General features: G+C 46.7%; 230 protein-coding genes, 22 tRNA genes, 3 rRNA genes, 2 pseudogenes and 2 riboswitches (2 of these 259 only partly in view). Of the genes and pseudogenes, 193 read left to right on the top strand and 64 right to left on the bottom strand.

The window, feature by feature from the left end:
* The 6 genes from ABDB98_RS15200 to yunB form a co-directional block, all read left to right on the top strand.
* Nucleotides 1–1,036, top strand: the 3' portion of a protein-coding gene (locus tag ABDB98_RS15200) for an allantoinase (RefSeq protein ID WP_438420562.1). The gene continues 308 nt to the left of window position 1, outside the view; the window shows 1,036 of its 1,344 coding nt (coding positions 309–1,344); its start codon lies beyond the left edge, outside the window; the stop codon is at nt 1,034–1,036.
* A gap of 100 nt (nt 1,037–1,136) precedes the next feature.
* Nucleotides 1,137–1,490: a YunG family protein gene (locus ABDB98_RS15195; protein ID WP_438420561.1), complete on the top strand. Its 354-nt coding sequence runs from the start codon at nt 1,137–1,139 to the stop codon at nt 1,488–1,490.
* Nucleotides 1,491–1,516: 26 nt separating this feature from the next.
* Complete coding sequence (locus ABDB98_RS15190; protein ID WP_438420560.1) at nt 1,517–2,368, top strand: DUF72 domain-containing protein; 852 nt, start codon at nt 1,517–1,519, stop codon at nt 2,366–2,368.
* Nucleotides 2,369–2,387: 19 nt separating this feature from the next.
* Nucleotides 2,388–3,209 carry a sulfite exporter TauE/SafE family protein gene (locus ABDB98_RS15185; protein ID WP_438420559.1) on the top strand — a complete coding sequence of 274 codons (822 nt, stop codon included), beginning with the start codon at nt 2,388–2,390 and terminating at the stop codon, nt 3,207–3,209.
* A gap of 17 nt (nt 3,210–3,226) precedes the next feature.
* Complete coding sequence (locus tag ABDB98_RS15180) at nt 3,227–4,621, top strand: bifunctional metallophosphatase/5'-nucleotidase (protein ID WP_438420557.1); 1,395 nt, start codon at nt 3,227–3,229, stop codon at nt 4,619–4,621.
* 126 nt (nt 4,622–4,747) lie between these two features.
* Nucleotides 4,748–5,506 carry a sporulation protein YunB gene (gene yunB, locus ABDB98_RS15175; RefSeq protein ID WP_076982791.1) on the top strand — a complete coding sequence of 253 codons (759 nt, stop codon included), beginning with the start codon at nt 4,748–4,750 and terminating at the stop codon, nt 5,504–5,506.
* A gap of 37 nt (nt 5,507–5,543) precedes the next feature.
* Here the strand turns inward: yunB and lytH are convergent, their stop codons facing one another.
* Nucleotides 5,544–6,521, bottom strand: coding sequence for an L-Ala--D-Glu endopeptidase (lytH, locus tag ABDB98_RS15170; protein ID WP_060964379.1), 978 nt, complete (start codon nt 6,519–6,521; stop codon nt 5,544–5,546).
* A gap of 201 nt (nt 6,522–6,722) precedes the next feature.
* Between lytH and lipA the strand changes: the two genes are divergently transcribed.
* The 4 genes from lipA to ABDB98_RS15150 all read left to right on the top strand — a co-directional run bounded on the left by lipA (nt 6,723) and on the right by ABDB98_RS15150 (nt 9,378).
* The gene (gene lipA / locus ABDB98_RS15165) at nt 6,723–7,619 is read left to right on the top strand and encodes a lipoyl synthase (protein WP_003151923.1); all 897 of its coding nucleotides are present in this window, start codon (nt 6,723–6,725) and stop codon (nt 7,617–7,619) included.
* 219 nt (nt 7,620–7,838) lie between these two features.
* On the top strand, nt 7,839–8,114 hold the full coding sequence (locus ABDB98_RS15160) for a YutD family protein (protein WP_003151928.1): 276 nt from the start codon (nt 7,839–7,841) through the stop codon (nt 8,112–8,114).
* 25 nt (nt 8,115–8,139) lie between these two features.
* The gene (locus ABDB98_RS15155) at nt 8,140–8,574 is read left to right on the top strand and encodes a DUF86 domain-containing protein (protein ID WP_342007020.1); all 435 of its coding nucleotides are present in this window, start codon (nt 8,140–8,142) and stop codon (nt 8,572–8,574) included.
* Nucleotides 8,575–8,607: 33 nt separating this feature from the next.
* Nucleotides 8,608–9,378, top strand: coding sequence for a TIGR01457 family HAD-type hydrolase (locus ABDB98_RS15150; protein WP_013353455.1), 771 nt, complete (start codon nt 8,608–8,610; stop codon nt 9,376–9,378).
* 26 nt (nt 9,379–9,404) lie between these two features.
* Here the strand turns inward: ABDB98_RS15150 and ABDB98_RS15145 are convergent, their stop codons facing one another.
* On the bottom strand, nt 9,405–9,905 hold the full coding sequence (locus ABDB98_RS15145; RefSeq protein ID WP_438422153.1) for a phosphatidylglycerophosphatase A family protein: 501 nt from the start codon (nt 9,903–9,905) through the stop codon (nt 9,405–9,407).
* Nucleotides 9,906–10,059: 154 nt separating this feature from the next.
* Between ABDB98_RS15145 and yutH the strand changes: the two genes are divergently transcribed.
* The 5 genes from yutH (at nt 10,060) to ABDB98_RS15120 (ending at nt 16,647) form a co-directional block, all read left to right on the top strand.
* The gene (yutH, locus tag ABDB98_RS15140) at nt 10,060–11,076 is read left to right on the top strand and encodes a spore coat putative kinase YutH (protein ID WP_438420556.1); all 1,017 of its coding nucleotides are present in this window, start codon (nt 10,060–10,062) and stop codon (nt 11,074–11,076) included.
* Nucleotides 11,077–11,277: 201 nt separating this feature from the next.
* The gene (locus tag ABDB98_RS15135) at nt 11,278–12,579 is read left to right on the top strand and encodes a homoserine dehydrogenase (RefSeq protein ID WP_438420555.1); all 1,302 of its coding nucleotides are present in this window, start codon (nt 11,278–11,280) and stop codon (nt 12,577–12,579) included.
* Nucleotides 12,579–13,637 carry a threonine synthase gene (gene thrC, locus ABDB98_RS15130; protein WP_438422152.1) on the top strand — a complete coding sequence of 353 codons (1,059 nt, stop codon included), beginning with the start codon at nt 12,579–12,581 and terminating at the stop codon, nt 13,635–13,637. The genes ABDB98_RS15135 and thrC overlap by 1 nt, the downstream gene beginning before the upstream one ends.
* Nucleotides 13,634–14,563, top strand: coding sequence for a homoserine kinase (gene thrB, locus ABDB98_RS15125; RefSeq protein WP_060964384.1), 930 nt, complete (start codon nt 13,634–13,636; stop codon nt 14,561–14,563). The genes thrC and thrB overlap by 4 nt, the downstream gene beginning before the upstream one ends.
* Before the next feature lie 101 nt (nt 14,564–14,664).
* The gene (locus tag ABDB98_RS15120) at nt 14,665–16,647 is read left to right on the top strand and encodes a S9 family peptidase (protein ID WP_438420554.1); all 1,983 of its coding nucleotides are present in this window, start codon (nt 14,665–14,667) and stop codon (nt 16,645–16,647) included.
* Between the two features lie 37 nt (nt 16,648–16,684).
* Here ABDB98_RS15120 and ABDB98_RS15115 read toward each other — a convergent pair whose 3' ends face one another.
* Nucleotides 16,685–17,020, bottom strand: coding sequence for a NifU family protein (locus ABDB98_RS15115; protein ID WP_173363134.1), 336 nt, complete (start codon nt 17,018–17,020; stop codon nt 16,685–16,687).
* Between the two features lie 79 nt (nt 17,021–17,099).
* Here ABDB98_RS15115 and ABDB98_RS15110 point away from each other — a divergent pair, with 79 nt between their 5' ends.
* Nucleotides 17,100–17,426, top strand: a complete 327-nt coding sequence (locus ABDB98_RS15110) for a YuzD family protein (RefSeq protein WP_438420553.1) — start codon at nt 17,100–17,102, stop codon at nt 17,424–17,426.
* 37 nt (nt 17,427–17,463) lie between these two features.
* On the opposite strand, the gene ABDB98_RS15105 is transcribed toward ABDB98_RS15110, so the two are convergent.
* A complete protein-coding gene (locus ABDB98_RS15105; RefSeq protein WP_438420552.1) occupies nt 17,464–18,531 on the bottom strand; it encodes an NAD(P)/FAD-dependent oxidoreductase in 1,068 nt (355 codons plus the stop codon).
* Nucleotides 18,532–18,797: 266 nt separating this feature from the next.
* Here ABDB98_RS15105 and ABDB98_RS15100 point away from each other — a divergent pair, with 266 nt between their 5' ends.
* From ABDB98_RS15100 to ABDB98_RS15070, 7 genes are all read left to right on the top strand, one after another.
* A complete protein-coding gene (locus ABDB98_RS15100; RefSeq protein ID WP_007408721.1) occupies nt 18,798–19,034 on the top strand; it encodes a YuzB family protein in 237 nt (78 codons plus the stop codon).
* Between the two features lie 133 nt (nt 19,035–19,167).
* Complete coding sequence (locus ABDB98_RS15095; RefSeq protein WP_016938070.1) at nt 19,168–20,385, top strand: NupC/NupG family nucleoside CNT transporter; 1,218 nt, start codon at nt 19,168–19,170, stop codon at nt 20,383–20,385.
* A gap of 123 nt (nt 20,386–20,508) precedes the next feature.
* On the top strand, nt 20,509–21,363 hold the full coding sequence (dapF, locus tag ABDB98_RS15090) for a diaminopimelate epimerase (RefSeq protein ID WP_438420551.1): 855 nt from the start codon (nt 20,509–20,511) through the stop codon (nt 21,361–21,363).
* Between the two features lie 77 nt (nt 21,364–21,440).
* On the top strand, nt 21,441–21,803 hold the full coding sequence (locus ABDB98_RS15085) for a HesB/IscA family protein (protein ID WP_060964388.1): 363 nt from the start codon (nt 21,441–21,443) through the stop codon (nt 21,801–21,803).
* Nucleotides 21,804–22,033: 230 nt separating this feature from the next.
* A complete protein-coding gene (locus tag ABDB98_RS15080; protein WP_165417733.1) occupies nt 22,034–23,065 on the top strand; it encodes a tyrosine-type recombinase/integrase in 1,032 nt (343 codons plus the stop codon).
* A gap of 156 nt (nt 23,066–23,221) precedes the next feature.
* Nucleotides 23,222–23,947 carry a helix-turn-helix domain-containing protein gene (locus ABDB98_RS15075; RefSeq protein WP_438420550.1) on the top strand — a complete coding sequence of 242 codons (726 nt, stop codon included), beginning with the start codon at nt 23,222–23,224 and terminating at the stop codon, nt 23,945–23,947.
* Between the two features lie 199 nt (nt 23,948–24,146).
* Complete coding sequence (locus ABDB98_RS15070; protein WP_438420549.1) at nt 24,147–25,223, top strand: tyrosine-type recombinase/integrase; 1,077 nt, start codon at nt 24,147–24,149, stop codon at nt 25,221–25,223.
* 208 nt (nt 25,224–25,431) lie between these two features.
* On the opposite strand, the gene ABDB98_RS15065 is transcribed toward ABDB98_RS15070, so the two are convergent.
* Nucleotides 25,432–25,671, bottom strand: a complete 240-nt coding sequence (locus ABDB98_RS15065) for a helix-turn-helix domain-containing protein (protein WP_165417736.1) — start codon at nt 25,669–25,671, stop codon at nt 25,432–25,434.
* 181 nt (nt 25,672–25,852) lie between these two features.
* Here ABDB98_RS15065 and ABDB98_RS15060 point away from each other — a divergent pair, with 181 nt between their 5' ends.
* Nucleotides 25,853–25,999, top strand: a complete 147-nt coding sequence (locus ABDB98_RS15060) for a hypothetical protein (protein ID WP_165410212.1) — start codon at nt 25,853–25,855, stop codon at nt 25,997–25,999.
* Between the two features lie 268 nt (nt 26,000–26,267).
* On the top strand, nt 26,268–26,603 hold the full coding sequence (locus ABDB98_RS15055; protein WP_165417737.1) for a hypothetical protein: 336 nt from the start codon (nt 26,268–26,270) through the stop codon (nt 26,601–26,603).
* A gap of 189 nt (nt 26,604–26,792) precedes the next feature.
* On the opposite strand, the gene ABDB98_RS15050 is transcribed toward ABDB98_RS15055, so the two are convergent.
* Nucleotides 26,793–27,008, bottom strand: coding sequence for a helix-turn-helix domain-containing protein (locus ABDB98_RS15050; protein WP_101605383.1), 216 nt, complete (start codon nt 27,006–27,008; stop codon nt 26,793–26,795).
* A gap of 119 nt (nt 27,009–27,127) precedes the next feature.
* Between ABDB98_RS15050 and ABDB98_RS15045 the strand changes: the two genes are divergently transcribed.
* The 38 genes and pseudogenes from ABDB98_RS15045 to ABDB98_RS14860 form a co-directional block, all read left to right on the top strand.
* Nucleotides 27,128–28,303 (top strand): AimR family lysis-lysogeny pheromone receptor, encoded by a 1,176-nt coding sequence (locus ABDB98_RS15045; RefSeq protein WP_438420548.1) that lies wholly within the window; start codon nt 27,128–27,130, stop codon nt 28,301–28,303.
* A 391-nt stretch (nt 28,304–28,694) separates the two neighbouring features.
* Nucleotides 28,695–28,832: a hypothetical protein gene (locus tag ABDB98_RS15040; protein ID WP_165417739.1), complete on the top strand. Its 138-nt coding sequence runs from the start codon at nt 28,695–28,697 to the stop codon at nt 28,830–28,832.
* Entirely contained in the window at nt 28,825–29,367 is a 543-nt protein-coding gene (locus ABDB98_RS15035) for a hypothetical protein (RefSeq protein ID WP_165417740.1), read from the top strand. The genes ABDB98_RS15040 and ABDB98_RS15035 overlap by 8 nt, the downstream gene beginning before the upstream one ends.
* A gap of 37 nt (nt 29,368–29,404) precedes the next feature.
* On the top strand, nt 29,405–29,731 hold the full coding sequence (locus ABDB98_RS15030; RefSeq protein WP_438420547.1) for a hypothetical protein: 327 nt from the start codon (nt 29,405–29,407) through the stop codon (nt 29,729–29,731).
* Nucleotides 29,724–29,924: a hypothetical protein gene (locus ABDB98_RS15025; protein ID WP_438420546.1), complete on the top strand. Its 201-nt coding sequence runs from the start codon at nt 29,724–29,726 to the stop codon at nt 29,922–29,924. The genes ABDB98_RS15030 and ABDB98_RS15025 overlap by 8 nt, the downstream gene beginning before the upstream one ends.
* A 399-nt stretch (nt 29,925–30,323) precedes the next feature.
* On the top strand, nt 30,324–31,127 hold the full coding sequence (locus ABDB98_RS15020; RefSeq protein WP_438420545.1) for a hypothetical protein: 804 nt from the start codon (nt 30,324–30,326) through the stop codon (nt 31,125–31,127).
* 115 nt (nt 31,128–31,242) lie between these two features.
* Nucleotides 31,243–31,476 carry a helix-turn-helix domain-containing protein gene (locus ABDB98_RS15015; RefSeq protein ID WP_303752587.1) on the top strand — a complete coding sequence of 78 codons (234 nt, stop codon included), beginning with the start codon at nt 31,243–31,245 and terminating at the stop codon, nt 31,474–31,476.
* Between the two features lie 111 nt (nt 31,477–31,587).
* Nucleotides 31,588–32,364, top strand: a complete 777-nt coding sequence (locus tag ABDB98_RS15010; protein WP_303752588.1) for a hypothetical protein — start codon at nt 31,588–31,590, stop codon at nt 32,362–32,364.
* Between the two features lie 13 nt (nt 32,365–32,377).
* On the top strand, nt 32,378–32,875 hold the full coding sequence (locus tag ABDB98_RS15005; protein WP_438420544.1) for a hypothetical protein: 498 nt from the start codon (nt 32,378–32,380) through the stop codon (nt 32,873–32,875).
* An 86-nt stretch (nt 32,876–32,961) separates the two neighbouring features.
* On the top strand, nt 32,962–33,753 hold the full coding sequence (locus ABDB98_RS15000; RefSeq protein WP_438420543.1) for a hypothetical protein: 792 nt from the start codon (nt 32,962–32,964) through the stop codon (nt 33,751–33,753).
* A gap of 1,373 nt (nt 33,754–35,126) precedes the next feature.
* A complete protein-coding gene (locus tag ABDB98_RS14995; RefSeq protein ID WP_438420542.1) occupies nt 35,127–35,744 on the top strand; it encodes an oxidoreductase in 618 nt (205 codons plus the stop codon).
* Nucleotides 35,734–36,075: an HNH endonuclease gene (locus tag ABDB98_RS14990; protein ID WP_438420541.1), complete on the top strand. Its 342-nt coding sequence runs from the start codon at nt 35,734–35,736 to the stop codon at nt 36,073–36,075. The genes ABDB98_RS14995 and ABDB98_RS14990 overlap by 11 nt, the downstream gene beginning before the upstream one ends.
* Before the next feature lie 121 nt (nt 36,076–36,196).
* Nucleotides 36,197–36,520 (top strand): P27 family phage terminase small subunit, encoded by a 324-nt coding sequence (locus tag ABDB98_RS14985; protein ID WP_088030590.1) that lies wholly within the window; start codon nt 36,197–36,199, stop codon nt 36,518–36,520.
* Complete coding sequence (locus tag ABDB98_RS14980; protein WP_438420540.1) at nt 36,495–38,276, top strand: terminase large subunit; 1,782 nt, start codon at nt 36,495–36,497, stop codon at nt 38,274–38,276. Before ABDB98_RS14985 ends, ABDB98_RS14980 begins: the two co-directional genes overlap by 26 nt.
* Nucleotides 38,277–38,288: 12 nt before the next feature.
* Nucleotides 38,289–39,575: a phage portal protein gene (locus ABDB98_RS14975; RefSeq protein ID WP_438420539.1), complete on the top strand. Its 1,287-nt coding sequence runs from the start codon at nt 38,289–38,291 to the stop codon at nt 39,573–39,575.
* Complete coding sequence (locus ABDB98_RS14970; protein ID WP_438420538.1) at nt 39,529–40,272, top strand: head maturation protease, ClpP-related; 744 nt, start codon at nt 39,529–39,531, stop codon at nt 40,270–40,272. The genes ABDB98_RS14975 and ABDB98_RS14970 overlap by 47 nt, the downstream gene beginning before the upstream one ends.
* The gene (locus tag ABDB98_RS14965) at nt 40,272–41,426 is read left to right on the top strand and encodes a phage major capsid protein (RefSeq protein WP_438420537.1); all 1,155 of its coding nucleotides are present in this window, start codon (nt 40,272–40,274) and stop codon (nt 41,424–41,426) included. The genes ABDB98_RS14970 and ABDB98_RS14965 overlap by 1 nt, the downstream gene beginning before the upstream one ends.
* On the top strand, nt 41,416–41,955 hold the full coding sequence (locus tag ABDB98_RS14960; protein ID WP_438422150.1) for an Ig-like domain-containing protein: 540 nt from the start codon (nt 41,416–41,418) through the stop codon (nt 41,953–41,955). Before ABDB98_RS14965 ends, ABDB98_RS14960 begins: the two co-directional genes overlap by 11 nt.
* Before the next feature lie 2 nt (nt 41,956–41,957).
* On the top strand, nt 41,958–42,197 hold the full coding sequence (locus ABDB98_RS14955; RefSeq protein WP_206584167.1) for a head-tail connector protein: 240 nt from the start codon (nt 41,958–41,960) through the stop codon (nt 42,195–42,197).
* 5 nt (nt 42,198–42,202) lie between these two features.
* Nucleotides 42,203–42,544, top strand: a complete 342-nt coding sequence (locus tag ABDB98_RS14950) for a phage head closure protein (RefSeq protein ID WP_165417758.1) — start codon at nt 42,203–42,205, stop codon at nt 42,542–42,544.
* Nucleotides 42,541–42,969: an HK97-gp10 family putative phage morphogenesis protein gene (locus ABDB98_RS14945; protein ID WP_438420536.1), complete on the top strand. Its 429-nt coding sequence runs from the start codon at nt 42,541–42,543 to the stop codon at nt 42,967–42,969. Before ABDB98_RS14950 ends, ABDB98_RS14945 begins: the two co-directional genes overlap by 4 nt.
* The gene (locus tag ABDB98_RS14940) at nt 42,966–43,310 is read left to right on the top strand and encodes a hypothetical protein (RefSeq protein ID WP_438420535.1); all 345 of its coding nucleotides are present in this window, start codon (nt 42,966–42,968) and stop codon (nt 43,308–43,310) included. The genes ABDB98_RS14945 and ABDB98_RS14940 overlap by 4 nt, the downstream gene beginning before the upstream one ends.
* Nucleotides 43,311–43,312: 2 nt before the next feature.
* Nucleotides 43,313–43,918: a major tail protein gene (locus ABDB98_RS14935; RefSeq protein WP_438420534.1), complete on the top strand. Its 606-nt coding sequence runs from the start codon at nt 43,313–43,315 to the stop codon at nt 43,916–43,918.
* A gap of 82 nt (nt 43,919–44,000) precedes the next feature.
* A complete protein-coding gene (gene gpG / locus ABDB98_RS14930) occupies nt 44,001–44,333 on the top strand; it encodes a phage tail assembly chaperone G (RefSeq protein ID WP_438420533.1) in 333 nt (110 codons plus the stop codon).
* Nucleotides 44,334–44,574: 241 nt separating this feature from the next.
* Nucleotides 44,575–49,902, top strand: coding sequence for a phage tail tape measure protein (locus tag ABDB98_RS14925; RefSeq protein ID WP_438420532.1), 5,328 nt, complete (start codon nt 44,575–44,577; stop codon nt 49,900–49,902).
* Nucleotides 49,902–50,720, top strand: coding sequence for a phage tail family protein (locus ABDB98_RS14920; RefSeq protein ID WP_438420531.1), 819 nt, complete (start codon nt 49,902–49,904; stop codon nt 50,718–50,720). The genes ABDB98_RS14925 and ABDB98_RS14920 overlap by 1 nt, the downstream gene beginning before the upstream one ends.
* Before the next feature lie 11 nt (nt 50,721–50,731).
* The gene (locus ABDB98_RS14915; RefSeq protein ID WP_438420530.1) at nt 50,732–52,261 is read left to right on the top strand and encodes a phage tail protein; all 1,530 of its coding nucleotides are present in this window, start codon (nt 50,732–50,734) and stop codon (nt 52,259–52,261) included.
* 14 nt (nt 52,262–52,275) lie between these two features.
* On the top strand, nt 52,276–54,837 hold the full coding sequence (locus ABDB98_RS14910) for a peptidase G2 autoproteolytic cleavage domain-containing protein (protein WP_438420529.1): 2,562 nt from the start codon (nt 52,276–52,278) through the stop codon (nt 54,835–54,837).
* Nucleotides 54,838–54,850: 13 nt separating this feature from the next.
* Entirely contained in the window at nt 54,851–56,287 is a 1,437-nt protein-coding gene (locus ABDB98_RS14905; protein WP_438420528.1) for a BppU family phage baseplate upper protein, read from the top strand.
* Nucleotides 56,287–56,586 carry a hypothetical protein gene (locus tag ABDB98_RS14900; protein WP_438420527.1) on the top strand — a complete coding sequence of 100 codons (300 nt, stop codon included), beginning with the start codon at nt 56,287–56,289 and terminating at the stop codon, nt 56,584–56,586. Before ABDB98_RS14905 ends, ABDB98_RS14900 begins: the two co-directional genes overlap by 1 nt.
* A gap of 1 nt (nt 56,587) precedes the next feature.
* Complete coding sequence (locus ABDB98_RS14895; RefSeq protein ID WP_438420526.1) at nt 56,588–56,785, top strand: XkdX family protein; 198 nt, start codon at nt 56,588–56,590, stop codon at nt 56,783–56,785.
* A gap of 22 nt (nt 56,786–56,807) precedes the next feature.
* Nucleotides 56,808–57,071, top strand: a complete 264-nt coding sequence (locus ABDB98_RS14890; protein ID WP_017695216.1) for a hemolysin XhlA family protein — start codon at nt 56,808–56,810, stop codon at nt 57,069–57,071.
* A gap of 83 nt (nt 57,072–57,154) precedes the next feature.
* On the top strand, nt 57,155–58,093 hold the full coding sequence (locus tag ABDB98_RS14885; RefSeq protein WP_438420525.1) for an N-acetylmuramoyl-L-alanine amidase: 939 nt from the start codon (nt 57,155–57,157) through the stop codon (nt 58,091–58,093).
* A 20-nt stretch (nt 58,094–58,113) separates the two neighbouring features.
* Nucleotides 58,114–58,332 carry a phage holin gene (locus ABDB98_RS14880; RefSeq protein WP_165417766.1) on the top strand — a complete coding sequence of 73 codons (219 nt, stop codon included), beginning with the start codon at nt 58,114–58,116 and terminating at the stop codon, nt 58,330–58,332.
* A 230-nt stretch (nt 58,333–58,562) separates the two neighbouring features.
* Nucleotides 58,563–58,745 (top strand): hypothetical protein, encoded by a 183-nt coding sequence (locus ABDB98_RS14875; RefSeq protein ID WP_165417767.1) that lies wholly within the window; start codon nt 58,563–58,565, stop codon nt 58,743–58,745.
* 9 nt (nt 58,746–58,754) lie between these two features.
* The gene (locus tag ABDB98_RS14870; RefSeq protein WP_165417768.1) at nt 58,755–59,150 is read left to right on the top strand and encodes a type II toxin-antitoxin system PemK/MazF family toxin; all 396 of its coding nucleotides are present in this window, start codon (nt 58,755–58,757) and stop codon (nt 59,148–59,150) included.
* 185 nt (nt 59,151–59,335) lie between these two features.
* Nucleotides 59,336–59,893: a hypothetical protein gene (locus ABDB98_RS14865; RefSeq protein WP_438420524.1), complete on the top strand. Its 558-nt coding sequence runs from the start codon at nt 59,336–59,338 to the stop codon at nt 59,891–59,893.
* A gap of 546 nt (nt 59,894–60,439) precedes the next feature.
* Nucleotides 60,440–60,532 (top strand): annotated as a pseudogene (locus tag ABDB98_RS14860) (iron-sulfur cluster assembly accessory protein); the annotation flags it as partial.
* Between the two features lie 113 nt (nt 60,533–60,645).
* On the opposite strand, the gene ABDB98_RS14855 reads toward ABDB98_RS14860, so the two are convergent.
* Complete coding sequence (locus ABDB98_RS14855; protein ID WP_438420523.1) at nt 60,646–61,407, bottom strand: SDR family oxidoreductase; 762 nt, start codon at nt 61,405–61,407, stop codon at nt 60,646–60,648.
* Between the two features lie 163 nt (nt 61,408–61,570).
* Between ABDB98_RS14855 and ABDB98_RS14850 the strand changes: the two are divergent.
* From ABDB98_RS14850 to ABDB98_RS14820, 7 genes and pseudogenes are all read left to right on the top strand, one after another.
* A pseudogene (locus tag ABDB98_RS14850) lies at nt 61,571–61,735 on the top strand (GNAT family N-acetyltransferase); the annotation flags it as partial.
* 262 nt (nt 61,736–61,997) lie between these two features.
* Nucleotides 61,998–62,570: a hypothetical protein gene (locus ABDB98_RS14845; RefSeq protein ID WP_060964390.1), complete on the top strand. Its 573-nt coding sequence runs from the start codon at nt 61,998–62,000 to the stop codon at nt 62,568–62,570.
* A 65-nt stretch (nt 62,571–62,635) separates the two neighbouring features.
* Nucleotides 62,636–62,971 carry an uberolysin/carnocyclin family circular bacteriocin gene (locus tag ABDB98_RS14840; protein ID WP_003151973.1) on the top strand — a complete coding sequence of 112 codons (336 nt, stop codon included), beginning with the start codon at nt 62,636–62,638 and terminating at the stop codon, nt 62,969–62,971.
* An 82-nt stretch (nt 62,972–63,053) separates the two neighbouring features.
* Entirely contained in the window at nt 63,054–64,709 is a 1,656-nt protein-coding gene (locus ABDB98_RS14835; RefSeq protein WP_438420522.1) for a hypothetical protein, read from the top strand.
* Nucleotides 64,702–65,406 carry an ABC transporter ATP-binding protein gene (locus ABDB98_RS14830; RefSeq protein WP_438420521.1) on the top strand — a complete coding sequence of 235 codons (705 nt, stop codon included), beginning with the start codon at nt 64,702–64,704 and terminating at the stop codon, nt 65,404–65,406. Before ABDB98_RS14835 ends, ABDB98_RS14830 begins: the two co-directional genes overlap by 8 nt.
* Nucleotides 65,403–65,930: a stage II sporulation protein M gene (locus tag ABDB98_RS14825; RefSeq protein ID WP_060964392.1), complete on the top strand. Its 528-nt coding sequence runs from the start codon at nt 65,403–65,405 to the stop codon at nt 65,928–65,930. The genes ABDB98_RS14830 and ABDB98_RS14825 overlap by 4 nt, the downstream gene beginning before the upstream one ends.
* 16 nt (nt 65,931–65,946) lie before the next feature.
* On the top strand, nt 65,947–66,168 hold the full coding sequence (locus ABDB98_RS14820; RefSeq protein ID WP_045926054.1) for a DUF5970 family protein: 222 nt from the start codon (nt 65,947–65,949) through the stop codon (nt 66,166–66,168).
* Between the two features lie 61 nt (nt 66,169–66,229).
* On the opposite strand, the gene guaC is transcribed toward ABDB98_RS14820, so the two are convergent.
* Nucleotides 66,230–67,210, bottom strand: a complete 981-nt coding sequence (gene guaC / locus ABDB98_RS14815) for a GMP reductase (protein ID WP_438420520.1) — start codon at nt 67,208–67,210, stop codon at nt 66,230–66,232.
* 217 nt (nt 67,211–67,427) lie between these two features.
* On the opposite strand from guaC, the gene ABDB98_RS14810 reads away from it, so the two are divergent.
* Nucleotides 67,428–67,571 carry a hypothetical protein gene (locus ABDB98_RS14810; protein ID WP_167388666.1) on the top strand — a complete coding sequence of 48 codons (144 nt, stop codon included), beginning with the start codon at nt 67,428–67,430 and terminating at the stop codon, nt 67,569–67,571.
* A 40-nt stretch (nt 67,572–67,611) separates the two neighbouring features.
* On the opposite strand, the gene yumC is transcribed toward ABDB98_RS14810, so the two are convergent.
* Nucleotides 67,612–68,607 carry a ferredoxin--NADP reductase 2 gene (gene yumC, locus ABDB98_RS14805; protein ID WP_003151984.1) on the bottom strand — a complete coding sequence of 332 codons (996 nt, stop codon included), beginning with the start codon at nt 68,605–68,607 and terminating at the stop codon, nt 67,612–67,614.
* A gap of 310 nt (nt 68,608–68,917) precedes the next feature.
* Here yumC and ABDB98_RS14800 point away from each other — a divergent pair, with 310 nt between their 5' ends.
* From ABDB98_RS14800 to ABDB98_RS14785, 4 genes are all read left to right on the top strand, one after another.
* A complete protein-coding gene (locus ABDB98_RS14800) occupies nt 68,918–70,138 on the top strand; it encodes an NAD(P)/FAD-dependent oxidoreductase (protein ID WP_269774366.1) in 1,221 nt (406 codons plus the stop codon).
* Nucleotides 70,139–70,313: 175 nt separating this feature from the next.
* Nucleotides 70,314–70,439 (top strand): YuiA family protein, encoded by a 126-nt coding sequence (locus ABDB98_RS14795; RefSeq protein ID WP_369878350.1) that lies wholly within the window; start codon nt 70,314–70,316, stop codon nt 70,437–70,439.
* Between the two features lie 68 nt (nt 70,440–70,507).
* Nucleotides 70,508–70,828 carry a YuiB family protein gene (locus ABDB98_RS14790; RefSeq protein ID WP_029575317.1) on the top strand — a complete coding sequence of 107 codons (321 nt, stop codon included), beginning with the start codon at nt 70,508–70,510 and terminating at the stop codon, nt 70,826–70,828.
* A 99-nt stretch (nt 70,829–70,927) separates the two neighbouring features.
* On the top strand, nt 70,928–71,569 hold the full coding sequence (locus tag ABDB98_RS14785) for a 3D domain-containing protein (RefSeq protein WP_438420519.1): 642 nt from the start codon (nt 70,928–70,930) through the stop codon (nt 71,567–71,569).
* Between the two features lie 29 nt (nt 71,570–71,598).
* On the opposite strand, the gene ABDB98_RS14780 is transcribed toward ABDB98_RS14785, so the two are convergent.
* Nucleotides 71,599–72,075: a divergent PAP2 family protein gene (locus ABDB98_RS14780; protein WP_040238935.1), complete on the bottom strand. Its 477-nt coding sequence runs from the start codon at nt 72,073–72,075 to the stop codon at nt 71,599–71,601.
* A 149-nt stretch (nt 72,076–72,224) separates the two neighbouring features.
* Between ABDB98_RS14780 and ABDB98_RS14775 the strand changes: the two genes are divergently transcribed.
* Both ABDB98_RS14775 and ABDB98_RS14770 read left to right on the top strand, forming a co-directional pair.
* On the top strand, nt 72,225–73,715 hold the full coding sequence (locus ABDB98_RS14775; RefSeq protein WP_438420518.1) for a leucyl aminopeptidase: 1,491 nt from the start codon (nt 72,225–72,227) through the stop codon (nt 73,713–73,715).
* Between the two features lie 132 nt (nt 73,716–73,847).
* Nucleotides 73,848–75,176: a Na+/H+ antiporter NhaC family protein gene (locus ABDB98_RS14770; protein WP_438420517.1), complete on the top strand. Its 1,329-nt coding sequence runs from the start codon at nt 73,848–73,850 to the stop codon at nt 75,174–75,176.
* A gap of 45 nt (nt 75,177–75,221) precedes the next feature.
* Here ABDB98_RS14770 and ABDB98_RS14765 read toward each other — a convergent pair whose 3' ends face one another.
* Nucleotides 75,222–75,815: a biotin transporter BioY gene (locus ABDB98_RS14765; RefSeq protein WP_438420516.1), complete on the bottom strand. Its 594-nt coding sequence runs from the start codon at nt 75,813–75,815 to the stop codon at nt 75,222–75,224.
* A gap of 99 nt (nt 75,816–75,914) precedes the next feature.
* Between ABDB98_RS14765 and ABDB98_RS14760 the strand changes: the two genes are divergently transcribed.
* From ABDB98_RS14760 to ABDB98_RS14725, 8 genes are all read left to right on the top strand, one after another.
* Nucleotides 75,915–76,511 (top strand): sulfite oxidase-like oxidoreductase, encoded by a 597-nt coding sequence (locus ABDB98_RS14760; RefSeq protein WP_438420515.1) that lies wholly within the window; start codon nt 75,915–75,917, stop codon nt 76,509–76,511.
* Between the two features lie 169 nt (nt 76,512–76,680).
* Nucleotides 76,681–77,550 (top strand): alpha/beta hydrolase, encoded by an 870-nt coding sequence (locus tag ABDB98_RS14755; protein WP_438420514.1) that lies wholly within the window; start codon nt 76,681–76,683, stop codon nt 77,548–77,550.
* Nucleotides 77,551–77,684: 134 nt separating this feature from the next.
* On the top strand, nt 77,685–78,470 hold the full coding sequence (locus ABDB98_RS14750; protein ID WP_060964401.1) for a 2,3-dihydro-2,3-dihydroxybenzoate dehydrogenase: 786 nt from the start codon (nt 77,685–77,687) through the stop codon (nt 78,468–78,470).
* 23 nt (nt 78,471–78,493) lie between these two features.
* Entirely contained in the window at nt 78,494–79,690 is a 1,197-nt protein-coding gene (gene dhbC / locus ABDB98_RS14745; protein ID WP_438420513.1) for an isochorismate synthase DhbC, read from the top strand.
* A gap of 18 nt (nt 79,691–79,708) precedes the next feature.
* Nucleotides 79,709–81,334 (top strand): (2,3-dihydroxybenzoyl)adenylate synthase, encoded by a 1,626-nt coding sequence (locus ABDB98_RS14740; protein WP_438420512.1) that lies wholly within the window; start codon nt 79,709–79,711, stop codon nt 81,332–81,334.
* Nucleotides 81,335–81,352: 18 nt separating this feature from the next.
* Nucleotides 81,353–82,279 (top strand): isochorismatase family protein, encoded by a 927-nt coding sequence (locus tag ABDB98_RS14735; RefSeq protein WP_438420511.1) that lies wholly within the window; start codon nt 81,353–81,355, stop codon nt 82,277–82,279.
* Nucleotides 82,280–82,292: 13 nt separating this feature from the next.
* A complete protein-coding gene (locus ABDB98_RS14730; RefSeq protein WP_438420510.1) occupies nt 82,293–89,420 on the top strand; it encodes an amino acid adenylation domain-containing protein in 7,128 nt (2,375 codons plus the stop codon).
* A gap of 18 nt (nt 89,421–89,438) precedes the next feature.
* Nucleotides 89,439–89,654 (top strand): MbtH family protein, encoded by a 216-nt coding sequence (locus tag ABDB98_RS14725; protein ID WP_060964406.1) that lies wholly within the window; start codon nt 89,439–89,441, stop codon nt 89,652–89,654.
* A 51-nt stretch (nt 89,655–89,705) separates the two neighbouring features.
* On the opposite strand, the gene ABDB98_RS14720 is transcribed toward ABDB98_RS14725, so the two are convergent.
* From ABDB98_RS14720 to ABDB98_RS14710, 3 genes are all read right to left on the bottom strand, one after another.
* On the bottom strand, nt 89,706–90,383 hold the full coding sequence (locus ABDB98_RS14720) for a DUF2278 family protein (RefSeq protein WP_438420509.1): 678 nt from the start codon (nt 90,381–90,383) through the stop codon (nt 89,706–89,708).
* Nucleotides 90,384–90,500: 117 nt separating this feature from the next.
* Nucleotides 90,501–91,631 (bottom strand): alanine dehydrogenase, encoded by a 1,131-nt coding sequence (ald, locus tag ABDB98_RS14715; protein WP_045925858.1) that lies wholly within the window; start codon nt 91,629–91,631, stop codon nt 90,501–90,503.
* 103 nt (nt 91,632–91,734) lie between these two features.
* Complete coding sequence (locus ABDB98_RS14710; RefSeq protein WP_438420508.1) at nt 91,735–92,964, bottom strand: PucR family transcriptional regulator; 1,230 nt, start codon at nt 92,962–92,964, stop codon at nt 91,735–91,737.
* A gap of 315 nt (nt 92,965–93,279) precedes the next feature.
* Between ABDB98_RS14710 and ABDB98_RS14705 the strand changes: the two genes are divergently transcribed.
* From ABDB98_RS14705 to ABDB98_RS14630, 16 genes are all read left to right on the top strand, one after another.
* Entirely contained in the window at nt 93,280–93,573 is a 294-nt protein-coding gene (locus ABDB98_RS14705; RefSeq protein ID WP_003152013.1) for a WXG100 family type VII secretion target, read from the top strand.
* Between the two features lie 74 nt (nt 93,574–93,647).
* On the top strand, nt 93,648–93,887 hold the full coding sequence (locus ABDB98_RS14700; RefSeq protein ID WP_016938101.1) for an EsaB/YukD family protein: 240 nt from the start codon (nt 93,648–93,650) through the stop codon (nt 93,885–93,887).
* A 14-nt stretch (nt 93,888–93,901) separates the two neighbouring features.
* Entirely contained in the window at nt 93,902–95,185 is a 1,284-nt protein-coding gene (gene essB / locus ABDB98_RS14695; RefSeq protein WP_438420507.1) for a type VII secretion protein EssB, read from the top strand.
* Nucleotides 95,186–95,239: 54 nt separating this feature from the next.
* Nucleotides 95,240–99,715, top strand: coding sequence for a type VII secretion protein EssC (gene essC / locus ABDB98_RS14690; protein ID WP_438420506.1), 4,476 nt, complete (start codon nt 95,240–95,242; stop codon nt 99,713–99,715).
* Nucleotides 99,712–102,852 carry a type VII secretion protein EsaA gene (gene esaA / locus ABDB98_RS14685; RefSeq protein WP_438420505.1) on the top strand — a complete coding sequence of 1,047 codons (3,141 nt, stop codon included), beginning with the start codon at nt 99,712–99,714 and terminating at the stop codon, nt 102,850–102,852. The genes essC and esaA overlap by 4 nt, the downstream gene beginning before the upstream one ends.
* 7 nt (nt 102,853–102,859) lie before the next feature.
* Nucleotides 102,860–103,333: a type VII secretion protein EssA gene (gene essA, locus ABDB98_RS14680; RefSeq protein WP_438422149.1), complete on the top strand. Its 474-nt coding sequence runs from the start codon at nt 102,860–102,862 to the stop codon at nt 103,331–103,333.
* A 60-nt stretch (nt 103,334–103,393) separates the two neighbouring features.
* A complete protein-coding gene (locus ABDB98_RS14675) occupies nt 103,394–104,125 on the top strand; it encodes a (S)-benzoin forming benzil reductase (RefSeq protein ID WP_438420504.1) in 732 nt (243 codons plus the stop codon).
* A 165-nt stretch (nt 104,126–104,290) separates the two neighbouring features.
* On the top strand, nt 104,291–104,821 hold the full coding sequence (locus ABDB98_RS14670; protein ID WP_007613450.1) for an HD domain-containing protein: 531 nt from the start codon (nt 104,291–104,293) through the stop codon (nt 104,819–104,821).
* A gap of 138 nt (nt 104,822–104,959) precedes the next feature.
* The gene (locus ABDB98_RS14665; protein WP_016938107.1) at nt 104,960–105,196 is read left to right on the top strand and encodes a DUF2642 domain-containing protein; all 237 of its coding nucleotides are present in this window, start codon (nt 104,960–104,962) and stop codon (nt 105,194–105,196) included.
* 137 nt (nt 105,197–105,333) lie between these two features.
* Complete coding sequence (locus tag ABDB98_RS14660; protein WP_438420503.1) at nt 105,334–106,440, top strand: AI-2E family transporter; 1,107 nt, start codon at nt 105,334–105,336, stop codon at nt 106,438–106,440.
* Nucleotides 106,441–106,501: 61 nt separating this feature from the next.
* A complete protein-coding gene (locus tag ABDB98_RS14655; RefSeq protein ID WP_016938109.1) occupies nt 106,502–106,723 on the top strand; it encodes a spore germination protein in 222 nt (73 codons plus the stop codon).
* Between the two features lie 71 nt (nt 106,724–106,794).
* The gene (locus ABDB98_RS14650) at nt 106,795–107,043 is read left to right on the top strand and encodes a YueH family protein (RefSeq protein WP_049627269.1); all 249 of its coding nucleotides are present in this window, start codon (nt 106,795–106,797) and stop codon (nt 107,041–107,043) included.
* Nucleotides 107,044–107,108: 65 nt separating this feature from the next.
* The gene (locus ABDB98_RS14645) at nt 107,109–107,507 is read left to right on the top strand and encodes a YueI family protein (RefSeq protein ID WP_438420502.1); all 399 of its coding nucleotides are present in this window, start codon (nt 107,109–107,111) and stop codon (nt 107,505–107,507) included.
* 88 nt (nt 107,508–107,595) lie between these two features.
* A complete protein-coding gene (locus ABDB98_RS14640; protein ID WP_016938111.1) occupies nt 107,596–108,147 on the top strand; it encodes a cysteine hydrolase family protein in 552 nt (183 codons plus the stop codon).
* A 17-nt stretch (nt 108,148–108,164) separates the two neighbouring features.
* Entirely contained in the window at nt 108,165–109,631 is a 1,467-nt protein-coding gene (locus tag ABDB98_RS14635; RefSeq protein ID WP_095241408.1) for a nicotinate phosphoribosyltransferase, read from the top strand.
* Nucleotides 109,632–109,760: 129 nt separating this feature from the next.
* Complete coding sequence (locus ABDB98_RS14630; protein ID WP_438420500.1) at nt 109,761–110,984, top strand: EAL and HDOD domain-containing protein; 1,224 nt, start codon at nt 109,761–109,763, stop codon at nt 110,982–110,984.
* Nucleotides 110,985–110,988: 4 nt separating this feature from the next.
* Here the strand turns inward: ABDB98_RS14630 and ABDB98_RS14625 are convergent, their stop codons facing one another.
* A complete protein-coding gene (locus tag ABDB98_RS14625) occupies nt 110,989–111,330 on the bottom strand; it encodes a hypothetical protein (RefSeq protein ID WP_438420499.1) in 342 nt (113 codons plus the stop codon).
* 464 nt (nt 111,331–111,794) lie between these two features.
* On the opposite strand from ABDB98_RS14625, the gene degQ reads away from it, so the two are divergent.
* The 6 genes from degQ (at nt 111,795) to ABDB98_RS14595 (ending at nt 116,621) form a co-directional block, all read left to right on the top strand.
* Nucleotides 111,795–111,935, top strand: coding sequence for a degradation enzyme regulation protein DegQ (gene degQ, locus ABDB98_RS14620; RefSeq protein ID WP_013353398.1), 141 nt, complete (start codon nt 111,795–111,797; stop codon nt 111,933–111,935).
* A gap of 130 nt (nt 111,936–112,065) precedes the next feature.
* Nucleotides 112,066–112,995, top strand: coding sequence for a polyprenyl synthetase family protein (locus ABDB98_RS14615; protein WP_224223773.1), 930 nt, complete (start codon nt 112,066–112,068; stop codon nt 112,993–112,995).
* Nucleotides 112,992–113,162, top strand: a complete 171-nt coding sequence (gene comX, locus ABDB98_RS14610; protein WP_045208751.1) for a competence pheromone ComX — start codon at nt 112,992–112,994, stop codon at nt 113,160–113,162. The genes ABDB98_RS14615 and comX overlap by 4 nt, the downstream gene beginning before the upstream one ends.
* Nucleotides 113,140–115,491, top strand: a complete 2,352-nt coding sequence (locus tag ABDB98_RS14605) for a sensor histidine kinase (protein WP_269449355.1) — start codon at nt 113,140–113,142, stop codon at nt 115,489–115,491. Before comX ends, ABDB98_RS14605 begins: the two co-directional genes overlap by 23 nt.
* 80 nt (nt 115,492–115,571) lie before the next feature.
* Nucleotides 115,572–116,216: a response regulator transcription factor gene (locus tag ABDB98_RS14600; RefSeq protein WP_016938117.1), complete on the top strand. Its 645-nt coding sequence runs from the start codon at nt 115,572–115,574 to the stop codon at nt 116,214–116,216.
* Nucleotides 116,217–116,237: 21 nt separating this feature from the next.
* Nucleotides 116,238–116,621 carry a hotdog fold thioesterase gene (locus ABDB98_RS14595; protein WP_016938118.1) on the top strand — a complete coding sequence of 128 codons (384 nt, stop codon included), beginning with the start codon at nt 116,238–116,240 and terminating at the stop codon, nt 116,619–116,621.
* A 39-nt stretch (nt 116,622–116,660) separates the two neighbouring features.
* On the opposite strand, the gene mnhG is transcribed toward ABDB98_RS14595, so the two are convergent.
* From mnhG to ABDB98_RS14560, 7 genes are read right to left on the bottom strand one after another with little or no spacing between them, the layout of a single operon-like run.
* Nucleotides 116,661–117,035 carry a monovalent cation/H(+) antiporter subunit G gene (mnhG, locus tag ABDB98_RS14590; protein ID WP_438420498.1) on the bottom strand — a complete coding sequence of 125 codons (375 nt, stop codon included), beginning with the start codon at nt 117,033–117,035 and terminating at the stop codon, nt 116,661–116,663.
* Entirely contained in the window at nt 117,019–117,303 is a 285-nt protein-coding gene (locus ABDB98_RS14585) for a Na(+)/H(+) antiporter subunit F1 (RefSeq protein WP_438420497.1), read from the bottom strand. Before ABDB98_RS14585 ends, mnhG begins: the two co-directional genes overlap by 17 nt.
* Nucleotides 117,303–117,779, bottom strand: a complete 477-nt coding sequence (locus ABDB98_RS14580; protein WP_060964425.1) for a Na+/H+ antiporter subunit E — start codon at nt 117,777–117,779, stop codon at nt 117,303–117,305. The genes ABDB98_RS14585 and ABDB98_RS14580 overlap by 1 nt, the downstream gene beginning before the upstream one ends.
* Nucleotides 117,780–117,784: 5 nt before the next feature.
* Nucleotides 117,785–119,266 (bottom strand): Na+/H+ antiporter subunit D, encoded by a 1,482-nt coding sequence (locus ABDB98_RS14575; protein WP_438420496.1) that lies wholly within the window; start codon nt 119,264–119,266, stop codon nt 117,785–117,787.
* Nucleotides 119,259–119,600 (bottom strand): Na(+)/H(+) antiporter subunit C, encoded by a 342-nt coding sequence (locus ABDB98_RS14570; protein WP_003152063.1) that lies wholly within the window; start codon nt 119,598–119,600, stop codon nt 119,259–119,261. Before ABDB98_RS14570 ends, ABDB98_RS14575 begins: the two co-directional genes overlap by 8 nt.
* The gene (locus tag ABDB98_RS14565) at nt 119,600–120,031 is read right to left on the bottom strand and encodes a Na(+)/H(+) antiporter subunit B (RefSeq protein WP_007613424.1); all 432 of its coding nucleotides are present in this window, start codon (nt 120,029–120,031) and stop codon (nt 119,600–119,602) included. The genes ABDB98_RS14570 and ABDB98_RS14565 overlap by 1 nt, the downstream gene beginning before the upstream one ends.
* Entirely contained in the window at nt 120,028–122,430 is a 2,403-nt protein-coding gene (locus ABDB98_RS14560; RefSeq protein ID WP_438420495.1) for a Na+/H+ antiporter subunit A, read from the bottom strand. Before ABDB98_RS14560 ends, ABDB98_RS14565 begins: the two co-directional genes overlap by 4 nt.
* Nucleotides 122,431–122,670: 240 nt before the next feature.
* On the opposite strand from ABDB98_RS14560, the gene ABDB98_RS14555 reads away from it, so the two are divergent.
* A complete protein-coding gene (locus ABDB98_RS14555; protein WP_438420494.1) occupies nt 122,671–122,889 on the top strand; it encodes a hypothetical protein in 219 nt (72 codons plus the stop codon).
* A 44-nt stretch (nt 122,890–122,933) separates the two neighbouring features.
* Here the strand turns inward: ABDB98_RS14555 and nupQ are convergent, their stop codons facing one another.
* The 6 genes from nupQ to malK all read right to left on the bottom strand — a co-directional run bounded on the left by nupQ (nt 122,934) and on the right by malK (nt 130,379).
* A complete protein-coding gene (nupQ, locus tag ABDB98_RS14550) occupies nt 122,934–123,893 on the bottom strand; it encodes a guanosine ABC transporter permease NupQ (protein WP_016938126.1) in 960 nt (319 codons plus the stop codon).
* The gene (locus ABDB98_RS14545; protein WP_438420493.1) at nt 123,894–124,940 is read right to left on the bottom strand and encodes an ABC transporter permease; all 1,047 of its coding nucleotides are present in this window, start codon (nt 124,938–124,940) and stop codon (nt 123,894–123,896) included. It lies immediately after the preceding gene.
* Nucleotides 124,933–126,465 (bottom strand): ABC transporter ATP-binding protein, encoded by a 1,533-nt coding sequence (locus tag ABDB98_RS14540; protein WP_438420492.1) that lies wholly within the window; start codon nt 126,463–126,465, stop codon nt 124,933–124,935. Before ABDB98_RS14540 ends, ABDB98_RS14545 begins: the two co-directional genes overlap by 8 nt.
* Before the next feature lie 139 nt (nt 126,466–126,604).
* Nucleotides 126,605–127,678 carry a BMP family lipoprotein gene (locus ABDB98_RS14535; protein WP_016938129.1) on the bottom strand — a complete coding sequence of 358 codons (1,074 nt, stop codon included), beginning with the start codon at nt 127,676–127,678 and terminating at the stop codon, nt 126,605–126,607.
* Between the two features lie 399 nt (nt 127,679–128,077).
* Complete coding sequence (locus ABDB98_RS14530; RefSeq protein ID WP_060964433.1) at nt 128,078–128,785, bottom strand: response regulator; 708 nt, start codon at nt 128,783–128,785, stop codon at nt 128,078–128,080.
* Nucleotides 128,778–130,379 carry a malate sensor histidine kinase MalK gene (malK, locus tag ABDB98_RS14525; RefSeq protein ID WP_047476995.1) on the bottom strand — a complete coding sequence of 534 codons (1,602 nt, stop codon included), beginning with the start codon at nt 130,377–130,379 and terminating at the stop codon, nt 128,778–128,780. Before malK ends, ABDB98_RS14530 begins: the two co-directional genes overlap by 8 nt.
* A gap of 174 nt (nt 130,380–130,553) precedes the next feature.
* On the opposite strand from malK, the gene ABDB98_RS14520 reads away from it, so the two are divergent.
* Nucleotides 130,554–131,111 carry a YufK family protein gene (locus tag ABDB98_RS14520; RefSeq protein WP_045925838.1) on the top strand — a complete coding sequence of 186 codons (558 nt, stop codon included), beginning with the start codon at nt 130,554–130,556 and terminating at the stop codon, nt 131,109–131,111.
* A gap of 14 nt (nt 131,112–131,125) precedes the next feature.
* On the opposite strand, the gene ABDB98_RS14515 is transcribed toward ABDB98_RS14520, so the two are convergent.
* The 3 genes from ABDB98_RS14515 to ABDB98_RS14505 form a co-directional block, all read right to left on the bottom strand.
* Nucleotides 131,126–131,539, bottom strand: coding sequence for a thiol-disulfide oxidoreductase DCC family protein (locus ABDB98_RS14515; protein WP_438420491.1), 414 nt, complete (start codon nt 131,537–131,539; stop codon nt 131,126–131,128).
* Nucleotides 131,540–131,560: 21 nt separating this feature from the next.
* A complete protein-coding gene (locus tag ABDB98_RS14510) occupies nt 131,561–133,435 on the bottom strand; it encodes a transglycosylase domain-containing protein (protein WP_101605400.1) in 1,875 nt (624 codons plus the stop codon).
* A 90-nt stretch (nt 133,436–133,525) separates the two neighbouring features.
* Nucleotides 133,526–134,770, bottom strand: a complete 1,245-nt coding sequence (locus tag ABDB98_RS14505; RefSeq protein ID WP_076982538.1) for a multidrug efflux MFS transporter — start codon at nt 134,768–134,770, stop codon at nt 133,526–133,528.
* A 151-nt stretch (nt 134,771–134,921) separates the two neighbouring features.
* On the opposite strand from ABDB98_RS14505, the gene kapD reads away from it, so the two are divergent.
* Entirely contained in the window at nt 134,922–135,539 is a 618-nt protein-coding gene (gene kapD / locus ABDB98_RS14500; RefSeq protein ID WP_438420490.1) for a 3'-5' exonuclease KapD, read from the top strand.
* A gap of 24 nt (nt 135,540–135,563) precedes the next feature.
* Here the strand turns inward: kapD and ABDB98_RS14495 are convergent, their stop codons facing one another.
* From ABDB98_RS14495 to ABDB98_RS14485, 3 genes are all read right to left on the bottom strand, one after another.
* On the bottom strand, nt 135,564–135,950 hold the full coding sequence (locus tag ABDB98_RS14495) for a kinase-associated lipoprotein B (protein ID WP_438420488.1): 387 nt from the start codon (nt 135,948–135,950) through the stop codon (nt 135,564–135,566).
* A gap of 45 nt (nt 135,951–135,995) precedes the next feature.
* A complete protein-coding gene (locus ABDB98_RS14490) occupies nt 135,996–137,279 on the bottom strand; it encodes an ATP-binding protein (protein WP_438420487.1) in 1,284 nt (427 codons plus the stop codon).
* Nucleotides 137,280–137,398: 119 nt separating this feature from the next.
* The gene (locus ABDB98_RS14485) at nt 137,399–138,565 is read right to left on the bottom strand and encodes a MalY/PatB family protein (RefSeq protein ID WP_438420486.1); all 1,167 of its coding nucleotides are present in this window, start codon (nt 138,563–138,565) and stop codon (nt 137,399–137,401) included.
* A gap of 86 nt (nt 138,566–138,651) precedes the next feature.
* On the opposite strand from ABDB98_RS14485, the gene ABDB98_RS14480 reads away from it, so the two are divergent.
* Nucleotides 138,652–138,912: a DUF1871 family protein gene (locus ABDB98_RS14480; protein ID WP_438420485.1), complete on the top strand. Its 261-nt coding sequence runs from the start codon at nt 138,652–138,654 to the stop codon at nt 138,910–138,912.
* A gap of 23 nt (nt 138,913–138,935) precedes the next feature.
* Here ABDB98_RS14480 and ABDB98_RS14475 read toward each other — a convergent pair whose 3' ends face one another.
* On the bottom strand, nt 138,936–139,757 hold the full coding sequence (locus ABDB98_RS14475; RefSeq protein ID WP_438420484.1) for an alpha/beta fold hydrolase: 822 nt from the start codon (nt 139,755–139,757) through the stop codon (nt 138,936–138,938).
* Between the two features lie 152 nt (nt 139,758–139,909).
* On the opposite strand from ABDB98_RS14475, the gene ABDB98_RS14470 reads away from it, so the two are divergent.
* From ABDB98_RS14470 to ABDB98_RS14455, 4 genes are all read left to right on the top strand, one after another.
* Complete coding sequence (locus ABDB98_RS14470) at nt 139,910–140,410, top strand: Lrp/AsnC family transcriptional regulator (RefSeq protein WP_016938141.1); 501 nt, start codon at nt 139,910–139,912, stop codon at nt 140,408–140,410.
* Nucleotides 140,411–141,580: an aminotransferase gene (locus ABDB98_RS14465; RefSeq protein WP_438420483.1), complete on the top strand. Its 1,170-nt coding sequence runs from the start codon at nt 140,411–140,413 to the stop codon at nt 141,578–141,580. It abuts the gene before it with no gap.
* A gap of 197 nt (nt 141,581–141,777) precedes the next feature.
* Entirely contained in the window at nt 141,778–142,170 is a 393-nt protein-coding gene (gene yugI, locus ABDB98_RS14460) for a S1 domain-containing post-transcriptional regulator GSP13 (protein WP_013353366.1), read from the top strand.
* 122 nt (nt 142,171–142,292) lie between these two features.
* Nucleotides 142,293–143,443, top strand: a protein-coding gene (locus ABDB98_RS14455; RefSeq protein WP_438420396.1) for an IS3 family transposase whose coding sequence is annotated in 2 segments (ribosomal slippage) — nt 142,293–142,566 and nt 142,566–143,443 — 1,152 coding nt in all. Because the reading frame shifts where the segments join, the coding sequence is not laid out codon by codon here.
* A 64-nt stretch (nt 143,444–143,507) separates the two neighbouring features.
* On the opposite strand, the gene ABDB98_RS14450 is transcribed toward ABDB98_RS14455, so the two are convergent.
* The gene (locus tag ABDB98_RS14450; protein ID WP_003152104.1) at nt 143,508–143,744 is read right to left on the bottom strand and encodes a DUF378 domain-containing protein; all 237 of its coding nucleotides are present in this window, start codon (nt 143,742–143,744) and stop codon (nt 143,508–143,510) included.
* Between the two features lie 230 nt (nt 143,745–143,974).
* On the opposite strand from ABDB98_RS14450, the gene ABDB98_RS14445 reads away from it, so the two are divergent.
* Together ABDB98_RS14445 and ABDB98_RS14440 are read left to right on the top strand one after the other, a co-directional pair.
* The gene (locus ABDB98_RS14445; RefSeq protein ID WP_060964441.1) at nt 143,975–145,138 is read left to right on the top strand and encodes an iron-containing alcohol dehydrogenase; all 1,164 of its coding nucleotides are present in this window, start codon (nt 143,975–143,977) and stop codon (nt 145,136–145,138) included.
* Between the two features lie 87 nt (nt 145,139–145,225).
* Entirely contained in the window at nt 145,226–146,398 is a 1,173-nt protein-coding gene (locus ABDB98_RS14440; RefSeq protein ID WP_438420482.1) for an iron-containing alcohol dehydrogenase, read from the top strand.
* A gap of 206 nt (nt 146,399–146,604) precedes the next feature.
* Here ABDB98_RS14440 and ycaC read toward each other — a convergent pair whose 3' ends face one another.
* Both ycaC and ABDB98_RS14430 read right to left on the bottom strand, forming a co-directional pair.
* Nucleotides 146,605–147,249 carry an isochorismate family cysteine hydrolase YcaC gene (gene ycaC, locus ABDB98_RS14435; RefSeq protein ID WP_016938145.1) on the bottom strand — a complete coding sequence of 215 codons (645 nt, stop codon included), beginning with the start codon at nt 147,247–147,249 and terminating at the stop codon, nt 146,605–146,607.
* A gap of 137 nt (nt 147,250–147,386) precedes the next feature.
* Nucleotides 147,387–147,956: an NADPH-dependent FMN reductase gene (locus ABDB98_RS14430; RefSeq protein WP_438420481.1), complete on the bottom strand. Its 570-nt coding sequence runs from the start codon at nt 147,954–147,956 to the stop codon at nt 147,387–147,389.
* A 329-nt stretch (nt 147,957–148,285) separates the two neighbouring features.
* Here ABDB98_RS14430 and ABDB98_RS14425 point away from each other — a divergent pair, with 329 nt between their 5' ends.
* From ABDB98_RS14425 to ABDB98_RS14415, 3 genes are read left to right on the top strand one after another with little or no spacing between them, the layout of a single operon-like run.
* Nucleotides 148,286–149,638 carry a glucose-6-phosphate isomerase gene (locus ABDB98_RS14425; protein WP_014472188.1) on the top strand — a complete coding sequence of 451 codons (1,353 nt, stop codon included), beginning with the start codon at nt 148,286–148,288 and terminating at the stop codon, nt 149,636–149,638.
* Between the two features lie 18 nt (nt 149,639–149,656).
* Entirely contained in the window at nt 149,657–150,055 is a 399-nt protein-coding gene (locus ABDB98_RS14420; RefSeq protein ID WP_438420480.1) for a transporter, read from the top strand.
* Nucleotides 150,056–150,077: 22 nt separating this feature from the next.
* Nucleotides 150,078–150,482 carry a YugN-like family protein gene (locus tag ABDB98_RS14415; protein ID WP_016938149.1) on the top strand — a complete coding sequence of 135 codons (405 nt, stop codon included), beginning with the start codon at nt 150,078–150,080 and terminating at the stop codon, nt 150,480–150,482.
* Here ABDB98_RS14415 and ABDB98_RS14410 read toward each other — a convergent pair.
* Both ABDB98_RS14410 and ABDB98_RS14405 read right to left on the bottom strand, forming a co-directional pair.
* Nucleotides 150,479–151,465: a potassium channel family protein gene (locus ABDB98_RS14410; RefSeq protein WP_060964444.1), complete on the bottom strand. Its 987-nt coding sequence runs from the start codon at nt 151,463–151,465 to the stop codon at nt 150,479–150,481. The two genes, ABDB98_RS14415 and ABDB98_RS14410, sit on opposite strands and share 4 nt — an antisense overlap.
* Nucleotides 151,462–151,716, bottom strand: coding sequence for a protein mistic (locus tag ABDB98_RS14405; RefSeq protein WP_438420479.1), 255 nt, complete (start codon nt 151,714–151,716; stop codon nt 151,462–151,464). Before ABDB98_RS14405 ends, ABDB98_RS14410 begins: the two co-directional genes overlap by 4 nt.
* 132 nt (nt 151,717–151,848) lie before the next feature.
* On the opposite strand from ABDB98_RS14405, the gene ABDB98_RS14400 reads away from it, so the two are divergent.
* From ABDB98_RS14400 to ABDB98_RS14370, 7 genes are all read left to right on the top strand, one after another.
* Nucleotides 151,849–152,112: a hypothetical protein gene (locus ABDB98_RS14400; RefSeq protein WP_438420478.1), complete on the top strand. Its 264-nt coding sequence runs from the start codon at nt 151,849–151,851 to the stop codon at nt 152,110–152,112.
* A gap of 46 nt (nt 152,113–152,158) precedes the next feature.
* Nucleotides 152,159–152,836, top strand: coding sequence for a zinc metallopeptidase (locus tag ABDB98_RS14395; protein WP_007408641.1), 678 nt, complete (start codon nt 152,159–152,161; stop codon nt 152,834–152,836).
* A 42-nt stretch (nt 152,837–152,878) separates the two neighbouring features.
* The gene (locus ABDB98_RS14390; protein ID WP_438420477.1) at nt 152,879–154,168 is read left to right on the top strand and encodes a hemolysin family protein; all 1,290 of its coding nucleotides are present in this window, start codon (nt 152,879–152,881) and stop codon (nt 154,166–154,168) included.
* Between the two features lie 90 nt (nt 154,169–154,258).
* Entirely contained in the window at nt 154,259–155,917 is a 1,659-nt protein-coding gene (locus tag ABDB98_RS14385) for a glycoside hydrolase family 13 protein (RefSeq protein ID WP_438420476.1), read from the top strand.
* Nucleotides 155,918–156,038: 121 nt separating this feature from the next.
* Complete coding sequence (locus ABDB98_RS14380; protein ID WP_438420475.1) at nt 156,039–156,461, top strand: secondary thiamine-phosphate synthase enzyme YjbQ; 423 nt, start codon at nt 156,039–156,041, stop codon at nt 156,459–156,461.
* Nucleotides 156,454–157,485, top strand: a complete 1,032-nt coding sequence (locus ABDB98_RS14375; protein ID WP_438420474.1) for an NAD(P)H-dependent flavin oxidoreductase — start codon at nt 156,454–156,456, stop codon at nt 157,483–157,485. The genes ABDB98_RS14380 and ABDB98_RS14375 overlap by 8 nt, the downstream gene beginning before the upstream one ends.
* Nucleotides 157,486–157,510: 25 nt before the next feature.
* Nucleotides 157,511–157,762: a hypothetical protein gene (locus ABDB98_RS14370; RefSeq protein ID WP_438420473.1), complete on the top strand. Its 252-nt coding sequence runs from the start codon at nt 157,511–157,513 to the stop codon at nt 157,760–157,762.
* A 17-nt stretch (nt 157,763–157,779) separates the two neighbouring features.
* On the opposite strand, the gene ABDB98_RS14365 is transcribed toward ABDB98_RS14370, so the two are convergent.
* Complete coding sequence (locus tag ABDB98_RS14365) at nt 157,780–158,517, bottom strand: protein-glutamine gamma-glutamyltransferase (RefSeq protein WP_438420472.1); 738 nt, start codon at nt 158,515–158,517, stop codon at nt 157,780–157,782.
* 141 nt (nt 158,518–158,658) lie between these two features.
* Between ABDB98_RS14365 and tlpB (ABDB98_RS14360) the strand changes: the two genes are divergently transcribed.
* The 5 genes from tlpB (ABDB98_RS14360) to ABDB98_RS14340 all read left to right on the top strand — a co-directional run bounded on the left by tlpB (ABDB98_RS14360) (nt 158,659) and on the right by ABDB98_RS14340 (nt 167,642).
* On the top strand, nt 158,659–160,644 hold the full coding sequence (tlpB, locus tag ABDB98_RS14360; protein WP_438420471.1) for a methyl-accepting chemotaxis protein TlpB: 1,986 nt from the start codon (nt 158,659–158,661) through the stop codon (nt 160,642–160,644).
* A 184-nt stretch (nt 160,645–160,828) separates the two neighbouring features.
* Nucleotides 160,829–162,817 carry a methyl-accepting chemotaxis protein TlpB gene (gene tlpB, locus ABDB98_RS14355; protein WP_438420470.1) on the top strand — a complete coding sequence of 663 codons (1,989 nt, stop codon included), beginning with the start codon at nt 160,829–160,831 and terminating at the stop codon, nt 162,815–162,817.
* 127 nt (nt 162,818–162,944) lie between these two features.
* Nucleotides 162,945–164,930 (top strand): methyl-accepting chemotaxis protein TlpB, encoded by a 1,986-nt coding sequence (tlpB, locus tag ABDB98_RS14350; RefSeq protein WP_438420469.1) that lies wholly within the window; start codon nt 162,945–162,947, stop codon nt 164,928–164,930.
* 19 nt (nt 164,931–164,949) lie between these two features.
* Nucleotides 164,950–167,052 carry a methyl-accepting chemotaxis protein TlpB gene (gene tlpB, locus ABDB98_RS14345; RefSeq protein ID WP_438420468.1) on the top strand — a complete coding sequence of 701 codons (2,103 nt, stop codon included), beginning with the start codon at nt 164,950–164,952 and terminating at the stop codon, nt 167,050–167,052.
* Nucleotides 167,053–167,117: 65 nt separating this feature from the next.
* On the top strand, nt 167,118–167,642 hold the full coding sequence (locus ABDB98_RS14340) for a type 1 glutamine amidotransferase domain-containing protein (RefSeq protein ID WP_016938163.1): 525 nt from the start codon (nt 167,118–167,120) through the stop codon (nt 167,640–167,642).
* Nucleotides 167,643–167,674: 32 nt separating this feature from the next.
* On the opposite strand, the gene ABDB98_RS14335 is transcribed toward ABDB98_RS14340, so the two are convergent.
* Nucleotides 167,675–168,661 carry a Gfo/Idh/MocA family protein gene (locus ABDB98_RS14335; protein ID WP_438420467.1) on the bottom strand — a complete coding sequence of 329 codons (987 nt, stop codon included), beginning with the start codon at nt 168,659–168,661 and terminating at the stop codon, nt 167,675–167,677.
* Nucleotides 168,662–168,840: 179 nt separating this feature from the next.
* Between ABDB98_RS14335 and ABDB98_RS14330 the strand changes: the two genes are divergently transcribed.
* The 3 genes from ABDB98_RS14330 to ABDB98_RS14320 all read left to right on the top strand — a co-directional run bounded on the left by ABDB98_RS14330 (nt 168,841) and on the right by ABDB98_RS14320 (nt 171,121).
* Nucleotides 168,841–170,001, top strand: a complete 1,161-nt coding sequence (locus tag ABDB98_RS14330) for an AI-2E family transporter (RefSeq protein WP_095241429.1) — start codon at nt 168,841–168,843, stop codon at nt 169,999–170,001.
* 91 nt (nt 170,002–170,092) lie between these two features.
* The gene (locus ABDB98_RS14325) at nt 170,093–170,923 is read left to right on the top strand and encodes an undecaprenyl-diphosphate phosphatase (protein WP_045925819.1); all 831 of its coding nucleotides are present in this window, start codon (nt 170,093–170,095) and stop codon (nt 170,921–170,923) included.
* A 125-nt stretch (nt 170,924–171,048) separates the two neighbouring features.
* A tRNA-Ala gene (locus tag ABDB98_RS14320) sits at nt 171,049–171,121 on the top strand.
* A gap of 424 nt (nt 171,122–171,545) precedes the next feature.
* Here the strand turns inward: ABDB98_RS14320 and ABDB98_RS14315 are convergent.
* Nucleotides 171,546–171,749, bottom strand: coding sequence for a hypothetical protein (locus ABDB98_RS14315; protein WP_438420466.1), 204 nt, complete (start codon nt 171,747–171,749; stop codon nt 171,546–171,548).
* A gap of 298 nt (nt 171,750–172,047) precedes the next feature.
* Between ABDB98_RS14315 and ABDB98_RS14310 the strand changes: the two genes are divergently transcribed.
* A complete protein-coding gene (locus tag ABDB98_RS14310; RefSeq protein WP_438420465.1) occupies nt 172,048–173,178 on the top strand; it encodes a tetratricopeptide repeat protein in 1,131 nt (376 codons plus the stop codon).
* A gap of 1,355 nt (nt 173,179–174,533) precedes the next feature.
* On the opposite strand, the gene ABDB98_RS14305 is transcribed toward ABDB98_RS14310, so the two are convergent.
* The gene (locus ABDB98_RS14305) at nt 174,534–175,175 is read right to left on the bottom strand and encodes a cupin domain-containing protein (protein WP_438420464.1); all 642 of its coding nucleotides are present in this window, start codon (nt 175,173–175,175) and stop codon (nt 174,534–174,536) included.
* Between the two features lie 214 nt (nt 175,176–175,389).
* Here ABDB98_RS14305 and hmpA point away from each other — a divergent pair, with 214 nt between their 5' ends.
* Nucleotides 175,390–176,565 carry an NO-inducible flavohemoprotein gene (gene hmpA, locus ABDB98_RS14300; RefSeq protein ID WP_438420463.1) on the top strand — a complete coding sequence of 392 codons (1,176 nt, stop codon included), beginning with the start codon at nt 175,390–175,392 and terminating at the stop codon, nt 176,563–176,565.
* Nucleotides 176,566–176,702: 137 nt separating this feature from the next.
* Nucleotides 176,703–177,548: a glucosaminidase domain-containing protein gene (locus tag ABDB98_RS14295; protein ID WP_060964466.1), complete on the top strand. Its 846-nt coding sequence runs from the start codon at nt 176,703–176,705 to the stop codon at nt 177,546–177,548.
* Nucleotides 177,549–177,580: 32 nt separating this feature from the next.
* On the opposite strand, the gene ABDB98_RS14290 is transcribed toward ABDB98_RS14295, so the two are convergent.
* From ABDB98_RS14290 to cudC, 3 genes are all read right to left on the bottom strand, one after another.
* Entirely contained in the window at nt 177,581–178,249 is a 669-nt protein-coding gene (locus tag ABDB98_RS14290) for a potassium channel family protein (protein WP_438420462.1), read from the bottom strand.
* A 161-nt stretch (nt 178,250–178,410) separates the two neighbouring features.
* Nucleotides 178,411–178,950, bottom strand: a complete 540-nt coding sequence (gene bslA, locus ABDB98_RS14285; protein WP_438420461.1) for a biofilm surface layer hydrophobin BslA — start codon at nt 178,948–178,950, stop codon at nt 178,411–178,413.
* A 163-nt stretch (nt 178,951–179,113) separates the two neighbouring features.
* Nucleotides 179,114–179,674: a choline uptake/conversion transcriptional regulator CudC gene (cudC, locus tag ABDB98_RS14280; RefSeq protein ID WP_016938177.1), complete on the bottom strand. Its 561-nt coding sequence runs from the start codon at nt 179,672–179,674 to the stop codon at nt 179,114–179,116.
* A 200-nt stretch (nt 179,675–179,874) separates the two neighbouring features.
* Between cudC and betB the strand changes: the two genes are divergently transcribed.
* The 3 genes from betB to ABDB98_RS14265 all read left to right on the top strand — a co-directional run bounded on the left by betB (nt 179,875) and on the right by ABDB98_RS14265 (nt 183,226).
* Nucleotides 179,875–181,347, top strand: coding sequence for a betaine-aldehyde dehydrogenase (gene betB, locus ABDB98_RS14275; RefSeq protein WP_198698055.1), 1,473 nt, complete (start codon nt 179,875–179,877; stop codon nt 181,345–181,347).
* Between the two features lie 17 nt (nt 181,348–181,364).
* Nucleotides 181,365–182,573 (top strand): choline dehydrogenase, encoded by a 1,209-nt coding sequence (gene gbsB / locus ABDB98_RS14270; protein ID WP_438420460.1) that lies wholly within the window; start codon nt 181,365–181,367, stop codon nt 182,571–182,573.
* A gap of 71 nt (nt 182,574–182,644) precedes the next feature.
* Nucleotides 182,645–183,226, top strand: a complete 582-nt coding sequence (locus tag ABDB98_RS14265) for an MOSC domain-containing protein (protein ID WP_438420459.1) — start codon at nt 182,645–182,647, stop codon at nt 183,224–183,226.
* A gap of 1 nt (nt 183,227) precedes the next feature.
* On the opposite strand, the gene ABDB98_RS14260 is transcribed toward ABDB98_RS14265, so the two are convergent.
* Nucleotides 183,228–183,716: a DinB family protein gene (locus tag ABDB98_RS14260; RefSeq protein WP_438420458.1), complete on the bottom strand. Its 489-nt coding sequence runs from the start codon at nt 183,714–183,716 to the stop codon at nt 183,228–183,230.
* Between the two features lie 146 nt (nt 183,717–183,862).
* On the opposite strand from ABDB98_RS14260, the gene ABDB98_RS14255 reads away from it, so the two are divergent.
* Nucleotides 183,863–184,393, top strand: coding sequence for an NfeD family protein (locus ABDB98_RS14255; RefSeq protein WP_438420457.1), 531 nt, complete (start codon nt 183,863–183,865; stop codon nt 184,391–184,393).
* 19 nt (nt 184,394–184,412) lie between these two features.
* A complete protein-coding gene (locus ABDB98_RS14250; protein WP_438420456.1) occupies nt 184,413–185,942 on the top strand; it encodes a flotillin family protein in 1,530 nt (509 codons plus the stop codon).
* Between the two features lie 30 nt (nt 185,943–185,972).
* Here the strand turns inward: ABDB98_RS14250 and thiT are convergent, their stop codons facing one another.
* A complete protein-coding gene (gene thiT, locus ABDB98_RS14245) occupies nt 185,973–186,554 on the bottom strand; it encodes an energy-coupled thiamine transporter ThiT (protein WP_047477124.1) in 582 nt (193 codons plus the stop codon).
* Between the two features lie 99 nt (nt 186,555–186,653).
* A riboswitch (TPP riboswitch) is annotated at nt 186,654–186,754 on the bottom strand.
* Between the two features lie 429 nt (nt 186,755–187,183).
* Between thiT and ABDB98_RS14240 the strand changes: the two genes are divergently transcribed.
* The 24 genes from ABDB98_RS14240 (at nt 187,184) to ABDB98_RS14125 (ending at nt 193,927) form a co-directional block, all read left to right on the top strand.
* Nucleotides 187,184–188,733, top strand: a 16S ribosomal RNA gene (locus tag ABDB98_RS14240).
* Nucleotides 188,734–188,907: 174 nt separating this feature from the next.
* Nucleotides 188,908–191,836: ribosomal RNA gene (locus tag ABDB98_RS14235) — 23S ribosomal RNA — on the top strand.
* 51 nt (nt 191,837–191,887) lie between these two features.
* Nucleotides 191,888–192,003: ribosomal RNA gene (gene rrf, locus ABDB98_RS14230) — 5S ribosomal RNA — on the top strand.
* The 16S, 23S and 5S rRNA genes sit together here with 21 tRNA genes alongside, the layout of an rRNA operon.
* Nucleotides 192,004–192,026: 23 nt before the next feature.
* A tRNA-Val gene (locus ABDB98_RS14225) sits at nt 192,027–192,102 on the top strand.
* 29 nt (nt 192,103–192,131) lie between these two features.
* Nucleotides 192,132–192,207, top strand: a tRNA-Thr gene (locus ABDB98_RS14220).
* Between the two features lie 37 nt (nt 192,208–192,244).
* Nucleotides 192,245–192,320 (top strand) — tRNA-Lys (locus ABDB98_RS14215).
* Between the two features lie 11 nt (nt 192,321–192,331).
* Nucleotides 192,332–192,415: transfer RNA gene (locus ABDB98_RS14210), tRNA-Leu, on the top strand.
* A gap of 9 nt (nt 192,416–192,424) precedes the next feature.
* Nucleotides 192,425–192,499 (top strand) — tRNA-Gly (locus ABDB98_RS14205).
* A 19-nt stretch (nt 192,500–192,518) separates the two neighbouring features.
* Nucleotides 192,519–192,604, top strand: a tRNA-Leu gene (locus tag ABDB98_RS14200).
* A 9-nt stretch (nt 192,605–192,613) separates the two neighbouring features.
* A tRNA-Arg gene (locus ABDB98_RS14195) sits at nt 192,614–192,690 on the top strand.
* 18 nt (nt 192,691–192,708) lie between these two features.
* Nucleotides 192,709–192,785, top strand: a tRNA-Pro gene (locus tag ABDB98_RS14190).
* 4 nt (nt 192,786–192,789) lie between these two features.
* Nucleotides 192,790–192,862: transfer RNA gene (locus ABDB98_RS14185), tRNA-Ala, on the top strand.
* Between the two features lie 20 nt (nt 192,863–192,882).
* Nucleotides 192,883–192,959 (top strand) — tRNA-Met (locus ABDB98_RS14180).
* A 2-nt stretch (nt 192,960–192,961) separates the two neighbouring features.
* A tRNA-Ile gene (locus ABDB98_RS14175) sits at nt 192,962–193,038 on the top strand.
* 7 nt (nt 193,039–193,045) lie between these two features.
* Nucleotides 193,046–193,138: transfer RNA gene (locus ABDB98_RS14170), tRNA-Ser, on the top strand.
* 19 nt (nt 193,139–193,157) lie between these two features.
* Nucleotides 193,158–193,234, top strand: a tRNA-Met gene (locus ABDB98_RS14165).
* Between the two features lie 5 nt (nt 193,235–193,239).
* Nucleotides 193,240–193,316 (top strand) — tRNA-Asp (locus ABDB98_RS14160).
* A 12-nt stretch (nt 193,317–193,328) separates the two neighbouring features.
* Nucleotides 193,329–193,404 (top strand) — tRNA-Phe (locus ABDB98_RS14155).
* 21 nt (nt 193,405–193,425) lie between these two features.
* Nucleotides 193,426–193,501 (top strand) — tRNA-His (locus ABDB98_RS14150).
* A 7-nt stretch (nt 193,502–193,508) separates the two neighbouring features.
* Nucleotides 193,509–193,582 (top strand) — tRNA-Gly (locus tag ABDB98_RS14145).
* A gap of 15 nt (nt 193,583–193,597) precedes the next feature.
* Nucleotides 193,598–193,674 (top strand) — tRNA-Ile (locus ABDB98_RS14140).
* A gap of 9 nt (nt 193,675–193,683) precedes the next feature.
* Nucleotides 193,684–193,758, top strand: a tRNA-Asn gene (locus tag ABDB98_RS14135).
* Between the two features lie 3 nt (nt 193,759–193,761).
* Nucleotides 193,762–193,852: transfer RNA gene (locus tag ABDB98_RS14130), tRNA-Ser, on the top strand.
* Between the two features lie 3 nt (nt 193,853–193,855).
* Nucleotides 193,856–193,927: transfer RNA gene (locus ABDB98_RS14125), tRNA-Glu, on the top strand.
* Between the two features lie 34 nt (nt 193,928–193,961).
* On the opposite strand, the gene ABDB98_RS14120 is transcribed toward ABDB98_RS14125, so the two are convergent.
* A complete protein-coding gene (locus ABDB98_RS14120; RefSeq protein WP_060965116.1) occupies nt 193,962–194,432 on the bottom strand; it encodes a TspO/MBR family protein in 471 nt (156 codons plus the stop codon).
* A gap of 133 nt (nt 194,433–194,565) precedes the next feature.
* The gene (locus ABDB98_RS14115; protein ID WP_438420455.1) at nt 194,566–195,285 is read right to left on the bottom strand and encodes a TraR/DksA C4-type zinc finger protein; all 720 of its coding nucleotides are present in this window, start codon (nt 195,283–195,285) and stop codon (nt 194,566–194,568) included.
* A gap of 284 nt (nt 195,286–195,569) precedes the next feature.
* On the opposite strand from ABDB98_RS14115, the gene ABDB98_RS14110 reads away from it, so the two are divergent.
* From ABDB98_RS14110 to menC, 6 genes are all read left to right on the top strand, one after another.
* Complete coding sequence (locus ABDB98_RS14110) at nt 195,570–196,985, top strand: isochorismate synthase (protein WP_438420454.1); 1,416 nt, start codon at nt 195,570–195,572, stop codon at nt 196,983–196,985.
* A complete protein-coding gene (menD, locus tag ABDB98_RS14105) occupies nt 196,982–198,718 on the top strand; it encodes a 2-succinyl-5-enolpyruvyl-6-hydroxy-3-cyclohexene-1-carboxylic-acid synthase (protein WP_438420453.1) in 1,737 nt (578 codons plus the stop codon). The genes ABDB98_RS14110 and menD overlap by 4 nt, the downstream gene beginning before the upstream one ends.
* Nucleotides 198,706–199,530, top strand: a complete 825-nt coding sequence (gene menH / locus ABDB98_RS14100; RefSeq protein WP_438420452.1) for a 2-succinyl-6-hydroxy-2,4-cyclohexadiene-1-carboxylate synthase — start codon at nt 198,706–198,708, stop codon at nt 199,528–199,530. The genes menD and menH overlap by 13 nt, the downstream gene beginning before the upstream one ends.
* 58 nt (nt 199,531–199,588) lie before the next feature.
* Entirely contained in the window at nt 199,589–200,407 is an 819-nt protein-coding gene (gene menB, locus ABDB98_RS14095; protein ID WP_007408846.1) for a 1,4-dihydroxy-2-naphthoyl-CoA synthase, read from the top strand.
* 87 nt (nt 200,408–200,494) lie between these two features.
* Nucleotides 200,495–201,958 (top strand): o-succinylbenzoate--CoA ligase, encoded by a 1,464-nt coding sequence (locus tag ABDB98_RS14090; RefSeq protein WP_438420451.1) that lies wholly within the window; start codon nt 200,495–200,497, stop codon nt 201,956–201,958.
* Complete coding sequence (menC, locus tag ABDB98_RS14085) at nt 201,955–203,070, top strand: o-succinylbenzoate synthase (RefSeq protein WP_438420450.1); 1,116 nt, start codon at nt 201,955–201,957, stop codon at nt 203,068–203,070. Before ABDB98_RS14090 ends, menC begins: the two co-directional genes overlap by 4 nt.
* 323 nt (nt 203,071–203,393) lie before the next feature.
* Here menC and ABDB98_RS14080 read toward each other — a convergent pair whose 3' ends face one another.
* Genes ABDB98_RS14080 through ABDB98_RS14070 form a run of 3 tightly spaced genes read right to left on the bottom strand, consistent with a single transcriptional unit; the run spans nt 203,394 to nt 206,007 of the window.
* A complete protein-coding gene (locus tag ABDB98_RS14080; protein WP_016938469.1) occupies nt 203,394–203,555 on the bottom strand; it encodes a DUF1540 domain-containing protein in 162 nt (53 codons plus the stop codon).
* A gap of 58 nt (nt 203,556–203,613) precedes the next feature.
* Complete coding sequence (locus ABDB98_RS14075; protein ID WP_060964480.1) at nt 203,614–204,654, bottom strand: cytochrome d ubiquinol oxidase subunit II; 1,041 nt, start codon at nt 204,652–204,654, stop codon at nt 203,614–203,616.
* A 21-nt stretch (nt 204,655–204,675) separates the two neighbouring features.
* Nucleotides 204,676–206,007, bottom strand: coding sequence for a cytochrome ubiquinol oxidase subunit I (locus tag ABDB98_RS14070; protein WP_369546280.1), 1,332 nt, complete (start codon nt 206,005–206,007; stop codon nt 204,676–204,678).
* Nucleotides 206,008–206,202: 195 nt separating this feature from the next.
* On the opposite strand from ABDB98_RS14070, the gene ABDB98_RS14065 reads away from it, so the two are divergent.
* Nucleotides 206,203–206,451, top strand: coding sequence for a type B 50S ribosomal protein L31 (locus ABDB98_RS14065; protein WP_003152229.1), 249 nt, complete (start codon nt 206,203–206,205; stop codon nt 206,449–206,451).
* A 127-nt stretch (nt 206,452–206,578) separates the two neighbouring features.
* Nucleotides 206,579–207,148: a beta-class carbonic anhydrase gene (locus ABDB98_RS14060; protein ID WP_016938473.1), complete on the top strand. Its 570-nt coding sequence runs from the start codon at nt 206,579–206,581 to the stop codon at nt 207,146–207,148.
* Here ABDB98_RS14060 and yidD read toward each other — a convergent pair.
* Entirely contained in the window at nt 207,145–207,372 is a 228-nt protein-coding gene (yidD, locus tag ABDB98_RS14055) for a membrane protein insertion efficiency factor YidD (RefSeq protein ID WP_016938474.1), read from the bottom strand. The two genes, ABDB98_RS14060 and yidD, sit on opposite strands and share 4 nt — an antisense overlap.
* A 124-nt stretch (nt 207,373–207,496) precedes the next feature.
* Between yidD and ABDB98_RS14050 the strand changes: the two genes are divergently transcribed.
* Both ABDB98_RS14050 and ABDB98_RS14045 read left to right on the top strand, forming a co-directional pair.
* Nucleotides 207,497–207,970: an S-ribosylhomocysteine lyase gene (locus tag ABDB98_RS14050; protein WP_003152237.1), complete on the top strand. Its 474-nt coding sequence runs from the start codon at nt 207,497–207,499 to the stop codon at nt 207,968–207,970.
* Nucleotides 207,971–208,084: 114 nt separating this feature from the next.
* Nucleotides 208,085–208,528 carry a FixH family protein gene (locus tag ABDB98_RS14045; RefSeq protein ID WP_060964481.1) on the top strand — a complete coding sequence of 148 codons (444 nt, stop codon included), beginning with the start codon at nt 208,085–208,087 and terminating at the stop codon, nt 208,526–208,528.
* Here the strand turns inward: ABDB98_RS14045 and ytzI are convergent.
* The gene (gene ytzI, locus ABDB98_RS14040) at nt 208,525–208,674 is read right to left on the bottom strand and encodes a YtzI protein (RefSeq protein ID WP_060964482.1); all 150 of its coding nucleotides are present in this window, start codon (nt 208,672–208,674) and stop codon (nt 208,525–208,527) included. The genes ABDB98_RS14045 and ytzI overlap by 4 nt on opposite strands.
* A gap of 124 nt (nt 208,675–208,798) precedes the next feature.
* Here ytzI and ABDB98_RS14035 point away from each other — a divergent pair, with 124 nt between their 5' ends.
* The 3 genes from ABDB98_RS14035 (at nt 208,799) to ytkD (ending at nt 210,402) form a co-directional block, all read left to right on the top strand.
* Nucleotides 208,799–209,236 carry a Dps family protein gene (locus ABDB98_RS14035; protein WP_003152242.1) on the top strand — a complete coding sequence of 146 codons (438 nt, stop codon included), beginning with the start codon at nt 208,799–208,801 and terminating at the stop codon, nt 209,234–209,236.
* Nucleotides 209,237–209,385: 149 nt separating this feature from the next.
* Nucleotides 209,386–209,790, top strand: a complete 405-nt coding sequence (locus tag ABDB98_RS14030; RefSeq protein WP_438420449.1) for a phage holin family protein — start codon at nt 209,386–209,388, stop codon at nt 209,788–209,790.
* 132 nt (nt 209,791–209,922) lie between these two features.
* Nucleotides 209,923–210,402, top strand: coding sequence for an RNA deprotection pyrophosphohydrolase (ytkD, locus tag ABDB98_RS14025; protein ID WP_016938479.1), 480 nt, complete (start codon nt 209,923–209,925; stop codon nt 210,400–210,402).
* A 34-nt stretch (nt 210,403–210,436) separates the two neighbouring features.
* Here ytkD and ABDB98_RS14020 read toward each other — a convergent pair whose 3' ends face one another.
* From ABDB98_RS14020 to ABDB98_RS14010, 3 genes are read right to left on the bottom strand one after another with little or no spacing between them, the layout of a single operon-like run.
* Nucleotides 210,437–211,249, bottom strand: coding sequence for an ABC transporter permease (locus ABDB98_RS14020; RefSeq protein ID WP_438420448.1), 813 nt, complete (start codon nt 211,247–211,249; stop codon nt 210,437–210,439).
* Nucleotides 211,224–212,006, bottom strand: a complete 783-nt coding sequence (locus ABDB98_RS14015) for an ABC transporter ATP-binding protein (RefSeq protein ID WP_047476785.1) — start codon at nt 212,004–212,006, stop codon at nt 211,224–211,226. Before ABDB98_RS14015 ends, ABDB98_RS14020 begins: the two co-directional genes overlap by 26 nt.
* Nucleotides 212,007–212,017: 11 nt before the next feature.
* Nucleotides 212,018–213,022, bottom strand: a complete 1,005-nt coding sequence (locus ABDB98_RS14010; protein WP_438420447.1) for an ABC transporter substrate-binding protein — start codon at nt 213,020–213,022, stop codon at nt 212,018–212,020.
* A gap of 139 nt (nt 213,023–213,161) precedes the next feature.
* On the opposite strand from ABDB98_RS14010, the gene ABDB98_RS14005 reads away from it, so the two are divergent.
* Both ABDB98_RS14005 and ABDB98_RS14000 read left to right on the top strand, forming a co-directional pair.
* Nucleotides 213,162–213,935 carry an alpha/beta hydrolase family protein gene (locus ABDB98_RS14005; protein WP_438420446.1) on the top strand — a complete coding sequence of 258 codons (774 nt, stop codon included), beginning with the start codon at nt 213,162–213,164 and terminating at the stop codon, nt 213,933–213,935.
* A gap of 57 nt (nt 213,936–213,992) precedes the next feature.
* A complete protein-coding gene (locus tag ABDB98_RS14000) occupies nt 213,993–214,235 on the top strand; it encodes a DUF2584 domain-containing protein (protein WP_013353269.1) in 243 nt (80 codons plus the stop codon).
* A 42-nt stretch (nt 214,236–214,277) separates the two neighbouring features.
* Here the strand turns inward: ABDB98_RS14000 and pckA are convergent, their stop codons facing one another.
* Nucleotides 214,278–215,861: a phosphoenolpyruvate carboxykinase (ATP) gene (pckA, locus tag ABDB98_RS13995; RefSeq protein WP_438420445.1), complete on the bottom strand. Its 1,584-nt coding sequence runs from the start codon at nt 215,859–215,861 to the stop codon at nt 214,278–214,280.
* 197 nt (nt 215,862–216,058) lie between these two features.
* Nucleotides 216,059–216,197: riboswitch (SAM riboswitch) on the top strand.
* 169 nt (nt 216,198–216,366) lie between these two features.
* Here pckA and metK point away from each other — a divergent pair.
* The 3 genes from metK to alaP all read left to right on the top strand — a co-directional run bounded on the left by metK (nt 216,367) and on the right by alaP (nt 221,216).
* Nucleotides 216,367–217,569: a methionine adenosyltransferase gene (metK, locus tag ABDB98_RS13990; RefSeq protein ID WP_016938485.1), complete on the top strand. Its 1,203-nt coding sequence runs from the start codon at nt 216,367–216,369 to the stop codon at nt 217,567–217,569.
* A 143-nt stretch (nt 217,570–217,712) separates the two neighbouring features.
* On the top strand, nt 217,713–219,611 hold the full coding sequence (gene asnB, locus ABDB98_RS13985) for an asparagine synthase (glutamine-hydrolyzing) (RefSeq protein ID WP_438420443.1): 1,899 nt from the start codon (nt 217,713–217,715) through the stop codon (nt 219,609–219,611).
* 201 nt (nt 219,612–219,812) lie between these two features.
* Entirely contained in the window at nt 219,813–221,216 is a 1,404-nt protein-coding gene (alaP, locus tag ABDB98_RS13980) for an alanine permease AlaP (RefSeq protein ID WP_438420442.1), read from the top strand.
* Between the two features lie 175 nt (nt 221,217–221,391).
* Here alaP and ABDB98_RS13975 read toward each other — a convergent pair whose 3' ends face one another.
* Entirely contained in the window at nt 221,392–221,907 is a 516-nt protein-coding gene (locus tag ABDB98_RS13975) for a gamma carbonic anhydrase (protein ID WP_101605599.1), read from the bottom strand.
* 46 nt (nt 221,908–221,953) lie between these two features.
* On the opposite strand from ABDB98_RS13975, the gene ABDB98_RS13970 reads away from it, so the two are divergent.
* The 3 genes from ABDB98_RS13970 (at nt 221,954) to ABDB98_RS13960 (ending at nt 224,749) form a co-directional block, all read left to right on the top strand.
* Nucleotides 221,954–222,733, top strand: a complete 780-nt coding sequence (locus tag ABDB98_RS13970; RefSeq protein ID WP_438420441.1) for an alpha/beta hydrolase — start codon at nt 221,954–221,956, stop codon at nt 222,731–222,733.
* A 20-nt stretch (nt 222,734–222,753) separates the two neighbouring features.
* Nucleotides 222,754–223,833, top strand: a complete 1,080-nt coding sequence (locus ABDB98_RS13965) for a tetraprenyl-beta-curcumene synthase family protein (protein WP_029575344.1) — start codon at nt 222,754–222,756, stop codon at nt 223,831–223,833.
* A gap of 109 nt (nt 223,834–223,942) precedes the next feature.
* Entirely contained in the window at nt 223,943–224,749 is an 807-nt protein-coding gene (locus ABDB98_RS13960; RefSeq protein ID WP_438420440.1) for a glycerophosphodiester phosphodiesterase family protein, read from the top strand.
* 19 nt (nt 224,750–224,768) lie between these two features.
* Here the strand turns inward: ABDB98_RS13960 and ABDB98_RS13955 are convergent, their stop codons facing one another.
* From ABDB98_RS13955 to ABDB98_RS13945, 3 genes are all read right to left on the bottom strand, one after another.
* A complete protein-coding gene (locus ABDB98_RS13955) occupies nt 224,769–224,963 on the bottom strand; it encodes a hypothetical protein (protein ID WP_003152265.1) in 195 nt (64 codons plus the stop codon).
* A 127-nt stretch (nt 224,964–225,090) separates the two neighbouring features.
* Nucleotides 225,091–225,672, bottom strand: coding sequence for a tRNA (mnm(5)s(2)U34)-methyltransferase (locus ABDB98_RS13950; protein WP_438420439.1), 582 nt, complete (start codon nt 225,670–225,672; stop codon nt 225,091–225,093).
* Nucleotides 225,669–226,637 (bottom strand): TIGR01212 family radical SAM protein, encoded by a 969-nt coding sequence (locus ABDB98_RS13945; RefSeq protein ID WP_016938493.1) that lies wholly within the window; start codon nt 226,635–226,637, stop codon nt 225,669–225,671. Before ABDB98_RS13945 ends, ABDB98_RS13950 begins: the two co-directional genes overlap by 4 nt.
* Nucleotides 226,638–226,873: 236 nt before the next feature.
* On the opposite strand from ABDB98_RS13945, the gene ABDB98_RS13940 reads away from it, so the two are divergent.
* From ABDB98_RS13940 to ABDB98_RS13920, 5 genes are all read left to right on the top strand, one after another.
* Nucleotides 226,874–227,146, top strand: a complete 273-nt coding sequence (locus tag ABDB98_RS13940; protein ID WP_016938496.1) for a YtzC family protein — start codon at nt 226,874–226,876, stop codon at nt 227,144–227,146.
* 351 nt (nt 227,147–227,497) lie between these two features.
* Nucleotides 227,498–227,890 (top strand): GntR family transcriptional regulator, encoded by a 393-nt coding sequence (locus ABDB98_RS13935; RefSeq protein WP_016938498.1) that lies wholly within the window; start codon nt 227,498–227,500, stop codon nt 227,888–227,890.
* Nucleotides 227,883–228,761, top strand: coding sequence for an ABC transporter ATP-binding protein (locus ABDB98_RS13930; protein ID WP_438420438.1), 879 nt, complete (start codon nt 227,883–227,885; stop codon nt 228,759–228,761). Before ABDB98_RS13935 ends, ABDB98_RS13930 begins: the two co-directional genes overlap by 8 nt.
* Nucleotides 228,755–229,735 (top strand): ABC transporter permease subunit, encoded by a 981-nt coding sequence (locus tag ABDB98_RS13925; protein WP_438420437.1) that lies wholly within the window; start codon nt 228,755–228,757, stop codon nt 229,733–229,735. The genes ABDB98_RS13930 and ABDB98_RS13925 overlap by 7 nt, the downstream gene beginning before the upstream one ends.
* 15 nt (nt 229,736–229,750) lie before the next feature.
* Nucleotides 229,751–230,686: the 5' portion of an ABC transporter permease subunit gene (locus ABDB98_RS13920; protein ID WP_438420436.1), read on the top strand. Its footprint extends 51 nt past the window's final position; 936 of the gene's 987 nt are visible here — the first part of the coding sequence; the start codon lies at nt 229,751–229,753; its stop codon lies beyond the right edge, outside the window.

Genomic DNA, 230,686 nt, shown 5'->3' with positions numbered 1-230,686 from the left:
AGAGCATCTACATGCAAAAGCTGAACTCGGAAGGCAAAAATCAGCCGTGGATTTTGCGCTATGGGGCGGACTTGTGCCCGGCCATATCGAGGACATCCGCCCGATGGCTGAAGCGGGAGCGATCGGATTTAAAGCATTTTTATCAAGATCAGGCACAGATGAGTTCCGCTCTGTTGATGAACGGACATTGCTCAAAGGCATGGCAGAAATCGCTGCAACAGGGAAAATCCTCGCTCTTCACGCGGAAAGCGACGCGATCACTAGTTATTTGCAGATGGTTTTGGCCAATCAAGGAAAGGTGGATGCGGATGCGTACGCCGCCTCCCGCCCGGAGGAAGCCGAAGCTGAAGCGGTATATCGCACCATTCAGTATGCGAGGGTGACAGGCTGCCCGGTTCATTTTGTTCATATCAGCACGGCGAAAGCGGTTCGGCTGATCAGAGAGGCGAAACGGGAAGGGCTCGATGTTTCAGTCGAAACATGCCCGCATTATGTCTTGTTCAGCCATGACGATTTACGGGAAAAGGGCTCTGTCGCAAAATGCGCGCCTCCGCTCCGGCCGCGAAAGTCGCAGGAAGCGCTGATCGAGGCGCTCATTGCGGGGCACATTGACATGGTTTCCTCAGACCATTCCCCTTGCCGTCCATCCTTGAAGCGGGAGGATAATCTATTTTTATCATGGGGCGGAATCAGCGGCGGGCAGTTTACTTTATTAGGGATGCTGGAACTCGCCCTTGAGCATCAGATTCCGTTTGAAACCATCGCTGAATGGACAGCGGCGGCACCTGCGCGACGATTCGGCCTTCAGAAAAAAGGGCGCCTTGAGGAGGGGTGTGATGCGGATTTTGTGCTTGTCAGCATGGAGCCGTACACTGTCACAAGAGAATCGATGTTTCAAAAGCATAAGCTAAGCCTTTACGAAGGACATACCTTTCCCTCCCGCATTTCGGCTACATACAGCAAAGGCCGGTGCGTGTACAGTGACGGGAAGAAAGCAAAAGAAGGCATTGACGGAGCGCTGGTCGTTCCTTCGTAAGCCCGGCGGATTTTACCGCCGGGTTTTTTTTGATTTCCGCCCTGCTTGTTTTTAAAATTTCATCAACGTGGTATCTTTTTATAAAAAGGAGTAAAACACATTGTATGATCAAATCTTGAACATATTAACGGCATCCTGGTCGCGCAAGACTAGTACAAAATGGACGGAAGAATGCCCGGCCAAAGGCCAGTGCGGCGTGACGGCTTTAGTCATCCAAGATGTTTACGGCGGTGACATTCTCAAAACAAAAACCGGCACAAGCTGGCATTTTTATAACCGAATAGAAGGGGAGATATATGATTTCACGAGGGGACAGTTTTCGGAGCCGGTCGTCTATCAGCATATCCCTTCTACCAGAAGTGAGGCATTTTCGGACACCAATGAACATCAATACCGGTATCTGAAAAGTGCATTCAGACAAAACATGGAGACGGAAAGAGAAAAACACCTGTGATAAACTAGAGTGAGAGGTGAAGGAATGTGATTTATATCGGACTGACGGGTTGGGGGGATCATGACAGCATCTATCCGCCTAAAACGGCGGGACCGCAAAAACTGCAGGCGTATTCCTCTCATTTTCCCATCGTTGAGCTGGACGCGAGCTTTTACGCGATACAGCCCGCCCGCAATAACGAGAGGTGGGTCAAAGAGACGCCGGAAACTTTTCAATTTATTATCAAAGCATATCAAGGGATGACGGGCCATCAGCGCGGCGATATTCCTTTTGAAACGAAGGAAGAGATGTTTGAAGCGTTTAAGCTGTCATTGACGCCGTATATAGAGCATGGAAAGCTTGCCATGGTGCTGTTCCAATTCCCGCCGTGGTTTGACTGCAAGAAAGAAAACGTCGCATATTTAAGATGGTGCAGGCAGCAGATGGGTGATATCCCGTGTGCGCTTGAATTCCGCAACAGGTCATGGTTTTCCCCGCCATTTTACGAGCAGACGCTTTCCTTTATGAAGGCGGAAGGCTGGATTCACAGCATATGTGACGAGCCGCAAATCGGCGAGGGCAGCATTCCGGCCGTCCTGAAAGCAACGGATGAAGAAAAAACGCTTGTCCGTTTTCACGGACGGAACAAGCAGGGCTGGATCAAACCTGACGGCGGGCAAAACTGGCGTGAAGTCAGATATTTATACCGCTATAATAAACAGGAGCTCAAAGATTGGAAAAACAATCTTCTGGAGCTGAAAAAGCAGTCGCGCAATCTGTACGTGCTCTTCAATAATAACTCAGGCGGAGACGCCGCCGACAACGGCCTTGAGATGCTTGAAATGCTAGATATACAATATACCGGGCTTGCTCCGAAGCAGCTTGACCTATTCAGCTAGAAAAGAGGTTTCAAGACACATGTCTTATCTTATTTTAATTATATTAGGATTTATCGCGGGAACGGTCGGCAGCCTGATCGGGCTTGGGGGAGGAATTATTATTGTGCCCGCAATGCTCTATTTAAGCACGATGACTCCGTTTTTCCATGACGTAACACCGCAGACTGCCATCGGCACGTCCCTTTTGGTGATTATATTTACGGGTCTGTCATCAACTCTGGCCTATATGAAATATAAAACCGTTGATTACAAAAGCGGGCTGATCTTTTTTATCGGTTCAGGTCCGGGAAGCATCATCGGCGCGTATTTGTCTAAACTCTTTAATGCGCATACGTTTTCCGTCTGGTTCGGACTTTTTATGATCTTGATTTCCATTACATTAATGCTGAAGGCGAAAGCAAAACCGGTCAATAAAGCGCATAAAGGCATGATCCGGACATATGAGGATGAATCGGGTGAGCTTTATACATATTCGTACCGTATGTTTACCGGTATCGCGATTGCCTTTTTCGTCGGCTTATTGGGCGGTCTTTTCGGCATTGGCGGCGGCTCTCTTATGGTTCCGGCCATGATGCTGTTATTTTTGTTCCCGCCGAAAGTGGCTGTGGCCACGTCAATGCTCATTATTTTCTTATCCTCCGTGACAGGTTCCGTGTCACATATCGCAGAGGGCCATGTCAATTGGCTTTATGCGCTGTGCCTTATTCCGGGCGCTTGGTTCGGCGGTAAAATGGGCGCGTGGGTCAACAAGCGGGTGCAGACGAAAACAATCGTGCTTTTCATGCGGATCGTCTTGATTTTGATCGGCTGTGAATTGATTTATCAAGGGATATTCAGCTAAAAGGTAGGAGAGATGGTATGTTAGAGAAGCTCCGTTTATATCATACGAATGATTTGCACAGCCATTTCGAAAATTGGCCGAAAATCGTACATTATATTGAGCAGAAGAAAAATGAGCATGAAAAAGACGGGGAGGAAACACTCGTTTTCGACATCGGCGACCATATGGACCGATTTCAAATGATAACGGAAGCGACCTTCGGCAAAGCGAATGTTGACTTGTTAAACCGTCTTGAGATTGATGCGGCCGCCGTCGGGAATAATGAAGGAATTACGCTGCCTCATGATGAACTGGCGGATTTATATACTCATGCCGCGTTTCCCGTCATCGTGTCCAACCTGTTTGACGCGGACGGACAGCGGCCGAAATGGGCCGAGCCATACGTGATCAAAACGCTGAAAAACGGGATGACCGCAGGCATACTCGGCGTCACAGTGCCGTATTATCCCGTCTATCAAAAGCTCGGCTGGACGGTGACGGATGCGGAAAAAAGCATTCAAGAATCACTTGACAATATCAAAGGCAAAGCGGATATCATCATTCTGCTTTCGCATTTAGGCTTGATCGATGACCGGGCCGCAGCGGAAAAATTCCCCGATATTGATGTCATTCTTGAATCGCATACACACCACCTTCTTGAGGACGGCCAGGACATAAACGGCGTATTGCTTGCCTGTGCGGAGAAATACGGGAACTATGTCGGCTGTGTCGAGCTGACGATCGAAAGTGAATCAAGAACCATTGTCAGCAAACAGGCATCTGTGCAGAAAATCGCTGATTGGCATGGTGAATCTGAAGATACGGCGGCTTATCTGAAAGAGAAAGAACGGGAAGCGGAAAACCTGCTTTCCGTACAAGTCGCCGATCTGAATGAAGAAGCCGGCGTGAAGTGGTTTGAAGAATCGCCCCTCCCGCTTCTTTTAGCCGAAGCGCTGAAAAGCTGGTGCGGCTGTGAAGTCAGCATGGTGAATTCAGGTGTTATTTTGGGGCCTTTAAGAAAGGGGCCTGTCACAAAGCTTGATCTGCACCGCATCTGCCCGCATCCGATCAATCCGGTCGCCGTGCGACTTTCAGGCAGAGAACTTCAAGAAACAATCAGCCAGGCTGCCTCTGAAAAAATGGAGCAGCTGCGGATTAAAGGCCTCGGCTTCCGCGGAGAAGTCATGGGCAGGATGGTATATGCCGGAGCAGAGGTGCAGACTGACATCCTTGAAGACGGGGTGACGCACCTCATCAATGTGAAAGTGAACGGAGAAGAGCTTGATCCGGACCGGATATACTCGGTTGCCGTTCTCGACATGTTCACACTCGGCAAGCTGTTCCCTGAGATCCGTGATTCGAAAGAAAAACAATACTTTATGCCGGAGTTTTTAAGAGATCTGCTTGCCTGGAAGCTTGCGCAGCAGCCGTAATGTCACGCCGGTCCATTTCTGCCGCGGGCACCTGAATGAAGGAAAGCGTGATTTTTTAAGAGCAAAAATAAATTACTATGTCCCCTCTTACAAGCATACATTGTGATATGTAAGGGGGGATTTTTCTTGCCTAGATACCGGAGCACTCTTCGCAAGAGAGGGCCTTTGCCTTTTCGGTATGTGCTTCTTCTGTCGTTTGCTTTTTTTATCATATCGACGGTCATCAGCCTTTGGATGATCAACTCCTCAATCAAACCGGTGCTGATGAACATCGGAGAAATGGAAACAAAACGGGTGGCGACAGAGGTCATTACGGAATCCATTGAAGAATACATGTCCCACAGCGACAATGTGAAAGATATGGTCGATATGAAAACGGATGAAAACGGAAAAGTCACAACGATGGATTTTAATACACAAGTGGTCAACAGCATGAAGGCGAAAGTGACAAAGCAGCTTCAGGCTCATCTGAAGGAAGCGGAGTCGAACAATAAGCAGCATGAAACAGAAAAAGGCGCCAAAACGGCCGATGCAATTATGATTAACATCCCTTTAGGGCAGGTCACGGGTAACAGCATTCTCGGGAATCTCGGGCCGAAAATCCCCGTGCGCTTTAACCTGATCGGCGATGCGTTAACTGACGTGAAAACAAAAATAAAGCCGTACGGCATCAACAATGCCCTGATTGATATCAGTATTTTCGTGGAGATTAAAGTGAAGGTGATTATTCCGTTTGCCAGCAAGACATCAGTCGTGACAAATAATATTCCGGTCTCCATTAAAGCCATTCAAGGAGAGGTGCCGCAGTTTTATAACGGAAGCGGCGGATCAGGTGTGACGCCTTCCGTTCAGCTGCCGAATGAAAAAAAGGAGAAAGACAAATAAAGACACACAGCCGCATTCTCTTCTGGCGGCTGTGTGTTTACTTTTTCCTGCGGATTTCTTTCCGTTCCCATGCCCTTAAATGAGGATACGGGTCAAAAGACCATTCCGACCTGCCGTTATCTTTATACATTCCGTAGTGAAGATGCGGCGGGAATTTTCCCGCAGTGCCGGGCGGGCCGTAGCCGGAGCTTCCGACAGAACCGATCACCTCACCGGGTTTGACGATCTGGCCTTTATGAATGCCTTTGGCAAAGCCGTTCAGGTGAGCGAAGTAGTGATACGTGTTATTGATATCCCTGATGCCGATTCTCCAGCCGCCGAAGCGGTTCCAGCCTTTCATCTCGACAATACCGTAGCAGGTCGATCTGACGGGGAGCCCGTAATGAGCGAATAGATCCGTTCCTTCGTGAATCCGGCGCCCGCCGAACCCCCGCGCGGCTCCCCAAGTGCTGCGGTAGCTGTAATCCGTTTTTACGGGAAGCGGAAAGGCGTGTTCTCCGAGGTCAAGGCGGCCGAATGTCTTGAACAGTGTCATGAATTCGGTGATAATGCCGACCGTCTGATCGCGGCGGTAATAATTCCAGAGGCCGATGCGGATATGGTCAAGATCCGTTCCGAATCCCGCTAAGTACTGTGCAAATGTATAAAGGATATCCTCATCATTGCTTACCTCGGCTTTTCCGTCACCGTCGCCGTCCAGGCCGATGCCGTCAAATACTTTAATACTGAGGGGCGCATCGTCCTTAGGATTTGGATTTTCAGGCCCGCTCCACAAATGATCCGGAATATAAATGCTGATGATTCCCGCTTTTTCAGGCAGATCCTTTCGGTTCGAGCGGACATTTTCTTCATATTGATCAACCGCTGCAAGCACATACCAAGGAATCTGCGTGACCGCCTCGGCTTTGCGGTACAATTGCATCCGTCCGTCGTAAACAGAAGCCGATTGTTCTTTTCCGCTAGCAGCCGGACAGAAAACGGATAAAAGGAGAAGAGCAGATAACAGAACTTTCACAACATGATCTCCTTTCAGGATTGAATACAAATAGTTTGCGGCAACAATCCGAGAAAATGTAAGTAATTCTCTTCCCTTGTCGAGAAATTTTTCCTATGTTAAAGTGACTATGAATAGAAATCCGCGAGTTTTATATCCATCGTGAAATAGAAATTTTTCGCACACAAACATGAATAAAGGGATAATGGAGATGATGGGGAAATGGCAAAGAAAGACGAGCATCTGAGAAAGCCGGAATGGCTCAAAATAAAGCTGAACACGAATGAAAACTATACGGGTCTCAAAAAATTAATGCGTGAAAATAATCTGCATACCGTATGTGAAGAAGCAAAATGTCCGAACATCCATGAATGCTGGGCTGTCAGACGTACGGCGACATTCATGATTCTCGGTTCCGTCTGTACGAGAGCATGCCGCTTCTGCGCTGTCAAAACGGGTCTGCCGACTGAGCTGGATCTGCAGGAGCCGGAACGCGTAGCTGATTCGGTTGCGCTGATGAACTTAAAGCACGCCGTCATCACGGCCGTGGCGCGTGATGATCAGAAAGACGGCGGAGCAGGCGTCTTTGCGGAAACGGTCCGGGCGATCCGCAGAAAAAGCCCGTTCACGACGATTGAAGTGCTGCCATCCGATATGGGCGGAAATTACGACAACCTGAAAACATTAATGGATACCCGTCCTGATATTCTGAACCACAACATTGAAACCGTGCGCCGCCTGACACCGAGAGTCCGCGCCCGTGCAACATATGACCGTTCTTTAGAATTCTTGCGCCGTGCGAAAGAAATGCAGCCTGACATCCCGACGAAATCAAGCATTATGATCGGTCTCGGCGAAACGAAGGAAGAAATTATTGAAGTGATGGACGACCTGCTTGCGAACAATGTCGACATCATGGCGATCGGCCAATACTTACAGCCATCCAAAAAACATTTAAAAGTTCAAAAATATTATCATCCGGACGAATTTGCCGAGCTGAAAGAAATCGCGATGCAAAAAGGCTTCAGCCACTGTGAAGCAGGCCCGCTTGTCCGTTCTTCCTATCATGCGGATGAACAAGTAAACGAAGCATCTAAAAAACGCCAGGCCCAAGCATAATATAAACCGAAAAAACCCAAAACGCCGCAGGTTTTGGGTTTTTTGTGATGGAGCCGTTTCAGCCGAAAAAAAAGTCATTCTTGAATAAGGACCGTCTGAACCGCTAAACTGGATATAAAAGGGAAAAATCTTCTCCGCAATCCGAAGCGTCTCATTTTGCAATTGATGCACAGAAGTCAATGAATTATGATAGTAAAGAGTGATAAAAGAGGTGAAGACATGATTCTTATTCAAAATGCCGAGTTTGAACTCGTACACGATTTTAAAAACGGCTTTAATGAAGAAGCGTTCAAAGCCCGCTATTCGGACATATTAAATAAATATGATTACATTGTGGGAGACTGGGGATACAGTCAGCTGCGGCTCAAAGGCTTCTTTGATGACCAGAATCAAAAAGCAACCTTTGAAACGAAAATCAGCACATTGGACGAATACATTTACGAATACTGCAATTTCGGCTGCGCGTATTTTGTTCTTAAACGAATCAGAAAATAATTGATGCAGAAGGGGATGCTGTCACGTGTATTTTGTTGACAGAAATAATATCGAACAAACACTCCGTTTTTTTGAGAATCAGCTGGCGCTGTTTGACAGCACGCCGGCTTGGCAGAGCGAGATCGAAAAAAGAGCGCTTGAGCGGATCAGCCATCTTATGATCGAATGCATTCTCGATGTCGGAAATGATATGATTGACGGCTTTATCATGCGCGATCCGGGAAGTTATGACGACATCATGGATATTCTGACGGACGAAAAGGTGGTAGCTGAGGAAGAAGGAAATAAGCTGAAGCAATTGATCTCTTCCAGAAAGCAGCTTGTTCAGGAATATCAGCACGCCGATCATCAGGAGCTGTTTACGCTGATCTCGTCAACCAGAGACGTGCTGAAAGCCTTTCCGGCCCGCGTAAGAACCTACCTTGAAACAGAGTTAGGCCCTGTTTCCGCATTTAAATAACAACAAGTGAGAAAATCCACAGGAGTGTTGAGTATGAAGGATTATAAAGGATATTTGATTGATTTGGACGGCACAATGTACAACGGGACGGAAAAAATCGAAGAAGCGTGTGAATTCGTGAGAACGCTTAAAGCGCGCGGCATTCCGTATTTATTCGTGACGAACAATTCCTCCCGGACGCCGAAGCAGGTGGCGGACAAGCTGATGAGCTTTGACATTCCGGCCTCTGAAGAACAGGTCTTCACAACAAGCATGGCGACTGCGCAGCATATCGCCCAGCAGAAAAAAGATGCGTCGGTGTATGTGATCGGCGAAGAAGGCATCCGCCAGGCCATCGAAGAAAACGGGCTGAGCTTCGGAGAAGAAAACGCGGACTTTGTCGTTGTGGGAATTGACCGCGGCATTACATATGAAAAATTGGCCACGGGATGTCTTGCGATCAGAAACGGCGCCCGGTTTATTTCAACAAACGGCGACGTCGCCATTCCGACTGAAAGAGGGCTTTTGCCGGGGAACGGCTCACTGACATCCGTTTTGACGGTGTCGACAGGCGTCGAGCCTGTCTTTATCGGCAAGCCGGAATCCATTATTATGGAACAGGCGATGCGGGTGCTCGGAACGGATATTTCCGAAACACTCATGGTCGGCGATAACTATGCAACGGATATTATGGCCGGCATCAATGCGGGCATGGATACGCTGCTCGTTCATACCGGAGTGACAAAGCGTGAGCATATGGCCGGTTACGATCAGAAGCCGACATATGCGATTGACTCTTTAACTGAATGGATTGAACATCTATAAAAAAGGGACGGCCATGACGGCCGTCCTTATTCTGTATTTCTGGCGCTGTGGGCAAGCCGGCTTGAAGCCGCTGCTGCGATTGCGCCGACGATATCATCAAGAAACGTATGGCATTCGCCCGTTGATTTATCATTTAACCGCCCGAGAATGCCGGGTTTTTCTTTGTCAATATAACCGTAATTCGTAAAGCCGATCGAGCCGTATATATTCACGATAGAGAAGGCGAGCACCTCGTCAACCCCATACAGTGATTCATCAATCGCCAAAATGGTCTGAAGCGGTTCAGACAGCTTTTTTTGTTCGGCGAGCACATCTAATTCTATTCCCGTTAATATGGCGTTTTGCACCTCGCGTTTCGCGATGACGCGGTCCACATTGTGCCTGCATACCTCCATCGTCAAATCAGGATGATATTTTTTCTGAAGGAAATACACAAGCTCGGCAATATCGTCCGTCTCAACTCCCCGTTCTTGTAAACGCGCTCTGGCGACAGCTTCCACCTGATTCAGTTGTTCCTTTTCTGACATTTGCTTCACCCAATCTTTTTTTACTAGTTTATACAACATCCTTCCGATGTGTACGATGTTTCTCCTCTTCATTCAAAGGAATACAATATGTATTCATAATTCCGCCGGCGTATGACTACGATGTGAATAGCTCTAATTTTTCAGGCAGGTGATTATGATGAAAAGCATCATTAAAGAAAAATACGGCATCCATGTCAGACAGCTTTCCGTTTATCTGAAATACCAATGCTTCCAGACGCCTAATTCCTTCTTCCTTATTATTCCCGTCTCCGGCTTTTCGCAATCAGAGCTGACGGAGCTTTATTACATGAGTCAGTATTTACAAGAACAAAGTGACCCATACGTTTCAGTGTTTATCTTTACGAAGGAAGGAGAACTGACCTTTGAGGACGAAGGCAAAACATATGCGCTCTTAAAAGCGCCGATTCCCGTCTCAAACCGGTCGTTTTCTGTCGGAGGGGAGCTTGCTGAATTCCACAGAAAAGGGCGGGGTTTTCCTTATGAAGTGAAAGAAGCGGGCAGAATCGGCCAATGGAAGGACTTATGGGGAAAACGGGTGGATCAGCTGGAATCATTTTGGATGCAGAAAATTCATATGTCTCCGCTTGAACCGTTCGAAAAGAAAATGATCGAAGCATTTCCTTATTATTCAGGCTTAGCGGAAAATGCCATTCAATATTTAGTGGATACGGAGCTGGATGACAATCCCGGCGCGGAAGACTCGGGGACGATCTGCCATCAGCGGATGGAACGGGATACCTGGTCGGAGGAATCATTGATCCGCATTCCGGGAGATTGGGTATTCGACCATGCAGCCCGTGATATTGCGGAATTTATGCGCAGTACGTATTTGTCTCATCGTGACGACTTGCTCAATGACGGGTTTTTGTTTTTGCAGGAATATGAGCAAGTTACGCCGTTATCCTCCTTTTCTAAACGCCTGTTTTACAGCCGCCTGCTGTTTCCGCTCCATTTTTTCGAGACGGTGGAGAGCTATTACATCTCTCATGAGTCTGAAAAGCATTTTTACGAAGAGCAGCTGGACTACATTCTTGCCGACTGCACCCGTTATGAACAGTTTTTGCAGACATGTCACGACATGCTGAATGTCAGAGCGGCGCAGGTGTTTGTCCCGCCTGTCGCCTGGCTCGGAAAAGGAAGCATGTCGTAAGAAAATATAACGCAAAAATATTTAGAAAATAGGGAATCTTGTCATATCAGTGTGTTAAGCGTTTTCATGACTGTGAAATCAATATTCAGCCGCTTGTCAAAACAAAAGCGGGCTTATATAATATTTGTAACTTAAATGTCTGTGAAGGGTTAACAATTGTCCTTTTCAAGTGGACAAAAGGAAGAAAGGTGGAGTTTCTCTTTGGATACAATTCGTATTGGACTGTTAGGACTGGGGACCGTGGGAAGCGGTGTCGTCAAAATTATACAAGATCATCAGGATAAGCTTATGCACCAGGTCGGCTGTCCGGTGACGATTAAAAAAGTGCTAGTTAAAGATATTGATAAAAAACGAGATGCAGACCTGCCGAAAGAAGTGCTGACGACGGAGGTCTATGATGTGATCGATGACCCTGAGGTCGACGTGATTATTGAAGTCATCGGCGGTGTCGAACAGACGAAGCAATACCTGCTCGACGCCTTGAAAGCGAAAAAACATGTCGTGACGGCGAATAAAGATCTGATCGCTGTGTACGGCTCAGAGCTTTTAGCCGCCGCAAAGGAAAATGGCTGTGACTTGTATTATGAAGCGAGTGTCGCCGGCGGAATTCCGATTTTACGTACGCTCGAAGACGGGCTTTCCTCTGACCGGATCACAAAAATGATGGGAATCGTCAACGGAACGACGAACTTCATCTTAACGAAAATGATTAAAGAAAAAAGCCCGTATGAAGAAGTGCTGAAGGAAGCGCAGGATCTCGGATTCGCGGAAGCGGACCCGACCGCCGATGTAGAAGGACTCGATGCCGCACGCAAGATGGCGATTTTAGCCCGTCTCGGTTTCTCTATGAATGTCGACTTGGACGATGTCAAAGTAAAAGGGATTTCCCGCATTACGGATGAAGACATCAGCTTCAGCAAACGGCTCGGCTACACAATGAAGCTGATCGGCATCGCCCAGCGTGATGACAATAAAATCGAGGTCAGCGTTCAGCCGACACTGCTCCCTGATCATCATCCGCTCGCTGCGGTGCATAACGAGTTTAATGCCGTTTACGTATACGGAGAAGCTGTCGGCGAAACGATGTTTTACGGTCCCGGCGCCGGAAGCATGCCGACTGCGACATCAGTCGTTTCCGATCTGGTCGCGGTTATGAAAAACATGCGTCTCGGCGTAAACGGAAACAGCTTTGTCGCCCCGCAGTATGAAAGAAATCTGAAGCAGCCGTCAGATATCTACGCCCAGCAGTTTTTAAGAATTCACGTCAAAGACCAGGTCGGCTCTTTTTCAATAATCACATCCGCTTTCTCAGAGCGCGGCGTAAGCTTTGAAAAAATTCTGCAGCTGCCGATTAAAGGCCACGATGATCTTGCGGAAATCGTGATTGTCACGCATCATACATCAGAAGAAGATTTCAGCGACATTCTGCAAAACTTAAATGATCTCGAAGTCGTACAGGAAGTAAAAAGCACATATCGCGTAGAAGGGAACGGTTGGAGCTAATGTGGAAAGGACTCATCCATCAATATAAAGAATTTCTGCCGGTGACGGAACAAACGCCGGCCCTGACATTGCATGAAGGAAATACGCCGCTGATTCATCTTCCGAAGCTTTCCGAAAAGCTCGGAATTGAGCTGCATGTGAAAACGGAGGGCATTAATCCGACGGGATCTTTTAAAGATCGCGGCATGGTGATGGCGGTCGCCAAAGCGAAAGAAGAAGGCAATGATACCATCATGTGCGCTTCAACAGGCAACACATCCGCGGCGGCTGCGGCATACGCGGCGAGAGCAGGCATGAAATGCATCGTCATCATTCCGGACGGAAAAATCGCCTTCGGAAAGCTTGCGCAGGCCGTCATGTACGGAGCGGAAATCATCGCAATTGACGGAAACTTTGACGACGCGCTGGCCATCGTCCGGTCGATTTGTGAAAAATCTCCGATTGCATTAGTGAATTCGGTAAACCCTTACCGGATTGAAGGGCAGAAAACAGCGGCCTTTGAAGTATGCGAACAGCTCGGCGGAGCGCCGGACATTCTGGCGATCCCGGTAGGAAACGCCGGGAATATTACGGCCTACTGGAAAGGGTTCAAAGAATACCATGAGAAAAACGGCACCGGACTTCCGAAGATGCGCGGTTTTGAGGCGGAAGGTTCTGCGGCCATCGTTCGCGGCGAGGTCATTAAAAATCCCGAAACCGTTGCGACGGCAATCCGGATCGGGAACCCTGCCAGCTGGGACAAAGCCGTGCTTGCAGCGGAAGAGTCAGCCGGAAAAATTGATGAAGTCACAGATGGAGAAATCCTTCACGCTTATCAGCTGATTGCCCGTGAAGAAGGCGTATTTGCCGAGCCAGGCTCCTGTGCATCCATCGCCGGTGTTTTAAAACAGGTGAAATCCGGTGAAATTCCAAAAGGAAGCAAGGTTGTCGCAGTCTTGACCGGAAACGGCCTGAAAGATCCGAACACGGCTGTAGACGTATCTGAGATAAAACCGATCACGCTGCCGACAGATGAAGACAGTATTCTCGAATACTTACATGGAGCGGCGCGTGTATGAATGAGGCGGAGATGCTGTTTTCCATTACGGTTCCGGGAAGCACCGCCAACTTAGGACCGGGCTTTGATTCCGTCGGGATGGCGCTCAGCAGATATTTGAAGCTTTCGGTTTTCCGAAATGATGAATGGACGTTTTCGGCGGAGACGGAAACTGTCGCGGGCATCCCTCAAGGAACGGACAACCTCATCTATCAAGTCGCCAAACGGACGGCTGACCGCTACCAGAAAGAGCTGCCGCCCGCGCATGTCAAGGTGTGGAGTGACATCCCCCTTGCGCGGGGCCTCGGCAGCAGCGCAGCCGCTATCGTCGCCGCCATTGAGCTTGCTGATGAGTTATGCGGCCTGCAGCTGCCGGAAAGCGACAAGCTGCACTTAGCCAGTCTTGAAGAAGGGCACCCTGACAATGCCGCCGCTTCTCTCGCAGGAGGGCTTGTGATCGGCCTTCATGAAGAAGATGAAACACATATCGTGCGTACTGCCGAAGCGGATATCGACGTTGTTGCGGTTATTCCGTTTTACGAAGTTCTGACCAGGGACGCAAGAGACGTGCTCCCGAAAGAACTGCCGTACCGCGGCGCCGTTAAAGCAAGCGCCGTCAGCAACCTTCTTGTTGCTGCGATCATGTCAAATGACTGGGCGCTCGCGGGGAAAATGATGAGAAAAGACATGCTGCATCAGCCGTACCGCGCCATGCTTGTTCCTGAGCTTTCGAAGGTGGAGCATGCGGCAGAAATGAAAGGCGCGTATGGGACGGCGCTGAGCGGAGCGGGCCCGACGATTCTTGTCCTGACTGCAAAAGGAAAAGGAGAAGAGCTGAGAAGCCACCTTTCTCAGCATTTTCCGCACTGTGAGATTGCGTCGCTTACCGTCCCGTCAGAAGGAAGCGTAATCGAACGGAATCCTTTAAAACAAATGAAAAGTGTATAATGGTAAAAAGCGTGCTTCCCATCAGAGAAGGACGCTTTCTTTTTCTGGAGAAGGATTTTTATTTAGGGAAGCGAAATAAAAGAGAAAAGGAGGAGAAACGATTGAAAAAACTTATAACCGAGGAGGACATTGCGTCTCTCGTATCTGTGACAGATCCCCAATACGCCCCTGACGGCAGACGGGCCGCATACGTCCGGACAACAGTCAATGATAAACGGGACTCTTATTCCTCAGCCATTATGGTATACGACACAGAATCCGGCACCTCAAAACCGTGGACATTCGGAAGCGGTAAAAATACAAGCCCGCGGTGGTCGCCTGACGGACGGCGCCTTGCTTTTATTTCTGACAGGGAGGATGGTGTCCCTCAGCTGTACATCGTAGACACTGCCGGGGGAGAGGCGGAAAAGGCGTCTGATATCCCTTGGGGCGTGTCAGATCCGATATGGGCTCCCGACGGCAGATCCGTGCTTGTGTCCGTCAGCCTGACATCAGCAGAACGCGCCGATGAGAAAGAAAAAAAGAAGCATGACGAATATGAGCCAATTGACATTCAGTCATTAACATATAAACGCGACGGGAAGGGCCTGCTTAACGGCAGCCGGACACAGCTTGTGCTGATTTATCTTGAAACGGGGGAGGTTCAGCAGCTGACAGACCATGAAGCGGATCATGATGATGCGGCATTTTCACCGGATGGCAAGCAGATTGCGTTTACCGCCAATTTATGCGAGCCCGGTGACGCCGGAAAGCCGAGCGATGTCTACCTGATGAATCTCGCAGACGGCGATCTCAAACAGATTACGCCGCACAGCGGTTCTTTCGGCTCCTGCGTGTTTTCACCGGATGGTTCTTATATCGCGATGCTTGGCCATGAGAATGAATTTCGCAACGCAACCTTAGAAAAGGCGTGGCTGTACGATGTGAAAAATGAGCGGCTGTCCTGCTTAACCGACATGCTGGATGTTCATTTGAGCGATGCGCTTATTGCCGATTCTCTCATAGGAGGAGTGACGCCCCGGCCGGTTTGGACAAATGACGGGCAGGGATTTTACGTCCTCGGGAGCGAGCAGGGAAGCACCGGTATTTATTATATCTCGATTGACGGCCTCGTATATCCGATCCGATTAGAAGAAGAGTATGTGAACGGTTTTGCTTTTCATCCCGATCAGAAAAGCTGTATCGCCGTAATTGCCAAACCCGCCCGGCCTTCTGAGCTTTACAGCATTTCATTTGAAAACGGTAAAGAGAAGCAATTGACAAACAACAATGATTGTTTTGTAGAGGAACGCATCATATCCGTGCCGGAGAAGCTGCAATATGAAACGAAAGACGGACTGACGGTGCACGGCTGGTTTTTAAAGCCCGCGGCTTTTGAAGAAGATCAAACTTATCCGCTCATTCTATACATACACGGCGGGCCTCACATGATGTACGGGCATACGTATTTTCATGAATTCCAAGTGCTGGCCGCGCAAGGATATGCTGTCGTCTATGTCAACCCGAGGGGAAGCCATGGCTATGGACAGGATTTCGTCAATCGTGTCAGAGGCGATTACGGAGGCGGCGATTACCGTGATGTCATGCAGGCGGTGGATGAAGCCATTCAGGCGTATCCGTTTATTGACAGCGGCCGTCTCGGCGTGACGGGCGGAAGCTACGGAGGGTTTATGACGAATTGGATTGTCGGGCAGACCGGCCGTTTTAAAGCAGCCGTCACGCAGCGCTCCATTTCAAATTGGTTCAGTTTCCACGGTGTCAGCGATATCGGCTTCTTTTTTACCGACTGGCAGCTTGGCCATGATCTGTTTGAGGAAGCGGATAAGCTTTGGGACCGTTCACCTGTAAAATATGCGTCCCGCGTTTCAACGCCGCTTCTCATCCTGCACGGCGAGCGTGATGACCGCTGTCCGATAGAACAGGCTGAGCAGCTCTTTATCGCATTGAAGAAGCTGAACAAAACGACGGCGTTCATCCGATTTCCGAAAGCCACGCATGAGCTGTCGAGAAGCGGCCATCCGGAACAGCGGATCAAGCGCATCCGTTATATTTGTTCATGGTTTAATGACTATCTGCAAAAATAAAATAAAAAACCAGGCTGTCATCAGCCTGGTTTTGTTATTAAAATACTTGTTCTACTTCAACGACACCCGGCACTTCTTCAAGAAGGGCGCGTTCAATTCCGGCTTTCAGCGTAATCGTTGAACTTGGGCAGCTGCCGCATGCGCCAAGGAGACGAAGCTTTACAATGCCTTCGTCAACGTCGACAAGCTCACAGTCACCGCCGTCACGAAGCAGAAACGGGCGTAATTTATCCAATACTTCCTGTACTTGCTCTTTCATTTCAACCTCAGTCATGAGATTCGCTCCTTTCATATGCATAAAACCATTATATTCACAGTAACGGTAAAAATCTAATGTTTGGTTTGCAATGCTGCTTTCTTCATTATAGCATATTTAAACTTGAACATAAAAACCGTTTTTTATACAAAAGCTGCCCCGTCCTTTGTATACTGGTGGAAAGGGGATGATAAACATGACAAAGCCGGTGACGCTCAGTGTTTACGGCGCTGAAACGCTCTGCGCAAGCTGCGTAAATATGCCGAGCGCCAAAGATACATTTGAATGGCTGGAGGCGGCGCTGAAACGGAAATATCCGGAGCAGCCTTTTAATATGCAGTATATTGATATTGACACACCGCCTCAGCAAAAGGAGACAAAAGAGCTTGCGGAGCGAATCAGAAACGATGAATTTTTCTATCCGCTTGTGCTGGTCGAAGATGTCATTGTAGGAGAAGGGAATCCGCATTTAAAAGATATATATGAAGAAATGGAAAAGCGCGGCTATGTGGCGGGCTTATAAAAACGGCCGCTGATCGCAATCAGCGGCTTTTTTCTTATCAGCCGTTATGATGCTTGTACATCCATAAAAGACCTGATTTTAACAGGCGCGGCACACGCCCGATCAGCGGACGGTCGTTGACAAGACCGAAACCCGCTTTTTTTCCGAGTGAACCGAGAACGCCTTTCAGCTTAAATTGCGGCATTGTTTCCGGCAGCTCTTCATTGTTCCAGCGTTTCAGGAGGATCTGCACAATTTGTTCCGCTTGCGCTTCAGCAAGCTGGGCGCTCGGCGCATGCGGAAGGCTTGCGCAATCACCGACGACGTAAACATGTTCATCGCCCGGAAGGTTATGGTGCGGTGTCAAAACAATGCGGCCTTGCGGATCTTTTTCAGCGTCCAGTTCTCTGACGGCTCTATTCGGCTGAATTCCCGCCGTCCACACGATGGCATCGGCCGGTATTCCTTCATCATGATTATAAACGATGCCGTCTTCCACTTTTGTAATATTCGCATTATTGATAATGGTGACGCCGTGCTCTTCGAACCACTTCTGAACGTACTTGCTGAGCCTTTTCGGAAAGCTTGATAAAATCAGATCGCCCCGGTCAAATAACATAATCTTCAGATCGTCACGGCTCTCTCTTAATTCACTGGCAAGCTCCACGCCGCTTAATCCCGCTCCGACGATAGCGACAGATGCATTGGCGCCGAGGTTGTTCAGCTTTTGATAGGCTTCGCGTGACTGATCAATGGTTTGAATGCTGTAAGTATGTTCCGGCGCGCCGGGCACGTTATGATACTTATCCTCGCAGCCCAGTCCGATCACCGCGTCATCGTAAGAAATCGGTTCGCGGTCATGAAACAGAACTTGTTTGTTTTTCGTGTCGATGGAAGCCACCTCACCGTATTGAACATCCAGATTCGGATGCTCTGGAAAGGACACTCTGATATGATGATCAGAAATCGTGCCGGCAGCGAGCGCATAATACTCTGTTTTTAAGCAGTGATACGGGTTTCTGTCAATCAGCGTGATGGATGTATCTGACGGAAGCTGGTTCGGCAATAAACGGTGCAGCACCCGCATGTTTCCGTAACCCCCGCCGATCAAGACCAATTTTTTCATAATGATTCCCCTTTTGCCCGAAAAATATGGTAGTCAATGTTGTTACAAAATAACGAACTATGTAAAATAACATCTAGAATTATATCGAATTTGATCTAAAACCACAATAATAGTTTTAAAATAACCTACAAATTGACCAGAAAACGCGTAATAGTAAAACCTTTAACCTGAATTAATATGTTACGATAACATTGAGCGTGAAACCGGATCTTTGACGAATAGAGGAAATTCCGTTAGGATAAGGTACATATGTGAGGTGAAACCGCATGAATCCGATGATTGAATTCTGTGTCAGCAATTTAGCGCGCGGTTCCCAGGAAGCACTTGAGATCTTAGAGAAGGACCCGAACTTGGACGTGCTTGAATACGGCTGTTTAAGCTATTGCGGGAAATGCATGGAGTCCCTGTTCGCCCTGGTTAACGGCGAAGTGGTCACGGGAGGCACGCCTGCTGAACTGGTTGACAACATATATACATTCATAGAAGAAAATCCGATGTTTTAATCAGAGGCTCCGAACGGGCCTCTTTTTTTATGCGCCCCGGGATTTGGCAAAATAAAAAATTTGTAGACAGCAAAAATAAATATTGTTATCTTAATAAAGACTTTTTTTAAATAAAATTTTAGAGGTGGATTCATTGAATATCGTTTGGGGGCTGCTCGGGGCAGTTGCTATATTAGCCATTGCTTTTTTGTTATCAGAGAAGAAAAGCAAAATTAAACTGCGAACCGTCATTGTCGGTTTATGTTTACAAATGGCCTTCGGATTCATCGTATTAAAGTGGGACGCCGGCCGGGCCGTATTTTTATGGTTCTCAAGCCGTGTGCAGCTTCTCATTGATTATGCGAACGAAGGCATCAGCTTTATTTTTGGCCCGCTGTTAAAAGTGGGCAGCAGCCCGGCTTTCGCGCTGAGTGTTCTGCCGGTCATTATCTTTTTCTCAGCGCTGATTGCCGTTTTGTATCACCTGAAAATCATGCAGCTTATTTTTCGCGTCATCGGAGGCGGACTGTCAAAGCTTCTTGGGACAAGCAGAACAGAATCGCTTGCGGCGGCTGCGAATATTTTTGTCGGACAGTCTGAATCACCGCTTGCTATTAAACCGCTGATTGCGGGATTGACCCGTTCCGAGCTGTTTACGATTATGACGAGCGGCCTTTCGGCTGTAGCGGGTTCGACGCTTTTCGGATACGCCCTGTTAGGCATTCCGATCGAGTACTTGCTGGCGGCCAGCTTCATGGCGGCTCCTGCCGGTCTCGTGTTCGGAAAAATATTAATACCGGAAACAGAAAAAACGCAGACGGTTAAAGGTGACTTTAATATGGACGAAGAAGGCGAAGGCGCCGCTAATGTGATTGATGCTGCGGCAAAAGGCGCGTCCACCGGCCTTCAAATTGCGTTAAACGTCGGCGCCATGCTGCTTGCGTTTGTCGCGCTCATCGCCGTAGTGAACGGAATTCTCGGCGGAATCGGCGGCTGGTTCGGTTTCAAACATATTACATTAGAATCCATTCTCGGTTACGTGTTTTCACCGATCGCATTTGTTATCGGAGTTCCTTGGCATGAAGCGCTCGGAGCGGGAAGCTATATCGGACAAAAGCTTGTGCTGAATGAGTTTGTCGCTTATTCCAACTTCGGTCCCCATATTGCGGACTTTTCTAAAAAAACGTCTACGATTATCAGCTTTGCGCTGTGCGGATTCGCCAACTTCTCTTCCATTGCGATCATGCTCGGCACATTGGGCGGTTTGGCCCCAAGCCGCCGTTCGGACATCGCGCGCCTTGGGTTAAGAGCGGTTATTGCGGGAACACTCGCTAACCTTCTCAGCGCGGCGATTGCCGGCATGTTTATTTAGTAAACGATAAAAGCTCCCTGCATATGCAGGGAGCTTTTATGTATGAAAAACGGGGGATATTTGTATTGTGTCCGAGGGGAAGAGCTTTTATACTAAGTAAAAGAAAAAAAGTTGGAGGCCGATATGAATTCATTCCGTTTTACCAAGATGCACGGTCTTGGAAACAGTTATATATATGTAAATCAATTCGAAGAAAAGCTGCCGGAAGAACGGCTGGCTGAGATTGCCGTTAAAGTGTCCAGCATTCACACCGGCATCGGCTCTGACGGCATGATCCTCATCTGTCCGTCAGAAAAAGCGCCCGTCAAAATGCGGATTTTTAATAATGACGGTTCAGAAGGAAAAAATTGCGGCAACGGCCTTCGCTGTGTGGCAAAGTATGCATACGAACATAAGCTGACAGAAGAAACGTCCTTTTTCATTGAAACGCTCTCAGGTCTTGTAAAAGCAGACATTACGGAGGACAACGGGATTGTGCGTGAAGTCGCCGTTGATATGGGCGAACCCCGCCTGACCAAAAAAGAGCTGCCGATGCTCGGCAATGAAGATGAACGGACGATCGATGAAACCTTTGTCTTCGGAGAGACGGAGCTTTCAGGAACTGCCGTATCAATGGGAAACCCCCATATTGTCTTTCCGGTTGAAGATATCAGTCAAGCGCCTCTTACAATGCTGGGCCCCATCATTGAAAAAGACCCGAGATTCCCGGAAGGCGTCAATGTCGAGTTTGTGGAAACCGTCAGCGCGGATGAACTTCATTTCCGTGTATGGGAACGCGGCTCCGGCATTACACAGGCTTGCGGAACAGGCGCCTGTGCGGCGGCTGTCGCATCCGTATTGAACGGTGTTTCTGAACGAAACCGGGATATCACTGTTCATTTGGCGGGAGGCGACCTTGTGATTAATTGGCAGGACAATGGGCACGTGCTGATGACAGGTCCCGCCGAAACCGTATGCAGCGGCGTCTATTATTTGTAAACAGCTCGTTTGAGAAATACGCTTCTCAAGGTTTATAATAGATATCAGTATTCGTTTTTAAAAAAGGAGGTCTACCTATGAGTGTTCCAGTAACCATCACTGAAGCAGCAGCTTTGCATATAAAAGATATGATGAAAGAGCATGAAGAAGAAAACGCGTTCCTCCGTGTGGGCGTTAAAGGCGGCGGTTGCAGCGGCCTGTCTTACGGAATGGGATTTGAGCATGAAAAAGGCGAAAAAGACCGCATGTTTGAACAGCACGGAATTACCGTTTTGGTTGACAGCGAAAGTCTTGATATTATGAACGGCACGATCATTGACTTCAAGCAGTCCATGATGGGCGGCGGTTTCACCATTGACAACCCGAATGCCATCGCTTCCTGCGGCTGCGGATCTTCTTTCCGCACGGCCAAAAACGCCGGTTCGCCGGAAGAGTGCTAGGGCTCAACCCGCTGGTATATCAACGTTTTTCTACTCGATCCTATTTCCGAGATATGAATCGATCATCTAATCGGAAACTGAATCGGAGGATTACGGATTGCAGTGAAAAATCCGCGATTAATCGTTATTATTCGGAATAAAAACAACCCTGTTTTACGGTTGTTAGGATTGTTGATGACGCTTTTCTTAGCGATGTAACTTAAACCATCGTTAAGGGAGGCGTTTTTATTATGGCGTTAAATAAGAAACGACGAAGAGTTACGAATGTTTCGGCGGACAAAAAAGACTACCCGCGGTTACTACTTAGCGAAGCATTAGAGATCGCTTTGGCTGGTAAAAGAACGGAAGGACTTCGCGAAAGAACGCTCACAGATTATAGAAAGATGTGGCGGTATTTTACCGAATGGCTTAACGACAACTACGAAGTTACATATATCGATGAGATCACCACGGAGATTTTAAGGAACTATATTAACTACATGAAATACGACAAGCCGCGGTATCACGGGCACAAGTATATAAAATCAGACGATAATAAAGTCGGACTTTCAGATACGACGATAAATATTAATTTGCGGACAATTAAAGCGCTGTTTAATTATCTTGACCGCGAAGAGTTGATCGAGGTAAATCCGGCTTCACGCGTTAAGCTGCTCCGGCAGGACATCGATCTTACAAACTGTTTTACTGATGATGAAATTAAAGACATATTGCGGCAACCGAATTTACGGGATTATGTGGGCTTTCGTGATTACTGCGCTATGAATTGTTTGCTAGATTCCGGGCTTCGCATCGAGGAGTTGTTGAGTCTACGCGAAAAGGATATAGATTTTTCAAGCCGATTCATAACGATTAACGCCGATGTTAGTAAAAACAGAAAGCATCGGTTAGTGCCTATATCTGCTCATTGCGTAAAGCTTTTGCTACAGCTTATCACAGAAAATAAATCACACTTTACGACTGATCGTATTTTTCTATCCAGTTATGGCGAGCCCTTGGGCGCAAATCATTTTAATAAGAGGCTGAAGTATTATGCGGAAAAAGCCGGTGTAAAAGATAAGAAGGTTACTGCGCACGTATACCGTCATACTTGGGCTAAAACGATGATACTAAACGGCTGTGATCCGTTCACGTTACAGAAGATCGGAGGATGGTCGGACATTAGAACAATGCGTCGTTATATACAAATGGATACGAGAGCAATGAGAAGAAGCCACGACGACTTTTCACCGCTGACGACAATTAGAAAGAAAAAAGCCTAAAAACAAAAAAAAGAACGCCATCCACCGGAAATAAATCCGATAGATAGAACGTCCTACCCTACGTCTATCTTATCGAAAATAAGCGTACTTGTCAACGCTTATTTAAGTGCGCCCATTTTCCGACGGACCGGCGTCTCTTATCGAGGAGAGAGCCGAATGTACACGAAAGAAGCCTCTAAAATAGCGTCGTTCCGTTCAGTGGACGAGCTTAACGGCGCCATCCGCACGCACATATACCGCAATAAATCAGATCTAACGCCTGCCGCAATTGAGGTTCTAAAGGTGTTGTCTCGTCATGCCGTCAAAACGCCGGGCGTGGCGTACCTGAAGCTCGCCTCTATCGCGGAACTAATCGGCAAGCACCGCGTTACTGTTATTCGCTCCATTAAACGTTTAGTCGATCTCGGCATTATCCGCAAAGAAATTAAATACCGGCCAGTCTCCGGCGGCAACGGCGCCAATATGTACGTTATCCTGCCGGCGGCCGATGTTACTCCGTCTGTGTTACCCCGCCAAGAAGCCGAAAAGCCAACGGAGACAAAGCCGGAAGCGCCGAAACGGGAGAACGAAGCTGTTATTTCTCAAAGCAAATTAAAGTTACTACGTAATACGTATGCTGCGTTTAAGTCTGCGGTCAATACGTTTGTCAGCGATCGGAAATTAACGAGCAAGCTGTACGGTATATACCTTGCGCATACGTCGTATTTAAAAGGCGTGTATGCTACCGATATTCTTCAAGGTATCGGACTGGAAGCCGTTCGTCAGACATTTATAGCGACTAAACGGAAGCCTATCCGCAACTTGGCCGGCTATTATAATGGCGTGCTTGACCGGATGCTTGACCGTTTGTTTGATGCGCGATTTGATTCGTTAACGTCATAGCGTCTGTTTTCGTTGCTTCTTCGTTTTGTTATCGAGGCTCTTCGTTCGTTTTTCGTTAGAATTCAAGGATTAATTACCTATTATTGTTCGTCTTTTACAGGAAAACGATTGTTTTCATTTAGTTAAATAGGGTTATTTTTCGTTATTACTCTTATATTTAATGTCTACTTTCGGTAATCTCAAATGGGAGGCGATTTTTATGCATTCAGAAAATCGAAAAGGTAAGTGCGTGAAAAGAAAAATGAAAATGGAGCGTACAAATATTCATTCGATAGAGGAATTATTTGAACGCTTAGTGCGTGCCAAGCGCGCTGAGAATGTCGTTCAGGAAACGATCGATAAGTACATGCGTGCTTGTCGGTATCTAACGAAGTACGCGGAAGAGATCGGAGTGTCCGCAGACATACGTCATATTGACGTTGACTTTGCGCGCGGGTTTGTCGCGTGGCTGATTAACGATAAAATAAAGTTCGACGGGCATAATTTCAAATTGGACGAGCATAAGACGCAGGGGTTATCTCCGCGGTCAGTTAACGACTATATCAAAACCATACGGACGTTCTTTCGTTTTTTGATCGATGAGGATTTGGCTATGGAAAATCCTTTTTTGAAGTTGAAACTCCTTACGGAACCGCAAGATGTTATTGAGATATTGACCAAATCAGAACTTAGACAATTACTAGCTGCACCATACCTAAGGTCCTATCCAGAATTCCGAGACTTCGTAATTATGACTTGTTTAATCGATTCTTTGTGTAGGGTAGGCGAGATACTTTCGTTGAAAATTGAAAATATAGACTTTTCTTCAAACTTTTTAATATTAGAAGGGACAAATACGAAAACCCGAAAAGGAAGACTAATACCTTTACAAGGTAGGACAGTGAGGCTTATAAAAGAACTGATTAAAGAGAACGAAGAATTCGATAGTGAGTATGTTTTTCTAGCAAACTACGGTGAGAAGATGACAACTAATAACTTTAGGCAGCGTTTGAACAACTATGCTGATCGGGCCGGCATCAAAAAGCGCGTGCATCCTCATTTGTTGCGTCATACCGGGGCAACTATGTTTTTAGAAGCCGGAGGAGACATTCGGCATTTACAGATGATACTTGGACATAATGATCTTCGAATGATCAAGAGGTATACGCATTTATCCGGAAAATCGTTGAAAGAACAGCACGATAAATTTTCGCCTCTTGTGCAAATCAGTAGTAAGGCTGGTCGTAAGAGAAAAGTTAACAACGATACGGATAAAAACTTTAGAAAATTACCTTGAGAATTATAATTTAGTAAGACGTCTTAGACGAAAAGATATATCGACATTTTGAATAGATCGAAGTGTAGGGCTCGCAATAACCAGCCATGCCTGCCGAGGATGGCCGCCCCGAACTCATGGGGTGGCGGCATGTTACGCCAGTAATACGGCATAGGGTCACAAATTTTTAAACTCGGCGGGTTGCTGTGCGCATAAAAAAGACGCCAACCTATTCGTCAGCGTCTTCGTTTGGTACGAATTTTACAACTTCCTCTATTGAACAATCTAAATAATCGCATATGTAGGCTATTGTCGTGAGTGAAACAAAATCGCTCGCTGAGAATTTCGCCATCAGTGTTGGAGAGAGCTTCAGGTCATCCTTAAGCTGTTTTCGGGTTTTGTTTCTCTTTAATAAGGTCATATCAAGCGGTCTATAATCAGGTTTCAAATTCAGCTTTTTCTTAGTCATAAGTGTTACCTCCGTACGTATATCAGGTGCTTATGCGCTTATTATAACATATATGCAAATGAAAATACAAAAAAGTGTAGAAAAAATACATAAAAGTGTTGACTAAAACTACACAAAAGTGTATTCTGGTATTAGAAGGACGGCACGATAGTCCTTCAAAAACGAAAGGAGGGAACAATAATTGATTGAACTGATCACGAAGCTTTCGGTCATAACTGCATCTTGGCTAACCATTGCGAAACTCTTCTTAGAACTTCGCAAGATGCAAAAAGAATCGAAAAGCAAAAAGCGACGGCTTCCGACCAAGAAACACCGTCGCCGCACATAATCCAACGGGGGCGAAAGCCCCCAGTTCAATCAATTATACCACATATGAAAAGGATTAATACAATCGAATTGTTTCTAATTGTTGCCCTTTGCTTCTGGATCGCAAGCATGAATTTTACAGTACTTTCTGTTTTAGACTTCATCGGAATTGGCACAGCGGTCGTATATTGCGGTTTGATCGTGTGGAAATTACTGTCCCGATGAAAAACAAAACGGCGTTCGACGGTAGCGAAGTCGTCGAACGTCACTAAACGAAAGGATGGTCCGTTATGACAAACGTTATCAATAAAAACAGCCTTATTCCGGCTGAGTACGTTATATATAATTTCGCAGGGGAAGGAAAAGACTTGCGGAAGGACAAACAACTCGTTCACGTAGGCGGTAACATGGCGATTGGCTACGAAGAGGGTTGCGGTGTTTTGCTTTACGAAATGGCCGGCAATCCTGGCGCGTGGGAGATCGGAGACAATGACAACGTCTTACACGATATATACGACGACGGTTGGCTCTCCGATGTTCCAATCGAAAAGCTCGCAAGTATGTCGGTTCTTGAATTCATGCTCGCGGTTGCCGAAAGAAAAGCTCGGAAGAAGGCAGCATCGTAGCGTTTCGACATATTTGTAAACAATTACCTCTAAAATTTTTGTGACTTTCGACATAAATCGACTGAAATATTCGTAATAGTCAGGTAATATATAGAACAAGACAAGAACGTTTGTACGCTTCTGTTTCGTGGTGGCTTATGTAAGCCACTTTCCGGTTGACGGGTGATGCTTAACCCCGCCAGCGACCATCTATTCTTGCGGAATCCATTCGTACAGATCGTCTATCGTGCAATTTAAGATCTGCGCAAATGTTCGAGCAGTTCCGAGAGTCATTTCTTGTTTACCCTGTACGTACTTAGAGATATGACTCTTATCGTAACCGCTTTTGTCCGCAAGCATCGTTTGTGTAAAGCCACATTCGATTAACAAGTCGCGAAGTAGACACCGTCCTGGTCTGTACTTCACCGATTAAACACCTCCGCAAAGCTTTTATCGGGCTTTACGAAGGAAATTATAAACTATTGCCGTCTGTTTTTCTATTCGTTCCTGGATGCACAATAATTTGGAGGAAGAAGGGGAAAAGGTTGAAAAGTTTATCTGATGAAATTTTGAACTTGATTGAGGACAGCGATTTAAGTTACAAAGAGGTTGCCAACATGGCTGGAGTTTCTGCGCGTTGTATTTATGAAATAAAAAGTCGTGGAACTATAGGTTTTATAACTATGCTCAAAATCGCGCAAGTCTGTAATGGCGCGGATTATCATGAAAAAATGACTAAATGGTGTCACTTACTTACTACTACTGAAGGTATAAAACACGCCTTTGAATACGCAGCAATAAAAAGAGATATCGCACTTTTGGGTGACTTGTTAGACAATGCAGAAGGCGACGATTCATTGAGTGCGTACTATGGGATTTACAGCTTGATTTATAGATTTATGAAGAAGGAGATTGCTTTCTTAGACTTGTACGATTTGCTTAAGCAGGTTCGAATCTCGAAGGATAAAAGCCTCGCGATTATAGTGGATATCTACAAATGCTATTTACTCTACTACCAAAAGGACTTTCTAGGCATTCTTCAGATGGCAAATGTAATCGAAAAAGAAATACAAAACATAGGCCAAGATAGAAGCGCTTTTTTCAGACAATGCTATATATACCGGTTGGCGGAAGTATTAATGCCGGTCCACTTGCATTTTAATAATTTTGAAGTTTCACGCAAATTTGCGAAAATTCTACTTTACAGTAATATCAGCAGTAAAACTATGTCGGATGGTTATTATTGTATTGGGATGACGTACTTGGGTAGAGATAAGGAGGTTTGTTTAAAAAGTTTAGAACGTAGTTACGAACTGATGAAGGAGATAGAGCGTTCTGATTTGATTGAAGAATCCAGAATGCACTTAGAACTAGCACGCCTGTACTATGAAGTAAAAGAAGGTGCGTCCATTAAAGGTGTGGCAGGTTTTGCAGAGAGAATGCAATTCAAAAGTGATTCGGATTTCATAAAATACTTTGAATATCGGTTAGAGAACTCACTGTCAAAACTCTATGAGGGTTATAAGTACTTTTTTAGTCGAAAGAATTTCCTGTTCGCTAATTTAATAGCCGATGACCTTGCGTATTTTGGAGTCGACTCAGCGCAAGTAGAGGCACTTAAGTCGATAAATCTAAATGAAAAGGTGGAGTTTAATTTTGAAGAAGAAGTTGTTAGCTGTTTTAGCCATTGGAGCCGTATTAGTATCGATCGGGTATCTTAACCAAAATAATCAGGCGTCAACGCAAGAGGCAAAGTCGGAATTTAAAGTGGCCGAGATAAGCCCAGGGGCATAGAAAAAACATCGCCCGCTGATAAAAATTGGCGGGTGTACTCATTGTTAAAAACGTTTTGGCGAACGCACAACAAAAAGGCCGACCCGTTGGCGCGGGCGACCCGTAAATCTCAGTTAGAAGATACAACAAACACGACATTTACACTCTTGGCGGAGTAATCGTATTTGTCATCGCTGTTACTCTCACATAACAGCATTTTTAAGCAACCAAAAAACCCGAAGGTTTAGTTACTTATTTTGTATTTTATCCGTTGTCACCGGATTTTACAAGGCGAACAGTATGCGAACACCTTCGGAAAATTGAATGGAGGTCAACGATATGCCAGTCGATTTCGCATGGATATTTCCGATATCCGCAGTAATCGTAGTGTTTATCTTAGGCTGCATGGTATGGGCGGTTTGGAAAACAGATTCCGACGCTCAAAACAACAACTTCGGAGGGTTCGATAATGAATAAATATAACGTTTCTCGTTCAGCAATAAAAAACGCGGTAGCTCGTCTCGGTCTTACAAATGCACTAGCGCCGAACGCCTTAATTAAATACGCACAAGGCGCCGCGTTCGTTTGGGCGCTCGACTCTACAAGCGGCAGCCAAGCCGTTTACGACAATTACAAAGAAAGAGTGCGCCTTGTAATCGCTGAGAACGGCACCGTCTTGGACGTTTTCCCTATTGATTACGCGCTACAGTCACCGCACAACCTCTCGGAAGAGGTACGCCAATCGCTTAAGGAATCGACTAAAAAGACTCTGATCGCGAGAAGAGACGAGATCCACCACAAATGGTGCGAAGCTGAACTCGCTTTTCACGAAAATAGTTACGAAATCGCTAAAGTGCGCTTCGAATTAATTGACGCAGGTACCGAAGAGGCTGCGGCGTTAAACAGCCGTTTAGCAGCCCTTTGCGCAGATAATAAGCGACTACATGAAGATAGATCAGCGCTTAGAAAAGAAATGACCGACTTAGAACGTGCGATTGTACCTTATATCTAAGCTTGCGGACGGAACTAAAAATCGAGGAGGAAGCGAAATGGAGAAAGTAAGATTGGTCCGACACGGATCGGCGGATTTTCCCTATAAAGAAACCCACGACGCCTATCTTATCGCAGCAGATACGGTAGCATTGTGCGACTTTGATGCGTGGGGCGGCGGCAGGTTTGCGTTTTACGACACGGGCGGCCTAACGCGTAAGAATGACGGATACCACTTATACGACGATGCGCACCCGGAATCATTCTCATTTGAGTTCGCTAAGGCTACGGCGGCCCTAAAAAAACTCGACGGCCGCGAAATAGCGGATATGAGTGTCGCGCAGTTCATGCGGATGTTTTTCACGGGAGGAGAAAGCCATGTATAGAGTAGGCGAAACTGTGCGTTATTGGGGCGTTAAGGTGGGCGGCCTGACGTGGTTGTCGGCCGAAGCCATGATCGGAAAGATAATCGGCCGGCAGCACGAAGAGCGGATCTATAAGATCGAGGGACAGTCGGGAACAGTTCACGATGTTCCGGAAAAGTTAATTGACGAAGGTTCCGCAGTAAAAGCCGGTTAAACGCCGGCTTGAATCTGTCCAATTTCCGAAGTGTATTCGTAGTTATAAATGACGGAAGAAAATCCGATAAAAAGTTGTGCCAAGCTGAAAGTTGGTACGCAGTTAACAACGATGGAACAAATCCACGTTGAATTGTGCGGTTTGAAAAAGTCACGGGTATCATCTAGTGAACCGCGCGGTTTTCAAAAATAGTGCATATTATCGGTTGTAAAAAGTTTCACTTCGAATTTGCGTCATCCAAAGTGAGAATAAAAAAATTTTTTGCGCTTCAATCCTATATGTAACAAGGGATTCGAGATTTTTGGTTATTTTTAGGATGCGGCAAAAATAGTGGGTATATACCCGTTGTATATTAGAGGGATTTTTTATCTCTAAAACTCAAAATAAGGGGATGTTTGTATGAAGAAATTTTCTAAAGTCGAAAGAAATCTTATCACTGTGATCTTAGACGGTCGTCGAAACGATTACAAAAAAGAACGTGACTTTGAGAAGGTGTTCGGTAGGAATGCGTCTATTGATCTTGCAGGCGGCCGCACATTTTTATTGGACGACGCGTTGTTCGGAACACATGGCGCTCCTGAGATTATTTACGATCTTCTGTACGAAACAGAATGCGATAATGTTAGCTTCGAAGTTATGATTGACGCACTCGAAGCCGCAGTTAACCGCGATTGGGAGAACATCCCAAGTGTTGAGGAAGCAGTCTATTGTACTGCTCATCAGGGAGAATGTGAGCAAGTTCTACAAGATTTCTTAGGCGCATACAGAGCGATTCATTTATCTATGAAAGAAGAAGGCGTTGACGCAGGCGATCAATTAGACCCTATAGTCAATGAGGTTTTAAAAGGAATCGGCATCAACAAAACCGATTATGAAATTTCTTTATTAGAGTTTCCGATTAAAGCTGAAGCGCTCAACATGGGCATTGTTCAGTCGATGCTAAGAAACGCTAACTGGACGGCAAGCAACGGCGACTTCGATTTTATTAAGCGCATCTTATTGGCTACAAAAGCTTTGAAGGATTGTGAAGCTGTGGATACCTTCCGTTTTCTACTAGATACCGAAGTGTTAGCGTTTTATGCAGTAGGGTCAGACCGCCGCGATCATGAGTTATGTGATAACGCAATAACTCTCTATTATGACGGCGAGAAAACGATCGATGACACGATAAACGAAATCAAAAATCTTGTTAGCGATCAGTAAAAACACCTATTTCAAGTGGACTTTATGTGTAATTAGTGAGGGATTGTGAAGTCCCTTGCTAATTTATTTTGATCTAGTTGTGTAGTTTGTTTAAAAAAGTTAGGGAGTGTGTGTAATGAATATATCAAACGAAAATTTTAAACTTATACGGCTGTTCAAGGGGATGACACAGGCGCAGTTTGCTAAATACCTCGGCATAAGTCCTACCTATGTAAGTATGATCGAAAACGGAACTAGAACAGTTTCTACAAAAGCGGAAAGGGTTTTAGCGCTGGATTTTGAAGTAACAGACGATTTTCTGGAGTTTGTGAGAAGATATAAGCTTTTGAAAAGCTTAGCTAATGGTTGATTTTCGGGGGTTTATTTTATTTAAAAATTGATTTTCTTTATTATTTCCCATTTTAACTATAACACAAAAATTCGTGGTTGGCAAACAGATTTTTAAAAGGGAGGCAACGATATGGGGAAGGGATCGAGCTATCACACAAAAGTAACGCAAAAAGAGGATGAGTACCTTTACGACGAGGACGGCATCATTCGTTTGCTCTCAATTTACCACCAAATCGAGGGTCAAACGGACGAAGCGACGGTCACAATGCTAAGCGACTTGAGAACCGCGTTAGATACGGACGTACTCGATGGAATAGAGCGAAAAGTTATTGCGCTTCACTACTTTTTAGAACTGCCGGACAGGGACGTGAAAAAGCTGCTCGGAATTAAGACGAGCGAGGCGCGCGAAATACGTATGACAGCTCCGGAAGGCGTCGCCGCAGTCATGCTCGGTTATAGATCGAAGAAACTGCCTCCATATAAGCCGTTCAAAGCTAAAGGGCCTGATGTACTCGGCGAGTGGTTAAACGCCGTAGGCGCCGGAGAAGCGCCGGTATATTCGTTTACTCGCGAGGTTCAAAACGCATTACTTCGTTGGTTAAGTGATAAGGCACAGCGCGATTCCCTTGCGGTTGAAACGGTGCGACAGCAGGAAGAAGGCCCGCCGGTGTTTCCGAGAGACTTTCCGGATTACGTCGAGCGATATCCGTTTTATACCGAAACGCAGCTCGAGCAGATGGATCGACGCTTGGGCGGTCTAAGCCTCGTTGATGAAGGTAAAGACAACCACGCAGCGCCGGGATGGAATCAAGTTCGTCAAGGAACCGTCACCGGACGAAAGAGGTCCGTATCCCAAGATGAAAAGAACGGTACTTTCCGCGAAGGATGGACGAAATTATACAAATAGGGGAGGAAAAGACATGCCGAAATCACCCGTTGTTCCTGCGATTGAAAGCAAAGACCCGGAGTGGAAGCGTTGTTTTTACTCAAATATATCGTATGAATTCAGCGTTATTTTAGGCGACCGTTTTGATAGTATCGAAGATTTCCGCGCGGCTTTCGACGAGCTGCGCGAGGATCTTAAAGACTATCGCGACACGTTAGATCAGATTCTCGAAAACAATGCGCCAGGCTACGGACTAACTTGGCGCGACTTTAAATGGATACGTGCGAATCGGTGGAAACAGTGTCCGGTATGTGGCCGCATATACCTCGACTACACGAACGGCCGGTCTGTGACGTGCTACCTCGACGAATACTTACGCTTCAACCTACAGACACGCGAATACTACGACAACGTAGATTACCGCGGCAAAGTGAAATCTATGTGCTCCGAGAAGTACCGAGCATGGCGGAAACGTGGGCGACAGGGTCCGCTAGGTTATATCGCGTTCAAGGGCGGGGGCTTCGCTTCTTAGGCGGGCCCGTCGGCTTGTTTACCGAAATTTTCGGTAATTAAATCGCTCGTCACATTTTGTGACGATCAAATACGGGAGGCTATAAAATGGGAGCTAAATTAGTTGTCGATCAATCTACGGGCGAGGTTTTAACGGATTATACGATAAGGCACCGTAGCCAAGACGAAGCATATAAGAAGATGCAGAAGCGCGGGAAGGATACGCGCCACTTTTCGCTTACACATATGAAGCATATACGCGAAGTAACTAGTGAACTATCGAATACGTATTGCGGATACGTTGTTATGATGCAGCCGTATATCGAGTACGAAACAAACGTAATCCTAGACGGAAAGAAAGAGCCGGCCAAACGCACAGCATTAGCGAAAATACTAAAGGTGAGCCCGCGAACAGTAAAGGCGGTCGTTACCGAGCTGAAGGATAAAGAGATCATATACGAAGAAGGCGGATGCTTTACGGTAAATCCTCGGTATCACCTACGGGGTAAGGCCGGCGCCGAGACGCAAAGCATGATTAAGACGTTCTTTTCTACCGTTAAATGCCTCGACGTAAAGGCTGCGGACCTTGGCTTCGTATATAAGCTGCTTCCTAACGTTCATTTAGAAACGAACATGATATGTAACGATCCTTTTTGTGCTTCGGGAGAGATCCGGTTCCTCAACGAAAAGCAGATCGGGGAGCTCGTTGGTATGTCGGAAAAGAAAGCGCGCGAAACGCTGGCTAGATTAAGGAAGGCCGGAATCGTTGGTGTTTGGCACCGAGCGAAGGACAGTCGCGAAAAGCTGACGGTGTTGAACCCGTTCATTTTCTACCGCAAGTCAGGCCATCCGGACAGAACGTTGGAGGCGTTATTTACTTCGAAATCTTACGAGGGGTGAAAATACACCCCTTTTTTTGCACCAAAAAGCCGAGATACACCCCTTTTTTTGCACCGTCCACATAATCGCCGTATCCCTTGCGGCTCTAAGTCTGAACGTTGTTTTTGGCGTGAGATTTACGCAAAACGTTCTATATCTATACTGAATTAAAACCGTTTAAACATTCCGCCTTCCATTCGCTTACGCTCATCCGGCGGGGATATTAAATTCTTATTTATTTAATCGCGAAAAGGTACTTAATAAATAATATCTGCGACCCGTAGGAGCAAAGCGACGTAGGGGCGCTATGTTTCAAAGAACTATTGCCCGGTGATTTTTACTGGATAAAGAAGTGTAACTAATACCTCTCAACATACTTGTAAAACTGCAGCTTATGCTGTCTTACGTTATGAAAATTAATTCTTATCTACTACAAAAACCTATATTTCATGTGGATTTTATCTGTATTAAGTGAGGAAGGAATCGATAACCTCATGGATATAATACGTCGTTTTTTCTTCCTCCTTCCATTTTTGAATTTCATTAAATTTGTTTGTATTTCCGCAGACAGAACGAAAGCGATCGGCATATAGTCGGTCGCCTTTTTTGTGTTTGCGGCTCAACTGTCGATTAGCTACCGGCAGGAAACGGCCTACCACGTGCGAGCCGCATTGCACCTTAACCGGTAGGAAAAATACGCGAAAGGTAGGAGAACGCATATGACGGAAAGAATCGGACGCAATAAGGAAAGAGGATCACGAAAGTATCCGGATAAACAATCCGTAATTAACGAAATCAATAGACGATACCGAGAAGGGTTGCCGTTAAATTACACCGCGATTAGAGCTCAAGATGATCTCCTTAGACGTAGATGTATCACGTTATTCGGCAGCTATAAGGACGCAGTAATTACTGCTGGATATTCTTACGAGGATATACGTGCAAATAAGTATGTCTATGTTAACTGTGGTAAGGCTTTCGAAGACGTACTCCATGAACTCCTTAGTGAATTGAATATTAGTTTCAAACGCCCCAAGATTACAAACGGAGCGGGCGATTGTTGCCCGGATTTCCTGCTAAACAATAACGTTTGGTTAGACGCTAAACTAAACGACTACTCCACAATTAACAGAGGCAATCGAACAGTTAGACGCTATGTACCGGAGTGCAGGAGATTAATCATCGTTCACATGTATGGAACTGATGAGGATAGAGTAGTCGGGAAAGCCCGAGTTATTCACGTGAATAAGTTTGTAAAGCAGTTACCTAAACACCGTCAATCATACTATCGCAATAAGTTCGACACTATCATGCGGAAGCTAACCGATAGTAGAGCTGCTGCCTAAGTCACTGTAGAGTGATTGACGCTTTAGTAAATGAAAGAGGTGGAGTTCATGAAGTATAGATTAAACCTGGCTAAGTTTAGCATCTTAGAGACACTCGAGAAGGCGGCAGTTGACCGTGAGTTGGTTTACGTTAGAGCCGGACAAAGGTGTTTAGGAAAGACCACCGCACTTATAGAGTTTGCGCGTAAGTATGACTGCGAAATCTTGGTTCACCGCAACATGCTAGGCTACTACAAAACAGAGCATCCAGATGTTAAGGTTAGGTCTCATCTAAGCGAGAAGTGGGTTACTGCTAGTGATAGGTTTGTCTGCGATGAAGGTGTACCTCAAGACGCAATAGACGCATTGAGACGAGGCGGCAATCTTATCACTGGATTCGTAAGAGTAAGTGATCCACTCCGCGATAGCTTTTATGATCAACTAATACACGAGCACTCACCGAACTTACTAACGATAGAACTAACGGATGAACAATCGGTACCACGCATCATCTACAAAGGCGAAGAGATAACCGGTCGTATCTCGGTAGACTTCGAGTGGCGCACTAAGGACGCTGACCAATGCGGTTCTACTTACTTCCGTATCAAGCACGCTAAGGAAAGCACGGGATCTCTCGTTGTAGAGACGAAGGAACTGGCGGTAGGCGAACGAGCTTATGGCGCATAACTACTACGACAAGCACAAGCGCGACCCTGAAGCGCGAGCGTTCTATAAGTCGAAGGCATGGACGGAGTGCAGATCGTTGGCTCTTACGCGTGACCACGGCATATGCCAAGACTGTCTCAAAGAACGTAAGATAACGAAGGCTCAGACGGTTCATCATATCAAGGAACTGCGCGATCATCCGGAACTCGCGCTAACGCTCGAAAATCTCGTAAGTTTGTGCAATCCGTGCCACAACCGAAGGCATCCGGAAAAAGGCGCTGGACCGGCTGAAAAGGCGAAGAAGAAGCGCAAGATTAACGTGGTGAAGGCGCAGGCTAACCCGGATCTATAGCCCCCCTACCGTTGGGATTTCGGAGGCAAAAACGTAAGGACCGGCGAGGCCCCTTCGCTTGTAGCGCGACCGGAATTTTTACATTAAAGGGGGTAAATCCCTGGATGAAAGGAGCGATCATATGGCGGTACCCACTGCGAAAAGGCTGCGCGAATATCTTGGCGACAGGTATACGGAATCGGACGAAGAGCTTATCGATCTTTACGTCGATACGCATAAGTTCTACCGCCGATTAAAAAAGGAAGTGGCGGAAAACCCTTTAATGATGCGGCATACGAACAAGGCAGGCGCGGAAAACCTCGTCAAAAATCCGTTAGCGATTGAGCTTACGAAGACGGTTACGACGTTAAATAACCTTCTGAAATCGCTCGATCTTACGCCGGCACAGCGCAAAGAATTAAACGCGGGCGGTGATGACGATGACGACGATTTCAGTAAATTCTAACGCTACAGAGGTCGAAAAATGGTACGAAAACTGGCTAAAAACGCAAAAAATAGCCGGATTTATACGTGAAAAACCGTCCGAAAAGTTGCTGACGACTTGGTATGCGAAAAAGGTAGCGTCAGGTGAAATAATCGCGAGCAAGAAAAATATCCTCGCTTGCAAACGCCACCTTCGCGATCTTGAGCGCGCCGGCACCGACGAATTCCCTTACGTCTTTGACGAAGAAAAAGGACACCGGCCGATTCAGTTTATTGAGCGGTATTGTAAGCCGTCGCAAGGTCGGTATTCAAACCTGACGCTTCAGCCGTGGCAGCACTTCGTAATAGGGTCGCTGTACGGTTGGGTTCATCGCGATACAGGACTACGGCGTTTCCGCGAAGGCCTTATATTTGTCGGCCGTAAGAACGGAAAAACGACGAAAATCAGCGGATTAGCCAATTTCGCGATAACAAAAGACGGCGAACCGGGCGCCAGAGCCTATGTTTTAGCCAACTCGAAGCAGCAAGCGGGCGTCCTTTTCGAAGAGAGTCGCGCTATGATAAGAAAATCACCGAAGCTTCGGAAACACATTCGCGAGAATCAAAAAGGCATTTACCACGACGCGTCCATGAGTCAGATCGAAGCGCGGGCGTCAGATAGCGAAAAGTTGGACGGCTTGAACACGCACCTCGGCATATTCGATGAGATCCACGAATTCAAAGATTCGAAGCTCATCAGCGTAATCAAGAACTCAAGGGCTGCGCGTACCCAACCGTTAATCATTTACATTACAACGGCCGGCTATCAGCTCGACGGACCTCTAGTCGAATATTACGAAATTGCCTCCGATGTTCTTGACGGAAGCAACGTCCAGGAGCGAAATTTCTACTTTATGGCGGAATTAGACGACATATCCGAGGTCGAAAACCCGGAAATGTGGATTAAAGCGAACCCCAATATCGGCGTAACGATGGATATTCCATCAATGATTCAAGACTTTAACGCAGACCGACACGTCCCGCGCGAATACAACGACTGGATGGTCAAGCGGTTCAATATCTTCGTTGATAACGGCGAAGAAAGTTTCATCGACTTCGAAGTCATCAAGCGCAACAATGGAAATATCGATCCGGAATCATTGCGCGGCATGCGATGCATCGGCGGCTTCGACTTATCACAAACGGAAGACTTTACGAGCGCGTGTCTGGAATTCATCTTGCCGGATAATCGCGTTTTTGTTTTGTCTCATTCGTGGGTTCCGGCGGCAAAAGTACAAAAAGATAACGAAAAAATCGACTACTGTGGGTTTGAAGCCGACGGTTATTTGACGATTATTCCGGGCGAATACGTGGAATACGAGTACGTTTATGACTGGTTCGTGGAGATGTCACGCAAATATCAGATCGAAAAGATCACGTTTGACCCGGCGAATGCGATGCGACTGGTCCAAGATCTGCAAAACTACGGATTCCAAACGGAGGTCGTGCGGCAGGGTTACATTACGCTGAGCGATCCGTTGAAGAACGTCAAAGAATTATTACTCGATGGGAGAGTCGTATATAACGAAAACAAACTCTTCACGTGGTACTTAAACAACGTCAAACTCGTCGAGGATCGTAACGGAAACTGGCTGCCGACAAAACAGACGCGCTACCGGAAAATAGACGGCTTTGCTGCGTTCCTTAACGCCCATTCGCAGATATATCTCGACATGACGAAGCCGGTTGCAGGCGGAAGCGTCGGATTTATCTCGATTAATGATCTATTAAACGGTTAGGAGGTGAGAAAATTGGGCTTTTGGAGCAACGTACGAAACTTTTTCAGAGGTGCGACCGAAGCAAAGGCGGCCGCCAAAAAGGACCTTCCGCACTGGTTTATTCCTCGCGCCAGTATTTTCGGAAACTACGGAGAGACAACGCTGGCTGATAACGAGACTGTCTTCTCGGCTGTATCGAGGTTATCAAACACGATGGCAAGCTTGCCGATCAAAGCGTACAAAAATTACCAGCCGATCGAGTCGCAGGCATCCGAACTATTAACGTACGCGCCGAACCATAACATGACTTCCGGTGAAATGATCGGACTTTTGGAGACTCATCGGGATATTTCCGGGAATGGGTACGCGTTAAAACGGTATGGAATGCGCTATGAAGTCATCGGATTGGACGTGTTAGATCCTTCGAGAGTGCAGCCGGTCATTGAAGAATCGACTCGCGAGCTCTGGTACGAGATATTCGGTGATAACGGAAATTACTTCGTTCATAACATGGATATCATTCATGTTAAGCATATATCCGTTGACGGACTGAAAGGAATCTCACCACTAAAGGTGCTGCGGAATGCACTCGACTTTGATCGTGATGTAAGGACGTTCAGTCTCGAACAGATGGATGGCGCCAAGATATCGTTTATTCTCAAAGTCGCCAACCAACTCGATGATGAACGGAAAACAGCGATGTTAGAGAACTTCCGGAACTTCTATTCGAACAATGGCGGCATTCTAATACAAGAACCTGGCGTTGAAATTAAGGATTTAAAGAAGGAGTTCATCGATACAAAAGCGTTTGAGGTCGAAAAAGTGACCCGTTCCAGGGTTGCGCAAGCTTTTAACATTCCATTATATATGCTCGGCGAAACGCAAGGCAGCGTTTCGAACATGGAGCAACTTTACATCGATTATGTACAAGGCACGCTGATGCCTATCGCAACTCAATACGAAAAAGAATTTAACCGAAAATTACTGACCGAAAAGGAACGCAAGGCCGGCTATTATTTTAAGTTCAGTATGAACGCATTATTACGCGGAGACATGCAGACTCGCGGCAATTTCTATCAACAAGGCATCCGGAGCGGTTGGTTTAAGCCGAATGAGGTGCGTGCGTGGGAGGATCTACCGCCAGAAAAGGGTGGGGACACGCTTTATTTGAGCAAAGACTTATTCCCGATCGATCAAGTCGCACAGCAGAAAATCACGAGCAACGACGCGCCAAATCCTCCAACGTTAAAAACTAACGAATCAGCTGAAGGAGGTGAGAACAATAAAGAAGTTCTGGGAAATCAAAGCGGCGAAGAATGACGCTAAAGCTGGCGAGGTTTACATTTACAGCGAAATCAGTTCGGCTCAATTTTGGGGCGACGAAGTAACAGCGCAGACTTTTAAGGCGGGTTTAGACGAACTCGGCGACGTTTCTACGCTAAATATCTATATTAACTCGCCTGGCGGGTCCGTTTTCGAAGGAAATTCGATCTACAACATCATAAAGCGGCACAAAGCCCACGTTAACGTTTACGTCGACGGGCTGGCGGCCAGTATCGCAAGCGTCATCGCAATGTCCGGTGACGCTATTTTTATGCCCGCAAACGCGATGATGATGATTCACAATCCGTGGACCTTAGCGCAGGGAAACGCGGACGAACTCCGCAAGCAGGCCGATGACATGGACCGCATTCGCGAAAGTCTTATCGAGGCTTATCTCGGAAAAGCAGGCGAAAAGCTTGATCGCGATCGTTTAATCGCTCTTTTGGACGCAGAAACGTGGCTTACAGCGCAAGAATGCCTTGAATTAGGGCTTTGCGACAGCATCGAAGCGCCTAAGCAAGTGGCTGCGAGAGTAGATACGAAGTTATTCGCGAGTTACCGGAATACTCCGGACGTCTTTAAGTCCGATCAGCCTGCGGGCATGTCGGAGGAGGAACGGAGATTCCGCGAACAAATTGCCGCAGAAGCCGAAACACATTTACTCAAATTAAGAAATGACGGAGGAATAAATTAATGGAACTATTTGATCTAAAAGCTAATTTAAATACCGTAGGTACGCAATTGGCATCAGTTGATCGTGAGATCGTAGTGAAAGCTGCAGATCCAGGTGCGCAAATGGAAGATTTAAAAGCGCTTCAGCAGAAAAAACAAGATTTACAAGCACGTTACGACATTTTGAAAAGTCAGCACGATGCAAAAGAAGCGGAGCAAAAGGCTAGGATTCAAGCTTCACTTGAAAAAGAGCATGCGGGCGCGAGTGCAGGTCTTGAAAGTTCTGACCCATCTGTACGTAAAGTTTCAGCTAAAGCCGGACTTATCCGTGCTGCAATGCGCCGTGAAGTCCCGGCGCAAGAAGTGCGTGCGGTTCTTGGCGATAACAACGGAACAGGCGGAGAAAAATTACTGCCGAAAACAGTATCTGAAGAGCTAATTCATGAGCCTTTTGTAAAGAACCCACTCCGTAATGTATCAACCTATACAAGCGTTACTAACCTAGAGATCCCTAAAGTGGATTTTTCTTTAGATGATGATGATTTCATTCAAGATACACAGACTGCTAAAGAGCTAGAAGTTGAGGGCTCAGTTGTAACTTTTGGTCGCCGCAAATTCAAAGTTAAAGCAAAAGTTTCTGAAACTATTTTAGCTGCGACTGATACAAACCTAGTATCAACGGTTGAGCAAGCACTTCAGTCCGGTCTAGCTGCTAAAGAGAAGAAAGTATCTTTTGCAACTGCACCGAAAGTAGGCGAAGAGGAGATGTCATTCTACGGAGCCGGCATTAAAGAAGTGTCCGGAGAATCTACGTACAAAGCGATTAAAAAGGCCATTGCCGATCTGCCGGAAGATTTCCGCGAGAACGCAAAAGTTATGATGACCTATGCGGATTACTTGGAAATGATCGAAACTCTCGCAAACGGCAGCGCAACTCTTTACAACGCTCAGCCAGAGCAAATTATCGGTAAACAGGTTGTATTCTCGGATGCTGCGGTTAAACCAATCGTCGGTGACTTCCGTTACTCTCACTTTAACTACGATCCAGCGATCACTTATGAAAGCGACAAAGACATCAACACAGGCGAAAACTTATTCGTACTGACTGCTTGGTTCGACCACAAAATCAAGCTTAAATCAGCATTCCGTATTGCATCCGTTGTAACTGCGCCCTAATGCGCCCCAAGGGTTAACGGCGACTCCTAAAGACACATCGGTGTCCCTTAGCTGGGACGCCGTAACCTTCAATGGGGGCATTAAAGAATACGAGGTATATAGAGACGGAGTATCTATCGGATCTCGCGTAGGGACATCGTTTGCAGACAGCGGCTTAACGCAATTAACAACGTATAAGTATCAGGTTCGCGCAATTCCTAACATCGGCGACCCGTCGCCACTTAGCGTCGAGATTTCGGTGACTACGTTAGCGACCGAACCTACAGGCGTCAACATAACGGAAACCTCCAAGACCTTAACGGTGGGCGATACGTATAAGATTAACGCAACGGTCACGCCTTCAAGCGCAGACCAAAACGTGACTTTTACGTCTAGCAGCACCGCAACAGCAACCGTATCTAGCTCCGGCTTAGTAACGGCTAAAGCGGCCGGTACAACAACGATCACTGTCGCATCTAAGTCGAAGCCTTCGGTTAAGAAAACGGTGGCTATTACGGTTAACGAACCGGCACCTCCGGCAGGTGAATAACGATGGCACTTACGCTTGATGAAGCAAAAGAATACTTGCGGATTGATGGAGATGAGGACGATAACCTCGTCTCCTTTTTTATTTCCGCAGCAGAAAAGCATATGGAAAACGCAGGCGTAAAGGATACCGAATCGGACCTGTACAAAATGGCGGTGCTGATCTTTGTTGCGGACGCCTACGAAAACAGGACGACAGCTAACAGCGGAACAAAAATCGCCGGTATGATCCTTCAATTGAGGTGAGCGCTATGGCGGTAAACATCGGAAGTTTTAATAAGCGGATCACGTTTTTGCAGTACGCAAACACAACGAATGACGAAGGGTTTGAGATCGACGGATGGACGTCGGTTGCCACGGTTTGGTCGGCAGTAAAGACGTTACAGGGCCGAGAATTTATTGCGGCAGCCACGATTCAGGCCGAGAGGACGACCCGTTTTATCATTCGTTATTCCAAGCGAATGAAGGCGCTGCTTAATAATAAGATGCGCGTTAAATATGACGGACGAGAGTTCGAGATCGAAAGCATTATCAACGATAACGAAGCAAACGTTACCTTCACGATTATTGCGAAGGAGGTCGACGTTAAATGAGTTCAAGATCAAACGTTAAAGGCATGCGTGAGCTGATGGCGAGGCTAAACCGGATGGGTCGTGAATCTCAGTCCGTTAAGAAAGGCGCGCTTGAGACCGGCGCAAAGCCAGTATTTGACGAGATGGAAGCGCGAAAGCCTAGCGCAAAAAGTAAGATCCTGGTCAGCGACATTAAGAACGACATTATCGAAATCGGACCGAGCGACCTCGACTTTATATCGCGATTCGCTGAGTTCGGTACCAGTCCGCACTTAGAAAAAGCGAAGAACAAAAAGGTCATGAGCGACGGTTCTACGTTTTACGGAAGAGAAGTCGATCACCCGGGGCACCAAGCGATGCCTTTTATTGAGCCGTCTTTCAACGCGAAAAAGAACGAAGCACAGCGCGAGATCAGACGCTATTTAGAAAGGGAGTTATTTCGATGAATGCGCGGGCAATCGTTAACTCGGCGCTTAAACCGTTGGGCGTGCCTGTTGTTTTTCTTAAGTATCGCGGAGAGGACGAAACATACATCCGGTTTTTCTTCTACGACGAAAAGAGCGCACTCAATGCGGAAGACGCTGAGGAAGCGACGGGATTTTACGTTCAAGTTGATATTTATACGAAGGACCCAAGCGAATACGCTCGGTTAGAAACTGGCGTTAAGAAACAGCTCGTCGATGCGGGCTTTGGGCGCTTAGGGCAGTACGACCTATACGAACATGAAACGGAGATCTACCACAAGGTTCTCCGTTTTTATTATGCGCAAAATACGGAGGAGGAATAAATTTGGCAGGAACACGCATGGGATTACGCGATATTTACTTTGCGAAATTGATTAAGGACGATGAAGCGGGCGCCACTTACGATAAACCGGTTAAGATCGGTAAGGCAATTGAAGCGTCCATTTCACCGAACACAAACAGCGAAACTTTGAACGCGGATGATGGACCGTCTGAGATCGAAACGGCTTTCGGCGGCGTCGAGGTAGAGATCGGCGTTGACCAGTTGTCCCACGACATTCAGGCGTTATTACTCGGACATACGGTTAATGCTGATGGCGTACTTGAAAAGAAAGACACCGATTTGGCGCCATACGGTGCGTTACTCTTTAAATCGCAAGTATCGGGCGGCGGCGATAAGCTTTACGCGCTATATAAAGGGAAGTTCCAGTTACAGGAAGAAGAGTTCGCTACTAAAACGGATAGTCCGGAATTCCAAACGGATTCAATTTCCGGAACATTCATGCGTCGTGAGTTTGATGGCGTTTGGGGCCGTTCAGTTTACACGAAAGGTGAAGGCGTTAATCAGACGGTTATTAACGAATGGTTCACGAAAGTTTACGAGCCTTCTGCATCTACCGGTGGCGGCGGAACACCGCCTTCAGGCGAGTAATAGATTCATATCAGAGAGTTCGGCTGCGGCCGGCTCTCTTTTATTTGTTCACTCAAAAAACAACAATTAGGAGAGTGTTTGCATGCAAATTACATTACTTATCAAAGGTGAAGAAAAGGTATTTCACGCACCATTTATTAAAGGAAGAATGCTTCGCGAAGCTATCAAGCTATCGAAAACAAGCAATTTTGACGAACTAGACGTCGGCGATCTCGATAACCTCGTTGATTACGTTGTTCGCGTGTATGACGGTCAATTCTCGCTTGACGATTTCTATGACGGTATTTCTTCCGAAAAGATGATCTCGACTATTTCCGACACTATCCAAGGCGTCGTAGGAACGGTAAATGCAGGTGTTGAACAGTCTGAAGCTGCAAAAGGTGAAGCCACTGCGGAGACTCCGGCAAAAAACTAACGCCGGGGTACCTTTTCCCGTTAGACTTCCTCGAAAAGCTTGAGAACGACCTTAAAAAACTTTATCTCGATAACATGGAGCGTCCACAAGATATCTATTACTTTGACGAAATGGATATCGGTTGGTTCTTCGAGCTTATGCACTATTCCGATAGCGGCAAAAACAAGCGCGGCGGTTCAAGCGGCGGGAAGAAGGAAGTCTATATCGATCAGGTACTCGGTTTTTAGAAAGGAGGTAAAGCATGGCAGAATCACTCGGCGCTTTGCGCGTCAGTATCGGATTGGACAGCGCAGACTTGACGCGAGGCCTTGCGGATATTAACCGTAAACTTGGAGCGCTTAATAGTGAGTTCAAGGCAACAATGGCCGGCGCAGGTAAATTCGATAACAGTCTCAATACTCTCAATCAGAAAGCAAGCGTGCTCAACCGTACGCTTCAGGTACACAAAGCGAAGCTATCCGACCTTAAGCGCCAGTACGAAGAAAGTGTTCAGACGAAAGGAAAAGATGCGGCTGCCTCCGTCCGGTTACTAACGCAGTACAACAAAGCATTAGCGGTCATGAGGAAAACCGAGGACCAACTCGACCTCGTTAATAAGCGGATTAGAGAGCAGAGTACCGGATTCGCACAGCTAGGCGCTAAGCTAAATGCGAGCGTCAATACGATCACGACGAAAATGCGTGCGCTTGACGCGGCGTTTAAAGCGACAACGGCTAGCGTTGATAACTTCGGATCGACCTCGGACCAGCTGAGGCAGAAAGCCGACCACTTAAATAAATCGATTGATCTTCAGCAACAACGCTTAAAAGATCTTCGCCGGTTATACCTCGAAGCCAAGCGCGCCAAGGGCGAGGACGCTCAGGAGACGCAGGAGCTTAGCGCAAGAATGAACGAAGCTACCGCACAGCTCCGCGAGACGCAAGCGCAGTTAAGATCGACCAATACGCAGATCGAACAGCAGGCCAACGCATGGCACCGTATGGGAACGCAAGCTCAAGAGAGCGGCGAAAACCTTCGAACGATCGGCGGTAAATTACAGTCGATTGGCTCTGAAATCGCGACGTCTTTTGGTGTAGCGACGTTGGCAATCAGCGGAGCTCTTGGCCTCGCGACAAAGAAATCGATGGACTTCGAGCAGCAAATGTCGAACGTTAAATCGGTAATGGACCCGGCAGAGGCGAATAAATACAGCGACGCTTTAACGAACCTGGCGGTTAAACTCGGTGCAGATACGAAATACAGCGCGTTAGAGGCTGCGCAAGGTATGGAAGAGCTCGTTAAAGCAGGCGTATCTACAAAAGACATCATGGACGGCGGCCTTTCGGGGGCACTTTCATTAGCGACAGCCGGTGACCTTGAATTGGCAGACGCCGCAGAGATCGCCTCTACTGCACTCAATGCATTCAGAGACGATAATTTAAGTGTTGCCAAGGCTGCTGACATTCTAGCAGGAGCGGCCAATGCTTCGGCTACTTCTGTTGGAGAAATGAAGTACGGATTGTCCATGACTTCAGCGGTAGCCGCGGGTATGGGTTTATCGTTTAAAGATACATCTACAGCGCTTGCAGTATTTGCGCAGAATGGGCTAAAGGGATCTGATGCTGGAACATCACTGAAAACAATGTTAAGTCGTTTAGTGCCGATGACAGACGGTGCTTATACAACAATGGAGTCGCTCGGTCTTGTTTCATTAGATACGAAAAAAGCATTTGAGTCTTTGGCTAAACAGGGATTTAAACCAGCTAGCCAAGATCTCGGAGATATTTACAAAGCGATGGATGCATACGTCACCAAGACAACTGGCTTGAAGAAGGGTACGGCCTCATTTGAAAAAGCATTTTCTAAGGCATCGATTGCACTTGGAGTGATGGACAATAAGTTTTTCGATGCTCAAGGAAACATTAAAAGTATGACCGAGATATCAGGAGAACTCTCTAAGGCCTTGGATGGTATGTCAGCCAAAGATAAACAGGAAGCACTTTACAAAATTTTCGGTTCCGACGCTATCCGCGGAGCATTAATCCTCGGCAAGTCTGGAGCTAAAGGTTTTACCGAAATGGCAAATGCAATGGATAAGATCAAAGCGGCAGACGTTGCGGCCGAGCGTATGAACAACTTGAAAGGACGGATCGAAGAGTTATCAGGCGCATTCGAAACGGCACAAATAAATGTCGGTAAAGCGTTAACCCCGGCCGTATCCGCGCTAGTTGCCGTTTTGCAAAAAGTTGTAGACGCGTTTAATAATTTATCGCCGGGTATGCAGACATTTATCGCAATTTCTGCGGCGGTCGTAGCTGTGATCCTCGGCATCATAACAACGTTCGGAGCTGTTTTAGCTGGATTCGGAGCGATGGCTGCGGGCATCGGAGCGTTGATTGAAGCGGGCGGTCTTCTGGCCGTCAGTGGGACCGTTCTCGGCTCCGTATTTGCAGCGCTAACCAGTCCTATTGCTTTAACCATCGCGGGAATAATGGGACTAATCGCTGTATTCACACTCGTATATAAACACTCGGAGCAGTTACAGAAGCTTTTAGGCGTAGTGTTTAACGCAATCAAATCCGGTGCCTTAGTCGCATACAACGGCGCGAAGGTGGCATTTGACGGAATCATTGCGGCTGTCGATCGAGTGTCAACGTACTTGCTCGAAAAAGGTCCGGCCATGTGGAACGGATTTGCAGCCGGTGCGGTCAACATTGGAACCGCAATTCAGAGCGGATTCAATAGTGCGATCGCTACAATAGGTTCGTTCTTTTACTCGCTCGGACAGAAAGCCTCGGAATTCTTCGGCCAAGGAGTCGCAGCTAAAGTATCGGACGCGGCTGGGTTATTCTTCGCACAATTGAAAACGGCTTTCTCAAGCGTCGGTGGCGTAATCTCTATTGTCGCTCCAACGATTACGGCGTTCGGCTTAGCTTTAGCGGGCGTATCAGGTCCGATAGGCCTCGCTATTACCGCGCTAGTTAGTTTGTCCGGATTTTTATTCCGCCTTTATCAATCTAACGAACAGTTCCGCACCTCAGTAACGACTGTTTGGGCGCAAGTATCGAGCGTAATTAGTAGCGCAATGACGGCTCTGCAACCGGTATTTGACGCATTCAGTCAATACTTCGGTGAAATCGCTGCTGAATTAGCGCCGGAGTTCGCGGAAACGATGAACGTTATGGTTACGAGTCTCGCTACGTTAAAGCCGGCTTTTGCGGAGCTAGGCGCAGCTATTGCCGAGCTCGGACCGTCTTTCGCACAATTAGGCGCGACGTTCGCAAGTTTAGCGGGTGCCCTAGGTACGGCATTTTCGGATGCGGTCGTTCAAATTACGCCTCTACTCGGAGAATTAGCGAGTGCCTTTACGCAGATGCTTCCGGGGATAATTAGCTTGGTAAGCGGACTATTAAACATATGGGTACAGGTCCAAGGTACGTTATTACAGGTAATAACGTCAATTGTAACGACAGTGTTACCGATTTTAGTCGAAGGATTTACATCGTTACTACCGATTGTCTTGAACGTGGTTCAAGCGGTATTTCCAGTGATCCTAAGTCTCATCCAAGCAATCGCGCCCGTGATTCAGATGATCGCAACTACAGTACTACCGGTTTTGTTGAGCGCGGTTCAGGCGATTTTTCCAGTCGTTTTAGCAGTGGTAAAAGCGGTCATGCCTTTCGTGGCTACTATTATCCAGTTGGTTGCGTCAGTAATCAAGGATCTGGTAGTTAACGTCCTACCGTTAATTTTGGAAGTCGTAAAAGCGGTCTTTCCGTTGATCGTACCTATCATTCAATATGCGACACAAATTATCATTCAGGTATTAAAGGCGGCTGCCATAATTATCAAAACTGTTTTAATTCCTGCCGTAAAGTTTATTCTGAGCATTGTTCAAGCAGTTTTCCCTGTAATAGTTTCCGTCATTAGGGCCGCGCTAAATATAGTGACTAACGTAATCAAGTTGTTCTCAGCTGTGTTAAGAGGGGATTGGAAGGCTGCATGGAACGCCGTCCTCGGAATCTTAAAAGCTATATTCTCGCCGATTGTAAAATTAGTAACCAACATGGGAAAAGCAATTTCCGATAAATGGACTTATGTTAAGAATAAGATGGCGCTTTTAACTTACGAGATGAAGAAAAAAGTAATGGAACGTTTTAACAGTATAGTAGATGGCGCGAAAAAGCTTCCAGGAAGAATTGGAGACGGAATCAAAAGTATGGCCGGTAAAGCTGTCAACGGAGTCAAGTCTCTTGGGAACAAGATGATCGGCGGCTTCGAGGGTATCGTAAACGGTCTTACGCAAAAAGGTATCAATAAGGTTCTCGGATTAGTTGGTGTCGATAAGAAGCATTTCATCCCGAAATTAGAGATTCCTAGATATGCGAAAGGTACGGCAGCAGGCGGACACCCAGGCGGTCCAGCGATCCTTGGCGATGGTGGCGGTCCTGAGCTATTCCGAACACCTTCCGGATTTACCGGCCTAAGTCCCGGCAGAGATACGCTGTTTAATTTACCGAAAGGAACGCAAGTCCTTCCGCACGACATGACGAAAAAGCTTATTGCGCAGGGCATTCCGGCCTTCAAGAACGGGACGAAAAAGAAAAACCTATTCGAAAGAGGTGTCGATGCGGTTTCGGGCGCAAAAGACACTGTCGTAAATGTCGCGAAAGGCGCCGTGAATAAAGTCAAAGACTTCGCGTTTGACGTATGGGATTACGTTTCAGACCCGAAGAAACTAGTTTCGAAGGTTGTCAATAGCCTCGGACTAAAGCTTCCGGAAATTTCTGGCGCATTCGGCAGTTTGGCGAAAGGGTCTTACGAAAAGATTAAATCGTCAATGGTCGGTTTCGTTAAGAAGCAGATCGATGATTTTGGCGGCGGCTTCGGAAGCGGAGAAAAAGCGACGGGTAACGTTAAACAGTGGATTCGTAAAGCGATGGCAGTCACAAAAGTCCCGAGTAGTTGGTTCAATCCATTAACAACGATCGCAATGAAAGAATCCGGAGGACGGACCGGTCCTTCAACGATCAACAAATGGGATAGCAACTGGAAGCGCGGAACACCGTCGATGGGTCTGATGCAGACGATTAGACCGACGTTTGACGCGTATAAAATGAAGGGAATGGGCGATATCATGAATCCGGTTCACAACGCGGCGGCGGCCATTCGTTATATCATCTCACGATATAAAACGGTTTTCAACGTTCCGGGAATTAAATCAATGCGTGCCGGTGGGCCATACAAAGGCTACAAAATCGGCGACATTGTAACACAAAAGCAACTCGCTTGGGTTGCGGAAGAGGGTCCGGAAGCAGTCATCCCGTTAAAGAATAATCGTCAGCGGGCGCTTCAGCTTTATAAAGAAACTGGTAAGAAATTAGGCGTAGAGAGCGGAACAGATCAGACGGTTGTAGCGAATCTACTTGAGCGGTTGGTTAGCGTGGAGCAACGATCTTTAGCGGCGCTTAATATAATCGCGCAAAAAGATCCGAGCGTACGGGTAGATAAGGATGCTTTAACTAACTACGTCGACAGCTCTCAGGCGCAACAAGCTACGATGAAAAGATTATTTAGGGGTGATCGGTAGTGCATCTGATAATTATAAAAAACGGTGAGACGATCGATCACCGTAATTTCGGTTTGCGGCTCCTTAGTTTTCGTAAGGACTCGTTAACCCACCGTACAGATCTTCAGGAAATAGACGGCCGCAACGGATCAATCGATGTAGGTACGACATTCGATGTCCGGAAGTTAACGGCCGTCTTTCTTTTTAAAGGCGTGGATCATCTGGATTATCATTTGTTACTGGATGAGATATACAATCTATTCGCAACACAGAACCAAATGGAAATTATAGATTCGCGCCAACCCGGAAAGGTTTGGTCCGTAAAAGTAAGCAGCACGTACGAACCGGAAGACATTACGCCAAGGAGCGGAAAACTTACGGTTGAGTTTACGGCTGCTTTTCCTTTTGCGGCTTCTTTAGGCTCAACACTCGATCCATTAACGTTTAACTCCGATAAGTGGCAAGTCGCACAAGGTATGCTCCCTTCGGACGATTTATCGTATCTACACAAAACGAACAGATTCCGAATTTATAACGCAGGTAACGTCACAATTGATCCAGCCGAAGACGTACCGTTAGACATCGTTTATAAAGGCGCCTCATCTAATTTTAAGCTCGCGAATAAAACGACTACCCAAACGGTGGCTTATTCGGGGAGCTCCGGATCAACCGATATGCTGAAGCTCGAAGGCCTCCGGCATTTGAAGAACGGCACAAGCATATACGCGAATACGAACCGAGGCTACATTTCGCTTGCTCCCGGATGGAACGAGATCGAACTTTCCGGAACGGTGGGAAGCTTCGAAATATCTTTCGATTTTCATTATTTGTATAAGTAGGTGCAGCGACGATGGCTATTTTAGCAGTAAAAGATATATCGGGAATCGCGGAACCTTTGCCGGGCTTCTTTGCTACGCGTAGTAACGGAATCGAGGGAGAAAAAACGTTAAATGTAACGGGATATAAGACGGATCTAAATCAACACGGTTATAATCTCGTTAAAAACGAAAATATCCTTATTTATAAAGACGAAGAATACATTATCAAAACGCACAAGGAAAAAACGTCCAAAAACGGCGTGGGCGTTGAGGTAACGGCACTTCACCGGATATTTGACGACTTGATAAATTATCGGATTTACGAAGAGAAATCGGGCACGCTGCGAATAAATGCGATGCTCGATTTTGCGTTAAAAGGGACCGGATACACGTACGAAGTAGACTATACGGATCTTCCGACATCAGTAGAGGTTCAAAACTTCGGATGGGATAATTCGTTAGCTTTACTGCGAAGCATTCTCGAAAAGTTTGGCGCAGAGTTTGATTACGATGGTAAGCGTATATACATTGCGAAAAAGATCGGCAGCAAGAAAGACGAACCTTTTCTGCGATACAAGTACAACGTCAGTGAGCCGGAAAAAGAGATTGATACTAGTAGCTTTGCGACTTATATTCGCGGCTACGGTAAACAAAAAGATGATGGTACCTATGTTGTGCAGGCGGAGTATACAAGTCCATTAGCAACGATCTACGGAATAAAGCACGCCGAGCCGGTAAAAGACGAAAGATTTACGGATAAATCTTCGTTGCTGGCAGAAATGAAGAATAAGCTCGGTGACAGTCTGGACATTTCGCTAACATTTACGGCTATTGAGCTCGCAAATATGGGCTTTAAAGACGTAAGAAAAGGCGATTATCTGTGGTGCGTTATCGAACCGTTTGATATTAACGTTCAGCTACGCGTCTTAACTATCGAAGACTATTCGAATGACAAAAAGCCGCCGGTTTTCACATTCGGATCAGTCACGAAAAAAGCGTCGGATTTAATTGCGGATTTTGATACGACTAAGAAAACGGTTGATAAGGTAATCGATGCGTCCACCGGAACCATTAAAGCAAGCGCACTGAATACAGCAGGATTGGCGCTCAAGAGCGATTTAGACGCGCACGTAAAAAACACGGACATACACGTAACCGCATCAGAAAAGTTAACGTGGGATTCGAAGGAGTCAGGCGGAGCGGTGGCCGCGTTAGAAGCGCGCCTAACGAATGTAACGTGGACGGCTCCGACGTTTAAAAACGGATGGACGCAATACACTGACGCTTCCGGAAGTTACCCGGTTCAGTACGGTAAGGACATGGTCGGAACAGTGATATTACGAGGCGTCGCGAAAGGCGGCACTATCGGGCCAACAACACCGGTTTACACACTGCCGGCAGGTTTTCGTCCAACTTACCCGCAGCACTTTACCGGATCGGCAGGTGCTGGTTTTATTTATACCGGCGTTATAAAAACGAACGGCGATGTTTGTATTGAGAGCAGCACGAATACAACTGCGAACGCTTTTATAGCAATCAATACGCAATTTAAAGCGAACTAAACGGAGGTGAGCGCATGGGGAAATACTCATATAAGAAAGCTGATACTAGCGGATTTGACCGTCAGTATATCAAGAACTACAACCAAAACCTCGAAGACATCGGCAACGACATGCTCGATCTGAGTAACGGTTTGAGCCGTCATAAATCCGCAGAGCATGCCCATACGTCAGATCAGATTGACCATAGCGGTTTTTCTTTGCGCACATATATAGATGGTCTGTATAACCGTATAAAAAACTTGATTCTTAACACAGACGGAACGAACGTAAAAGAGGTGGTAGACGCACGTGTAGACGCAGACGGAAACGTCGAACCTCTACTAAAAGAGCGGCTCGATAAAGAGTATTACAAGTTGCTTCGAAAAATTCAACGCAACGTAAACGTGGACGATTATGGCGCCGATCCTACGGGCGAAACAGATAGTACGGATGCTTTCGTAAGGGCACTCGGTAATGGTAAGGTGCGCCTTAATTTATCAGCGGGTGAATACGTCATCAAAGGCGCTAAGATCCCGTCATGGACGTATCTTGTCGGTCAGGGAAAAGGCGTTACCACGCTGAAGCTTCATGAGGACACGCCGGCCAGCGAGTGGGTTATTACGAACGCTGACCACTCAGGAGGAAACCGGAATATCTACGTAGAGGGAATGACGCTCGATTGGAACCCAGATAGACAAGGCGGTGTGACCGCGACGGGGGGGATAAATTCAAGCTGCTTAACTTTGGCGAAAGTAAAATTCGGATGGATTAAGGACGTAGAGGCGGTAAACCCCGGTCTGCACGGCTTCGATATAACGGCTCCTAAGTACGACGTCACTACGGAAAATTATACGGCTGATGGTTCATACTACGTTTGGCTTGATAACTGTGTTGCATCCGGTTACGGTGACGACGGAATTACGACGCACTACAGCGAATACATTTTCATTTCAAATTCACACTGTATGGACCCTAGCGGAAAAGCACACCCGGCCGGTGCTGCTAATTCGAATGGAATCGAAATTGATGACGGTTCAAAAAATGTTTGGGTAGACGGCTGTTATACGAGCGGAAACATTCGAGGTGTCGAAGTAAAGGCACACAAAGAATGGCCAGCATCGCAAAACATCCATGTGACGAATCATGTTTCTTATAGGGACGTTCGTTCTTACGATGCAAGACACATCGCCCACCATAGCGAGACTGATCCGGAGAGTACATCTGCGTATCATGTGACATTCTCAAACTGCACGTCAATTGAACCCGTTTTTAATAGTTTATACGCAGATATTTCTCCGAGAGCGTTGGTTATCTCAGCATATAAGCATGTTCAGATCTCGAATTTTACTGCGATCGGCGATCCGCAATACGACTACAAGGCCAACCCGGTAGTCGCGCTTCAATTTAAATCTCGATATATCAACGTCGATGGAATCAAGATTCGAGGTTTTAAGACGGCCAGCCACGACATTCGAGCTTTTGGCGGTGCACAAGGAACTGATTACGTACAGATATCTGGCGTCACAATTTCCGAGTCTTCACCGATTGGTGTCGCGTTCGGTGGCGGGGTTTATAATGCTTCCCTGATTGGCGCCACATTAATCGGAGATAGTGGTGAGATGGGCGTTTATTCTCCGAACAACCAAGTAGAACTTGCGGCAATTAACGCGGCTGGATATACATCTGCGGCAAACCTCGGAGGACGGTCGTATAGCGTTGTCCCTACGAATTTTAAAGGAGGATTCAAAGGCGCTACCACGAGCGGTTCACCCCTAGATCCGACGAGCGCAATCATTGCTGCTACGGGTGCGAATGTTGCGAAAGGGCCTAGAAACTTCATGGGCGGCGTTTCGGGAGGCTCATCGACTGAAGGATCGCGGCAGGCTATTCTCGCAACGAACAATTCGCATACAAAAGGCGACGGCCCGGCTCGAACCATCCTATCGTCACAGTCCGTAATAAACGATGACGGTTACACGGTTGTAGGCGGATATGGTTCTGGCGAAGCATCCGCAGGGAACATCAAATGGAAGATCGACTCCATGAACGGTAATATTCAGGGCGTCGGCCGGGTCGAAAGCGTTTCAGACTTTAAGGACGTCGCGGAGTATTTCGAGTCACTGGACGGACAGAGAATTGATTCCGGCCTCATGGTAACGCTCGAAGGCGATAAAATCCGAAAAGCGCAGCCAGGGGATAGCGTAGACGGCATTATATCTGAAACTGCCGGAGTTGTATTGGGAGGCGCGGGTTTTTACTGGAATGATCGGTTCTTACGTAACGAGTTTGGTGGCATGATCTACGAAACAATCATCGAGAATGGCCGAGAGCTGACCGTACCGAAAGAGAATCCGAACTATGATCCGACCCTTGAATATATTCCTCGTGATGAGCGTGTTGAGTGGCATATCGTCGGGCTTATCGGTCAAATACATGTACGTATTGACGATACAGTCAAATTGGGTGATAGGGTTACGGCGGGCACCAACGGTATTGCAACGAAAACCGGGGACAACAGCGGATTTAAAGTAATGCGAATTAAGACGGCTTACGATTCCGAAAAGGGATACGGTGTAGCCGTTATTTTTATGCGGTAAAGGAGGTTTTGCAGTGATATACAATAACGCACCCCTTGCGTTTGAGGTAACGAGTTGGACTAAAACGAATATTAAAACCGCCATACAGTTCAGCACGCAAGACATCGATACGGCGCGTTTGATCTTCTCGTTAACAAAGGATGGCGTTCCGTTGCCGTTGTCTGCTGTTACCGGGAAGCTCGTCATGTTCATGGCGGACGGCAGCCGGTTTATAAGAAGCGTAGAGATCGTGGATAAGATCGAAGGAATCGCTCAGCACGTTTTATCGCCCGAAGAGGTTCGCCACTACGGCGACGTGCGGGCGGAGCTTAATCTCTATTACGCGAATAAACAGGCGCTCTCCGTTCATAAATTCTCGTTCACTATCGACAAGGCACTGATTGACACGGATATCGTTCCTATTGCGGAGTATTATATCGATGACTTCGAGGCTTTGATCGCAAAGGTAAACGAACTATATGACGAAGCCATTGAAACCATCGAAGAGCTGCGCAAGAAATTCGAAGACCTCGAAAATATTGAGACAAAAGAAGGAGCGCAAGAAAAAGCCGATAAGGCTCTTTCGGACAGTAAAGCGTACACGGACGAACACGCAGATCGGACGGATAACCCGCACTCAGTGACAAAGGATCAGATCGGACTTAATAATGTAGACAACGTTAAACAGGCGCCGCTTGATCAATTCCGGGCCCACGATTCGAACGGCATCCGCCATACATCGCAAGCTGAAAAGGACAAGTGGAACGGCTCTCAGTTATTCAAATTGACGCAGGATACCGGCGCAGCAAAGTACATGACGGGCGTCGATTTTAATACGGTGACGGATACCGGCTTCTATTATATGAGCGGCGCAACGACGGCATTAAATGCGCCAGTAAATAACAACGGGTATCTGCTCGTTCATAACTACAGCACGTACGCGTATCAGGAATACACGTCCTATAGTAGCAATGATTCGACGTCTTCGGGCCGGCGTAAATTCATGCGTAATAAGGTCGCGAGTTCGGAAACTTGGACGTCATGGCGCGAGCTCGAATCGGTGGATGGGGCGCAATCAAAGATTGACGCTCACGCTAACAGAACGGACATCCACGTCATACAAGCGGATAAAGATAAGTGGAATAGTCCGTGGGTCGCGACGTGGAATAACGTTACTTTGATTAACGGAGCGCAGCAAAACACCGGCTATCCGTTCAAGTTTTCCGTTGCGAATAACGAAATTAAACTGCGAGGCACGTTCGGCTCGCTGCCGGCCGCCGGTACGACGGTAGCGAAATTCACGTATAAGCCGACGCAGCTCGTAGATTTCGTCGTACCTACGATTGGCTCTTACGGGACGGCCCGGTTCGCATTTACGACGGACGGCGAATTACGGTTCGACGGTCTTTCCGCAACCGACTCAGCGAGCGTTACGAGAGTATCTTTTAATATCGGGATTCCACTATGGTAATGGAGGCGATGAATGTGCACGTTCTTTTCTACGATGAAAATTTCAAATATGACGGCGAAGCGGATATCGAAATAAATACGGGGGCAGGCGAGAAACTGCCCCCAAATTGCACAACTGCGTTAATTCCTGCCGGATTATACGATCCGAAATATGATCCTAAAAAGGGCGTTTGGGTTGAGGCTGCAACACAAGATTATATCGACAGTGTAAAACCACCTGCACCAAAACCAAGCGAAATTGAAGTCCTGTCTCAACAGGTCGCGGATCTATACTATCTAATTGCGATGGGAGGCTCGTAATATGATAGATTGGTTCGCGTATATCAAAGGGTTTTACGAAACGGGTAGATGGACGAAAAAACAAGTTTATGATGTCGTTGCCGTAGGGCGCATCACGCCGGAACAATACGAAGAAATTACCGGTGAACCGTATGATCCCAATACGCCTCCCAGCGAAGGGCCTTTTGGGGCTGCTGACGGATCTACTGGGACTGAGTAAATGACGGAAAGGAGGCGTCCCAATGCCGGAGCCGAACATACACGAATTTAATGATAAGTTAGCGGAAGTTCGCGAATGGCTTGTTCGGATAGACACCAAGGTCGATTACTTTAACGATGTAAAAACGACAGCCGAGAGAGCTGACGAAAAAGCTGACGAAGCCTTATCGTTGGCGAAAGAAAACCGCGCAGATATAGCGGATATGAAAGCAAATACGAAATGGATTTGGGGCGTAATGATCGGCGTCGCTGGCTTAGCGATATCGGGAGTTGCGCTATTTTTATAACCGAATAAACGCAACACGCCCGTCAGGTGAGAGTCCCGGCGGGCTTTTTTAATGCAAAAAAAAACGAAAAGGGAGACGATTTAATGGCGATTTCAGTACGTAAGAACCTAGTGTCTGCGAGTAAGTATTCGATTAAGTGTCCGAATTCAATGGATGCGCAATACATCACGTTTCATAATACGGCCAACGATGCTTCAGCGGATGCAGAGATCCGATATATGATCGGAAACAACAACGAAGTGTCTTACCACTTCGCAGTGGACGATAAGGAAGTCGTTCAGGGTATTCCGACAGATCGTAACGCATGGCATACCGGAGATGGTAGCGGCGCAAATTCCGGAAACCGCACGTCCATCGGAGTCGAGGTTTGTTACTCGAAATCGGGCGGCGCTAAGTACGATGCGGCCGAAAAGCTGGCGATCAAATTCATCGCACAATTACTGAAGGAACGCGGATGGGGCATCGATCGTTTACGCAAACACCAAGACTGGTCCGGTAAATACTGCCCACATCGCGTGTTAGCGGAAGGCCGGTGGGAAGCCGTAAAAGCGGCAATCGCTGAGGAACTCAAAGCACTCGGCGGCAAGTCTTCCGCAAGCAAGCCGGCCAAAACATCCGGATCGACATACACCGTTAAGAAAGGCGACACTTTGTCCGAAATTGCGGTGAAAACAGGCGTCAGTATGGCGAAGTTACAATCATATAATGGCATTAAGAACGCGAATAAGATTTCGGTCGGCCAAGTGCTAAAGCTGACGGGATCGGCCGGCTCTTCTAAACCGTCATCCAGCGGTAAGAAATATGTTTACCTTCCGGCTTCTGCCGACTCATGGCGCATCTATCCTACGAACAAAGCGCCGGTCAAAGGGAACGAATGTGGCTTATTACGTCCTAAGAAATTCGGCGGTCTGAAGTACGAGGTTCTCGGCAATCCGCAAACCGATGTGTACACGATCAAGACGGACCAGTTCGGAAAGGTAAACATCTATGCCGCGAAATCCACAGGCGCAACAGTAAAGTAAACGAAAAGGGAGACGATTATATGAATACGGAAAAAATTAGCGCAGGCACGGTCGCTCGATTCGTGCTTCTTTTGGTTGCGCTCGTAAATAGCGGATTAACAATGACGGGGCACAGTCCGATTCCGGTCAACGAGGCCGGCGTGCAGGACTTCATTTCGTTGGCGTTCCTCGGAGCTACTTCGCTATGGGCGTACTGGAAAGACAATAAAGTAACGAGGACTGCGCGCACAAAAGGATAATAACTAAGTTGTCAGTATCGACTTATATCTTTTTTTATCATGAATGTATAAATTAAGGCATAAAATACCGAGAATAGGGAAAAGTCCACTTAGAAGTGCGAAAAATCTTGTTTTGGCGATCTGTTTGCATTACAATTATTGTATATTTATCGAATGCATAATATGATCGCCAAATTTTATACGTTCGGTGGTGATATTTGATGCACGATAAAAAGAAGGGGGATGACGATATGGCAATAACAGAGTCACGCCTTAAAAGTAAACTTCAAGATTTAAGAAGTAAAGCGTTGAAGAGAAGATATGGTGGGGAGTATCGAACAGAATTAAACGCGGGCCAAAAACGAATTCTTGAAGAAAATCACAAGGATTTGGAATATGAGCAGTACAAGGCAATTCACAACACAGAGGATTGATCTCCGAGGATGACGATACTTCAGCGAGGAGAAATCTACTACATCAACTTCCCATATACCTTCGACCCTAACTACCCCAACGGTAAACCTAAGTTTGTTCTAGTGTTACAAGAAGGTGAGTACTTCAAAGAGTATGATACAGTGACCGTACTGCTTATAACTAGCGATTTTAGCGCTGAGTATTACGACACAAACGTAACAATTGAGCTTGGGACGACATCATTGAAAGAGAAATCTTATATCTTATGTTCTCAGCCTTATACTATAAGAAAAAGTCTTTTTAGGGCTAAAGGCGTTTGGTCCGCTGGTCAATTAAGCCCTGAAATAATGGACGAGGTTGACGAGGCAATTTATTTAGGTTTGTGCATGGGGCAACAGCACGAGGATGAAATTAGCCACGTTTAAAACGTGGTTTTTTGAATTGGTCTTTCCTATTCGCAATCAGACAAAGACTGCCGAAACTGATCGACGGTCTTTTTGTGATTATGAAACTTTTAGCAAGCGCTTACGTATGTTAACGTAGGAAAACCCATTGCGGATAAGTTTGGCATCATAGTATAATTTTGTTAATACATAGCGGAGGTATTCCAATGCGTAAGATGCTTTTATTATTACTTTCGGTACCACTTTTACTATTGGTGGCATGCAGTGAAGATAGCGTTAATGCAGGTACGGTTCAAAAAGAAGACAGTGTAGAAAATAAGAAAGTCGAGCCTTTTAAAGTTACGAATAAAAGCGTAAAGATGCTTATAGCGGATGAGCTGAAGAAAAACGGAACAAAAGACACGGAAAAATTGAAGGAGCTTGATATCTTTGATGATGTAGACGAAAATAAGCATAACATCAAAACAGTTAGCGTTACTCTAAATGGGAATGACAATTTAACTAACAATATGGTGAAAAAGGGGATGCTTAAAGAAGGCGAAAAGCTTTTTCCTAAGATCTTTGAGGATACTTCCGTAAGCAGGGCTTTAATAACGTGGGAATTTCCTTTGAAGGATGCAAACGGCAACTCATCTTTTCAAAAAGTCCTATCGATTCAGTTAGAGCGAAATACAGCCGATGAAATAAACTGGAAAGAATTCAAATACAAGAATTTCGAAATAGTTGCCGACAATTATTATGAACATCAAGCGTTTAAAAAGTAACAATCCACGCCCTATCCTTCGCGGATGGGGCGATTTTTTTTATGTGGACGATTGTTTTTCTTTCGGTTTCGTTATCGAGTTAATAAACGGGTGAATGTATGGACGGGGCTTTTAAAAACGGAAGAGGGTGCGGACATGTTTTCGTTTTCAATATCGGCAAGCCTCGGACAAGGTTCGGAAAATGAGTTGATCGCGGAGGAATTACGCAATTGAAATCGAGGAAAGGGCGAAGCTTAGTTGCGGGACAGTTCGAAATTATGTAACGATAAAGCATACATCCCAAAACATTCGACGTGGCCGAAGATAGAGCGGGCACTCAAATCGACGGGGTACGAAGTGAGTCGCGAAGATTATTTTAACGGTTAATTTTCAGGATGTGGATAACAACGCTTGTCATTCGTGGAAAGTTTGGGTATTATGTTGTTAACGAGATTCGTCGCTAGGAATACGCGGCGTTAACAATCTAACCGAATAGTAACAATCGTACAAATCGTACATAAACGCTGATATGATCGGGTTTTCATCTAACGTAAACTGATCGTATGATTCACCATTGACAACCCGAATGCCATCGCTTCCTGCGGCTGCGGATCTTCTTTCCGCACGGCCAAAAACGCCGGTTCGCCGGAAGAGTGCTAGGGCTCAACCCGCCATCCTTAGGATGAAAAAATATGACGTCTTTCTTAACAATGGCGTTTGTTTAATAAAAGCAAAACCCGCTCAACAGAAGCGGGTTTTCTTTTTCAAAAATGTTATTCAATTGTATGTTTCATTGCATTGTACATATTTGCCGTGTGTTCATCGGCTTTATCCCGGGACATGCGCAGCCGTTCCGCTGAAGAACCATATCCGATTTCTAGTTTGCCCTCTTTAAGTCCTTTAAAAATCCCATCAGCGAATTCATCCAGCGGTTCTCCTTGCGTATGCAGTCCTGCACCGCCAAGATCTGTATTGACTGCCGGAGGTGCAACTTCAATCACTTCTACAGCTGAATCAGAAAGCTGGTGTCTCAGACTCATTGTAAATGAATGAAGCGCCGCTTTCGTTGCTGAATAGATCGGAGCAATGGCAAGCGGTGTAAAAGCCAATCCCGAAGAGACATTAATGACAGCCGCATCTTCTTTTCCGGCAAAAAACGGAGCGAACAGCATAGACAGGTGGAAGGGAGCTTCAATGTTCGTTGTGATTTCTTTATTGAAATAGTCCCAATTGTCCTTCGCATCCGTTTTCAGCACATGAAAACGTTGTTGAATCCCCGCGTTATTGACTAACACATTCACTTCCGGATAGTTCTCTGTCACCCAATCAAACAGGGATACACGTTCAGATGGGATGCTCAGATCACTGACATAGGTAATAAGATCCGGAAATGTTTCCTTTGCCTTTTGAAGAGCATGTTCACGCCGTCCGGTCACGATGACTTTATTTCCCGCTTTTAAAAATCGTTCTGCGAAAGCTAATCCTATTCCGGCGTTTCCGCCTGTAATCAGTATTGTATTTCCCGTCAGTTTCATATGAACTCCTCTTTTCTAATTGTTTTACATTTCTTTGATAACATTTCAGCTGCAATCCAATCAATATATTTTTTGGGATCATCGGGAAACCCGCCAAAACTATTCTTTCCTTGCCACAATATGATGATACGGCTTAAAGTGCGGTTTAAGTCAACAAAAGAACCTTTTCCGGTCAGAAGCCGGAGCCATGCTGCACAATAAGGCGTCAATCCGGGTGCTCGAAAAAGCCGGCTTTCATAAAGAAGGCATTGCGAGAAAAAATGTAAAAATAAATGGAAAATGGGAAGATCATCAGGTGCTGGCGATCATACATCCGGAGGATACATAACGATATCCTCCTTTTTTATATCCTGCGTCTTATTCCGCAGGTCATTCTTCTCTAATACCTCAAATCCATTGTCCAAATCGTACTATTTGCAAATTCAGAAAAAAATAAAGGGTATATAGAGCTAAAAAATCTGAAAAATATCCTCTTTAACAATACGTTCCAAAGTCGTATTTTTCGAAAGGTTATTGATTTTTTGATAGGAATAAACTAAATTGTAAAAGTATAGAATAGTTCATTTATTTTGTAAGAAAAGGATGATAATATGATAGGTCAATTGAGCAATAAAAAAATATTTTTAAGTTCTTTTTTCATCATTTTGATCTGTTCATTACTCTTCCAATTCAGTATTTCAGATAAAGTGCTGCAGTCTTATTACTCTTCTGTCGGAGAAAATACCTACGATATCGGGGAAAAAAGTGTTCGTACGATTGTCATGTTTCTGCAAGGGTTCATGATCTTCACCACTTTTGTGGAAATTTTGATAGGCGGGTTTCTGTTATTCGTTGCCGCTTTTATTCTCGGTACAAAAAAACCGAAAAAAATATATTTGCTTCTATATACGCTGACTTCTTTAATCTCGGCATTTAAAATGTTGATTCTGTCAGTTGTTAACTACTTAACGGCTGATTCCTCACTTATATATTCTGCCGGCGGCACCAAACTGAGTTTACAGCTGCTGGATCCATTTCTGCTTCTGTCAATCGCGGCTCTTTATACTGCCGCAGGAAAACTTACCGATCTCAGCAAAGGAAAGAGAATCATTTTAACTGGATGTTTTGTTTTATTAAAACTCTTCACTATCTTCTTTAATTATTTTATGGCGGGTAAAATTTAGCTCGGGAGAGAGTCACTTAAGCTGAATTTTATTATATATTAAAAACAGAGCAGGGAGATGTTAAGATGAACTTAGTAAAATCTAATAAAAAATCTTTCATTTTGTTTGGCGCGGCTCTTGCTGCAGCGACGTTGGTTTATGCACTTTTATTAACTGGAACTGAATTAAATGTGGCGGCGGCTCATGCATTCTCAGCCAATGCTGAATTAGCTTCGACTCTCGGTATCTCTACAGCAGCAGCTAAAAAAGCAATTGATATCATTGATGCGGCATCAACAATTGCTTCTATCATTTCTCTCATCGGTATCGTTACAGGCGCAGGCGCGATTTCTTATGCAATCGTTGCAACAGCAAAAACAATGATTAAGAAATACGGCAAAAAATACGCAGCTGCTTGGTAAAATCGATCGATAAATAATTGCTCTTTTTGTACAAGCTGCAAAAAGAGCCTCTCTCCCAAATACATATGTAAGGATTGAAAGTATGATAGTCAGACAAATTACAGCTCTTATCAAATATAATACTCTGTCGTCGTTTCGCAAAAGAAAGGAAGATTGGGGAATTCCTCAACTCAACGGCAAACTGCTGTCTGCCATTATCATTTCTCTGTTATGTGTTTATCTTATTTTACTGGGATGCGGCGTTGTATTCGGGACAAAACTGATTCAGCTTCCTGTCAGCGCGTGGGGGCAATTTGTTTTAATCGCCGTTTCATTGGAGCAGCTTTTTTGGGCTGCCGGCTTCTTTAAAGAACATCAAAATGCTTTTCTGCTGGATACGCGCAAGGTCATTCATCAATTAAAAAAGGTTCGTTTTTTACAGCTGTTTTCAGTTTTTACCGGCCAGGCGATCAAAAAAACCATTTTCGTATGGTATCTTTTTGTTTTTCCGGTCTTTTTGTTTTTAACCGGAGCAGGCATGACTGGATCTGCAGCGGTCATCGTATTTTTTCTGGGCTTCGTTTATTTTCTTCTCAATTTATTTTTGTCTATGCTGTTTTCTTACGTTGTTTATCTTCTTACGAATATGTGGAGCAAATGGTTTTACTTGAAAATCATGAAGGGCATTTTATTCAGCGTCAGCCTGCTGGTGCCGCTGGCAGTGGGGTATGCCGTTTATCTTCTCGTGTTTGGGGAGTATACGGTAAAGGACATTTCCGGATTTACGGAGTCGCCGGCTTTCCGGAACATCCTCATGAATACACCGTATGTATGGTTGGTATTCCGCTCAGATTCAGTGCTCGTTTTCGCAGCAGTATTTGCAGCCGCCGTCCTTTTTACGGCTAGACTGTTTAAGCTGTGGGCGGCTACCCTGAAGAAAATGGATCTTATTCCTTATATGTTTTTGACAAACGCGGCTTTTGCACCAAAGCTTAAATTATATAGGAATAACAAAATATTTCATGCCGTTTTTCAAAAGGACCTTCTGTTTTTAATGAGAATTGACGGGTTTTTTATCAGGAATTTCGGCAGTATGCTTTATTTGTTTATGCTGTTTTTAGGTTTTTGTGTTCCGCTGCTTTCTCATCATTTTACCGGGTATTCGGCAGCCGCCATTGTATCCGCCGCGGTTATCATTGCGAACTTTTCGTACCAGCTCGTCGGGGACGCGCTCAAAACCGTATTATCCGTTGACGGAGAAATAAAAAATCAGCATCTGTTTCACCGGAATATCAAACATGCGTGGCAGCTCGTGTTTCCGAAAGTATGTATTTATAATCTTGCGGCTCTTATCTATTCATTCATCATGACCATTTTGATTACGGTGTTTTTTCCGTCCTCCGCTGCGCTGACGGTCTACCTGTTTATTGTATTTTTATGTTCGGGTTTTTTATACAGTCTTGTCCAGATTTCAAGCACCGCCTTGTACCCTAAAAAAAACTGGGAGCATCTGTACGAAATCGGAGAAGCCGGGAAAGCAAAGACGTACAACAATTTATACGGCTCTTTGATTTTCATTGTGTCGCTTCAAATTGCTGCGATCACGTCATATTTTATTTATAAAAAGCCGGAACTTGAAACGCTGCTTATTCATTCTGCATCAGGTATATTTGTCCTGTTCACACTATTAAACTATGGAGTCATGTTTCTGTTTCTTCGCAGAATTAATATGGCGGAAAGGTTTGCGAACAATGATTAAATTAGTGAATATACAAAAAAACTATAGTGAAAAACAGGTGTTAAAGGATATTTCTTTTGAGGTGAAAAAAGGCTCAATATATGCTTTGCTCGGGACCAATGGAGTCGGGAAAACAACGACTTTGAAAATCATTTCGGGCCTGCTTAAACCGACGTCAGGCTGCGTCGAGATTGACGGCAAAGAAATAGATTCAGAAGAGGGAGGGCAAATATCGGCTGATATCGGTTTTGTGCCCGACCATGCCTTTTTATATGATTATTTAACGGGAGTCGAATACTTGCGTTTTACAGCTGAGATGTTTCAAGTGCCGTCTCAGCGGACAAATGATTATATAAAGAATATGTTAGAGACGCTGAAGCTTTCACAAGACGGAAATCAGCTGATTAAAACCTATTCACACGGAATGAAACAAAAATTATCAATCGCTGCCGCGCTCATTCATCAGCCTAAGATCTTAATCCTTGACGAGCCGCTGACGGGCATTGATTTAATCAGCGGCAAAACGATACGGACGTTATTGAAGGAGTACGTCAAACAGGGAAATACGGTCCTGTTATCGACTCACCTGCTGGAACTGGCGCATTCGTTGTGCGATACGATCGGTATTATCCATGACGGCGTTTTTGCGGCGGAGTATCAGTCATCCGAGCATTCATTAGAAGAAATCGAAGAAATGGCTGAGCGTATCTATACATGATGAACCGCATTTTGCCGGCAATCAGAACGTCCGCCATTCCGTTAACCGCGTCATTGCTGTTTTTTTCAGGCGGTGCAATCGCTGCGGTTTTTACCGATCACTTTGTATCATCAGCGTCTTATAATGGCTCGTCAGGCGCAGTTGAATTGTTAAAGAATAATGCGATCGCTTGTCTGTTTTTAGCGGCAGGTTTTTTTACTTTTGGGTTGACCTCAATCTTTTATTTATTCACCAACGGATTTATTTTAAGCGGCTCTATTATCGAAAATCTGCAGGGCGGGATCCCTTTATATCAGATTATTTTACTGCTAATTCCTCATGGTATATTTGAAGTTCCTGCGTTATTATTAAGTGGCGCCATTGGCTTTAAGGGCGTTGAATTGGTCACTAGGCTGTGTTTTTCTAAAGAAAGAAGGATAATAGCTTCAATGTTCAGGCATATCGGAATATTGGTGCTGTTTATTATTTGTCTGCTGATCGCCGCCGCCATCATTGAAACTTATATCACACCAATTTTTAAGTAAAAGGGGCAGAAATCATATGAGAAGTAAATTATCATTAATCGGTGTGCCGATTGTTATGATTATCGGTTATATCATTTCTTTATCCTTTGAATGGCTGTTTCCTGTTCTTACTTTTGGGGCAGCGGGGCTGTATCTCTTTTTATTTGCCCCGGTGCAAAACAAATTCATCCGTTACATCTTTTTGTTTATTTTTGTAATTAATCTGTTGGCCAGTGCGGCTCTTTATTTTGGTATTTAATAAAAAAATGACATTCAAGTTGAATGTCATTTTTTTTATTTTCGAGCGGCTCTGCTGTGGGTTAAAATCTGTCGCCGTTGAAAATTGAGTTTTTTACGATCACGTAGTCGACATTGCGGATGGCTTCGAGTTTATTGCCGCCGGCGTAAGAGATGGAAGACTGCAGATCCTGCTCCATTTCAATCAGCGTATCCTGCAGAGATCCTTTATGCTCGACATGCATTTTTTTGCCCTCGACGTTTTTCTTTTCGCCTTTTTGAAATTCGGAAGCGGAGCCGAAATATTCTTTGTACAGCTTGCCGTCGATTTCGATCGTTTGCCCCGGTGATTCTTCGTGGCCGGCGAATAATGATCCGATCATGACCATAGACGCGCCGAAACGGATGGACTTCGCAATATCGCCGTGCGTGCGGATGCCGCCGTCAGCAATGATCGGTTTGCTTGCCGCTTTTGCACACCAGCGAAGCGCGGCTAATTGCCATCCGCCGGTTCCGAAGCCGGTTTTAATTTTTGTGATGCATACTTTCCCGGGTCCGATACCCACTTTTGTCGCGTCAGCACCCGCGCGTTCCAGTTCCCGTACAGCTTCAGGCGTCCCGACATTCCCTGCAATGACAAAGCTTTCCGGCACATGTTCTTTAATAAATTGGATCATGCTGATTACGGCATTGGAATGGCCGTGCGCGATATCAATGGTAATATAATCCGGTACAAGCTCCTGTGCTTTCAGCTCGCGGATGAATTCATAATCGTTGTCTTTCACGCCGACACTGATCGAGGAAATCAGTCCGCGTGCTTTCATATCCTGGACAAAGGCCAGGCGTTTTTCTGGCTCGAAGCGGTGCATGATATAAAAATAACCGTTTTCCGCGAGCCAGGCTGCGATGTTTTCATCTATAATCGTCTGCATGTTGGCCGGTACGACCGGAAGTTTAAATGTGTGTCCGCCCAATGTAACTGATGTATCACATTCAGATCGGCTGTTCACAACGCATTTTGCAGGAATCAGCTGAATATCTTCGTAATCAAATGCATTTTCCATAAATAACACCCCTAAAAGCGAATGATAAAATTATAATTAAATTAAAATGTTCGTCTTTTTATAATGTACTTTGTTTTGTCAGGAATGTCAAATGATTTCATGCTGCCTCATATGCGGTCAGCTTGTCATCCATTTGCAGTTTGGTTATCATAGTAGTATTGGTTCTTGTAAGACATTTGTTACAATAGATTGGTTGCAGAAGAAGGGAGGGGCCGGTGTGGAACAAAAACAGCCCGGGCACAGCCCGAAAGCCCAGAAAATTCAGGACCGGATTATTTTAGGCACGATTTGGGTCGTGTCGGCGCTTGTCATTGCGCTCGTTGTCGGAACCGTCATGAATTATATGTGGATGTTTAAATAAAAAAGAGTCTGTGCCGGTATGACACAGACTCTTTTTTATATTATTTTTCAAACATGCTTGTAGAATGCAGAGGCTGGACGCGCGCTTTCGGGTCCATGTAAGCCTTCGCGTTGTTCACGGCTGTCGGAGCTTCGCCGAAACCGCTCGCGATCAGCTTGACTTTGCCTTCATATGTGCAGATATCTCCGGCGGCAAAGAAGCCCTCAATATTCGTTTCCATCGTGCTTTTGACGACGATGGAATTTTTCTCGATGTCAAGGCCCCAGTTTTTAATCGGGCCGAGAGAAGAAACAAAGCCGTAGTTTACGATCAGGTCATCAATTTCAATGATTTCTTTGCGGTCGCCTTTCACTTCTTCAAGAACGAGCTGTTCGATCCGGTCTTCACCGACAAGTTCAGCCGGAACAAACGGTGTCAGCACGTTGACTTTAGAATTGTGCAGGTTTTCGACACTGTGCTCATGCGCGCGGAATTTATCACGGCGGTGGATGATGCTGACTTCTTTGGCGATCGGCTCAAGCATAAGCGCCCAGTCAACGGCGGAATCGCCGCCGCCCAGAACGGCAACGCGTCTGCCTGCGAATTGATTGAGGTCATCAATGAAGTAGTGCAGGTTTTTGCCTTCATATTGTTCCGCTGATTCCAGCTCAAGCTTTCTCGGCTTAAACGCGCCGTTTCCTGCGGTGATAATGACTGTTTTTGAATAATGCGTTTCTGAATTCGTGACAAGCTTAAACACACCGTCAGCCTGTTTTTCAACAGATTCAACGGCCTGCTCTAAGCAGATGGTCTGATCGAACTTTGCCATTTGCTCTTTTAAGTTGTTCACAAGTTCTTGGGCGCGGATTTTCGGGAATCCGGCTACATCATAAATATATTTTTCAGGGTACAGCGCGCTGAGCTGGCCGCCAAGCTGAGGCAGGCTCTCAATGATTTTGACGCTCGCCTGTCTCATTCCCCCGTAAAAAGCGGTAAACAGGCCGACCGGGCCGCCGCCGATGACCGTAATATCATAAACCTTTGAATCCTCTTGCATACCAAATTGCCTCCTAATTGAAAATTGTTATTAATTATAACATAGAATTTGAAGGGATGACGAGTGCCGAAAACCGCCCGGCCGCTTCATTCTTGAAAAAAATTGCGCCTGCCGCTAATATGGGGACAAATTCCAATCTGTTTTTTCCTGAATGTTTTCCGATGCTTCCGGATAGTATGGTGATATGCAGACATGTGCGGTTTTCTAAAAAATTTATAATTCATTTCATAAAATCCCGCCAATAAGCTGAAGCTAATACAAATGTTGATTTGATTATGCGTCTAACAGCAAAAAAAAGAAGGTGGATGTGATGGCATTGAATAAACCCAAAATCGTGGTTTTAGGTGCAGGTTATGGTGGATTAATGACAGTAACAAGGCTTCCGAAGCATATCGGGGCAAATGACGCCGAAATCACTTTGGTCAATAAACACAATTATCATTATGAAACGACATGGATGCATGAAGCGAGCGCAGGAACGCTGCACCATGACCGCTGCAGATATCAAGTGAAAGATGTAATTAATGAATCACGGGTCAAATTTGTGCAGGATACCGTAAAAGCAATAGATGTGCAAAATAAAAAGGTGACGCTTTCACAAGGGGACATCCCTTATGATTATCTCGTTATCGGGCTTGGCGCCGTCCCTGAAACATTCGGGATTAAAGGATTAAAAGAGTTCGCCTTTCCGATCGCGAATATTAATACGTCGCGTCAGCTGAAAGACCATATTGAGCTCCAATTTGCGACATACAATACGGAGGCCGAAAAACGCCCCGACCGCTTAACCATCGTCGTCGGCGGAGCGGGCTTTACGGGAATTGAATTTCTAGGGGAACTTGCGAACCGCAAGCCAGAGTTATGCAGAAATTATGATATAGATGAAAGTCTCGTCCGGATCGTCTGCGTCGAAGCCGCTCCGACGGTTCTGCCGGGATTTGATCCGGAGCTTGTCGATTACGCCGTTCAATACCTTGAGAGCAAGGGTGTTGAGTTTAAAATCGGCACCGCGGTTCAAGAATGCCGCGCGGACGGTGTCACAGTCGGCAAGAAGGATGAAGAGCCGGAAGAAATCAAATCGCAGACCGTTGTCTGGGCCGCAGGCGTACGCGGACATCCGATCGTGGAGGAAGCGGGCTTTGAAAATATGCGCGGCCGCGTCAAAGTCAATCCCGATCTTCGGGCGCCCGGCCATGATAACGTCTTTATTCTCGGCGACAGCTCGCTCTTTATTAATGAAGAGACGGAACGGCCGTACCCGCCGACTGCTCAGATCGCGATGCAGCAAGGAGAAACAGTGGCCAAAAACCTGGGCCGTCTGATTAAAGGAGGCCAGCTTGAAGAGTTCAAGCCGGACATTAAAGGAACCGTCGCCTCCCTCGGTGAGCATAACGCGGTCGGTGTCGTATACGGCAGGAAGCTCAAAGGCACGCCGGCATCCTTTATGAAAAAGGTCATTGACAACCGCTCGTTATTTATGATCGGCGGACTCGGCCTGACACTGAAAAAAGGGAAGTTTAAATTCTTCTGAAAAACCCGCAGGCGCGGGTTTTTTCTTCTTTCAAAAAAGAGCGTTATATAAAGCATGTAAGAGAAAAAAATGAATGTTTCCGCTTACATGAAATGATTTGTTACATATTCTGACTTGGTGCTTGACAAGTAAATATGATATATTATCAGAAAATTAAGAAAAAGGAGTGATCCGCATGAAAATGACGGCAAAAAGCACGGCGGCGTGTCCGTTCTGCTCAGGTAAAGGGTATTTTCAATTGCTTCTTGGCGGCTCCGAAACATGTCCCTCCTGCCAGGGAAGCGGCAAAGAGAGACGCTGATTTTTCCAGACGTTGACTTTTTTACCGCCCCCGAGGTACACTGAAAGTGCTGTAGGGGGTGGATGTTTGTGATTAGTTTGCCGGTGGTCCTGATCTCAATCGTACTATTTTTCGTACTGTTTTTCGGCATTGGCTTTCTGTTGAACATGCTGCTGAGAATGTCGTGGATTATGGCTGTTGTCTATCCGATTGTATGCCTTTTCATTATCAGCAATAAAAAGATGATCAGTTACGTGCAGGCACCGGGGGAATCATTTCAAAGCCTGTTTCAGCGGATCATGTCATTAGCGGCTGCGGATGTCGTGATTTTGGCAGGCGGACTGGCGGGAGCGATCATGTCAGGCATTGCCATAAAGGCGCTGAGAAAAAGAGGATATCAAATGTTTTAAGCCGCTTTCTTATTCGAGAAAGCTTTTTTGTGCCTCGGCGCTTTTTGTATAGCACCTCACCGGGTTGGGAACACTGACTCGGAGGAGAGTGATTTCAGATTGACGATAATCAGACGCGTATTCATGATCGCGCTTTTTTTGGGCGCATGCCATGCGACATACTTTTCCATAACGGGTGTTGAAGCAAAGGATCTGACAAATTGGATGACGGAACATCGCGGCGCCGTTTTGAAAAACATCGGCACTCCGTTTCAGTCCTTACAGAATCAGCCGGAAAAGCAGGCATCAGGCAAGGTAAAACCGCTGGAAGAAGCTTTTGACTGGGAACGCTATCCGTCAAAAAAGGTGACGGCCACCGGTTATACCGCAGGAGCGGAATCTACGGGGAAATCTCCGGGCCATCCGCAGTATGGAATTACATATTCAGGCGTGAAGGTCAAACGCGATTTATATTCAACTGTGGCGGCCGATCCGTCTGTTTTCCCGATCGGGACGATTCTGTTTATACCGAATTACGGATACGGGGTTGTCGCCGATACCGGCTCGAAAATTAAAGGCAGCCGCCTGGATCTCTACTTTGACACCGTAAAGGACGTCTATAACAACTGGGGCAAAAAAACACTTGATGTCTACATTGTCAAAAAAGGGAACGGCAAAGTGACCGAGGAAGAACTTGTAAAGCTGAACGAAACAAAGTCACTTCAAGTCTTCAGAAATCAATACAAAACGGTAAAAGAATAAAAACGCTTCAGCATCCGCTGAAGCGTTTTTTACATAAAGAAATAATCTAAGATCAGTGTCAGTACAATGCCGGTGACGCCGCCGAAGAACACTTCGATCGGCTGATGGCCGAGCAGTTCTTTCAGTTTCTTCTGTTTTTCTTTCTCTTCCGCTTTCTGAAAGTCTTTCGCTTCGCTGACAAACCGATTAAAGTCGATGACCAGTTTATTAATGACCGTCGCCTGTTCACCCGCATGCCGCCTGACACCGGTAGCGTCAAACATCGTAATGACGGCGAAAATCGCGGCGACTGCAAACAGAGGCGAGTCCAGTCCCTGTTCCAAAGCGACTCCGGTTGACAGCGCGGTGACGGCGGCGGAATGGGAGCTCGGCATGCCGCCGGTGCTCGTCACAAGAGACCAGTCAAGTTTTTTGGATACGATAAATTGAATAGGCACTTTTACAACTTGGGCAAAAATAATGGCAGCAAAACTCGCCAGTAAAGGAAAATTCATAAATACATCCATATGCGACATCCTTTCTGTATCTGCGAAAGTCCGATCATATCGAAAAACTGCAGAAAACGCCCTTAGTTTGGTAAAATAAAATCAATGGAAAAATGTTTTTTCATTATACCACTTTACATAACAAATACCCACATAAGGAGTGTGTACTCATGTTTTATGCATCTGATCAATTGCGGCATCCCGAAACCCTGGTCATCGGTCTTTTTCAAAAAAGCACGCTGAGCGGATTTACGAAGGAATTGGATGATAAACTGGACGGACATTTGACACAGCTGTTAAAGGACGGTGATGTGTCTGCCAAACGCAATCGTGTATCAAAAGTATACCCTCCGGCTGCGACGGGTATGAAACGTATTTACTTTATCGGCTTGGGAAGGGAAGCGGATTATTCGTTTGAAGATGCGAAAGAATGCTTCGCACGTGTGTTTCAGCAGATTCACCAAGATAGAAAACAAGAAGTATCCGTTCTGCTTGATACGTTCGTCTCCGGTGAAGTGCCTGCCGCCGATGCCGCTCATGCGCTTTCGGAAAGCTGTCTGCTTGCGGTTTATGAGGTGCAGGATTATAAACATAAATCGAATGAGCCGGATCAGGAACTGACTTCCGTCTGCGCCGTGACCGACGAAGACCTGAGGGAAGTGCAGGCCGGCCTGAACGTCGGCGCGGCATACGGTCAAGGGACGAATTCAGCCCGCACGCTTGTGAACATGCCGGGAAATATGCTGACGGCCACCGATTTGGCGTCATATGCCGCTGAGCTTGCGGCAAAATATGATTTTGAGTGTGAAATTTTAGAAAAAGAAGAAATGGAAGAGCTCGGAATGGGCGGGCTGCTAGCCGTTAACAAAGGCTCATCCGAACCGCCAAAAATGATCGTTCTGAAGTATCAGGGCAAAGATGAATGGGAAGATGTCATCGGCCTGGTCGGAAAAGGCATTACCTTTGATACCGGAGGATATTCAATTAAGCCGAAAACCGGCATCGTCGGCATGAAAAGCGATATGGGAGGAGCCGCTTCAGTATTGGGCGCAATGGAAATTATCGGCGAACTGCGGCCTGAACAAAATGTGCTCGCCGTTATTCCGTCTACGGACAACATGATCTCGTCTGATGCCATGAAGCCGGATGACGTCATCGTCTCGCTCAGCGGAAAAACCATTGAGATTCTGAACACCGATGCGGAAGGCCGCCTCGTGCTTGCCGACGGCATCACATATGCCAAGCAGCACGGAGCCTCTGTCCTCGTAGACGTCGCAACGTTAACGGGCGGTGTCATTGTCGCCTTAGGAAACGAAATGACGGGCGCCATGACCAATCACGCCGGGTTTTATAAGCAGGTGGCAGAATCGGCGAAGGAATCCGGAGAGCCGATCTGGCAGCTTCCGATTACAGAAAAGGATAAAAAACGCGTGAGAAACAGTCAGATGGCTGATTTGAACAATTCTCCGGGAAGAGAAGGCCACGCGATTATGGCGGGCACATTCATTGGTGAATTCGCGGAAAACACCCCGTGGGTTCATCTTGACATTGCGGGAACCGCGACGGCGAATAAAGCGACATGCTTCGGCCCTGCCGGCGCAACAGGCGTCATGGCAAGGACGCTGGCCGTTTTGACTGAGCGGTTTACGCCTGAAAGATAACAGCACCCGCTGCCTTGATGCAGCGGGTTTTTTTGATTTCCAAAATCTTTAGTTGACTAAAGCGCGGGATGTGTGTTAACTTTAATTATCTACTACATTAGCAAACTAAAGGATTTTTGGAGGGACTCATCAATGAATGCTGTTGTTGTCGCAGTATTGCTTATGCTGGTCTTAAGCCTGCTGCGTGTCAATATTATTATAGCTTTAATGATCGGAGCGCTTGCCGGCGGACTGACAGGCGGCTTAGGCCTCGGAGAGACGGTGAAGGCTTTTACGGACGGTCTCGGCGGAAATGCCACCGTCGCGGTCAGCTACGCGCTGCTCGGAGCATTTGCCGCGGCGCTGACAAAGACGGGGCTTCCCGATGCAATGGTCGAAGCGTCTGTCAAACTAATCGGTAAAAAGGAAGATTCGCGGAAAAAAGCACTGTCTAAAGTGTTAATCGTACTGATTATTTTAATCATATCCTGTTTCTCGCAAAACGTGGTGCCCGTTCATATTGCGTTTATTCCGGTATTAATTCCGCCGCTTTTAAAAATATTTAACGAACTTGAAATGGACCGCAGGCTGGTCGCGTGTGTGATGACATTCGGACTGACTGCGCCGTACATCGTTCTGCCGATCGGTTTCGGACAGATTTTCCAGGGAATGCTGAGAGATAATATGGCGTCAGCCGGTTTAAAGGTGCCGCTCAGTGATATCCCGTATGCTTTAATCATCCCGACGGCGGGGATGGTAGTCGGTTTAATTTTATCCGTCATTGTCTATCGGAAACCGAAGAAATATGAGACGAAGGAGATTGCCGGATTATCGTCTTCTCCTTATACGAAGAAAAGCATTGCCATCGCCCTGTTCTCCATTGCCGTGTCGCTTGCCGTTCAGCTCTACCTGTCACAAGTGCTCGGAGTGGAAGGCATGATCATGGGCGCGCTCGCCGGCTTGTTTACGCTGTTTATCAGCGGAGTCATGAAGCGCAATGAAGCGGATAAGCTGATCACAGACGGCATGATTCTGATGGCCTTTATCGGGTTTGTCATGCTTGTTGCGGCCGGTTTTTCAAATGTATTGAACAAAACGGGCGATGTGGCTTCCTTGGTCAAAGCGTCAACAGGCTTTATCGGCCACAGCCAATCGTTAGGCGCGCTCCTGATGCTGATCGTCGGTTTATTAATCACGATGGGAATCGGATCGTCATTTGCAACCGTACCCGTCATTACGACCATATTTGTTCCGCTGTGCGCTCAGCTCGGATTCAGCCCGATGGCGACGATCGCCGTCATCGGAGCGGCCGCTGCGGTCGGTGATGCGGGTTCTCCTGCAAGTGACAGTACGCTCGGGCCGACGTCAGGCCTCAGCGCTGACGGACAGCACCACCACATTTGGGATACGTGCGTCCCGACATTTATTTTCTATAACATTCCGCTTGTAATATTCGGCTGGATTGCCGCACTTGTCCTGTGAAAAAAGGCTCCCGGAAAGGGGAGCCTTTTTGTATGCTGAAAAAACTTACGCCGGATTTCGATTGAAGCCCGTCGCTTTATGAATGGACCTGTAAACGGCAGGCGCGACAGATGCCAATAACAGTGCTAAAATGATATCTTTTATGAAAAACCAAATCATATAAAACCAGGCCATTCCGTAGCTGATCGGAGCATGAAGCCATAATTTCAGCGCAATATACGTATAGGTCGTGCCAATGATATAAATGACCGCGGTACCGATCAAAGAGGCCCATGCATAATGCAGACGGCCGGGTTCTTTTGTCTTTTCCAGTAGCCAGCCTGCTGCAAATGCCGCCGGGATGTATGCGAGAATAAACCCCCCGCTCTTTCCGATAAACGGCGCAAAGCCTGCTGAGAATTGGGCGAAGATGGGAGCTCCCGCGAGTCCGGCCAATGCGTATACCGTCATTGCAATGGCGGCCCGTCTTGCGCCGAGAAGCATCGCGGCTAACAGACAAAAGAAAGGCTGCAGCGAGAGCGGAATTCCCGCAACTTGCAAAAAGGGAGCCATTGATGTAATGTTGGCGCCGATGGCCATCAGTGCGGCAAACATGCCGATAAGCGCCATATCGCCCGCGCGAAGGTTGCGTTGTTTCATTTGTTTTTCCCCCTTACACTTGTACCAGATTAGCGTAATCGAAGGATAATTAATTGTCAACACGAATTTTATATAGGTTTACTAAATGGAGGGAGCCCTATGTTTTTCGGGAAAACGAAACAAACAGGACAGTCGGATCGGATTCCGCCAAACCAAAATGTCACAACGAAGTTTCCCGTGCTTCACGCCGGAAATGTTCCTTATTATGAAGATATGTCAAAATGGAACCTGCAGGTGTACGGGCTTGTCGACCGTCCTATGCTGTTAAGCTTTGACGATATTAAAGCCTTTCCGAAAGCCGAATTGAAAAATGATATTCATTGCGTCACGGGCTGGTCCCGTCTTGATAACGTCTGGCAGGGCATACGCGCGAAAGACATCGCTGAGAAAGCGGGTGTGCACAAAAAAGCCGGTTTCGTCATATTGCACGCTGAAGAGGGCTGGACAGCCAATCTGCCGCTTTCTGATTTTACGCGGGAGACATCCCTGCTGGCATATGCGCATAACGGCGAGCCGTTAACGCCCGAGCACGGCTATCCGCTCAGAGGCGTTTTCCCCCATCTTTATTTTTGGAAAAGCGCCAAATGGCTGCGCGGCATTCAGTTCACAAAGGAAAACCACCCCGGCTTTTGGGAGAAAAACGGCTACCATATGAGGGGAGATCCATGGAAAAATCAGCGCTTTACATGGGATTAAACACATATCATCATATAGTTCTTAGGTACCTTATTGAAATAAGGTGCTTTTTTTATATCCAAAATCCATTGACTTTGTTTGGCAAAAAATCTATTATTTGAGGTGTCTTTTGATATTGAAAATCATTATCAATAAGCGGAGCGAATGTCATAGAGGGGATGAACTCATAATGGACGGAAAACAAACAAAGCGGGGTCTCGCGCAGGCCGGACGATACGCGATTCCGGGTACAGAAGTAAGAGAAATGCGTTCAAAAGGAGGCCGTACGTATCGTATCTTTGTCTCTTTTCCTCAGGAAGAACCGCCTCCATCCGGCTTTCCCGTCATCTATCTGCTTGATGCGAATTCCGTGTTCGGTACAATGGCCGAAGCGTTGCGGGTGCAAAGCCGCCGGCCGGAAAAAACAGGCGTTGTCCCGGCGGTGATTGTCGGAATCGGCTACCCGACTGATCAGCCGTTTTCCGCCGAACGCCACAGTGATTTTACGATGCCGCTCTCTGAATCAGAACTGCCGGTGCATCCGCGCGGCGCGGCGTGGCCCGAACAGGGAGGAGCGGAAGCGTTTCTTGCATTTATAGAAGAAGCAGTAAAGCCCGCGGTGGAGCGGGATTATCCGATCGACAGAGACAGGCAGACGATTTTCGGCCATTCGCTGGGCGGTCTTTTTGTGCTGCAAGTGCTTCTGACGAGACCGGACATGTTCCAGACCTATGTTGCCGGGAGTCCGTCAATTCACTGGAACAAACGTTTTATTCAGGAAGAAGCGGAGCGTTTGTCAGACCGGCTCTCTGAGGACAATCTTCAAGTCAGCGTACTGCTGGCAGCGGGAGAAATTGAAAAGACACATAAAAGCAAAATTCTGCAGCACGCAGAGGCGCTGTATTCTCTACTATCTGAGTTTGAAGGTGGCGGAGTCCGCGCAGAATACCGCGAGTTTGAAGGAGAGGGCCATATTTCTGTCCTGCCCGTTTTAATCAGCAGGGCCCTGCGTTTCTGCCTGAATCCGGGAGGGCCGCATACCCCGTATTCTCCTGCCTGAAAAAAACAGGCCCTTCGAACTAAATGCGGCTGATTCTAATTTTCTAATTGACGGAGTGTTTTGATTTGGATATGATTGTCTTGAATCATAATTGATAATGATAATCATTATCAATATAGAAAGGGAATGATAATATGGACGCATTGGGAATGAGAGGGAAAACGGCGGTTGTCACCGGCGCCGCTCAAGGCATCGGAGAAGCAACAGCGCTCGCCCTTGCTGAACAAGGCGTAAATGTGGCTGCTATAGATAAGAATGAAGGCCTGCTTCGGGGGCTTACTGAGAGACTCCGGGAAAAAGGCGTGCAGGCGCAGGCTTTCGCAGCAGATGTATCAGACAGTGCCGCTGTCAATGATATCATCGCCGCCGTTGAACGCGACATGGGTCCTATTGAAATATTGGCGAACGTTGCGGGCGTGCTGCGGCCGGGTCCGGTGCATTCCCTCAGTGATGAAGAGTGGGATCAAACATTTTCAGTTAATACGACCGGTGTATTTCATGTGTCACGGGCTGTCAGCCGATACATGATGGAGCGGAAAAAAGGCGCCATCGTAACGGTCGGTTCAAATGCAGCCGGAGTTCCGCGTGCTTCCATGGCGGCTTATGCGGCGTCGAAAGCGGCTGCCGTCATGTTTACGAAATGCCTCGGACTGGAGCTTGCGGCCTATCATATCCGCTGCAACATCGTATCTCCCGGTTCAACGGAAACCGACATGCAGCGGGCGCTGTGGCGGGATGAAAACGGAGCACAGGACGTTATCAGAGGTTCGCTTGATACATATAAAACGGGAATTCCGCTTCAAAAGCTGGCAAAGCCTTCTGATATTGCAAATGCTGTTTTGTTTTTGGCCTCTGAACAGGCAAGCCATATCACGATGCATGATTTATGCGTGGACGGCGGCGCTACTTTAGGCATTTGATGTAACGAGAAGGAGGGACAATCATGACAAATCAACATTTATTGACGGAAGTGTCTGCAAAAGAGGTGCTGGACGCTTACAAGCCCGGGGCGTTCTTTTTAGCTTCCCCGAAAAGTACGCTCCTTGCAGAAGGTGTGTTTGCAAAAGTGCCGGATACAGACGCGGAGAATCAGCTGGACTCACTGCCTGAACGTGTGAGACAGACGCTTCTTGAGGCAAAGCAAGCCGGCATCAAACATCCGATTGCGGCCGGCGCCATTCCGTTTGACGGCAGAAAGGCTTCGCGGCTTTTTGTACCGAAAGCCGTCCTTACGGCAGGTCCGCTTTCGTTTACGGAAGCTTCCGCAGAAAAACCCCAAGCGAATACATATGATATCCGGCCCGTTCCTGACCCTGAGGGCTTTATGAGCGGTGTGGAACAAGGCGTTTTAAACATTACGGACGGTCCGCTCAGCAAGATTGTACTGTCAAGGACGCTGCATCTGACCGCTGAAAGAGATATCGACATTCCTCAGGCCGTCAAGCATTTGGCGCAGCACAACCCGCGCGGCTATACATTCGCTGCAGATGTGACGGGAACGTCAGAAACAAGAAAAACGCTTTTCGGCGCGAGTCCTGAACTGCTTCTGTCGAAAAACGGAACATCGATTCTGTCCAATCCGCTGGCAGGTTCCAGACCGCGAAGCACAGATCCGGCTGAGGATCAGAGAAGAGCGGAGGAACTCCTGCAATCAGCTAAAGACCTGCATGAACATGCAGTAGTCGTTGCCGCAGTTGCCGCCGCACTTAAACCGTTCTGCCGTGTGCTTGATGTGCCGGAAAAACCGTCACTCATTAAAACTGAGGCGATGTGGCACTTGTCCACCGAGGTGAGGGGAGAGCTTAGTGATCCGTCAACGACATCGCTTGAGCTGGCCATCGCTCTTCATCCGACGCCCGCTGTATGCGGAACGCCGACGGATGCGGCGAGAGAAGCGATTCAAAATATTGAGCCGTTTGACCGCAATTTCTACACGGGAATGGCAGGCTGGTGTGATGCTGAAGGTGACGGAGAATGGATTATCGCACTCCGCTGCGCCGAAGCGGAAACAAAGTCTCTCCGGCTCTTTGCGGGTGCCGGGATTGTCGCCGGATCAAAGCCGCAGGACGAACTGGACGAGACATCGGCGAAATTCCGCACCATGCTCCGGGCGATGGGGCTTTATCAAGATGAGATGTAAAAAAGGAGGAAACGGATCGTGCTGACTGGATTTACGCCATGGCCGGAAGAATGGGCTGACAAATACCGCAAAGACGGCTGCTGGAAGGGTGAAACGTTCGGAGGGATGCTGAAAGAGCGCGCGGCTTTATACGGAGATCGAACTGCCGTGACGTGTAAAGATGTACATTGGACCTACAAAGAATTAGATGAAAGGGCAGATCGTTTAGCGGCGGGGCTGCATAAGCTCGGAATTCAAAAGGAAGACCGCGTTGTCGTTCAGCTGCCGAATATCGCTGAGTTTTTTGAAGTGATTTTTGCGCTGTTCCGGCTCGGGGCGCTGCCTGTTTTCGCGCTGCCTTCTCACAGAAGCAGTGAGATTACGTATTTCTGCGAGTTTGCAGAGGCGAAAGCATACATCATTCCTGATTCGCATTCAGGCTTTGATTACAGAACGCTTGCCAGACAGGTGAAAGACAAACTTCCGGCTTTGGCACATGTCATTGTGGCCGGCGAGGCTGAGGAATTTCAGGAACTGAGCAGCCTGCATAGAGAGCCCGTCCAGCTGGAAGACGTCAGCCCGGCGGAAGTCGCCTTTTTACAGCTTTCAGGAGGCAGTACGGGGCTGTCCAAGCTGATTCCGAGGACACACGATGATTACATATACAGTCTGCGCCTCAGTGCGGAAATATGCGGCTTGGATCATCACAGCGTTTATTTGGCCGCTCTGCCGACAGCGCATAACTATCCGCTCAGCTCGCCAGGTGTGCTGGGAACTTTATATGCCGGGGGCCGGGTTGTTCTGTCACCTGCGCCGACTCCGGATGACTGTTTCCCGTTAATTGAAAAAGAGCGTGTCACGATTACAGCGCTCGTCCCGCCGCTTGCGATGGTGTGGATGGAAGCATCCGCTTCGCGACGTGATGATTTATCAAGCCTTCAAGTGCTTCAGGTAGGAGGTGCCAAATTCAGCGCTGAAGCGGCCCGCCGTGTGAAAAGCGCTTTCGGATGCACTCTTCAGCAGGTTTTCGGAATGGCGGAAGGATTGGTGAATTATACGAGACTGGATGATCCCGAGGAGATCATTGTCAATACGCAAGGCAGACCGATGTCACCATTTGATGAGGTGCGGGTTTTAGATGATGACGGACGGGACGTGGCTCCCGGGGAAACCGGACATTTGTTTACACGCGGCCCTTACACGATTCGCGGATATTATAAAGCGCCTGAACATAATAAAAGATCATTCACAGACGACGGCTTTTATCAGACCGGCGATCTCGTCAAACTGACGGCGGACGGTTATATCGTCGTCGAAGGACGCGCGAAAGATCAAATCAACCGGGGCGGCGAAAAGATTGCCGCTGAAGAGGTGGAAAATCACCTTCTGGCTCACCCTGCCGTTCATGATGCGGCCATGGTTTCAATGCCGGATGATTTTCTCGGAGAGCGGTCCTGTGTGTTCATCATTCCGAAAGGAGAAGCGCCGAAACCGGGAGAACTGAAAGCGTTTTTACGGGAGCGCGGGCTGGCGGCATATAAAATTCCCGACCGGGTTGAATTTATCGCTTCTTTCCCAAAAACCGGCGTCGGCAAGGTCAGCAAAAAGGACCTTCGCGAAACGATCGCCCAAAAAGTAAAGCCTGCTGAAATCAAACCATCATAAAAAAAGGAAGTGTTTATATTGGCTATACCGGCTATTCCCGCATATGCGCTGCCGACAGCGTCAGATATGCCTGAAAATAAAGTATCGTGGACGCTGAACCCGAAACGCGCGGTGCTTTTAATCCATGACATGCAGAATTATTTCGTCGATGCTTTTGAGAAAGGGAAGGCTCCGATCACGGAGGCGGCTCAGAATATCAAGAAAATAAAAGAGCAATGCAAAGCGCTCGGCATTCCGGTGGTGTACACCGCGCAGCCGGGCAGCCAAGACCCGGCAGACCGCGCCCTGCTGACGGATTTTTGGGGGCCGGGACTTAAAAGCGGTCCTTATGAAGAAAAGGTCATTCCGGAGCTTGCCCCCGAAGATCAGGACATTGTCCTCACAAAGTGGAGATACAGCGCGTTTAAACGGACGAATCTCCTTGATATCATGCGTGAAAAGGGCAGAGATCAGCTCATTATTACGGGAATTTACGCACACATCGGCTGCCTCGTCACAGCCTGTGAAGCTTTTATGGATGATATTCAAAGCTTTTTTATCGGAGACGCCGTAGCTGACTTTTCTTCAGAAAAACATAAGATGGCCATCGAATATGCGTCCCAGCGCTGCGCTTACACGGCTCTGACAAACGAAGTGCTGGAAGTGCTGGGCGGCTTGCCGGTTTCTGACGGAAAAGAGAAGACTCCCGCCGCATTGACAAAAGAACGGGTCCGGGAGCAAATTGCGGCGATTCTTCAAGAATCCCCGTCCGATATTCCGGATCAGGAAGACCTGCTGGACAGAGGGCTTGACTCCGTCAGAATCATGAGCCTTGTCGAACAATGGCGCCGTGACGGAGCTGAAGTGACGTTTGTGGAACTGGCGGAGAATCCGACGCTTGAAGAGTGGTGGAGACTGCTTTCTTCCCGATCTCAAAAAGTCTTGCCGAATGCAGATTATTTATAAGGGAGAGAATAGAATGCATGATACACAACAGCTGCCTCTGACAGGCGCACAGGCCGGTATCTGGTTTGCGCAGCAGCTTGATCCTGATAATCCGATTTACAATACAGGCGAGTATGTTGAGATAAATGGCGCGCTCGATGTGAACATATTTAAAACGGCTCTTGAACGTGTGCTGACTGAAGCCGCGTCATTACACGCCCGCTTCACAGAGGGAACAGACGGACCGGGACAGACGATCGCTCCTTCTTGTGAGGCGACGATTGATGTCATAGATGTGAGCGCAGCGGCTGATCCGAAGCAGGCCGCACTCAGAATCATGCAGACTGATTTGGGTGAGCCTGTTGATATGGCGGCCGGGCCCTTGTACCGCGACATTTTATTCCAAGCCGGACCGGAACGCTTTTTCTGGTATCAGCGCATTCACCACATCGCGATAGACGGCTACGGTTTTTCACTGCTGGCACGGCGTACGGCGCAGTTGTACACCGCAATACGGGAGGGACGTCCGGATAACGGGCGCTCCTTTGGTTCTTTGGAGGATCTGGTAAAGGAAGATCAAGAGTACCGCGCGTCTGATCAATTCCTGAAAGATCGGGAATTTTGGATGGAGAAATTTGCCGATGAACCTGATGTCGTCAGTTTGGCGGAAAGAGCACCGAGAACGTCAGCAAGCTTTCACAGGAGCACGGCTTATCTTTCTGAAACGGCTTTACAGCATGTGAAATCGATTCCGAACTGGCATGAGGCGGTCACGGCCGCGGTAGCTGTATATGTTCATCGGATGACAAGCGCCGGGGATATCGTGCTCGGTTTGCCGATGATGGGACGGATCGGCTCGATTTCACTGAATATTCCGAGTATGGCGATGAATCTGCTGCCTTTGCGGCTTTCTCTCCGCCCGGATATGAGTTTTCACGAGACGGTCAGCCAAGTGGCAAAAGAAATCCGAAGCATCCGGCGTCATCAGAAATATCGCCATGAAGACCTGCGCCGCGATCTTAAATTATTAGGAGAAAACCGCAGGCTGTTCGGTCCGCAAGTCAATGTGATGCCGTTTGATTACGCGCTTGATTTCGCCGGAGCGCGGGGAACCGTTCATAACTTATCAGCAGGGCCCGTTGATGATTTGTCAATTAACGTTTACGACAGAGCCGACGGCAGCGGATTGCGTGTGGACTTTGATGCGAATCCGGAAGTGTACCGCGCCGAAGATATTGAAAACCATCAAAAACGCTTCCTGCTGCTGCTGGAATCAGCTGTGAAAGACCAGACACAAAAAATCGGCACACTCAATCTTCTGCTTGAAAGCGAACGTATCCGCGTGCTGAAAAGCTGGAATGACACGTGCAGACCTGAAAGGCAGAAAAGTCTCCCGGAGCTGTTTTACGACCAGGCCGTAAAAACACCGCACCGCCCGGCAATCATCACGGAAAACGAAGAGCTCACCTATGCCGAATTGAACAAGCGCGCGAACCAGCTTGCCGGCATGTTAAAGCAAAAAGGGCTCGGGCCGGAACAATTTGCCGCTTTACTGCTTCCGCGGTCACAGGATTTGGCCGTGAGCATGCTTGCCGTTTTGAAAACGGGAGCCGCGTACCTGCCGCTTGATCCTGATTTTCCTTCTGAGCGGATCACATACATGCTCAAAGATGCACAGCCTGTCTGTCTGATTACAACGATGGAATTATTGGGCTGCATGCCGGAAGACAGTGATGCAAAAACGGTCATTCTTGATGACCCGGATACGGTAAAAATCATTGCCGGTCAAAATGCTGACGGTCCTGCTCAGGCGGAATGTTCACCTTTGAACCCTGCTTATATCATTTATACTTCGGGCTCAACGGGCAGACCGAAAGGCGTTGTCGTGACATTAAAAAGCGTAAGCAATTTTCTCTTATCCATGCGGGAAATGTTCCCGCTCGGCGGACAAGACCGCCTGCTCGCCGTTACGACTGCGGCGTTTGATATTTCCGGGCTTGAGCTCTTCCTTCCGCTCATCAGCGGGGCGGGGTGCGTCATTGCCCGAAAAGAAACGATTCAGGAGCCGCAGGCGCTTGCACACATGATTCACTCATACGGTATTTCCATCATGCAGGCAACACCGACATTATGGCATTCATTAGTCACAAATGAACCGGATTCACTTCGGTCGCTGCAGGTGCTTGTCGGAGGTGAGGCGCTCCCGAAAGCGTTAATGCATGCCCTGCTTGAATTAGGCTGTACGGTGACGAATCTGTACGGGCCGACTGAAACAACAATCTGGTCGGCCGCACAGCCGCTTGCAAAAGACTATACAGGGACGCCCCCGATCGGAACGCCGATTTGGAACACGCGGGTATATGTGCTGGATGCCGCATTGCAGCCCGTCCCGCCGGGAGTTGCGGGTGAGCTTTATATCGCGGGCGAGGGGCTTGCCAGAGGTTATTTTAACAGGCCTGATTTAACAGCGGAAAGATTCATTGCCGACCCGTACGGCCCCGCAGGTGCGAGAATGTACCGGACGGGGGATCTCGTGCGCTGGCGTGAGGACGGTTCACTTGATTATATCAGCAGAGCCGATCATCAAATTAAAATCCGCGGGTTCAGGATAGAATTAGGGGAAATTGAGACGGTGCTGTCGAACTATCCGGGTATTTCGCAGGCCGCTGTCATTGTCCGTGAAGATCAGCCGGGAGACAAGCGGCTGGCGGCTTATGCTGTCGCGGATCACCTCCTTGATATCGGCGGCCTTCGTGCATATATGGGCGAAAGCCTGCCGGATTATATGGTGCCGGGCGCATTTGTACAGCTGGAGGAACTGCCGCTGACACCGAATAAGAAGCTCGATCGCAATGCTCTGCCTGCCCCTGATTTTTCCGCTGTCCTGAGTGACAGGGGGCCGCGGACGCCGCAGGAAGAAATATTATGCGAGCTGTTTGCCGAGGTTCTCGGTCTCGCACGGGTCGGAATTGATGACGGATTCTTTGAACTGGGCGGCCATTCACTCTTAGCGGGACGCCTGATGAGCCGGATCCGGGAGACGATGGGTGCAGAGCTGGGCATCGGCCGTCTGTTTGATACGCCGACGGTTGCCGGGCTCGCCGCACAGCTGGACACTGCAAAGAACGCGCGGCCAAAGCTTAAGCCGTTTGCCCGGCCGCAGCATATCCCGCTGTCATTCGCGCAGCTGCGTCTTTGGTTTCTCTACTGCCTTGAAGGTCCGAGCCCGACTTACAACATTCCGGTGATTGTCCGTATGTCAGGAAAGCTTAACCAAACAGCGCTGAAACACGCCTTTTATGATGTTGTCAGCCGCCATGAAAGCCTGCGTACCGTTTTTCCGGAAAATAAGGGCTCGTCTCATCAGCTCATTTTGCCTGCTGAAGAAGCCCGTCCCGTGTTTACAGTGACACATGCAGACGAAAACGAGCTTCAAGACATGCTTGCCGCTGCGGCACGCTACCGGTTTGATCTCGCAAAAGAGCCGGCCGTACGGGCTGAGCTGTTTGATCTTGGTGACGGCGAATATGCGCTGATGGTTCTTCTGCATCACATCGCAGGTGACGGCTGGTCCTTGAATCCGCTCATGCGTGACTTATCCGCGGCCTATATCGCCCGCCAAACAGGCAAAAAAGCAGAATGGCCGCCGCTAGCGGTTCAATATGCGGATTATGCGCTTTGGCAGCAGCAGCTTTTAGGAAGCGTATCTGATTCTGAGAGCTTAATAGCGCGCCAGCTGAATTTCTGGAAGAAAACACTTGAAAATGTACCGGATCAGCTGGAGCTGCCGTCTGATTTTCCGCGACCCGCCGAATCAAGCTACAGAGGGGGCGTCATTCCGGTCAAAATCGGCCAAGAGCTTCATACCCGTCTTCTCTCACTTGCCAGAAATCAGCGCGTAAGCCTGTTTATGGTGCTTCAGTCAGGGCTTTCCGCACTGCTGACCCGGCTCGGGGCCGGAACCGATATTCCGATCGGCAGCCCGATAGCCGGCCGCAGTGATGACGCACTGGGCGACCTTGTGGGCATGTTCATTAATACTCTCGTGCTGAGAACCGATACCTCAGGCGATCCAAGCTTTTGTGAGCTTCTTGAAAGGGTCCGGACGATAAATCTCGCCGCATATGAACATCAGGACGTGCCGTTTGAACGTCTCGTGGAGGAATTGAATCCGGTTCGTTCCCGGTCAAGACATCCGCTGTTCCAAGTGATGCTCGCATTCCAAAATACGCCTGATCCTGTACTCAGCCTTCCGGACATGGAAACAAGCCTGCAAATCAGCAGCGTCGGAGCGTCCAAATTTGATTTGACACTGGAATTGGCCGAGCAGCGCCATGACGACGGGACGCCTGCCGGTATTGAAGGTCTTTTGGAATTCAGCACGGACCTATTTAAAAAAGAAACGGCTGAAGCACTTGCGGGACGTCTGCTTCTTCTGCTCGAAGATGCCGCATCGCATCCGGAAAAGCCGATCGGAAGCTTAACGATTCTTTCTGATGAAGAGCGCCGAAAGCTATTGCCGGTTAAACGGAATAAACAGCACACTCAGCCTCGAAAGACATTGCCTGAACTGTTTGAAAGACAGGCCGCCGAAAAACCGGATGAAACGGCGGCCGTATATAAAGAGAGCCGGCTCACTTATAAAGAGCTGAATCAAAAAGCCAATCAGCTTGCACATATGATGATCGCCCGCGGCGTCGGCCCGGAGCAGTTTGTCGCGCTGGCCCTGCCGCGCTCTTTAGATACGATTGTCGGGCTGTTAGCCGTCCTGAAAACGGGAGCTGCGTATTTGCCGCTTGATCCCGATTATCCGTCGGACCGCATCGCTTTTATGTTACAGGATGCCAAGCCTGTATTTATGCTTACCAATTGTGAAGGCGCAAGTAAGTTTCCTGCCGATAGCGGTATGCCGTCCTTCATTTTGGATGACCCGCAGAAAAAAGAAACACTTGAGCAATATGCCGTTACGAATCCGACTGACGCAGACAGGATTTGTCCGCTGTCACCGCTTCATCCGGCTTACGTCATTTACACGTCGGGATCGACCGGTGTGCCGAAAGGGGTCATCATCCCGCACAGCAATGTCATCCGGCTGTTTGAGTCGACACAGCACTGGTATCGCTTTAATTCTGATGATGTATGGACGATGTTTCACTCTTACGCATTCGATTTCTCTGTCTGGGAAATGTGGGGGCCTTTGCTTCACGGAGGTCGTCTCATTGTCGTGCCGCATGACATCAGCAGATCGCCGGAAGCGTTTCTGGATCTTCTCGTGAAAGAGCGGGTGACCGTGCTTAACCAAACGCCGTCAGCGTTTTACCAGCTGATGCATGCGGAAAAAGAAAACGAAGAGCTGGGGCGCAAGCTTGCACTCAGATATATCATCTTCGGCGGCGAGGCGCTTGAGCTGGGCCGGCTTGAAGATTGGTACAGCCGCCATCCGGACGATAAGCCGGTGCTCATAAATATGTACGGCATTACGGAAACGACGGTGCACGTCAGTTATCTTGAATTAGACAAAAACATTGCGGAACTGAAGGCAAACAGCCTCATCGGCTGCGGCATTCCTGATCTGAACGTATATGTGCTTGATGACCGGCTTGAGCCTGTGCCTCCGGGCATCACAGGCGAAATGTATGTTGCAGGGGAAGGTGTGGCACGCGGTTACTTAGGGCGGCAAAGCCTGACCGCGGAACGCTTTGTGGCTGATCCGTACGGCCCGCCGGGAACGAGAATGTACCGGACGGGGGACTTAGCCCGCCTGCGGACGGACGGTTCTCTTGATTATATGGGAAGGGCGGATCATCAGATAAAAATCCGCGGATTCCGGATTGAACTGGGAGAAATCGAGGCGGTTCTCGTCAAACATCCGGGAGTTGAGGACGCGGCCGCAGTCGTCCGTGAAGACCGGCCGGGAGACAAACGGATCGCCGCTTACCTTGTCCGCTCTGACAGCAGCAGCTTAGATACGGGAGAGATTCGCCGGTTTGCCGGAGAAAGCCTGCCGGATTATATGGTTCCGTCTGCTTTTGTCCAAATGGATGAACTGCCGCTGACACCGAATGGAAAGCTTGACCGAAAAGCGCTCCCTGCGCCTGACTTCCAAATGGAGGTCTCCGGCCGGGGACCGAGAACACCTCAGGAAGAAATGCTGTGTGAGCTGTTCGCAGAGGTGCTGCACCTGCCGCGTGTCGGTATTGATGACAGATTCTTTGATTTAGGCGGCCATTCTTTGCTTGCGGTCCATTTAATGAGCCGTATTCGGGAAGCGATGGGAGCCGAGCTCAGTATCGGAACATTATTCGAAGCTCCTACGGTGGCGAGTCTTGCTGAAAGGCTTGAGACGGGCACAGGGACAAGCGCGCTTGATGTTCTTCTGCCGCTCAGAACAGCCGGAGAAGAAACACCGCTGTTTTGTGTCCATCCTGCCGGCGGTCTCAGCTGGTGTTATGCCGGGCTGATGTCTTCTTTAGAAGCCGATTATCCGATATACGGTTTACAGGCGAGAGGCATCGGAAAAAAAGAACCGCTTCCCGCAAGCCTTGATGACATGGCGGCGGATTATATTGAAAAGATCCGCACCGTGCAGCCGAAAGGGCCGTACCGTCTGCTCGGCTGGTCTCTCGGGGGAAATGTCATTCAGGCCATGGCGACACAATTACAGAGCCGGGGCGAGGAGGTTTCGCTTTTGGTAATGCTTGACGCGTACCCGAATCATTTTCTGCCGATAAAAAATGCGCCTGATGACGAGGAAGCCGTCATTGCGCTGCTTGCCCTGGGAGGGTACGACCCGGACAGCCTCGGGGATCAGCCGCTTGATTTTGACACCGCGCTGACCATTCTCCGCCGTGAGGGAAGCGCATTAGCCAGTCTGGACGAGTCGGTGATGATGAACCTGAAAGACACGTACATTAATTCTGTCGGGCTGTTAGGAACATACAAGCCGAAGCCGTTCCATGGAGATGTACTGTTCTTCAGATCCACGATTATTCCGGAGTGGTTTGACCCGATTGAGCCGGATACTTGGAAACCGTATATTACGGGAAAAATCGAGCGGTATGATTTAGACTGCCGCCATAAGGATATGTGCCAGCCGGGACCGCTTGCCGACATCGGCGCGATTCTGGCAGAGAAATTAAACGGACGGCGTACAGTCCGGTAAAGAAAGGATCAATCTGCTATGACAAATCCATTTGAACGGGAAGACAGCTTATATCATGTCCTAGTCAATGCTGAAGGCCAGTACTCACTGTGGCCGGCCTATCTGGATGTGCCGGACGGCTGGGAAACCCGCCTGATGAATGAAAACCGCTCCGTTTGTCTCGAATATATTGAAACAAACTGGCGTGATATGAGGCCGGAAAGTCTGAAACAGGCCGAAGCCGCTAAGATGTAATAAATAAAGCCTGCCGCTATTTCGGCAGGCTTTTTATATTTTATACGGACATCAGCTGCTAAGCTGTTTATGATCACAAAATGTATAAGGGTGGCCTTCTTCATTCGTGCACCATGACTGAGACAGAAAAGCCAAAAAGACCGCGGCCCACTGGTCTGCAAACTGGATTAAAATACCGCCGTCGTGCCATGCTCCGTTATCCTTCTTCCAGCGTGTGTCAATTGGATTTCCCTGATTCATATGAATATTATGCATGCCGTTTGTCGGTTTGAACCCGAAAATCTTATCAGCGCCCGGCTCCGGTCCGAATTTAGAGCCGTAAATATAGACGACGGCTTTTTCTGCTTTGGCTTTTTGCATATACGTCTCAATAAAATCATTTAAGTCATTATCAGGCCCGGTGACTTCATGCGGGAGCGGCACCATGTTCCGGGGATCAAACAATCCGCCGCGCACATAATCCAGCGCCAGCTCACGGCTCGTTTCATCAATTGGGGTGTACCCATACGGTATGTTCGGCAGCAGGGTGATCGCGCTTGCGTCAAAATGATCGCGCGCCGCATACAGAACCTCTGATTCTTTTGAACTCGACATGACATTGATCGCACAACGATAGTGCGTATCAGGCTCGCCTAACACCTCGACTTGAAAATGCGGAGAATCATCATCTGTTTCCCTTCTCATATCTAACACAGTGCCTTTTAATACACCATAGTGCTGAACAGCCATATGAATCCTCCTTTTTCTTCCGGGATATGAATTGATATTCGAGACAGGTGTCCGTTTTTCCTTTTATGAGAAAGAAAAAAGGACAGCCCGCTGATCAGGCTGTCCTCTTCATATCTATTAAGCTTTTGCAGCTGAACCTTGCATCGCTTTTTCAGCAGGCACGTAGTCATAGCCTAAGTCTTTGGCTACCGCTTCATACGTGACATGTCCGTTAGCCGTATTCAGCCCCGCTTTAAGCGCCGGGCTCTCGGCAATGGCTTTTGCCGCGCCTTTATTGGCGATTTCAAGCGCGTAAGGAACGGTCACATTCGTTAAAGCGAGCGTAGATGTACGCGGTACGGCGCCCGGCATATTGGCGACAGCGTAATGAACGACGCCGTGTTTTTCGTAAGTCGGATTATCGTGTGTTGTAATATGATCAACGGTTTCCACAATGCCGCCCTGATCAATGGCGACATCAACAATGACGGAACCCGGTTTCATCTGTTTGACCATTTCTTCGGTAACGAGAGTCGGCGCTTTGGCTCCCGGGATGAGTACGGCGCAGATCAGAAGGTCCGCTTCCGCGACAGAGTCTGCAATATTTACAGGGTTTGAGATCAGTGTTTTAATCTGATGCCCGAAAATATCATCAAGCTGACGCAGGCGGTCTGCGTTTAAATCGATCATCGTCACATCGGCACCGAGTCCGACAGCCATTTTCGCGGCATTTGTCCCGACGCCGCCCCCTCCGATGATCGTGACTTTCCCGCGGGATACACCCGGTACGCCGGCTAATAAAATTCCTTTTCCCCCCTTTGGTTTTTCAAGGAACTGAGCACCGATCTGAGCGGCCATTCTTCCGGCCACTTCAGACATCGGCGTAAGCAGCGGAAGTGAACGTCCGTCCGTTACCGTTTCGTACGCAATAGCTGTCACGCCTTTTTCTGTAAGCGCTTTAGCTAATTCCGGCTCTGCGGCTAAATGAAGGTAAGTGAATAAGATCAGGCCCTGACGGAAATACGCATACTCCTCAGCCAGCGGTTCTTTTACCTTCATGACCATTTCCGCATCCCATACTTGCTTTCGGTCTTCCAGAATTTCCGCGCCTGCAGATACATAATCTTCATTAGTAAAACCGCTTCCGAGTCCCGCTCCGGATTCCACAAGAACCCGATGGCCGTTTCCGATAAGCTGTGAAACGCCTCCAGGTGTTAATGCCACTCGATTTTCATTGTTTTTGATTTCTTTTGGAACCCCGATAATCATGTCTGTTTCCCCCAATGTTTGTGTGATGCTTCAAGTGTAGCGCGATTTTTGCGAAAATTCTTTGTTTGAAACAGAAAATAAAAAAACACGGATTTGTGAAATTTCACGAACCCATGCTGCGAAGCTTGATATCAAGGTAAATCGTAAACTTTTCATTCACGTTTTTTAAGTCGATTTCTGCGATCTGGCTGATTCTCTTCAGCCTGTAATTCAATGTATTGACATGAATGTTAAGCGCTTGAGCGGCAGTGTTGACGTTGCTGTCGGCATCAATGAAATGTTCGAGCGTTTTTACCATATCGGCCTGATGCTCTCTGTCATACTGCTCAAGCTTTGACAGGGAATAGTTCATATAGCCGCTGTGCTTACGTTTTTCATCCAGCACATCAAGGTACTGATAAATGCCGAGTTCAGAAAAGCTGAAAAGGTGTTTGGTTTCTCTCACAAACCGTTCTTTCGCTTTTAACACGGAGAGCGCTTCCTGGTAGGAGCGGTAAACGTAAGAAATTGATTCGTAAATACCGCCGATAGCAATCGACGCATCCTCAATTTTATATCGTTCTTTCAGCTGTTTTTGAACATGGAGGGCGAATTGCTTTAAATCTTTAAAAGGCTGATCGGTTTTCGGCGCGGTTAATAGGATTAATTCATTTGAATCGACAGTCGCCAGCATGACATGAATCTGCTGTGTCGTTTCCTGCAAATATTGCAGCTGCTGTTCCGTCTTTTCAGTCAGCTCCTCATGCAAACGGATGATCATGACGCTGAACACGGACGGCAGCGCCATTCCGAGCTTATGAAATCCTTCGGCCATTTCGGCTTCCTGATAAATATGGCCGGTCAGCATTTTCCAAAAAAACTCCTGGCCCCGCTCTTCGATTTTCGTTTTGCGGATCTGCAGGTGCAAAAGCTTGTTCCGCACCGCTTTGGCTGCCAGCTGAAGCGTCTTCAGATCCTCGTCATTGAGCTTTTTTTGGATTTCAAGCGCCCAAATAAATCCGAGAACCTGACTGTTTTTCCAGATGGAAATCGCCACACGGTTGCTCAGGCCTACCTCGTCAATTTCTTTCACTTTGATCGGCTGGTCCGTTTTTAAAAGGGCCGGAATGGTTCCGTCTTTCCACAGTTTATTGATGACTTTTTCAGGCACCCTCCGCCCGATAATCGTTGACGTCCGGGCCGGATCTGTACAATCGCTGTGCGTGCTGTATGCAAGCAGTTTATGATTAACGTCTTCTATTGTAATGGGGCATTGAAGGACCTCGCTGATATGGTCGGCTACATCTTCAAGCCTGTCGAAACTGTACTTAAATGGATCTTTTGGATTGGTCATCTGTATCCCTACTTTTTCATAGCTTCATATCTTGATCTTACCATCTTGTTTTTCAGACTGAAAGGCATCTTTGAACGGAAATGAAATAGGAAAATAGGATCATTTGAAGAAATGGAAAAGAATAAGATAATCATACTATTATCTTTACAAAATGTGTAAATATGACGAAAAATCCAATATATCATAAGACTCATTTTGTAAAATTAAAACAGATTTGTTTGACTGTGCCGAATTGTTGTTTTTATAATAATGACGTTCAAAAAATAAGTGAATTAGCCCATATTTAGGCTGATGACACAGGAGGGTATAAGGAATATGTCTGGATTAATTCGTGTCACACCCGAAGAGCTAAGAGCGATGGCTAAGCAATATGGCGTTGAAAGTCAGGAAGTCATGAATCAGGTTGACCGCCTGAACCGCATGATTTCTGATTTGAAAGGTATGTGGGAAGGTGCTTCAAGTGAAGCATTCGCGGATCAATATGAGCAGCTGAAACCTTCATTTATTAAAATGTCTGAATTGCTTCAAGATGTGAATCATCAGCTCGATCAAACGGCAAATACGCTTGAGTCTACTGACCAAGATATCGCTAACCAAATTCGCGGATAATAAGATGAATGAAGAACGGAGCGCCTGATTCAATCAAGAAGACGGCGCTCTTTCTATGTAAGGGTGATATGAATATGTATATCGATATTACAATAGATTTAACACATTATAACGGCAGCGTCTTCGATCTCAGATTGTCAGATTACCATTCTGTGAAAAAAGTCATTGATATTGCCCGGCAGGCTCAGCAAGTATCCGTTCCGCCGCGTGAAGGCTATTGGATCAGAGTGGTCAATAAAGAAACGGTTTTTTCCGGAGAGCAAAAATTATCTGACTGCGGCATTACGAACGGAGACCGCCTTGAAATTTTATGAGAGGACATGGTGGAATGACAGGTCATAACAGATCTTATTTAGAAACAGAACTGGACGCCGTCCGGGAAGAAACCGAATCAGGCTTCACGTTCACTTTCCAGCGGGAAAAAGTCAAGCTTCTTGACGGGCTGGAAGCAAACGTGATTAAAGAGGCTGATCCTTTTTTTCAAAAAGAGGTTTCAGTCTCAGAAGACGAAGTAACCATAACGATCAGCCCCCCTTCTTCTTACCAGGCTTTCCGCTATATAAAAGGAAAAGATAAGAAAAGCAGGTGGCAATTTGCCTACCGTCTCGTTCAAGCCGTGAAACAGCATAAGCTGAAACGGCTCAATCTGATTGCCGCCCCGGAAAATATCGTGTTTGATAAAGCGCTGACACCTTACTTTCTTCATTACGGCGTAAAGGAGAGCCTCCCGCCTTATGAAGAAGACAGAGAAAGGGTGTTAAAAGAGCTCAAAGCATGTGCGGCGCTTGCGGCTGACGGGGCTTTCACCTTCGAAGAATATTTGAAGTACAAGGAGACGCTTCAATTCTCTTCCGAGGTAAAAAGCGTGTTAGAAGCGGAAACGTTTGAAGAACTGGAAGAAACCATTCTAAACGTAATTGATTCCCTCGAAGCAAGGGACAAGACATACATAAAACTGCCGAAAAAGAAATGGAAAATCCAAAGATACGCCGGACTGGCGCTAGCCGTCCTCCTTGTGCCGGCACTTCTGTATTCCTTGTACGCACTGTTTTTCGCCCAGCCGAAGCAAGAGGCAATCACCGAAAGCAACCGCTATTTTTTAAATCAGCAGTACAGCAAAGTCATTGACACACTCGCCAAATACGATGCGGAAAGCCTTCCTGAATCGGTTCAATACGAGCTTGCTTCTTCTTATGTGGCAGTTGAAAATCTGAGGGAAGAACAGCGGAAAAACATCGGAAATCTGGTCACCCTGCAATCAGATCCGAAGCACTTCCTTTATTGGATAGATATCGGGCGAGGGGAAAATGAAGAAGCCATCAATATCGGCCGCAATCTTGAGTACAACCCGTATATCTGGCTGGGGCTTACAAAATATAAGCAGCAATTATTGGCGGATGACAGTATGAAAGACGACGAAAAGCAGAAAGAACTGGACGCTGTGGAAAGCGAGCTGGAGAAGGCGAAAAAAGAGCAGGAAGAGCAAAACAAAGAAGCGGACGAAAACACCGCTGAAGCTTCCGCAGGACAGGATAAAGACGGCAAAAAGGACGAAGCAAAGGATAACAAAGAGAGCGACAAGAAAGATGAGAAAAAAGATGAAAAAAAATAACCGCGTATATCAACAGGCCGCAGGTAACGATCAGGCAGTCAGGAGGTTCGCCATATGAGTCTGTTATGGGTCTTTTACCGGGAGCACGTACAAAAGATTCAGCTGTCTGAACTCCCGCCGTCTCAGCCGATTACGATCGGCCCGGAAATAAAGGATACGATCACGTTCGGCACACTGCCGTTACAGCAACCTGCCGCAGCCCTTTATCGTAAGGAAACAGATCGTTACGAAGTTTTCCTGGGAAATAACTGTGCCGGCGAATTGACAATAGGAAATGAAATGTCCTGCCGGATTGAAGAAGAGACGCTGCGGCTTCTTCTCACTCCTGATCAGGAAGAATCCTCCGTTTACTTTATCGGCGGGAAGGACGAGATCGTTTTCTCATCAGAAACAGAGGAAGCGGATATATACAAAGAGCCGTCGTCCGCTCAAACAGGCGATTTTTATCTGCGAAAAGCGGGAGGAAGCTGGTCTGTTGTTCCTGGCGGCCGGGAAATTTATCTGAACGGAGAGCTTACAAAAGCTCCTGAAAAGCTTCGGACGGGAGATGAGCTGCTGTGGAATTTTCTGCGTGTGAGGCTGACCGAGGACGACCTTTTAGAAGTCATTCATCACGAACCGTTTCAAAGCGGCTTAATCAAAACGATAAAGCCAAGCACCGAAATGAAAAAGAAATACCCGCAATATCGAAGAACGCCGCGGATGGTCTACGATCTTCCCGAAGACCGCGTGTCATTCAGTTTCCCTTCGCAGGAAAGCGAACAGAATAACCGGGGGCTGTGGCTCGTCATTCTGCCTCCCGTGGTCATGCTGATTGTAATGGGGGTTGTCGCCATTATACAGCCGAGGGGCATTTTCATCCTCGTCTCTTTGGCGATGTTTATGATGACGCTCATTACGTCCACCGTGCAGTATTTCCGAGAAAAAACGCAGCGGAAAAAACGGGAGGAAAAGCGGGAGCGTGTGTACAAGCAGTATTTGGAAAACAAACGGAAAGAGCTTCAGACGCTTTCGGAAAAGCAATTGCAAGTGCTGACGCATCACTTTCCCCCGTTTGAAAAAATGAAATATTTAACCTCTGAAATCAGCGGCCGCATTTGGGAGAAATCGCTGGAAAGCAGAGATTTCCTGATGCTCCGGCTCGGAACGGGCACGGTTCCGGCAAGCTACGAGATTTCGATGAGCGGCGGAGACCTGGCGAACCGGGATGTCGATGATTTGATGGAGCAGTCGCAGCACATGCAGCGTGTATATAAAGATATCCGCCATGCGCCCGTGACCGTTGATTTACAAGAAGGGCCGATGGGGCTCGTCGGGAAACCCCAGATCGTCAAAAATGAAATTCATCAGCTGATCGGCCAGCTCGCTTTCTTCAACAGCTACCATGACCTGCGGTTTGTCTTTATCTTTCATGAAGAGGAATATAAGGATTGGGAATGGATGAAGTGGCTGCCGCAATTTCAGCTGCCTCATATGTATGCGAAAGGGTTTATATACAATGAACAGACGCGCGATCAATTGTTATCGTCCATTTATGAGCTGCTGCGGGAGCGGGATTTGGAAGACGAGAAAGAAAAAAAGATCTTCCAGCCGCATTTTGTTTTTGTCATCACAAATCAGCAGCTGATTGCAGAGCACGTTATTTTAGAATATATCGAAGGCCGGCATGAGCATCTCGGCATCTCGGCGATCATCGCCGCGGAAACGAAGGAAAGCCTGGCAGAAAACATTCACACCCTCGTCCGCTACATTAATGAGGATGAGGGCGACATTCTCATTCAGAAGAAAAAAGCGGTGCAGATCCCGTTTAAGCTGGACAGGCATGAACGGACAGACAACGAGCGGTTTTCCCGGACGCTTCGGACATTGCACCATCAGGTCGGGATGACGAATTCCATTCCTGAAACGGTCTCATTTTTGGAACTGTTTCATGCGAAGGAAGTAAAAGAAATCGGCATCAGGCAGAAGTGGGAGACAAGTGAGTCTGCTAAATCGCTGGCTGTTCCGATCGGCTACAAGGGAAAAGACGATATCGTGTATTTAAACCTGCATGAAAAAGCCCACGGGCCGCACGGATTGCTGGCGGGAACGACCGGCTCCGGGAAAAGTGAGTTTCTGCAAACTTATATTCTGTCATTGGCCGTTCATTTCCACCCGCATGAAGCGGCGTTTTTGCTGATTGACTATAAGGGCGGAGGAATGGCGCAGCCGTTCCGCAAGATGCCGCACCTTCTCGGAACCATCACGAACATCGAAGGAAGCAGAAACTTCAGTATCAGGGCGCTTGCTTCCATCAAAAGCGAGCTGAAAAAACGGCAGCGGCTGTTTGATCAATACCGCGTCAATCACATCAATGACTATACAAAACTGTATAAACAGGGAGAAACGGATATTCCGATGCCGCACCTGTTTTTGATTTCAGATGAATTCGCCGAGCTCAAAAGCGAAGAGCCTGACTTTATCAGGGAGCTTGTCAGCGCGGCGCGCATCGGGCGGAGCCTCGGTGTGCATTTAATCCTCGCCACGCAAAAGCCGGGCGGCATCATTGACGACCAGATATGGAGCAACTCACGCTTTAAGGTCGCGCTGAAAGTGCAGGATGCAAGCGACAGTAAAGAAATCCTGAAAAACAGTGATGCAGCGAATATTACCGTCACCGGACGCGGCTATTTGCAAGTCGGAAATAATGAAGTGTATGAGCAGTTCCAGTCTGCCTGGAGCGGCGCCCCTTACATGGAAGATGTATACGGCACCGAGGATGACATTGCCATTGTTACCGATACCGGCCTAATTCCGCTGTCTGAGGTCGACGCGGATGATGCGGCGAAAAAAGACGCCCCGGCAGAAATAGAGGCCGTAGTCGAAGAAATCGAGCGGATTCAAAAAGAAATGGGCATTGAAAAGCTGCCGAGCCCTTGGCTGCCGCCGCTTGCCGAACGTATTCCGCGCACGCTTTATCCTGCGGAGGAAAAAGACCGCTTCTTCATTGCCTGCGTGGATGAGCCTGATCAGCAAAGACAGGCGCCTCTCGCTTATACGATGATGGATGACGGCAACATCGGTATTTTCGGCTCATCAGGCTACGGCAAGTCAGTTTCTGCCATCACGTTCCTGATGAACTTCGCGGAAGGGTACACGCCACAAGAGCTTCACATGTATATCTTTGATTTCGGCAACGGAACGCTTCTGCCATTGGCAAAGCTTCCGCACACCGCAGATTATTTCTTAATGGATCAAATGAGAAAAATTGAAAAATTCATGATCCGCATCAAGGAAGAAATCGAGCGGCGGAAACGGCTGTTCAGAGAAAAAGAAGTCAGCCATATTAAAATGTACAATTCGCTCAGTGAAGAAGAGCTGCCGTTTATATTTATCACAATTGATAATTTCGATATCGTCAAAGACGAAATGCATGAATTGGAAACGGAATTCATCCAGATTTCACGCGACGGGCAAAGCTTAGGCATTTACTTCCTGCTGACCGCCACGAGGGTAAACGCCGTCCGCCAGTCGCTGTTAAACAACTTAAAAACGAAAGTCGTTCATTATTTAATGGATCAGTCAGAAGGATACTCCATTTACGGGCGTCCGCCGTTCAGTCTCGAACCGATTCCGGGCCGCGTCATGATCCAAAAAGAAGAACTGCATTTCGCGCAAATGTTTCTTCCGGCAGAAGCGGAAAATGACCTCGAGATGTTCCAAGCGCTGAAAGACGATGTCAAAGCTTTAGCTGTTCGCCATGCCGGAACGGCCGGTCCAAAACCGATTCCGATGCTCCCGGACATGCTGACGGCCGGGGAATTTTCGCTCCGTCTCGAACCGGGTCAGGAACCGTTCCGAATTCCTGTCGGGCTGCATGAGGAAAAGGTCAGCCCCGTGTACTTTGATCTGGGTAAATATAAACATTGCCTCATTTTAGGACAGACACAGCGGGGAAAAACAAACATCCTGAAAGTCATGCTGAATCACCTGCTGCGTGAAGGAACGGAACAGATCGGACTATTTGACTCAATTGACCGCGGACTGTCGCAATATGCGCAGGAAACAAAGGTCAGTTATCTGGACACAAAAGAAGACATACAGCAGTGGATCGAATCGGCTGAAGCCATATTCACGGAGCGTGAAGCCCAGTATGCACAGGCCGTTAAAAATGGTGATGTGCACAAACTCAGTTTCTCTCCGATCGTGTTAATGGCCGACGGCATTACAAGATTCCAGCAGACAATCGACACCGCTATTCAGGACAAGCTGGCGATGTTTATGAAATCTTACGCGCATGTCGGATTCAGTTTTATCCCGGCGGGCAATCACAGCGAATTCTCAAAAGGCTATGATTCCTTAACGACGGAAATGAAACAGATCCGCCACGCGATGCTGCTTGTGAAAAAATCCGAACAAAACGTTATTCCGCTGCCTTACCAAAGGCAGGAACCGGATATTCAGCCGGGCTTCGGCTATTTGGTTGAAAACGGGAAGGAGCAAAAAATCCAAATACCTCTATGTTCAGCGGAAAGGGAGGCCGTCAGATGACAGAACAACGAAAAAGTCTGATCAAATTAATAGCCGCGGTCGTTATCATTCTGGTGCTGCCGGTGCTGTTTTTCCGATTTATCGGCGATGACCCGGGAAAACAAAAAATCAATGCCACCCGCCAAATCGCAGTCGTGAATGAAGACATGGGCTTACAAACAGATGAAAATGAGGGGCAGGAATCCGTCCATTTCGGAAAAGAAGTGGCGGCGGCTCTCGGCGGCCGTCCGGATTATTCCTGGACGGTTGTCAACAGGAGCGCGGCTGAAAACGGTCTGGCGGCTAAGAAGTATGACGCCGTCGTTTACATTCCATCCGATTTTTCAAAAGACATTTTAAGCTATGACAAAGAGCGTCCGCAAAAAGCCACGCTGACATTCAATATTCAAAGCAGCCTGAACGCCGTCAACAAAGAAAAAGTGCAGCGTGAGCTTGAAGACGCCCAAAAATCAATGAATAAAAAAATGTCGGCATTGTATTGGAATTTCGTCTCACAAAAAGTGAACAATGTCAGGGGCGATTTTGACAAGATCGTCAATAAAGAATCAGAATTTCAAAACGTCATGTACAACTTTTACAAGCCGAGCTCCAATGACTTGGCGGGTGAAATCAAACGGCAAAAAGACCTGATTGACGAACTGAAAAAATCAATGAATGAAGCACAAGGCGCGGCAAAAGAAAAATTGACTTCGGCAGATGAAGCCAAAAACACGCTCAAAGACTTTGCCGATACGGTTGAGCGCTATAAACAATATCAGGAAAATCAGAAAAAACTGCTGATGGCCGCGCAGGAACAAAATCAAAAGCAAATCACAACCGGCCTGAACGCCATTAAAGCACAGCAGGCCGCCAATCAGTTCAGCGCCATGATGAGCGGGCTGTCTTCAGGCATAAACCAGGCGCAGACACAGCTCGACCAGACAGGAGCGGCTCTGTTTGCCGCCCAGCAGGTGAGAGAAGCACAGGTGCCTGATCAGGAACGCGGGATGGCAAATATTCAATCCAATTTACTGGACAATTATTTGACTCAATATAAAGCTCAAGCAAGATTTGAAACACTGAACAGCATCCAAACCCTGATGAAAAGGGACCGGCAGGCATTAACCGTTCCGGAAAATGATCCGGGGGATGACGGCTCAGATGAACCGAAAGAAGAAGAAAAACCGGAAGAAGAAAAACCGGAAGAAGAAAAACCCGGCGATCTGAAAATTGACCTTGACGATCAGCGTGATGAATTAAAACGCATCTCCGCTGAAATCAATCAAATTTCAGACGGGCTAAAAGAACCGGAAAAAGAAAATCCTGATCCTGAAAAACCGGGCCAAGGCGATGACGGTGAAAAACCCGGAGGTACCGATCCGAATAACGGAACGGCTCCCGGAGAAGACGGAAAAACGGAAGACGGCACAAAAGATCAGCAGCCTGATTCCGATAACACAGGCGGCGAAGAGCCAAAAACCGTCCAAACCGCATCGGCCGCTAAAAACGTCACTCCGCCTGCTGTTGAACCGGCGGACGATCCAAACGATTCTGAAGGAGACGGCGGCACGGGAGTTTCTGACGCGAAACAAAGGCTGAACCAAGCCGCAGAGCGCATTCAGCAAATTGAAAAAGAGCTGGAAGAGAAACAGCAGACTCATAATGAAGAACTGAAAAAACGTCTCGATGCTCTTGATGAAGAAATCCAAGGCCTTAAAGACCGAATTGAAGACGCGAACAAACGAGCGGACAAATTACGTGAGCAGCTGGAAGAATCAAAAGAAAAGAGAAAACAAGACTTCAATACCGTTTACAGAATGATTGTAAAAACAGAACAGAACATTCTGAACTATCCGTCATTGGATAGCGGCCGCAAATCTGCTCTTGAACAGATGTTTGCCGCTGACATCAATACAAAAGAGATATCCGATTTAATGAGTTACTATAATGATTTATCTTTGTATGAGGCAACACTCTATCACTCTCTTGACGCAGGCCCGCTGCCTGATGTGAAAAACAGGGTGCTGAAAGCCCAGCAAGGCGAAGTCCAAACCGTTCTCGCCATCAAACCGGAAGAAACGGCAAGCTGGGAAAATCTGAAAAACAACAAAATGCAGACAGATGAAGACATCAGCAATTTCATTAAAGGCATGACCGAATTCTCGGATAACTACAGCTCGTATATCAGAGATGAACAAGCCGGAGTGCTCAATGAGCTCGCCAGCATTTCAGACAGCGCGGCGAAAGCATCCGATCAGCTGGCTGAAGGCGCTGTACAGGAAGCGGCCGCATTCAGCGGAGACGGATTAACCGGAACGATGGCGCTCGGCGCTCAGGATACCGTCGGCCGCGAAGTGCTGCAAATGTCTGACACGATGGGCCATCTGTCAGAACGTCAGTCCGGCATCATCAGCTATACCGATAATATGCAGCAAAGCGTAAATGACGTCCAGCATAAAGCGGACACCCTGAACAGCAACTGGGGCAAAAACGTCGATTCCACGAAATTGATCAGAAATGACGTGTACGGCATTTTAGGGAACGCGCTCGTTGACGGACAGGAAAACGGATATGTTTATGATTATCTCGCCAATCCGCTTAAAATCAGCGGAGAGGTGCCGGAAGACCGGGCTCAGAATGTTCCGCCGGTTGTCATTTTGGTAATCGTTCTGATCAGCAGTCTTCTGATCGGCTATTTCAGCTCGTATTATCAGCAGGCGCCGTTTCTTGTCAAAGGCGCGCTATTTGGGATTTTAAACATAATGGTCGGACTGATGATCAGTCTGTTCGGTCTGAATATCTACTCACTTCCGGACGATCAGACGATTAAATGGTCAGTCTTTACGATTCTCCTGCTTGCGGCAAGTTCAGCTTTCATCCGGGCAGCCTTTGTCTTTGGCTCAATCACCGGGTGGATCGCTTCATCAGCGCTCATTCTCTTTTATGTGGCGCCTTTGATCGACCTGATTATGCCGAACTTCAGCTTTGACAGCCCGGTATCGAAAGTGTATATCGATATTCAATACGGAACGGGCCATCTGTTTGCGATGGGGATAACGGTTCTTGCGATCATTACGCTGATTGCGGCGGCGCTTCCGCTCATCATTCGGCTGCTTGCGGAAAAAACGGAGGAAAGTGATCAGTCTTATGAGGCGTAACACAATCGTGGAAAAAGGCGTTTTGCTGCTTGCTCTCTCCTTTTTCCTTTTCCTCCCACAAGCCGCAGCCGCGAATGAGGACAATACTGATGTCAAGCCGAATGAATATGAAAAGAAAGACATTGAAATTCGCACGGATTATCTTCATGATGATGCCTATTCCGAGGAAAAAACGGCGCTTCCGAAAGAGCAGAAGGACATCACGTTCGATCAGCCGGCAGAAAACCCGGATGAAAAACTGATATCAAATTTGTTTTCATCATCAGAAACGGAGCCGAATACGATCAAAGCGCAATCGAAAAAACTGGGTATCACATTTGCCGAGCCTGCGGTGCGGCATACCTCAGCAGACATGGAAACGGATGAGAAAAAGACTTCCTTTCTGCTGCCTGTCATTTATGCCGTCTTGATCCTCCTCGGCATCGCCGCAATGATCTATCTGATTCCGAAGGTGACGGCGCAGGATAAGGCAAAGCGGTAAACGGATCGCTTGTGTTTGCGGGAAGACAGCCCGTAAAATAAGAAAAAAAGGAGGAGTTTCATGCAGTTTTTTCTTATAACAGGCGCGTCAAAAGGATTGGGACGGGCGCTGACGGAACAGGCGCTGCAAGAAGGAGCCGAAGTCGCCGCGCTTTCAAGAACGATAAGCGGGGAAAAGCGTGAGGGACTGACAGAATACAGTGTTGATTTAACCGATCTGGCAGATACAGAGCGGCAGATGAAGGCGATTCTTGATCAAGCTGAGAAGAAGCGGTATTCCGCCGTCACACTGATCAATAATGCCGGAATGGTGGAACCGATCAAGCGGGCGAAAGAGGCTTCCGCGGAAGAATTGAACCGCCACTATACCCTTAATCTGACGGCGCCCGTTTTGCTCAGCCAAATGTTCACAAAGCGTTTCGAAGCGTTCAGCGGCAGCAAAACAATTGTCAACATCACATCTGGCGCGGCGAAAAATCCCTATAAAGGATGGAGCGCGTATTGCAGCTCCAAAGCGGGGCTTGATATGTTTACGAGAACATTCGGATTCGAACAGGAAGATGAAGAGCTGCCGGTCCGCATGATATCATTCTCGCCGGGAGTGATGGATACAGACATGCAGGCCGTCATCCGTTCTTCGTCAAAAGAAGATTTTTATGACATCGAGCGGTTCCGCAATCTGAAAGAAACGAAAAATCTCAGAAGCCCGGAATACATCGCCGGCGTCATTCACTCACTGATCGCGGGCGAGCCGGAAAACGGACGGATATACGATATTAAAGAGTTTTTGTAGAGCAGCTTTCACGCTGCTCTTTTTTTGTTTGTACAATCACTTCGGCGCCCGGCGGCATATCATGAATGAAACACCAAGTAAGGGGTATAAGAAATGTATCAGATGAATTGAGTTTCTTCTCGATTTATGTTAGGATTCTAAAAATATAATTAAGGAGGGGTTTCCATGAGAAATGTAACGTTAATGGATGTCTTCACCCATCCAATCGCACAAAAGTATTTACAGCGCTCCGGTGTCGCCCATGCGATTGCCTGCGCGTTTCATGCATACCGTCTTGCCGTAAAAGCGGGTGTCAGCCCCGATCTTGCGGCGAAAGCGGCTTTACTGCATGATGTCGGCCATTACGAATGGTACACAGACGGCAAATGGGATTATGAAAAGTACAGAAGAAACGATATCCATGCCATAAAAGGCGCGGAACGGGCGCATAAGCTGCTCATCCGGCTCGGTGAAGAACCGAAAGCGGCGAAAGACATTGCGCTGGCGATTCTGCTTCACACCGATTCCTATCTACCTGAAGGCGAACTGGACAAGAATACGCTCCAGCAAATCGTGAAACAAGCGGACGAACTCGATGAAGAACCTGGCGGACATCATCATTACCGCCAAATGGATCACACGGCCGCGCTCAAACAAATCCAAAAGCTTGATCAGTTAATTGACCAAGCCCAATATCCCATAAGAAGCTCAGTCTAGGCCACTCATGCGGCCTTTTCCGCTTTACATAACCCCGCAATCTCACTAACACCTTTTCCGCTCCGATAGACGTACTGTGTCAAAGCCTTTGTCCGCTGCATATGATGAAGGAAAACATAGTAAAGGGGATCAGCGAAAATGGCCCATCAAGGAAGCCCGCAACTCGTCTCGTTAGTAGATCCTTACGTTTATCAGACCATCCATAAGCTTATCGGCTCAAGGTTTATCATTCAAACCGTCAGACGGATTGTCAGGGGACGGCTGATTGATGCCGCTCCGGATCATATCGCCATTGAAGAAACCCATGACCGCGTATTATATATCAGGAACCGCCATGTGGTTTCTGTCATGCCTGATTATACCGAACGGGTGTAACAGCCCGTATAAGGCGCAGACCGGAGGCGGCCCTTACAGAACCCCGGTGCGTCTTCTTTTTTGAGATACATAGATGCACGGCGGCTTTTTTTGGTACAATCACAGTACAAGTTCACATGACAATAGGAGGAAACCGCTTGTTGAAATCAAAGGTCCATTTTTGGACGCTGCAAATTTTGCTCGTTTTGCTCATTATTTACGTATCAACGAAAGTCTCGTTTATTTTTCAGCCGTTTTTCGGTTTCATCACCACTCTGTTTTTCCCGATTTTGATCTCGGGCATTTTGTTTTTCATTTTTAATCCGATCGTCGGCCTGCTTGAGAAAAAAATCCCCCGGACATTGGCGATCCTGCTCATTTATCTCGTTTTCATCGGCCTGATCGCCTTTATGTTCACCGCCATCGGACCGATCGTGGCTTCTCAGGTCACGGGGCTGATTAACAATTTCCCTGATTACATTAATCAGATTCAAAGCTTGATTACACAATTATCCCATTCCAAATGGTTCACGTGGATGATGACGCAGGATTATGTGTCGATAGAAAAAATCCGGCAGTCTCTGACGGGATTTTTACAAAGCCTTCCGCAAAATATTACCGCAAGCCTGTCGGCCGTGTTCGGCGTCGTTACGAATATTACGCTTGTCGTGATCACCGTTCCGTTCATTCTGTTTTATATGCTGAAGGACGGCCGGCGTTTTCCGCTTTTGGCGGTTAAAATTCTGCCTTCTTCCTACCGGGCGGAGGGCCGGAAAATATTTAACGACTTATACGTCACATTGGCCGCATATTTCCAAGGCCAGCTGCTGATTTGTCTCTTTGTCGGAACGGCATGCTTTATCGGATATTGGATCATCGGCCTGCCGTATGCGTTAATTCTCGGGATGGTGATCGCCGTCACCAATATCATTCCGTACCTGGGACCGTTTCTCGGGGCGGCGCCGGCGGTCATTATCGCATTTATGGATTCTCCGGCTAAGGCGCTGTTTGCCGTGATTGTTGTCGTTGTCGTCCAGCAGCTTGACGGAAACCTGCTTTCTCCGCTTGTTATCGGGAAACGGCTCAATACCCACCCGCTCACCATTATTCTTCTGCTTATCGGAGCGGGCAGTTTCGGAGGCATTCTCGCAATGATTCTGGCCGTGCCGGTTTACGCGGTCTTAAAAGCCTTCGTCTTAAATATCGTCCGGCTTATCAAACTTCGTCAGCGATCGAAGCACGAAGACAGCCGCAAGCCGAAATAAAAACGGGCACAACTCCAGACGCAGTGCATAAAATGCTGTAAAGAAAAGCGGAGGTGTGGGTATGCCTGCAATTGTGGGACCGATTTATATTATGAGCTTAGCCGGAGACGCTGCGGCGAGCTTCGGTGACGTGTTCGCCATTTCTCCCAAAGCTGTTGACCACTCAGGCGCGGGGTCAGGGGCGTTTCATTCCGGAGATTTTGTCAAAGTCACTAATAAATTCAGCAAAACGCGCTTTGAAGATATTGATCTGTTTGACGAACCTGATTGGTTTAATGCGTGACAGCCTCCTTTAGGAGGCTGTCGCTTTTTTGTAGTATAATAGAATCAGTCTTTTATAAAAGGGGAATTTTTATGAAAATCAGAAAAGCGAATATTACCGTTCAGTCCGGAATGATCGGCGACGTGTATCTGCATGAAAATAAAAAAGAACAGCATACCCTCGTAGCCGTTCCCGAACTTGAGTGGAGCACGATCATTTCCTATGAGGAAGAGAAAAAGGCGCTGGCGCAGCGGCTTTTACAATCATTCAGCAAGCTGATGGATGAAGAGCCCGCCGGAGAGCTCGCGGGCAAGATCTCCCATTGGGTCGCTGAAATGTAACGAAGACGGTTTACCGCGTCCCGTCCGGGGCGATAATTGTAAAACAAGCTGAGGAGGGAAGGCCGATGAGCGACAAAACGGTTGACCTTTATTTACAGCAGGGTATGTACGGCCCTCTGCAGACGAAACCGGATGAACGGCATTTATTTTTAGGCTCGCTGCGTGAACGGGTCATCATTGCCCTGACGAAGGGGCAGGTGCTGCAAAAGAAGCCGTATGAAGAAGTGAAACAGGCGCTGAAAAAACGAAAAGACGCGGTGCTCTATATAAACGGAAGGCTCCCGTATCATGCTTATTCACCCTATATGAAGCTTGCCGCACTGGAAGGGGTCCGAAGCTCCGTGATCTCGGATCTTCAATACGAAACGCCGCTCGGCCTGGTATTTGCCGCCGATCATGCCGTGAACCTTGACGGCATTTACGTTCAGGATGACATTTTCAAGCGCTCACTCCTGAAATCTTAGTAGAGCAAGTGTCATTTTATATTGCCAATTCACTTACAGGTGGAGATAGGATATAATGGTTTTCATATGAATGGCGGGGAGGCCGGCTATGAAAAAAGCATTTATTTGCATAGATTATACGAATGATTTTGCAGCAGAGAACGGAGCCTTAACCTGCGGAGAACCCGCAAGGCAAATTGAGGATAAGATTGTCAGTTTGACGCAAGCATTTATAGAAAATGGTGATTACGTTGTCTTTGCGGTAGATTCACATGATGCAGACGATGACTTTCATCCGGAAACACGCCTGTTTCCTCCGCATAATATCAACGGCACGGAGGGCAAAGAGCTGTACGGAAAGCTCTCGCCTCTTTATGAGAAACATAAACACGCAAAAAACGTAAGCTACATGGAAAAATCGAGATATTCTGCTTTTGCTGGAACGGATTTAGAGCTGAAACTGCGGGAACGGCAGATCACTGAACTGCATCTTGCGGGCCTGTGCACCGACATCTGCGTTCTTCACACGGCGGTTGACGCCTACAACAAGGGCTTTCAGATCGTCATTCATCAAAACGCTGTGGCAAGCTTTAATCCGGAAGGGCATGAATGGGCGCTGTCCCATTTTAAGAACAGCATCGGAGCGCAAGTGGCAGAGTAAGGAAGGGGAAAACAATTTTGGTGGAGCATGGTTTTAAAGACGACAGTTTGTCTTTACATACAGATCTTTATCAAATTAATATGGCCGAAACGTACTGGAGAGACGGCATTCATGAGAAAAAAGCGATTTTTGAGCTTTTTTTCAGAAAGCTTCCTTTTGAAAACGGCTATGCGGTATTTGCGGGCTTAGAAAAAGCAATCGAATACTTGGAGAACTTCAAGTTTACTGACAGCGATCTGAACTATTTAAAAACGGAATTGCACTATGCTGATGATTTCATTGATTATTTGCGGGATCTGTCATTTACCGGATCTCTTTACAGCATGAAAGAAGGAGAGCTCGTCTTTAACAACGAACCGATTATGCGGGTCGAAGCGCCCCTCATTGAAGCGCAGCTGATTGAGACGGCTCTGCTTAACATTGTGAATTACCAAACATTAATCGCCACGAAAGCGGCCCGCATTAAAGGCGTAGTCGGTGATGAAGACGCCCTTGAATTCGGAACGCGGCGCGCCCATGAAATGGATGCGGCTATGTGGGGAGCGAGAGCGGCTCTGATCGGCGGCTTCAGCGCGACGAGTAATGTAAGAGCCGGCAAGCGTTTTAATATACCGGTATCCGGCACGCACGCTCATGCACTCGTGCAAGCGTACCGCGATGAGTACACGGCTTTTAAGAAATATGCGGAGACGCACAGAGACTGCGTGTTCCTCGTCGATACGTACGATACGATCCGTTCAGGCATGCCGAATGCGATTAAAGTCGCGAAAGAATTCGGCGACCGGATCAACTTCATCGGCATCCGCTTAGACAGCGGGGACTTGGCGTACCTGTCAAAAAAAGCGCGAGAAATGCTTGATGAAGCGGGTTTCAAAGACGCGAAGGTCATTGCTTCAAGCGACCTTGATGAGCACACGATATTAAATCTGAAATCGCAGGGAGCGAAAATCGATACATGGGGAGTCGGCACAAAGCTGATTACCGCATACGATCAGCCGGCCCTCGGCGCGGTTTACAAGCTTGTCGCCATTGAAGAGGACGGCAAACTGACCGACACCATCAAGATTTCGTCAAACCCTGAAAAAGTGACAACGCCGGGAAGAAAGAAAGTATACCGGATTATCAACAAGCTGAACCACCACTCGGAAGGGGATTATATCGCTCTTTATGACGAGCGGGTAAATGACCAGAAACGGTTAAAAATGTTCCATCCCGTTCACACGTTCGTCAGCAAATTCGTCACTGATTTCTATGCGAAAGATCTGCATGAGCCGATTTTTGAAAACGGCGTTTTATGCTATGATAATCCCGAAATTACCGACATCCAGCAATACGTGCAGGATAACCTCAAACTTCTGTGGGAGGAATACAAACGGATCAGCAAGCCGGAAGAATATCCGGTTGATTTAAGCGAAGACTGCTGGAGCAACAAGATGCAGCGGATTCATGAGATCAAAAGCAAGCTGAAACGGGAGCTTGAATAGAAGACAAAGCAGCCTTTCCTTTCTCTGGAAAGGCTTTTTGTTTGCGATAATATTTTTCACATTTAGACAAATTTCGTCAAATTATTTGATATACTTATGTTCGAAGGCCGCATCTAAGGGGGTAAATGAATGAAGGTGTTTGTTGCGAGACAGCCTATCTTCAACAGGAATGAACAGGTTGTTGCTTATGAACTTCTTTACCGGGAGAGCGAAGAGAACCGTTATTCGGCCGCAGACGGAGATAAAGCTACGACTGATCTCATTATTAACAGCTTTATCAACATCGGAATCGAAAAGCTGACTGAGGGAAAACGCTGCTTTGTGAATTTTACAGAAAGCCTGATGTTTTCAGATCTCCCTACCTCCTTTGATCCTGACCAGCTCATTATCGAAATTCTTGAGGACATACCGATCACTCCGGCTCTGATCTCAAGATGCAGACAGCTGAAGAAATTAGGATATACATTAGCACTTGATGATTTTTACGCCATCAATCCGGCAAATGAAGAATTATTGGAACAGCTGATGAAATATATTGATATTTTAAAAATCGACTTTTTGCAATCCTCGCGTCTGGAACGCAAAAAAATCATTCAGACGTACAGCTGCAAAAGCCTGATTTATTTAGCGGAAAAAGTGGAGACAAGAAAAGATTACAAACAGGCGGCCATAGACGGCTTTCACCTGTTTCAAGGATATTTTTTCAGTGAACCGCGTGTCATCAGCGGGAATGATCTGACGTTTCATTTTCATTCTTACTACCAGCTTTTAAACGAATTAAACCAAGACCAGCCCAATATAGAGCGCGTGACGGAATACATAGAACGGGACGTTACATTATCGTATCAGATTCTGCGTTTTTTAAACGGATCGCAGACAAGGCTGAAAAAAAAGATAGACAGCATACAGCAGGCCATCATGATGCTTGGGCTGAATGAGATTAAGCGCTTGATTTACATCCTTTCATTCAGAGATTTAACGGCGAAAAGCCACTCAAGCCAAAAAGAAATCATTAAGATTTCCTTAATCAGGGCCAAGCTGTGCGAACTGCTTGCGAAAAGAACCGGAAGACTGCAGCCCGCTTCCTACATGCTGATCGGCATGTTTTCACTTATCGATACGCTTCTCCACAGGGAGCTGGAGGATATCGTCAAAGAACTGCCTTTAATTGATGAAGTCGGACAGGCGCTGCTCGGTTATGAAAACGATTATTATAAGATGCTCGGGCTCGTCAAAGCCATTGAATGCAACAACTGGGACTGTGACGAATGGGGAAAAGAACTGGACAAAGAAGCAGCGTATGAATGTTACTTGCAGGCAATCGAATGGTGCCGGCAGCTTATCGTGGATTGATGCTTTAAGCTGACCACCTGAGGGCGATGATGAACCGGCTTTGCTCCCTGATCAGACTGACGCGGATGCCGTCGGGATTAAATGTCACGTCAAAGTCATTTTTGATGCCGGTCTGCTTAATGAGCCGCTTGACCGCTGCGGCGTCAGATGATTCCGCTGCGGTGAGGATGCGGCGCGCAAGCTCTTTTGACGCCGACAGCCGCGCAAGAAGCAGACGGGCATCCTCCAGCATGCCCGCAGCGTCTTTTGCGGACGCTGTCAAAATATTTGCGGAAGCCTGGGGGCTAGGCGCAGGATGGCGGTACGGAGCGGCGAAAACAGGGCAGCATAGATACACATAATGCATGCGGCGGCCTCCTTCTGAAATAACATTCGTTATATATGAGTATAGGTCGCGTGATAACGAGTTATGACATGCAAAAAGACCACAATGCGGGGGTTGCGGTCTTTTCGGTGTTTGTCGGTGGATATGCGACGCTGTTCGCCCATTCTGTTTTGAAATTGCAACGACGGGGACTATAGTCCTTGTCGGTTTGTCGGAAAACCGTTAAAAAAACAGCAGAACCACAAAATTGATCTGCTTCATCCCAAACGTCTGCCTTTATCGTAGTTATATAGTCCTGTTCGCTAAACGCTCTGTTCGGGACTATAGGATTATCGAGGTTTGCGGTGTCACGCAGATACTTTTACACATACTTTTCGGTGAAAAATCCCGCAAAAACGTTTACACTATTAGTAACAGATCAAATACCTAGGACTCGTTCACCATACACAATTCATTGATCTTTCAAAAAAAGGAGTGTGGAAACGGTGGAAAAGAAATTAGAAGAAGTAAAGCAATTATTATTCCGACTTGAAAATGATATCAGAGAAACAACCGACTCTTTACGAAACATTAACAAAAGCATTGATCAGCTCGATAAATTCTCATATGCAATGAAAATTTCTTAAAAAGACTTGGAAACAAGTCTTTTTTTTATGCATTTTTCACCCATTTCATGGATAAAGTATTATACGATTGTTAAAAAAACAAAAACCCGCTGTCTTTCATCACCTGCATTTAGTAAAATAGAATGGGAGGGTGAAGACAATTATTGAGCAAATGTGTTTAGATGCCGAAACGATTAAAGAGAAGATGAAGGGGATTGTAAATGATAATCTTTACAATTCAGATTTGATCAGTCTGCTATGCTCTTTTATTGAAACCAAAGAATCCTTCCTTTTTGGAAACCTGGCATATCAGCATTACATAGCATTTCAAGGAGAAAATCTCAAAGAAATAGAGATGTTGGCTGCAGGAATTGAATTGTTAATCTTATCATTTGATATTTTAGATGATCATGAAGATGAGGACAATGGAAGTGCTCTTTGGATGAAAATAGATCGCTCAGTATCGTTAAATGCCTCAACTACTCTCTATACAGTTAGTATACAGTTCATTAATTCTCTTTGTACAGTTTCTGATTTTTCTCGGTTGGCTTTAAATTATGCATTAGAGGCTATGCAAGGGCAGCATGATGATCTAAAGAATTCGGCTGAAACGGAAGAAGAATGTCTCGCAATGATAAAACATAAATCAGGTTCACTTATTGCGATGCCATGTGTTTTAGGAACTATGCTTGCGTGTGGAGAGTATAACAAAACTGTTGAGAATTATTCCTATTTTATGGGGATTGTGAAACAAATAGAGAATGATTATCACGGGCTGTTTAATAGTGAACGCAGTGATATTAACAAAAAAAGAAATAATTTAGTTTTATTATACTTAAAACGAAAATTTAATCCGATGTCAGTATCAATCCTCAATATAATGAATTCAAACAGGGAGTATCAATTATTGCTATCTGATATAAACTCATTTAAACAAAAACTTTGGGAGGCCGGAGTGACTCAATATGTTTCGGTTATGATCAGAGTATACGAGGATAAAATAATGACTGAATTAAACAAACTCAATATTAAACTTGAATTTTTCAACTATAAATCATTGAATGAGGGCGCACCATTATGAACCAAGACATCGTAAATTTTTTAATGAGAAATCCAGAGGTTGTGGAAAAGCTAGGAAGGGGAGAAGTGAGCTTAATAAGTATTCCTGACTCGCTTATTCCTGATATTATTAAAATCTTTAACAATAAATTTAAAATAGGGAATGATGATCCTGCTTGGCGTACTTAAAAAACAAGTGAACCATGGTATTTTGAAGAAGTTTTTAAAGTTTTTTTCGGTTGCCTTATTATTGTTTAGTATTTTCTATTTTACTTTTGTAATATATTATACTCAAAATGGAATAATTATAGGTACCAATGTCGTTCAAGTTTCTAATCAAGAACTGAAAGTCGTTGATATGACAAGGTCCTCCTATGGAAGATTAATGGGGTTGGAAATTGGAGACAAAATTGTTGAAATAAATGGACATAAACCAAATAAAGAAAATATTTATGGCTCTTACCTAGCTAAAGTTAGACAATTAAAAGTTGAGCGTAATGATAAGTTAATTAAATTAGATAACTTTGAATTTATCTATTTAGATAGCCCGTACAGTTTCTTTTCATATATTGTACCAAGTATTTTTTATTTACTAAGTTTAATATGTATTTTTTACATCTTTAGAGTTAACTTAAAGAAAGACAGCATATCGGCATATATTCTGATTTGTTTTTTGCTATGTATATCTATTGCTTATTTAAGTGCCGGAGGAGTGACAAGGGGTTACCCTATAAATCGTTACATTAATCTTTATACATTTTTAGCAGTGCCTGTTTTGTATCTTAATTTCCTGTATCAATATTTTAAAGAATTAAACGTGAAATTTTCACGAGGGATTTATATTTTAATTTTATATAATTTGCCTTTAGTGAATATCATATGTGAACTTTTTGAGAAACATATAAAGTATAATGTGATTACAAGCCTTAATCTCTTAACTTTTTTATTTGAAATGATGGTGGTTTATGTATGTCTTATACTTTATCAAATAAAGCATAGAAAAAAAGATTTTGCTTATTTGTTAAAAGTATTATTAGTATCTAATACCATTGCATTCTTACCTTTTACTTTATTATATATTGTTCCTCTTGTGATCTTTGGGCAATATGTATATAGTGCGGTAATCACTGCACCTTTTCTTTTGCTTATACCGTTAGCGCTGGTATATCAGTTTGTTGTTAATAAGATATATAATATTGATTTTTTGCTGGGGCGCCTGCGTTATTATTGTTTATTAGCGGTTATCCCTACAATTGGAATCGTTTGGGTTTTTGTTGTGTTTATGAACAAAAATAGAGATTTTAATACTTTTCAAATCACCTTGTTTGTTTTTCTGATTATGCTGTCTGTTTTTTATTTTAAAGAAGTGTTGGACTATAAGTTCCGCTTAAAGCGTTTCTCAGAAAAGTATAATTATCAAGATAGTATTTTTAAATACACACAATTGATTAAAAGTGTGTCAGTCTTGAACCAAGTTTTCACACATCTTAAAGCGACGATTTTAGATGTTTTGCCAGTAAGCAAAGCTTATATATTTGAAATTAGTTCTGGCGGAGAAATTGTGTATTTTGACAAACAAAGTACAGAACCAAATTGGTATCCCTATAAAGACAAATTTGAAAAGGTCAATTCGGAAATCGGCAAAATCATTGAGATTAATCAAGGGTTCCTCATGAAAATTGGCGAGAGAGGAACAAGTTCTTATGTTTTGCTTTGTTTATCAAGCATAAATACGCCGAAACTTACAATGGATGAGACTTCATGGCTGAAGACGTTATCATTTTATACCAGTGTATCGATGGAAAACGTTTTGCAAATTGAGGAACTTATGGATCACCTTCAAAACCTAAAACAACAAGGCTCAAACCCGGTCTGGCTCAAAAAGCTGATGTTTACGATCGAGGAAAAGCAGCGGTCGGATCTGGCCCGTGATCTGCATGATTCGGTGCTGCAGGATTTGATTTCTTTGAAGCGTCAGTGTGAGCTGTTTCTGGCTGATTTTAAAAGAGAAGAGCCTTGCCAGTTAGAGGTGCAGGACAAGCTTCATCAGATGAATGAGCAGATGTCGGATGTCATTTTGATGACCCGGGAGACGTGCCATGAGCTTCGGCCTCAGCTGCTGTATGATTTGGGTCTGGTCAAGGCGGTATCCAAGCTTGCCGCGCAGCAGCAGGAGCGTGCGCCGTTTCATATCCGTCTGAATACGGGACGGTTTACGGCGGCGCTGGATTTGGATACGCAGCTGAATTTGTACCGCATCATTCAGGAATTTCTTTCGAATGCCATGAAGCATTCACAGGCCAATGAGGTGCTGATTATGCTGATCAGCATTCAAAATAAAGTGATTCTGCATTATGAAGATGACGGGGTCGGGTGCAATCAGGAAGAAGGCGGCGGACAGTCGATGAGCATGGGGCTTTCGGGCATTAAGGAGCGCGTCCGGGCGCTTGACGGCCGGATGAAAATCGACACAAGTGAAGGAAATGGTTTTAAAGCGGATATTGAAATGGAATTGTAACCAATTTATCACCAAATCGACTTGGCAGAAGCCAAGTCTTTTTAATAAAATGGAAATGAATGAGTAAAAGGGAGGAAACCATGAAAAAGATACTAGTGATTGATGATCATCCGGCTGTCATGGAGGGCACTAAGACGATTCTGGAAACGGACACGAATCTTTCTGTCGATTGCCTCAGTCCCGATGCCAGTGAACAGTTCGTTCTCCGGCATGATTTTTCAGCTTACGATCTCATATTAATGGATTTAAATCTGGGTGATGACCTCAGCGGCATAGAGCTTTCCAAGAAAATCTTAAAAGAGAATCCTCTCTGTAAAATCATTGTCTACACAGGCTATGAAGTTGAAGATTATTTTGAAGAATCCATTCGCGCGGGCCTGCATGGCGCCATCAGCAAAACCGAATCTAAAGAGAAAATCATGCAATACATATATCACGTGCTCAACGGACAGATTTTAGTTGATTTCTCCTATTTCAAACAGCTGATGACCCAGCAAAAAACAAAAACGTCTTCTTCCCCTCAAAGTGAGCAGGATCGGTTAACTCCGAGAGAGCGCCATATTCTCCAAGAGGTCGAAAAAGGTTTGACCAATCAGGAAATCGCCGATGCGCTTCACTTAAGCAAGCGGTCGATTGAATACAGCCTGACATCCATTTTTAATAAGCTGAATGTCGGCTCCCGCACTGAAGCGGTGCTGATCGCCAAGTCAGATAATGTACTATAAACTTTGAAAGGAGAATGATCTATGAATCTGAATCATACATTGCTCGGCGCACTCGGCATTGAAATCACTGAAAACACGGCGGAGAGATGCGTCGCGGTTATGCCGGTGGATAAGAGGACGGTGCAGCCTTTCGGATATCTGCACGGAGGCGCCTCCGCAGCGCTGGCGGAGACTGTTGCAAGCATCGGCGCCCAGCATTTTATCGACCAGTCGAAACAGGCCTGTGTCGGGCTTGAGATTAATGCCAATCATTTAAAATCCGTGAAAGAGGGCGGTACGGTCACGGCGATTGCGGAACCCGTTCACACGGGCAGGACAACCATTGTGTACGGGATTAACATTTTCGATGAAAGAGAAAGACTGATCTGTGTGTCCCGCTGCACGCTGGCTGTTATAACAAAATAAACAAACAGCCGGAACCCTGAATCGTCCGGCTGTTTGTTTTTACAAATATGAATCTTCTTTTCGTTTGATCACAAAGTTTCTGATCCCTTTATAATCATCCTGAACGCTTCGTTTATCAAGCGCCGTTCCTGAGTTATACGCGGCTCTGCATATGAGGTGCGCCCCGACCGGCGCCGTCAGCAGGATAAAAATGATGCCGAGCAGTATTTTTACGGAAATTTCTCCGGTCACCATCCACAAGTAACCTAACACACCGAGCAATATCAAATTAACGCCGAGTGTCGAGCCTTTTGAAGAGGCGTGGGCGCGTGTATACATGTCAGGAAGTCTGAGTGTGCCGAAAGACGCGACCAGGCAGATCAGCGATCCCATCAGAATACAAACGGCGACGGCCCATTTAACGATTTCGATCATTTTCGATAATCTCTCCTTTCTCCAAAAACTTAGCGAAGGCAATCGTGCCGATAAATGATAAAATGCCGAGCAGCAGAATGATGTCCAAAAAGGCCGTTGTTCTTAAGAGGATGGATACGAGCGCGGTCATGGCAATCAGATTGATGCCGATCCCATCAAGCGCGACGACCCGGTCCGGTATTGTAGGCCCTTTCATGACTCGAATGACGTACAGAAGCGTCGAAACCGCCATAATGCCGAGTGATAATTGCAGAATAAACGTAAACATCAGCGGCTCACCTCCTGAATGGCTTTCTCAAAAGAGACGCGGATGTCATGAATCGCTTTCTCCGCATCCTCAATGTCCATGGCGTGTATATAGAGAATCGACCGGTCATCGGAGATATCCATCACAAGCGTACCCGGTGTCAGAGTGATTAACAGCGAGAGCAGTGTGATCTCCCAATCCTCCGTCAGTTCCGTCTTAAACGCGAAAATGCCCGGGCGGATGTTCATCTTCGGCGAAATAACAGTTTTCAGCACGCTGACATTGGCCAGATATAATTCTTTTATAAAGATCAGCATCAGTCTGATGACCGACCATATTTTCCAAATGTAAAACGGCCGCGAGAAGAAGCGCCGGAAAAAAAACAGCGCCGCCAAGCCCGCGATAAATCCGGTAACAAATCCCGCCGCGCTGAGGCTGTTTGTGAGAAACATCCAGCAAACAGCGAGAAGAACATTTAATAATAGTTGCAAAGCCATGCCATCTACTCCTTCAAAACAGCTTCAATGTATTTTTCCGGATTCAGCAGATTCTCAGCCGTCTGATTGACATACGGTGAAACCCATTCGGTTCCGAGCCCGAACAGAAGCGACAAAAGGAGAAAAGCGGCTGCCGGATAAAGAAGCCCTTTTGCGGACCGTCCGCCCGCGCCCGGGATTTCTTTTTCTTCTCCCCAAAAAGCCGTCGTAAAAACCTTCAGCACGGAATACAGCACAAGCAGGCTCGACAAGAGAATCAATACGGAAAACAATGTTTCCCCCTGATCAAAACCGCCTTCAGCAATCTTCAGCTTGCCCACAAATCCGCTGAACGGCGGGATGCCGGCCAAAGATATGGCGGAGATAAAGAACATCCAGCCCAAAACGGGATAACGGGTGATCAGGCCGCTCATTTTATGCAGACTGGCCGTGCCGGTCAGCGTGATAAGCGTTCCCGCCAGCATAAACAGCGCTCCTTTAATCAGCATATCGTGAATCAAGTAATAAACCGCTCCTTGAATGGAGGCCGGGGTGTTCATGGCGATGCCGAATAAAATCACGCCGACGGCTGTAATAATATTATAGATGACGATTTTCATGACATCCGAAAAGGCGATAGACCCGATTACGCCGAATAATACCGTCAGCATCGCAAGCCACATCATCAATTGGCGGGTAAAGCCTGCATCGTGAATGAAAATCAGGGTGAATACTCTCAAAATGGCGTACAGGCCGACTTTCGTCAAAAGAGATCCGAATAAGGCCGAAATCGCAGCCGGCGGGGCGTAATAAGAGCCCGGCATCCAGAAATACAGCGGGAATATCCCGCCCTTTAAACCGAAAACGACAAGAAATAGGACGCCGATGACACTTATCAGCCCGGTCTGGCCCGATTGGCTGATTTTCACGCTTAAATCAGCCATATTCAGCGTCCCCGTCACCGCATATAAGTAACCGACACCGATGACAAAAAACGCGGATGACACAATGTTAAACACGATATACTTCAATGATTCTCTTAATTGAATTTTCGTTCCGCCAAGCACGATCAGCATGTAGGATGCGATAAGCAGAAGCTCAAAAAAGACGTACATGTTGAACAGGTCACCCGTCAAAAACGCTCCGCTTACACCCGCCAGAAGAAACTGCACCCCTGAATAATAGAAAGCGCGCTCCCGTTTTTCTCCGATAGAGCGGAAGGAGTACAAAATGACGAGCAGCCCGATGACGGCGGTTGTCAAAACAAGCAGTGCGGCGAGCTGGTCAGCGGCGAGCACAATGCCGTACGGCGCTTTCCATCCGCCGAGTGTCAGTGTCTGAATTCCGTGTGTAAAAACCGTTTGAACGAGAACGGCGCTGATGGCGATGGAGACACAGGAAGCGGCAGTGCTGAATATCCGCATCAGCATCACGTGCCTGTTCATAAAAATCAGCAGCACTGCGCAAAGCAGCGGCACCAGAATAGGCAATATCACAAAGTTATTCATGTTGATCATTTCCCCTCATTCGATCCATATCGTCCGTTTTCAGTTCCTGATAGGCGCGAAACGCCATCACAAGCAGGAAGGACGTGACGCCGAACGAAATAACGATCGCCGTCAGTATGAGTGCCTGCGGCAGCGGATCGACAAACGATGTGCTTTTTCCGCCCAGTATGGGAGGGGCGCCTTTTTTCAGTCCGCCCATGGTCAGAAGCAGCAAATGGACGCCGTGGCTTAAAAGCGCGGTGCCGATAATCACGCGCAAAAGACTTTTAGAAAGCAGCAGGTAGGTTGCCGCCATAAACAAAATACCGGCAATGACAGACATTAAGATTTCCACTATTCTTCCTCTCCAATCGTTTGAATAATGGTCATCGTCACGCCGACAACAACGAGATACACACCTAAATCAAACAAAGTGGCCGTCGCAAGCTCCGTATTCCCGAGCACCGGGAGATGAAAATGGCCGAATGTATGGGTGAGAAAGGGCGCTCCGAATAAGAACGAACCTGCACCCGTTGCAATCGCGATAAGCAGACCCGCGCCCGCTACATAAATAAAATTGACGGGCAAAATCGACTTGACGGTTTTTAAATCAAAGGCCAAAAGCAAAAGCACAATGGCCGAAGATGTAATCAGCCCGCCGACAAATCCTCCGCCGGGAGCGTTATGCCCCGATAAAAATAAATAGAAAGAGAAAAGCAGAATGATAAAAGATACAAGTTTCGTTGCCGTCTGAAGGATGATGTCGTTTGTTTTTTGCTGTCTCAACGCTCTTCTCCCTCCTCTTTTACTTTCGTTCTGATCATGCCGTAAATGCCGAGTGCAGCAATCGACAGCACCGTGATTTCAAACATCGTGTCAAATCCCCTGAAATCAACGAGGATGACGTTGACGATATTATTGCCTCCGCCAAGCTTATGGCTGTAAGCCGTGAAAAAAGAGGCGATACTGTCTTTTGTTTTTTCGCTGGAAGATGCGATTCCGAGCATTGTCACGATGACGCCGACACCGAGAGAAATGATAAAATTCGTCAGCCGGAATGTTCTGGTCTTCTTTTTCCGCCGCATTTTCGGCAGATGATAAAAACAAAGAAGAAACAAGGCGACGGATATCGTCTCAATGACAAGCTGCGTAAGCGCCAGATCGGGCGCTCTGAAAATCACAAAAAACAGAGCGAGCGTATACCCGACAACTCCGAGTGAGATAATGGCCGTCAGCCGCGATTTGGCGAATACAGTCGCAATCGTTGCGCTCACCATAACGAGCGACAGCACGATTTCATACAGACCGATCTCAGCCATTCCTTTTGTTGTGATGGAAAAGCCGCCTTTCATCACGAACGCCGCTCCGATGAGAATGATAAACGCCGCAAAAATATACAGCAGATAATCCCGCAAAAATCCGGTCATATAAGATGACGTCAGCTGGTAAGATTTTTTTTCCATACTGCCCGTCACTGCATTGTAAAGCCGATTCAGCGTCAGTTTTTTCGGAAACAGACCGTACAGCCGCTCCCATTTAGACAGAGACACATAACCGATCGTGCCGACAATGATAATGCCGACGGTCATCAGCACTTCAGCCGTCACACCGTGCCACTGGGAAATGTGGACATGGAATGTATCTCCGCCGGTTAACAGAGCCGGATAAATGGAATTCATCGCCGGTTCAATCAGGCTGTAGGACAAAACATTCGGTGCGAAAAACAGACTGACGGCGCAAGCGGCAAGAATCACCGGCGAAATCAGCATGCCGAGCGGAGCTTCATGCGGCGTCTTTTCAAGCTGATCCGTTTTGCGCGCGCCTCTGAACGTTCTGAAAAACAGCTTCATGCTGTAGATAAACGTGAAGACGCTGCCGATCCAGGCCAGAACGGGGAACAGCACGCCCCACGTATCCAGGCTGAAAATATCTGCATGAGCAATCCGCAGCATACTTGTAAAGAACATTTCTTTACTTAAGAAGCCGTTAAAAGGAGGGAGGCCGGCCATGGAAAACGTTCCGATCAATGAAACGGTAAACGTTACCGGCATGAGCGCCATCAGTCCGCCGAGCCTGCGGATATCCCTCGTTCCCGTTTCATGGTCGATAATGCCGACCGCCATAAATAAACTTCCTTTAAAAGTAGCATGGTTAATTAAGTGAAACACAGCCGCGGTCACAGCCGCCGTGAAATACTCCGAATGCTGATAATGAAGCGCGGCGGCTCCTGCGCCAAGCATCGATACAATCATACCGAGCTGGCTGACTGTGGAAAAAGCCAGAATCGCTTTTAAATCGGTTTGTTTAATCGCGTTGAAGGAAGCCCATACCATCGTGATCAGACCGACTGAGGCAACCGTCCAAAACCAGACGGGTGAAAATGCAAAAACCGGACTGAATCTGGCAATCAGATAAATGCCCGCTTTCACCATTGTTGCCGAGTGCAGATAGGCGCTGACAGGAGTCGGGGCTTCCATGGCATCAGGAAGCCAGATGTAAAACGGAAACTGCGCTGATTTCGTAAAGGCCCCCAATAACAGGAGAATCATTGCCGGAATAAAGAACGGATGGCCGGCGATAATATGCACCTGGTTGACCATTTCCCTGATACTGAATGAGTCCGTCATCAGATACAGCAGGATAAAGCCGCCGAGCATGCACAGTCCGCCGCCGACGGTAATCAGCAGTGATTTTTCCGCACCGTAGCGTGATTTCTCCCGCTTATGCCAATACCCGATTAATAAGAAGGATGACAGGCTTGTCAGCTCCCAGAACATATAAAGCACAATGACGTTATCGACGAGCACAACGCCTAGCATCGCGCCCATAAACATCAGCAGGTACACGTAAAAGGGGCCGAGCTTTTCTTTGTCCTTCGATAAGTAAAAAATACTGTAAAGTGTCACCAAAGAGCCGATGCCCGTAATCAATAAAGCGAATAACAGCCCGAGTCCGTCAATATAAACGGTATAGTTAATGCCGAGGGAAGGAATCCATTCGGCCGCATACCGGACGGTTTCTCCCGCCATTGTCAGCGGGAGCTTGCTGATAAAGTAAACAAACAGCACAACGGGCAACATCAGCACAAACCAGCCTGTATGGACTTGTTTTACCCGTTTATAAAGAAAGGGAACGATAAATGCAAATAAAAAAGGCGCCAAAATCGCGAAATGTAACAGCTGCAACAGAAGACCTCCTTTGCTTGTTTTTCATCAAGCAACTGCTTTATGTAAGAGTGAAAAATCAATTCACGGTCATAGGACCCAGTACAAATTATATCGCACTTTTTTTTACCCTGCTATGGCATAATGTATTCCTCTCTATGTTTTTGTGGTCTTTTGAACCTAAAATAAATTTATCAAATATCTGGATCTTTGTATATACATTTAGCTTTCAGATCAAGCTTTACAAAAGGAGCTGGTCAGATGAAAAGAAAGGCGGCAGCCTGTATTGGAATATTTTGTTCTATTATCGCAGGAACATTCATAGCGGACGATTTCTGCAAAGGGAGGCAGGAGATGGAGGCAGATGAATGGGAGTGTTTTTTTCTCGGGACAGAATACGCGCACGACAAGCTGAGTGCGGCTGAATCAATGCAAAAGCCGTTTCAGCCGCGTGAATATATCAGAATCGTCAAAAGATGAAAAGAGTTCCGGCATCAGGGCGCGGAACTCTTTTTGTATGATGATCAGCGTTTTCCTTTAATATAAGGGATGCCGTTGGCTTTAGGCGCATCCGCGCGGCCGATGAAGCCGGCAAGCGCGAGAATGGTCAGAATGTAAGGAGCCATCAGCATGTATACATTCGGAATGTCTTTGAACAGGGGCAAAAGCGAGCCGATAATGCTCAAACTCTGCGCAAATCCGAAGAACAGCGCAGCCCCGAGCGCGCCGATCGGATGCCATTTGCCGAAAACAAGCGCGGCAAGAGCGATAAAGCCTTGTCCGGAAATGGTGGAGTGCGTGAAATCAAGCGCGATTGTAGAAGCATATACACCGCCGCCGAGCCCGCCGAACAGCCCGCTGATCATGACGCCGATATAGCGCATGGCGAACACGTTGATTCCCATCGTATCTGCCGCCATCGGGTGTTCCCCGACAGAACGGATGCGAAGGCCGAACGGTGTTTTGAATAAAATAAACCAAGAAACAAAGGCCAATACGATGGCTAAAATCGAAGTATAATATACGTCAGAAAAGAAGATCTTTCCTAAAACCGGAATATCGCTTAACCCCGGAATGTTCGTTTTGTAAAAGGGCTCCGGGATTTTATCAGTCTGCGCCTTGCCGTATATCAGCTTAACGATAAACAGCGTCGCTCCTAACGCGAGCATATTGATCGCCACCCCGGTTACCGTCTGATCGGCGCGGAAAGAAACCGCGGCAGCCGCGTGAATCAGCGAGAACAGCCCGCCGGCAATCATAGCCGCAGCCAGGGCGAGCCACGGGGCAGCGGCGCCGAGCTCACGTCCGAAAAATAAGTTGAACATGACGCTTGTAAAGGCGCCGATAATCATCAGGCCTTCCAGACCGATGTTGACAACCCCCGATCTTTCAGAAAACACGCCGCCGAGAGCGGTTAAAATAAGCGGAGCCGCATAAACGAGTGTGGCCGGGACAATAATGGATAAAATCTGGAGGAAGTCCACTTACTTCGCCCCCTTTTTCTTCAATTTATCAAGGATGAGCCGGATGGCGTAGCTTGATGCCACAAACAAAATAATAATGGCGATGACGATGTCAACGACTTCAGAAGGCACACCGGATTCAATCGGCATATTTAAGGCGCCGACTTTAAGGCCGCCGAGAAGACAGGCCGCAAGAACCACGCCGATTGCCGTGCTGCCCCCTAGAAGCGCAACCGCGATGCCGTCGAAGCCGACTCCGGTAAATGCGCCTTTAACCGCCGCGTATTGAAAGGTTCCGAGTCCTTCCATCGCGCCGGCAAGCCCCGCGAAGGCGCCGGAAATCATCATGGCATACATCATATTTTTTCTGACGCTCATCCCGGCGTATTGTGCTGCGTGCTGATTAAAGCCGACAGCCCGAAATTCGAATCCGCTTTTTGTTTTATAAATGATAAACCACATGAAGACTGCTGCAAACAGAGCGATCAGTATCCCCAAATGAAGGCGGGAGTAGTCTGTCAGCTGCTCTAAAAACGGCGAGCGGAGCGACGCGCTTTCATGAATTTTGTCTGTTTTGTCCCTGTGGTCCGTCATGACATCGGATATGAGGTAATTGGTTAAATGAAGAGCGATATAATTCATCATGATCGTGACAATCACTTCGTGAACAAAAAAACGGGCTTTTAAAAATCCGGGAATCAGCCCCCAAATGCCTCCCGCGGCAGCAGCCGCCAATAACGAAAGCGGGAGGTGGATGTAAGCGGGAGCGTCAAAGGAAGTCCCGACCCAAACCGCGGCCGTCCAGCCGACAAGGAGCTGTCCTTCAACACCGATATTGAACAGGCCGGTCCGAAATGCGAACGCCACGGCCAATCCGGATAAAATATAAGGCGTAATCTGCCGGATTGTTTCCCCGAGATAATACATTTCACCGAAAATGCCGTTCCAAAGAGCGGAATACCCGCTTGCCACATTGTAGCCGCTGGCAAGCATGATGACCGCACCCGCAGCCAGACCAAGAATGATGGCAATCAGCGGCACAGCCAGATGAGAAAGTCGCTTAATCATGTATGTTCCCTGCCTCCATTTGCTTACTTCCCGCCATTAAAAGGCCAAGCTCCTGCTCGTCTGTTTCCGGCGGATTGACGTTTGCGATGATGCTGCCTTCAAAGATGACGGCGATGCGATCGCTGAGATTCATGATTTCATCAAGCTCAAAAGACAACAGCAGCACAGCTTTACCGGCGTCACGCTGCTCAATGAGCTTTTTATGGACGAATTCAATCGCGCCGACATCGAGCCCCCGCGTCGGCTGGGCGGCAATTAATAGATCGGGATTTCTGTCCACTTCCCGGCCGATAATGGCCTTTTGCTGATTTCCTCCCGAGAGTGCGCGCGCGGGCGTATATTCATCAGGCGTTCTGACGTCGTATTCTTCAATCAGGCTTCGCGCTTTGTCATAAATCGCGTGTTTATTTAATATGCCGAAAGAAGAGTAGGGCTTTTGATAATAACTTTGCAGGACGATATTTTCTCCGATCGGAAAATCCAGAACGAGTCCATGCTTATGCCTGTCCTGGGGGATATGCCCGATTCCTGCTTCAGTGACTTTCCGCGGCGGCATGTTTTGCAGCTGTTTGCCGTTTAACGTGATCGTGCCGGCATGTGTTTTTCTGAGACCTGTAATGGCTTCGATTAATTCAGATTGGCCGTTGCCGTCAACGCCCGCAATGCCGACGATTTCACCGGCTCTGACAGAGAGGGAGAGCTGTTTGACCGCCTCAACGCCGCGCGCGTCTTTCACCGTTACATCAGAAAGCGAAAGCACTTCCTGTTTCGGTTCAGCCGGCTGTTTATCCGTCTTGAATGAAACTGCGCGTCCGACCATAAGGCTTGCCAGTTCATCCTGATCCGTATGTGCTACATCGAGTGTTGTAATGCCTTTTCCTTTCCGGATGATGGTGACACGGTCGCAGACTTCCATGATTTCTTTTAATTTGTGGGTGATGAGGATAATGGATTTTCCTTCATTGACCAGGTTTTTCATAATCTGAATCAGTTCTTGAATTTCGTGCGGGGTCAGCACCGCGGTCGGCTCGTCAAAAATGAGAATGTCCGCGCCCCGGTAGAGGGTCTTTAATATTTCCGCCCGCTGCTGCATACCGACAGAAATATCGGCAACTTTAGCTTCAGGATCAATCTTCAGGCCGTAACGGTCGGAAATATCGCGCACGTCCCGGGCGGCGCGCTGTCTGTCAATCCGTCCTAATGTTTTCGGCTCTTTTCCGAGAATAATATTTTCTGAGACGGTAAAGGTATCCACAAGCATAAAATGCTGGTGCACCATTCCGATGCCGAGATCGTTGGCTATGTTCGGGCTGTTGATGTGAACACGTTCACCCCGCACCCGGATTTCGCCTTTTTCCGGCTGATACAGGCCAAATAAAACGTTCATGAGTGTCGACTTCCCCGCGCCGTTTTCCCCGAGCAGGGCGTGTATTTCACCTTTTTTCACTTGAAGCGTGACGTCATCATTGGCAACGATTCCGGGAAACTCTTTGCGTATATTAAGCATTTCAATGATATAATCCACCGATTTGACGCTCCTTTTCAGAGATGCTTTGATGAAAAAGCTTGGCAAAAGAAAAGCTGCAAGAGATGCAGCTCTTCCTTCACCGCTCTTTCCAAAAAAGAGAGGGGATAAGCATGAAAGTCTCCTTATCCCCTGATTCTTACTCAGCCTTGAAGGATTTCAATTCTTTTTCAGTTGAAGGGATCTCGAGTCCGTCCGCGATTTTCTTCTTCCAATCGTCTGTTGCTTTGATGACATCGTCAGAAAGGTTTTCCTTGTGATCCGAGATGCCGACTGCATCCTGTGCCAATCCGTAAGTTAATGTTTTGCCGCCCGGGAATTTGCCGTCACTTGCTTTTTTCGTTAAGTCCTTCACGGCTGTATCCACTTTTTTGACCATTGATGTTAGCGTGACATTGTCTTTTGTGCCTTCAACTTGACCTTCCGCATACTGGTCTTTATCAACGCCGATGACCCATACGTTGCGTTTCGGATCTTCTTTTTTAAGGTTTTTGGCTTCCGTGAAGACGCCCGTACCCGTTGCGCCAGCCGCGTGATAAATGACGTCAACGCCTGATTTGTACATGCTTTCAGCCGTCGCTTTGCCGACATCGGCTTTGTCGAATCCGCCCGCATATTTCACTTCGACGGCCGCTTTCGGATTTGCGGCTTGTACACCGGCGCGGAAGCCGATTTCGAATTTTTTGATCAATTCAGACTCCATTCCGCCCACAAATCCGACTTTTCCCGTTTTGCTCGATAACGCAGCCGCTACTCCCGCGAGGAATGAACCTTCCTGCTCTTTAAATGTAAGGCTTGCCACGTTGTCTTTTTTGACAACGGCGTCAATAATCGCAAAATTTGTGTCTTTGCGCTGATCGGCGATTTCGCTGATGGAATCCTGCATCAGGTACCCGACGCCGTAAATCAGGTCAAAGTGTTCCCGTGCTAATTTATTTAAGTTCGTTGTGTAATCTGCATCTGATTTTGATTGGAGATAGTCAAACCCGCTTTTGCCTTTTGTAAGCCCCTTGTCTTTTCCGAATGCCTGAATGCCTTCCCAGGCGGACTGGTTAAATGATTTGTCATCGACTCCGCCGATATCCGTGACCATGCCGACGGTAAAGTTTTTGCTGCCGGAGCCGTTTGCTTTGTCACTCGAACCGCATGCGCTTAATAGCGTTCCGGCTGCTGCAATGAGCGCAACCGCCATTCCGATTTTGCGTTTTTTCAAAGATATAACCCCCCTGTAAAATATGGATGATGCCGTTTTTTCAGACTTGAACCGCCGGAAGAATACAGAATCGAAAAAACTTTCTGATAATAGTGATGAGACGTCTCTCTTTTTCCCGCTTCGAGCGGCTGTCTCGTATTAGTCCGGGACTTATGTCATATCTGAAAAGATCAGCTAACCAATCATAATTTATCATTTTACCCGGCATAAATAAATAGAAATTTGCTTATTTTTAAAAAAATATCAATATTATGAATCTACTTCCTCATTTGGATAAATCGTCGGCGGCTCCGTCGGGTCATTATTCTTATATAGCATATCAAAACGGAATCTCAAGCCTTTTGTCAGGGGATATGACAGTAAAAAGCACCGTTCACGGCGGAACGGCGCTTTTTGACATTATAAATATTGTTTTATGGTGCTGACATTGCCGGTGTTGATATGGTATTGAAAGACGGGTCTGCCGATCGTGCCGTACGCCATCTCTACGTTCAGCACTTGAATGTCTTCAAGAAATTTAAGGTATTTCCGGATGGAGACTTGCGAGATTTCAGTATGCTTGGCGAGGTCTTCCGTAGTAAAAGAGCTGTCGCCGAAAGATTCGATGCTCGCCCAGATGAGTTTAAGCGTGCTTTTTGTCAGTCCTTTCGGAAGGTGAACCTTTTCCGCCGCTACTTTCTTTTGAAAAAGCTCCGCATCTAATTCTTTCTGTGTCATGCTTCTGTGTGATTGATAAACCTTCTGCTTGCGTCTGTAGTCGGAAAGGGCGGTTTGAAAGCGGTCAAACTCAAATGGTTTGATTAAATAATCGACGGCGCCGTACCGAAGTGTTTTTTTGATGACATCCAGCTCGCTTGCGGCTGAAATGACGATGACATCGACCGATTCATTTTGTTTGCGGATTTCCGTTAAAAGCTCAAGACCGTTTTTTCCCGGCATATAAATGTCAAGGAGGATGAGGTCGATATGATGCTCGCCTAACACGTGCAGCGCGCTTTGAAAGGATGAAGCGATCCCTTTCAGCTGAAAGCCTTCAATCTGGCTGAGATAGCGTTTATTTAATTCACCCACCATGGGGTCGTCTTCAACTATGAGTACATTAATCATCATTTTCCTCCTTCGGTTCATACGGAATGCGAAGACTGAAAGTCGTTCCTTCATTCTTTTCACTTGTCACAATCATGTGGCCTTTTAAATTTTCTGTTGCCTGCTGGGTAAAATAGAGACCGAATCCCCGGTTTGTCCCTTTCGTGGAATAGCCTTGTTCAAAAATACGGGTTTGGTCTTCGGCGGACATCCCGGCCCCGGTGTCCGTAATTTCTATATCAAGCAGTCGGTCCTGAAACCGCATCGAACACGTAATGTTTTTTTTCGGCATCTGCGCCACAGCGTCAAGCGCATTGTTCAGCAGATTTCCGATAATCGTAATGAGCTCATGGATGACGGCGGGATCCGCCGCATTCGGAATCATGCTGCCGAGCTGAATGTCCAGGTCAGCGCCCTGTTCGCGTATATAGCTTTGTTTTCCCAGTAGAAACCCTGCAAGAACCGGACTTTTGACGTCGCTGATAATCTCGCTTGTTTCCGTCTTCTGCTGAATGGCGATATCCTTAATATAAGTGCCGAGATCATCATATTCTTTTAACTGGACAAGTCCTAAAATGACATGAAGCTTATTCATGAATTCATGGGACTGTGCTCTTAATGCGTTTGCATACATTTTAACACCGGACAGCTGTTCTGCTAAATGTTTGACCTCCGTTTTGTCCCTGAAAGTGGCGATCGCTCCGACAGTTTGTCCCTTCAGATGAATCGGAACCTCATTAAAAACAAGCTCAAGTCCGTTAATGCGGATATCCCTGTCCTGAAGCGGCTTTTTCGTTTCAATCACCTGCTTCAGCCGGCTTTTCGGAAGAATATCGTTCACATCTTGATCGACCGGATTAGTCGGAATACCCATTTTAATAAAGAGGCGTTTCGCTTCGGCATTGGCAAGCTTAATTTTTCCCCGCGCGTCAACCGCGAGGATGCCTTCTTTCGTGGATTCGAGCATGGCGCTCCGCTCCTCCAGCAAAGTGGCAATTTCATAAGGCTCAAGACCGTACATAATGTTTTTAACGGTGCGGGCGACAATAACGGCTCCTATGACACCGACAAAAATACTTACGCAGATAATGAAATAAAGCGGTCTCAAACTGTGGCTGACGACATCCTGTATTTTGTTAAGCGAAATTCCGACCGAAACGACGCCCACTTGTTTTTTATCTTTTCCGTAGATCGGAACGAAGGCTCTCATGGATTTCCCGAGCGTTCCCGCTGATGTGCTTGTTTTGATATGGCCGTGCATCGCCGGCTGCTCGTCTCCGCCGGTGAATTTCTTACCGATTTTATTTGCGTCGGGATGGGTGAGACGGATGCTGTTCATATCCATCACCACGACAAATTCGGTTCCTGTCGTATGCTGGACATCCAGTGTATAGTGCCGGAGCTCTTTCAGCCCTTTTCTTGTTTGCAGTGCCTGCGCGACACTCGGTGTTTCCGCGACCAGCTTTGCGGTGCGCAGGGCGGTTGTCCGTTCTTCTTCTTTCACGCGGTCTGCGGTCTGGACGCTGATGGTGAAAAAGGTGATACAAAGTGCGATAAGAACGACAATACAGACGAATATCGTTAATCGGGTTTGCAATTTTAAAGTTTTTTTCATGACAGCCTTCCTTACGTTTATCATTCCCGCGTTCTACTTTACTCCGAAAAAGCCGGTTTGTGAAGATCGGGCTCTTATTTCGTAAAAGTGAGGAAAAATGGAATTTTTTATCTTGTCAATGTGTTTTAAGTCCTCCATAATAAGTGAAGTAGATTACAGAAAGGGACTTTTTATATGAAAAATACTTATTGGACGGGTTATTTTCCGCTCGTTGCGATTCTGCTTTTTAGTTCGTCATTATCCATTTCTACCTCGCTTTATGTCATGAAAATGCTTCAGACGCTCGGCATGTATCAGGGAATGCTGGATTATTTCTCTGAGAAAGGGATCAGACTGGCGCTTTTTGCAGCGTTCGCCCTTGTGTATTTTATGCTTTTTTCGGCTTTGAAGCTGATTGCAAACACAGTGACAGAGCTGTCTCTATTGTTTTTCACAAATGACCCTGAAGGGGAAAACCTGAAAAAAATCAGATTAGGCTCTTTAATTTATGTAGGCGGCGGGATTCTTTCCTTTGCGCTTGTGCAGAACGGTTTCTGGATTGCGGCGTTTTTTGCCGTTGTCACGCTCGTTTATTTGATCTTCATGGTGTACAGAATCTATTCAACGCTCTCGGTCGTTTCGCTGATCGGTTTCATATTGCTTGAGATTCTGTTTTGGTTTACTTTTGTTATCGGTATTTTGTACATCTTTATCAAGCTTTATAATAGCATAATGGCTAGCTTACCTGTGTAAGCTAGCCATTTTTATTAGGATAGAAATCGGTTTTTGATCTCAGGGGAGGGGAGCATGCATGCTTCCTTTTTTCCGAACCATTTATAACGGCGCCGGGCGATGAAAGAATAAGCTCTGTCCCTGAGAGGGCGGGGCACTGCGAAAAAAATCGCTGACAGCCGCCAGGCCCCGGAGAGATGCCGGGCAGCCTTTAATACGGCTGCGGATTTTTTGTAGATCCGCCCGTTTTCGATAAAAATCATGCTGTCAAATTGTTCTGTCGGAAGTCCTTCTGATGCCAAAAGCTCCCGGGCGGTATCTGATTGCAATGATGCAAATGAGATCAGGCCGGCCGGATCGCGTTTAATAATGAATTGAACGGCGCCGCTGCATAAGTTGCAGACGCCGTCAAACAAAAGCACGCGGTCCGGAAGCTGAGCTGGTTTCAAGTCGGATCCCCTCCATTATCTTTAATAAGCTGCCTGCAGCGTGTTTTTCCAGATCGAAAGCTGAGGGCTTGCGTCATGCAGATATTCGACGCTTGACGGTGTATCCTTGCCGACCCATACTCCCATCGTATAAGCATCCGTCAGGCCGACAAACCACATATCGTGATAGTCATTTGACGTCCCTGATTTTCCGCCGACGTACGGAGCTTTAAAGTTCGCTTTTTTCCCTGTTCCGCTTTTCACGACGGCTTTCATCATTTCTTTGATCTGCATGTTGGTCCGTACGCTGAATACCTGCGTCGGCTCATCTTTCCATTTTAATATCGTTTTTCCTTTTAAATCAGTCACTTTCGTAATCGCGTGACTCGGCGTATAAACGCCGTTGTTTCCGAACGTGGTGTACGCATTGGTCATTTCAAGCGGCGTCATGCCGTTTGTAAAACCGCCAAGCGCCGCAGGCAGACGGTAATCCGCGCTGACCAGCTTCGCGAAATGAAACGGTTCAAGGTAGCTGAACGCCTTATTGACGCCCACGCGGTCCATGATTCTGATGGCCGGTGTATTGTACGAGTATTTAAACGCTGTTTCCAGCGTAACCGTGCCGTACGTGCGGTTATTATAGTTCTGCGGACAGTAATCCGAACTGCAGAATTTACTCGCGTCAATCTTGCTGTGCGGCGTTGCGCCGGTCTTTTCAATGTAAGGCCCGTAATCAAGCAGCGGCTTAATTGATGAACCGGGCTGTCTGTATGCCTGATAGGCGCGGTTGAAATCATATTTATGATAATCTTTCCCGCCTGAAAGCGCGATAATCTGATGCGTCTGATGATTAATCACGGCCGCTCCGCCCTGAACGCCTGCATACGGCAGATTTTGATTCACTTGGGCGACGACCTGATTTTGCATATACGGATTCAGCGCCGTATAAATCTTCACACCGTCTTTTAACAATGTGCCGACTCTATCGGAAAGCTCACTCTGTATTTTTTGTTTCGCCTTACCGGAAGCTTTTTCAAGGCGTTTGTCATAGCCTTCAGATGATGAAACAAGCTGTGTGAATTCATCATTTACATAGGAAACATAGTCAGGATATTTGTTTGTTTTTTCGTTTATATCAAGCTTGATCTTTTCCTTTTCAGCTTTTTTCAGCTGTTTTCCGGATATGACACCCGCTTTTTTTAATCCGTTAAGCAATCTGACTTGTCGTTTTTTCGTATAGTCAAAATGCTTGAGAGGATCATATAATGTAGGGTTATTAGGGATGGCGCAGATAAAGGCCATTTCTCCCAAGGTGAGAGATTTCAGCGGCTTGCTGAAATAAAATTGTGCCGCCGAACCGACACCGTATACACCGTTATTGAAATAAATCGTATTTAAGTAGCCTTCCAAAATCTCATCTTTGCTGTATTTTTTCTCAAGCTGATAGGAATAGGCCAGCTCCGTCAGTTTTCGGCTGAAGGTGCGTTCATGGCTTAAATACACATTTCTCGCCAGCTGCTGGGTAATGGTGCTGGCGCCCTGGTCAATTTTATGATCTTTGAAATTGGAGGCGGCCGCTCTGACCATCCCCATAAAGTCAAACCCTTTATGCTCATAAAAATGACGGTCTTCAGAGGTTAAAAACAGCTGTTTTACCTCATTCGGTATTTTATTAAAGGGCACGATCACGCGGTTCTCATGATCGCTGACAATCTCAGAAACAAGGCTTCCGTCCCTGTCATACATGTAACTGTTTTGAACCAGGTTGATCGCTTTTAAATCAATATGTTTATCGAGCACCTGATCAAAAGGCTTGATTTGTTTTACCTCTTTGCCGGAAGCAATAACTGTAAATGCAAACAACGGGATAATGCCGAGCAGCAAAATCCATCCGATTATTTTACGTACCATGGTCACTCTCTTTTCTCCTGATTTCTAGCCATATCGTATCATTCTTTTAAGAATACGAGAAGGTTAAATTTAGAAGAAATCGTAATTGCTGATCGGTCAGCCCGCATCAGACGCTGTATCTTTTTGCAAATGTCCGGCCAGCCATAAAAGCCCCGCGCCTGCCAAAAAGAGAAAAGCGGTGACGTAGAAAGCGGCCGAAATGGAAAAACCGCTCGACACCGCACCGCCGAGCAGAGGGCCGATTACGTTTCCGAGAAAACGAAAGCTGACGTTATAGCCGAGCACCTCCCCCTGAATGCTGCCCGGCGCCCTGACGCGGATCGCTGCCGTAATACAAGGCAGCGTCCCGCCCATGACCATTCCGAACAGAAATCTGAAGACTAAAAGGATGGAAAGGGAGGAGGCGAGCGCCTGCGGAATAAAAAACACCGCTGAGGCAATCAAAAGCACGATTAAGATCCGGCTGTGGCCGAAGCGGTCGCCGAGGTCTCCCCATTTCCGGGCAAGCAGCAAGCTTCCGAGTCCGGTCGCTGAAAACGCCATTCCGGAGAAAAAAGCTAAATTAACAGGCCCGTGCAGCTCATTGACATATAAAGCGAGCAGCGGCTGAATACTGAAATTGCCGGTCTGCACGATCATAGTAAGCACCATCATCGCCCAAAGCGCGGGCTGGTGAAAAATATAAGAGAGCACCTGTTTTCTGGAGTAGGTTTTCCGCTTGCTTTGTTTCTCGCCGAGCGGCTGCTCATTAACCTGAAATAAAACGAGAAGCACAGATGCGAAAATGACAAAAGACGTAATAAAAAACGTGTACGTAAACCCGAAGCTGTCAGCCAGCAGCCCGCCCAGCATCGGTCCGAATAAAGTGCCTGACACCTGACCCATCTGCAGCGTGCCGAGTGTTTTCCCGGCAGTCTCTTTCGGCGTCTGCGCCGAAATCATCGCCAGTGATGTCGGAACAAAGCCCGTAACAAGGCCCATAAGCAGCCGGAGGACAAACAGCTGATAAACCGATGTCACAAACCCCATCAATAAAATGCTGACGGCAATGCCGGTTCCTGTAATCAAGAGAATTTTTTTGTAGCCTCGCTTATCGCCGAATCTTCCCCAAAACGGGGAAATCACAAACGCCATTAAAAACGTGACGCCGAACACATAACCGCTCCATCTCTGCACATACCCGCCCGAATGGGGGCTGATCGTTTCGATATATAACGAAAGAAACGGAACAATCATGGTCATGCTGGCGGAAATAAAGAAATTTGTAATCCAAATAACAACGAAGTTCTTCTTACGGACAGAAATAACATCACCTTCTTTACTTTTCGTGTGTCTAATTATAAGTATATAGGAATGAATCCGGTATTTGTATTTTCGATGCGGATATAGGAAAATTCATTATTTTTAGAAAATGAAGAAAGTTTCAGAGGGGAAACTGATATACTATCATAAAATATCATTTTTGATCGGAGGAAAGGCAGGTGTAAAAAAAGTGGATCAGCGCAGTCTGCTCATTATTGATTTTGAATTTACGATGCCTGACGGAAAATACAGCCCGCAAAATTTCTTTCCCGAAATTATTGAAGCGGGGATTGTCAAGACAGTGAATGATGAAGTGACTGAAACGTTTTCGAGTTATATCAAACCGAAAAAATTCCCGAAGCTGACAAAACGATGCAAAACCTTTCTGAACATCACCCAAAAAGACGTGGACGGCGGAATCACGTTTAATGAATTCATCTGCAAATTAAATGAGCTTGACCCTGATAAAAACTGCACGATCGTCACCTGGGGCAATATGGATATGAAAGTGTTAAAGCAAAATTGCATGTTTAACCACATCCCCTTTCCATTTAAAGGAGAACTCCGGGATTTGTCCCTTGAATATAAAAACTTTTTCGGGGACAGAACACTGACCGGGCTTTGGAAAGCGGCTGAAGAGTATGGCGATAAAGGGACGGGCACACATCATAAAGCGCTTGATGATGCGCAGACGACTTATAAATTATTCAAGCTTGTCGAACGGGATAAACAATACCTTGAAAAACCGAAACCTCCGACGATCGGCGATCGCGTCGATCTGACTGAACTGTTTCGCCGGGCCACATAAAAAAACCCAATCATGCCGACTGGGTCATCGTCTTTTAAAATAGTCGCGCTCTAACGCGTCCAAGTTGGCGAGCGAACGTTCCGCCCATTCTGAGCCGTCCGCTGTGAGCTGATCTTTCAGCCGGGCAGCCGCCGCTTGTAATGAAGCCGTATAATCAGGAACTTCGCCTTCAAACGGTTTGACCATATGATGCGGTATGTTTGTCTGTTCTCCGAATGCTAGCGCTCTTCTTTCATGAAAAAACGGAACATCCGCCTGCTTCGGATGATGAAGATCTCCTTGAGCGGGATGCGTCAGAACGGCTTTAATTTTTACTAAATAGTGATTGGGTCTGACGTCTGTCACTTCCCCTATGTATACTCCTGTTTTATAAAACCCTTTTACGATTGTGCCGATTTCAAATGAATTCATTGCGTTCACCTCTCTGTTTATTCTATATAAGATCAACGCGATTGGCTAGAGAACAGCTGCCGGAAGCCTGACAGAGGCCGTGGTGCCCGAGTGCTCTCCGCTGGTGAAATAGACGGAGCCTTCATGATGCTGAATAATGGAGAATGTCACAGTAAGCCCAAGTCCGGTGCCGTTAGTCTTCAGCGTATAATACGGCTTGCCGAGTTTTTGAAGTTCTTCGTCGGACATGCCGATCCCATTATCCGTAATCTGAATGAGAATCATCTGTTCCTGTTTTTGGACGGAGACCTCGATTCGGCCGTTTTCAGAAGGCACGGCTTCAATACTGTTTTTAATCAGATTAATGAAGGCTTGTTTCAGTTTTTTTACATCCCCGAACACATATAAATCCGGCTCGCTTCGAACAGTAACGGTCACCGATTTAAAATTGGCATATGACTCCATTAAGGAACCTGTTTCCTTCACAAGCAGAGAAATATCAAACCTTTCCTTTTCGTAATCATCCTGCTTCGCCATATCGAGATAATTCGTTATGATCGTCTGAGCCCGGTCAAGTTCGGACAGCACAAGCTTCTGATACCCGGCGTGTGATTTATCCTGAAGCTGATCGCCGCTGAACAGCAGCTGCACGAAACCTCTGACGACCGTGAGCGGATTGCGGACTTCGTGTGCGACGCTTGCCGCAAGCTCGCTGACGACAGCCATTTTCTCTGAATGAATCAGCCTTGCCCGCATGGACGCATTCTCATCAATGATTTCAATCAAATAAATGCACAGCAAAAGAGCGCTGACCTGAAAAAAAACGGATACTCCCGCCTCATAATAAACGGAAGATAGATTTTGAAAGTTGAAAATATTGGTCACGGAATAGATGAAGACAGATGCGGTTAATAAGGCGGCTTCAGTACAGCCGATGAGAAGAGCGAAAATCAGTTTCTTCCGCTTTGAAAAAAAGGGCCATTTCGTTTGGAGCTGGATAGAGATGATGATTAAAAAAGGAATTAAGGATAAGAAAAAAAGAGCGGAAGGTTCAAACCATATGAGCTGGAACAAAACAGACGCTGCTCCAGCGGCAAGTCCTGCGGCAGTTCCGGAATAAAGCAGGCAGACGATAATGGGAATCAGCTGCAATCCGTAACGGACGGAATGAAGCTCCTGGATGGGAAAAGCCGTACATAATAATGAAGATGCCGCTGCAAATACGGCGACCAGCAGGCGGTTCGCTCTCGGCACAAGCAAATCGGACTTGCTGAGCCAGAAGACTTGATAGAGAAAAATAGGAAATAAAAGAAAAGAGAAGTGAAGCAGATAATCCTTTACAATCTCCATTTATGCGAAATCCTTTCTTATGTAAATATGAACCTATTATAACATCTTTACCGGCAAAAAAAGTATATATTTCTCTAAAGAGAACGCCCTTATCTCTTCTGATAAAGGCGTTCTTTACATTATGAAGCAAGCGCTGCTTTGATTCTCTCAAGCCCTTCTTTTACAGCTGCGGCTGAACAGCCGACATTGAGTCTCATAAATCCTTCGCCGCCAGGTCCGTATTTCGTTCCCGGCTCTAAAATGATTTTCCCTTTTTTGAGCATTCTTTCTTTGAGCTCGGCGTCTGAAAATCCGTATTCGCTGAAATCCATCCAGATCAAATAGGAAGCATCAGGCTTCATCATGCGGACTTTCGGCAATTCTTTTTTAAAAAAGTCCTCAGCTAATTTCATATTCCCCTCAATGTAAGGAATCAGCGCGTCAAGCCAAGGGCCTCCCTTTGTATAAGCCGCTTCGATTGCTGCAACCGCAAATGTGTTGAGGCTGGAGATCCCGTTCCGATGCAATGCCGCAGAGAATTTCGCCCGCTTATACCGATCGGGAATGATAATGGCCGATGCCTGAATGCCGGCAATATTAAACGTCTTGCTCGGCGCGACACAAGTAACGGAAATCCGCGCAAAATCCTCAGACAGAGAAGCAAAAGGCGTATGCGGTTTTCCGTACAGCATCAAGTCGGAGTGAATCTCGTCAGAAACGACGGTGACGTTATGGGCGGCGCACAGCGATCCGAGCTTCAAAAGCTCATCCCGGCTCCACGCTCTGCCGGACGGATTGTGCGGATTACAGAGAATCATCAGCTTAACCCCGGAATCGCTCAGCTTTTTCTCAAGGTCCTCAAAATCCATGCGGTAAATTCCGTTTTCTTCCCGTAAAGGATTATGTAAAACCTGCCGTTTGTTTTCTTTGATCATCTGATAAAAAGGCGTATATACCGGTGGCTGGATCAACACCTGATCTCCCGGCTCGGTAAAGGCCTGAACGGCCATGCTGAGCGCCGTCACAACTCCGGGGCTGAACGTGATGCCTTCGGGATCGGGCCGGTAGCCGTGCCGTGTATCAAGCCATGAAGCGACGGCTTTTTTTGTGTTCTCATCAGGAGACGTATAACCGAATATGCCATGGTCAAGACGGGCTTTTAATGCGTCTGTGACTGCTTCGGGAGCGCGGAAATCCATATCGGCCACCCACATCGGAAGTGCGTCCGATACGCCGAATAACGCTTCCGCCTTGTCCCATTTCACCGATTGAGTGCCAAAGCGGTTTTCTCGAAGGTCAAAGTTCATGTATGTCACTCCTGTTGTATCATTATTTTTCACATCGTATCTATGATAAAATAGATTTGCAAACTTTATTATAAGCGGTGATGAAAATGGAAGAAAGCCAAGCGGTCATGGAAATGATGAAAATCATTGCCAAGTGGGACCCGTTTAAATATGGAGAAGAATTTTATGAGACAGAAGCCGTCGATATCGTTCAGGCCGTATATCGTGAAGACCGCGCCGGCAAGCTGGCAGAAGCCATACAGGACATCTTTGAAGTTTCATTTGAACAAAAGCTTCCGATCGAAGACTGCCAAAAGGCCGCCGGGCAGCTTCTGCTCATAAAAGAAAGCAGCTCCTGCACCCCTTAAAACCGGCGGAAACGCCGGTTTTTTTATTGGACAAATTCAAAAATCCGCTCTGAAACAAACTCAGGACGCTCTTCGGGGACGAGGTGCCCCGTATCTTTAAGCGAATATAAAATAGAATCCGGCAGGTCGTGATGAAGCCGTTTTCCGACTGAAACCGGCACGACCCGGTCTTCCTCCCCCCATATTAAAAGAGCGGGGTTTTGTATTTTCTTCAAATCCTCGGAGTCCAAATCGCCCTCCCTGTGTCTGATGAACCTTGTCATCGCTTTGAAAATCTGGCGGTCTGTAAATGGTTTTTCATAACCGTCAATCATTTCCTGGTCGATAAGCGTCCGGTCGTGCACGACATTTAACAGGTTTTTCAGTACGCCGTCTTTTGAAAGCCAATACTTAAGATACAGGTCAAAACAAGGGATATGCGTTCCGACTATAATCGACGGATGCGAGCGTTTTAAATACCCCGAGCTGCACAGCAGGACGATTTTAGTAAATAGCTCGGGTTTAAGCAGAGACGCGGATAAGGAAATCTGGCCGCCCATCGAATGGCCGACGAGCGCGGCACGGCTGATATTGAGCTTTTCCAGAAGTCCGATCAGAAGCTTGGCGAGGTTTGCATAAGTGTATACGAACGTCCGTGACTTTTCCGATTGTCCGAAAGGAGGCAGGTCAACGGCGATAATATCATAATGGTTTCTGAGCAGCGGAATCAGTTTTCTGAAGCTGAATGCCGAAGATAAAAAACCGTGTACGCAGACGAGCGTCTGTCTGCCGGGGTTCTCATAATGCTCGTAATACAGCTCAACTCCGTGTATCGCGGCCCGTTTAATCGGTGAAACAGCATCCATGAGCGTCTTTTCCGTCCTTTCTGTGTTGTAGTGTAATGGCTTTTTTAATTGTCAGATTTTAGCTTTGGTTTCTTGCGGGTTTTTCTTAGCATTTGTCGAAAATCGTGATATAATGTCATGAAGATTTTTGATAATGCAAAGGTGTGAAACGTATGAAGCTGACCGAAAAAGAAACAGAAATATTAGAAATTTTAGACGAAAACAGCCGCGTTGATGCGGAAACGATCGCGAAAATGGCGAACATTCCCGCCGATGAAGTCAAAAGCATCATTGAAAAGCTTGAAAAGGAAAAAGTCATCATTGATTATGCGGCGATGATCGACTGGCGCAAAGTCGACGGGCTGGAAGGCGTCACGGCGATGATTGACGTAAAAGTCACTCCGAAACGAAATGTCGGCTTTGATGAAGTCGCTGAACGGATATACAGATTCCAGGAAGTTGAATCAGTGTACCTGATGTCAGGGGTGTATGACTTATCTGTCGTCATCCGCGGCAATACGATGTCAGACGTGGCGAGCTTCGTTTCTGAAAAACTGTCCACCCTTGAGTCTGTCGTTTCCACGACAACGCACTTCATCCTGAAAAAATATAAGCATGACGGCAAAGTCTTTGAAAGCGGAGACGATGACAAAAGAATCGTGGTGTCTCCGTAAATGGAAACGAAGACTTCTTATTTATCGGATTATGTGCAGCAGATTAAACCGTCAGGCATCCGCAAATTCTTTGATCTGGCCGCTACGATGGAAGGAGTCATTTCACTGGGAGTGGGAGAGCCTGACTTTGTGACGGCTTGGAATGTGAGGGAAGCGAGTATTCTTTCTTTAGAACAGGGCTACACGGCTTATACCGCAAATGCGGGTCTTTATGAATTGAGAGAAGAGATCAGCCGCTATTTAGATCAGCGGTTCGGCCTGAATTATTCGCCTGACAGTGAACTGATTGTTACGGTAGGGGCAAGCCAGGCGCTTGATCTCGCTGTCCGTGCCATTATGAATCCTGGAGAGGAAATGTTAATTCCCGAACCGTGTTTTGTCGCATATGAATCACTCGTGACGCTGACGGGGGCGAAGCCGGTGCCGATTCAGACTGTCGCTGCAAAAGGTTTCAAAGCATCCCCGGCCGATTTTGAAGCGGCCGTGACGGACAAAACGAAAGCGCTGCTTCTTTGCTCGCCGTCAAATCCGACCGGTTCCGTCTATTCGAAAGAAGAACTTGAATCGATCGCTGCCTTCGCTGAAAAACATGACTTGATCGTGCTTGCCGATGAAATTTATGCCGAGCTGACGTATGATGAGCCATTCACGAGCATGGGGGCCATCGGCGGCATGAAGGAGCGGACGATTCTGATTTCAGGGTTCTCCAAAGCATTTGCCATGACGGGATGGAGACTCGGATTTACGGCGGCGCCTCCCGTAATCAGGGATGCCATGCTCAAAATTCATCAGCACGCAATGATGTGCGCGCCTTCTATGGCGCAGTACGCAGCGCTTGAAGGTTTGAAAAACGGTCAGGAAGACGTCGAACGAATGAAAAAAAGCTACCGGAGACGCCGAAATCTGATTGTGGAAACATTGAACGAAATCGGACTCGGCTGCCACCATCCCGGCGGAGCGTTTTACGCTTTTCCTTCCATTCAATCGACAGGCATGAGTTCAGAAGAATTCGCGGAAGAGCTGCTTCTTGAAGAAAAAGTAGCCGTCGTTCCGGGGAATGTATTCGGCCCGAGCGGCGAAGGGTATATCAGATGTTCCTATGCAACATCTATTGAGCAGATTCAGGAAGCGCTCGTCAGAATCAAACGGTTTGTTGAAAAAAGGGCATAAAAAAAGATACGAACCCGGTTCGCATCCAAATAAAAGGGGGGGAATACTAGAAAGCCTTCGTAATCATAGTATACCCACCTTTTTCTGTGCTTAAACATTATCATACAAAAAAGTTCCCTTTGCGAAAAACAAACTTGTATGATATAATTTTAAATTGCGTATAAACTGTATTTAATTTAACTTAGGAGTTGTTATGAATGGCAGCAAAATTTGAAGTGGGCAGTGTTTACACTGGTAAAGTAACAGGATTACAAGCGTATGGTGCGTTTGTTGCATTAGATGAAGAAACTCAAGGACTTGTTCACATTTCTGAAGTCACTCACGGTTTCGTAAAAGACATTAACGAGCACCTTTCTATCGGTGACGAAGTACAAGTAAAAGTTCTTGCAGTTGACGAAGAAAAAGGCAAAATCAGCCTTTCTATCCGTGCGACTCAAGCAGCGCCTGAAAGAAAAGAAAGCAAGCCAAGAAAACCGAAAGCGGCTCAAGTTTCTGAAGAAGCATCTGCTCCGCAAGGTTTCAACACACTGAAAGATAAGCTTGAAGAGTGGATCGAACAGTCCAACCGCAAAGACCTTATCAAAAAATAAGCATCAAAAAAAGCACCGGATATGTATGGGGACTGACCCCATAATATGAGACAAACAAAAAACACCTTCAAGTTTGAAAACGGATCGTTGTTATCCGAAATTAGACTTGGAGGTGTTTTTCTATGAGGACAAGAGTGAGTTATCCGGTTGAAGTCAAACAGAAAGCTGTAGAAATGAGATTGGCGGGCGTGCCTGTGAAGGAGATCATGCAGGAATTGAATATAAAGAATAAGACGCAGGTGCAGACATGGGTCAGGTGGTATAAAGCTGGGGATACACATCGATTCGAACAACCTGTCGGAAAGCAATATTCTTATGGGAAAGGTCCAGAGTATTCTTCCGAATTAGAGAAACTGCAGGCAGAAAATTGTTATCTGAGACAACAGAATGAAGTGTTAAAAAAGTACAACGAATTGGAAAGGAAGCTGATAGCGAAACGCCAGTCGAGCTTGTAGAAGCATTGCGCGGCACAATGACCATAAAGGATATCTGTATTCATTTAGGTATCTCACGAGCATCTTATTATCGTTGGAAGAAGAATCTGATGAAAGATAACCCTAAATACCATTTAGAAAAACAAATCGGCACGTTGTGCCGAGAACACAAGTATCGATATGGCTATCGGAAAATCACAGCCATATTAAAAAAGGAAATGCGTATGAATCATAAAACAGTTCAGCGCATTATGCAGAAGAATCAGTGGCAATGCCGGGTTAAGGTGAAAAAGCGCAAGAAGAATGGGCAGCCATATGCCGTGGCCGAGAATATATTGGATCGAAACTTTCAGTCTGATCGCCCTCTGGAAAAGCTAGTAACGGATATCACATATTTGCCTTATGGGCAGAAACAATTGTATCTTTCCAGTATATTGGATTTATACAATGGAGAAGTGATTGCTTTTACGATTGGCGATAGACAGGACACAGACTTTGTCTTACACACACTTGATCAGCTGCCTGCACTGCCAGAGAACTGCGTGTTACATAGTGACCAAGGTTCTGTTTATACATCTTATGAGTATCAGAAAGCTGTTAAAACAAAAGGCATTACCATGAGCATGTCCCGCAAAGGGACGCCCGCTGATAATGCCTCCATCGAATCGTTTCATTCCTCACTAAAGTCTGAAACGTTCTACCTCGACAGGTTGGAAAGCACTACGACGACCATCGTAGAACAAACTGTCGAAACCTATATACACTATTATAACAACATTCGTATTCAAACGAAACTAAACAACCAGCCGCCGGTCACATACCGACAGCTGGCTGCTTAAAGGTGTTTTGATCCCTGTCTCAAAAACGGGGGTCAGTCCCGTATGTTCGGTGCTTTTTTTATGTTTATCTGACTTCTGGATTTGCCGCTTCCTCGCGGGATGTTTCTTCGTTCGGCTTAAACAGCAGGCCGAGATTGATGAGACCGGCGATGCCGACAAGGCCGTAAATAATCCGCGACAGAGCTGATCCTTGGCCGCCGAAGATGGCTGCTACTAAATCAAATTGGAAAAATCCGATCAGTCCCCAGTTAATCGCGCCGATAATTGTTAAAACGAGACAGATACGCTGAATAACACTCATGTAAACAACCTCCTCTATGAATTCGTGAAACAGTTATAGATTGTGACAAAGCAAAGAAACTATGCATGTTTCATTCTCCGCCGTAAAAATCACATCTTGTCTCATGCTGTATCAGTGCCTTTCCCGGGAACGCGCTGTTATGAAACCGTGTGATGTGCCGTCAAAAAAGCGGATTGCTTTACATTGAACGTCAACTTTCTGCATAATATAAATCCAAAGGAGGAGATGTCATGCAAAACTTTACATATTGGAATCCGACAAAATTGATTTTTGGAAAGGGAGAGGTTGAAAAGCTTCCAGAAGAAATCAAGCCGTACGGAAAAAACGTGCTGCTCGTATACGGAGGCGGCAGCATTAAGCGCAGCGGTCTTTACGATCAAGTAACCGGGCTGCTGAAAAAAGCCGGAGTTACGGTGCATGAATTGGCAGGCGTAGAGCCGAATCCGCGTGTCTCAACAGTGAACAAAGGTGTTGCGCTCTGTAAAGAACACAGCATCGATTTCTTATTGGCCGTCGGCGGCGGAAGTGTCATTGATTGCACGAAAGCCATCGCGGCGGGCGCTAAATATGATGGTGATGCGTGGGATATCGTCACGAAAAAACACCAGCCGAAAGAAGCGCTGCCGTTCGGAACAGTGCTGACACTTGCGGCGACCGGTTCAGAAATGAACGCCGGATCAGTGATCACAAACTGGGAAACACAGGAGAAATACGGATGGGGAAGCCCGCTTGTTTATCCTAAGTTCTCTATTCTTGATCCGGTAAACACATTTACCGTTCCGAAAGACCACACCATTTACGGCATGGTCGATATGATGAGTCATGTGTTTGAACAATATTTCCACCACACGTCAAACACGCCGTATCAGGACCGGATGTGTGAATCACTTCTGCGCACGGTGATTGAAACAGCGCCGAAGCTGATCAATGATCTGGAGAACTATGAGCTTCGTGAGACAATTTTATATACAGGCACCATCGCCTTAAACGGAATGCTGTCAATGGGCGCAAGAGGGGATTGGGCTACACACAACATCGAGCATGCGGTATCAGCGGTTTATGATATACCGCACGCGGGAGGTTTGGCGATTCTGTTCCCGAACTGGATGAGACATGTGCTCAAAGAAAATCCGGCCCGCTTTAAGCAGCTTGCCGTCCGTGTTTTTGACATTGACGAGGCAGGCAGATCAGATGAAGAGATCGCGCTTGAAGGGATCAGCAAACTGTCTGCTTTCTGGACGAGCCTCGGCGCTCCGAACAGACTCGCTGATTATGATATTTCAGATGAAAAGCTAGATACGATTGCAGATAAAGCGATGGCAAACGGCGCATTCGGACAGTTCAAATCACTGCAAAAAGAAGATGTGCTTGCGATACTGAAGGCATCATTGTAATAGAATAAAGGGGGCGGCCGAATTGGCAGCTCCTTTTTTTCTGTGTTATAGTAATTCCCTTACGATTTTTTTTGGAGGTTATGATAAATGGAGAACTTTACGTACTACAATCCGACGAAACTGATTTTCGGAAAAGGTCAAATCGACCAATTGAAAAAAGAGCTGAAGCAATACGGGAAAAACGTGCTGCTTGTATACGGAGGCGGCAGCATTAAGCGAAACGGCCTGTATGACCAAGTAACAGGCATCTTAAAAGAAGAAGGCGCAGCCGTTCATGAGCTTGCGGGCGTTGAACCGAACCCGCGTTTGGCAACGGTGAATAAAGGAATTGAGCTGTGCAGACAGCATGAAATTGATTTTCTTCTCGCAGTCGGCGGCGGAAGTGTCATCGACTGTACAAAAGCGATTGCGGCCGGAGCGAAGTATGACGGAGACGCATGGGACATTTACAGCAAAAAAGTAACGGCACAGGACGCGCTTCCGTTCGGCACGGTGCTGACGCTTGCGGCGACAGGCTCTGAAATGAACCCTGATTCCGTTATTACAAATTGGGAAACGAATGAAAAATACGTATGGGGCAGCAATGTCACTCATCCGCGTTTTTCTATTTTAGACCCTGAGAATACATTCAGCGTTCCGGAAAACCAAACCGTATACGGCATGGTGGATATGATGAGCCACGTATTTGAACAATACTTCCACAATGTTGAAAACACGCCGCTTCAGGACAGAATGTGTTTTGCGGTACTTCAGACGGTGATTGAAACAGCGCCGAAACTTTTGGAAGACCTTGAGAACTATAAGCACCGTGAAACGATTTTATATGCGGGTACGATCGCATTAAACGGCACGCTGCAAATGGGTTATTTCGGCGATTGGGCTTCCCATACGATGGAGCACGCCGTATCAGCGGTTTATGACATCCCTCACGCGGGAGGACTTGCGATTCTGTTCCCGAACTGGATGAGATACACGCTTGATACAAATGTAGACCGTTTTAAAAACCTCATGCTCAACATGTTTGACATTGATACCGAAGGCAAAACAGATAAAGAAATTGCTTTAGAAGGAATCGATAAGTTATCAGCGTTCTGGTCAAGCCTCGGCGCGCCGTCCCGTCTTGCGGATTATGACATCGGCGAAGACAAGCTTGAGCTGATCGCAGATATCGCCGCAAAAGAAATGGAACACGGCGGATTCGGCAATTTCCAAAAACTGAACAAAGATGACGTGCTGGCCATCCTGAAGGCGTCTCTGTAAGATCACATCCTGCAGATCTAACCGTAGTGAATCAGGAGCAAGTGAAACAACTATGGAAAACCGTTTCATCCGTATCGTATTGAATATGATGCGGATTTGACTCCCTTATTTTTTTTGTATGTTGAAAGAGCGAGTCGGCGCATGGAATCATGAATATGAAGAAAAGTAAGAATAAAAAAGAGCGCTGATTAAATCAGCGCTCTTTTTTATGCATTTTGTGTACTAAGATCTCGCTGCGCCCCCATGTAGCTCCCCATTAAGTTTTGGTAACCGGGAAGATGACTGGAAATTAATGCGCCAAACCCTTCAACATCGTTGCGCCAATCACGTTGCAACTCGCATGCTACACTAAACCAGTTCATAAGCTGTGCGCCCCCATGAGCCATACGGGTTAATGATGCATCTGCTACTTGCTTACTGAATGTTCCCGAAGCATCTGTCACAACAAACACTTCGTAACCTGCCTTGATTGCAGAAAGTGCAGGAAACGCAACGCAGACATCTGTAACTACACCTGCGATAATAAGCTGTTTTTTCCCAGTCGCTTCAATGGCTTTCACAAAGTCTTCGTTATCCCATGCATTAATTTGTCCGGGACGGGCTATTTTTGGTGCATCAGGAAAGAGATCCGTCAATTCCTGCATGAGTGGGCCATTAGGTCCGTTTTCAAAACTCGTTGTTAAAATAACCGGTAAATCAAAGAATTTAGCCGTATCGCCAAGAGCCAATACATTGTTCTTAAATTCATCAACACCATAGTCACGTACCAGACCGGAAATAAGGCCGGTTTGATGATCCACCAAAAGAACAGCAGCATCATCTTTTGAAAGACGGGAATAAAGATCAGACATTTTATTATCCTCCTTAAATGAGTCAAGTAAGTTTGTCAAAGGTAAATCCAGATATTGTATTTTTTGTAAACAATTTAAGAATATGTTGTATAGATAGAAAGCTTCTGAGGTGACTTTTAGTGAGGGTTATGATCCTTTTATTCATCTGGAACGGGAACCGGAGCATAATCAATCCAATGGATGAACTGTTGTAAATAGCGTTGAAGATAACGGTTTGTTTGTTCATCCGTAAGTATGTTTTGAGTGGAATCCATTTTCTCATGGACTTGCGAAATCAGCATTTTTTGAAAGGGCAGCACATTGACTTGCATAGCTTCAAGTACTTCTCTCATTTGCATTTGGGCAAAGGCGGTACCGAACCCTCCAGGGGTTGCTCCGATTAGGCCAACCGGTTTTCTGTTGAACACAGAAGAGGTCCGCGGTCTCGATGCCCAGTCCAATGCATTTTTTAATACCCCTGGCATTCCGGAATTGTACTCTGGACTTACAATGATGACGCCGTCAACGTCTTGTATATCTGCTCTAAAGGAGGTTACGGATTCTGGCGCTCCGGCCATTTCTAAATCTTCGTTAAAAAAAGGAAGACCGTCTATTTCAATCCAACGAAATTGCGCTGAATGATCCAAGTCAATCAATGATTGAGCAATTGCTCGATTATACGAGTTTTTTCGTAAACTTCCACAAATAAGACCAATGGTTTTAGTCATAAAATCACCTCCCGGTTTAAAATTATTTTCATCTTAACATGATAACCCAAATATAGACACTATTTTTAAAAATGGAAGTATTTGATTTATTGTGCGTGTATTCACTTTTACTGCATTTTTCGTCATTTGATTAGTGATCCTTCTCACCATACATACAAATATAACGTTCTGTACAATACCTATCTCAAAACCGAGATATTGTAAGAAAAAATGAATGCATTTTTAACGCAAATCCCGTATCCGCCAAGCCTTCTTCATGACTTGATTTAGAGGTGGAGTTCATATAAAGTGGAAGAGAAAACAATTCACCGTGATGGAGGGACAAGCAAATGACGCATGTACGCTTTGATTACTCAAGAGCGTTACCTTTTTTCAATGAACATGAACTTACATACGCACGTGATTTCGTAAAAACGGCACATCATAATATCCACGAAAAAACAGGCGCCGGAAGCGACTTTTTAGGCTGGGTGGACCTCCCTGAAAACTACGATAAAGAAGAATTTGCGCGCATTAAAAAAAGCGCTGAAAAAATCAAATCAGATTCAGACGTGCTTCTCGTCGTCGGAATCGGCGGTTCATACTTAGGCGCCCGAGCGGCGATTGAAGCGCTCAACCATTCTTTCTATAATGTTCTGCCGAAAGATAAACGCAAAAACCCTCAAGTCATCTTTATCGGCAACAATATCAGCTCAACTTATATGAAAGACGTTATGGATCTTTTGGAAGACGCTGATTTCTCTATCAATGTCATTTCAAAGTCAGGAACGACGACGGAACCTGCCATCGCTTTCCGGATTTTCCGCAAACTTCTTGAAGAAAAATACGGAAAAGAAGAAGCGAAAGCGCGGATTTACGCGACGACTGACAAAGAGCGCGGCGCTCTAAAAACTCTTTCTAACGAAGAAGGCTTCGAATCATTCGTTATTCCTGATGATGTCGGCGGACGTTTCTCCGTTCTGACTGCGGTGGGCCTTCTGCCGATTGCGGTAAGCGGGGCTGATATCGACGAAATGATGAAGGGCGCGCTTGATGCAAGCAAAGACTTTTCCAGCTCGGAATTAGAAGAGAATGCGGCTTATCAATACGCCGTCGTCCGCAACGTTCTGTACAATAAAGGCAGAACCATTGAAATGCTCATTAACTACGAGCCAGCCCTGCAGTACTTTGCAGAATGGTGGAAGCAGCTCTTCGGTGAAAGTGAAGGAAAAGACGAGAAAGGAATTTATCCTTCCTCCGCAAACTTCTCAACAGACCTTCACTCTCTCGGCCAATACGTGCAGGAAGGCAGACGGGATCTGTTTGAAACTGTATTAAACGTAGAAAAACCGAAGCATGAGCTGACAATTGAAGAAGCGGAAAATGATCTCGACGGCTTAAACTACTTAGCCGGCAAAACGGTCGATTTCGTCAATAAAAAAGCGTTCCAAGGTACGATGCTGGCCCATACAGACGGAAAAGTGCCGAACTTAATCGTCAACATTCCGGAGCTTAACGCATATACATTTGGATATCTCGTCTATTTCTTTGAAAAAGCGGTGGCAATGAGCGGTTATCTGCTCGGAGTCAACCCGTTTGATCAGCCGGGTGTTGAAGCCTACAAGGTGAACATGTTCGCGCTTCTCGGCAAACCGGGCTTTGAAGAGAAAAAAGCAGAGCTTGAAAAACGCCTTGAGAAATAAAAAGAATGGCTGGCCCGCATGACGGGTCAGCCTTTTTTAAACCGTGAAAGGTGTGATGATGAATTGACACGGCTCTTATGTAAGCATACCGTCATTTCCTTCTGTTCCGCTGCTATTGTCTTTTTTGCGCTGAACCCGTCCTCTGCTTCCCTCTTACAAACGATCATTTTTTTCGCTCTTCCCCTCGGCTTGTTTACGGATATGGTCCGGCTGAAACTGAAGATGGGCCGGATGTATTCGCTCATTACGAAGTGCTGTCTGTATGCAGCCGTTTTCCTCATTTCGCCGGATGCCGCTCTCTCCGCAATTGTGACGTATGTTCTGATTGAATGCGCCGTTCCCTCTTTTCAGCGTCTGTCTGCTGCTCCTGATTCTTTGCGGAAGCCGTATGAAGATATCGCAGACCGGGGACGCTAAAGACTAAAAGGAGCGTATGTACATGATCAGCATACCATCTTCACTTGAAGGACAGTCTTTTTTACTCCGCGAATTGGAACAGGTGCTGAAACCGATCGGTTATACCATCGGAGGCGGCTGGGAATATGACCGGGGCTTCTTTGATTACAAAATTTCCGATCAGGACGGCTATTTGTTTCTCCGTATCCCTGTTGAAGCAAATAAAGGACGCCTTGATGAACGGGGAACGGCCGTTACAATCGGCACACCCTTTTTGCTGAGGCACGTCTATCAGCAGGAAACGGATGATGCAGCAGGCGGCGGAGTTTTTGAATCATTATTCAACCAATTCTCCGAGCCGAAACGCCGGGATGCGGCAATTGACCGCTCATATATAGATATCGGCATCTCGCTTGTGAAAGAGCTGGAAGATGTCCTGCTGCATTAAAGCGCCAAAAAAAGATCAGTACTGAGCACCTGGTATGACAGGGGAGGGGTCAGCATCGGCCCCTCTTCTTTTTGTATGCCGATAATCGTTGTATTCCGTTTGAGATAATAGCGCGCACAATCATGATAAGAGGAGCCCTGTAATTCCTCGGGGACGGGAATGATGCGAACCTTTTTCTCCAGCGTCAAATCGGACAGCGTCTGCGGCTTGGCAAGCTGCATCTTGACCCGGTAATGCTCAAACATCACCCGGCTCGACAGGCGTGATGTGCACAGGATCTTATTGGCTCCTGCGCGTTCGGCGTTTTTGACATAACGTTCTGTTAAAATTTCCACGATACAATAAACGGACGGATGCAGCCCTTTGATGGCGAGAAGCGTTAATACCGACAGCATATCAGCTTCGGATTCATTTTTCTGTTGGTCTGCTGTCAGAATGACGGTATCGGCTTCCGTAATATTCGCTTTATTGAGCGTGCTGTCATCAGCGGCATGTCCGCGGATGAAATGAACATTTTCAATAAGCGGCCCTTCCCTTAATGAATCATCAATCAGGACGACAGTTTTTGACGGTGCGATGTGCTGCAGTTCTTTCAGCAGCATATGCGACTTCTCATTCCACCCGATAAGAATGACGTGCCCCTTGCCTTTAAAGGCGACCTTCCCTTCGATATAACGGTGCTGTTTGCTGAACACGGCTGAAGAAAGCGTGGCGAAATAGGCGGTCACAAAACTCGCTCCGCTTAATACAAGCACCATGCCGGCAATCTGCCCGAGCGGCGTCTGCGGAACATAATCGCCGTAACCGACCGTGGCCACCGTAATAACCGCCCACCAAACCCCTTCAAACACAGACGTGAATTGCTTCGGTTCAAGCATGTAAATCAATTGGCCGAACAATAAGATCAAGGCGATAATGATCAGTCCGATCCGGATATATAACGGCCATCTCAGCCAGGAAATAAAGATACGGTTTGATTTCATTCGGCCGGCTCCTCTTTCGAGAAAGAGATGGACAAAATCTGCTTAATAATGGTGTTTAATTTTTCATTCAGCTGTTCCTGCCCGTATGAGTCACGCGCCTGTCTGATTAAATCGGCCGTCTCATCCTCAAACTGAATGAGAGGCTCGTCGTTTTCCGATTCATTATAGAGCTGGATGAAGGCGTCAAGCCCCTCATTCATTCTGTCTATCGCATTGCTCAGCTGTTCTTTTTCGCCATTTGTCACTTTCATGATGGATCACACCTGTATCTTTTTTATACAGTATGTCCCAGTTCGTTTGATGTCTTTCAAAAATCAGCGAAAACATATTCACCTTCATTTTTTCATATGATAAAGAAAGCGGACCGAAAAAGGGTGAGTCAGATGACAGTCATTCAAAAACTGCTGGCGGCGCTGGCCGGAGGGCAGCTGCTCGCTTCAGCGGCCGTATTGCTTATTTTCGATTTGAATGGATATGATCATATGTCCGGCAGCTTTTCATGGCTCGCTTTCGCAAAAGGGACTGTCGGCACGTTTCCGTTTTATACCGCAATGGCCGGATGTGTTCTGATTTTGCTCGGAGGATTGATTCCTGTCAGAAAAAAGAAGCGGATTTCTGTACAGGAAAGCGGGCAATCATTAAAATAATATATAAGCAGATCGTACGATATAAGAGAAAAAGGAAGAGGATAATATGCTGTTTGTCTTTTTAACAATTGCTGCATTGGGATTGTCGTTTTGGGCACAATTTAAAGTGAAAAGTAATTTTCAGAAATACTCAGACGTGGAAGCTTCCAGTCAGCGGACCGGGGCGGAAACGGCAAGACGGATTCTTGATATAAACGGTTTATATGATGTGCCGGTAGAACCGGTAAGAGGCACTTTAACAGACCATTACGACCCGACGGAGCGGGTGGTGCGTTTATCTGAGCCGGTATATTACGGCCGCTCCATTTCCGCCATTTCCGTCGCTTCCCATGAAGTCGGACATGCTTTGCAGCACCAGGAATCATACGGCGCGCTTGTACTGAGGCACAAAATTTTTCCGGTCGTCAATTTTGCCTCCGGAGTCGCCCCTCTGCTTTTCTTGGGCGGAATGCTCCTTGGCAGCTTGAATTTAATCGGGCTCGGCATTATTTTGTTTTCTGCCGCTGTTTTTTTCCAGCTTGTCACACTGCCTGTCGAGTTTAATGCCAGCGCGAGGGCGAAGCGGATTATCGTGTCGGAAGGATTCATTCGCAACAGTGAAGAACACGGCGTGAATAAAGTGCTGAACGCCGCTGCGCTGACGTATGTGGCTGCGGCGCTCGTTTCCTTATTCGAGCTGCTTCGTTTTGTGATGATTTTCTTAAATGGTCGTGATGAGAATTAACACGAAGGAGGTGGCCCCTTACCGTTTGCGGTAGGGGTTTTTTTGCTTATATTAAAACTGATTCTCATTATGCTGTTAATCGGATTAACGGCCATCTTTGTCGCTGCGGAATTTGCGATTGTCAAAATCCGCGGTTCAAAAATTGCGGAGCTGGTTGAAACCGGTGACAGCCGGGCGCTTGCGGCGCACAGGGTGATTACAAATCTCGACGAGTATTTATCAGCGTGCCAGCTCGGCATTACGATTACGGCGCTCGGACTCGGCTGGCTCGGCGAACCGACGATTCAGCGGCTTCTTCATCCTGTTTTCAGTCTGATCGGAATGCCGTCATCCATTACGCACGTCGTCACGTTTATTGCGGCGTTTATCGCCGTTACGTATCTGCACGTCGTCATCGGCGAGCTTGCGCCGAAAACGATATCCATTCAAAAAGCTGAAGCCGTCAGTCTGTGGACGGCGAAACCGCTCATTCTCTTTTATAAAGTGATGTATCCGTTTATCAAGCTGTTAAACGGCTCAGCCGGATTTTTGGTCAAGCTGTTCGGATTTCATTCGGTGAAAGAACATGAAGTCGTGGTCAGTGAAGAGGAATTGCGGCTGATTTTGTCTGAAAGCTATAAAAAAGGTCAAATCAATCAATCCGAATTCCGTTACGTCAACAAAATATTTGAATTCGATAACCGTGTCGCCAGAGAAATCATGGTGCCGCGCACCGAAATCGCCGTCATCTCGCTCGAGCAGTCAGTTGATGAAGCCATTCATCTGATCATCAACGAGCGGTATACGCGATATCCGGTCATTAAGGAAGATAAAGACCACATTCTCGGCATTATTAACAACAAGGATTTATTTAAAGCGTATTTTCTCGGCCGTTCCATCGAGTTAAAAGAAATGATGCGTCCGGTCATCAGAGTCATTGAAAGCATCCCTGTCCAGGAGCTGTTGATCCGCATGCAGAAGGAGCGGATTCATATGGCGATTCTTGTTGACGAATACGGCGGTACGGCGGGACTTGTGACCGTCGAAGACATATTGGAGGAAATCGTCGGCGAAATCCGGGATGAATATGACCAGGACGAAATGCCCCACATCGTCAAAAAAGGCGAGCATCATTATGTGATGGACGGAAAAGCGCTGATAGAAGAGGTGAATGATCTTCTTGATATCGCGATCGAAAATGAAGACATAGACACGATTGCGGGCTGGCTCCTCACACAAAAAATGGAGCTGAAAAACGGTGATGTGTTTCATGCTGAAGGATGCGAATTCAAGGTGCTTGAAGCAGAAGACCACCATATCCGCTTTGTTGAAATTAAAAAAACCGATTTCTGAGCCTCCTGCTTTTGCAATGAGGCTTTTTTTGCGAAAAAAATGCTTCTTCATCCCGCTCCTTCATATGCTGTAGAGAAAGGAGTGGACGGTATGAAAACGGATTGGTGGAAAACGGCGTCCGTCTATCAAATTTATCCCCGCAGCTTTATGGATTCGAACGGGGACGGAATCGGCGACATAAACGGCATCAGAGCAAAGCTTCATTACATAAAAGAGTTGGGGGCAGATGTGATCTGGCTTTGCCCCGTTTTTGACTCGCCGGGCGCCGATAACGGCTACGATATTCGAAATTACAAACAAATTGCCGAAGAATTCGGGACGATGGAAGATTTTGACCGGCTCCTCGCGGATATCCATGCACTCGGCATGAAGCTGATTATAGACCTCGTCGTCAACCATACGAGTGATGAACATCCTTGGTTTATCGAATCGCGCTCAGCGAAAGATTCCGAAAAACGGGACTGGTACATCTGGAGAGACGGAAAAAACGGCAAAGAGCCGAACAATTGGGAAAGCATTTTCGGCGGATCGGCGTGGGAATATGATCAAAAGACAAACCAGTATTACCTTCACCTGTTTGATAAAAAACAGCCTGATTTAAATTGGGAAAACGAAACGATGAGGCAGTCCGTTTATGAGATGATCCGCTGGTGGCTTGATAAAGGCATTGACGGCTTCCGGGTGGATGCCATTTCTCACATCAAGAAAAAAGAAGGGCTCCCTGACATGCCGAATCCGGACGGTCTCCCGTATGTCCCGTCCTTCCCGTATCATATGAATACAGAAGGCATCGTGGATCTCTTAAAAGAGCTGAAGCGGGAAACATTTTCACATTATCCGATCATGACGGTCGGCGAGGCGAACGGGGTGACGGCTTGGGAGGCGGCTGATTGGGCCGGTGAAGAAACCGGCGTCTTCCATATGATTTTTCAATTTGAACACCTCGGCCTTTGGGATACGGATGATGATCAAAGCATTTGCATCCCGGCGCTTAAGCGCGTTTTGTCCGACTGGCAGAACAGCCTTGAGGGAAAAGGCTGGAATGCGTTATTTATGGAAAATCACGACCAGCCCCGATCCGTTTCGGTATGGGGTGACGAACGGTTTTTGACAGAAAGCGCTAAGGCACTTGCCGCGATGTATATGCTGATGAAAGGCACGCCGTTTATTTACCAGGGACAGGAGCTCGGCATGACCAATGTTTCGTTCCCATCCATTGAAGATTACGACGACGTCATAATCAAACAGCTGTATGAAAAAGAGACGTCCCGCGGCGTTCCGCATGAAAAAGTGATGAAGACGATCTGGAAGAAGGGCCGGGATCATTCACGGACACCGATGCAATGGAGCGGGACGGCGAACGGCGGGTTTTCTGATGTTTCTCCGTGGCTCGGGGTGAATTCGAATCACACATGGCTGAATGCTGCATCGCAAATGAAGGATGAAACATCCGTATACCATTTCTACAAACGGCTGATCGCCCTCAGGAAAGAACATGACGTATTGATCAGCGGAACTTATGAATTGCTGCTTCCAAAAGACCGGCAGATTTATGCCTACCTAAGAAAAAACGGAACGGAAACCGCCCTGATCATCACCAATCTGTCTAAAACTCCCGCATTATACAGGCACCCCGGTTATCCGCTTGACGCCGATACGCTCGTGCTCGCAAACATGGAAACACCGCCGCATCGGCATGTGACATCCTTCCTTTTAAAGCCTTATGAGGCCCGCGTATATATATGGTGAAAAACTTCAGTTTTGGGGCTGAAGTTTTTTATGATCTGCGTTTATCATCGCGATCCGACAGGAAAAGACAAATACAGAAACGAATATGGGAAAGGAAGAGAAAAAGAGAGGAGGCATTCATATGCTGAAACAATTGCAGATTCAAACAAACAGACGGGATGAAATGACCGACATCACACATGAAGCCGAAGCGTTTCTCCGCGAAACCGGCGTGAAAAACGGTTTGGCGATCATATACTGTCCCCATACTACCGCCGGCATTACCATCAATGAAAATGCCGACCCGGATGTAAAAAGGGATATGCTCCGCAGGTTTGACGAAGTGTATCCGTGGGAGCACGAACTGGACCGGCATATGGAGGGAAATACGGCGGCACATATGAAGGCGAGTACAACAGGCGCATCCCAGCATGTCATCATAGAAGGCGGGCGCCTGATCCTCGGAACGTGGCAGGGCATTTATTTTTGCGAATTTGACGGTCCGAGAAACAGAACATGTTATATCAAAATCCACGCTGAAACGGAGGCATCCGCAAATGAGTGAGTGGATGGACGCATTATCATTAACAAAGCCAGTCATTCAGGCGCCGATGGCCGGAGGGCTTGTCACGCCGCGCCTGGCTGCGGCGGTATCAAATGAAGGGGCGCTCGGAAGCCTCGCTTCAGGATACGTCAGCCCGCCGGCGCTCGAAAAACAGCTTATCGAGATGAAAGACCTGACCGACCGCTCCTTTCAAGTGAATCTGTTCGTCCCGGAAGAAAGGCAGATGCCTGAAGAGGAACTGATTGAACAATGGAAAGCGCGCATCCCAAGGGCAAAAGACGCCAAGCCGTTCTCCGATTTGAAAGAAGAGTGGAACGATTTTGCAGAAAAAGCGGAGCTTCTGATCCGTTACGGGGTCAAAGCGTGCTCATTCACCTTCGGCCTGCCGCCGGAAGAAACGGCGGAAAAGCTGAAGAAAAACGGCTGCTTCCTGTTCGGCACGGCGACAACGCCTGAGGAAGCGAAGGCTTTTGAAGAGCGGGGAATGGACGCCGTTATCCTTCAAGGAATAGAAGCCGGAGGACATCGCGGATCGTTTCTGCCGGTTAAAGGAGAACCGGCTCTCGGTCTTATGGCGCTCATTCCGCAGGCTAAAGACGCGCTGAATATCCCGGTCATTGCGGCAGGCGGCATTTTTGACCGCCGCGGGGTGCAGGCGGCCCGATGTTTAGGTGCGGACGGCGTTCAAGTCGGCACGCCGTTTCTCCTTTGTGAAGAAAGCAGCGCTTCACCGGCATATCAAAAAGCCATTGCCGAATCAAAAGGAACCGACACACGGCTGACCACCTTGTTTTCGGGAAAACAGGCGCGCGGAATCGTGAATCAGTTCATGAAAACATATGAAGCTGACGAGGGAAAAACGCTGCCTTATCCGCTGCATAATACGCTCACAAAGCCGATGCGCGGGCATGCGGCTCAATCGGGAGATGCGGAGTATATGTCTTTATGGGCGGGCCAGTCCGCCCCGAAACTTGAAGGGCCGACAGATGTGAAAGCTGTTTTGGACCGCTTGTGCCGATCATAATCAAGATGCTGTGAGGTGATGGAAGATGAAGATTCTTCAAATGTCCTATAAAAAAAGAGGAAATATTGAGTTTGTTTTTGAAGATTTTCCGCATTCCAAAGTCACCATGGCGCCGATTAAAGGGTATTACTTTGTCCGGGCCATTAAATGGAGCAGACGGGACAGAGCCGTCACCCGCCATGATTTAGAGAAGTTTGAATGGGCGGCAAACCAAGCGCTCGGCACGACGGCTTTTTACCGAAAAAGAAAAGCATTTCATATCCCATCGTCACAATGACAGACGATGGGATTGTTTTAATGCATCATCCGATATAGCGCAGGCGCATCAAGCCTTGTCGCCTGAGAAAGCAGATAAGCTGACTGCACGGCATCTCTTTTTCTTAAAGAATTCAATTTCTGGATAATCTGTTCAGCGGTCAGAATCCCGAGACCGTGGGCGAAAAATTGGTCATTCCCCATCACAATGACATTTTCTCCCCGCCACTGGGCCTTTGCAGGATTAAAATCAGGGTTTTTAAAATATAAACAATCTCCCCTTAAAAAGTGGCTGCCGGTTTCCGTGTAGATCGGCAGATGCTCATAGTGCCAGTCATACAAAGTAATATCCGGGAAACGGCGGTCAAACCGCTCTTCACCGATGGTCTTTAAAACGGCCAGATAATAAATCACGACAATGGCCGTCGCGCATTCAAATGCATAAAACGCCCCGTTTTCAACAATATCCCGAATCGCTTTTGAAGCGGGAATTCTGTACTTCAGCTCCAAGGCTCCTTCCGGCGTCAGTCTCCAATAAGCCGTATTTCCGTATGTTTTGGCGAAAGTTGCAAATTTTGCGCCTGATCCGTTCAGTTCTCTTGCGGCTTCCACAATATGGCGCCGCAGCCGTGCTTCAAACATCAGTTCAGCAATCGATCCGTAATCAAATTGTACGGGAGAATGGGTCAGTTCATTTAGATACGGAACAAGGCTTTCTTCCGTCTGCCAGTTCGCAATGTCCTGGGGCCGAAGCACTTGGCCGGAAATGATAATCATCTGCGCGCCCCCTATCTTTTTTTATAAGATATGCAGGAAGCTTGGGAAATGAAAATCAAGTCATAAAAAAGGAGGAAATGTTAACAAAATGTGAAGACTGAGCCGATATATAAGGTATCACACATGAGGGAGCAGCTTAATATGAAAAAATTCATTAATTGGTGCACAAAGGCATCGATTTCACGTAAATTAATCATTTCATTTATCGTGATCTTAATCATACCGATTCTCGTGTTAGAATTCAGTTCATACCATACGGCGAGCAATTCGCTGGATGATCAGATTTCAGGCAACGCGAAAAACAACATCGAATCTTTTAACACAACGATTACAAATGATATCGGCGCAAAAGCAAAGGCGATTGAATTTTTCAGTGAAACGTTAAAAGGGTCATCATTCTCAAAGAAAAACATGTCTGCTCTTGAAGAAAAGTTCGGGCAATACACATCTATTCATAAGGACGTAGCCCGCATTTACGGAGGAACGGAAGACGGCAGCTACACACAGGCGCCGAAGGAAAATACTCCGGCTGATTACGATCCGAGAACACGCACATGGTATAAAGACGCTGTAAAGGCCGGCGGCACGCTCGTTGTCACCGATCCTTACACCGCGGCAAGCGACGGCAGCATGGTTGTCACCGTGGCAAAGCAGATGCAGGACGGAACAGGCGTAGTAGCCATGGATATTACGATCGACCAGCTGCTGAAACAGATGCAGGGAATCAAAATCGGGGAAAAAGGCTTCGTGTTTATCACATCTAAAAATAAAACCTATGTCGCGCATAAAGACCACAAACCGGGCGATAAAGTCTCAACCCCGTGGCTGAACGAGGTATACAGCAAAGACAGCGGAATTATTTCATACAAGCTTGATGATGAAAATAAAAAAATGGCATTTACGACAAATAAACTGACCGGGTGGAAAATAGAGGGGAGCATGGAGCTCACCGAAATTAAAGACGCCTCACAACCGGTGCTGACGATGGGAATGATCGTCCTTGCAGCATCCATTATCATCGGGGGAATTTTAATTCTGTTTATTGTCAGATCCATTACATCACCGCTGAAACGTCTTGTCCGCTCGTCTAAACAAATCAGCGGCGGAGACCTGACTGAAACCATTGAGATCCGCTCGAAAGATGAACTGGGCGAACTGGGCGCAAGCTTTAATGAAATGGGAGAATCTCTGCGCGGACTGATCAGCGCGATCCAAAGCTCGGTCGACAACGTGGCCGCGTCATCAGAAGAGCTGACCGCCTCAGCTTCGCAGACAAGCAAAGCGACGGAGCATATTACGATGGCGATTGAGCAGTTTTCAAACGGAAACGAAGAGCAGAGTGAAAAAGTCGATTCAAGCTCAGCCAAGCTGAATCATATAAATGACGGGCTCGCCGCCGTTTCCCGCACATCATCATCCATTACGGAAGCATCTAAACAATCGAAAGAAGCTGCCGGCACCGGGGAAGAATATGTGCAGCAAACCGTCGGGCAGATGAATCTCATCAATCAATCCGTCCAGCAGGCGGAAGCTGTTGTAAAAGGTCTTGAGGCCAAATCAAAAGACATCGCTCATATTTTAAGAGTCATCAACGGCATTGCCGATCAGACAAACCTGCTTGCATTAAATGCAGCCATTGAAGCGGCAAGAGCCGGTGAATACGGGCGGGGCTTCTCAGTGGTAGCCGAAGAAGTGAGAAAGCTTGCCGTCCAATCCGCCGGTTCTGCAAAAGAGATTGAAAAACTCATTCAGGAAATCACGGCTGAAATTAATACTTCGCTTCACATGTTTACATCCGTTAATGAAGAAGTGCAATCAGGACTTGCGGTGACGGATCGAACGAAAGAAAGCTTCCAGAATATCTTCGGCATGACAAACGACATCGCCGAGAAGCTGCAATCCATGAACGGCACGGTTGAACAGCTGTCAGACAGCTCTCAGCACGTCTCAGCCGCGGTAACAGATATTGCGGACGTTTCACGGGAAAGCGCAGCAAGCATTCAGGATATTGCCGCATCCGCAGAAGAACAGCTTGCATCTATGGAAGAAATCAGCACATCCGCCGACACTTTGGCGCAAATGGCCGAAGAACTGCGGGAATTAACAAAACAATTTAAAATCAACTAGTAAAAAAGGACGCTTTCCGGATGGAAGGCGTCTTTTTTTATGGCTTCTTCGAGAAAATTAAATAAAAAGTCTTACTTACAAAAAGAGCATATAGAACTATTTTTCATTTATGACTAAATTTTCAATGTAATAAAAAGGGAGATTGCCGATATAAACAGTAAATGATTGAAAGAGGTTTACAAAATTGAAAAAAACAGCAAAAAACATCGCAAAAAAATCAATAGCCAGAAAACTCATCATTTCATTTTTACTGATCTTAATCATTCCGGTAGCAGTGCTGGCTGCCAGCGCCTATCGTTCGGCTGCCTCATCCGTTGAAAATCAAATGATGGAAAGCGCCGAAGGGAATGTGCAAATCTTAAACAATATGATTGATGACCGGATCGGGACGTTTACAAAAAGCTCAGCATATTTCAGCGAATGGGCGACAAGCGCAAAATTTAAAGAAAAAAACCAAACGGAAATGAAAGAAAGATTCAAGCAGTTCATAGAAAGCAATGATAAAGCTGCCGCCGTATTTTCAAGCAGCAAGGATGGCACGTTTACACGTTATCCTCATGCCGATATGCCGGCTGATTTCAATCCGCTTGAGAGAAACTGGTATCAAGAAGCCATGAAGAACAAAGGCCAGACCATCATCACGGACCCTTATCAGTCCATTTCAAACAAAAAGATGGTCGTTACCATGGCCCGTGCGGCTCAGGACGGATCAGGGGTCGTCGCCATTGATATTAAAATCGACGATCTCATTACGATGACAAAAGAAGTCAATATCGGAAAAGAAGGATATGCCTTTATCCTCAGCAAAAATAAAAAAGCCGTTGCCTACAGCAATGAAAAATCCGGCGCGGCGGTATCTGGAAAATGGGTTGATACATTATACAGCGGGGAAAAAGGCGATTTTGAATATACGATGAACGGAAAAGCGAAAAAAATGGCGTATGTCACCAATGAGGCGACAGGCTGGAAGATCAGCGGAACCATGTCCGTTGATGAAATCAAGGATGCGGCAAGACCGGTTCTGATCACAGCCATTATCATTTTGGCCATAGCGGTTGCCGCAGGAATGGTTTTCATTTATTTTGTCATCCGCTCTATTACAAAACCGTTAAAACGTCTCGCAGCGTCAGCGGAAAAAATCAGAAGCGGAGATCTGACGGAAACCATTCAAGTCAGCTCTCAAGATGAGCTTGGCGTGCTCAGTAAAAGTTTTAATCATATGACAGATTCACTCCGGACGCTTATTCAGGGAATTCAGGACTCTGTTGAACATGTCGCTTCCTCCTCAGAGGAGCTGACGGCTTCCGCCGAGCAGACGAGCAAAGCAACGGAACATATCACCCTTGCGATTGAACAGTTTTCTAATGGAACGGAAGACCAAAGTGAGAGCATTGAAAAAGCGACAGCCCAAGTGAATGACATGAAAGACGGGCTCAGCGATCTGGCGGAAGCGGCAGCTGTTGTGACGGAAACTTCTATTGAATCGGCGGAGATATCCGGTGCCGGAGAGCGGCTTGTTAAGAAAACAGCAGGCCAGATGGATACCATTGACCAATCTGTGAGTAAAGCGGAACAAGTCGTAAAGGGGCTTGAGCACAAATCGCAGGACATCACCAGCATTTTGCGCGTCATTAACGGCATTGCCGATCAAACGAATCTTCTCGCTTTAAATGCAGCCATTGAAGCGGCAAGAGCGGGAGAGTACGGACGCGGTTTTTCAGTCGTTGCCGAAGAAGTGAGAAAGCTTGCCGTCCAATCAGCCGATTCAGCAAAAGAAATCGAAACCTTAATCCATGAAATCGTTAAAGAAATTCATACATCGCTCGGAATGCTGGAGTCCGTCAATCACGAGGTGAAAAGCGGACTTCAGCTGACGGACGAAACGGAAAAAAGCTTCCGGGACATTTCTGTCAAAACAAATCAGATTGCCGGTGAACTGCAAAATATGAATGCAACCGTAGAACAGCTTTCCGCCGGATCTCAGGAAGTATCGAACGCTTCAGAGGATATCGCGGCCGTCTCCAGACAAAGCGCGGCCGGCATTCAGGATATTGCGGCTTCTGCTGAAGAGCAGCTCGCCTCTATGGAAGAGATCAGTTCATCCGCCGTCACGTTGGAAAAAATGGCTGAAGAATTACGCGAGCTGACAAAACGCTTTAAAATAAGTTTTTAATTAAGTCTAAAAGACTACTTTTGTAATAGGTAAAAAGTATGTTTTGTTATATTTCTTCTTTTTAGATATGTATATTTACCCATAATCGCCGATATGAAGGGTAAACACGTAAGAGGAGATATAGCAGATGAAAAAAATCATGCAAATCATCAAGCAGAGATCGCTTACAAGAAAACTGCTCATTTCTTTTTTGGCCATTCTTATTCTGCCGATTTCAACGCTGGCTTTTATCGCATATCAATCGGCGGTAAGCACGCTTGACAAGCAGGTGATGGGAAGCGCATTAGATAATGTGCAGCAGATTAATAATATGATCAATACCAGCATCAGCCAGAAGGAAGACGGAACGGCATATTTCAGCGATTGGCTCACCAAGGATCGGTACAAGCCGAAAAATCAATCGCAAATTATCGATAAATTCACAGAGTATATGAAAATCAATAAAGATGTGGAATCCATCTATACGAGTGACACGGAAGGCCATTTCACACGGTATCCCGATCTGCAGATGCCTAAAGGATATAATCCGCTTGAAAGAGACTGGTATAAAAAAGCCGTGGAAAACAAGGGGAAAGTTGTTGTAACAGATCCTTACCGCACGGCTTCCACCAATACGATGGTCGTGACGATCGTTCAGCAGACGAAAGACGGCTCAGGGGTCGTCGCCATCAATATGAAAATCGAAGAACTTCTGAAAACGACAAAGAAAGTGAAAATCGGAAAATCCGGCTACGCTTTCATCCTGACGAAAGACAAAAAAGTGGTCGTTCACCCGAACCGCACGTCAGGCACAGCATTAGACGGAGATTGGGCTGAACAGCTGTACAGCAGCAAAAAAGGTGATTTTCAATACAAATACGACGGCCAGGAAAAGAAAATGGCTTATGATACGAACGAGCTGACAGGCTGGAAAATCAGCGGAACGATGTATGTGGACGAGATTCATGAAGCGGCGCTGCCGGTCCTTCATCTGTCCCTGCTCGTTCTGTTGTTAGCAATTGTCATCGGAACAGTCGTCATGGTGCTGATTATCCGTTCAATCACAAAACCGCTCAAGCAGCTTGTGACATCATCGAAACAGATCAGTGAAGGCGATTTAACCGAAACGATCGAGATTCAGTCAAAAGACGAATTAGGCGAGCTTGGCAAAAGCTTTAACAATATGGCAGCTTCACTTCGGTCTTTAATCCATGCCATTCAGGATTCCGTGAATAACGTCGCGTCTTCCTCAGAGGAGCTGACGGCTTCAGCGGAGCAGACAAGCAAGGCAACCGAACATATCACACTGGCAATCGAACAATTTTCTAACGGAAATGAAAGCCAGAGTGAAAAAATTGAAAGCGCCGCGGAACATATTTACCAAATGAACAGCGGACTCAAAGATATGGCGAAAGCATCTGCCGTCATTACCGAATCCTCCGTCACATCAGCGGAAGTCGCCAATTCAGGCGGAAAGCTCGTCCACCAGACGGTCGGTCAAATGAACGTCATTGACCGGTCAGTGAAAGAAGCTGAACAAGTGGTGCGCGGGCTTGAAACAAAATCAAAAGACATTACAAACATTCTCCGTGTCATTAACGGAATCGCCGATCAGACAAATCTTCTTGCGCTGAACGCCGCAATTGAAGCCGCGCGTGCCGGTGAATACGGCCGGGGCTTCTCCGTCGTCGCAGAAGAAGTGAGAAAACTTGCGGTGCAGTCTGCCGATTCAGCGAAAGAAATCGAAAGCTTAATTATAGAAATCGTCAACGAAATCAATACATCTCTCGGCATGTTCCAATCCGTCAACAAAGAGGTGGAGAGCGGGCTGGATATTACGAATCAGACCGAAACGAGCTTCAGGCGGATTTCGGAAATGACGAACCAGATCGCCGGAGAAATTCAAAACATGAATGCGACAGTAGAACAGCTGACAGCCGGTTCGCAGCAGATTTCAGGAGCTTCTGAGCAAATCGCGTCCATCGCAAAAGAAAGTTCAGCCAGCATTCAGGATATCGCGGCCTCCGCCGAAGAACAGCTGGCTTCCATGGAAGAAATCAGTTCGTCTTCAGAAACGTTATCCCAGATGGCGGAAGAATTACGTGATATGACGAAACAATTTAAAATAGAATAATAGTCCATAGAACACCCAAATGTGCTGTTTGGGTGTTTTTTTTAGTTTTTTTAATAAATCTTTTGTCCTAGCTGTCGATAATAGATTTAGCTTTTCAAAGAAGGAGACTGAAAAAATGAAACAACTGATACATTGGATCAAACAGCCATCCATCAGCAAGCCGCTTATCGCGGCATTTTTAGCCGTATTGGTGCTTCCGATCGGCATACTTGCCTATTTCAGCTACCAAACGGCGGGGAGTACATTAGAAAACGAACTGACCCACAGCGCGCAAGGAAATGTCAGCGAACTGAACAGCGTGCTGGAAAACATGCTCGAAGGCAAGCTGAAAGGACTTGACTATTACAGTGAATCAATCACAAAGGACAAAATGAACAAAAAAAATAAATCCGACCTGCTTGAAAATATGAAGCAGTATGTCACTGTAAATGACGATGTCACATCAATTTATGCCGCGTCCGCCGACAAAGCGTTTGTGACATATCCGTCTGCTGACGTGCCGTCCGATTTCAATCCGCTCACACGCGAGTGGTATACAAAAGCGGTTGAAAAAAGCGGACAGCCGGTGTTTACCGAGCCTTATAAGGACGCTGCAACCGGACAAACGGTCGTTACGATTGCCCAGCAGACAAAAGACGGCTCAGGCGTTGTAGCGCTGGATATTAATCTGGGCGACCTGCTGAATGCCTCTCAGCGCGTACAGATCGGTCATAAAGGATTTGCTTTCATTACAACGGGAGATAAAAAATACATCGCCCATCCGACCATCAAAGCGGGAACGGAAGGCTCCGGAGACTGGACGAAAGAAGTATTTTCGAAATCAAGCGGATCGTTTGAATACACGTTTGAAGGACAGCAAAAGAAAATGGCCTTCACGACAAATAAACTGACGGGCTGGAAAATCGCCGGCACATTCTTTGTCAGTGAGATACATGACGCAGCCGCGCCTGTCATGAAAATGGCGCTGATCATTCTTGCGATTTCTCTTATCGTCGGCGGGATTTTAATCTTCTTTATCATTCGCTCGATTTCAAAACCGCTCAAAAAACTTGTCTCGACATCAGCTAAAATCAGCGACGGCGATTTAACCGAAGTTATTAACATCAGGTCGAAAAATGAATTCGGTCAGCTCAGCCAAAGCTTCAATGAGATGTCGGCATCACTCCGGTCTGTCATCGGCGTCATTCAATCATCCGTCGAACATGTTGCTTCTTCATCCGAAGAGCTGACGGCATCTGCCGGTCAGACAAGCAAGGCGACCGAGCATATCACACTGGCGATTGAGCAATTCTCAAACGGAAACGAATCACAAAGCGAGAAATTGGAAGAAAGTGCTGATCACCTGTCCCAAATGAATACGGGCATTGCCGAGACGGCGAATGTATCGGCGGAAATCACCGAATCGGCCATTCAAACCTCTGATACGGCCGGAAGCGGAGAAAAATTAGTGGCGAAAACGGTCGGCCAGATGAAAACAATTGATCGTTCCGTCCAGCAGGCGGAAGCCGTCGTAAAAGGACTGGAAACGAAGTCGCACGACATTAAGAGCATTCTGAACGTCATTAACGGCATTGCCGATCAAACAAACCTGCTTGCTCTAAACGCGGCTATCGAAGCAGCCAGAGCCGGCGAATACGGACGCGGTTTCTCCGTCGTTGCGGAAGAAGTGAGAAAGCTTGCCGTACAATCAGCCGACTCCGCGAAAGAAATCGAAACGCTGATTCAGGAAATCGTCAAAGAAATCGCCACATCGCTTTCTGTATTCCAAGCGGTGAATCAAGACGTGAAAGAAGGCCTCGATATTACGGATCAAACGGCCGAAAGCTTCAAAAAAATCTCGGAAATGACGACTCAGATTTCAGGCGCTTTGCAGCATATGAACGGAACGCTTGAGCAGCTTGCGGCCGGGTCACAAAACGTGACAAACGCGGTGGAGGATATTACCTCAGTCGCCAAAGAAGGGTCCGCCGGCATTCAAGACATCGCCGCGTCAGCCGAAGAGCAGCTGGCTTCCATGGAAGAAATCAGTTCCTCTGCTGAAACGCTTGCGCACATGGCCGAAGAACTGCAGCAGGTCACACGGAAATTTACGATTCAGTCTGAAGGCGAAGAACAGCTGTAACGAGCTGTTTCTTTTCCTCAGCTGAAAAAAGCGATACACTTGAAAAAAAGAAGGGAGTGGCAGTGATGAGATTAGAAGGCAAGAAAGTCATAGCGCTTGTCAGTGACGACTTTGAAGACTTAGAGCTTTGGTATCCCGTCTACCGGATGAGGGAGGAAGGCGCGATCGTCCATTTAATAGGAGAAGAAGCCGGCCGTTCATACAAAGGAAAATACGGCGTGCCCGCGACGGCGGATTACGATTTTAAGAGCCTGATTATTCAGGAGTATGATGCCGTGCTCGTGCCTGGCGGCTGGGCTCCTGACAAACTGCGAAGATATCCGGAAGTTTTGGACATCATCCGTACGATGAACGAGCAGAAAAAGCCGATCGGCCAGATCTGCCACGCAGGCTGGGTGCTCATATCTGCCGGAATTCTCGCAGGAAAAAAAGTAACGAGCACGCCCGGCATCAAAGACGACATGACAAATGCCGGGGCACAGTGGCTGGATGAAGCTGTCGTAACTGACGGCCATATTGTATCAAGCCGCCGCCCGCCCGACCTTCCGCAGTATGCAAAAGCGTTCGCTGACCTGTTAGCATCCAAATAAAAAACATCCGCCCGAAACCCGGGCGGATGTTTTTAGTTTTGATCGGCAGGAAAGACAACTCCGATTTGTTTTCTCGCTTCTTCCATAATGCTTGCCGTAATGAAAGAGCGTTCAAAGGTATTTTCGGAAGACTCCTGCTGTCCGTTCCGAAGAAGGCTGATGAATTCAGCCGTTTCATAATACATCGCCGGTTTCAGATCAGGAACGGAAATGTCCTCCATCCGTCCATCACGATAGCGGATTTCCGCCCGCTCCGGCCCGTGAATGCTGTCCAGCACGATTGTGCCGTCTTCACCCTGTATTTCCGCCGGGGCAAACGAATTTGATATTTTTGAATGCATCAGCACCGCTTCAAACCCGTCGTATGACAAAATAACCGTGCCCTCGCCGTCAACGCCGGATGCTAGTTTGTGACCGGTCGCAATGACGTTTTTTGGTTTGCCGAACAGGACGACGGCCGGATAAATGCAGTATACGCCGATGTCCATTAACGAACCGTTCGATAATTCAGGCTTAAACGCATTAAGCACCGTTCCGTTTTTATATGCATCATATCGTGATGAATATTGGCAGTAGCTTGCCGTGAATCTCCTGATCGGCCCGATTTTATGTAAGTGGTTTTGAAGCATGCTGAAGTTCGGCAAAAACGTCGTTTTCATGGCCTCCATCAAGAGAACGCCGTTCGCTTTGGCTGCGTGAATCATATCTTCCGTTTCCCTTGCGTTAGACGCAAACGGTTTTTCGCACAGCACATGCTTGCCGTGTTCCATAAAAAGGATCGCCTGCTCCTTATGGCATGCATTCGGGCTGGCGAGATACACCGCATCATAGGCTTCGCTTTCCGCCATTTCTCTCAGGCTGGTGAAATAATGAGCTGCGCCGTGTTTGCCGGCAAATTCCGCCGCGCGTTCCTCAGTTCTGGAATAAACCGCCGTTAATTGAAAATCATCAATAGCAGAAGCCGCCTCCAGAAATCGTTCTGTAATCCAATTCGTTCCGACTGTTGCAAATCGAATCATTGCTATCGCTCCTTCTATGTATTGGCTTACATTATAGCTGTTTTTCAAAGAAACATAAATGGAAAAAAGGCTGTCCGCCAAAAGTATAGGAAAAATTCCCATAGAGACCGGTTATTATTTTTCATTACAGGAACGATAGTGTACAATTTAAGTAAAATACATATGATGGAGGAACAATAGTGGAAACATTGCAAACATGGGGCGGCAGATTTAAACAGTTTTTCTTAGACAATAAATTTGTGTTGTTTTTGCTTGTATTGCTGCTCATCGGTCTCAATATCCTTGTCTTTATGAAGACATCATTTATTTTCACACCTATTATCGTCCTGCTCAAAACGATTGCACTCCCCGTTATTTTGACAGGAATTGTTTATTATCTGCTTAATCCGATCGTAGATATATTGGAAAAAATAAGAGTGAAAAGAGTCTATTCCATCCTGCTCCTTTACCTCGTTATTATAGGGCTGATTACGATTACGATCGTTTCAATTATTCCGTTTTTAAAGGAACAGATCATGAGCCTGATCGACAACCTGCCAAAATATGTGGACATCGTTGAAGATCAGACGAAAAGCCTGATCGGAAGCGATTTTGTAAATCAGGCGCAAAAGACGATGAATATCAACATTTCCGATCTTGCCAATAAAGTATCGGCGCAGGCGGCGACAATTGCAAACAGCACATTTACCGGAGTCGGGAATTTTATCGGTGCGCTGACGGAAGTGATTATTTCAATTGTAACCGTGCCGTTTATTCTGTTCTATTTGCTGAAAGACGGCAAAAAACTGCCAATCTATATCTTGAAATTTGTGCCCACCCGTCTGAAAGAACAAACGTATACGATGCTGAGCGAAATGAACCACAGATTAAGCTCCTATATCAGAGGACAGGTCATCGTCAGCTTCTGCATCGGGTTTTTATTATTTATCGGCTATCTGATTATCGGACTTGATTATGCGTCACTGCTTGCGGTCATTGCCGCTTGTACGAGCGTTGTTCCGTATTTAGGGCCGACCATTGCCATCACGCCGGCGATTATTATCGCTTTAGTCACTTCGCCTCTTATGCTGCTGAAGCTTGCGATTGTATGGACCGTTGTCCAGCTCGTGGAAGGAAAATTAATTTCTCCGCAGATCATGGGGAAAAATCTTCACATTCACCCGATTACCATCATCTTTGTTCTTTTAACCGCCGGAAAGCTGTTCGGGGTTGTCGGCATTATTTTAGCCATCCCGGGCTACGCGGTCATCAAAGTGGTCACGACCCATCTGTTTGATTGGTTCAAAATGCGCTCGCATTTATATGAAGAAGAAAAAAATGATGCCGTATCGAAGTCATAAAATCGGAACCGACATGATATTTATTATAAGACAGGCTTTCCTTCAGAGGAGAGCTTCTCTTTTGTAAATGATAAATGAAGGGAAGAATAGGATGACACTATGGGAGATGTTCACAGCTGCCGTTTTGGGAATCGTGGAAGGGCTGACGGAATACGCGCCGGTTTCTTCCACGGGACATATGATCATAGCGGATGACATCTGGCTGAAATCCGGAAGCCTGATGAATCCTGAAGCCGCCAATTCCTTCAAAGTGGTGATCCAGCTCGGTTCGATCCTGGCGGTGGCCATTGTGTTTAAGGATCGGATATTAAATTTACTCGGCCTCAAAAAAAACGTGACGCGCGACCAGCAGAAAGGATACAGGCTGACCATCGCGCAAATCGCTGTCGGTCTTGTTCCGGCCGCAGTGCTCGGCTTTTTATTTGAGGATTTCATTGACCGCTATCTATTCTCCGTAAGAACGGTCGCTTACGGACTAATTGCCGGAGCCGTGCTTATGCTGATTGCGGACTGGGTCAATAAAAGAAAAGATACGATCAATACGGTAGACAGAATCACCTACAAACAGGCTTTCTGTGTCGGTTTATTCCAATGTCTCGCCTTGTGGCCCGGCTTTTCCCGATCAGGTTCAACGATTGCCGGAGGTGTCATTCTCGGCTTGAATCACCGGGCGGCCGCAGACTTTACATTTATCATGGCCATTCCGATTATGGCGGGTGCAAGCCTTCTGAAGCTGGTGAAATACTGGAGCAGTCTTTCTCCTGACATGATTCCGTTTTTTCTTGTCGGTTTTATCTGCGCCTTTGTCGTCGCTCTCTTAGTCGTCAAATTTTTTCTTCGGCTTATTAATCGGATTAAGCTTGTCCCGTTCGCCATTTACCGTGTCATCCTCGGCATCATTTTAATCATGCTCGTGCGATAAACGAAGAGGCCCCCGGAGGGTCTTTTCTATGTTTGAAGAACGTCTCAGAAAAATGTAAGCAAACTGAATTTTCGGCTTGAAATTCGAAGGAAACTCGTCTATAATAAAACATGACGTTACCGCACGGGGCCATAGCTCAGCTGGGAGAGCGCTACGCTGGCAGCGTAGAGGTCAGGGGTTCGAGCCCCCTTGGCTCCATACCTTTAAACCCTTATTCTATAAGGGTTTTTTTATTTGTCAGGAACAGAACCAACAGCCCCAAAAAAAGTCTCGCCTTCAAATTAAGATTGAATGGTTCAAAATATTGAGCTGTCTCATTTTTAAGTTTTTCGGTTACATGTCTTCGGCTTGCATGACCGGCGCGTTTCTGAATTTCACCGGCTGCTATAAGGAGAGCCTAGGTGGTTTTACAAGAGGCTGCCCGTTGACCGTTTTAGAAATTGATCAATTTACATAGAAGCCGCCCCTTTCCTAATCCACATAAGAAAAGTCCTTCACCATGCCGAAAACCGTCAATCATCGCGCCTAAAAAGTATAAACGCGATATTATAACTCCCTATTTTGAAAAAATGTACAAAAAACAAATTTTTCCTAATAAGGGTACATTTATCTGGTTTTAATCTTATGACCACAAATTCAAAGCAAGAAACGAAAGACCCCAAGCTAATATACCGAACATCACAGAGAACCTAAGACAAGCTTCAAATTTTGTAAGCCCTCGCTCTCTTTTTGTTTTGCCTAATTTCCAGTAAATAGCATATCCGGAGAACACCAAAATGATTACTCCGAGTCGTGTCATATCTTCTAAAAATTTTATACCATCCATTGATTTTCACCTCGTTTATTTATGAGAAAAAAATAAAGTAGACTTGTAGAGAGTCTACTTATAAACGTTTTCCTAAAGTACACATTTTCATAGAGCTTAAAACATTTGAGTGATAAAGTAAGGCGCATTTTAAAATGATATTCCCCATGCATTAGTTTTATTATCGCAAATGGAATGGCCGTTTCCAACAGTTATGTGAAAATAAGTAATCTGGCAGACCGCAAACAAATTGCGGTTTTTTTTCATTCAAACATAATTTGGAAATGTTAGAATATTATATAAAAGGAGGAGTGGCCTTGTGAGTTCTGTTTTACCATCATCGGAGGTAGGCGTTAAAATTAATGAATGGTACAAAATGATACGTCAGTTCAGTGTTCCGGATGCGGAAATTTTGAAAGCGGAAGTGGAGCAAGAAATAAATGAGATGGAAGAAGACGAGTATTTACTGATTTACTACACCCTCATGAAATTCCGCCATCAGCTCATGCTGGATTATTTAGAACCGGTGACGACCCGCGTGAGACCGACAATTGACGAGCTGCTGGAAAAAATCGAAGTATCAAATAAAGGAATTTCCGGCCTGCTGTGTTATTACTCTTTATTTTTCCGCGGCATGTATGAATTTGATCAAAAGCAGTATGTAAAGGCGATCGGCTTCTATAGAGAGGCTGAAAAACAACTTGTTCATGTGCATGATGAAATTGAGAGAGCGGAGTTTCATTTTAAATTGGCTGAAGCATATTACGGTATGAAACAAAGCCACGTCTCCATGCATCACGTAAAGCAAGCGCTCGATATTTACGATCAGTATGAGTTGTATAAAGTCCGGAAAATTCAATGTCTATTTGTCATATCGGGGAATTATGTTGACTTTAAACGCTTTGAAAAGAGTTTGCCGCATTTAGAAAAAGCTTTAGAGTTGTCGAAACAAGTAAACAATAATGAAAGGCTGCTCAGTTCTGCTTATTACAACATAGGAAAGAATTACGGAGACCTAGAAGAATATAGTAAAGCTGAAATCTACTTAAAAAAAGCAGCAGAGATATCTGAAAAGTATAAATTGGGTAACCTCCCGCATTCCTTGTTTACATACGCAAAGCTTCTATTTAAACAAGGGAAAACAAGCGAGGCGATTCAAATCAGCAAAAAGGGACTTTCATCAGCGATATATCACGGGGATAAGCTGTTTGAATCTCTGCAAAAATATTTGGAGGCTTTATATATTAATGCAATAGACCAAATGGGAATCAAAAAAACAATTGATTACCTTGAGAAAAATAAAAACTATTCGTATGTAGAAGATATTGCTCTTGATACGGCTGCTGTTTATGCAGAGTCAAAACAATATGACAAATCTTATTTTTATCATCGAAAAATGATTCAAACACAAAAACAAATTCAGAGGGGAGAATGCCTGTATGAATTTTAGAAAAGGCGTATTTATCATTGTATCGGCTGTCGTTTTAATGTCAGGGGTCGGTCTAACGGTATCGGCTGTTTCATTTGATGGATCATATCAAGTTTCATCTGATCGTAATCAAACCTAAGAAGGAGAGTGCCTGTATGAATTTTAAAAAGAGCATCTTCATCGTCCTGGGTCTGACATTGACTTTAGTATGTGGGTTGGGTATGAACTCGGTAGAAAAACAAGCACAGGATACAATCAAAGTAGCTTCTGAGCGTTTTCAGACTTGAACAGCTTACGCCTTTTCTTCGGAAAAGGCTTTTTTAGTTTTCTTTATTAGTTTCAAAACATCCACCTGTGTTTTTCTTTCAATTGTTCCATGGAGGGATTTTTCCCAAAGCGGGTCATATTAAAAACTTTTCGTTCAAAATCAGTCATTTGATCATCTCCCAACTTCATAAGTCTCAAGGGAAAAAGAGAATCAAATACAATAAGCCATCTATCCCCCTTTAAGTCCTTCACACGAAATTCCTTCCGTAGGTGTTTTCATAATGAACTGCGCAGATAACCTTGCGTATGTATCCGTCGCCATAAACTCGAACGATAATTCTATGCTAATATTTAAAAAATATGGCACTCAATATTTATAAGTTCAATTTTCTTTTCAATTTATCAATTTAATGGAGGGAAAATAGAAAGGAGAGAAATGAGAAAGTATTTTGGGATCGTGCCGCTTATCATCCTTTTATTCACATTGTGCTTTCTGCCTCATATTCATTGGGCGCTTGGAATTCTAGGAATTGTCGTGGGGAGTATTCTGGCAATCAAATCACCTAAAGGAATTGCAAAGAATATTTCTTTTGTTATCCTGGCACTTTGTTTACTTTTACTATTATTCTTGATTGTGATGGGCGTTTTGATGACAGGTCTAGTGGGAAATTAACTTTAATTTACAATCCTATTTGGGACCAACTTGTTCATTTTTCGCCAAACAGAAGATTTTTTATCAGAAAGACTGGTCAGCAAACCCTATCATCTCCACACTGGCGGCGTAGAGGTCAGGGGTTCGAGCCCCTTGGCTCCATACCTTTATAAGTTTTTAATCCTCTGCAGCAGCCTCTGTGTTCTGCTTCATTTCTAACAACTAAATGAAAGGAATAAGAGGAAAATCTATCTTCTACTAACTCTTTCAGCGCAGTGGCACTTCTTTTAACAGCGCTCCCCGCTCTTTCTCTGTGGTCTTCACGTCTGCTTCAGAAATATGTGATTCAAAAAAATTGCCCGAAGGTGAGTACAAAGTAAGCTGCGGAACCGGACCGTAATGATTAAGAGCCCCTCTTTCATGAGGGGCTTTTTTTAATGCCGCTCCTGCTCTCCGTTTAATACCCCCAATATAACGGCGGATCATAATGCCGATACGGATCATTCGGATAATGCGTATTTGGCTGATAAGGTTTATTCATATCGTGAATACCCGTATTTTCAGACTGCCCGCAGTATTTATCGGGACCTATCACAGTTGATTTGCGGATCGGTGAAACAGCTTTTTCCCATTCCTGTTCATTCAGACAGTACGTATGCGCCATGATCTCGGGCGGCGTGAGACGGAGAACATCCGAGCCGTAAATCACTTCAGGCGTATGGGCGTCAAATATGGCCAAAAGATGGGTATTATCTGAAGTCGCGATCTCATAATGCCACCACCCCTGCGGAATATTCGCCACTTGCCCGGGGGTAATCGGGTAATTTCGTATTTTCTGGGTGAACGGATTCAGCATCGACACCGTTGCGGAACCCGAAATACAGTACACCAATTCAGCGGCATTTTGATGGGTATGCGGTTCAATCACATTGGTCTTGCTCAAAAAGATATCCAGTAATGAAATATTTTCAAGCGTGTTTAACTGTTTAATCCCCAATACATTGATAAAGTTCCGATGATCTTTAGTGAAAAAACGGCTCTCATTCACATCATATGTGAACTGTGTATTCGGAGACGTGTAATCCATATAAGAAACCATACAATCCCCTGCTTTCATGTGTAAACGTATAATTTCTACAATATGTGTCCCGGTTCCAATAGGTGAAAAAGGGAATAAAAACCAATGATTCCAAATCGAACACAATATTGTGACGACTTTTCTAAAGATTCATTTAAGATATATCTTTTATTCGAAATATCTCTTACTATAAAGATATATTATAAATACATCTTTAGAAGGGTTGAGGATTAACATGCTGGATGAGAGAACAATAGACATCATCAAAAGCACAGTACCCGTATTGAAAACACATGGAGAAAACATCACAGGACGCTTTTATAACCTGATGTTTCAAGATCATCCCGAACTGTTAAATATGTTTAACCAAACGAACCAAAAGAAACAGACGCAGCGCGCAGCATTGGCAAATGCAGTCATTGCGGCTGCGGCGAATATTGATCAATTAGAACAAATCATTCCGGCGGTCAGACAGATCGGCCATAAACACACTAGCATCGGGGTAAAGCCGGAGCATTATCCGATTGTCGGAAAATATTTGCTTCTGGCGATCAAGGATGTGCTGCAGGATGCCGCAACTCCTGATATTATGGAGGCTTGGGAAAAAGCTTACGGCGTCATTGCAGAGGCTTTCATCGGTATTGAAAAAGATATGTACAATGCGGCCGGATGGCAGGGATATAAAGAATTTACGGTGATAAAGAAAACCGAAGAAAGCAAAGACATCACATCATTTTATATCAAACCGAGCGACGGCTCTGCGCTTCCCGAATTTGAAGCGGGGCAATATATCAGCATTAAAGTGCGGATTGCAGATTCTCCTTATACGCACATTCGCCAATACAGCCTGTCTGATGCTGCCCGAAAAGGCGAATATCGGATTTCCGTGAAAAAGGACGGAGCGGTTTCTTCTCATCTCCACAATGAAGTTCAAGAAGGAGATAAACTTGAAGTCAGCGCACCCGCCGGGGATTTCAAACTGTCTTCCGCCGAAAAACCGGCTGTTCTTCTCAGTGCCGGTTCCGGAATCACGCCGATGATGAGCATGCTGAAAACAGCCGCCGAAAAACAGCCGGAGCGTTCTATTACTTTTATTCATGCCGCGAAAAACGGAGAGTACGCCGCGTTCCGCAAAGAAGTCGAGCAAGCTGCGGCAGGCGATCCGAATATTAACGTCATTTATGTATACAGTGAACCGTCAGAACAAGACCGCTCAGGGGACAAGCCTTTTTACAGCGGCCGGATTGATCAAAGCTTCTTAGAGCAGCTTCATCTGAATCAAGATACTGAATTTTACTTGTGCGGTTCAGCACCGTTTATGACGCAAATGAAAGATATGATTCTTGCACTCGGGTTTAACTCTGATTCCGTTCAATTTGAATTGTTCGGTCCTCAGCTGAGCATGGCATAAAAAAAAGACTCCTCTTTGAGGGGTTTTTTGTTTGCACACATGTTCTTTCTCCGTCTTTTTCCCTATTTTATTGAAATTTTCATCAATGACCAGTAAAATTATAAATCTAGTGATTCCGGAATTAAAGGAAGGTTGATATGAAAAAGAAAGCAAAGACCAAAAGGGTGCTTGGATGCCTTTTTGCTGTATCTCTTATATTCGGATTATTTCTGGTATCAATGGTGTTTTCGAAATTCATAGCGACGGAAGAAAAACCGCCTGAAGAGGTGGACGGGCAGCAGGTCTTTATTGACAGCCTTTCCGGGCATGCTCAGATTTTATATGAGAAATATCATGTCCTTCCGAGCATCACCCTTGCACAGGCCATTCTCGAATCGGATTGGGGGAACAGTGAGCTTGCTGGAAAAGCGCGCAACCTGTTCGGTGTAAAAGGTGATTATAAAGGAAAACACGTCACGATGAAAACAGATGAATTTGAAAAAGGGAAACGAAAAACGATTCGGGCAAAATTCCGTAAGTACAACACGTTTTTTGAATCCATGGATGACCACGCCAAATTATTTGTCAAAGGAACGTCTTGGAATAAAAAGAAGTATAAACCTGTCATAGAAGCGGACGATTATAAATCAGCTGCGGCAGCCCTTCAAAAATCCGGCTATGCCACAGATCCCGACTATGCGGAAAAAATTAAAGATGTCATAGAAACCTATAACCTGAATGAATTTGACAAAATCAATGCCTCTCTTAAAGCAGTTGATAAGAAAGGCGCCATCAAAGACTACGCCATGGAAGATGTTTGGTCCAAGCCGTCGAAAGAGCAGCATTCTATTAAACTGGCATCGGCGCAAAAGTTTACCGGCCAGCATATTAAAGTTGTGTCTGAGAAGCAAAACGGCGGATCCGTCTGGTATCAATTTCAGGTGAAAGACAAGCTGATCGGCTGGGTTGACCAAACCGCCGTCCAGTTAAATGAAGAAACATAAGCATCACAAAAGCCGGCCGCAGCCGGCTTTTTTTACATTCCCTCTGTTTCAAATCTTTTAATATCACGTTTATGCCCCATCAGCACAAGGCAGTCACATTCATGGATGACAGTCTCCGGAGAAGGGGACAGCTGAATGTCTCCATTATGTTTCACGGCGAGAATGGTGCAGCCGAATCTGGCACGGACGCCGAGGTCAAGAATGGTTTTTAAATGGAGTTTTTTCGTGGCTGACAGTTCTACGATGCTGTATTCATCTGACAGGTCAATATAATTTAAGACGTTTTCATCCGACAGGCTTTGCGCAATCCTCACGCCCATATCCTTTTCCGGATGAATAATACGATCAGCGCCGATTTTCTCAAGCACTTTGTGATGATAATAATTTTGCGCCTTCACCCAAATGTTAGGGATGTTCAGTTCTTTCAATAACAGCGTCGTCAGCGTGCTTGCCTGAATGTTGGCGCCGATTGCCACGATGACATATTCAAAATTTCTGATGCCGAGCGATTGAAGTTCGCTTTCTTCCGTCGCATTTGCCCGCACGGCATGAGTGGCATAAGAGGAGTATGCGTTGACCCGCTCTTCGCTGATATCGACGGCCAGCACCTCATGCCCCATTTTAAAAAGCTCTTTGCAGATGCTTCCGCCGAAACGGCCGAGTCCGATGACGGCAAATTGTTTATTTTTGATTTTTCCCAATCCTCATAACTCCTTAAGAAACTGTTTTCGTCACTCCAAATACAACAAACAAGAATGTACTCCTGTTTCAAAGGTTTGTCAATGTGAGAGCCGGAAGAAAAAACGGCACAAAAAAAGACCGGCTGACAAGCGGTGGGCTTGTGCCGGTCCGTTTTTCGCAATTATTTGCAGTTGCAAGGCTGTGTCGGCGGTGTGCTGCGTTTTTGAACAACAATTGTGTCCTCAGCATAGAATTTAGAGCCGATGCTCAATGATTTATTTTCTGCACGGAACTTATATGTACCTGCAGCAGGCAGCGTTTTATTATTAAGAGAAAGCTTAAATTCCGCCGCGCCGAGCAAATCAATGTTTAACGGAAGTCTGACTGTTTTGCCGTTATTCAGAATCTGTCTTTCACGCAAAGCGTGTCCGTTGATTGTATCCTTTGTTGTAGCCGCAAATCCGCTAGGAAGGGTAAATTCCATAACGCCTAAGCTCAGAATCGTGTTCGGGCGGTACGTCAATTCGATGTCAGAAAATGACCATTCCTGCTGGCTGGCACCTGTGTATTTTGCAAATAAGGAAGCGGTCGCCTTTGTGGACATTTCCGGCTCGTGAACGGTTGAACCTGATTCAGCAGCGAATGACGCTGTCGGCAGAGAAAGCAGTAAAGCCAAGCCGAATAAACTTGCCATGATAGTTGAGAAAAACTTTTGTTTCATATCAAAATCCCCCTTAAAAAATTTGTCGATCGTTCTTAAAAAAGAACGACCGTACCTATAAAAATTTACCATCAATTTTAATGGAAGTAAATGGGGTTATGTTCCTATATTTCCTCGAAAATAATCAAATCACGTCGAAAAATGACGAAGAAAAAACGCCTGATTACGATTCAGGCGTTTTTTCGTCTGTTTCTATCGGAATAAAGTTAAAAATCTCTCCGCTCCGGACTGAATCGGCGAGCCGCTTCAGCCAATGATAATAGGCCTTCGAGCTTTCAAGCTGATCATATAACTGCCGCGCTTCTTCCTGTAATTCCGCGCTGCCTTCCTCTGCCAGCAAAACGGCCTGCAAATCCGCCTGGGCCTGTACGATGGCGGACAAATTCACCTGAACTTCCCGATCCCATTTCGGCGGGAAGAAATTCGTGAAAAACGTAAAGAAATCCTTTTCCGCTACAAATGTATGCTTCCGCGTGCCGCGGTGAAAGGTTTTTTTGACCACATTTAAATCCTGCAGCTTTTTGACGCCTGTGCTCATACTCGGTTTGCTCATCTGCAGTTCCTCACGCATTTCATCAAGCGTCATTTCATCCCTCATATACATTGTTCCGTATAAAATTCCGACACTCCGGGTGATTCCGTACAGATCCATCGTCTCAGCAATGGAATCAATGACAAGATCCCTTGCTTGTTCTATAGCTGCAAATTCTGGATTCTCATCCATACTGTCCCTCTTTTCCTCTTGAAGATTAAATTGATTAAGTCATTTCTTTATGTTCTTAATCTTAACGAATCATGGCGAAATGTCAAAACCTAAGCGGACAAACAAGGTTTTGACAGGTTAAAAAACATGTGTTAAATTAACATTGTTAAAAACATTAAATTTTTATTTAACAAACTTACTTTTCGGTAAGGAGGACTCTTATGAGCAAAACGCTTTATATCGGCGGCGAATGGATCAGTGCAGAAAAAAAACAGACCCGCCGTATCATCAATCCATTTAATCAGGAAGAAATTGCAACAGTATGTGAAGGAGACCGGGACGATGCGGTGAAAGCCATCGCCGCAGCCAGAAAAGCATTTGATGAAGGGGAGTGGCCGGTGCTTTCGGGACTTGAGCGCGGTCAATTTGTTCTGAAAATTGCGGAATTAATCAGACGAGATCTGAACGAATTAGCTGAGCTGGAATCGCTGGACACAGGGAAAACCATTGAAGAAAGCAAAGCCGACATGGATGATATCGCAAATGTATTTCAGTATTATGCCGGTTTGGCGGATAAAGACGGAGGCGAGGTCATCTCATCTCCGATTCCCGATTCCGTAAGTAAAATCGTCAGAGAGCCAATCGGCGTATGCGGACAAATTACGCCGTGGAACTATCCGCTCCTTCAGGCGAGCTGGAAAATCGCTCCCGCTCTTGCGGCCGGAAACACGATCGTTTTAAAGCCGAGCGAGATAACTCCGCTGACAACCATTAAAGTCTTTCAATTAATAGAAGAAGCCGGTATTCCGAAAGGAGCCGCCAATCTTGTGCTTGGACCGGGCGCTTCTGTCGGGGATGAGCTGGCGAGAAACCTTGACGTCGATTTGGTGTCCTTTACGGGCGGAATTGAAACAGGCAAAAAAATCATGCAGGCGGCAAGCGGCAATGTGAAAAAGATTGCCCTTGAGCTTGGCGGCAAAAATCCGAATATCGTGTTTAAAGATGCGGATCTCGAAACAGCTGCAGATCAAGCGCTCAACGCCGTGTTTTTTCATGCCGGCCAAGTTTGTTCGGCAGGCTCGCGCCTTTTAGTGGACGAAGCCATTCATGATGAATTTTTAGCCGAGTTAATCAAGCGCACGAAACGCATCAAATTAGGAAACGGTTTTCATGAAGATACGGAAAGCGGTCCGCTGATTTCCGCCGAGCATCGGGCCAAAGTTGAAAAATACGTAGAAATCGGAATCGAAGAAGGGGCAAAGCTGGAAACAGGCGGCAAACGTCCTGATGATCCCGCCCTTCAAAACGGTTTCTTCTATGAACCTACTATTTTCTCAAACTGCAAGTCTGACATGAGAATTGTCCAAGAGGAAATCTTCGGCCCCGTTTTAACAGTCGAGTCATTCTCTTCTGAAGAAGAAGTGGTCAGACTCGCCAACGATACCATTTACGGGCTGGCCGGAGCGGTATGGTCAAAGGATATTGAAAAATGCGAACGCGTAGCCGCAAAACTGCGGATGGGTACGGTTTGGATCAATGATTTTCATCCGTATTTCGCGCAAGCGCCGTGGGGCGGGTACAAACAATCAGGCTTCGGCCGTGAACTCGGCAAAATCGGTCTGGAAGAATACACGGAAGTCAAACATATTTACCGCAACACGAAACCTGCACCTGTTAACTGGTTTCAAGCATAACGAGGAGGAGATATAATATGACATTAAATATGAAAGTAGAAAGCATGCATAAATTCCATACATTCGAAATCCCGACAGTTATTAAGCACGGAATCGGCGCGATTCAGCATGCGGGAAAAGAAGTCAGAGCGCTTGGCGTCACAAAAGCGCTGCTCGTAACAGACCCGGGAATTTATAATGCGGGAGTGGCAAACCCGGTTATTGAATCCTTGCAGGAAGCGGGCATCGAAGTCGTCCTGTTTAACAAAGTGGAGCCGAACCCGCCTGTACGTCTTGTGAACGAAGGATCTGAACTGTATAAAAAAGAAAGCTGTAACGGCCTTGTGGCTGTCGGCGGCGGAAGCTCCATGGATACGGCGAAAGCGATCGGAGTAGAAGCGACACACGAAGGTAGCGTGCTTGATTATGAAGCCGCGGAAGGCAAAAAGCCGCTGGAAAACCGTATTCCTCCGCTGACGACGATCCCGACAACTGCCGGAACGGGTTCAGAGGTTACGCAATGGGCGGTCATTACAGACGAGGAAAGAGAATTTAAATTCAATACGGGCGGACCGCTTATCGCCGCGCATTTAACAGTCATTGATCCTGAGCTGCATACGTCCATGCCTCCGCATGTGACGGCCATGACAGGTATCGATGCTCTCGCGCACGCCATTGAGTGCTATACGATGAAATTCGCGCAGCCGATCACTGATGCCGTGGCTTTAATGGCTATTGAATATGGGGCGCATTATATTAAGCGTGCGTTCGCGGACGGAGAGGATTTGGAAGCGAGATACGGCATGGCACAGGCGGCGATGCTTGCCGGACTTTCATACGGCAGTGAATCCGCTGGCGCTGCGCATGCAATGAGTCAGACACTCGGCGGCATCATCCCTGTCGCTCACGGGCAATGCGTCGCAGCAATGATGGGGCCGGTAATGGAATACAACTGGAAGGGATATCCGGAAAAATTTGCCCGCATCGCCAAAGCATTCGGAATCGATACAAGCAACATGACAACCGAAGAAGCGGCCAAAGCGTCCGTCAATTGGATGTATGACCTTGTAAAAGATTTAGAGGTGCCGAGCTTAGAAGAACAAGGTGTGTCTCCGGACATGATTGAGCGCTTATCAAAAGAAGCCATGAAAGATCCGCAAACCTTCGGAAATCCAAGAGACTTGAATGAGAAAGCATACAACTGGATTTACAAACGCTGCTTTGACTTAACGCCGAAAACGGTATAATAATTGAACCCCGCTCCTTTACAGAGCGGGGTTTTTTAAGGATAATGTCAAGAAAAAGGCGGTGACGGGTGATGTGGAAGTGCATAACAGCAAAGGCGGAAGGCGTATATATAGCAGATACGGAACAATTTGTTACCAAAAAGATGGACAAGCTTCGTGCGGAATACGGCGGGTTTCCAGGTGACCTTCATTTCGGACTGACAAAAAAAGCCGGTGCGCGGGAGCCGATGTATCAAAGAGGGACGGAAATTTTTAACCGGAGACAAATTTCAATCGTGTCCATGGAGGAATGTGATGAGATTGCGGCGGCGATGGGGGTTTCTCATATCTTTCCCGAATGGCTCGGCGCTAATATCGCAATCAGCGGTTTTTCTGCACTGACGCCGCTTAAAGAAGGAAGCAGAATAATATTTCCAAGCGGTGCGTCTCTGTTGTGCGAGGGAGAAAATGATCCGTGCATTCAGCCGGGAGAAATCATTCAATCCTTTTACCCGGATCAGCCAAAACTCGCTGCGGCATTTGTGAGGCACGCAATGGGCAGAAGAGGAATTGTCTGTATTGTTGAACGGCCGGGAGACATATGCACGGGTGATTCGGTCGCCATCCATTCCTATGAACCGAAACGCGTCAAGAAAAAAATCGAGAAGGTCTGACTCAGACCTTCTCGATTTTTTGTTTGATTTCTTTTATTTGATTGATGTGACGCTTTTCATGATGGCCGATAAAATCAATCCACTGGCGGATCGTCAGTTCTTGAAAAACGGGATGCGGAAGCACCCGTTCAAAGTCTTCCTCGTTTAATGATGAAATAACGGCGGTCAGCTGCTGTCTTGCTGTATCTAATTCTTGTTTCGCTTCAATGACTGATATTCGGTTTTGCTCAGGCTCAACCTGTGACGGTGCCGGATGTTTAGTTGTTCTGTCCTCTATAAACTCCATCGGTTTTTCTTCGATTTTTTTAAACGGTGCTTCTTTTGCCTGCTTTGATAAAAGATTCTGCGCTGATTCGTCAATTTTCTTTAAATGGTCAAGGACTTCGCGCACGCTCCATTCATCAGCCGCGGGCTTTTGGTTGAATTCCTCATCAGAGAGTCCTTTCAGTTCTTCCCAAGTCTGCTGTCTGGCTTCATTAAAAATGCTCATTCTATCTCCTCCTTTGGAGTAAACATACCATATCCGGATTGGATAATCATGTAATCAGCCTTTCTTATCAGAAAATTGAAACCATTTTCCTTTACAACCGTATATAAAGTAACACTCCGACATCCAGGCCGAAAGGAGGAAAGAATGTGGGTGTATTTCATCTGCCGCTTGAGACGATCTATCTTTACACACTGATTATTGCGGGGAGTCTCACGCTTTTGATTCTGTTTTTTCAAGATGTGTTTCACGGCGTCTCGGAAGCCATTCCTGTTTCATTCGTAAATCCAACGTTGATTTTGTCGTTTTTGACCATCTTTTCAGCCTCGGGTTACATCGGCGAAATCTCAACTCCGCTTTCACATCCTGTCATTGCATTACTTTCATTTGTGCTTTCAGTTTTTTTGGTCAGCCTGCTTTACTTCTTCATCCTTGTACCGCTTTCATCAGCGGAAGGGTCGCTCGTATACCGGGAGTCGGATTTAAAGGGCAGAATCGGCAGGGTTATTACTTCGGTTCCGAAAGACGGCTATGGGGAAGTGATCATAGAGGGAATCGGAGGCGCCATTTCTAAATCTGCTGTCAGCTTTGATCAAGAACAGATTCAGTACGGGACGGCCGTATTAGTGATTGACGTGAAAGACGGAGTGCTTTTTGTGACGCCGCATGAACCAATCTGATATCTAAGGGGGAACTGTTATGACTATGCCGATTATCATCGTTATCGGAATCGTATTCTTTTTACTCATCGCACTTATTGCTGTATTTATTACGAAGTACCGGACGGCGGGGCCTGACGAAGCCCTTATCGTAACCGGAAGCTATTTGGGAAATAAGAACGTCCACATTGATGAAGGCGGAAATCGTCTGAAAATCGTCCGGGGCGGGGGAACGTTCGTGCTTCCGGTGTTCCAGCAGGCGGAACCTCTCAGTTTACTTTCAAGCAAGCTTGATGTCTCTACACCTGAAGTTTATACAGAACAAGGGGTGCCGGTAATGGCCGACGGAACCGCCATTATAAAAATCGGCGGCTCCATCGGGGAAATCGCAACAGCCGCTGAACAATTTTTAGGGAAGTCTAAGGAGGACCGCGAGCAGGAGGCGCGTGAGGTGCTGGAGGGCCATCTGCGTTCCATCCTCGGCTCCATGACCGTTGAAGAAATTTATAAAAACAGGGAAAAGTTTTCTCAGGAAGTCCAGCGGGTTGCGTCTCAGGATCTTGCCAAAATGGGACTGATGATCGTTTCCTTTACGATTAAAGATGTCCGCGATAAAAATGGCTATCTAGAATCATTAGGTAAGCCGCGAATCGCCCAAGTCAAGCGGGATGCGGACATTGCCACGGCAGAAGCGGATAAAGAGACGAGAATTAAACGCGCGGCGGCTGATAAGGACGCAAAAAAATCAGAGCTGGAGCGGGCGACGGAAATAGCTGAAGCGGAAAAAATCAATCAGCTGAAAATGGCGGAATACAGAAGAGAGCAGGACACAGCAAAAGCCAATGCCGACCAGGCATATGACCTCGAAACAGCAAAAGCCCGCCAGCAGGTGACAGAGCAGGAAATGCAGATTAAAATTATTGAGCGGCAAAAGCAGATTGAATTGGAAGAAAAAGAAATTCTCCGCCGTGAGCGCCAGTATGACTCTGAAGTGAAGAAAAAGGCCGATGCCGACCGTTATTCGGTAGAACAAGCGGCCGCAGCTGCAAAGGCGAAGCAGCTCGCAGAAGCAGATGCCGAACAGTATAGTATTGAAGCGATGGCCAAAGCGGAAGCTGAACGCGTGAGAATTGACGGTCTTGCTAAAGCGGAGGCTGAAAAGGCGAGAGGAGAAACCGAAGCGGAAGTCACCCGCCTGAAAGGTCTTGCGGAAGCGGAAGCTAAAGAGAAAATTGCTGAAGCCTTCGAAAAATACGGGCAGGCCGCAATCCTCGATATGATTGTGAAAATGCTGCCTGAGTATGCGAAGCAAGTCTCGGCGCCTCTTTCCAACATTGATAAAATAACTGTCGTTGATACGGGAGGAAGCGGTGAAAACGGCGGAGCCAATAAAGTCACGGGCTATGCAACCAATTTAATGGCCGGTCTTCAGGAAAGTTTAAAAGCATCTTCCGGAATCAATGTAAAAGAGATCATTGAGAATTTTTCAGGCAAAGGAAACATAAAACAAAGCATAAATGAACTTACAAAAGAACTGAGCGATTCGAAGAAAGAACGCAGCTCTGGATAAAAAAACAGCAGGCATAACCCGCCTGCTGTTTCAATTTGCCCGCTTGGATTCAAGAAGCCGCGGCGCCGTCATGAATAATAAGATAAGGACAATGGCTGAAAGGATAAAAGAAGGAATCATATAAGTCGCGTTGTAGACGAGCGAATAAATCCAGACCGGAGTGCCCTTCGGAGCATAGCTTCCGAAAAAGACCGCTCCGGAGATCACATGTGCCGCATACCGCAGCACACTGCCGATAAAAACGCCGCTTATCACATACACCGTTAATGCGCCTCTTTTTTTAGCCAATGCCGTTTCACGGACACCGGAAGCAAACAAGCCGCTGAAACCGAGAACTGCAAACGCCGCGATATAATCAAGAAATAGCTGCACCGGGTGCTGCAAAAACAAATTGCCGATGGCGATCTGGACAATCCCTGTTAAAAAGCCTGTCGTAAGCCCGGCCTTCACTCCCCAGCGGAATGAAATCAAAAAAATCGGAATCATCATAATAGAGACTGATCCGCCTTGTGGCATACGGAGAAACATACCTGACACAATGTCCAGAATGACGGCCGCTCCGGTCATAATCGCTATTTCTATTAAGCGCACAAGCTGTGTTGAATGATTCATAGTTTTCCCCCTGGTCAGACAACCGTATCAAGGATAAACAAAAAAGCAGGGCGGGGAAGGATGGGAAAAGGTCCGCGCGCTGCTTACAAAACTGCAATTCATTTGGCTTTGCCACATCCCTACGCCAGCGTTAACTAACAGGTTCAAAGGGTCAGAACAAAACGTTCACTCTCAGCTTTAATGCTCCCCTTGTGGTCATCAAGTATTTAGTTCAATCTTACTATACAAGAAAATATACCAAACCACAAGACAGCATTCTTTCTATAGAAGAGAAACTGAAATAAGTATGAATGAAAATAAACAGGGACTTTTTTTAAAAAAACTATTGTCATACTTTTAAAAGGGTGTTATATTATTAAACGTCGCTGATGAACAGCAGACAAAACAAAAAGCTTCGAAAACGATTTGAAAAAAGTTGTTGACATAAAAGAAGCTAAGTGGTAAGATAATAAAGCTGCTTCAACAAGCGGTAATGATCTTTGAAAACTAAACAAGACAAAACGTACCTGTTAATTCAAAGTTTTAAATAAATCGCACAGCGATGTGCGTAGTCAGTCAAACTAAGGTCTGCACGATGCAGATCACACAGACGTTACTGCAGGATGCAGTGAGCTTAGTCTGTGATCCATTTATCGGAGAGTTTGATCCTGGCTCAGGACGAACGCTGGCGGCGTGCCTAATACATGCAAGTCGAGCGGACAGATGGGAGCTTGCTCCCTGATGTTAGCGGCGGACGGGTGAGTAACACGTGGGTAACCTGCCTGTAAGACTGGGATAACTCCGGGAAACCGGGGCTAATACCGGATGGTTGTTTGAACCGCATGGTTCAGACATAAAAGGTGGCTTCGGCTACCACTTACAGATGGACCCGCGGCGCATTAGCTAGTTGGTGAGGTAACGGCTCACCAAGGCGACGATGCGTAGCCGACCTGAGAGGGTGATCGGCCACACTGGGACTGAGACACGGCCCAGACTCCTACGGGAGGCAGCAGTAGGGAATCTTCCGCAATGGACGAAAGTCTGACGGAGCAACGCCGCGTGAGTGATGAAGGTTTTCGGATCGTAAAGCTCTGTTGTTAGGGAAGAACAAGTGCCGTTCAAATAGGGCGGCACCTTGACGGTACCTAACCAGAAAGCCACGGCTAACTACGTGCCAGCAGCCGCGGTAATACGTAGGTGGCAAGCGTTGTCCGGAATTATTGGGCGTAAAGGGCTCGCAGGCGGTTTCTTAAGTCTGATGTGAAAGCCCCCGGCTCAACCGGGGAGGGTCATTGGAAACTGGGGAACTTGAGTGCAGAAGAGGAGAGTGGAATTCCACGTGTAGCGGTGAAATGCGTAGAGATGTGGAGGAACACCAGTGGCGAAGGCGACTCTCTGGTCTGTAACTGACGCTGAGGAGCGAAAGCGTGGGGAGCGAACAGGATTAGATACCCTGGTAGTCCACGCCGTAAACGATGAGTGCTAAGTGTTAGGGGGTTTCCGCCCCTTAGTGCTGCAGCTAACGCATTAAGCACTCCGCCTGGGGAGTACGGTCGCAAGACTGAAACTCAAAGGAATTGACGGGGGCCCGCACAAGCGGTGGAGCATGTGGTTTAATTCGAAGCAACGCGAAGAACCTTACCAGGTCTTGACATCCTCTGACAATCCTAGAGATAGGACGTCCCCTTCGGGGGCAGAGTGACAGGTGGTGCATGGTTGTCGTCAGCTCGTGTCGTGAGATGTTGGGTTAAGTCCCGCAACGAGCGCAACCCTTGATCTTAGTTGCCAGCATTCAGTTGGGCACTCTAAGGTGACTGCCGGTGACAAACCGGAGGAAGGTGGGGATGACGTCAAATCATCATGCCCCTTATGACCTGGGCTACACACGTGCTACAATGGACAGAACAAAGGGCAGCGAAACCGCGAGGTTAAGCCAATCCCACAAATCTGTTCTCAGTTCGGATCGCAGTCTGCAACTCGACTGCGTGAAGCTGGAATCGCTAGTAATCGCGGATCAGCATGCCGCGGTGAATACGTTCCCGGGCCTTGTACACACCGCCCGTCACACCACGAGAGTTTGTAACACCCGAAGTCGGTGAGGTAACCTTTATGGAGCCAGCCGCCGAAGGTGGGACAGATGATTGGGGTGAAGTCGTAACAAGGTAGCCGTATCGGAAGGTGCGGCTGGATCACCTCCTTTCTAAGGATTTTAACGGAATATAAGACCTCGGGTCTTATAAACAGAACGTTCCCTGTCTTGTTTAGTTTTGAAGGATCATTCGATTCTTCGAGATAATGTTCTTTGAAAACTAGATAACAGAAGTAATTCACATTCAATTGTAATGCAAGATATCACGTAGTGATTCTTTTTAACGGTTAAGTTAGAAAGGGCGCACGGTGGATGCCTTGGCACTAGGAGCCGATGAAGGACGGGACGAACACCGATATGCTTCGGGGAGCTGTAAGCAAGCTTTGATCCGGAGATTTCCGAATGGGGAAACCCACCACTCGTAATGGAGTGGTATCCATATCTGAATACATAGGATATGAGAAGGCAGACCCGGGGAACTGAAACATCTAAGTACCCGGAGGAAGAGAAAGCAAATGCGATTCCCTGAGTAGCGGCGAGCGAAACGGGATCAGCCCAAACCAAGAGGCTTGCCTCTTGGGGTTGTAGGACACTCTGTACGGAGTTACAAAGGAACGAGGTAGATGAAGAGGTCTGGAAAGGCCCGCCATAGGAGGTAACAGCCCTGTAGTCAAAACTTCGTTCTCTCCAGAGTGGATCCTGAGTACGGCGGAACACGTGAAATTCCGTCGGAATCCGGGAGGACCATCTCCCAAGGCTAAATACTCCCTAGTGACCGATAGTGAACCAGTACCGTGAGGGAAAGGTGAAAAGCACCCCGGAAGGGGAGTGAAATAGATCCTGAAACCGTGTGCCTACAAGTAGTCAGAGCCCGTTAACGGGTGATGGCGTGCCTTTTGTAGAATGAACCGGCGAGTTACGATCCCGTGCAAGGTTAAGCAGAAGATGCGGAGCCGCAGCGAAAGCGAGTCTGAATAGGGCGCATGAGTACGTGGTCGTAGACCCGAAACCAGGTGATCTACCCATGTCCAGGGTGAAGTTCAGGTAACACTGAATGGAGGCCCGAACCCACGCACGTTGAAAAGTGCGGGGATGAGGTGTGGGTAGGGGTGAAATGCCAATCGAACCTGGAGATAGCTGGTTCTCTCCGAAATAGCTTTAGGGCTAGCCTCAAGGTAAGAGTCTCGGAGGTAGAGCACTGATTGGACTAGGGGCCCCTACCGGGTTACCGAATTCAGTCAAACTCCGAATGCCGATGACTTATCCTTGGGAGTCAGACTGCGAGTGATAAGATCCGTAGTCGAAAGGGAAACAGCCCAGACCGCCAGCTAAGGTCCCAAAGTATACGTTAAGTGGAAAAGGATGTGGAGTTGCTTAGACAACCAGGATGTTGGCTTAGAAGCAGCCACCATTTAAAGAGTGCGTAATAGCTCACTGGTCGAGTGACTCTGCGCCGAAAATGTACCGGGGCTAAACGTATCACCGAAGCTGCGGACTGTTCTTCGAACAGTGGTAGGAGAGCGTTCTAAGGGCTGTGAAGCAAGACCGGAAGGACTTGTGGAGCGCTTAGAAGTGAGAATGCCGGTATGAGTAGCGAAAGACGGGTGAGAATCCCGTCCACCGAATGCCTAAGGTTTCCTGAGGAAGGCTCGTCCGCTCAGGGTTAGTCGGGACCTAAGCCGAGGCCGAAAGGCGTAGGCGATGGATAACAGGTTGATATTCCTGTACCACCTCCTCACCATTTGAGCAATGGGGGGACGCAGGAGGATAGGGTAAGCGCGGTATTGGATATCCGCGTCCAAGCAGTTAGGCTGGGAAATAGGCAAATCCGTTTCCCGTGAAGGCTGAGCTGTGATGGCGAGCGAATTATAGTAGCGAAGTTCCTGATTCCACACTGCCAAGAAAAGCCTCTAGCGAGGTGAGAGGTGCCCGTACCGCAAACCGACACAGGTAGGCGAGGAGAGAATCCTAAGGTGATCGAGAGAACTCTCGTTAAGGAACTCGGCAAAATGACCCCGTAACTTCGGGAGAAGGGGTGCTCTGTTAGGGTGCAAGCCCGAGAGAGCCGCAGTGAATAGGCCCAGGCGACTGTTTAGCAAAAACACAGGTCTCTGCGAAGCCGTAAGGCGAAGTATAGGGGCTGACGCCTGCCCGGTGCTGGAAGGTTAAGAGGAGCGCTTAGCGTAAGCGAAGGTGCGAATTGAAGCCCCAGTAAACGGCGGCCGTAACTATAACGGTCCTAAGGTAGCGAAATTCCTTGTCGGGTAAGTTCCGACCCGCACGAAAGGCGCAACGATCTGGGCACTGTCTCAACGAGAGACTCGGTGAAATTATAGTACCTGTGAAGATGCAGGTTACCCGCGACAGGACGGAAAGACCCCGTGGAGCTTTACTGCAGCCTGATATTGAATGTTGGTACAGCTTGTACAGGATAGGTAGGAGCCTTGGAAACCGGAGCGCCAGCTTCGGTGGAGGCATCGGTGGGATACTACCCTGGCTGTATTGACCTTCTAACCCGCCGCCCTTATCGGGCGGGGAGACAGTGTCAGGTGGGCAGTTTGACTGGGGCGGTCGCCTCCTAAAAGGTAACGGAGGCGCCCAAAGGTTCCCTCAGAATGGTTGGAAATCATTCGCAGAGTGTAAAGGCACAAGGGAGCTTGACTGCGAGACCTACAAGTCGAGCAGGGACGAAAGTCGGGCTTAGTGATCCGGTGGTTCCGCATGGAAGGGCCATCGCTCAACGGATAAAAGCTACCCCGGGGATAACAGGCTTATCTCCCCCAAGAGTCCACATCGACGGGGAGGTTTGGCACCTCGATGTCGGCTCATCGCATCCTGGGGCTGTAGTCGGTCCCAAGGGTTGGGCTGTTCGCCCATTAAAGCGGTACGCGAGCTGGGTTCAGAACGTCGTGAGACAGTTCGGTCCCTATCCGTCGCGGGCGCAGGAAATTTGAGAGGAGCTGTCCTTAGTACGAGAGGACCGGGATGGACGCACCGCTGGTGTACCAGTTGTTCTGCCAAGGGCATCGCTGGGTAGCTATGTGCGGACGGGATAAGTGCTGAAAGCATCTAAGCATGAAGCCCCCCTCAAGATGAGATTTCCCATTCCGCAAGGAAGTAAGATCCCTGAAAGATGATCAGGTTGATAGGTCTGAGGTGGAAGTGTGGCGACACATGGAGCTGACAGATACTAATCGATCGAGGACTTAACCATTTTTGAATGTATGCTTACTGTTATCTAGTTTTGAGAGAACACTCTCAATGGTTTGGTGGCGATAGCGAAGAGGTCACACCCGTTCCCATGCCGAACACGGAAGTTAAGCTCTTCAGCGCCGATGGTAGTCGGGGGTTTCCCCCTGTGAGAGTAGGACGCCGCCAAGCCATTACACGTAAGTGTAATATATGGAGGATTAGCTCAGCTGGGAGAGCATCTGCCTTACAAGCAGAGGGTCGGCGGTTCGAGCCCGTCATCCTCCACCATTTCTATTATACATAAGTTGGCGTATTAGGCCGGTGTAGCTCAATTGGTAGAGCAACTGACTTGTAATCAGTAGGTTGGGGGTTCAAGTCCTCTTGCCGGCACCACTTTTATATGTTATACTATATAAGTCTCTTGTAAAAAGAGCCATTAGCTCAGTTGGTAGAGCATCTGACTTTTAATCAGAGGGTCGAAGGTTCGAGTCCTTCATGGCTCACCATGTTTTTTCTTGCGGATGTGGCGGAATTGGCAGACGCGCTAGAATCAGGCTCTAGTGTCTTTATAGACGTGGGGGTTCAAGTCCCTTCATCCGCATTGCCAAACGCGGAAGTAGTTCAGTGGTAGAACATCACCTTGCCAAGGTGGGGGTCGCGGGTTCGAATCCCGTCTTCCGCTCCAACTAAACTATACCATCCATGCCGGGGTGGTGGAATTGGCAGACACACAGGACTTAAAATCCTGCGGTAGGTGACTACCGTGCCGGTTCAAGTCCGGCCCTCGGCACTTATTGTTGCGCCCGTAGCTCAATTGGATAGAGCGTTTGACTACGGATCAAAAGGTTAGGGGTTCGACTCCTCTCGGGCGCGCCATACATACTTTTGAAAAATCGGGAAGTAGCTCAGCTTGGTAGAGCACATGGTTTGGGACCATGGGGTCGCAGGTTCGAATCCTGTCTTCCCGACCACTTTGGGGCCTTAGCTCAGCTGGGAGAGCGCCTGCTTTGCACGCAGGAGGTCAGCGGTTCGATCCCGCTAGGCTCCACTTGATTTTAATTGTTTTTTGGCGGTGTAGCTCAGCTGGCTAGAGCGTACGGTTCATACCCGTGAGGTCGGGGGTTCGATCCCCTCCGCCGCTACCATTGGACCTTTAGCTCAGTTGGTTAGAGCAGACGGCTCATAACCGTCCGGTCGTAGGTTCGAGTCCTACAAGGTCCACCACTTATACGGAGGAATACCCAAGTCTGGCTGAAGGGATCGGTCTTGAAAACCGACAGGGGTGTCAAAGCCCGCGGGGGTTCGAATCCCTCTTCCTCCGCCATATCTAATTTAATCATCATCGCGGGGTGGAGCAGTTCGGTAGCTCGTCGGGCTCATAACCCGAAGGTCGCAGGTTCAAATCCTGCCCCCGCAACCAAAAATGGTCCGGTAGTTCAGTTGGTTAGAATGCCTGCCTGTCACGCAGGAGGTCGCGGGTTCGAGTCCCGTCCGGACCGCCATTTATATAAAAAGGCTCGGTAGCTCAGTTGGTAGAGCAACGGACTGAAAATCCGTGTGTCGGCGGTTCGATTCCGTCCCGAGCCACCATTTTAATTTAATATTGTTTTGGCGGTTGTGGCGAAGTGGTTAACGCACCAGATTGTGGCTCTGGCACTCGTGGGTTCGATTCCCATCAATCGCCCCAAACAAATGCGGGTGTAGTTTAGTGGTAAAACCTCAGCCTTCCAAGCTGATGTCGTGGGTTCGATTCCCATCACCCGCTCCATTTTTATATTGTCGTGGGCCTGTAGCTCAGCTGGTTAGAGCGCACGCCTGATAAGCGTGAGGTCGGTGGTTCGAGTCCACTCAGGCCCACCATGATAATTTTCCACAGTAGCTCAGTGGTAGAGCTATCGGCTGTTAACCGATCGGTCGCAGGTTCGAATCCTGCCTGTGGAGCCATATGGAGAAGTACTCAAGTGGCTGAAGAGGCGCCCCTGCTAAGGGTGTAGGTCGTGTAAGCGGCGCGAGGGTTCAAATCCCTCCTTCTCCGCCATAAGGCCCGTTGGTCAAGCGGTTAAGACACCGCCCTTTCACGGCGGTAACACGGGTTCGAATCCCGTACGGGTCATTAAAAAACCTTGCATACTATGCAAGGTTTTTTATTATGAGTTCATAGTGTAAATGGTAAAAGACAGGTATGTGGCAAAAGCGCTCCATAATAAATAAGGAACCAAAAGCCAGGCTGAAGCTTTGCTGTATTTACCGGCAATCATCAATAGAATGAGTGTTGTAACGGCTACAAGCAGGCAATCGATAGATGCAGCAAGCAAATTTTTCTGTGTGAATTGAAAAAAGCTGAAGCCTTGATTCGCGATATAATTGATGAGAAGCATCAACCAGAAAGCTTTGGATTCTTTACATGAGAACTTTACGTATACCAAGGCTGCTGACAGGGAGATAAGCGCAAACAAAACCGCCCATATGATGCCTATCACTGATCCGCTCGGCGTCCAGTCAGGTTTTTGAAGCGCGTCGTACCATTCCCGATCTACGGGAAAGAGAAACCCCGCTAAGGAAAACAAGGCATATGTAATGATAAATACAATGATCGCACCGATATACTTCTTTTTCATCTCTTCCCTCCATTGTTCAATGTCATTCCCGATTTTGGAAAGGTCAAACCTTTTTGAGAGCCATGCACCATTAAGTGTATGAGTTTCCATTGCAAAAATGCAACAAATGTAAAAACCCCGGTAAGCCGGGGTTTTAGTCAGCATGAAGATCACCGAAAGTCGTCATAATTCCTTCTTCGTCCAGTTCCTGTTCATATTTTTCGTGGTCTCTGCTTGGATACACGGAAATGTTTTTTCCGGTAATATCTGTGGCGATAAAATTTTCATAATCCTCAACATAGCCGATGTTTTCTTCTGAGTTCATTGTCATATCGTTGTAGCTGAGAGGCGGAACCTCTAAATCTTGAGGTGTTTCTGAGTTTCCGTATTCCTCTACATCCTGATATGAGTCTTCACTATCGTAAGGCGGCCGTATTGATTCATCATCATCAAATTCAAACTGTCCGAACGGTGTTTCCTCTTCAATCGGCCTGTCTTTAGAAACGGCATCCTGAGAGGAATATTCCGCCAAGGTGGTAGCCGTCGGCAGAGCTTCCAGTCTGTCATAAGGGATTTCCTTGCCGCTGACTTCACAAATACCGTATGTGCCGTTTTCAATTTGTTTCAGGGAGTAATCAATGTCGCGAAGATGCTCCCGTTCATGGTCGAGGAGCGTCAGATCTTTTTCACGCTCGTATAATTCAGTCGCCTGATCGCCGGGATGATTGTCATAGGAAGACAATTCGCCGGATGACTGATACGGGAATTCATCTGTTAATTGAAATTGGTCATTTTCTTTAAAACGGCTTAAGATATCATGTTTGGCTTCTTCGAGTTCTTTTTTCAAGTGTGTGATCTGTTCGTTTGTAAGCACATCATTCCCTCGTTTCTATGTGATGCTTATGACTGTTAGTATGAACGTTTTTGTGCAGAAAAATGGTGGATAAAAATGGTCGTTTTCCCACAGTAAAGTAAAGGATACAGTGATTGCCGAGAGTGGGGAAAGAAAATTCAAGTTTGTTTCTTTATTCATTTGTGCAAAAAGGTTTATAATAAGAAATGCAGGCATTTTGTCGTGCGCAAATCTGTGTGTTTGACACAAAGTCATCACAGGTGTATTGTATTAAAAGCATTTAACGGATTATGGAGGAATGTCTCATGGTGACAACGGTGCAGCATACGTTCCGAGAGGAAGCAGATCATGCATTACATAAAGCCAAACAAGTCAACCATGCTGTCTTATTGAGCTATTCAAGACGTATTGCGTCTTTAGACCCTCTATCATTTTTCAAAGACGGAGCAAAAAAATATAAAGGCAAACGATTTTTTTGGTCAGAACCCGGTAGTGAATTAACAATAGTCGGTCTTGGCACAGAAGCGCTGTTCCAATCGAATGAAAAAAACGAAAAACGTTATCAAGACGTTTTTGAACAATGGGAGCGCTTTAAAAAGACGGCTTATCATATTCATGAAGAAGAAGAGGCGGCGCATACCGCGGTCGGCCCTGTCTTATTCGGCGGTTTTTCATTTAATCCCGCTGAAGAAAGAGGAGACGAATGGGATGGGTTCGAAGAAGGACTGTTCTTTATTCCCTCACTCATGCTGACAAAGACGGCGGATGGTGATTATTTAACCGTCAATCAATGGGCGGCAGACGGCAATCAGGCAGAAGATGTACTGAAACGTCTGAAATCTTTTTCTGAAGCTTTTACAGTTTCTTCAATGACGTATGAGGAATATCCTGGTTTAACGAAAGCGGAAGAACTCGATGTAGAAAACTGGCTTGACGCCATTAAAACAGCAACAAATGATATGAAAGCAAATCAATATGATAAAGTTGTGCTGGCAAGGGAAGTCGTTTTGTCATATGACGGGCCAATTCCGGCAGAAAGCGTTATCCGCAAGCTTTTGACAGATCAAACGACAAGCTATGTTTTTGCGATTGAGCAGGGAAATAAATGCTTTGTCGGCGCTTCACCGGAACGGCTGATCAAAAAATCCGGCAAAGACGTCATGTCCTCTTGTCTGGCAGGTTCAATTAAGCGCGGAGAAAGTCAGGAAGAAGATGACCGTCTCGGCGAAGAATTGCTGCATGACGAAAAAAATCTGGCGGAGCATGATTTTGTGGTTCAGATGATAAACGATGCTTTTTTATCGAGCTGCAGTGATGTGAAAAAGCCTGCAGGTCCGCAATTATATAAAACAAAAAGTGTGCAGCATCTGTATACACCGATCACCGGCCGCCTTAAAACGTCCGCTTCGCTGTTTGATTTAATTGAAAAGCTGCATCCCACACCGGCATTGGGCGGAGCGCCCCAGCAGAAAGCTGTTGAAGTTATCGCTGATATTGAACCGATGACACGCGGGTGGTACGCGGCGCCGATCGGCTGGATGGACGGCAGGGAAAACGGAGAATTTGTCGTGGCCATCCGATCAGGATTGATTGAAGACAAAAGGGCGCGCCTTTTCGCAGGCTGCGGTATTGTTGAAGATTCAGATCCGCAATCAGAATATGAAGAAACACAAATTAAACTAAAGCCGATGATCTCTGCTTTAGGAGGTGAAAGGCTTTGACAAACCCGATTACACATTATATCGGAAGCTTTATTGATGAATTCGCTCTTTCGGGTGTAACCGACGCGGTCGTTTGTCCCGGATCAAGGTCGACTCCGCTGGCGGTTTTGGCAGCGGCCCACCCGGATATTCAAGTCCATATACAAATTGATGAACGATCCGCAGGTTTTTTCGCACTCGGCCTTGCAAAAGCCCGTCAGCGTCCGGTCATGCTGATTTGTACGTCAGGAACGGCAGCGGCTAACTTCTATCCGGCCGTGATTGAGGCTCATTATTCAAGAGTGCCTCTCATTGTCCTGACTGCTGACCGGCCCCATGAATTAAGGGAAGTAGGGGCGCCTCAGGCGATTAACCAGCATTTTCTGTTCGGTAACTTTGTTAAGTTTTTCACAGACTCGGCTCTTCCCGAGGAAAATCCTCAAATGCTGAGTTATATCAGAACTTTGGCCGGCAGAGCCGCAAGTGAAGCGGGGAAGCAGCCGATGGGACCGGTGCATGTCAATGTGCCGCTCAGGGAGCCTTTGATGCCTGATTTGTCAGCCCGGCCTTTTGAAAGAATGAGAGCAGATCGGCATGTCTCTGTCACAACAGGGATTCAGTCTGCCGATCCGGCCTCATTGCGTCATATTACAGAGCGTCTTGCGAATACCAAAAAGGGTATGATCGTCTGCGGCGAAATTCACGGTGAAGCAGAAAAACAGCAGATCCTCGCGCTTGCCGAGATGCTTCAATTCCCGATTTTGGCTGATCCGCTTTCAAATCTGCGAAACGGAAAGCATGATAAGGCGCTGATCATTGATGCTTATGACTCGTTCTTAAGAGATGAGGAGATAAAAGAAGTGCTGCGTCCGGAAGCTGTGATCCGCTTCGGTCCGATGCCGGTTTCCAAACCGCTCTTTGTATGGCTCAGGGATGATCCTGCCATTGAGCAGTTTATCGTCGATGAAGACGGAGGGTGGAGAGATCCCACTCAGGCCGGCGCCCATATGATTCATTGCCATCCGTCGGTGTTTTTGGAAGCGGTCCGTTCAGTTGAAACGGGAAGACGGCCGTCCGGATGGCTGGAAAAATGGCAGTTTGTCAATGAGCGGTTCCGTGGCCATTTACAGCATGCGGGCATGGATAATTTGTCATTCGAAGGAAATGTATATCGCCACCTTCAGCACCTTGTTCCTGAAGACAGTTCGATTTTTGTCGGCAACAGCATGCCAATTCGCGATGTGGATACTTTCTTTGAAAAGCAAGATCGTTCCTTCCGCGTCTATGCCAACCGCGGCGCTAACGGAATTGACGGAGTTGTTTCCTCGGCTATGGGCGTATGTGAGGGAACAAAAGCCCCCGTCACGCTTGTGATTGGAGATTTATCGTTTTACCATGATTTAAACGGGCTGTTAGCGGCTAAAAAACTTGGAATTCCGCTTACGGTTATTTTAATAAACAATGATGGCGGCGGGATTTTCTCATTTTTGCCGCAGGCATCTGATAAAACTCATTTTGAAGAACTGTTCGGTACGCCGACGGGCCTTGATTTCCGGCATGCCGCAGCACTGTATGGCGGGACGTATACTTGCCCTGAGACATGGGAAGCATTTAAGGATGCGTATCAGCCGCAGGCGGACAAGCCCGGACTTCATATTATCGAGCTGAAAACAGATCGGACCTCAAGAGTTCAATTCCATCGCGATCTGCTGCAGGCCGCAGTGCGGGAAGTGAAAAAAGAATGGAGACTGTAACTGTCAAAATGGCTGACGGCGTGTGCTACCGGGTGAATGATACCGGTGACCGCTCGTCTGAAGCAATTGTTTGTCTGCACGGATTTACGGGCAGTAAAGAATCATGGATGTTTCTGCGCGAGATGTTTCCCGGCAAGCGAATGGTGCTGATTGACTGCCTGGGTCATGGGGAGACAGACGCGCCTGTGCAAGCGGCAAGGTACAGTACGAGCCGGCAGGTTGCGGACCTTGCCGCCGTTTTTGATCAATTAAAACTTCACAAAGTGAAACTTATTGGTTATTCTATGGGGGGAAGACTTGCGTATTCCTTTGCACAGGCATTTCCGCATCGGGTGTCAGCGCTTGTTTTGGAAAGCTCTACTCCGGGTCTCAGCACGCTTCAGGAACGCAAAAAGCGGATTCAGTCAGACCGGAAGCTTGCTGACTTTATATTGAAGGAAGGCATAACATCGTTTGTCGATTATTGGGAGGGCATTCCGTTGTTTGCCACACAGCTTTCTCTGCCGGACAGCGTAAAGGCGTCCATCCGTGCCGGCAGGCTGAAAAATAATCCGTCCGGACTTGCAGGCAGTCTGCTCGGAATGGGGACGGGTTCGCAGCCTTCCTGGTGGGATGCTTTAGACCGCATCAAGGCGCCCGTTCTGCTCATATGCGGTGAATGGGACGAAAAGTTTTGCGTGATTAATCAAAAGGTGCATAACCTGCTCCCATCAAGTAAAATAGAGGTTGTCAAACAGGCGGGGCACACGGTACATGTGGAACAGCCGCGAATTTTTGGTAAGATAGTAAGTGAGTTTTTATACGGCTTGTAAAGCATAAAGAAAATAGCTTTTCGGCCGGACTCAGGCAAAAATGAAGGAGGTCATATCAATGGCTGCAGAATGGAAAAGTGAACGTCAGTACGATGAAATCCTGTACGAGACGTATAACGGTATTGCAAAAATAACAATTAACCGCCCGGAGGTACATAACGCATTTACTCCTAAGACGGTATCAGAAATGATTGACGCGTTTGCTCGTGCGCGTGATGACTCCAATATTGGTGTCATCGTTCTTGCAGGAGCGGGAGATAAAGCATTCTGTTCAGGCGGAGACCAAAAAGTCCGCGGTCACGGCGGATATGTCGGAGACGATCAGATCCCGCGTCTGAATGTGCTTGATCTTCAGCGTTTGATCCGCGTGATTCCTAAACCGGTCGTAGCGATGGTATCAGGCTATGCCATCGGCGGAGGCCATGTGCTTCATATCGTCTGTGATTTAACGATTGCGGCCGATAACGCGATTTTCGGCCAAACCGGACCGAAAGTGGGAAGCTTTGATGCCGGTTACGGCTCAGGCTACCTGGCGCGTATCGTCGGACATAAGAAAGCCCGTGAAATCTGGTATCTGTGCCGTCAATACAATGCGCAGGAAGCGCTCGACATGGGGCTTGTCAATACGGTTGTCCCATTAGAGAAACTTGAAGAAGAAACTATTAAATGGTGTGAGGAAATGCTTGAGAAAAGCCCTACAGCCCTTCGTTTCCTTAAAGCGGCATTTAACGCAGATACAGACGGCCTCGCCGGAATTCAGCAATTTGCGGGAGATGCAACACTTCTTTATTACACGACAGACGAAGCGAAAGAAGGCCGCGATTCCTTTAAAGAAAAACGCAGTCCGGATTTCGGTCAGTTCCCTCGTTTTCCGTGATCAGATGACACTACGAAACAGCTTGAGCCGCTCTGGTCCAAGCTGTTTTCTTTTCAAACACAGTACTTTTACCTCGGAGATGATAACATGCTGACAGAACAGCCAAATTGGCTCATTCAAAGGGCTCAGCTGACACCTGAGAGAATCGCTCTCATATTTGAAAACAAACAGATGACATTCAGAGAATTGTATCATGCTTCTGAACAAATGGCCGCGCGGCTGTCCGAATACTGCAAGCTTAAAAAAGGAGACCGTGTCGCGATTTTGCTTTCTAACCGCCCGGAAATGGTTTATGCCGTTCACGCCTGCTTCTTATTAGGAGCGGAAGCGGTGCTGTTAAATACGAAGCTCTCAAAACAGGAACGGCTGTTTCAGCTCGAAGATTCAGAGGCGAAGCTTTTATTGACGGAAGACGGTTTTTGCCGCGAAGATTATGAATCTGCAGTCGCTGTCGCAGATGTGGACGAGCTGCAGGCTAAAAAGGCGGGTGACTTGGAGCCGGAAGCTTATGTAACGCTTGATGATACAGCGACTCTTATGTATACGTCAGGAACAACGGGAAGGCCGAAGGGGGTGCAGCAGACCTTCGGAAACCATTATTCCAGCGCTGTTTCGTCTGCGCTGAATCTGGGGGTCACGGAGCGGGACCGCTGGCTTATTGCGCTGCCGCTGTTTCATATCAGCGGCCTGTCTGCGCTATTTAAGTCGGTCATTTACGGTATGCCCGTCGTGCTGCACCGAAAATTTTCAGTTACTGATGTGCTTGCCAGCATCAGCTCACACCGGGTCACGATCATATCAGCGGTGCAAACAATGCTTTCAGGCCTGCTTTCGGAAACCGAACAATGTCCGGAATCATTGCGGTGTATTCTGCTTGGCGGAGGGCCGGCCCCGCTGCCGCTCCTTGAAGAATGCCGAAGAAAGCAATTTCCGGTCTTCCAGTCTTACGGCTTGACCGAAACCTGCTCACAGATTGTCACGCTGTCACCTGAATTCAGCATGGAAAAGCTCGGCTCGGCCGGTAAACCGCTGTTTTCATGCGAGATCAGAATTGAAAAAGAAGGAAATCGCTGTATGCCGTTTGAACACGGTGAAATCACGGTAAAAGGCCCGAATGTGATGAAAGGGTACTATCATCGTGATGAAGCGAATCAGGCCGCTTTTCATAATGGCTGGTTTAAAACAGGTGATCTTGGCTATTTAGATGACGAAGGGTTTTTATATGTGCTGGACAGACGGTCGGATCTCATCATTTCAGGCGGAGAGAACATCTATCCGGCTGAAGTGGAAGCGGCGCTGCTTGCCCATCCGGCTGTAGCGGAAGCAGGTGTTTCAGGAGCCGAAGATCCAAAGTGGGGGAAAGTGCCGCATGCCTTTCTCGTGCTGACTTCTTCTGTCAGTTCAGAAGAGCTGGCCGCCTTTTGCCGTGAACGCCTTGCAAAATATAAAGTACCGGCTGCTTTTTTCGCGGTTGACGAGCTCCCGCGGAATGCGTCTAATAAACTGATGAGACATCGGCTGAATGAGCTTCGTAAAGGAGAATTGTCATGATTAAGATAGAAAAAATCACCCTTTATCATGTAATTATGAGGCTGAAAAAACCGTTTAAAACAAGTATTGAAACGCTGCAGGACCGCAAATTTTTGATTGTGGAGGCGATCGACGAAACCGGCAGAACGGGCTGGGGAGAGGTATCGGCGTTTTCTTCTCCTTGGTATACAGAAGAAACGATTCAGACATGCGCGCATATGCTGAGAGATTTTTTCATCCCAAATATCGTAGGCCGCGAGTTTTTCCATCCGTCAGAAGTGCCTGACAGTCTCGCGCGTTTCAAAGGAAACCGCATGGCAAAAGCGGGGCTCGAATCAGCCGTGTGGGATCTATATGCCAAGAAAAAGGGGATATCTCTCGCAGAAGCCTTAGGGGGCAAAAGAGATAAAGTGCCCGCCGGGGTCGTAGTTGGTCTTGCTTCGGATGATGTGATGCTTCGGGAAATTGAGCAATACGTAAAAGAAGGTTATCAACGTATAAAAATAAAAATTCAGCCCGGCCGTGACGTTGATTTGGTCAGAGCCATCCGCAGCCGTTTCCCGAACTTACCGCTGATGGCGGATGCCAACTCGGCATATGAACTGAAAGACATCAGCAGGCTGAAAGAATTGGATGAGTTCCAATTAATGATGATAGAACAGCCGCTTCAGGCAGATGATATTGTCGATCACCGCCACCTGCAAAAACATTTGAGAACGGCGATATGTCTTGATGAAAGTATATGCTCATTTGATGACGCGAGGCGGGCGATTGAGCTTGGAAGCTGTAAAATCATTAACATAAAACCGGCGCGTGTAGGAGGCCTGACAGAAGCTTTAAAAATACATGATTTATGCAGAGAGCATCACATGCCGGTATGGTGCGGCGGAATGTTCGAAACCGGTATTTCAAGAGCGCAGACAGTCGCGCTTGCTTCGCTGCCGCAATTTACGATACCGGGTGACATTTCCTCATCAGACCGATACTGGGAGGAGGATATCGTCACTCCTGACATCCGTATCGAAGAGGGATTTATCTCTGTTCCGGACGGTCCCGGACTGGGTGTCAGCGTAAATCAGGAAGTAATGAGAAAATACGTCACCCAAATGGACGTTTTCACAACAAACAGCTGATAAAACTTTATTTCAGCAAGTTGAGCACACTGTAAGCTGCTGTTATATTGAAACTGTTCAACATCACCCCTTCCCCGTTTGAACCGGCTGAAAAAGCCGGTTTTTTTAACAGGCGAATGCGATAATTTTTTTCAAACAGTCTCAGTTTAACATCGCAGGTGTTGCTTTCTGGCTGCGGCAAACATGTACATCTTGATAAAAAATTCTGTGCATGTCATGAATGCGATACGGATTGTACCGTCTGCCGCCGCCAATTTGCCGTTTCTGCCATGCTTCTCATCGGCGCGGAAATGAAAAAGAGCTGTATAAAAACAGCTCTTTTTTTATAAATCATACGGTTTAAAGGTTTTGCAATCGGTTTCTTCACTTTTTTCAGCGGTTTCGCCTGTATGGCTGACAACATAAATCGCGTCGGCCGTGCATTTGTTTCCCTTGCCCCAATAAGAGCAGTTATTGACTTCACACAGTATTTTTTGATGATCCATGCTGACTCCCCCTCCATGATAAAAGGTACGCCATTAGTATGAACCGCTCTGATTTCTGTTATTCCTCCTGGCGGATATAACGTCTGTCTTTCATAAAGAGCTTCCAGAAGAAATAAAACCCGGGGAACAAAATAATGAAAGCGACGATATACGTCATAAACAGCGCCCTGAAGGTTGCCGGCTCCGTAAATCCCGACATGACCGTAATATCGGGATAAATCATATAAGGAAGGTGAGCGCGTCCGTACGCATAGCTTGCCAGAAAATACTGCAGCGCAATGGCGATCATGGCGATTCTCGGTTTGCCGATGTTCTGGCCGAAGCGTTTATTTGGCAGAAACAGGGCCACACCGGCAATAATAAATGTAATGACAGACAGGATGAGCCATGTCTTGTCTTTCATCATCCCCGTATACAGCCAGCCGGCTTCAGAGCGTAATGTCACCATAATGAAGATGGCAAAAAGAAGAGACAGCGGGCCTGTTATTAAAGAGCTCCGTCTGTAGATGCGGTACGCATGCTCCTCTTCCGCAACATTTGAAAAGTCGGCCAGAAGCAGCGAAGATAAAAACAAAGTGGTTAAAATGGCAAAGCCGATAAACGTATACGCATTCAGGCTTGTAAAGACACTTGCCAAATTTAAGTGATACACTCCGCCCGTCTTCTCGATAAATCCCCCGTGTGTAACCGGAAGGACTAAAATCAGCACGGCAGGAATAATGAATCCTGAAATTCCGGAGATATATCTCATGATTTTCCTTTCCTTCGCCGTATTGGAGAAGACGAGAAAGCCGCTGCGGATGGCTAAAAGCAGCAGAATGATACTCCCCGGAATCAATAAAACGGTTCCCAGCACGAAGGTTGCCCCCGGAAAGAAGCTGAAAAGGGCGACAACGATTGCGACGATAAAGACATTGGTCACTTCCCATGTCGGGGACAAATAACGGTTGGCGATGTTTGTCGCCTTTGTTTGTTCTTTATTTAAATAAATCATCGACCAAAAGCCGGCTCCGAAGTCCATCGTTGCCATGACCGCGTAGATAAACACGAAGCCCCATACGATTGATATCGCGATGAGAGCGTCCATGGTAATGTCCATTTCAATTCAGCCCTTTCTTTGTTAAGATTCCGCCGCTTTTACATCCTCCTCAACGGGATGTTTGCGGAAATAATAAAGCAGCACATAAATGACTGCGGCCGCCAAAATGGCGTAAACCACCGTAAACAGGATGAACAGCAAGCCGATTGAACCGGTTGTGGTAACGACATCTGATGTTTTCAGCAGATGATAAATCACCCATGGCTGCCGTCCCGTACAAGCGAATATCCACCCGAATTCAATTCCGATCAGACTGAGCGGTCCTGCAGTTAAAAATAAAATCAAAAGCCAAGTCGGAAAGCTGTCTTTCTTTAAGATTTTTCTCCATACGATGCCGATGATGGAGTACAAAATGAGCAGCATTCCGATGCCGACCATTCCGTTAAACAGTGTATGAATGAATAAAGGCGGCCACTCGTCTTTCGGAAACGCGTTCAACCCTTTAACGACGGTATCAAAGCTGTTTGCAGCCAAAAAGCTTAAAGCCCACGGCACTTCTATTGCCCATTTTACTTTTTCTTCTTTTGCATCGGTAAAACCGCCGATCGCAAGCGGAGCGTGTGATCTTGTTTCGAACAGCCCTTCTGCGCCCGCAAGCTTTTCAGGCTGGTATTCGTAAAGAAGCTGAGCAGATTCGTGTCCGTTTAAAGAAGCAATAATGGAAAAAATTCCGCCGATCGTTAAAGCGAGCAGCAGCGCTTTTCGGTGAAACCGGTATATCTGCTCCTGTTTTCTCGTTCTCAGCATTTTATAAGCCGCTACAGAGGCGACGATAAATGCACCGGTCATGAAAGCCGTCAGAACGACATGGCCCGCGGTGGTGAAAAAGCTTGGATTAAAAAATGCGGCCCACGGTTCGACGTCAGTGATTTTGCCGTTTAAAATTTTAAAGCCGGCCGGCGTTCCTTCAAATGCGTGAACATTTGTGATTAAGACGGCAGATGCCGCGGCGCCGATCAAAACGAAAATAACCGCAATGATGCGCATCGCCGGAGTCAGCCGGTCAGCGGCATAGACATAAATGGACATAAACAGCGCTTCGATAAAGAAAGCATAAATTTCAATTTGAAACGGGAGTGACATCACTCTGCCGATGACTTCCATGAATCCGGGCCACAAAAGAGCAAGCTGTGTACCCGCGATCGTTCCGGTCGGTATCGCCACGCCAAGCAGAACCGCCTGCGCCTTTGTCCACCTTTTCGCCATTATGGCATAATGAGGATCTTTGGTTTTTTGATAAATCAATTCAGCCATTAAAATCATCAGAGGCAAGCCGACACCAAGCGTCGCGAAAATAATATGAAAGCCCATGGTTGTCCCGAACAGGCTTCTGGCTAACACTAAATCATCCACGTCATAAACCGCCTTTCTTATTACCGTTTTATGTAATGTGGTTATATTATTTGCTGAAGCCATTAGATTATTCTTCTGATTCCATATATGAGCAGGGTTTAGAAATCAAGGGATCGGGGCATATATGATTGACAAGCGCCTATTTAAGGTTTAGAATAAAACGTAATTATTACGATTTGAGAAAGGGAGATCAGCATGAAAAAAGATATTCATCCGGATAACCATCAAGTGATTTTTCAAGATGTGAACAGCGGCTACCGGTTTTTAAGCCATTCAACGAAAACGTCAGAGGAAACGGCAGAGTGGGAGGACGGAAAAACATACCCGCTGATTAAAGTAGAAGTCAGCTCAGATACACATCCGTTTTATACAGGCCGCCAAAAGTTCAACGAAAAAGGCGGGAGAGTCGAACAGTTCAACAAAAAATACAATATGGGGAAATAAGACAAGCCCGAGGGGGGTTTGTCTTATTTATTGGGCCGTCTGTTACTTTGTGATCAGGTGCGGGTAGTGACGAAATGGCCCGCCTTGTGTTATATTGTGAATAAAAAGGCAGAAAGGAAACACCAAGATGAGTCTTCTAAACGATATCATGAATTTTAATGAGCAGTTCACTAAAAACAAAGATTATGAAAAATACCAAACATCTAAATTCCCGGATAAAAAGATGGCGATTTTGTCCTGCATGGACACACGTCTTGTTGAATTGCTTCCCCATGCGATGAACATGCGAAACGGTGATGTGAAAATTATTAAAAGTGCCGGCGCGCTTGTCGCCCACCCGTTCGGAAGCATCATGCGCAGCCTTTTAGTGGCCGTATATGAATTAAACGCTGATGAAGTCTGCGTGATCGGCCATCATGATTGCGGCATGAGCAAAATCAACAGCGAGGATATGCTCGGTAAAATTATTGACCGCGGTATTCCGAAAGAGCGGATTGACATGCTGAAGCACTCAGGTGTTGATCTTGATCAATGGCTGAAAAGCTTTGATTCTGTAGAAGCGAGTGTGACAGACAGCGTAAACGTCATTAAACACCATCCGCTTTTCCCTGACAATGTGCCGGTGCACGGTCTGGTGATTGATCCTGAAACCGGTAAACTTGATCTGGTGATCGACGGCTACCAGCATATGGACTAATGCTTTTGTTTTTTTTCCGGTACGGGATCAACCCCGCCCGGATGAAACGGATGGCACTTTAAGATTCGCTTCAAGGTCAGCCATCCGCCTTTTAATGCGCCGTGAGTCCTCACGGCTTCGATTCCGTACTGAGAACATGTCGGGTAAAAGCGGCATGACGGCGGCGTCAGCGGAGAGATGAACTTCTGGTATCCGCGGATTAACGCAATCATTATGGTTTTCATCAAAAAAACCACCTTTCTAATGCCAGTATAGAAAAAAAATTTCAGATTGAAAAGCTTCCGCCGCAATTCTTATCGGAAAACTGTGTTATAATGGATGCATATTCTGAAAAAAGGGAGTGCTATTATGCCTTCAGTAGAAAGCTTTGAGCTTGACCATAACGCGGTTGTGGCTCCGTATGTAAGACATTGCGGAGTGCATAAAGTCGGAACAGACGGCGTCGTGAATAAGTTTGACATCCGCTTCTGCCAGCCGAACAAACAGGCGATGAAGCCGGATACGATTCATACGCTTGAGCACTTGCTTGCGTTTACGATTCGCACACATTCTGAGAAATACGATCACTTCGACATCATAGATATTTCACCGATGGGCTGCCAGACAGGCTATTATCTTGTTGTGAGCGGCGAGCCGACAGCGGAAGAAATTGTCGACCTGCTTGACGCTACGCTGAAAGAAGCCATCGATATTACGGAGATCCCGGCAGCCAATGAAAAACAGTGCGGCCAGGCGAAACTTCATGATTTGGAAGGCGCGAAACGCCTGATGCGTTTCTGGCTGTCACAGGATAAAGAAGATTTGCTCAAAGTGTTCGGATAAAAAACAGGCCTTTTTGCTGTCGTGCAAAAAGGCTTTTTTACATATTTCTAAAAAATGTCACACCTTATGTGTAAGCGTTTGCTAAAATAGAAGCAAACATGAAGGAGTGATGGAATGAAACGGGCTGTATTGGCGGGTATGTGCGGTATGGTATTTCTTTTATCTTCTTGCGGAGGCAATGCGGACAAAACCTCCGCGGATGAAGAGCCGAAAGCGCTTGAAGTCAAGCTTACCGGACCGGAAACGGCAGAGCCGCATGAAAAAGCAGAATACAAGGCGGAGGTTTTTTACGGCGGCAAGCGGGTCACGGATGCGGATGAAGTCATGTTTGAAGTATGGAAAGAAGGAAAAAAAGGCAGCGGCAAAACAATCAAGGCCAAGGAGGAAAAAGGGGCGTATCATCTGCGGACTGAATTCGATGGAGAAGGTGTGTATACCGTTCAATCCCACGTAACGGCAAAACAGCAGCACAATATGCCGACTGTAAAAGTGCGTGTCGGGGATGCTGAAGCTGCCGATGATTCCTCCGGCCATGAGGAAAAGGCACAACATCATTAAGGTTTGTTTTTATCCGTCAATCCGTTTGATGTGTCCTGCGGCGGATCGATCGTATGCTTTACGTTATAGGCTCTTACAGTCGACCAGATGGATAAAAGCAGCACGGCAAGCACGATAAGAAAGCCGAGACTCAGAAGAAGCAACATGAAATCCCTCCTTTTTAACAAATCATAACATATTTTCCATATGGAAAACCAAGGGCTAAAAATTTATGTTTTAACACACGATATATAGGGTATATCAATAGTAAACCAAAGGAGGAAGATTGGCATGTCAGAAAAACTATTGGAAGCAGTTAATAAACAAGTTGCAAACTGGACGGTCATGTATGTGAAATTACATAACTATCATTGGTACGTCAAAGGGAAGGACTTTTTCACATTGCATGAGAAATTCGAAGAGCTGTATAACGAAACGGCTACATATATTGATGACCTTGCAGAGCGTCTGCTGGCATTAAACGGCAAGCCGATCGGCACCATGACGGAATCATTGAAGACTGCTTCTATAAAAGAAGCGGAAGGCAATGAGAGTGCAGAACAAATGGTACAGAACATTTATGATGATTTCACTGTCATTGCAGAAGAGCTGAAAAGCGGAATGGATCTCGCAGATGAGGTCGGGGATGAAACGACCGGCGATATGCTGCTAGCCATTCACCAGAATATCGAAAAACATAACTGGATGCTCAAAGCGTATTTGGGATAATTAACAAGGGAAGACCGGGGCTTTAGAGCGTCCGGTCTTTTATTTGGCTGCCGAAGAGATGTTGTCCATTTTTCTGAAAAATCCAGACCGTTCCGTTCACTTTTCATAGAATAATGTAAGGCCGTTTCTGTGAAAGGATGTTGGATCATATGGGCAGAGACTTTGGCATCTTTTCGTTTTTTGCAGTGGTTGTGTCGGCAGCGGGATTTTTCTTTGGCGGTTTTCAGTATTCGTTTCTGATTTTGCTATCGGTCATGGCGATCGAATTTATCAGTACAAGCTTAAAAGAGTCTCTTTTGCATCAGCTGAGCCCAAAAAGGCTTTTTGCGCGGCTGGTCAAAAAAATTGTGACCCTGGCATTAGTCTCAGTTTGCCATTTTTTTGATCAGCTGCTTTATACCGAAGGCGCTATCCGTAATTTGGCTATCATGTTTTATATCTTATACGAATCGGTACAGATTGTGATCACGGCAAGCGCGCTGGGCATCCCGGTTCCGCAGGTGCTCGTCGATCTATTGGACACCTTGAAAAATAAATTCAAGCGCAAACCGTAACATTTGCTTCAAACGAGGCTATACTAGCGGGTATGATGGTTTTCCTCTGAATTTTTGAGAAAGGGCTTCCGAACAAACGCAACTGTGGTATGATGTATGGAAGATATGAAGGAACGGATTAGAGGGATAAACATGTACGAGTTTAAAGACTATTATCAGAATACTGTTCAGCTCTCCTTTGAACACCAGCCTTTTTCAGACAGCCCGAAGCACGTATGGGTCATATGCCGATATGGCGATAAATGGCTTTTGACTGAGCATGAAGACCGAGGGTTTGAATTTCCGGGCGGAAAAGTGGAGCCGATGGAATGTGCGGAGGAAGCGGCACTGCGCGAGGTGAAAGAAGAAACCGGCGCTGCAGTAAGACACCTTCAGTACGTCGGACAGTATAAAGTTCTCGGCAGGGAAAAGATAATCATTAAGAATATATATTTTGCCGATATTGAAAGGCTTGAAAAACAGGCTGATTATTTTGAAACGAAGGGGCCGGTGCTGTTCAGCGAACTGCCGGAGAATCTCCCGAGAAATAAAAAGTTCAGTTTCATCATGAAAGATTCAGTGCTTCCGATCAGCCTGAAAAAGCTGAAAGAGGACGGCGTATTTCAATCATAAAAACGGAGACCCGGCGATATCGCACGGGTCTTTTTTATATTTTTCCTTTCGTCCATTTTCTTTCTAACCATTCGACTCCCTGATACATCAATGTCGCAAAAACCGCGATGATCAGAAGGCTTAAGAACACCAGAGTGAAATTGAAGACTTGGAAGCCGTAAATGATCATGTTGCCCAGTCCCTTTTCGGACACAAGAAATTCGCCGACAATGACCCCGACCCAGGATAAACCGACATTCACTTTAAGCGCAGAAACAATCGCGGGGGAGCACGCCGGCAAAATGACTTCTTTAAATATGATGCGCCTTTTCGCTCCGAAGGTTTTCATGACCTTAATATAATTCTCATCCACTTCCTGAAAAGCCGTAAAAACGACGATCGTCGTAATAATGACACTGATGACTGCACCCATGGCTACGATGCTTGTGAAACTCGGCCCGAGTGCGACGATAAGAATCGGCCCGAGTGCGACTTTCGGCATCGCGTTTAAAATGACGAGGTACGGGTCTAACACACGGGCGAGCCTGTTTGACCACCATAACAGAGCGGCGAGGCATGTGCCGAGAAGTGTGCCGAGCAAAAAGCCCAGAACGGTTTCTCCTAATGTAACGCCGATGTGGGCCGCAAGAGACCCGTCCGCGATCTTTTCCGCCAAGAGCCGGCAAACGGCAGAGGGTGAGCTGAAGATTAACGGATCGATCCAGCCTGCCTTGCTCGATATTTCCCACCCGGCAAAAAATACGATGAAAATAGCGGCCTGATACGCACGGATCCGGCGTTTTTCTTTTTGGTGTTTTTTCTTAAACTCCTGATGAAGCTGTTCAATCGTGCCGCTGCTGTTTTTCAAGGGAGTTCAGCTCCTTCCATATCGTTTGAAACAGCGGCTGAAAGGCCGGGTCCTGACGCGCGTCAAACGGATCTAAGGCCGCGAGCTCCTTGGGCACGGTGAAGATTTGGTGGATGGTGCCCGGCTGATTCGAAAATAAATAGATCGTATCGCTCATGGCGATGGCTTCACCGATATCGTGGGTGACGAGCACGGCAGTTTTTTGAAAATCTTTTAATGTTTTGAAGACAAGGTTTTCTAAAGAAAGCTTCGTTTGAAAGTCCAGCGCGGAAAACGGCTCATCCAGAAGCAGCAGTCCCGGGTCCGGCGCAAGCGTTCTGGCAAGTGCTGCCCGCTGCCGCATTCCGCCTGACAGCTCTTTCGGATATTTTTTTTCGACGCCGATTAATCCGAGTTTAGGCAGAAGGCTGAGAACTTCAGCCCTTTTTTCTTCTGTTAATGTTTTGGAAATGTGTAAACCGAGCAGGACGTTTTCCTCAATTGATTTCCAAGGAAATAAATAATCCTGCTGAAGCATATAGCCGATTTGGTGTTCTTTATGGTTCGGCACGCTTCCTTCAATCAGCACCCGGCCTTGCGCGGGGGCGATAAGGCCGGCCAGAATGGACAGGAGGGTGGTTTTTCCGCATCCGCTCGGCCCGAGAAAGGAGATGAAATCCCCTTTTTCAATATGAAAATGTATATCTTTCACGGCGGTTGTTCTTTCTTTCAGCGAGAAATAAGTATGTGTTACATGATCCACTTGTAAAAAAGACATTCATGTTCCTCCTATTGTTCTGAGGTGGCTTTTTTGGCGATTTTTGTGTTGACGAGTTTGCTGTACGGAATATGTTTCGGGAGCTCTCCGGCTTCATCCATAATCGATTGGAGCTGTTCCCATTCATCCTCTTGCAGAACAGGGTCTGAAGAGAATGATTTTTGTTTTTTATAGCGTTCTATTGATGTTTCAATAATGGCCGGATCGGTATCGGCAAATTCCTTTTGAATCGTTTTTGCGATGTCTTTGGCCGGGTGGCTTTCCACCCATTGCTGGGCGCGGTAAATGGCGCGGGTGAATTTTTCCGCCGTTTTTTCATTGTTTTTTAAATAGCTTTCTTTTGCCATAAAAGTTGTGTAAGGCACTTGGCCGGAAGCTTCCCCGAAGGATGCGACGATATGGCCGATACCTTCTTTTTCAAATTGGGATGCCGTCGGTTCAAACAGCTGCACATAATCACCGGTGCCGGATGCAAATGCGTTGGAAATGTTGGCGAAATCAATGTTTTGAATCAGGTTGATGTCTTTTTTCGGCTGTATGTGATGTTTTTTCAGGACGTACTCACCGGCCATTTGAGGCATGCCGCCTTTTCGCTGGCCGAGAAATGTTTTTCCTTTTAAATCGTCCCACTTGAATGATGTCTCATCCTTCCGCGCCACGAGAAATGTGCCGTCTGTCTGCGTCAGCTGCGCGAAGTTGATGATAGGATCTTTAGCTCCTTGCGCTTCCACGTAAATGGATGTTTCAGAACCGACCAGCGCGATGTCAGAGCCGTTTGACAAAAGCGATGTCATCGTTTTGTCTCCGCCCCATGTTGTTTGAAGAGACACTTGAAGCCCTTCTTTTTTAAAGAAACCCTTCGCTTCAGCGACATACATAGGCGTATAGAAGATGGAGTGTGTGACTTCCGCCACCTTCACCTTCGTCAGACTTTCTTCCTGTCTGCAGGCCGGAAGAATGAGCAGGAAAAAGGCGCATATGACAAAGATGCAGCTCGTTTTGAGCCATTTGTTCACGTTGTAACCTCCTTGTATTAAGCGTTAAAATAACCTTTTTTGCTTTACATATCGTATGATGGGTATAAAAAATGTGTGAGTGCCCATATTCAGGTTGGGAAAGAATAAAAAAACTGATGATGAAGGAGGCTCATTTGCTTTGCTGGTTGAAAAGAGAAGGTTTCCGTCTCCGAGCCCGCATGTCCGGCTCTTTGCGGTGTGCTATGAGTCAGAAGGGCTGAAGGTAAAGGGGCTCCTTGCCGAGCCTGCGGCGCCGGGAACATACGACGGTTTTTTATATTTGCGCGGCGGCATAAAAAATGTCGGCATGGTCCGCCCGGGAAGAATCGTTCAGTTTGCTTCCCAAGGCTTTGTCGTGTTTGCACCTTATTACAGAGGCAATCAGGGCGGCGAGGGAAATGAAGATTTTGCGGGAGAGGACAGAGAGGACGCGTTTTCCGCTTTCCGCCTGCTTCGGGATCACCCGAACGTCAGGGAAGGCCGGGTTCATATTTTCGGGTTTTCCCGAGGCGGCATCATGGGGCTTTTGACTGCGATCGAGATGGGGCATCAGGCGGCTTCGCTCGTCTCTTGGGGCGGTGTGAGTGATATGGTGCTTACTTATGAAGAGCGGAAGGATATGCGGCGGATGATGAAGCGGGTGATCGGCGGCACGCCGAAAAAGGTGCCGGATGAATACAGATGGCGTTCGCCGTTTGAAAAAGCAGACCGTATTCAAGCGCCTGTGCTGCTCATCCACGGCGAGAATGACGAAAATGTTTCGATCGAACATGCCCGGATAATTGAGGACAGGCTGAAAGAGGCGGGAAAACCGGTGGAAACCTGGTATTACAGCGGTTTTACGCATTATTTTCCGCCGCAGGAAAACAGGCGCATTGTCCGGCGTCTGGCGGAATGGATGAAGACAAGGTAAGATAACGGATTTATGATATGATAATAAAGAAAAAGAGAATGAAAGGGGATTTTCATTTTGGGAATGCCTGTTGAATTTAATACAATGATTGTGACAAAAGGCAATGAAAAACGGATAGAGGAAAATATCTTTTTATTGGAAAAAGAGGGCTACCGCGTTTATCCTCTTGATATTCCGATGGACGTGCGCAAAACAAAAAACGGCGAGAAATCCGGAACCGGCGAAGTCCAAAAGCTCGAATGGGCGAACGGCCGGACGAGCATTACATACAGACTCACTTCGCTTCATTCGACTAACTGAAAAAACAAAAGCCGAGGGCAGCAGCGCCCTTGGCTTTTTTGATTAAACGAGAGGCCCGCCGGCTTTGGCGATCGAGTCTGCATGAGAAAACTTTTTAAAGTTTTCTTTAAACTCATTGGCTAAAAACAGCGCCTTTTCGTTGTATGCTTTTTTATCGCTCCATGTGTTTTCAGGCTGAAGAACCTCATCCGGAACGCCCGGAACGTGAACGGGACTGTGCAGGCCGAAAATGCTGTCAGCCGTCATATTTGTCTGATCAAGCGTGCCGTCAATTGCGGCTTTTACCATCGCTCTTGTATACGAAAGTTTCATCCGCTCTCCGACTCCGTACCCTCCGCCGGTCCAGCCTGTGTTGACCAGGAAGACTTGAGCGCCGTGCTCGTCGATTTTATGCCCGAGCATTTCGGCATAGACGTGAGCCGGAAGCGGCAGGAAAGGTGAACCGAAGCACGTGGAGAAAGTCGTTTGCGGAGATGTCACGCCGCGCTCGGTTCCCGCGAGTTTGCTGGTGTACCCGCTTAAGAAATGATACATCGCCTGTTCCTTCGTCAGTTTGCTGATCGGAGGGAGCACCCCGAACGCGTCCGCCGTTAAAAAGACGATCGCCTGCGGATGGCCGGCAATGCTCGGCTGCACGATATTGCCGATCATCTCAATCGGATACGCGGCTCTTGTGTTTTCCGTGTAGAAGGAATTGTCGTAATCCGCCTCACCCGTTTTTTCATCAAGCACAACATTCTCAAGAACAGACCCAAAGCGGATCGCACGAAAAATCTGCGGTTCTTTTTCTTCGCTCAGGTTGATACATTTAGCATAACATCCGCCTTCAATGTTAAACACGCCGGAGTCTGACCAGCCGTGCTCGTCATCGCCGATCAGTTTCCGGTCTTCATCGGCCGAAAGCGTCGTTTTCCCTGTGCCGGAAAGACCGAAGAACAAGGCGACATCACCTTTTTCACCGACGTTGGCTGAGCAGTGCATCGGCAGAATATCTTGCTGGGGAAGAAGGAAGTTCATAATGGAGAAAATTGATTTTTTCATTTCTCCGGCGTATTCGGTGCCGCCGATTAAAATGACGCGCTTTTCGAAAGATACAATGATAAATGTTTCCGAATGCGTGCCGTCCGTCTCCGGATCCGCTTTAAAATGCGGAGCTGAGAGAATGGTAAACGGCTGTGCTTTCGGGTCCCTTTCAGCCGTCTCCGGTCTGATAAACAGCTGGCGCGCGAACAGGTTGTGCCATGCAAATTCATTTACGACTGTAATCGGCAGTCTGTATTTTTCATCCGCGCCTGCGAATCCTTCAAAAACAAACAGTTCATCTCTCTGTTTTAAGTAGCTGACGACTTTGGCGTACAGCTTTTCAAACGCCTCTTCAGAAATGGGCTGGTTCACCGCGCCCCAATCAATTTGATTTTCTGTGCTTTTTTCACGAACGATAAATTTATCTTTAGGTGATCGCCCCGTATATGCACCGGTAGTGGCACGTACGGCGCCCGTAGATGTCAGTGTGCCTTCATTTCGGGTGATCACTTTTTCGGTAAGTTTTGGCGCCGATAAATTATGATGCACATTTGGACTTGCGAGTAATGCTTGAAGATCTGCAGTTAAATCAACTAATTTCATAAAACCCTTCCTTTGCCGGTTTATTTTTATTTCGCTGAATGTGGAATTAGTATAACACATATATAAAAATAGTCTATACTGTTTATTGTTTTTTGTTTGTGTTTTTCCATTGCTTCCTGAAATAAAGGCGCGTAATCGCTTTAATTCATATTGACACTTTCCGCCCTTTTACGATAAGATATTTCATTGAGCGGATACTCTTATCCCGAGCTGGCGGAGGGACAGGCCCGATGAAGCCCAGCAACCGGTTTCTCTGTAAAAAAGCAGGTGAATACACTGTGGGAAACCAAGGTGCTAACCTGATGCAAGGTTTAATATTTCCTTGAGCGATAAGAGTGAAAGGCACACAGACCAAACCCTTTCCTCGAGTGGAAAAGGTTTTTTTATTTCATAAAATATGCCAATTAACATTCTCTGATATAGTATGACATTGTATTAAGAGGGAGCGAGTTCCGTATCATATGAGAAGGTCTTTCAAAAGATCTTTTTTCAGGAGGAAAAGTGAATGAGTAAAAACCGTCGATTATTTACATCTGAATCTGTTACCGAGGGTCATCCGGATAAAATCTGTGACCAAATTTCTGACAGCATCTTAGATGAGATTTTAAAAAAAGACCCGAACGCGCGCGTAGCCTGTGAAACATCTGTAACGACAGGCCTTGTGCTGGTAAGCGGAGAGATTACAACATCAACATACGTTGACATTCCGAAAACAGTCCGTGAAACGATTAAAGAAATCGGCTACACACGGGCAAAATACGGATTTGATGCGGAGACTTGCGCTGTTTTAACATCAATTGATGAACAGTCTGCGGATATCGCGATGGGTGTCGATCAGGCTCTTGAAGCGCGTGAAGGCACAATGAGCGATGCTGAAATCGAAGCTATCGGAGCAGGTGACCAAGGCCTGATGTTCGGTTATGCGTGTAACGAAACGAAAGAGCTTATGCCGCTTCCGATCTCTTTGGCGCATAAATTGGCCCGCCGTTTGAGCGAAGTCCGCAAAGAAGACATTCTTCCGTACCTTCGCCCTGACGGAAAAACGCAAGTTACCGTTGAATATGATGAAAACAACAAGCCGGTCCGCATCGACGCGATCGTCATCTCAACTCAGCACCATCCGGAAATTACGCTTGAGCAGATTCAGCGCAATCTGAAAGAGCATGTCATTAACCCTGTCGTGCCTGAGGAACTGATTGATGACGAAACAAAATACTTCATCAACCCTACGGGACGTTTCGTAATCGGCGGTCCTCAAGGCGATGCGGGACTTACCGGCCGTAAAATCATCGTTGACACATACGGCGGATATGCACGCCACGGCGGCGGTGCATTCTCCGGTAAGGATGCGACGAAAGTAGACCGTTCAGCGGCTTACGCTGCGAGATACGTAGCGAAAAACATCGTGGCTGCAGGACTTGCTGATTCTTGTGAAGTGCAGCTTGCATACGCAATCGGCGTGGCACAGCCTGTATCTATTTCCATCAATACATTTGATACAGGAAAAGCTTCTGAAGAGAAACTGATCGAAGTCGTACGGAATAACTTCGACCTGAGACCTGCCGGCATTATTAAAATGCTTGATTTGCGCCGTCCGATCTATAAGCAGACTGCCGCTTACGGCCACTTCGGACGTCACGATGTGGATCTTCCTTGGGAGCGTACTGACAAGGCGGATGCGCTTCGCAAAGAAGCACTAGGAGAATAATTTTATAGCCGCTTATTTAAGCGGCTTTCCCTTTTTGCAGATGCTGCCATGCTTATTTTTTACATAGCGTGAAACCAATGGCGTAACAAAGCGTCTATAAAAAGGGGGTCCAATTAGAAAATTACACTTATGGAGGCTATACTATGTGTGGATTTGTCGGTGTTTTTAATAAGCATCCATTAACTCAAACCGCAGATCAAGAAGAGCTAATCAAACAAATGAACCAAATGATCGTTCACCGCGGTCCTGACAGCGATGGGTATTATCATGATGAGCACGTCGGATTCGGCTTCAGACGGCTCAGTATTATTGACGTAGAAAACGGCGGACAGCCTTTATCATATGAAGATGAGAAATATTGGATCATTTTTAACGGCGAAATCTATAACTACATTGAATTGAGAGAAGAGCTTGAAGCGAAAGGCTACACTTTCAATACAGATTCCGATACAGAGGTGCTCCTTGCGACATACCGTCATTATAAAGAAGAAGCCGCTTCAAAGCTTCGCGGAATGTTTGCGTTTTTAATCTGGAACAAAACTGACCGTGTCATGTACGGCGCGAGAGACCCGTTCGGCATTAAACCGCTGTATTACACAACCATCGGGGACAAAGTGTATTTTGCATCTGAAAGAAAAAGTTTAATGGCCGCTCAAAACGGTATTGATCTCGATAAAGCTTCTTTACAGCAATATATGTCTTTCCAATTCGTCCCTGAACCGGGCACGCTTGATGCTGAAGTGAAAAAAGTCGAGCCGGGCAGCCAGTTTACGATCCGCCCGGAAGGCGAAATCGCGTTTAAAACGTATTTCAAAGCGAACTTTAAGCCCGTTCAGTCCGATGAAGATAAATTGGTGAAAGAAGTCAGAGACGCAATCTTTGACTCTGTCAAAGTCCACATGAGAAGTGACGTTCCTGTCGGCTCGTTTCTATCCGGCGGCATCGACTCTTCTTTTATCGTCTCAGTTGCGAAAGAATTTCACCCGAACCTTAAAACATTTTCTGTCGGCTTTGAACAGCAGGGCTTCAGTGAGGTTGACGTAGCGAAGGAAACAGCTGCGGCGCTCGGGATTGAAAATATCAGCAAAGTCATTTCTCCTGAGGAGTATATGAACGAGCTTCCGAAAATCGTTTGGCACTTTGATGACCCGCTTGCAGATCCGGCGGCGATTCCTTTGTATTTTGTCGCGAAAGAAGCGAAAAAGCATGTAACGGTTGCGTTATCCGGGGAAGGCGCGGACGAGCTGTTCGGCGGGTACAATATTTACCGCGAACCGCTGTCGCTTAAACCGTTTGAACGCATTCCGTCCGGTCTGAAAAAAATGCTTCTTCATGTGGCGTCCGTCATGCCGGAAGGAATGAGAGGAAAAAGCCTCTTAGTCCGCGGCTGCACACCGCTTGAGGACCGTTATATCGGGAATGCGAAGATTTTTGAAGAGCCTGTGAAAAAACAGCTGCTCAAACATTACAACCCTGAGCTTTCATACCGTGATGTTACGAAGCCGTACTTTACGGAAAGCCGTTCATACAGCGACATTAATAAAATGCAGTATGTCGACATTCACACGTGGATGCGCGGCGACATCCTGTTAAAGGCTGACAAAATGACGATGGCCAATTCATTGGAGCTGCGCGTGCCGTTCCTTGATAAAGTCGTGTTTGACGTGGCTTCTAAAATTCCGGATGAACTGAAAACGAAAAACGGTACGACGAAATACCTTCTGCGTAAAGCCGCTGAAGGAGTTGTGCCTGATCATGTGCTGAACCGCAAAAAACTCGGTTTCCCTGTGCCGATCCGCCACTGGCTGAAAAATGAAATGAACGAATGGGTGCGCAACATCATTCGTGAAAGTGAAACAGACGCTTATATTGAAAAGGATTATGTCCTTCAGCTTCTGGAAGATCATTGCGCCGACAGAGCGGACAACAGCCGCAAAATTTGGACCGTGCTGATCTTCATGATCTGGCACAGCATCAATGTTGAAAAAAGACTGGTGCCGGAAGAGCTGAATCACCAGCCGAAAGAAGTCATTTTCGTTTAATCCAAAAGGCTTTCGATGTTATCGAAAGCCTTTTTTTCTATTGTTTTATGTAAACCATCTATTCCGCTATGTTTTCAGTAAAGTATTACGCAATATTCAGAAAAAGGTTATAATAGGACTAATCGGGCAGATGCCGGAAAGTGCTTTCTGGCTATTTCGTCTCGGTTTGTTACTTTTCTGTCAAAATCAGGGGGGAGAGTTATGCAAAACAAAGGAAAAACGCTTCACCGCGGTTTGGAAGAGAGGCATATCTCGCTTATGTCTTTGGGCGCCGCGATAGGGGTCGGACTGTTTCTCGGGTCAGCTTCTGCCATAAAGCTTGCAGGACCGGGGATTTTAGCCGCTTACGCCTGCAGCGGGCTGGTCATGTTTTTTATTATGCGGGCATTAGGGGAAATGGCGATTCAAAAGCCTGTTGCCGGCTCATTCAGCCGCTATGCAAGAGATTATCTCGGACCGCTGGCCGGTTTTTTAACAGGCTGGAATTATTGGTTTTTATGGGTCGTTACCTGTATGGCGGAAATCACCGCGGTCGGCATTTATATGGGCTACTGGTTCCCTGACGTGCCGTCATGGATCTGGGCGCTTTGTGCACTCGTCATTATGACAGCTGTCAACTTTCTGGCGGTCAAAGCGTATGGTGAACTTGAATTCTGGTTTGCGCTCATTAAAGTCTTGGCGATTCTGTCAATGATTGCGATCGGTCTGGTGATGATCGTATTCGGTCTCGGAAACGGAGGCGTCGCGCTTGGAATCAGCAATTTATGGAGCAACGGCGGCTTTTTCCCGAATGGGATTAAAGGGGTGCTGCTGTCGCTGCAAATGGTCATGTTTGCATATCTCGGAATTGAGCTGATCGGTGTCACAGCCGGTGAGGTCAAAAATCCGGAAAAATCATTGGCGCGGGCCATTGATACGGTTTTTTGGCGCATTCTCATTTTTTACGTCGGAGCTTTATTTGTCATTATGTCAATTTATCCGTGGCAGGAAATCGGTTCAGGCGGCAGTCCGTTTGTTTTGACATTTGAAAAAATCGGAATTCCCGCAGCAGCCGGAATCATTAATTTTGTCGTTTTGACGGCGGCTCTTTCTTCCTGCAACAGCGGGATCTTCAGCACGGGACGCATGCTGTTTAATCTCGCGGAGCAAAATGAAGCCCCGAAAGCCTACGGCACGGTCACAAAAGGCGGCGTGCCGGGAAAAGCGGTATTGGTTTCAGCGGGTGCGTTATGCATCGGCGTTCTGCTGAACTACGTGGTGCCGGCGAAAGTGTTTACGTGGGTGACAAGCATTGCGACGTTCGGAGCAATTTGGACATGGTCGATTATTTTGCTTTCCCAAATGAAATACCGTAAAAGTTTACAGCCGGAAGAACGGAAAAAACTGAAATATAAAATGCCTTTATACCCTTTTTCCTCATACATCTCACTGGCTTTTCTCGCATTTGTCGTTGTGCTGATGGCTTTTGATGCAGAAACCAGGGTGGCTGTCATCATCGGCCCCGTCTGGTTCGGCATTTTATTAGCAGCCTATTACGGGAAAGGCTTCCACAAAAGAAAACACATAAACCTGGAAAACGGACAGACATTCGCTGAAAAAGCGTAAAAAAAGAGCCCGCTGAAATGGGCTCTTTTTTCATAGGATCGGGTAAAAGGGGGAAGAATAAAACAAATTCCTGAACATTTTGCTACTGTTTCCTGACAATCAGCGGAACGCAAATGGTTATTACTTAAATAATATTTTGAAAAATGGTACAGTAGTAAAATGAAGCTGATCTTTTTTATTTCTCTTGCAGTGTTTTATAGTATCGGCCTTTTTCAACATATTCCGTTCTGATTCTTTCCATGTCCCGTATGTCTTCTTCTGTCAGCCGGCGGATGACCTTTGCGGGCCGGCCGAACGCAAGACAGCCGGGAGGAATGGTTTTGCCCGGAGGAACGAGACTTCCGGCGCCGATAAACGCGCCTTCTCCGATTTCCGCCCCGTCCAGAATGACGGAGCCCATACCGATTAAAGCATTCTTTCTGATGACTGCGCTGTGCAGTGTAACCTGATGGCCGATCGTGACGTCATCTTCAATAAGAAGCGGGCGGCCGGGACTTTGATGCAGACAGCTCAAGTCTTGTATGCTGACTCTTTTTCCGATCCTTGTCGGCGCAACATCCCCGCGGATGACGGCTGAGAACCAAATGCTTGATTGTTCTCCGATCACGACGTCACCCGTAATGACGGCGTTATCCGCGATAAACGCATCAGGATGTATATCCGGCGTAAATTGTTTATAAGGGTAGATTATCATGTCTCATCCTTCTTTCTTTAAATTTATGTAAGAGGTGAACTGCATGTGGACTTGGAAAGCAGACAGGCCCGTCGGTACCATTGTCATCATCCACGGGGCAAGTGAATATCACGGGCGTTATAAATGGCTCGTTGAAATGTGGAGATCTTCCGGATATAACGTGGTGATGGGCGATTTGCCGGGTCAGGGAACATCCACCCGCGCCAGAGGGCATATTCGCTCTTTCCAAGAATACATTGATGAAGTAGATATATGGATTGATCAAGCGAGAACGCTTGAAGCACCCGTTTTCCTTTTGGGCCACAGCATGGGCGGACTGATTGCGATAGAATGGTTTAAGCAGCAGAGAAATCCCCGCATTACGGCACTCATTTTATCATCACCTTGTCTCGGGCTGCAAATAAAAGTCAATAAAGTGCTTGATTTTGCGTCTAAAGGGCTGAATGTCCTCGCTCCGTCCATCAGAGTGGACTCCGGTTTATCACCTGATATGGCGACAAGGAATGCGGACATGATTGAAGCGGATCAAAACGATTCTTTATATGTCACGAAAGTATCTGTAAGATGGTACAGAGAGCTTATAAAAACGATTGATGCCGCTATGGTGCCGACCGATGCGTTTTTAAAGGTGCCGCTTTTGCTTATGCAGGGCGGTGATGACAAAATCGTCGATAAAATGAAAGTCCGCAAATGGTTTGCCGGTGTGGCTTCCCATAATAAGTCTTACCGGGAGTGGGAAGGGCTTTATCATGAAATTTTTAATGAACCGGAAAGAGAAGCTGTGTTTAAGGCGGCGAAAGCCTTTACAGATCAGTATATTTGAATTCGCTGGGGGTGCATATGTTGACAGTACCGGAACATCCTTTTAACCTTATGGCAAAAGTGTATCGGGAAATTTTTCCGCTCGTTCATCAGGAATTGAATATGTGGCGGGAAAAATCAGATTCCATTAAAAATACCGAGCTGCGGCAGCAGGCGGCCGCAAGTATCCGCGATAAATCGTTTCATTGTGAAGGCGGCGGCATTTTAGCTCTGCTGTCGGGAGAGCAAAAAGAGAAGTGCGTGCAATTTATCATTGCGTATCAGACGATCAGTGATTATCTGGACAATCTGTGCGACCGCAGCACATCGCTTGACCCGGAGGATTTCCGCATGCTTCACCTTTCCATGCGTGACGCGCTGACGGTCGGTGCAGAGGTGCAGCCGTACTATCAGTACAGAGAGGAGCAGGATGACGGCGGTTATCTTCATGAGCTGGTCAAAACATGCCAGCGGGTGCTTGGGTCAATAGAACACTACAGCCTTATTAAACCTTATCTGCTTGAACTGTGCGATTATTATTGCGATCTTCAGGTTCATAAGCATGTCGTAGAACATGAACGCGTTCCGAGGCTTAAAGCCTGGTTTGAGCAGTATCAGTCAAAGCTTCCGGAAATGGAATGGTTTGAGTTCTCGGCCTGCGCCGGTTCGACGTTAGGCATTTTCTGTCTCGTTGCTTACTCATTCCAGCCAGATTTTAACGAACATACCGCTGAGAAAATCCGCAGCAGTTATTTTCCGTACATACAAGGCCTGCACATTCTGCTCGATTATTTAATTGACCAGGAAGAGGATCTGCTTGAAGGCGATTTGAATTTCTGCACGTATTATCAGTCTCATGAAGAAATGATGCAGAGACTGAAGCATTTTATTGAAAAAGCGGATGAACATCTGCACGGCATTCCGCATGAAAACTTCCACCGGCTGATTAACAGGGGGCTGCTCGGCGTCTATTTATCCGATGACAAAGTCGCCAGCCAAAAAGAAATGGGCCGCCTCGCGCGAAAGCTGATCAGAGCAAGCGGAAAAACGTCATTTTTCTTTTATATCAACGGAAGAGCCTACCGCAAATTTCAAAAGATGGCTTGGACGAAAAGTTCATAATGGGTGAACTGCGCCTTTCGTGTGTGTATATCATGAAGGTGCGGTTTTTTTATTCTTATGTGAAGAATGAAACATTGTTTGCGCAGGCATAATATGATATTTTAATTTTATGAAAAAATTAAAATATTTAGTCATCATAGGATTAATTTCCATGACGGGCGGCTGCTCCGTCATACATGCTTCCGCCGGCTATCATCCCGTATTAATAGCGCATAGGGGCTCTTCTGCGATTGAACCGGAACATACTGCTTTATCCTATGCACGTGCCATTAAAGACAAAGCAGACTATATTGAGATAGACTTAAGGGAGACAAAGGACGGCCATCTGATTGCAATTCATGATAAAACGGTCGATCGGACAACTGATGGTAAAGGATTGACAGAGGATCTGTCTTTGGCTGAGATCAAAAAACTGAATGCCGGAAAAGGAGAAAAGATTTTAACGATTGAAGAAATCATAGAGAAATTCGGACAAACTGCCAATTACTATATTGAGACAAGAGAAAGCAACGGCAGCCTGGTGATGGAAAAGAAGCTGATTGACATATTACAAAAATATAAGCTGATTTCCAGTCATAAAGCGGTCATTGAATCCTTTAGCGAGAAGAGCTTAAAGAAAGTTCGATCTATGAATAAAAACGTCCCTCTTGTTCGGTTATTAAAAGATAAAGAGGCTGAGAACATAAATGATAAGCAGCTGCAAGCCATCAGAACATATGCTGATACAGTCGGCCTTAATGCTAAATTAACAAATGAAGCCGCCGTAAAACGTATCCACCACAATAAGATGAAGGTTCACGTCTTTTTTGATAAGGAAGATGAGCGGGCTCTGACGCCGATTATGCTGAAACAAAAAGTAGATGGGGTATTTACAAACAATCCCGCGTATACACGTAACGTGCTGCAAAAGCAGTAAATAAAAAGAAACATGCGATTTACGCTGTCTCTTTTTTTAATGGCTTCTTTTTTGCCGCAAGGTGCATTGCAAATTTGCCGATCAGCCCGATGACGAAAAATGCGGCAAACCACCAATAGTAGGTTTTCGCGAATTCAAATCCTAAATGTCTTGATAAGATGATGACGAACATGACATAGGGAACACTGGAAAATATGATGCGAAGAATATTCAAACTGCTGCTCCTCCCGGATGTTGCATTTAAACATGTACTTTTTTCCATTATTCATGGTAAGGGACTTTCGAAAAAATGTAAACACCATTCACAAAAAGAATCGGCCCTCTTATGACAGGCCGATTCTTTATTTGGCGGCAGATTTCTTTTCAATCGCTATAATAAACGGCGGATCGTTTCGCTGATTGAGAAAGCCGTAGCTCAGCACGCGGGCTTTTTCCTGATCAAGATTGCTGCAGTACTCCAGTAATGCACTTTTTTCCGTCTTGCCTTCAGGATGCCCGTGGTAGACAACGAGAACGATCAGCCCGTTTTCCTTCAGCAGCTCAAGGAGCTGTTCGATGGCAGAAATGGTTGAGCGGCCGTTTGTCGTAATGCTTTTATCGCCGCCGGGCAGATAGCCGAGATTAAACACCGCACAAGCCACATGCCCGTGCGCTTCCTTGGGCAGAGAGGCCTTGATTTGATCATGGCTCTTATGGTGAAGCGTGACGCGCGGGCTGAAGGCGGCACCGAGCCGCTCCTTCGTTTTGGCGAGTGCGTCCGCTTGAATATCAAAGGCATGAACATGTCCTGTCTCACCGACAAGGCCTGCCAGAAAATATGTATCATGTCCGTTGCCCATCGTCGCGTCGACCGTGATATCTCCTTCTTGAGCGGCTGACTTCAGCAATTCTTTACTGAAAGGGAGGATATGCATCAAGGTCATAGGGCAGTCTCCTCCCCGATTTTCCTGAAAAGCTTTCCTTGATAGCTTCCGCGTGCTTCCAGCTCTTTTTGAATGGCGCCCAGTACTTCCCACTTGTTGACGCTCCACATTGGTCCGACCATTAATTCGATCGGCCCGTCTCCCGTAATGCGGTGAACGATCATTTCCGGGGGAATGATTTCGAGCTGATCACATACAAGCTGGACATATTCTTCCTGAGAAAGAAATTCGAGCTTTCCTTTTTCATACTGCTTCACCATCGGTGTGCCTTTTAATAAATGAAGCAGGTGAATTTTGATGCCTTGAACATCCAAATCGGCAACCGCTTTGGCCGTTTCCATCATCATGTCCCTGTTTTCGAGCGGAAGCCCGTTAATGATATGGGAACAAACGCGGATGCCGTGTTTTCTCAGCTTATTGACGCCCTCAACATAGCAGTCAAAATCATGGGCGCGGTTGATCAGAAGGGCGGTCCGCTCATGTACGGTCTGCAGCCCGAGCTCAACCCACAAATATGTCCGCTCATTCAGTTCGGCTAAATATTCCACGACATCATCGGGCAGGCAGTCCGGACGGGTTGCGATAGACATGCCGACAACGCCGTCAAGCTTGAGTACGGATTCAAATTTCTCACGCAGCTCCTCTACCGGAGCATGCGTATTCGTGAAAGCTTGAAAATATGCGATATATTTGCCGTCTTTCCACTTTTCGTGCATGCGGTTTTTGATATCGTGAAATTGCGTGATTAAGTCATCGGCCCGGTTGCCGGCAAAATCGCCGGAGCCCGCAGCGCTGCAGAACGTGCAGCCGCCGTGTGCAACCGTGCCGTCCCGATTCGGACAGTCAAAACCGCCGTCAAGCGCGACTTTAAACACTTTATGTCCGAAATGCTCCCGCAGATGATAATTTAATGTATGGTACCGTTTTTCCGTATTTGAATAAGGAAAAGGGTTATTCTCGTTCAATGTTCAAAAAGCCTCCCTCACATCAGATGCATCCTAAAATTGTAGCATGAATGATGGGGGTTCACAATGTGAAAACAGATGCGGCTTTCTTTTGCTTATTATGACTGCAGACAGAATTCTCATTCCTTTAGCTGATATACGGAAAATTTGGTTCACTTTCCTGCAACCTTCGGGTGTTATTCATTTTTCATCCGCTCAAACTAAATTTGATTTCCATTCACTGAGGAGGGGTTTCGTTGGCAACAAGACAATCAGTAGATGAACATCTCCAAAGAAGCGAACAGGCGTATGAATTTGCGAATGAGCAATTTATAACCGCTTCAAAACAAGAGCATTATAATGATAATGAGTACAGTGAAGCGCAAATGATGCTTGAAAACGCGGTGAATGAATTAAACAAGCTGTCATTATCTGCGAATGATCAGCAGAGAGAACAGCTTTACCGAATGAGGCTGCAGCTGCAGACTTTGCAAAACAATATGATTTTGCAGCGTAATTTCGATTACTGACTGCGCTGTCTCAGATGGTGCAAAAAAACCCTGCCGGAATCCCGGCAGGTTTTTTTGTATTTCTTTTCAAAAAAGAATTGACAATAAGGCGGAGTGTGTTTATTGTATTATGTGTACTACTTGACGTAATACACTACAAACACTCAAAAAAATAAAAACGACATATAAATGCTGAGCAAAGGAAAGGAGAGCTTTCATGAAAAACAAAAGATCCGTAAAACAAGATGTGCCTCTTATTATCGCCGCTTCGGTTTTGGCCAGCAGTCTGTTTGTCATTCTTGTCGTCATCGGTTTTCAGTGGCAGAACATTTAAAGAAATCGAGCAGCTCGTAAAAGAAAGAAGGGAAGTAAATGATTCAAATCGACCCGAGAAGCTCAACTCCGATTTATGAGCAAATCATACAGCAATTGAAAGAGCTTTGTTTGAAAGGGATCATGAAGCCGGGGGATAAACTTCCTTCTGTCAGAGAATTGGCAACGATCATTATCGCCAATCCGAATACCGTCAGCAAAGCGTACAAGGAGCTTGAACGCGATGGCGTCATTGAAACGCTGCGGGGAAGAGGAACGTATATATCGGAGAATGCAAAAAAGACATTGGTTGAAGGGAAGATGACGATGATAAAAGAGCAATTGAAACAGCTCATCATCGATGCCCATTACGCGGGAGTTGAGCTGGAGAAGCTGCAGGAATGGATAAAGGAAATCAGCGCTGATGTGAAAGGAGGCACGGATCATGATTGAATTGCGTAATCTCTCAAAAACAATTGACGGTAAAGAAGTGCTCAAAGATATTTCACTTACTATCGGAAAAGGAGAAATTTTCGGGCTGCTAGGCCGAAACGGATCAGGGAAAACAACGCTGCTCCGGCTCATTCAGCAGATTCTCCTGCCGGATCAAGGAACGGTTTTATTTAATCAGGTGGAAATAAAGCGGCACCCAAAAGTAAAACAGAATATCATTTATATGCCTGTTGAAAATCCTTTTTATGACAAATATACATATAAACAGCTTGTTGCGATTGTAAGCAGAATCTATCCGAATTTTGATGTGACTTACGCCAATGAGCTGATGAACAGGTACAATATTCCGGAAACGAAGAAATACCGTGAACTATCAACAGGGCTGAAAAAACAGCTCGCGCTCGTCCTTGCCTTTGCTTCACGGCCGGCACTGATTCTTTTGGATGAACCGACGGACGGCATTGACGCCGTAACACGTCATGACGTGCTTCAGCTTATGGTGGACGAAGTCGCTGAACGGGAAACGAGCATCCTGATTACCTCACATCGTTTAGAAGATATTGAGCGAATGTGCAACCGGATCGGATTTTTGGAAGGCAACCAGCTGACGAATGTGATGGATTTGGATGATATGAAGGAAGAATACATGAAAATCCAAATGGCGTTTGAAGAGGATGTCAACTTGATGATCAGAGAACAAAACATACCGATTCTCGACCATGCCGGTGTATTTTATACAGTGCTGATTCCGAAAAACGATGAGAAGAAAAAGAAATTTCTGCAAGAGCTGCGGCCGAAAGTATGGAACGAACTTCCTGTGAATTTAGAAGAAGTCTTCATCGCGAAGTTTGGGGGGAACCGGAGATGGTAGACAGAGGATTGCTGTACAGAGAATGGATGCAGAATCGAACTGTTCTCGTGATGGTCGGCATTTTTTTAGCGGCAGTTAATCCGTTTGAAGTATTAAATACCTATCTGGTCTACCAAGGCTGTCTGGATACCCACGGAGCATATTGTAAGTTTTATGTGAATTCTTTGGATAGCAGAATGCTGAGCTTGAACTGGGCGCCCGCTGTGATTTTGGCAGTTTGCTTATTCGGACTGGAGCGTACGAAAGGAACGATTGATGCGCTGTTCAGTCTGCCTTATTCCCGCGCTCAGGTGTTTCACACCAAATTTTGGCTCGGAGCGGCGGTCATTGCCGGATTCCAAGTCATCGGCTACGGGCTGGCTGAGCTGCTCATTCTTCTGTTAAAGCCTGAGCGCGTATATTTCTTCCATCATTACAGCGTCGGTGAGATCATTGTGAGTATTTTGGCTTTTGCATTGGTCGCGAGTGCAGGCTGCTTAACGGGCAATACGTTCGCCCAGCTGTTAACGGCGTTTACTGTGTCGATAGCGCCTTACCTGATTATTTCGTTGCCGCTGACAAATGCGGAAGTCATCTTCGGGGTCGGCATGCATGAGCTGATGCCGTCAGTCAATGCTTACCTAAACGATTCGTTTCAATATCTGATTCCGATCATGTATGTTAATACGGATTGGGTATCTGCCAGCAAGTATATATTACTCATCCCGGCATTGATGAGCATTGTATTTTATGCCATTGGGTACTTTTGCTATGTCAGACAGCCGGCGGAACGGAACGGCCGTTTTTTCCTCTGGAGACAGCTTGACCGCCCCGTTCAGATTGTAGTGATCATTATCGCCGTTCTCGGTTTTGGTCTGTCTGGGTATTCGACGGGCCATACAATGACAGGATATGTAGTCGGGATGCTTGTCGGAGGAGCGGTTGGGTTTTTGGTCAGTTATTTTGTAATTTATAAAAAAACGAAGCATGTGTAAGAAAGGAGAACCGGAATGATACCGCGGGGACTATTGTACACGGAATGGAAGAAAAATCAGTGGCTGTTTTTGTTGAGCGGTATTTTTTTAATAGCGGCAAACCCTTTTATGGTTTATAACAACTACTCAACATATCAAGGATGTTTGAATAACCAAGTACTTCAAGATTGTGAATTTACGTTGAGTTATACGAATGGGTCGCTTCTTTCTTTCAGCTGGGTTGTGAGTGTCATCGTTGCTGCCTGCTTATTGGGTTTGGAACGGACCAAAGGAACGATGGATGCACTGTTAAGCATGCCTTACAGCAGAAGTCAAATTTACCAGACTAAATTCTGGCTTGGCACGGCAGTCATTGTTGTTCCTCAGGCGATAGGCTACGGAGCGGCGTCATTGCTCATATCTTTGCTGAAACCGAGCCATACGAACGATTTTGATCATGTTTCAATCGGAGTGATTGTGATCAGTTTTATGGCTTTCGCCCTGTTAATGGCAGCCGGCGCATTAACGGGACATATATTCGCCCAGCTGTTAACGGCGTTTACAGTAACGGTTCTGCCCTTTTTACTCATCGGTCTGCCGGCCGCGAATCTGGAGGTTGTTTTCGATATTAGTGTGGGAAATCAATTCTCTTTCATCAGCAGCTATATCGAATCTCGTCTTTTTGTATTTATAACTCCTATTGGATATGTGTTTAACGACTGGATCAGAGAAAGAGATTTAGTCTTAATAATTCCGGCAGTGATGAGCCTCGTCTTTTATCTGATCGGTTATGTCAGCTTTCTGAAACATCCGAATGAACGGAACGGCAGATTCTTTCTTTGGAGAAAATTGGACCGCCCGGTGCAGATTTTGGTGATTGTGTTTGCCGTTATGGGGTTTGGATTATTCGGATATGGAGTCACAAACACGATGTTCGGCTATTTAGCCGGCATGTTCTTCGGCGCGGTTATC

The sequence above is a fragment of the Bacillus siamensis genome (assembly GCF_051628075.1).
Lineage (GTDB): Bacteria > Bacillota > Bacilli > Bacillales > Bacillaceae > Bacillus > Bacillus siamensis.
Note: the sequence above shows the minus strand (reverse complement) of the source record. Positions and strands in the feature narration are given on the sequence as shown.

Bases quoted from the DNA above. Each gene is read 5' to 3' on its own strand.
- ABDB98_RS15185 (WP_438420559.1), top strand. From the start codon at position 2,388: ATGTCTTATCTTATTTTAATTATATTAGGATTTATCGCGGGAACGGTC.
- ABDB98_RS15180 (WP_438420557.1), top strand. From the start codon at position 3,227: ATGTTAGAGAAGCTCCGTTTATATCATACGAATGATTTGCACAGCCAT.
- lipA (WP_003151923.1), top strand. From the start codon at position 6,723: ATGGCAAAGAAAGACGAGCATCTGAGAAAGCCGGAATGGCTCAAAATA.
- ABDB98_RS15160 (WP_003151928.1), top strand. From the start codon at position 7,839: ATGATTCTTATTCAAAATGCCGAGTTTGAACTCGTACACGATTTTAAA.
- ABDB98_RS15150 (WP_013353455.1), top strand. From the start codon at position 8,608: ATGAAGGATTATAAAGGATATTTGATTGATTTGGACGGCACAATGTAC.
- ABDB98_RS15145 (WP_438422153.1), bottom strand. From the start codon at position 9,905: ATGTCAGAAAAGGAACAACTGAATCAGGTGGAAGCTGTCGCCAGAGCG.
- yutH (WP_438420556.1), top strand. From the start codon at position 10,060: ATGATGAAAAGCATCATTAAAGAAAAATACGGCATCCATGTCAGACAG.
- thrC (WP_438422152.1), top strand. From the start codon at position 12,579: ATGTGGAAAGGACTCATCCATCAATATAAAGAATTTCTGCCGGTGACG.
- thrB (WP_060964384.1), top strand. From the start codon at position 13,634: ATGAATGAGGCGGAGATGCTGTTTTCCATTACGGTTCCGGGAAGCACC.
- ABDB98_RS15110 (WP_438420553.1), top strand. From the start codon at position 17,100: ATGACAAAGCCGGTGACGCTCAGTGTTTACGGCGCTGAAACGCTCTGC.
- ABDB98_RS15105 (WP_438420552.1), bottom strand. From the start codon at position 18,531: ATGAAAAAATTGGTCTTGATCGGCGGGGGTTACGGAAACATGCGGGTG.
- ABDB98_RS15100 (WP_007408721.1), top strand. From the start codon at position 18,798: ATGAATCCGATGATTGAATTCTGTGTCAGCAATTTAGCGCGCGGTTCC.
- dapF (WP_438420551.1), top strand. From the start codon at position 20,509: ATGAATTCATTCCGTTTTACCAAGATGCACGGTCTTGGAAACAGTTAT.
- ABDB98_RS15085 (WP_060964388.1), top strand. From the start codon at position 21,441: ATGAGTGTTCCAGTAACCATCACTGAAGCAGCAGCTTTGCATATAAAA.
- ABDB98_RS15080 (WP_165417733.1), top strand. From the start codon at position 22,034: ATGGCGTTAAATAAGAAACGACGAAGAGTTACGAATGTTTCGGCGGAC.
- ABDB98_RS15075 (WP_438420550.1), top strand. From the start codon at position 23,222: ATGTACACGAAAGAAGCCTCTAAAATAGCGTCGTTCCGTTCAGTGGAC.
- ABDB98_RS15070 (WP_438420549.1), top strand. From the start codon at position 24,147: ATGCATTCAGAAAATCGAAAAGGTAAGTGCGTGAAAAGAAAAATGAAA.
- ABDB98_RS15065 (WP_165417736.1), bottom strand. From the start codon at position 25,671: ATGACTAAGAAAAAGCTGAATTTGAAACCTGATTATAGACCGCTTGAT.
- ABDB98_RS15055 (WP_165417737.1), top strand. From the start codon at position 26,268: ATGACAAACGTTATCAATAAAAACAGCCTTATTCCGGCTGAGTACGTT.
- ABDB98_RS15040 (WP_165417739.1), top strand. From the start codon at position 28,695: ATGCCAGTCGATTTCGCATGGATATTTCCGATATCCGCAGTAATCGTA.
- ABDB98_RS15035 (WP_165417740.1), top strand. From the start codon at position 28,825: ATGAATAAATATAACGTTTCTCGTTCAGCAATAAAAAACGCGGTAGCT.
- ABDB98_RS15030 (WP_438420547.1), top strand. From the start codon at position 29,405: ATGGAGAAAGTAAGATTGGTCCGACACGGATCGGCGGATTTTCCCTAT.
- ABDB98_RS15025 (WP_438420546.1), top strand. From the start codon at position 29,724: ATGTATAGAGTAGGCGAAACTGTGCGTTATTGGGGCGTTAAGGTGGGC.
- ABDB98_RS15020 (WP_438420545.1), top strand. From the start codon at position 30,324: ATGAAGAAATTTTCTAAAGTCGAAAGAAATCTTATCACTGTGATCTTA.
- ABDB98_RS15015 (WP_303752587.1), top strand. From the start codon at position 31,243: ATGAATATATCAAACGAAAATTTTAAACTTATACGGCTGTTCAAGGGG.
- ABDB98_RS15010 (WP_303752588.1), top strand. From the start codon at position 31,588: ATGGGGAAGGGATCGAGCTATCACACAAAAGTAACGCAAAAAGAGGAT.
- ABDB98_RS15005 (WP_438420544.1), top strand. From the start codon at position 32,378: ATGCCGAAATCACCCGTTGTTCCTGCGATTGAAAGCAAAGACCCGGAG.
- ABDB98_RS15000 (WP_438420543.1), top strand. From the start codon at position 32,962: ATGGGAGCTAAATTAGTTGTCGATCAATCTACGGGCGAGGTTTTAACG.
- ABDB98_RS14995 (WP_438420542.1), top strand. From the start codon at position 35,127: ATGAAGTATAGATTAAACCTGGCTAAGTTTAGCATCTTAGAGACACTC.
- ABDB98_RS14990 (WP_438420541.1), top strand. From the start codon at position 35,734: ATGGCGCATAACTACTACGACAAGCACAAGCGCGACCCTGAAGCGCGA.
- ABDB98_RS14985 (WP_088030590.1), top strand. From the start codon at position 36,197: ATGGCGGTACCCACTGCGAAAAGGCTGCGCGAATATCTTGGCGACAGG.
- ABDB98_RS14980 (WP_438420540.1), top strand. From the start codon at position 36,495: ATGACGACGATTTCAGTAAATTCTAACGCTACAGAGGTCGAAAAATGG.
- ABDB98_RS14965 (WP_438420537.1), top strand. From the start codon at position 40,272: ATGGAACTATTTGATCTAAAAGCTAATTTAAATACCGTAGGTACGCAA.
- ABDB98_RS14955 (WP_206584167.1), top strand. From the start codon at position 41,958: ATGGCACTTACGCTTGATGAAGCAAAAGAATACTTGCGGATTGATGGA.
- ABDB98_RS14950 (WP_165417758.1), top strand. From the start codon at position 42,203: ATGGCGGTAAACATCGGAAGTTTTAATAAGCGGATCACGTTTTTGCAG.
- ABDB98_RS14945 (WP_438420536.1), top strand. From the start codon at position 42,541: ATGAGTTCAAGATCAAACGTTAAAGGCATGCGTGAGCTGATGGCGAGG.
- ABDB98_RS14940 (WP_438420535.1), top strand. From the start codon at position 42,966: ATGAATGCGCGGGCAATCGTTAACTCGGCGCTTAAACCGTTGGGCGTG.
- gpG (WP_438420533.1), top strand. From the start codon at position 44,001: ATGCAAATTACATTACTTATCAAAGGTGAAGAAAAGGTATTTCACGCA.
- ABDB98_RS14925 (WP_438420532.1), top strand. From the start codon at position 44,575: ATGGCAGAATCACTCGGCGCTTTGCGCGTCAGTATCGGATTGGACAGC.
- ABDB98_RS14915 (WP_438420530.1), top strand. From the start codon at position 50,732: ATGGCTATTTTAGCAGTAAAAGATATATCGGGAATCGCGGAACCTTTG.
- ABDB98_RS14910 (WP_438420529.1), top strand. From the start codon at position 52,276: ATGGGGAAATACTCATATAAGAAAGCTGATACTAGCGGATTTGACCGT.
- ABDB98_RS14900 (WP_438420527.1), top strand. From the start codon at position 56,287: ATGGAGGCGATGAATGTGCACGTTCTTTTCTACGATGAAAATTTCAAA.
- ABDB98_RS14895 (WP_438420526.1), top strand. From the start codon at position 56,588: ATGATAGATTGGTTCGCGTATATCAAAGGGTTTTACGAAACGGGTAGA.
- ABDB98_RS14890 (WP_017695216.1), top strand. From the start codon at position 56,808: ATGCCGGAGCCGAACATACACGAATTTAATGATAAGTTAGCGGAAGTT.
- ABDB98_RS14885 (WP_438420525.1), top strand. From the start codon at position 57,155: ATGGCGATTTCAGTACGTAAGAACCTAGTGTCTGCGAGTAAGTATTCG.
- ABDB98_RS14880 (WP_165417766.1), top strand. From the start codon at position 58,114: ATGAATACGGAAAAAATTAGCGCAGGCACGGTCGCTCGATTCGTGCTT.
- ABDB98_RS14875 (WP_165417767.1), top strand. From the start codon at position 58,563: ATGGCAATAACAGAGTCACGCCTTAAAAGTAAACTTCAAGATTTAAGA.
- ABDB98_RS14870 (WP_165417768.1), top strand. From the start codon at position 58,755: ATGACGATACTTCAGCGAGGAGAAATCTACTACATCAACTTCCCATAT.
- ABDB98_RS14865 (WP_438420524.1), top strand. From the start codon at position 59,336: ATGCGTAAGATGCTTTTATTATTACTTTCGGTACCACTTTTACTATTG.
- ABDB98_RS14855 (WP_438420523.1), bottom strand. From the start codon at position 61,407: ATGAAACTGACGGGAAATACAATACTGATTACAGGCGGAAACGCCGGA.
- ABDB98_RS14845 (WP_060964390.1), top strand. From the start codon at position 61,998: ATGATAGGTCAATTGAGCAATAAAAAAATATTTTTAAGTTCTTTTTTC.
- ABDB98_RS14840 (WP_003151973.1), top strand. From the start codon at position 62,636: ATGAACTTAGTAAAATCTAATAAAAAATCTTTCATTTTGTTTGGCGCG.
- ABDB98_RS14835 (WP_438420522.1), top strand. From the start codon at position 63,054: ATGATAGTCAGACAAATTACAGCTCTTATCAAATATAATACTCTGTCG.
- ABDB98_RS14830 (WP_438420521.1), top strand. From the start codon at position 64,702: ATGATTAAATTAGTGAATATACAAAAAAACTATAGTGAAAAACAGGTG.
- ABDB98_RS14825 (WP_060964392.1), top strand. From the start codon at position 65,403: ATGATGAACCGCATTTTGCCGGCAATCAGAACGTCCGCCATTCCGTTA.
- ABDB98_RS14820 (WP_045926054.1), top strand. From the start codon at position 65,947: ATGAGAAGTAAATTATCATTAATCGGTGTGCCGATTGTTATGATTATC.
- guaC (WP_438420520.1), bottom strand. From the start codon at position 67,210: ATGGAAAATGCATTTGATTACGAAGATATTCAGCTGATTCCTGCAAAA.
- yumC (WP_003151984.1), bottom strand. From the start codon at position 68,607: ATGCAAGAGGATTCAAAGGTTTATGATATTACGGTCATCGGCGGCGGC.
- ABDB98_RS14800 (WP_269774366.1), top strand. From the start codon at position 68,918: ATGGCATTGAATAAACCCAAAATCGTGGTTTTAGGTGCAGGTTATGGT.
- ABDB98_RS14795 (WP_369878350.1), top strand. From the start codon at position 70,314: ATGAAAATGACGGCAAAAAGCACGGCGGCGTGTCCGTTCTGCTCAGGT.
- ABDB98_RS14780 (WP_040238935.1), bottom strand. From the start codon at position 72,075: ATGGATGTATTTATGAATTTTCCTTTACTGGCGAGTTTTGCTGCCATT.
- ABDB98_RS14775 (WP_438420518.1), top strand. From the start codon at position 72,225: ATGTTTTATGCATCTGATCAATTGCGGCATCCCGAAACCCTGGTCATC.
- ABDB98_RS14770 (WP_438420517.1), top strand. From the start codon at position 73,848: ATGAATGCTGTTGTTGTCGCAGTATTGCTTATGCTGGTCTTAAGCCTG.
- ABDB98_RS14765 (WP_438420516.1), bottom strand. From the start codon at position 75,815: ATGAAACAACGCAACCTTCGCGCGGGCGATATGGCGCTTATCGGCATG.
- ABDB98_RS14760 (WP_438420515.1), top strand. From the start codon at position 75,915: ATGTTTTTCGGGAAAACGAAACAAACAGGACAGTCGGATCGGATTCCG.
- ABDB98_RS14755 (WP_438420514.1), top strand. From the start codon at position 76,681: ATGGACGGAAAACAAACAAAGCGGGGTCTCGCGCAGGCCGGACGATAC.
- ABDB98_RS14750 (WP_060964401.1), top strand. From the start codon at position 77,685: ATGGACGCATTGGGAATGAGAGGGAAAACGGCGGTTGTCACCGGCGCC.
- dhbC (WP_438420513.1), top strand. From the start codon at position 78,494: ATGACAAATCAACATTTATTGACGGAAGTGTCTGCAAAAGAGGTGCTG.
- ABDB98_RS14730 (WP_438420510.1), top strand. From the start codon at position 82,293: ATGCATGATACACAACAGCTGCCTCTGACAGGCGCACAGGCCGGTATC.
- ABDB98_RS14725 (WP_060964406.1), top strand. From the start codon at position 89,439: ATGACAAATCCATTTGAACGGGAAGACAGCTTATATCATGTCCTAGTC.
- ABDB98_RS14720 (WP_438420509.1), bottom strand. From the start codon at position 90,383: ATGGCTGTTCAGCACTATGGTGTATTAAAAGGCACTGTGTTAGATATG.
- ald (WP_045925858.1), bottom strand. From the start codon at position 91,631: ATGATTATCGGGGTTCCAAAAGAAATCAAAAACAATGAAAATCGAGTG.
- ABDB98_RS14710 (WP_438420508.1), bottom strand. From the start codon at position 92,964: ATGACCAATCCAAAAGATCCATTTAAGTACAGTTTCGACAGGCTTGAA.
- ABDB98_RS14705 (WP_003152013.1), top strand. From the start codon at position 93,280: ATGTCTGGATTAATTCGTGTCACACCCGAAGAGCTAAGAGCGATGGCT.
- ABDB98_RS14700 (WP_016938101.1), top strand. From the start codon at position 93,648: ATGTATATCGATATTACAATAGATTTAACACATTATAACGGCAGCGTC.
- essB (WP_438420507.1), top strand. From the start codon at position 93,902: ATGACAGGTCATAACAGATCTTATTTAGAAACAGAACTGGACGCCGTC.
- essC (WP_438420506.1), top strand. From the start codon at position 95,240: ATGAGTCTGTTATGGGTCTTTTACCGGGAGCACGTACAAAAGATTCAG.
- esaA (WP_438420505.1), top strand. From the start codon at position 99,712: ATGACAGAACAACGAAAAAGTCTGATCAAATTAATAGCCGCGGTCGTT.
- ABDB98_RS14675 (WP_438420504.1), top strand. From the start codon at position 103,394: ATGCAGTTTTTTCTTATAACAGGCGCGTCAAAAGGATTGGGACGGGCG.
- ABDB98_RS14670 (WP_007613450.1), top strand. From the start codon at position 104,291: ATGAGAAATGTAACGTTAATGGATGTCTTCACCCATCCAATCGCACAA.
- ABDB98_RS14665 (WP_016938107.1), top strand. From the start codon at position 104,960: ATGGCCCATCAAGGAAGCCCGCAACTCGTCTCGTTAGTAGATCCTTAC.
- ABDB98_RS14655 (WP_016938109.1), top strand. From the start codon at position 106,502: ATGCCTGCAATTGTGGGACCGATTTATATTATGAGCTTAGCCGGAGAC.
- ABDB98_RS14650 (WP_049627269.1), top strand. From the start codon at position 106,795: ATGAAAATCAGAAAAGCGAATATTACCGTTCAGTCCGGAATGATCGGC.
- ABDB98_RS14645 (WP_438420502.1), top strand. From the start codon at position 107,109: ATGAGCGACAAAACGGTTGACCTTTATTTACAGCAGGGTATGTACGGC.
- ABDB98_RS14640 (WP_016938111.1), top strand. From the start codon at position 107,596: ATGAAAAAAGCATTTATTTGCATAGATTATACGAATGATTTTGCAGCA.
- ABDB98_RS14630 (WP_438420500.1), top strand. From the start codon at position 109,761: ATGAAGGTGTTTGTTGCGAGACAGCCTATCTTCAACAGGAATGAACAG.
- ABDB98_RS14625 (WP_438420499.1), bottom strand. From the start codon at position 111,330: ATGCATTATGTGTATCTATGCTGCCCTGTTTTCGCCGCTCCGTACCGC.
- comX (WP_045208751.1), top strand. From the start codon at position 112,992: ATGAACCAAGACATCGTAAATTTTTTAATGAGAAATCCAGAGGTTGTG.
- ABDB98_RS14605 (WP_269449355.1), top strand. From the start codon at position 113,140: ATGATCCTGCTTGGCGTACTTAAAAAACAAGTGAACCATGGTATTTTG.
- ABDB98_RS14600 (WP_016938117.1), top strand. From the start codon at position 115,572: ATGAAAAAGATACTAGTGATTGATGATCATCCGGCTGTCATGGAGGGC.
- ABDB98_RS14595 (WP_016938118.1), top strand. From the start codon at position 116,238: ATGAATCTGAATCATACATTGCTCGGCGCACTCGGCATTGAAATCACT.
- mnhG (WP_438420498.1), bottom strand. From the start codon at position 117,035: ATGATCGAAATCGTTAAATGGGCCGTCGCCGTTTGTATTCTGATGGGA.
- ABDB98_RS14585 (WP_438420497.1), bottom strand. From the start codon at position 117,303: ATGTTTACGTTTATTCTGCAATTATCACTCGGCATTATGGCGGTTTCG.
- ABDB98_RS14580 (WP_060964425.1), bottom strand. From the start codon at position 117,779: ATGGCTTTGCAACTATTATTAAATGTTCTTCTCGCTGTTTGCTGGATG.
- ABDB98_RS14575 (WP_438420496.1), bottom strand. From the start codon at position 119,266: ATGAATAACTTTGTGATATTGCCTATTCTGGTGCCGCTGCTTTGCGCA.
- ABDB98_RS14555 (WP_438420494.1), top strand. From the start codon at position 122,671: ATGAAAAGAAAGGCGGCAGCCTGTATTGGAATATTTTGTTCTATTATC.
- ABDB98_RS14545 (WP_438420493.1), bottom strand. From the start codon at position 124,940: ATGATTAAGCGACTTTCTCATCTGGCTGTGCCGCTGATTGCCATCATT.
- ABDB98_RS14530 (WP_060964433.1), bottom strand. From the start codon at position 128,785: ATGATTAATGTACTCATAGTTGAAGACGACCCCATGGTGGGTGAATTA.
- malK (WP_047476995.1), bottom strand. From the start codon at position 130,379: ATGAAAAAAACTTTAAAATTGCAAACCCGATTAACGATATTCGTCTGT.
- ABDB98_RS14520 (WP_045925838.1), top strand. From the start codon at position 130,554: ATGAAAAATACTTATTGGACGGGTTATTTTCCGCTCGTTGCGATTCTG.
- ABDB98_RS14495 (WP_438420488.1), bottom strand. From the start codon at position 135,950: ATGAATTCATTTGAAATCGGCACAATCGTAAAAGGGTTTTATAAAACA.
- ABDB98_RS14490 (WP_438420487.1), bottom strand. From the start codon at position 137,279: ATGGAGATTGTAAAGGATTATCTGCTTCACTTCTCTTTTCTTTTATTT.
- ABDB98_RS14485 (WP_438420486.1), bottom strand. From the start codon at position 138,565: ATGAACTTTGACCTTCGAGAAAACCGCTTTGGCACTCAATCGGTGAAA.
- ABDB98_RS14480 (WP_438420485.1), top strand. From the start codon at position 138,652: ATGGAAGAAAGCCAAGCGGTCATGGAAATGATGAAAATCATTGCCAAG.
- ABDB98_RS14475 (WP_438420484.1), bottom strand. From the start codon at position 139,757: ATGGATGCTGTTTCACCGATTAAACGGGCCGCGATACACGGAGTTGAG.
- ABDB98_RS14470 (WP_016938141.1), top strand. From the start codon at position 139,910: ATGAAGCTGACCGAAAAAGAAACAGAAATATTAGAAATTTTAGACGAA.
- ABDB98_RS14465 (WP_438420483.1), top strand. From the start codon at position 140,411: ATGGAAACGAAGACTTCTTATTTATCGGATTATGTGCAGCAGATTAAA.
- yugI (WP_013353366.1), top strand. From the start codon at position 141,778: ATGGCAGCAAAATTTGAAGTGGGCAGTGTTTACACTGGTAAAGTAACA.
- ABDB98_RS14450 (WP_003152104.1), bottom strand. From the start codon at position 143,744: ATGAGTGTTATTCAGCGTATCTGTCTCGTTTTAACAATTATCGGCGCG.
- ABDB98_RS14445 (WP_060964441.1), top strand. From the start codon at position 143,975: ATGCAAAACTTTACATATTGGAATCCGACAAAATTGATTTTTGGAAAG.
- ABDB98_RS14440 (WP_438420482.1), top strand. From the start codon at position 145,226: ATGGAGAACTTTACGTACTACAATCCGACGAAACTGATTTTCGGAAAA.
- ycaC (WP_016938145.1), bottom strand. From the start codon at position 147,249: ATGTCTGATCTTTATTCCCGTCTTTCAAAAGATGATGCTGCTGTTCTT.
- ABDB98_RS14430 (WP_438420481.1), bottom strand. From the start codon at position 147,956: ATGACTAAAACCATTGGTCTTATTTGTGGAAGTTTACGAAAAAACTCG.
- ABDB98_RS14425 (WP_014472188.1), top strand. From the start codon at position 148,286: ATGACGCATGTACGCTTTGATTACTCAAGAGCGTTACCTTTTTTCAAT.
- ABDB98_RS14420 (WP_438420480.1), top strand. From the start codon at position 149,657: ATGACGGGTCAGCCTTTTTTAAACCGTGAAAGGTGTGATGATGAATTG.
- ABDB98_RS14415 (WP_016938149.1), top strand. From the start codon at position 150,078: ATGATCAGCATACCATCTTCACTTGAAGGACAGTCTTTTTTACTCCGC.
- ABDB98_RS14410 (WP_060964444.1), bottom strand. From the start codon at position 151,465: ATGAAATCAAACCGTATCTTTATTTCCTGGCTGAGATGGCCGTTATAT.
- ABDB98_RS14405 (WP_438420479.1), bottom strand. From the start codon at position 151,716: ATGAAAGTGACAAATGGCGAAAAAGAACAGCTGAGCAATGCGATAGAC.
- ABDB98_RS14400 (WP_438420478.1), top strand. From the start codon at position 151,849: ATGACAGTCATTCAAAAACTGCTGGCGGCGCTGGCCGGAGGGCAGCTG.
- ABDB98_RS14395 (WP_007408641.1), top strand. From the start codon at position 152,159: ATGCTGTTTGTCTTTTTAACAATTGCTGCATTGGGATTGTCGTTTTGG.
- ABDB98_RS14385 (WP_438420476.1), top strand. From the start codon at position 154,259: ATGAAAACGGATTGGTGGAAAACGGCGTCCGTCTATCAAATTTATCCC.
- ABDB98_RS14380 (WP_438420475.1), top strand. From the start codon at position 156,039: ATGCTGAAACAATTGCAGATTCAAACAAACAGACGGGATGAAATGACC.
- ABDB98_RS14375 (WP_438420474.1), top strand. From the start codon at position 156,454: ATGAGTGAGTGGATGGACGCATTATCATTAACAAAGCCAGTCATTCAG.
- ABDB98_RS14370 (WP_438420473.1), top strand. From the start codon at position 157,511: ATGAAGATTCTTCAAATGTCCTATAAAAAAAGAGGAAATATTGAGTTT.
- ABDB98_RS14365 (WP_438420472.1), bottom strand. From the start codon at position 158,517: ATGATTATCATTTCCGGCCAAGTGCTTCGGCCCCAGGACATTGCGAAC.
- tlpB (WP_438420471.1), top strand. From the start codon at position 158,659: ATGAAAAAATTCATTAATTGGTGCACAAAGGCATCGATTTCACGTAAA.
- tlpB (WP_438420469.1), top strand. From the start codon at position 162,945: ATGAAAAAAATCATGCAAATCATCAAGCAGAGATCGCTTACAAGAAAA.
- tlpB (WP_438420468.1), top strand. From the start codon at position 164,950: ATGTGCTGTTTGGGTGTTTTTTTTAGTTTTTTTAATAAATCTTTTGTC.
- ABDB98_RS14340 (WP_016938163.1), top strand. From the start codon at position 167,118: ATGAGATTAGAAGGCAAGAAAGTCATAGCGCTTGTCAGTGACGACTTT.
- ABDB98_RS14335 (WP_438420467.1), bottom strand. From the start codon at position 168,661: ATGATTCGATTTGCAACAGTCGGAACGAATTGGATTACAGAACGATTT.
- ABDB98_RS14325 (WP_045925819.1), top strand. From the start codon at position 170,093: ATGACACTATGGGAGATGTTCACAGCTGCCGTTTTGGGAATCGTGGAA.
- ABDB98_RS14315 (WP_438420466.1), bottom strand. From the start codon at position 171,749: ATGGATGGTATAAAATTTTTAGAAGATATGACACGACTCGGAGTAATC.
- ABDB98_RS14305 (WP_438420464.1), bottom strand. From the start codon at position 175,175: ATGGTTTCTTATATGGATTACACGTCTCCGAATACACAGTTCACATAT.
- hmpA (WP_438420463.1), top strand. From the start codon at position 175,390: ATGCTGGATGAGAGAACAATAGACATCATCAAAAGCACAGTACCCGTA.
- ABDB98_RS14295 (WP_060964466.1), top strand. From the start codon at position 176,703: ATGAAAAAGAAAGCAAAGACCAAAAGGGTGCTTGGATGCCTTTTTGCT.
- bslA (WP_438420461.1), bottom strand. From the start codon at position 178,950: ATGAAACAAAAGTTTTTCTCAACTATCATGGCAAGTTTATTCGGCTTG.
- cudC (WP_016938177.1), bottom strand. From the start codon at position 179,674: ATGGATGAGAATCCAGAATTTGCAGCTATAGAACAAGCAAGGGATCTT.
- betB (WP_198698055.1), top strand. From the start codon at position 179,875: ATGAGCAAAACGCTTTATATCGGCGGCGAATGGATCAGTGCAGAAAAA.
- gbsB (WP_438420460.1), top strand. From the start codon at position 181,365: ATGACATTAAATATGAAAGTAGAAAGCATGCATAAATTCCATACATTC.
- ABDB98_RS14265 (WP_438420459.1), top strand. From the start codon at position 182,645: ATGTGGAAGTGCATAACAGCAAAGGCGGAAGGCGTATATATAGCAGAT.
- ABDB98_RS14260 (WP_438420458.1), bottom strand. From the start codon at position 183,716: ATGAGCATTTTTAATGAAGCCAGACAGCAGACTTGGGAAGAACTGAAA.
- ABDB98_RS14250 (WP_438420456.1), top strand. From the start codon at position 184,413: ATGACTATGCCGATTATCATCGTTATCGGAATCGTATTCTTTTTACTC.
- thiT (WP_047477124.1), bottom strand. From the start codon at position 186,554: ATGAATCATTCAACACAGCTTGTGCGCTTAATAGAAATAGCGATTATG.
- ABDB98_RS14120 (WP_060965116.1), bottom strand. From the start codon at position 194,432: ATGAAAAAGAAGTATATCGGTGCGATCATTGTATTTATCATTACATAT.
- ABDB98_RS14110 (WP_438420454.1), top strand. From the start codon at position 195,570: ATGGTGACAACGGTGCAGCATACGTTCCGAGAGGAAGCAGATCATGCA.
- menH (WP_438420452.1), top strand. From the start codon at position 198,706: ATGGAGACTGTAACTGTCAAAATGGCTGACGGCGTGTGCTACCGGGTG.
- menB (WP_007408846.1), top strand. From the start codon at position 199,589: ATGGCTGCAGAATGGAAAAGTGAACGTCAGTACGATGAAATCCTGTAC.
- ABDB98_RS14090 (WP_438420451.1), top strand. From the start codon at position 200,495: ATGCTGACAGAACAGCCAAATTGGCTCATTCAAAGGGCTCAGCTGACA.
- menC (WP_438420450.1), top strand. From the start codon at position 201,955: ATGATTAAGATAGAAAAAATCACCCTTTATCATGTAATTATGAGGCTG.
- ABDB98_RS14080 (WP_016938469.1), bottom strand. From the start codon at position 203,555: ATGGATCATCAAAAAATACTGTGTGAAGTCAATAACTGCTCTTATTGG.
- ABDB98_RS14075 (WP_060964480.1), bottom strand. From the start codon at position 204,654: ATGGACATTACCATGGACGCTCTCATCGCGATATCAATCGTATGGGGC.
- ABDB98_RS14065 (WP_003152229.1), top strand. From the start codon at position 206,203: ATGAAAAAAGATATTCATCCGGATAACCATCAAGTGATTTTTCAAGAT.
- ABDB98_RS14060 (WP_016938473.1), top strand. From the start codon at position 206,579: ATGAGTCTTCTAAACGATATCATGAATTTTAATGAGCAGTTCACTAAA.
- yidD (WP_016938474.1), bottom strand. From the start codon at position 207,372: ATGAAAACCATAATGATTGCGTTAATCCGCGGATACCAGAAGTTCATC.
- ABDB98_RS14050 (WP_003152237.1), top strand. From the start codon at position 207,497: ATGCCTTCAGTAGAAAGCTTTGAGCTTGACCATAACGCGGTTGTGGCT.
- ABDB98_RS14045 (WP_060964481.1), top strand. From the start codon at position 208,085: ATGAAACGGGCTGTATTGGCGGGTATGTGCGGTATGGTATTTCTTTTA.
- ytzI (WP_060964482.1), bottom strand. From the start codon at position 208,674: ATGTTGCTTCTTCTGAGTCTCGGCTTTCTTATCGTGCTTGCCGTGCTG.
- ABDB98_RS14035 (WP_003152242.1), top strand. From the start codon at position 208,799: ATGTCAGAAAAACTATTGGAAGCAGTTAATAAACAAGTTGCAAACTGG.
- ABDB98_RS14030 (WP_438420449.1), top strand. From the start codon at position 209,386: ATGGGCAGAGACTTTGGCATCTTTTCGTTTTTTGCAGTGGTTGTGTCG.
- ytkD (WP_016938479.1), top strand. From the start codon at position 209,923: ATGTACGAGTTTAAAGACTATTATCAGAATACTGTTCAGCTCTCCTTT.
- ABDB98_RS14015 (WP_047476785.1), bottom strand. From the start codon at position 212,006: ATGTCTTTTTTACAAGTGGATCATGTAACACATACTTATTTCTCGCTG.
- pckA (WP_438420445.1), bottom strand. From the start codon at position 215,861: ATGAAATTAGTTGATTTAACTGCAGATCTTCAAGCATTACTCGCAAGT.
- metK (WP_016938485.1), top strand. From the start codon at position 216,367: ATGAGTAAAAACCGTCGATTATTTACATCTGAATCTGTTACCGAGGGT.
- asnB (WP_438420443.1), top strand. From the start codon at position 217,713: ATGTGTGGATTTGTCGGTGTTTTTAATAAGCATCCATTAACTCAAACC.
- alaP (WP_438420442.1), top strand. From the start codon at position 219,813: ATGCAAAACAAAGGAAAAACGCTTCACCGCGGTTTGGAAGAGAGGCAT.
- ABDB98_RS13970 (WP_438420441.1), top strand. From the start codon at position 221,954: ATGTGGACTTGGAAAGCAGACAGGCCCGTCGGTACCATTGTCATCATC.
- ABDB98_RS13960 (WP_438420440.1), top strand. From the start codon at position 223,943: ATGAAAAAATTAAAATATTTAGTCATCATAGGATTAATTTCCATGACG.
- ABDB98_RS13950 (WP_438420439.1), bottom strand. From the start codon at position 225,672: ATGACCTTGATGCATATCCTCCCTTTCAGTAAAGAATTGCTGAAGTCA.
- ABDB98_RS13935 (WP_016938498.1), top strand. From the start codon at position 227,498: ATGATTCAAATCGACCCGAGAAGCTCAACTCCGATTTATGAGCAAATC.
- ABDB98_RS13930 (WP_438420438.1), top strand. From the start codon at position 227,883: ATGATTGAATTGCGTAATCTCTCAAAAACAATTGACGGTAAAGAAGTG.
- ABDB98_RS13925 (WP_438420437.1), top strand. From the start codon at position 228,755: ATGGTAGACAGAGGATTGCTGTACAGAGAATGGATGCAGAATCGAACT.